Origin of the sequence: Rouxiella sp. WC2420 (assembly GCF_041200025.1) — a bacterium.
In the GTDB taxonomy this organism is placed as follows: Bacteria; Pseudomonadota; Gammaproteobacteria; order Enterobacterales; family Enterobacteriaceae; genus Rouxiella.
This window is the reverse complement of the sequence record NZ_CP165628.1, coordinates 1,666,699-1,897,384: the sequence shown is the minus strand read 5'-3', so window position 1 is coordinate 1,897,384 and position 230,686 is coordinate 1,666,699. Positions and strand designations below refer to the sequence as shown.

At 49.2% G+C, this 230,686-nt stretch carries 196 protein-coding genes, 3 tRNA genes and 5 pseudogenes (2 of these 204 running past the window's edge); 135 read left to right on the top strand and 69 right to left on the bottom strand.

Annotation, left to right across the window (positions count from 1 at the left end; genetic code table 11):
* On the bottom strand, positions 1-358 hold the 5' portion of the coding sequence (locus tag AB3G37_RS08810; RefSeq protein ID WP_369790372.1) for an S-type pyocin domain-containing protein. It extends 1,253 nt beyond the left edge of the window; 358 of the gene's 1,611 nt are visible here — the first part of the coding sequence; the start codon lies at positions 356-358; its stop codon lies beyond the left edge, outside the window.
* On the bottom strand, positions 358-846 hold the full coding sequence (locus tag AB3G37_RS08805; protein WP_369790371.1) for a hypothetical protein: 489 nt from the start codon (positions 844-846) through the stop codon (positions 358-360). Before AB3G37_RS08805 ends, AB3G37_RS08810 begins: the two co-directional genes overlap by 1 nt.
* 582 nt (positions 847-1,428) lie before the next feature.
* On the opposite strand from AB3G37_RS08805, the gene AB3G37_RS08800 reads away from it, so the two are divergent.
* The 3 genes from AB3G37_RS08800 (at position 1,429) to AB3G37_RS08790 (ending at position 6,425) form a co-directional block, all read left to right on the top strand.
* Positions 1,429-4,110, top strand: coding sequence for an AAA domain-containing protein (locus AB3G37_RS08800; protein WP_369790370.1), 2,682 nt, complete (start codon positions 1,429-1,431; stop codon positions 4,108-4,110).
* Positions 4,111-4,141: 31 nt separating this feature from the next.
* Complete coding sequence (locus AB3G37_RS08795; RefSeq protein ID WP_369790369.1) at positions 4,142-4,750, top strand: glutathione S-transferase family protein; 609 nt, start codon at positions 4,142-4,144, stop codon at positions 4,748-4,750.
* A 463-nt stretch (positions 4,751-5,213) separates the two neighbouring features.
* Positions 5,214-6,425 (top strand): sugar transporter, encoded by a 1,212-nt coding sequence (locus tag AB3G37_RS08790; protein WP_192807926.1) that lies wholly within the window; start codon positions 5,214-5,216, stop codon positions 6,423-6,425.
* A gap of 69 nt (positions 6,426-6,494) precedes the next feature.
* On the opposite strand, the gene AB3G37_RS08785 is transcribed toward AB3G37_RS08790, so the two are convergent.
* On the bottom strand, positions 6,495-7,439 hold the full coding sequence (locus tag AB3G37_RS08785) for a sugar-binding transcriptional regulator (RefSeq protein ID WP_369790368.1): 945 nt from the start codon (positions 7,437-7,439) through the stop codon (positions 6,495-6,497).
* 202 nt (positions 7,440-7,641) lie between these two features.
* Between AB3G37_RS08785 and dalD the strand changes: the two genes are divergently transcribed.
* The 3 genes from dalD to AB3G37_RS08770 all read left to right on the top strand — a co-directional run bounded on the left by dalD (position 7,642) and on the right by AB3G37_RS08770 (position 11,889).
* Positions 7,642-9,039 carry a D-arabinitol 4-dehydrogenase gene (gene dalD, locus AB3G37_RS08780; RefSeq protein ID WP_369790367.1) on the top strand — a complete coding sequence of 466 codons (1,398 nt, stop codon included), beginning with the start codon at positions 7,642-7,644 and terminating at the stop codon, positions 9,037-9,039.
* Positions 9,040-9,042: 3 nt separating this feature from the next.
* Positions 9,043-10,503, top strand: coding sequence for a xylulokinase (gene xylB / locus AB3G37_RS08775; protein WP_369790366.1), 1,461 nt, complete (start codon positions 9,043-9,045; stop codon positions 10,501-10,503).
* Between the two features lie 99 nt (positions 10,504-10,602).
* Complete coding sequence (locus AB3G37_RS08770; RefSeq protein ID WP_369790365.1) at positions 10,603-11,889, top strand: MFS transporter; 1,287 nt, start codon at positions 10,603-10,605, stop codon at positions 11,887-11,889.
* Positions 11,890-11,896: 7 nt separating this feature from the next.
* Here AB3G37_RS08770 and AB3G37_RS08765 read toward each other — a convergent pair whose 3' ends face one another.
* On the bottom strand, positions 11,897-12,544 hold the full coding sequence (locus tag AB3G37_RS08765; protein ID WP_369790364.1) for a hypothetical protein: 648 nt from the start codon (positions 12,542-12,544) through the stop codon (positions 11,897-11,899).
* A 116-nt stretch (positions 12,545-12,660) separates the two neighbouring features.
* On the opposite strand from AB3G37_RS08765, the gene AB3G37_RS08760 reads away from it, so the two are divergent.
* Positions 12,661-13,242 carry a shikimate kinase gene (locus tag AB3G37_RS08760; RefSeq protein ID WP_369790363.1) on the top strand — a complete coding sequence of 194 codons (582 nt, stop codon included), beginning with the start codon at positions 12,661-12,663 and terminating at the stop codon, positions 13,240-13,242.
* A gap of 12 nt (positions 13,243-13,254) precedes the next feature.
* Here AB3G37_RS08760 and hemB read toward each other — a convergent pair whose 3' ends face one another.
* The 4 genes from hemB to AB3G37_RS08740 all read right to left on the bottom strand — a co-directional run bounded on the left by hemB (position 13,255) and on the right by AB3G37_RS08740 (position 18,883).
* Positions 13,255-14,238: a porphobilinogen synthase gene (gene hemB, locus AB3G37_RS08755; protein WP_009635216.1), complete on the bottom strand. Its 984-nt coding sequence runs from the start codon at positions 14,236-14,238 to the stop codon at positions 13,255-13,257.
* 212 nt (positions 14,239-14,450) lie between these two features.
* Positions 14,451-16,262, bottom strand: coding sequence for an ABC transporter ATP-binding protein (locus AB3G37_RS08750; RefSeq protein ID WP_369790362.1), 1,812 nt, complete (start codon positions 16,260-16,262; stop codon positions 14,451-14,453).
* An 18-nt stretch (positions 16,263-16,280) separates the two neighbouring features.
* Entirely contained in the window at positions 16,281-17,717 is a 1,437-nt protein-coding gene (locus tag AB3G37_RS08745; RefSeq protein WP_369790361.1) for a M81 family metallopeptidase, read from the bottom strand.
* A gap of 2 nt (positions 17,718-17,719) precedes the next feature.
* Complete coding sequence (locus AB3G37_RS08740; protein WP_369790360.1) at positions 17,720-18,883, bottom strand: ROK family protein; 1,164 nt, start codon at positions 18,881-18,883, stop codon at positions 17,720-17,722.
* A 196-nt stretch (positions 18,884-19,079) separates the two neighbouring features.
* Between AB3G37_RS08740 and AB3G37_RS08735 the strand changes: the two genes are divergently transcribed.
* Genes AB3G37_RS08735 through AB3G37_RS08720 form a run of 4 tightly spaced genes read left to right on the top strand, consistent with a single transcriptional unit; the run spans position 19,080 to position 23,351 of the window.
* Positions 19,080-20,621 (top strand): ABC transporter substrate-binding protein, encoded by a 1,542-nt coding sequence (locus AB3G37_RS08735; protein ID WP_369790359.1) that lies wholly within the window; start codon positions 19,080-19,082, stop codon positions 20,619-20,621.
* Between the two features lie 8 nt (positions 20,622-20,629).
* Positions 20,630-21,550: an ABC transporter permease gene (locus AB3G37_RS08730; protein WP_009635221.1), complete on the top strand. Its 921-nt coding sequence runs from the start codon at positions 20,630-20,632 to the stop codon at positions 21,548-21,550.
* Complete coding sequence (locus AB3G37_RS08725; RefSeq protein ID WP_369790922.1) at positions 21,550-22,416, top strand: ABC transporter permease; 867 nt, start codon at positions 21,550-21,552, stop codon at positions 22,414-22,416. Before AB3G37_RS08730 ends, AB3G37_RS08725 begins: the two co-directional genes overlap by 1 nt.
* The gene (locus tag AB3G37_RS08720) at positions 22,413-23,351 is read left to right on the top strand and encodes an ROK family protein (RefSeq protein WP_369790358.1); all 939 of its coding nucleotides are present in this window, start codon (positions 22,413-22,415) and stop codon (positions 23,349-23,351) included. Before AB3G37_RS08725 ends, AB3G37_RS08720 begins: the two co-directional genes overlap by 4 nt.
* Positions 23,352-23,422: 71 nt before the next feature.
* On the opposite strand, the gene AB3G37_RS08715 is transcribed toward AB3G37_RS08720, so the two are convergent.
* Positions 23,423-23,791, bottom strand: a complete 369-nt coding sequence (locus AB3G37_RS08715; RefSeq protein ID WP_037377441.1) for a MerR family transcriptional regulator — start codon at positions 23,789-23,791, stop codon at positions 23,423-23,425.
* 96 nt (positions 23,792-23,887) lie between these two features.
* On the opposite strand from AB3G37_RS08715, the gene AB3G37_RS08710 reads away from it, so the two are divergent.
* Positions 23,888-24,688 (top strand): SDR family NAD(P)-dependent oxidoreductase, encoded by an 801-nt coding sequence (locus tag AB3G37_RS08710; RefSeq protein WP_369790357.1) that lies wholly within the window; start codon positions 23,888-23,890, stop codon positions 24,686-24,688.
* Positions 24,689-24,744: 56 nt separating this feature from the next.
* Here AB3G37_RS08710 and dapF read toward each other — a convergent pair whose 3' ends face one another.
* Positions 24,745-25,590 (bottom strand): diaminopimelate epimerase, encoded by an 846-nt coding sequence (gene dapF, locus AB3G37_RS08705; protein ID WP_369790356.1) that lies wholly within the window; start codon positions 25,588-25,590, stop codon positions 24,745-24,747.
* A gap of 397 nt (positions 25,591-25,987) precedes the next feature.
* Between dapF and AB3G37_RS08700 the strand changes: the two genes are divergently transcribed.
* The 8 genes from AB3G37_RS08700 to AB3G37_RS08665 all read left to right on the top strand — a co-directional run bounded on the left by AB3G37_RS08700 (position 25,988) and on the right by AB3G37_RS08665 (position 33,423).
* Complete coding sequence (locus tag AB3G37_RS08700) at positions 25,988-27,367, top strand: MFS transporter (RefSeq protein WP_369790355.1); 1,380 nt, start codon at positions 25,988-25,990, stop codon at positions 27,365-27,367.
* Between the two features lie 83 nt (positions 27,368-27,450).
* On the top strand, positions 27,451-28,716 hold the full coding sequence (locus AB3G37_RS08695) for a gallate dioxygenase (RefSeq protein ID WP_009635228.1): 1,266 nt from the start codon (positions 27,451-27,453) through the stop codon (positions 28,714-28,716).
* Positions 28,713-29,543 carry an amidohydrolase gene (locus tag AB3G37_RS08690; RefSeq protein ID WP_369790354.1) on the top strand — a complete coding sequence of 277 codons (831 nt, stop codon included), beginning with the start codon at positions 28,713-28,715 and terminating at the stop codon, positions 29,541-29,543. The genes AB3G37_RS08695 and AB3G37_RS08690 overlap by 4 nt, the downstream gene beginning before the upstream one ends.
* Before the next feature lie 6 nt (positions 29,544-29,549).
* Positions 29,550-29,984, top strand: a complete 435-nt coding sequence (aroQ, locus tag AB3G37_RS08685) for a type II 3-dehydroquinate dehydratase (protein WP_009635230.1) — start codon at positions 29,550-29,552, stop codon at positions 29,982-29,984.
* Between the two features lie 170 nt (positions 29,985-30,154).
* Positions 30,155-30,934 carry a (S)-acetoin forming diacetyl reductase gene (locus tag AB3G37_RS08680; protein ID WP_009635231.1) on the top strand — a complete coding sequence of 260 codons (780 nt, stop codon included), beginning with the start codon at positions 30,155-30,157 and terminating at the stop codon, positions 30,932-30,934.
* 398 nt (positions 30,935-31,332) lie between these two features.
* On the top strand, positions 31,333-32,568 hold the full coding sequence (locus AB3G37_RS08675) for a flippase (protein ID WP_369790353.1): 1,236 nt from the start codon (positions 31,333-31,335) through the stop codon (positions 32,566-32,568).
* A complete protein-coding gene (locus AB3G37_RS08670; protein WP_369790352.1) occupies positions 32,569-33,042 on the top strand; it encodes a glycosyltransferase in 474 nt (157 codons plus the stop codon). It abuts the gene before it with no gap.
* A gap of 105 nt (positions 33,043-33,147) precedes the next feature.
* Complete coding sequence (locus AB3G37_RS08665) at positions 33,148-33,423, top strand: hypothetical protein (RefSeq protein ID WP_369790351.1); 276 nt, start codon at positions 33,148-33,150, stop codon at positions 33,421-33,423.
* Between the two features lie 101 nt (positions 33,424-33,524).
* On the opposite strand, the gene AB3G37_RS08660 is transcribed toward AB3G37_RS08665, so the two are convergent.
* Complete coding sequence (locus AB3G37_RS08660; protein WP_009635234.1) at positions 33,525-34,415, bottom strand: LysR family transcriptional regulator; 891 nt, start codon at positions 34,413-34,415, stop codon at positions 33,525-33,527.
* A 102-nt stretch (positions 34,416-34,517) separates the two neighbouring features.
* Here AB3G37_RS08660 and budA point away from each other — a divergent pair, with 102 nt between their 5' ends.
* Both budA and alsS read left to right on the top strand, forming a co-directional pair.
* Positions 34,518-35,243, top strand: a complete 726-nt coding sequence (gene budA / locus AB3G37_RS08655) for an acetolactate decarboxylase (protein WP_369790350.1) — start codon at positions 34,518-34,520, stop codon at positions 35,241-35,243.
* A gap of 26 nt (positions 35,244-35,269) precedes the next feature.
* Positions 35,270-36,955 carry an acetolactate synthase AlsS gene (gene alsS / locus AB3G37_RS08650; protein ID WP_369790349.1) on the top strand — a complete coding sequence of 562 codons (1,686 nt, stop codon included), beginning with the start codon at positions 35,270-35,272 and terminating at the stop codon, positions 36,953-36,955.
* On the opposite strand, the gene AB3G37_RS08645 is transcribed toward alsS, so the two are convergent.
* The gene (locus AB3G37_RS08645; protein WP_009635237.1) at positions 36,952-38,172 is read right to left on the bottom strand and encodes a LysR family transcriptional regulator; all 1,221 of its coding nucleotides are present in this window, start codon (positions 38,170-38,172) and stop codon (positions 36,952-36,954) included. The genes alsS and AB3G37_RS08645 overlap by 4 nt on opposite strands.
* A 172-nt stretch (positions 38,173-38,344) precedes the next feature.
* Here AB3G37_RS08645 and galB point away from each other — a divergent pair, with 172 nt between their 5' ends.
* Genes galB through AB3G37_RS08630 form a run of 3 tightly spaced genes read left to right on the top strand, consistent with a single transcriptional unit; the run spans position 38,345 to position 40,980 of the window.
* Entirely contained in the window at positions 38,345-39,100 is a 756-nt protein-coding gene (gene galB / locus AB3G37_RS08640; protein ID WP_009635238.1) for a 4-oxalmesaconate hydratase, read from the top strand.
* Positions 39,097-39,855 carry a 4-carboxy-4-hydroxy-2-oxoadipate aldolase/oxaloacetate decarboxylase gene (locus AB3G37_RS08635; protein ID WP_369790348.1) on the top strand — a complete coding sequence of 253 codons (759 nt, stop codon included), beginning with the start codon at positions 39,097-39,099 and terminating at the stop codon, positions 39,853-39,855. The genes galB and AB3G37_RS08635 overlap by 4 nt, the downstream gene beginning before the upstream one ends.
* Before the next feature lie 9 nt (positions 39,856-39,864).
* A complete protein-coding gene (locus AB3G37_RS08630) occupies positions 39,865-40,980 on the top strand; it encodes a 4-oxalomesaconate tautomerase (RefSeq protein ID WP_009635240.1) in 1,116 nt (371 codons plus the stop codon).
* 97 nt (positions 40,981-41,077) lie between these two features.
* On the opposite strand, the gene AB3G37_RS08625 is transcribed toward AB3G37_RS08630, so the two are convergent.
* The 8 genes from AB3G37_RS08625 to AB3G37_RS08590 all read right to left on the bottom strand — a co-directional run bounded on the left by AB3G37_RS08625 (position 41,078) and on the right by AB3G37_RS08590 (position 49,666).
* On the bottom strand, positions 41,078-42,022 hold the full coding sequence (locus tag AB3G37_RS08625) for an ABC transporter ATP-binding protein (RefSeq protein ID WP_009635241.1): 945 nt from the start codon (positions 42,020-42,022) through the stop codon (positions 41,078-41,080).
* Positions 42,022-43,053, bottom strand: a complete 1,032-nt coding sequence (locus tag AB3G37_RS08620) for an ABC transporter ATP-binding protein (RefSeq protein ID WP_369790347.1) — start codon at positions 43,051-43,053, stop codon at positions 42,022-42,024. Before AB3G37_RS08620 ends, AB3G37_RS08625 begins: the two co-directional genes overlap by 1 nt.
* On the bottom strand, positions 43,053-43,964 hold the full coding sequence (ddpC, locus tag AB3G37_RS08615; protein ID WP_369790346.1) for a D,D-dipeptide ABC transporter permease: 912 nt from the start codon (positions 43,962-43,964) through the stop codon (positions 43,053-43,055). The genes AB3G37_RS08620 and ddpC overlap by 1 nt, the downstream gene beginning before the upstream one ends.
* Positions 43,965-43,967: 3 nt before the next feature.
* Positions 43,968-44,984: an ABC transporter permease gene (locus tag AB3G37_RS08610; RefSeq protein WP_009635244.1), complete on the bottom strand. Its 1,017-nt coding sequence runs from the start codon at positions 44,982-44,984 to the stop codon at positions 43,968-43,970.
* An 81-nt stretch (positions 44,985-45,065) separates the two neighbouring features.
* The gene (locus tag AB3G37_RS08605) at positions 45,066-46,565 is read right to left on the bottom strand and encodes an ABC transporter substrate-binding protein (RefSeq protein ID WP_369790921.1); all 1,500 of its coding nucleotides are present in this window, start codon (positions 46,563-46,565) and stop codon (positions 45,066-45,068) included.
* A gap of 150 nt (positions 46,566-46,715) precedes the next feature.
* Positions 46,716-47,291: a D-alanyl-D-alanine dipeptidase gene (gene ddpX / locus AB3G37_RS08600; protein ID WP_009635246.1), complete on the bottom strand. Its 576-nt coding sequence runs from the start codon at positions 47,289-47,291 to the stop codon at positions 46,716-46,718.
* A 58-nt stretch (positions 47,292-47,349) separates the two neighbouring features.
* On the bottom strand, positions 47,350-48,225 hold the full coding sequence (locus AB3G37_RS08595) for a MurR/RpiR family transcriptional regulator (protein ID WP_369790345.1): 876 nt from the start codon (positions 48,223-48,225) through the stop codon (positions 47,350-47,352).
* Between the two features lie 283 nt (positions 48,226-48,508).
* Positions 48,509-49,666, bottom strand: coding sequence for an amidohydrolase (locus AB3G37_RS08590; RefSeq protein WP_369790344.1), 1,158 nt, complete (start codon positions 49,664-49,666; stop codon positions 48,509-48,511).
* 228 nt (positions 49,667-49,894) lie between these two features.
* On the opposite strand from AB3G37_RS08590, the gene AB3G37_RS08585 reads away from it, so the two are divergent.
* From AB3G37_RS08585 to AB3G37_RS08565, 5 genes are all read left to right on the top strand, one after another.
* The gene (locus AB3G37_RS08585) at positions 49,895-51,022 is read left to right on the top strand and encodes an amidohydrolase (protein ID WP_369790343.1); all 1,128 of its coding nucleotides are present in this window, start codon (positions 49,895-49,897) and stop codon (positions 51,020-51,022) included.
* 127 nt (positions 51,023-51,149) lie between these two features.
* Positions 51,150-51,710: a DsbA family protein gene (locus AB3G37_RS08580; protein WP_369790342.1), complete on the top strand. Its 561-nt coding sequence runs from the start codon at positions 51,150-51,152 to the stop codon at positions 51,708-51,710.
* A 138-nt stretch (positions 51,711-51,848) separates the two neighbouring features.
* Positions 51,849-51,924, top strand: a tRNA-Asn gene (locus tag AB3G37_RS08575).
* 161 nt (positions 51,925-52,085) lie between these two features.
* A complete protein-coding gene (locus AB3G37_RS08570) occupies positions 52,086-53,354 on the top strand; it encodes a tyrosine-type recombinase/integrase (RefSeq protein ID WP_369790341.1) in 1,269 nt (422 codons plus the stop codon).
* Positions 53,355-53,826: 472 nt separating this feature from the next.
* Positions 53,827-54,405: a hypothetical protein gene (locus AB3G37_RS08565; protein WP_369790340.1), complete on the top strand. Its 579-nt coding sequence runs from the start codon at positions 53,827-53,829 to the stop codon at positions 54,403-54,405.
* A 53-nt stretch (positions 54,406-54,458) separates the two neighbouring features.
* On the opposite strand, the pseudogene AB3G37_RS08560 reads toward AB3G37_RS08565, so the two are convergent.
* Positions 54,459-54,587: pseudogene (locus AB3G37_RS08560) on the bottom strand (IS30 family transposase); the annotation flags it as partial.
* A gap of 646 nt (positions 54,588-55,233) precedes the next feature.
* Here AB3G37_RS08560 and AB3G37_RS08555 point away from each other — a divergent pair.
* Positions 55,234-55,953, top strand: coding sequence for a 4'-phosphopantetheinyl transferase (locus tag AB3G37_RS08555; RefSeq protein WP_369790339.1), 720 nt, complete (start codon positions 55,234-55,236; stop codon positions 55,951-55,953).
* 337 nt (positions 55,954-56,290) lie between these two features.
* On the opposite strand, the gene AB3G37_RS08550 is transcribed toward AB3G37_RS08555, so the two are convergent.
* From AB3G37_RS08550 to AB3G37_RS08515, 8 genes are read right to left on the bottom strand one after another with little or no spacing between them, the layout of a single operon-like run.
* The gene (locus tag AB3G37_RS08550) at positions 56,291-59,992 is read right to left on the bottom strand and encodes an AMP-binding protein (RefSeq protein WP_369790338.1); all 3,702 of its coding nucleotides are present in this window, start codon (positions 59,990-59,992) and stop codon (positions 56,291-56,293) included.
* Between the two features lie 3 nt (positions 59,993-59,995).
* Positions 59,996-60,916: an amidohydrolase family protein gene (locus tag AB3G37_RS08545; protein WP_369790337.1), complete on the bottom strand. Its 921-nt coding sequence runs from the start codon at positions 60,914-60,916 to the stop codon at positions 59,996-59,998.
* A 3-nt stretch (positions 60,917-60,919) separates the two neighbouring features.
* Positions 60,920-61,168 carry a phosphopantetheine-binding protein gene (locus AB3G37_RS08540; protein ID WP_015689835.1) on the bottom strand — a complete coding sequence of 83 codons (249 nt, stop codon included), beginning with the start codon at positions 61,166-61,168 and terminating at the stop codon, positions 60,920-60,922.
* Entirely contained in the window at positions 61,161-62,108 is a 948-nt protein-coding gene (locus AB3G37_RS08535; RefSeq protein WP_369790336.1) for an amidohydrolase family protein, read from the bottom strand. Before AB3G37_RS08535 ends, AB3G37_RS08540 begins: the two co-directional genes overlap by 8 nt.
* Positions 62,109-62,143: 35 nt before the next feature.
* A complete protein-coding gene (locus AB3G37_RS08530) occupies positions 62,144-63,631 on the bottom strand; it encodes an AMP-binding protein (RefSeq protein WP_369790335.1) in 1,488 nt (495 codons plus the stop codon).
* Positions 63,603-65,966: an aminotransferase class III-fold pyridoxal phosphate-dependent enzyme gene (locus tag AB3G37_RS08525; RefSeq protein ID WP_369790334.1), complete on the bottom strand. Its 2,364-nt coding sequence runs from the start codon at positions 65,964-65,966 to the stop codon at positions 63,603-63,605. Before AB3G37_RS08525 ends, AB3G37_RS08530 begins: the two co-directional genes overlap by 29 nt.
* A gap of 4 nt (positions 65,967-65,970) precedes the next feature.
* Positions 65,971-66,915, bottom strand: coding sequence for a DMT family transporter (locus tag AB3G37_RS08520; protein WP_369790333.1), 945 nt, complete (start codon positions 66,913-66,915; stop codon positions 65,971-65,973).
* Entirely contained in the window at positions 66,842-67,774 is a 933-nt protein-coding gene (locus AB3G37_RS08515) for a fatty acid desaturase (RefSeq protein ID WP_369790332.1), read from the bottom strand. Before AB3G37_RS08515 ends, AB3G37_RS08520 begins: the two co-directional genes overlap by 74 nt.
* A 396-nt stretch (positions 67,775-68,170) precedes the next feature.
* Here AB3G37_RS08515 and AB3G37_RS08510 point away from each other — a divergent pair.
* Together AB3G37_RS08510 and AB3G37_RS08505 are read left to right on the top strand one after the other, a co-directional pair.
* Positions 68,171-68,991: pseudogene (locus AB3G37_RS08510) on the top strand (IS5 family transposase).
* Positions 68,992-69,415: 424 nt separating this feature from the next.
* Complete coding sequence (locus tag AB3G37_RS08505; protein ID WP_369790331.1) at positions 69,416-69,754, top strand: GNAT family N-acetyltransferase; 339 nt, start codon at positions 69,416-69,418, stop codon at positions 69,752-69,754.
* 397 nt (positions 69,755-70,151) lie between these two features.
* Here AB3G37_RS08505 and AB3G37_RS08500 read toward each other — a convergent pair whose 3' ends face one another.
* The gene (locus AB3G37_RS08500) at positions 70,152-70,529 is read right to left on the bottom strand and encodes an ASCH domain-containing protein (RefSeq protein WP_369790330.1); all 378 of its coding nucleotides are present in this window, start codon (positions 70,527-70,529) and stop codon (positions 70,152-70,154) included.
* Between the two features lie 1,259 nt (positions 70,530-71,788).
* Between AB3G37_RS08500 and AB3G37_RS08495 the strand changes: the two genes are divergently transcribed.
* The 4 genes from AB3G37_RS08495 to AB3G37_RS08480 are packed head-to-tail and all read left to right on the top strand — an operon-like array spanning position 71,789 to position 74,766.
* Complete coding sequence (locus AB3G37_RS08495; protein ID WP_015689826.1) at positions 71,789-72,508, top strand: cupin domain-containing protein; 720 nt, start codon at positions 71,789-71,791, stop codon at positions 72,506-72,508.
* Between the two features lie 21 nt (positions 72,509-72,529).
* Positions 72,530-73,105 carry a DJ-1/PfpI family protein gene (locus AB3G37_RS08490; protein ID WP_369790329.1) on the top strand — a complete coding sequence of 192 codons (576 nt, stop codon included), beginning with the start codon at positions 72,530-72,532 and terminating at the stop codon, positions 73,103-73,105.
* 4 nt (positions 73,106-73,109) lie between these two features.
* Positions 73,110-73,841, top strand: a complete 732-nt coding sequence (locus tag AB3G37_RS08485) for a hypothetical protein (protein WP_369790328.1) — start codon at positions 73,110-73,112, stop codon at positions 73,839-73,841.
* 43 nt (positions 73,842-73,884) lie between these two features.
* Positions 73,885-74,766 (top strand): polysaccharide deacetylase, encoded by an 882-nt coding sequence (locus AB3G37_RS08480; RefSeq protein WP_015689823.1) that lies wholly within the window; start codon positions 73,885-73,887, stop codon positions 74,764-74,766.
* Between the two features lie 38 nt (positions 74,767-74,804).
* Here the strand turns inward: AB3G37_RS08480 and AB3G37_RS08475 are convergent, their stop codons facing one another.
* Positions 74,805-75,707 (bottom strand): LysR family transcriptional regulator, encoded by a 903-nt coding sequence (locus AB3G37_RS08475; RefSeq protein ID WP_015689822.1) that lies wholly within the window; start codon positions 75,705-75,707, stop codon positions 74,805-74,807.
* 426 nt (positions 75,708-76,133) lie between these two features.
* Entirely contained in the window at positions 76,134-77,051 is a 918-nt protein-coding gene (locus AB3G37_RS08470; protein WP_369790920.1) for a LysR family transcriptional regulator, read from the bottom strand.
* Between the two features lie 142 nt (positions 77,052-77,193).
* On the opposite strand from AB3G37_RS08470, the gene AB3G37_RS08465 reads away from it, so the two are divergent.
* The 22 genes from AB3G37_RS08465 to mobC all read left to right on the top strand — a co-directional run bounded on the left by AB3G37_RS08465 (position 77,194) and on the right by mobC (position 96,048).
* Positions 77,194-77,898, top strand: coding sequence for a type 1 glutamine amidotransferase domain-containing protein (locus AB3G37_RS08465; RefSeq protein ID WP_369790327.1), 705 nt, complete (start codon positions 77,194-77,196; stop codon positions 77,896-77,898).
* 3 nt (positions 77,899-77,901) lie between these two features.
* Complete coding sequence (locus tag AB3G37_RS08460; RefSeq protein ID WP_208951828.1) at positions 77,902-79,095, top strand: MFS transporter; 1,194 nt, start codon at positions 77,902-77,904, stop codon at positions 79,093-79,095.
* 220 nt (positions 79,096-79,315) lie between these two features.
* Positions 79,316-80,242, top strand: coding sequence for a hypothetical protein (locus AB3G37_RS08455; RefSeq protein ID WP_369790326.1), 927 nt, complete (start codon positions 79,316-79,318; stop codon positions 80,240-80,242).
* A gap of 138 nt (positions 80,243-80,380) precedes the next feature.
* Positions 80,381-80,575, top strand: coding sequence for an AlpA family transcriptional regulator (locus tag AB3G37_RS08450; protein ID WP_009635172.1), 195 nt, complete (start codon positions 80,381-80,383; stop codon positions 80,573-80,575).
* A gap of 14 nt (positions 80,576-80,589) precedes the next feature.
* On the top strand, positions 80,590-81,177 hold the full coding sequence (locus AB3G37_RS08445) for a DUF2857 domain-containing protein (RefSeq protein WP_369790919.1): 588 nt from the start codon (positions 80,590-80,592) through the stop codon (positions 81,175-81,177).
* The gene (locus AB3G37_RS08440; protein WP_369790325.1) at positions 81,167-81,376 is read left to right on the top strand and encodes a TraR/DksA family transcriptional regulator; all 210 of its coding nucleotides are present in this window, start codon (positions 81,167-81,169) and stop codon (positions 81,374-81,376) included. The genes AB3G37_RS08445 and AB3G37_RS08440 overlap by 11 nt, the downstream gene beginning before the upstream one ends.
* A gap of 396 nt (positions 81,377-81,772) precedes the next feature.
* Positions 81,773-81,994, top strand: a complete 222-nt coding sequence (locus AB3G37_RS08435; RefSeq protein WP_024359933.1) for a hypothetical protein — start codon at positions 81,773-81,775, stop codon at positions 81,992-81,994.
* A gap of 68 nt (positions 81,995-82,062) precedes the next feature.
* Positions 82,063-82,710, top strand: coding sequence for a lytic transglycosylase domain-containing protein (locus AB3G37_RS08430; RefSeq protein ID WP_369790324.1), 648 nt, complete (start codon positions 82,063-82,065; stop codon positions 82,708-82,710).
* A complete protein-coding gene (locus tag AB3G37_RS08425) occupies positions 82,710-82,988 on the top strand; it encodes a TrbC/VirB2 family protein (RefSeq protein ID WP_047611357.1) in 279 nt (92 codons plus the stop codon). The genes AB3G37_RS08430 and AB3G37_RS08425 overlap by 1 nt, the downstream gene beginning before the upstream one ends.
* Before the next feature lie 11 nt (positions 82,989-82,999).
* On the top strand, positions 83,000-85,747 hold the full coding sequence (locus AB3G37_RS08420) for a VirB3 family type IV secretion system protein (protein ID WP_369790323.1): 2,748 nt from the start codon (positions 83,000-83,002) through the stop codon (positions 85,745-85,747).
* Between the two features lie 23 nt (positions 85,748-85,770).
* Entirely contained in the window at positions 85,771-86,490 is a 720-nt protein-coding gene (locus AB3G37_RS08415) for a type IV secretion system protein (protein WP_369790322.1), read from the top strand.
* A gap of 10 nt (positions 86,491-86,500) precedes the next feature.
* Positions 86,501-86,776: an EexN family lipoprotein gene (locus AB3G37_RS08410; RefSeq protein ID WP_369790321.1), complete on the top strand. Its 276-nt coding sequence runs from the start codon at positions 86,501-86,503 to the stop codon at positions 86,774-86,776.
* 73 nt (positions 86,777-86,849) lie between these two features.
* Positions 86,850-87,881 carry a type IV secretion system protein gene (locus AB3G37_RS08405; RefSeq protein ID WP_369790320.1) on the top strand — a complete coding sequence of 344 codons (1,032 nt, stop codon included), beginning with the start codon at positions 86,850-86,852 and terminating at the stop codon, positions 87,879-87,881.
* An 89-nt stretch (positions 87,882-87,970) separates the two neighbouring features.
* Complete coding sequence (locus AB3G37_RS08400) at positions 87,971-88,111, top strand: hypothetical protein (RefSeq protein ID WP_369790319.1); 141 nt, start codon at positions 87,971-87,973, stop codon at positions 88,109-88,111.
* Positions 88,104-88,787: a virB8 family protein gene (locus AB3G37_RS08395; protein WP_369790318.1), complete on the top strand. Its 684-nt coding sequence runs from the start codon at positions 88,104-88,106 to the stop codon at positions 88,785-88,787. The genes AB3G37_RS08400 and AB3G37_RS08395 overlap by 8 nt, the downstream gene beginning before the upstream one ends.
* Positions 88,784-89,674, top strand: coding sequence for a P-type conjugative transfer protein VirB9 (gene virB9, locus AB3G37_RS08390; protein ID WP_369790317.1), 891 nt, complete (start codon positions 88,784-88,786; stop codon positions 89,672-89,674). The genes AB3G37_RS08395 and virB9 overlap by 4 nt, the downstream gene beginning before the upstream one ends.
* Entirely contained in the window at positions 89,671-90,975 is a 1,305-nt protein-coding gene (gene virB10, locus AB3G37_RS08385) for a VirB10/TraB/TrbI family type IV secretion system protein (protein ID WP_369790316.1), read from the top strand. Before virB9 ends, virB10 begins: the two co-directional genes overlap by 4 nt.
* Positions 90,965-91,993, top strand: coding sequence for a P-type DNA transfer ATPase VirB11 (gene virB11 / locus AB3G37_RS08380; protein ID WP_369790315.1), 1,029 nt, complete (start codon positions 90,965-90,967; stop codon positions 91,991-91,993). The genes virB10 and virB11 overlap by 11 nt, the downstream gene beginning before the upstream one ends.
* A 49-nt stretch (positions 91,994-92,042) precedes the next feature.
* Complete coding sequence (locus tag AB3G37_RS08375; protein WP_369790314.1) at positions 92,043-92,345, top strand: TrbM/KikA/MpfK family conjugal transfer protein; 303 nt, start codon at positions 92,043-92,045, stop codon at positions 92,343-92,345.
* A gap of 18 nt (positions 92,346-92,363) precedes the next feature.
* Entirely contained in the window at positions 92,364-92,669 is a 306-nt protein-coding gene (locus AB3G37_RS08370) for a hypothetical protein (protein WP_369790313.1), read from the top strand.
* 747 nt (positions 92,670-93,416) lie between these two features.
* Positions 93,417-95,291, top strand: coding sequence for a type IV secretory system conjugative DNA transfer family protein (locus tag AB3G37_RS08365; protein ID WP_369790312.1), 1,875 nt, complete (start codon positions 93,417-93,419; stop codon positions 95,289-95,291).
* 10 nt (positions 95,292-95,301) lie between these two features.
* Positions 95,302-96,048, top strand: a complete 747-nt coding sequence (mobC, locus tag AB3G37_RS08360; protein WP_369790918.1) for a MobC family replication-relaxation protein — start codon at positions 95,302-95,304, stop codon at positions 96,046-96,048.
* Between the two features lie 60 nt (positions 96,049-96,108).
* Here the strand turns inward: mobC and AB3G37_RS08355 are convergent, their stop codons facing one another.
* From AB3G37_RS08355 to AB3G37_RS08345, 3 genes are all read right to left on the bottom strand, one after another.
* The gene (locus tag AB3G37_RS08355) at positions 96,109-99,633 is read right to left on the bottom strand and encodes a DEAD/DEAH box helicase (protein WP_369790311.1); all 3,525 of its coding nucleotides are present in this window, start codon (positions 99,631-99,633) and stop codon (positions 96,109-96,111) included.
* Positions 99,617-100,396, bottom strand: coding sequence for a Hachiman antiphage defense system protein HamA (locus tag AB3G37_RS08350; protein WP_271311561.1), 780 nt, complete (start codon positions 100,394-100,396; stop codon positions 99,617-99,619). The genes AB3G37_RS08355 and AB3G37_RS08350 overlap by 17 nt, the downstream gene beginning before the upstream one ends.
* A 304-nt stretch (positions 100,397-100,700) precedes the next feature.
* Positions 100,701-101,645 carry an ArdC family protein gene (locus AB3G37_RS08345; RefSeq protein ID WP_369790310.1) on the bottom strand — a complete coding sequence of 315 codons (945 nt, stop codon included), beginning with the start codon at positions 101,643-101,645 and terminating at the stop codon, positions 100,701-100,703.
* A gap of 409 nt (positions 101,646-102,054) precedes the next feature.
* On the opposite strand from AB3G37_RS08345, the gene AB3G37_RS08340 reads away from it, so the two are divergent.
* The 3 genes from AB3G37_RS08340 to AB3G37_RS08330 all read left to right on the top strand — a co-directional run bounded on the left by AB3G37_RS08340 (position 102,055) and on the right by AB3G37_RS08330 (position 107,214).
* Positions 102,055-104,124 (top strand): ATP-dependent endonuclease, encoded by a 2,070-nt coding sequence (locus AB3G37_RS08340; protein ID WP_369790309.1) that lies wholly within the window; start codon positions 102,055-102,057, stop codon positions 104,122-104,124.
* The gene (locus AB3G37_RS08335) at positions 104,117-105,850 is read left to right on the top strand and encodes a UvrD-helicase domain-containing protein (RefSeq protein ID WP_369790308.1); all 1,734 of its coding nucleotides are present in this window, start codon (positions 104,117-104,119) and stop codon (positions 105,848-105,850) included. Before AB3G37_RS08340 ends, AB3G37_RS08335 begins: the two co-directional genes overlap by 8 nt.
* Positions 105,851-106,005: 155 nt before the next feature.
* Complete coding sequence (locus AB3G37_RS08330) at positions 106,006-107,214, top strand: DUF2235 domain-containing protein (RefSeq protein ID WP_369790307.1); 1,209 nt, start codon at positions 106,006-106,008, stop codon at positions 107,212-107,214.
* Positions 107,215-107,620: 406 nt separating this feature from the next.
* Here AB3G37_RS08330 and AB3G37_RS08325 read toward each other — a convergent pair whose 3' ends face one another.
* Genes AB3G37_RS08325 through AB3G37_RS08310 form a run of 4 tightly spaced genes read right to left on the bottom strand, consistent with a single transcriptional unit; the run spans position 107,621 to position 111,700 of the window.
* A complete protein-coding gene (locus AB3G37_RS08325) occupies positions 107,621-108,121 on the bottom strand; it encodes a Mov34/MPN/PAD-1 family protein (RefSeq protein WP_271311556.1) in 501 nt (166 codons plus the stop codon).
* Positions 108,102-109,859, bottom strand: a complete 1,758-nt coding sequence (locus AB3G37_RS08320; RefSeq protein ID WP_369790306.1) for a ThiF family adenylyltransferase — start codon at positions 109,857-109,859, stop codon at positions 108,102-108,104. The genes AB3G37_RS08325 and AB3G37_RS08320 overlap by 20 nt, the downstream gene beginning before the upstream one ends.
* Positions 109,852-111,129 (bottom strand): nucleotidyltransferase, encoded by a 1,278-nt coding sequence (locus AB3G37_RS08315; protein WP_271311554.1) that lies wholly within the window; start codon positions 111,127-111,129, stop codon positions 109,852-109,854. Before AB3G37_RS08315 ends, AB3G37_RS08320 begins: the two co-directional genes overlap by 8 nt.
* Before the next feature lie 25 nt (positions 111,130-111,154).
* A complete protein-coding gene (locus AB3G37_RS08310; protein WP_271311553.1) occupies positions 111,155-111,700 on the bottom strand; it encodes a 3'-5' exonuclease in 546 nt (181 codons plus the stop codon).
* Positions 111,701-111,913: 213 nt separating this feature from the next.
* Here AB3G37_RS08310 and AB3G37_RS08305 point away from each other — a divergent pair.
* Both AB3G37_RS08305 and AB3G37_RS08300 read left to right on the top strand, forming a co-directional pair.
* Positions 111,914-112,801 (top strand): annotated as a pseudogene (locus AB3G37_RS08305) (IS5 family transposase).
* A 189-nt stretch (positions 112,802-112,990) separates the two neighbouring features.
* A complete protein-coding gene (locus tag AB3G37_RS08300; RefSeq protein ID WP_271311552.1) occupies positions 112,991-114,571 on the top strand; it encodes an SAVED domain-containing protein in 1,581 nt (526 codons plus the stop codon).
* A gap of 413 nt (positions 114,572-114,984) precedes the next feature.
* On the opposite strand, the gene AB3G37_RS08295 is transcribed toward AB3G37_RS08300, so the two are convergent.
* The 5 genes from AB3G37_RS08295 to AB3G37_RS08275 form a co-directional block, all read right to left on the bottom strand.
* On the bottom strand, positions 114,985-115,752 hold the full coding sequence (locus AB3G37_RS08295; protein ID WP_369790305.1) for an HNH endonuclease: 768 nt from the start codon (positions 115,750-115,752) through the stop codon (positions 114,985-114,987).
* Between the two features lie 158 nt (positions 115,753-115,910).
* Positions 115,911-118,226, bottom strand: a complete 2,316-nt coding sequence (locus AB3G37_RS08290) for an AAA family ATPase (protein WP_369790304.1) — start codon at positions 118,224-118,226, stop codon at positions 115,911-115,913.
* Between the two features lie 1,825 nt (positions 118,227-120,051).
* Positions 120,052-120,300 (bottom strand): colicin E3-like toxin immunity protein, encoded by a 249-nt coding sequence (locus AB3G37_RS08285; protein WP_369790303.1) that lies wholly within the window; start codon positions 120,298-120,300, stop codon positions 120,052-120,054.
* An 8-nt stretch (positions 120,301-120,308) separates the two neighbouring features.
* On the bottom strand, positions 120,309-121,913 hold the full coding sequence (locus AB3G37_RS08280; RefSeq protein ID WP_369790302.1) for a colicin E3/pyocin S6 family cytotoxin: 1,605 nt from the start codon (positions 121,911-121,913) through the stop codon (positions 120,309-120,311).
* Complete coding sequence (locus AB3G37_RS08275; RefSeq protein ID WP_369790301.1) at positions 121,913-122,095, bottom strand: hypothetical protein; 183 nt, start codon at positions 122,093-122,095, stop codon at positions 121,913-121,915. The genes AB3G37_RS08280 and AB3G37_RS08275 overlap by 1 nt, the downstream gene beginning before the upstream one ends.
* Before the next feature lie 731 nt (positions 122,096-122,826).
* Here AB3G37_RS08275 and shiA point away from each other — a divergent pair.
* Both shiA and AB3G37_RS08265 read left to right on the top strand, forming a co-directional pair.
* Positions 122,827-124,143 carry a shikimate transporter gene (gene shiA, locus AB3G37_RS08270; RefSeq protein WP_369790300.1) on the top strand — a complete coding sequence of 439 codons (1,317 nt, stop codon included), beginning with the start codon at positions 122,827-122,829 and terminating at the stop codon, positions 124,141-124,143.
* A 169-nt stretch (positions 124,144-124,312) separates the two neighbouring features.
* Positions 124,313-125,011, top strand: coding sequence for an RluA family pseudouridine synthase (locus tag AB3G37_RS08265; protein WP_369790299.1), 699 nt, complete (start codon positions 124,313-124,315; stop codon positions 125,009-125,011).
* Positions 125,012-125,170: 159 nt separating this feature from the next.
* Here AB3G37_RS08265 and AB3G37_RS08260 read toward each other — a convergent pair whose 3' ends face one another.
* The gene (locus tag AB3G37_RS08260) at positions 125,171-125,710 is read right to left on the bottom strand and encodes a DUF2058 domain-containing protein (protein ID WP_009635257.1); all 540 of its coding nucleotides are present in this window, start codon (positions 125,708-125,710) and stop codon (positions 125,171-125,173) included.
* A 454-nt stretch (positions 125,711-126,164) separates the two neighbouring features.
* Here AB3G37_RS08260 and AB3G37_RS08255 point away from each other — a divergent pair, with 454 nt between their 5' ends.
* The 5 genes from AB3G37_RS08255 to AB3G37_RS08235 all read left to right on the top strand — a co-directional run bounded on the left by AB3G37_RS08255 (position 126,165) and on the right by AB3G37_RS08235 (position 130,625).
* The gene (locus tag AB3G37_RS08255; protein ID WP_369790298.1) at positions 126,165-127,298 is read left to right on the top strand and encodes a WD40 repeat domain-containing protein; all 1,134 of its coding nucleotides are present in this window, start codon (positions 126,165-126,167) and stop codon (positions 127,296-127,298) included.
* Positions 127,299-127,502: 204 nt separating this feature from the next.
* Complete coding sequence (locus AB3G37_RS08250; protein WP_369790297.1) at positions 127,503-127,916, top strand: GNAT family N-acetyltransferase; 414 nt, start codon at positions 127,503-127,505, stop codon at positions 127,914-127,916.
* The gene (locus AB3G37_RS08245; RefSeq protein ID WP_369790296.1) at positions 127,913-128,209 is read left to right on the top strand and encodes a hypothetical protein; all 297 of its coding nucleotides are present in this window, start codon (positions 127,913-127,915) and stop codon (positions 128,207-128,209) included. Before AB3G37_RS08250 ends, AB3G37_RS08245 begins: the two co-directional genes overlap by 4 nt.
* 373 nt (positions 128,210-128,582) lie before the next feature.
* Positions 128,583-129,566 (top strand): DUF1852 domain-containing protein, encoded by a 984-nt coding sequence (locus AB3G37_RS08240; protein ID WP_009635261.1) that lies wholly within the window; start codon positions 128,583-128,585, stop codon positions 129,564-129,566.
* A 27-nt stretch (positions 129,567-129,593) separates the two neighbouring features.
* Complete coding sequence (locus tag AB3G37_RS08235; RefSeq protein WP_369790295.1) at positions 129,594-130,625, top strand: methionine synthase; 1,032 nt, start codon at positions 129,594-129,596, stop codon at positions 130,623-130,625.
* 199 nt (positions 130,626-130,824) lie between these two features.
* Here AB3G37_RS08235 and nhaA read toward each other — a convergent pair whose 3' ends face one another.
* Positions 130,825-132,009 carry a Na+/H+ antiporter NhaA gene (gene nhaA / locus AB3G37_RS08230; RefSeq protein WP_369790294.1) on the bottom strand — a complete coding sequence of 395 codons (1,185 nt, stop codon included), beginning with the start codon at positions 132,007-132,009 and terminating at the stop codon, positions 130,825-130,827.
* A gap of 604 nt (positions 132,010-132,613) precedes the next feature.
* The gene (locus AB3G37_RS08225; RefSeq protein ID WP_369790293.1) at positions 132,614-134,338 is read right to left on the bottom strand and encodes an ABC-F family ATP-binding cassette domain-containing protein; all 1,725 of its coding nucleotides are present in this window, start codon (positions 134,336-134,338) and stop codon (positions 132,614-132,616) included.
* A 309-nt stretch (positions 134,339-134,647) separates the two neighbouring features.
* Between AB3G37_RS08225 and AB3G37_RS08220 the strand changes: the two genes are divergently transcribed.
* The 6 genes from AB3G37_RS08220 to AB3G37_RS08195 all read left to right on the top strand — a co-directional run bounded on the left by AB3G37_RS08220 (position 134,648) and on the right by AB3G37_RS08195 (position 139,439).
* Positions 134,648-136,012 (top strand): VOC family protein, encoded by a 1,365-nt coding sequence (locus tag AB3G37_RS08220; protein ID WP_369790292.1) that lies wholly within the window; start codon positions 134,648-134,650, stop codon positions 136,010-136,012.
* A gap of 90 nt (positions 136,013-136,102) precedes the next feature.
* A complete protein-coding gene (locus AB3G37_RS08215; protein ID WP_369790291.1) occupies positions 136,103-136,801 on the top strand; it encodes an SDR family NAD(P)-dependent oxidoreductase in 699 nt (232 codons plus the stop codon).
* Complete coding sequence (locus AB3G37_RS08210; protein ID WP_369790290.1) at positions 136,801-137,520, top strand: biotin--[acetyl-CoA-carboxylase] ligase; 720 nt, start codon at positions 136,801-136,803, stop codon at positions 137,518-137,520. Before AB3G37_RS08215 ends, AB3G37_RS08210 begins: the two co-directional genes overlap by 1 nt.
* 59 nt (positions 137,521-137,579) lie before the next feature.
* A complete protein-coding gene (locus tag AB3G37_RS08205) occupies positions 137,580-138,254 on the top strand; it encodes an energy-coupling factor ABC transporter ATP-binding protein (RefSeq protein ID WP_009635268.1) in 675 nt (224 codons plus the stop codon).
* Positions 138,251-138,904 carry an energy-coupling factor transporter transmembrane protein EcfT gene (locus AB3G37_RS08200; RefSeq protein WP_369790289.1) on the top strand — a complete coding sequence of 218 codons (654 nt, stop codon included), beginning with the start codon at positions 138,251-138,253 and terminating at the stop codon, positions 138,902-138,904. The genes AB3G37_RS08205 and AB3G37_RS08200 overlap by 4 nt, the downstream gene beginning before the upstream one ends.
* Positions 138,894-139,439 carry a biotin transporter BioY gene (locus AB3G37_RS08195; protein ID WP_369790288.1) on the top strand — a complete coding sequence of 182 codons (546 nt, stop codon included), beginning with the start codon at positions 138,894-138,896 and terminating at the stop codon, positions 139,437-139,439. Before AB3G37_RS08200 ends, AB3G37_RS08195 begins: the two co-directional genes overlap by 11 nt.
* A gap of 73 nt (positions 139,440-139,512) precedes the next feature.
* Here the strand turns inward: AB3G37_RS08195 and AB3G37_RS08190 are convergent, their stop codons facing one another.
* Positions 139,513-140,502: a zinc-dependent alcohol dehydrogenase family protein gene (locus tag AB3G37_RS08190; RefSeq protein ID WP_369790287.1), complete on the bottom strand. Its 990-nt coding sequence runs from the start codon at positions 140,500-140,502 to the stop codon at positions 139,513-139,515.
* 58 nt (positions 140,503-140,560) lie between these two features.
* On the opposite strand from AB3G37_RS08190, the gene AB3G37_RS08185 reads away from it, so the two are divergent.
* The 3 genes from AB3G37_RS08185 to AB3G37_RS08175 are packed head-to-tail and all read left to right on the top strand — an operon-like array spanning position 140,561 to position 143,737.
* The gene (locus AB3G37_RS08185; protein WP_369790286.1) at positions 140,561-141,013 is read left to right on the top strand and encodes an acyl-CoA thioesterase; all 453 of its coding nucleotides are present in this window, start codon (positions 140,561-140,563) and stop codon (positions 141,011-141,013) included.
* A gap of 2 nt (positions 141,014-141,015) precedes the next feature.
* Complete coding sequence (locus AB3G37_RS08180) at positions 141,016-142,527, top strand: class I adenylate-forming enzyme family protein (protein ID WP_369790285.1); 1,512 nt, start codon at positions 141,016-141,018, stop codon at positions 142,525-142,527.
* Positions 142,517-143,737, top strand: coding sequence for an acetyl-CoA C-acyltransferase (locus AB3G37_RS08175; RefSeq protein WP_369790284.1), 1,221 nt, complete (start codon positions 142,517-142,519; stop codon positions 143,735-143,737). Before AB3G37_RS08180 ends, AB3G37_RS08175 begins: the two co-directional genes overlap by 11 nt.
* A 48-nt stretch (positions 143,738-143,785) precedes the next feature.
* Here the strand turns inward: AB3G37_RS08175 and AB3G37_RS08170 are convergent, their stop codons facing one another.
* Both AB3G37_RS08170 and AB3G37_RS08165 read right to left on the bottom strand, forming a co-directional pair.
* Positions 143,786-144,595 carry an enoyl-CoA hydratase/isomerase family protein gene (locus tag AB3G37_RS08170; RefSeq protein WP_369790283.1) on the bottom strand — a complete coding sequence of 270 codons (810 nt, stop codon included), beginning with the start codon at positions 144,593-144,595 and terminating at the stop codon, positions 143,786-143,788.
* 56 nt (positions 144,596-144,651) lie between these two features.
* Entirely contained in the window at positions 144,652-145,020 is a 369-nt protein-coding gene (locus AB3G37_RS08165; protein ID WP_369790282.1) for a hypothetical protein, read from the bottom strand.
* A 134-nt stretch (positions 145,021-145,154) separates the two neighbouring features.
* Between AB3G37_RS08165 and AB3G37_RS08160 the strand changes: the two genes are divergently transcribed.
* Together AB3G37_RS08160 and AB3G37_RS08155 are read left to right on the top strand one after the other, a co-directional pair.
* Positions 145,155-146,039: a LysR substrate-binding domain-containing protein gene (locus AB3G37_RS08160; protein ID WP_369790281.1), complete on the top strand. Its 885-nt coding sequence runs from the start codon at positions 145,155-145,157 to the stop codon at positions 146,037-146,039.
* 122 nt (positions 146,040-146,161) lie between these two features.
* Positions 146,162-146,806: a LysE family translocator gene (locus tag AB3G37_RS08155; protein ID WP_369790280.1), complete on the top strand. Its 645-nt coding sequence runs from the start codon at positions 146,162-146,164 to the stop codon at positions 146,804-146,806.
* Here AB3G37_RS08155 and AB3G37_RS08150 read toward each other — a convergent pair.
* The 8 genes from AB3G37_RS08150 to AB3G37_RS08115 form a co-directional block, all read right to left on the bottom strand.
* Positions 146,775-147,431: a DUF998 domain-containing protein gene (locus AB3G37_RS08150; RefSeq protein ID WP_369790279.1), complete on the bottom strand. Its 657-nt coding sequence runs from the start codon at positions 147,429-147,431 to the stop codon at positions 146,775-146,777. The two genes, AB3G37_RS08155 and AB3G37_RS08150, sit on opposite strands and share 32 nt — an antisense overlap.
* A 9-nt stretch (positions 147,432-147,440) precedes the next feature.
* A complete protein-coding gene (locus tag AB3G37_RS08145; RefSeq protein ID WP_369790278.1) occupies positions 147,441-148,691 on the bottom strand; it encodes an MFS transporter in 1,251 nt (416 codons plus the stop codon).
* Positions 148,692-148,944: 253 nt separating this feature from the next.
* Positions 148,945-150,072, bottom strand: coding sequence for an acyltransferase family protein (locus tag AB3G37_RS08140; protein ID WP_369790917.1), 1,128 nt, complete (start codon positions 150,070-150,072; stop codon positions 148,945-148,947).
* A gap of 339 nt (positions 150,073-150,411) precedes the next feature.
* Entirely contained in the window at positions 150,412-152,046 is a 1,635-nt protein-coding gene (locus AB3G37_RS08135) for a dipeptide ABC transporter ATP-binding protein (protein WP_369790277.1), read from the bottom strand.
* Positions 152,043-152,885, bottom strand: a complete 843-nt coding sequence (locus AB3G37_RS08130) for an ABC transporter permease (RefSeq protein WP_369790276.1) — start codon at positions 152,883-152,885, stop codon at positions 152,043-152,045. Before AB3G37_RS08130 ends, AB3G37_RS08135 begins: the two co-directional genes overlap by 4 nt.
* Positions 152,882-153,892 (bottom strand): ABC transporter permease, encoded by a 1,011-nt coding sequence (locus AB3G37_RS08125; protein ID WP_369790275.1) that lies wholly within the window; start codon positions 153,890-153,892, stop codon positions 152,882-152,884. The genes AB3G37_RS08130 and AB3G37_RS08125 overlap by 4 nt, the downstream gene beginning before the upstream one ends.
* Before the next feature lie 15 nt (positions 153,893-153,907).
* Positions 153,908-155,545 carry an ABC transporter substrate-binding protein gene (locus AB3G37_RS08120; protein ID WP_369790274.1) on the bottom strand — a complete coding sequence of 546 codons (1,638 nt, stop codon included), beginning with the start codon at positions 155,543-155,545 and terminating at the stop codon, positions 153,908-153,910.
* 21 nt (positions 155,546-155,566) lie between these two features.
* On the bottom strand, positions 155,567-156,916 hold the full coding sequence (locus AB3G37_RS08115) for an LLM class flavin-dependent oxidoreductase (RefSeq protein ID WP_369790273.1): 1,350 nt from the start codon (positions 156,914-156,916) through the stop codon (positions 155,567-155,569).
* A 246-nt stretch (positions 156,917-157,162) separates the two neighbouring features.
* On the opposite strand from AB3G37_RS08115, the gene AB3G37_RS08110 reads away from it, so the two are divergent.
* From AB3G37_RS08110 to AB3G37_RS08085, 6 genes are all read left to right on the top strand, one after another.
* A complete protein-coding gene (locus AB3G37_RS08110; protein WP_369790272.1) occupies positions 157,163-158,089 on the top strand; it encodes an ABC transporter substrate-binding protein in 927 nt (308 codons plus the stop codon).
* A gap of 15 nt (positions 158,090-158,104) precedes the next feature.
* Entirely contained in the window at positions 158,105-158,668 is a 564-nt protein-coding gene (locus tag AB3G37_RS08105) for a GNAT family N-acetyltransferase (RefSeq protein ID WP_009635288.1), read from the top strand.
* Entirely contained in the window at positions 158,661-159,575 is a 915-nt protein-coding gene (locus tag AB3G37_RS08100; RefSeq protein WP_009635289.1) for an amino acid ABC transporter permease, read from the top strand. The genes AB3G37_RS08105 and AB3G37_RS08100 overlap by 8 nt, the downstream gene beginning before the upstream one ends.
* Positions 159,576-159,589: 14 nt before the next feature.
* Positions 159,590-160,435 carry an amino acid ABC transporter ATP-binding protein gene (locus AB3G37_RS08095; RefSeq protein WP_009635290.1) on the top strand — a complete coding sequence of 282 codons (846 nt, stop codon included), beginning with the start codon at positions 159,590-159,592 and terminating at the stop codon, positions 160,433-160,435.
* 178 nt (positions 160,436-160,613) lie between these two features.
* Positions 160,614-161,861, top strand: a complete 1,248-nt coding sequence (locus AB3G37_RS08090) for an MFS transporter (protein WP_369790271.1) — start codon at positions 160,614-160,616, stop codon at positions 161,859-161,861.
* A 385-nt stretch (positions 161,862-162,246) separates the two neighbouring features.
* Positions 162,247-162,984, top strand: a complete 738-nt coding sequence (locus AB3G37_RS08085; RefSeq protein ID WP_369790270.1) for an autoinducer binding domain-containing protein — start codon at positions 162,247-162,249, stop codon at positions 162,982-162,984.
* On the opposite strand, the gene AB3G37_RS08080 is transcribed toward AB3G37_RS08085, so the two are convergent.
* Entirely contained in the window at positions 162,946-163,605 is a 660-nt protein-coding gene (locus tag AB3G37_RS08080; RefSeq protein WP_369790269.1) for an acyl-homoserine-lactone synthase, read from the bottom strand. The genes AB3G37_RS08085 and AB3G37_RS08080 overlap by 39 nt on opposite strands.
* 267 nt (positions 163,606-163,872) lie before the next feature.
* The gene (lsrG, locus tag AB3G37_RS08075) at positions 163,873-164,166 is read right to left on the bottom strand and encodes a (4S)-4-hydroxy-5-phosphonooxypentane-2,3-dione isomerase (protein ID WP_009635294.1); all 294 of its coding nucleotides are present in this window, start codon (positions 164,164-164,166) and stop codon (positions 163,873-163,875) included.
* Positions 164,167-164,376: 210 nt separating this feature from the next.
* Here lsrG and lsrK point away from each other — a divergent pair, with 210 nt between their 5' ends.
* A complete protein-coding gene (lsrK, locus tag AB3G37_RS08070; RefSeq protein ID WP_369790268.1) occupies positions 164,377-165,969 on the top strand; it encodes an autoinducer-2 kinase in 1,593 nt (530 codons plus the stop codon).
* Between the two features lie 10 nt (positions 165,970-165,979).
* Here the strand turns inward: lsrK and nac are convergent, their stop codons facing one another.
* The 3 genes from nac to AB3G37_RS08055 form a co-directional block, all read right to left on the bottom strand.
* Positions 165,980-166,909, bottom strand: coding sequence for a nitrogen assimilation transcriptional regulator NAC (nac, locus tag AB3G37_RS08065; RefSeq protein WP_009637243.1), 930 nt, complete (start codon positions 166,907-166,909; stop codon positions 165,980-165,982).
* A gap of 351 nt (positions 166,910-167,260) precedes the next feature.
* The gene (locus tag AB3G37_RS08060; protein ID WP_009637244.1) at positions 167,261-168,046 is read right to left on the bottom strand and encodes an SDR family oxidoreductase; all 786 of its coding nucleotides are present in this window, start codon (positions 168,044-168,046) and stop codon (positions 167,261-167,263) included.
* Positions 168,046-168,957, bottom strand: a complete 912-nt coding sequence (locus AB3G37_RS08055) for a GntR family transcriptional regulator (protein ID WP_369790267.1) — start codon at positions 168,955-168,957, stop codon at positions 168,046-168,048. The genes AB3G37_RS08060 and AB3G37_RS08055 overlap by 1 nt, the downstream gene beginning before the upstream one ends.
* 239 nt (positions 168,958-169,196) lie before the next feature.
* Here AB3G37_RS08055 and AB3G37_RS08050 point away from each other — a divergent pair, with 239 nt between their 5' ends.
* The 7 genes from AB3G37_RS08050 to AB3G37_RS08020 all read left to right on the top strand — a co-directional run bounded on the left by AB3G37_RS08050 (position 169,197) and on the right by AB3G37_RS08020 (position 176,008).
* Positions 169,197-169,964, top strand: coding sequence for an ABC transporter substrate-binding protein (locus tag AB3G37_RS08050; protein WP_369790916.1), 768 nt, complete (start codon positions 169,197-169,199; stop codon positions 169,962-169,964).
* A 93-nt stretch (positions 169,965-170,057) separates the two neighbouring features.
* Positions 170,058-170,771: an amino acid ABC transporter permease gene (locus AB3G37_RS08045; RefSeq protein ID WP_009637247.1), complete on the top strand. Its 714-nt coding sequence runs from the start codon at positions 170,058-170,060 to the stop codon at positions 170,769-170,771.
* A gap of 10 nt (positions 170,772-170,781) precedes the next feature.
* Positions 170,782-171,525, top strand: a complete 744-nt coding sequence (locus AB3G37_RS08040) for an amino acid ABC transporter ATP-binding protein (RefSeq protein ID WP_009637248.1) — start codon at positions 170,782-170,784, stop codon at positions 171,523-171,525.
* A gap of 44 nt (positions 171,526-171,569) precedes the next feature.
* Positions 171,570-172,736, top strand: a complete 1,167-nt coding sequence (locus tag AB3G37_RS08035) for a M20 family metallopeptidase (RefSeq protein ID WP_369790266.1) — start codon at positions 171,570-171,572, stop codon at positions 172,734-172,736.
* Between the two features lie 4 nt (positions 172,737-172,740).
* Complete coding sequence (locus tag AB3G37_RS08030) at positions 172,741-173,838, top strand: mandelate racemase/muconate lactonizing enzyme family protein (protein ID WP_369790265.1); 1,098 nt, start codon at positions 172,741-172,743, stop codon at positions 173,836-173,838.
* 34 nt (positions 173,839-173,872) lie between these two features.
* A complete protein-coding gene (locus AB3G37_RS08025) occupies positions 173,873-175,057 on the top strand; it encodes a M24 family metallopeptidase (RefSeq protein WP_369790264.1) in 1,185 nt (394 codons plus the stop codon).
* 30 nt (positions 175,058-175,087) lie between these two features.
* The gene (locus AB3G37_RS08020) at positions 175,088-176,008 is read left to right on the top strand and encodes a dihydrodipicolinate synthase family protein (RefSeq protein WP_369790263.1); all 921 of its coding nucleotides are present in this window, start codon (positions 175,088-175,090) and stop codon (positions 176,006-176,008) included.
* A gap of 43 nt (positions 176,009-176,051) precedes the next feature.
* Here the strand turns inward: AB3G37_RS08020 and AB3G37_RS08015 are convergent, their stop codons facing one another.
* Positions 176,052-177,248 carry a gamma-glutamyl-gamma-aminobutyrate hydrolase family protein gene (locus AB3G37_RS08015; RefSeq protein WP_369790262.1) on the bottom strand — a complete coding sequence of 399 codons (1,197 nt, stop codon included), beginning with the start codon at positions 177,246-177,248 and terminating at the stop codon, positions 176,052-176,054.
* A gap of 193 nt (positions 177,249-177,441) precedes the next feature.
* Here AB3G37_RS08015 and AB3G37_RS08010 point away from each other — a divergent pair, with 193 nt between their 5' ends.
* The 3 genes from AB3G37_RS08010 to AB3G37_RS08000 all read left to right on the top strand — a co-directional run bounded on the left by AB3G37_RS08010 (position 177,442) and on the right by AB3G37_RS08000 (position 180,571).
* Positions 177,442-178,650, top strand: a complete 1,209-nt coding sequence (locus AB3G37_RS08010; RefSeq protein WP_369790261.1) for an aminotransferase class I/II-fold pyridoxal phosphate-dependent enzyme — start codon at positions 177,442-177,444, stop codon at positions 178,648-178,650.
* A gap of 181 nt (positions 178,651-178,831) precedes the next feature.
* Positions 178,832-178,907: transfer RNA gene (locus AB3G37_RS08005), tRNA-Asn, on the top strand.
* Between the two features lie 356 nt (positions 178,908-179,263).
* On the top strand, positions 179,264-180,571 hold the full coding sequence (locus AB3G37_RS08000) for a hypothetical protein (protein ID WP_369790260.1): 1,308 nt from the start codon (positions 179,264-179,266) through the stop codon (positions 180,569-180,571).
* A 301-nt stretch (positions 180,572-180,872) separates the two neighbouring features.
* On the opposite strand, the gene AB3G37_RS07995 is transcribed toward AB3G37_RS08000, so the two are convergent.
* Positions 180,873-182,276, bottom strand: coding sequence for an amidohydrolase family protein (locus tag AB3G37_RS07995; protein ID WP_369790259.1), 1,404 nt, complete (start codon positions 182,274-182,276; stop codon positions 180,873-180,875).
* 287 nt (positions 182,277-182,563) lie between these two features.
* Here AB3G37_RS07995 and AB3G37_RS07990 point away from each other — a divergent pair.
* The 5 genes and pseudogenes from AB3G37_RS07990 to AB3G37_RS07970 all read left to right on the top strand — a co-directional run.
* Positions 182,564-182,639 (top strand) — tRNA-Asn (locus AB3G37_RS07990).
* A 184-nt stretch (positions 182,640-182,823) separates the two neighbouring features.
* Positions 182,824-183,495 (top strand): annotated as a pseudogene (locus AB3G37_RS07985) (tyrosine-type recombinase/integrase); the annotation flags it as partial.
* A gap of 88 nt (positions 183,496-183,583) precedes the next feature.
* The gene (locus tag AB3G37_RS07980; RefSeq protein WP_369790915.1) at positions 183,584-183,670 is read left to right on the top strand and encodes a hypothetical protein; all 87 of its coding nucleotides are present in this window, start codon (positions 183,584-183,586) and stop codon (positions 183,668-183,670) included.
* 223 nt (positions 183,671-183,893) lie between these two features.
* Positions 183,894-184,376, top strand: coding sequence for a DUF2778 domain-containing protein (locus AB3G37_RS07975; RefSeq protein WP_369790258.1), 483 nt, complete (start codon positions 183,894-183,896; stop codon positions 184,374-184,376).
* Positions 184,377-184,708: 332 nt separating this feature from the next.
* Positions 184,709-185,638, top strand: a pseudogene (locus AB3G37_RS07970) (TolC family protein); the annotation flags it as partial.
* A gap of 176 nt (positions 185,639-185,814) precedes the next feature.
* On the opposite strand, the gene AB3G37_RS07965 reads toward AB3G37_RS07970, so the two are convergent.
* Entirely contained in the window at positions 185,815-187,500 is a 1,686-nt protein-coding gene (locus AB3G37_RS07965) for a thiamine pyrophosphate-binding protein (protein WP_369790257.1), read from the bottom strand.
* Between the two features lie 587 nt (positions 187,501-188,087).
* On the opposite strand from AB3G37_RS07965, the gene otsB reads away from it, so the two are divergent.
* The 6 genes from otsB (at position 188,088) to yghX (ending at position 195,818) form a co-directional block, all read left to right on the top strand.
* Positions 188,088-188,888, top strand: a complete 801-nt coding sequence (gene otsB, locus AB3G37_RS07960; protein ID WP_369790256.1) for a trehalose-phosphatase — start codon at positions 188,088-188,090, stop codon at positions 188,886-188,888.
* On the top strand, positions 188,885-190,309 hold the full coding sequence (otsA, locus tag AB3G37_RS07955; RefSeq protein WP_369790255.1) for an alpha,alpha-trehalose-phosphate synthase: 1,425 nt from the start codon (positions 188,885-188,887) through the stop codon (positions 190,307-190,309). Before otsB ends, otsA begins: the two co-directional genes overlap by 4 nt.
* Before the next feature lie 278 nt (positions 190,310-190,587).
* Positions 190,588-192,243 carry an alpha,alpha-trehalase gene (locus tag AB3G37_RS07950; RefSeq protein WP_369790254.1) on the top strand — a complete coding sequence of 552 codons (1,656 nt, stop codon included), beginning with the start codon at positions 190,588-190,590 and terminating at the stop codon, positions 192,241-192,243.
* 329 nt (positions 192,244-192,572) lie between these two features.
* Positions 192,573-193,328, top strand: a complete 756-nt coding sequence (locus AB3G37_RS07945) for an aspartyl/asparaginyl beta-hydroxylase domain-containing protein (protein ID WP_009637268.1) — start codon at positions 192,573-192,575, stop codon at positions 193,326-193,328.
* Positions 193,329-193,695: 367 nt separating this feature from the next.
* Positions 193,696-194,757 (top strand): YncE family protein, encoded by a 1,062-nt coding sequence (locus AB3G37_RS07940; protein ID WP_369790253.1) that lies wholly within the window; start codon positions 193,696-193,698, stop codon positions 194,755-194,757.
* Positions 194,758-194,930: 173 nt separating this feature from the next.
* On the top strand, positions 194,931-195,818 hold the full coding sequence (gene yghX, locus AB3G37_RS07935; RefSeq protein ID WP_369790252.1) for a YghX family hydrolase: 888 nt from the start codon (positions 194,931-194,933) through the stop codon (positions 195,816-195,818).
* Positions 195,819-195,910: 92 nt separating this feature from the next.
* Here the strand turns inward: yghX and AB3G37_RS07930 are convergent, their stop codons facing one another.
* On the bottom strand, positions 195,911-196,378 hold the full coding sequence (locus AB3G37_RS07930) for a hypothetical protein (protein ID WP_369790251.1): 468 nt from the start codon (positions 196,376-196,378) through the stop codon (positions 195,911-195,913).
* A gap of 11 nt (positions 196,379-196,389) precedes the next feature.
* Positions 196,390-197,094, bottom strand: coding sequence for a hypothetical protein (locus AB3G37_RS07925; RefSeq protein ID WP_369790250.1), 705 nt, complete (start codon positions 197,092-197,094; stop codon positions 196,390-196,392).
* A gap of 734 nt (positions 197,095-197,828) precedes the next feature.
* Between AB3G37_RS07925 and AB3G37_RS07920 the strand changes: the two genes are divergently transcribed.
* From AB3G37_RS07920 to AB3G37_RS07805, 24 genes are all read left to right on the top strand, one after another.
* Positions 197,829-200,267, top strand: coding sequence for a type VI secretion system Vgr family protein (locus tag AB3G37_RS07920; RefSeq protein ID WP_369790249.1), 2,439 nt, complete (start codon positions 197,829-197,831; stop codon positions 200,265-200,267).
* A gap of 123 nt (positions 200,268-200,390) precedes the next feature.
* On the top strand, positions 200,391-202,940 hold the full coding sequence (locus AB3G37_RS07915; RefSeq protein ID WP_369790248.1) for a DUF2169 domain-containing protein: 2,550 nt from the start codon (positions 200,391-200,393) through the stop codon (positions 202,938-202,940).
* Positions 202,937-204,022, top strand: coding sequence for a pentapeptide repeat-containing protein (locus tag AB3G37_RS07910; RefSeq protein ID WP_369790247.1), 1,086 nt, complete (start codon positions 202,937-202,939; stop codon positions 204,020-204,022). The genes AB3G37_RS07915 and AB3G37_RS07910 overlap by 4 nt, the downstream gene beginning before the upstream one ends.
* A 22-nt stretch (positions 204,023-204,044) precedes the next feature.
* Positions 204,045-204,653, top strand: coding sequence for a DUF3540 domain-containing protein (locus tag AB3G37_RS07905; protein WP_009637276.1), 609 nt, complete (start codon positions 204,045-204,047; stop codon positions 204,651-204,653).
* Positions 204,654-204,683: 30 nt separating this feature from the next.
* Positions 204,684-205,064 carry a DUF4150 domain-containing protein gene (locus AB3G37_RS07900; protein WP_009637277.1) on the top strand — a complete coding sequence of 127 codons (381 nt, stop codon included), beginning with the start codon at positions 204,684-204,686 and terminating at the stop codon, positions 205,062-205,064.
* A gap of 116 nt (positions 205,065-205,180) precedes the next feature.
* A complete protein-coding gene (locus AB3G37_RS07895; RefSeq protein ID WP_369790246.1) occupies positions 205,181-205,660 on the top strand; it encodes an SH3 domain-containing protein in 480 nt (159 codons plus the stop codon).
* 17 nt (positions 205,661-205,677) lie between these two features.
* On the top strand, positions 205,678-206,184 hold the full coding sequence (tssJ, locus tag AB3G37_RS07890; protein ID WP_369790914.1) for a type VI secretion system lipoprotein TssJ: 507 nt from the start codon (positions 205,678-205,680) through the stop codon (positions 206,182-206,184).
* Between the two features lie 20 nt (positions 206,185-206,204).
* Positions 206,205-207,548, top strand: a complete 1,344-nt coding sequence (gene tssK / locus AB3G37_RS07885) for a type VI secretion system baseplate subunit TssK (protein ID WP_369790245.1) — start codon at positions 206,205-206,207, stop codon at positions 207,546-207,548.
* Between the two features lie 55 nt (positions 207,549-207,603).
* Positions 207,604-208,833 (top strand): DotU family type VI secretion system protein, encoded by a 1,230-nt coding sequence (locus tag AB3G37_RS07880; protein WP_009637281.1) that lies wholly within the window; start codon positions 207,604-207,606, stop codon positions 208,831-208,833.
* A gap of 14 nt (positions 208,834-208,847) precedes the next feature.
* On the top strand, positions 208,848-212,468 hold the full coding sequence (gene tssM / locus AB3G37_RS07875) for a type VI secretion system membrane subunit TssM (protein WP_369790244.1): 3,621 nt from the start codon (positions 208,848-208,850) through the stop codon (positions 212,466-212,468).
* Positions 212,469-212,488: 20 nt separating this feature from the next.
* The gene (gene tagF / locus AB3G37_RS07870; RefSeq protein WP_009637283.1) at positions 212,489-213,211 is read left to right on the top strand and encodes a type VI secretion system-associated protein TagF; all 723 of its coding nucleotides are present in this window, start codon (positions 212,489-212,491) and stop codon (positions 213,209-213,211) included.
* Positions 213,212-213,243: 32 nt separating this feature from the next.
* The gene (tssA, locus tag AB3G37_RS07865; protein WP_369790243.1) at positions 213,244-214,278 is read left to right on the top strand and encodes a type VI secretion system protein TssA; all 1,035 of its coding nucleotides are present in this window, start codon (positions 213,244-213,246) and stop codon (positions 214,276-214,278) included.
* A 55-nt stretch (positions 214,279-214,333) separates the two neighbouring features.
* Positions 214,334-214,894, top strand: coding sequence for a type VI secretion system contractile sheath small subunit (gene tssB, locus AB3G37_RS07860; protein WP_009637285.1), 561 nt, complete (start codon positions 214,334-214,336; stop codon positions 214,892-214,894).
* Positions 214,887-216,389 (top strand): type VI secretion system contractile sheath large subunit, encoded by a 1,503-nt coding sequence (gene tssC, locus AB3G37_RS07855; RefSeq protein WP_369790242.1) that lies wholly within the window; start codon positions 214,887-214,889, stop codon positions 216,387-216,389. The genes tssB and tssC overlap by 8 nt, the downstream gene beginning before the upstream one ends.
* 75 nt (positions 216,390-216,464) lie before the next feature.
* Positions 216,465-216,947 carry a type VI secretion system tube protein Hcp gene (locus tag AB3G37_RS07850; protein WP_009637287.1) on the top strand — a complete coding sequence of 161 codons (483 nt, stop codon included), beginning with the start codon at positions 216,465-216,467 and terminating at the stop codon, positions 216,945-216,947.
* Between the two features lie 88 nt (positions 216,948-217,035).
* On the top strand, positions 217,036-218,865 hold the full coding sequence (gene tagH / locus AB3G37_RS07845; protein ID WP_369790241.1) for a type VI secretion system-associated FHA domain protein TagH: 1,830 nt from the start codon (positions 217,036-217,038) through the stop codon (positions 218,863-218,865).
* A complete protein-coding gene (locus tag AB3G37_RS07840) occupies positions 218,865-219,644 on the top strand; it encodes a PP2C family serine/threonine-protein phosphatase (protein ID WP_009637289.1) in 780 nt (259 codons plus the stop codon). The genes tagH and AB3G37_RS07840 overlap by 1 nt, the downstream gene beginning before the upstream one ends.
* 23 nt (positions 219,645-219,667) lie before the next feature.
* Positions 219,668-220,615: a hypothetical protein gene (locus AB3G37_RS07835; RefSeq protein WP_369790240.1), complete on the top strand. Its 948-nt coding sequence runs from the start codon at positions 219,668-219,670 to the stop codon at positions 220,613-220,615.
* Positions 220,616-220,638: 23 nt separating this feature from the next.
* Positions 220,639-221,478 carry a type VI secretion system accessory protein TagJ gene (locus AB3G37_RS07830; RefSeq protein WP_369790239.1) on the top strand — a complete coding sequence of 280 codons (840 nt, stop codon included), beginning with the start codon at positions 220,639-220,641 and terminating at the stop codon, positions 221,476-221,478.
* Positions 221,479-221,527: 49 nt separating this feature from the next.
* The gene (tssE, locus tag AB3G37_RS07825) at positions 221,528-222,100 is read left to right on the top strand and encodes a type VI secretion system baseplate subunit TssE (protein ID WP_009637292.1); all 573 of its coding nucleotides are present in this window, start codon (positions 221,528-221,530) and stop codon (positions 222,098-222,100) included.
* A gap of 2 nt (positions 222,101-222,102) precedes the next feature.
* Entirely contained in the window at positions 222,103-223,977 is a 1,875-nt protein-coding gene (tssF, locus tag AB3G37_RS07820; RefSeq protein WP_369790238.1) for a type VI secretion system baseplate subunit TssF, read from the top strand.
* Positions 223,974-225,017 (top strand): type VI secretion system baseplate subunit TssG, encoded by a 1,044-nt coding sequence (gene tssG, locus AB3G37_RS07815; protein ID WP_369790237.1) that lies wholly within the window; start codon positions 223,974-223,976, stop codon positions 225,015-225,017. The genes tssF and tssG overlap by 4 nt, the downstream gene beginning before the upstream one ends.
* Positions 225,018-225,070: 53 nt before the next feature.
* Entirely contained in the window at positions 225,071-227,689 is a 2,619-nt protein-coding gene (gene tssH / locus AB3G37_RS07810; protein ID WP_369790236.1) for a type VI secretion system ATPase TssH, read from the top strand.
* A 23-nt stretch (positions 227,690-227,712) separates the two neighbouring features.
* The gene (locus AB3G37_RS07805) at positions 227,713-229,314 is read left to right on the top strand and encodes a serine/threonine protein kinase (RefSeq protein WP_369790235.1); all 1,602 of its coding nucleotides are present in this window, start codon (positions 227,713-227,715) and stop codon (positions 229,312-229,314) included.
* 97 nt (positions 229,315-229,411) lie between these two features.
* On the opposite strand, the gene AB3G37_RS07800 is transcribed toward AB3G37_RS07805, so the two are convergent.
* Positions 229,412-229,801, bottom strand: a complete 390-nt coding sequence (locus tag AB3G37_RS07800; protein ID WP_369790234.1) for a tautomerase family protein — start codon at positions 229,799-229,801, stop codon at positions 229,412-229,414.
* A 112-nt stretch (positions 229,802-229,913) separates the two neighbouring features.
* Between AB3G37_RS07800 and AB3G37_RS07795 the strand changes: the two genes are divergently transcribed.
* Positions 229,914-230,686 carry the 5' portion of a LysR substrate-binding domain-containing protein gene (locus AB3G37_RS07795; RefSeq protein WP_369790233.1) on the top strand. The gene runs 154 nt beyond the window's last position, so 773 of the gene's 927 nt are visible here — the first part of the coding sequence; it begins with the start codon at positions 229,914-229,916; its stop codon lies beyond the right edge, outside the window.

Below are 230,686 nucleotides of genomic sequence, written 5' to 3'. Positions count from 1 at the left end.
CTGCGGCCTTACGTTCAGCAACCAATTTTGCCAGGGCAGCAATCGAAGGATCTGGACCTCTTCCAACCCATTGCCCTGCAGGCGCAATAACCCGGTTTGATCCAGAGGGGCAATGACAGTGCACGATTGAACCATCTACCGCAGCTATTTTGCCGTCGTTGGTGTCACGAGGTTCACCCGAGACGACAACGCCCACTTTGCCGCATTTGGGACATGGAGTTGTTTTATCCCCAACACGAATAACCCTGCGTCCATGCTCAGTATCATTGGACATTGAGGGGATACATTCTGCACCCGTGGTTGTTTTATCCCCCTCCAGTGCGGTTCCCCGCCCATAACAGTCAGATCGATTTCCCATTACGCCACCTCAGCAGATGACAGGAAATCATCAGGCATTGCCTCTCCTTCACGTCCGACAATCATTGCTCCATTGCAGAGTGTGCAGATAATCTCATCACCGTTATCCAGATGGCTGCCGACGAGTGCTACACTGCGACTGTTGACCTCACTCCTTTTACCCGCATCTGCTACAATTTTCGCCGTTCTGCCATCAGGGTAAACAACTTCATCACCTTCCAGCGCAACATTCACCTTTTTACCATCTGGAAGTTCGATTTCGTTTCCGTTGTATGCTGCACGAACTGTGCCGCCCTTTCTGGTATGGCCACCCTCCACGGCAAAACGATATATGGCATTAACAGGATGCTGGCGGCAATACTCCTGCTGTACAGCGATGAGCGCACGCGCTTCATTATTCATCCCGGCCAGTTGTTCCGCCGTAAACGGGGATTGACCTATTGTTGCCAGCAGTTCCGGGGTCAGTTCATTGGTATATTGACAGTTCATTCCTTTTTCCTTGTCATTTTCATGGTTAAAATATCAGCAATACTAACCGATCCTTAATTTGACTTAAAAGCATTATCTAACATATTGCTAAGACATGGTTTTCGAAGCAATCACAGACGAAATCTGATCACTGCGGATAACTAGAAGACGCGTCTCAAACCTTACAGAGATATTTGGATCCTGTTCAGTAATTGCAACCAGGGTGGCAAGGTTAGGGACAATGCGGAAATAATTAAAAACAGGCTTTGGTCAAAGTAATTTTTCGGCGTGTAATGTACAAGACCTCAATATAATCACGCAATGTTTTTAGCCAAATAATGTGAACTGTTTCAGTCGCGGCTGTATAACTCTACTTAATTGACAGTCAGATTATTAAAACGCAATTATGAGCATGCCGCTTATGCTTGTAATAAATTTTTTAATTTAGCTTAGCTCGTCAAGATTAAATAATTAATAACATGAAGACCAGATGTGAAGATATTTATGGATTTTTTAATTTCATAGATTCAACTGAGGTAGCTTCACCTTGAGGAAACTGGCGAGTATAGTGGTAAATAATAACAAACTCATGGAGAAGAGAAAATGGTCAGGGTGTACATGGATAACCAAGATAAAACATCACAACTCAAGGACTGGACCTTAAGTTACAATAAAAAAGAAGAGTGCATAAAGCTCACCTGCCACTATCTTTCGGGTAAAAGCTATTCCCGTCCATTAGAATATTGCCGCGTTGTACCCACGACTCGCTTAAAGGGTACTTTGCTTGTACAAAAGAACAAGCCAAATATAAAAATTATTGACTACGCTGAAATAATCGGTGAAAAGTATGCCTGCATTTATTATCCGAACACTAAAAAACCTTATCTTATGAAAAAAGATGATGTGCAGGTTTTTCCTTCCACTGCATTGAAAAATGGGATGATTTACCGCTATTTTCGTGAAATTGCCCAACTGCGTACTAAAAGCGCTGAATACGATAAAAAAAATATTGCTGAAAATATAGAACGTCAGCTGGATAAAATCGTTCCGCATCCCGATACGGCATTGGAAGCCTATTGCAACGGCAAAAACATCCCACGCACTGCTCCCAATAATTACATTTACCCTTTCGGTTTGAACGAAAGCCAAATGAAAGCCGTCGAGCAAGCATTTAGCGCCCAAATATCCGTGATCGAAGGGCCGCCAGGAACAGGCAAGACACAGACAATCCTCAATATTATCTCTAACATTCTGATTCAAAATCGTAGCGTTGCTATTGTTTCCAACAACAATACAGCCGTTGATAATGTATACGATAAACTGAAAAAAGAGGAACTGGATTATGTGGTTGCACGATTAGGCAGTAGTTCGAATCGCGGTAATTTTTTTCGCAATCAACCCATGATTCCAGCAGCCCCTTTAGCAAAGGCCCCCGAAATTGATGTCATTGCAAAACAAATATCACGTTTGACAAAACACCTTCTTGCGCAGAATAAAGTTGCTGCTCTTCGTGCTGAGATAGACGAGTTAGTCATTGAAGAAAAATATCTCGACCGATGGCTGGAAAGTGAAGATATTACTCACCTTCCCAACGTTAAACGTTATCGGCTGAATCAACACAAAATCACCGATCTGATGGCCTTGCTGCAATCATTTAAAATAAACCGGCTCAGCCTTCGCAATAGGTTCTCGTTGTTTTTAAAATATACGATTGTTAAAACAACACCATTGAACACATTGGGAAAAAGACAGTCAATATTCTATTCCTTACAGCGTCATTATTATGTAACTCGCATTAAAAAGGCTCGTGAGGCGCTGGCTGATATCGAAAGGATATTTAAAGACAATGATGTCGAGACTTTACAGCAGAACGTTAGGCAAAACTCTATGGCTTATCTTCGAGCCCATCTCAGGCAATCGATTCAATTAAAAATAAAATTTGAAGAAAGTAATTATCAGCATGACTTTGGAAACTTCTTAAAACGTTATCCCGTGATTGGAAGTAGTACGCACTCAATTATTAACAGTTTGGCGCCAGGAACCTTGCTTGATTATGTTATTATTGATGAAGCATCACAACAAGATATTATTCCAGGGATACTTGCTTTGGGGTGCGCCAAAAATATCATAGTGGTTGGAGATCGCAAACAGTTGTCTCACGTCCCCGAAGATAATAACCTTCCCCCTCCAGTCGTGTATTATGACTGTCAAAGCCATAGTTTGCTGGACTCTCTTATTTCCCTATATGATGACACATTGCCGTTAACACTGTTGAAAGAACATTACCGCTGCCACCCCAAAATTATTCAATTCTGTAATTTACAATTTTATAATAATAAACTGATTGCTATGACGCATGATAATGGCGAATCAGCTTTGTCGCTAGTGGTAACGGCTAAAGGTAATCATGCGCGTAATAACAAAAATCTGCGTGAGCTAGAGTCATTAAATACGCTGGAGTGGGAAGAGTCCGGCAGTAGAGTTTTCCTAGCACCTTACAATGCGCAGGTTAATCTCTCCAGTAAAACCCTGCAAAATGAATTTATTAGTTCAACTGTTCATAAATTTCAGGGTAGAGAATGTGAGGGAGTTGTTTTTTCTACAGTACTAGACAAGAAAGCTAAAGATAAGGAAATCTCTTTTGTTGATAGCCCTCAATTAATTAATGTAGCAGTCTCAAGGGCGAAAAGTAATTTTACATTGGTCACTGGGGATAATGTATTTGCCAAAAATAATCAGCATATTGCGGCACTTATCCGCTACATGACTTACTATGCAAATGAAGGCCACCTGCATTACAGCCCAGTGGTCAGCGCATTTGATTTGCTTTATGAGGAGTACGACCGCTCCTTGGAAAAGCTCAAAGCGCGCCTCAATCATAATGATCCCGGGTACCTCTCCGAAAAAATTACCAGGCAATTGATTAATGAATCTCTTAGTTATCCGGCCTATCATTCATTGGTTATGCATGCTCAAGTCCCTCTCAGACAAATCGTAGCTAGCAGCGATAGCCGTTTTACTTCCCGCCAATTAGAATTTATTGCTCAGGGGGCCAGCTGTGATTTTGTTTTATATTACCGCGTTGGAAAACAGCCATTGGCCGTCATTGAGGTAGATGGCGGTTCTCATGAAAGCACTGAGCAACGCGAGCGTGATGCGTTAAAAGATGCGATTCTCAGCGAGTGCCAGATTGGTCTGCTGCGATTAAGAACGATCGATAGTCAAATAGAGGCTAAAATTGAGGCGTTTTTGACTAATATTCTTCAGGAAGAGTTAGTTATTTAGGGCAGCAACCCACTTACAGACAGGAAAAACAATGAAACTTTTTGGCATGCTGGATTCTCCTTACGTTAGGCGCGTGGCTATTTCTCTCGAGCTTTATGGTATCAAGTTTGAACACGTTCCTTTTTCTGTGTTTAGCCATTTCGAGGAGTTCACTAAAGTTAATCCGGTAGTAAAGGCACCTACTCTAACGTTGGACAATGGCCAGCTACTAATGGATTCGACGCTGATTATCGGCTTTTTCGAAACTCTGGCACCCGCCGAACATAAGCTGTTGCCAAAGGAAACCAAGACGTTGGCAGAGGATTTATCAATATTGGGACTGGCACTGGCGGCCAGTGAAAAAGCGGTGCAATTTGTTTATGAACACAAGCTCCGTCCCGATGAAAAGCAGCATCAGCCTTGGGTCGAGCGCGTAACGGGACAATTGCTGGCCGCCTGCGAGGGTTGGAATCTTGCTTTGAAAGAGAGAAACAATTTATCCGGCGCTATTGACCAGGTCAGTATCACCACGGCGGTGGTTTGGAGCTTTATTCAGCATATGATCCCGCAGGTATTAGCAGAACGTCAATTTAGTGCAATCGAACAGGTCACTCAGCGTATGGAGAGCCTGCCTGAGTTTCAGAAATACTCGTGGCGTTAAGTCTAAGTCGCATTAGTTTTAACGACAAACGATTAAATTCAATCTGGTTGCTATAAAAAACGCCGGAGTAATCCCCTTTCAGCATTGAAAATGTCAGAGTTCATAAATGTGAGCAAAGGGGATTAACTAGATCAGGAAGATGTCTTCCAAAATAAAAAAACTTATCTTTTACAATCAATTTACATATGCAGCATTATTAAAACTTGTCGTTAAAATATGATGATATGAGGCAAATTCATCAAGAAAATTGTCGGTTTAAGCCATAAAACGAACGACAAATCACTTACTCAAAGAGTAGAATGCCTTTCTTGTGCGTTAGATCACACTTTATCTGCTACGCTCTTTCTTTAACTTGCTTATCCAGAAACGTAAACGGCTTGATTTTCCATTAAAATTATCGCAGAGCTTAGCCATTTGGCCTGAGTTCAGATTACTGATCACTCATTTTTCCTGGTTTTAATTTATGCAAACTACGATGTCTTCTCGCTCAGAGGGCTGGTTCAGAGTATTGAGTTTGACTCTGGCAGCGTTCATTTTTAATACCACTGAGTTTGTGCCTGTCGGTCTGTTGACGGATATCGGACAAAGCTTTTCAATGACCGCCGCTCAAGTCGGTATCATGCTCACGGTTTATGCGTGGGTGGTCGCCCTGTTCTCACTGCCGCTGATGTTGCTGACCGGCAAGATGGAACGTCGCAAGCTGCTGATTGGCGTCTTCGTGATGTTCATCGCCAGCCATATTCTCTCCGGATTTGCCTGGAACTTTATGGTGCTGATGATTTCTCGAGTCGGTATCGCCCTGTCGCACGCAATTTTCTGGTCGATTACTGCCTCGCTGGCGCTGCGCGTTGCTCCTCCGGGTAAAAAAGCGCAAGCCCTTGGCCTACTCACCACCGGCACGGCATTGGCTATGGTGTTGGGCCTGCCATTAGGCCGGGTTATCGGTCAGCTGCTCGGCTGGCGTGCAACCTTCCTGATTATCGGCGGTGGCGCGTTGATCACCATGATCTTGCTGATTAAGCTGTTGCCTCTGCTACCAAGCAACAACTCAGGCTCTCTGAAAAGTGTGCCGGAACTGTTTAAACGGCCTGCGCTGGTGCTGATTTACTTGGTGACAGTGATTGTTTTTGCTGCACATTATACTGCTTACAGCTACATCGAACCGTTCCTGCAACGCGTCGCCGGTTACAATGAAAACTTCACGACTTTACTGCTGCTACTGTTCGGGCTAGCGGGTATTGTCGGCAGCTATATCTTCACCCGACTGAACCACAGCTTCCCGTCCGGCGTGATGATTACCTGTCTGACGGTGCTGATGCTAAGCATGATGTTGCTGTTGCCGCTGTCACATAACACAACCAGTCTGGTGATATTGTCCCTGTTCTGGGGCATGGCGATGACGATGATCGGCCTGAGTCTGCAAGTCAAAGTGCTGTCGATGGCTCAGGATGCGACTGACGTGGCAATGTCGCTGCTCTCGGGGATTATTAATATCGCGATTGGTGGCGGCGCGCTAATTGGCAGCCAAGTCAGTATTTATCTGAACATGGCGGATGTCGGCTTTGTCGGCGGTGGCTTCGGAGTCATTGCGTTGGGTGTGGCGATTTACACTCTGCGACGTTACGGCAAAAAATTTGCCGAATCTTCAATGACCGAAGGCAGCGTGTTGCACTAAACGCTTCCCGTGTATTTCATCTTAAGCTCTTGATGGTTAGGGCAGAGATACACGGGACTTGCTTGGCAGTTAGCCCAATAATGCCATCGCGCTTAACTCATCCGTGACTAATCCGTTGATCCAACCGCCTTTGAGCGCGGCGCGAATCGCCAAATATTTGTCCTCTCCTCCCGCCATGGCAATCACCGGTCTATCGGGTTGCGGATGCAATCCGACGCTGGTCAGTCGAGGATTCAGTTCGCTGTCAATTCGCTGGCCGTCAGCGCCGATAAAATGCCCGACCATTTCGCCAATCGCCCCCGCAGCGTTAAGTTTTTTGACCTGATCCAACGATATAAATCCGTCCAAATGCAGCGGGCAGTCTGGGCCGATAGTCCCAATGCCGGTAAAGGTGACGTCCGCCTGCCGCGCTTTTTCGCTCACGGTGCGATAAATACGATGATTGCACCAGCCTTCCCTGTCCTGTTCGCTATCGGCAAATAAAGGCGCGGGCAGAATGAAATAACGCCCCTGCGTTTTTTCGGCCATTAGCAGCGGGACATCGTAGCGAGTACAGGAACCGTCAGAAGCAATCGCGCCAATCAGCGATACGCAACTGTGCTGCGGGCGTTCAACGTCGTCGAGCTCGTCAATCGCCGCTTTGAGCGTTCTGCCCGATCCGACGCCTATAATGGTGGCCTGTTCGCGGCGTATAAACTGCGTCATCACCTCGGCCCCCGCTACCGCAATGGCGTGCAACATTGCGGATTGACTCATCCCGTGCGACGGAACCACCTGACAAACACTCAGCCCGTACACTTGCCGCAACTGCGATTCGAGTGCCATACAGTTACCCACCGAATGGGAAATGTGCACCGAGACCAATCCGCTTTCAATAGCGCTAGCCACTAGGCGCTGCGCCACTTGACGTGAAATCCCCAATGCTTCGGCTATCTCATGCTGAGTCTGCCCGGCAACGTAATACATCCACGCAGCCCGTGCGGCCTGATCCATTTTTTTATCATTCTTGTTCATTGCTGGCCTCTGATCATGGCTGTTTATGCTGGGTATTTTATCGATATTCACTGTTTAGCGTGATCGAGTTTAAAAGAAAGATAACAAGAATGTGAGCTAAAGCCCATTTAACGGGCAAAAGTTTAATTAAGCTGTCACCCATCAAAGCAAAAGCCCTTTAATAGAGCTTAAGCCCATTCAGCAGAAAATGTCGGAGCAAATTATGAATAATTCTCAGCAAGCGGTTTGGATGCACATCGGCGCAGGTTCGTTTCATCGAGCCCATCAGGCCGTATATCTTCACCGGCTGATTCAGGCCGGTGACACCCGCTGGTCAATTGCCTTGGGAAATATTCGCGACGACGCCACCCCTTTGCTCAATCATTTAGCCACGCAAAATGGCGAGTATGTTCTGGAAACCGTCACGCCTGCCGGTGAGCGCGCCTATGAAACCATTACCTCGATTAAGAAAATCTTGCCGTGGGATGCCGAGCTGTCGCAACTGATTGCTCAGGGTGAAAAAGCTGAGACCAAAGTAATTTCTTTTACCGTGACCGAGAGCGGATATTACCTCGATCACCAGTTCAATCTGGACCAGAACAATAGTGATATCCGCGCCGATTTGCAGGGTGAATGCCGGACTATTTATGGCGCAATTAGCCATATTTTGCAGCATCGCCAACACAATAAAGGTGGCCCGGTTACCCTACTCAACTGCGATAACTTACGTCACAACGGTGACCGCTTCCATCATGGCCTGACGCAATTTCTCACGCTGCGTAATAAACCCGAGCTATTACAATGGATAGCTAAAAACACCCGCAGCCCGAATACCATGGTCGACCGTATTACTCCACGCCCCTCTTCAGAAGTCGCCGTGCGAGTCAAACAGCAGACTGGAAAAGAGGATCAGGCCGCAGTGATGGCAGAAAGCTTTATTCAATGGGTGATTGAGGACCTTTTCATCGCCGGTCGCCCTGATTTGGAGCAGGTCGAGGTGCAGATGGTGGAGTCAGTGCTGCCGTATGAAGAGGCGAAAATCCGCATTCTCAATGCGAGCCACAGCTGTATTGCCTGGGCCGGAACGTTGATTGGCCAGCAGTACATTCACGAGAGCACGCAGACCGAGGCTATCTGTCAAATGGCTTATCGCTATGTGACTGAAGACGTAATTCCAAGCCTGACACCCAGCCCACTGGATTTAAATGCCTATCGCGATGTCGTGCTTGAACGCTTTGGCAACCCTTACATTCAAGATACCAATCAACGAGTTGCTGCCGATGGATTCTCCAAGATCCCAGGGTTTATCACCCCGACACTGATTGAATGCTATCAGCGTGGCGAAGTACCGAAAGCCACCAGTATGTTACCTGCACTATTCTTCGTGTTTATGCAACGCTGGGTAGCTAATCAGCTGCCCTATACTTATCAAGATGGCATTTTGGATGCTCAGGCAGTACAACAGCTGTTTGCGGCGAAAGACCCTGTCGCCTTGTACGCCCGCGACAGTAAGCTATTTGCCACTCTCGCCGATAAGCCAGAATTTGAAAAATTGCTGCGCCAGTCAATTGATGATGTCAACCAGTGGCTGGCGTCTGTAAAAGTAAGCGAACAGGAGTAACGCATGTATCTAGGACTGGATTTAGGGACCTCAGAGATCAAGGCGCTGGTGCTCAACAAACAGGGCAAAGTGCTGGCCAGCGCGGGAGAATCGCTGGAGGTTCAGCGCCCGCACGCGCACTGGTCAGAGCAAAACCCCGCCGACTGGTGGCAAGCAACACAAAATGTGGTGGCACAGTTGCGCGAAGAATTGCCACAGGATTGGGGGCAGATTCGCGCTATTGGCCTGTCTGGTCAGATGCACGGCGCGGTGTTACTGGGCCATGAAGGCGAGGTGCTGCGTCCGGCGATTTTGTGGAACGACACTCGCAGCGCCAAAGAATGTCAACAGTTGACCGATACCGCTGCGCAGCTGCATCAGATAGCAGGAAACCTTGCCATGCCGGGTTTTACTGCACCAAAACTGCTGTGGGTGGCGCGCCACGAACCTAAAATTTTTAGCGAGATTGCCACAGTACTGCTGCCTAAAGATTATCTGCGCTGGAAAATGAGCGGCGATAAAGTCTCGGATATGTCAGACGCGGCGGGCACGCTATGGCTAGATGTCGCAAAACGCGATTGGTCAGACACGCTGCTTGATGCCTGCGGACTGACGCGAGATCAAATGCCGCGGCTGATTGAAGGCAGCGAATCTTCGGGCTATCTCAACCGCGATATTGCGCGGTCATGGGGATTAAACGATCAGGTGATTATTGCCGGTGGCGGAGGCGATAACGCCGCCAGCGCGGTAGGTATCGGGGCCGTTGAGCCAGGCGATGCGTTTATCTCGCTGGGAACATCCGGCGTGCTGTTCGCGGTTAACGAAAAATTTAGCCCGAACCCAGCATCGGCGCTACACGCTTTCTGCCACGCCCTGCCCGATCGTTGGCACCAGATGAGCGTGATGCTGACCGCCGCCAGCGCCCTGCGTTGGTATTGCCAGTTAGTGGGCAGCAATGAAACTACCTTATTAGCTGAAATTGCTCAACTTTCACAGGCCGACAAACGCCATGCACCGCTGTTTTTACCTTATCTCTCGGGTGAGCGTACGCCACACAATGACCCCGAAGCCGTCGGCGCTTTTCATGGCATGACTCACCGTACTCAGCGCGCCTCGCTCGGCTACGCGGTACTTGAAGGCGTAGCCTTTGGCATGGCTGATGGCCTTACCGTATTGCAACAGTCTGGCACTGTACTTGATAAATGTGCTCTGGTCGGCGGCGGCGCGCGCAGTAATGAATGGGCGCAACTGATGGCCGATGCACTAAATCTGACGATTACAAGCCATCAGGGCGGTGAGGCAGGTGGTGCTTTAGGCGCCGCTCGCCTTGGCTGGCTGGCAGATGGCGGCGACCGTCGTGAGGTCTGCCGCAAGCCGGAAATCAAACAAACCTTTACCCCTGACGCTACCCGCCATCAGATGTTGCAATCACGGCTGGCAACCTGGCGGCGTCTCTATCGGCAACAGGTAGAATTACGAAAATAACCTCATGAAAATATTATAAAAACCTGGGGCTTCCAAACCCCAACCCCAACTTTATCAACCTGCAACTGAGGTAGCCGCGCTCCCTCAGAGGAGCAAGCTATGCAAAAAAAACAGGATCACTGGTTTGGCTTACCGCTTAATCTGCTGTGGGGATACATTGCCATTGCGGTATTTATGAGCGGCGACGGCTTTGAAATGGCTTTTCTGTCTAAACACATCACCGATATGGGCTTCTCCCCTGCCGAATCAGCATTGGTGTTTACCGTTTACGGCCTTGCGGCGGCGGTAGCTGCCTGGAGCTCCGGCGTAGTCGCTGAAATCATCACTCCACAAAAAGCCATGCGCATCGGCTTTATTCTGTGGGTGGTAATGCATACGCTGTTTATGCTGTTTGGATTGGGCATGAGAAATTACCCGCTGATGCTGCTATTTTACGGGATTCGCGGGCTGGCTTATCCGCTGTTTATTTATTCCTTTGTGATGCTGGTGGTGCAAACTGTGCCAAAACAGCAGCTTTCATCGGCAATGGGCTGGTTCTGGGCAATGTATTCGATCGGCATCGGCTGCATCGGCAGCTATTTACCCAGCTTCACGATCCCATTATTCGGTGAGACCGGCACCCTGTGGTTTGCCATCGCCTGGGCGGGAGTGGGTGGTGTGATGGCACTGACTTTGCTCAGAAAAGTCGGCAGCGTCAGCGAAAAAGCCAATCTCTCTACCCGTGAAAAAATGACCGAACTGTCACGAGCCGTCACAATCCTATTTACCAACAAGCACATTTTTATGTCGTGCCTGATCCGCATCATCAACACCATTTCGCTATTCGGCTTTGCGGTGATCATGCCGATACTTTTCGTTGGCCGCCTCGGGTTCAGCATGTCGGAATGGCTACAAATTTGGGCGGTGTTCTTCTTTGTTACCATCTTCACCAATATTATGTGGGGCATTCTTGGCGAAAAGATCGGCTGGCTGCGTCAGGTGCGCTGGTTTGGCTGTATCGGTTGCGCGATTTCCAGCCTGGCGTTCTACTATATTCCGATGCATTACGGCCATAATTTCTGGATGGCGCTGGTGCCAGCCGTCATGCTTGGGATTACCGTAGCCGCGTTTGTGCCGATGACCGCAGTATTTCCGGTGCTGGAGCCAAAACATAAAGGTGCAGCAATCTCGATTTATAATCTCTCTGCTGGTTTAAGCAATTTTGTCGCACCCGCTATTGCCTCAATTGTGCTGCCGTTCTTCGATATTGTTGGCGTGGTCTGGGTTTATACCGCGCTGTATCTGGTGGCTGCCGTGTTAACGCTGTTGGTAAAAGTGGACCAACCGGGGCATGTTAAACTGCCTGAGAGTACTGCGCAGCGGGCCGATCCCCTTCCTCGTTCGTAATACTCAGTTAAGGCCTCCAAGAATGATGAGCGCGTTGCCGAGCGGCATATGTTGATAAAAAATGAAGCGCCGCAGATTGTAAGCTCTCCAGTTTGAGCAGCGTTTTTTCTGTAATATCCTTGATAACTAATGCATTGAGTACTGGAATACCCATCAAATGCGCCTGCCCTAGCGTGCGCATTTCCAGTGAAATATTCTCCCCAGTGTCGTCGCGAGGAATTCTCAATAGCATGGCCTCCATTACCATCTTGTTATATATCGCCCTTCGTTCATGCTCGGGGATATTAAGAAACTCGATAATTTTAGGATGCTCGTTTGGAAAACTTAAAATTTCAATAACGTAAGGGGCAGTCTGCGGTCGCCCTGAACCCGATGTCGAAGGCACTGATTCTGGAACGTTAGAGCATAACGCACTGGCGGTTAATGGTTTAAACGACAGATCCAGCGGCTGATTTTTCTGCTGTATTGGTCTAGGCAAACTCACCATGGCATGGGGACAATGCCGTTTTATTTGCCTTAAGCTGGTAGGTTGTTCAGGAGAATTCTCGGCCCGAGTAATGGTGGTCGTGATAAGGGCCGGTGTGGTTTCCGGCAAACTTTGTAGCTGTGGCGGGTGAGTCGCTGTACTTATCGCGCCAGTTAATCCATTGGGCATGAGCTCGTCCTTATTATTTAATATAATCAGTCACGTACAATAGTCTCATTCACGGCTTTGAAACTATAAAATTTCAATCATTCCTCTTTAGAAAGCCATTATTTGCGGAGTACCTCGTGAAAATTAACATAATCGGCACCAGTGGCAGCGGAAAATCTACTTTTGCACGCCAACTGGCGCAAAAATTGGCAATTCCCTATATCGAAATGGATGCTCTTTTCTGGCAAACCAACTGGCAAGGCAGCACCGATGAACAGCTGTTTGAGAAACTGGAGCAGGCCATTGCCCAGCCCGCGTGGGTACTTGACGGTAACTATCGACGCTCGCAGCCGATCAAATGGCGCGACATCGATCTCATCGTCTGGGTGGATTACAGTTTTGGTCGTACACTTTATCAGGCAGTCAAGCGTGCAATAATGCGCGCTTCCAGCGGGCAGGAACTCTGGGTAGGAACCGGTAATCGTGAAACCTTCCGTCGGAGCTTTTTTAGCCGCGAATCGATCATTCTGTGGACGCTGAAAACTTTCTACAAAAACAGAAAGAATTATCAGCAGCTGATGGCATCACCCACTGGCCAGCGAGTAAAGTTTGTCAGAATTCGCTCACACCAGCAGGCCAGAGAGTTTGTTGCCCAGATTGGTTCTGCAGAATCGGGCATAAAAAAGCCTGACACGAAGTCAGGCTCTTATCAGCAGTAAACGAAAGTTCGATTAATTGTAATCGACGCCATTTTCTGCGATGTCCATCGCGAAGTAAGACAGAATGATATCAGCACCGGCACGTTTAATCGCGCCCAGCGTTTCACGCACGACTCGGTGCTCGTCAATCGCACCGGCCTGCGCGGCAAATTTGATCATCGCGTATTCACCGCTAACCTGATAAGCCGCCAGTGGCAGTGTAGAAGCTGCGCGAATATCGCTGATCACGTCCAGATAAGCACCGGCCGGTTTCACCATCAGCGCATCGGCACCTTCGTGCTCATCCATCAAAGACTCGCGAATCGCTTCACGGCGGTTCATCGGGTTCATTTGATAGTTTTTACGGTTGCCCTGTAATACGCTGCCGCCCGCTTCACGGAATGGTCCGTACAATGAAGAGGCAAATTTGGTCGAGTACGCCATGATTGAGGTATCGATAAAACCGGCTTCGTCGAGCGCGCTGCGAATGGCCTGCACCTGACCATCCATTGCGGCAGAAGGCGCGATGAAATCGGCACCGGCTGCGGCAGCAACGACCGCCTGACGGCCCAGATTTTTCAGAGTCGCGTCATTGTCTACGCCGTGGTCATGCAACACGCCGCAGTGGCCGTGCGAAGTGTATTCGCAGAAACAGGTGTCAGACATCACAATCATTTCCGGCACCGTGTCTTTACAGATTCGCGCCATTCGCGCCACCAGACCATTTTCGTTCCAGGTATCACTTCCGGTGGCATCCATATGATGCGAAATACCGAAAGTCATGACCGAGCGGATACCCGCCTTTGCATAGCGTTCAATTTCATAAGCCAGTTTTGACTCAGGAATACGCAGTACGCCGGGCATGGTTTCGATTACCGCGTATTCGGAAGTCTCTTCTTCTACAAAGATCGGCAATACGAGATCGTTAACACTGAACTCGGTTTCCTGAAACAGAGCGCGCAAAGAATCAGACTGTCTTAGACGACGAGGACGTAAGTTTGGATACTGATTTGACATGACTACTCCAGCAAAAAGCAATATTTAACTGACTGTGATATTACGAGCAACAGTTGTTCTGAAAATCAAAATACATCAATTTATTGGCACTAAAGAACGCGAAACTTAACCTCGCGTCTAGAGAGTCAAATAAGAATTGGCAATATTTTATACCTATCTGGAGTAAAATCTTTATCTTTCCGTAGCAACTTTTTTAGCAATTGGAGTATTAATTAGCTTAATACCCAATGGCCTTCACTTATTTGCCGATAATCACGGATTGGCGGCTGATAACCCAGCGGGCGAACCGGACTTTTTAACTCTTCAACCTGCAGATGCCTTTTGATACCGCGCCTGGCCGGATCGGGCACTGGCACCGAGGCAATAAGTTTACGGGTATACTCGTGGCAGGGATTATCGAAAATCGCCGCGCGCGGGCCAATTTCTACAATTTCGCCTAAATACATTACCGCCACCCGATGGCTCACACGCTCCACAACCGCCATGTCATGAGAGATAAACAGGTATGAAAGATTCATACTTTCCTGTAAATCGAGCAGCAAATTTACCACCTGTGCTTTCACGGAAACATCAAGCGCCGAAACAGATTCGTCGGCTACAATCACTTTCGGATCCAGCGTCAAAGCGCGAGCAATACAAATTCGCTGCCGCTGACCACCGGAAAACTCATGCGGATAACGGCGCATCATATCGGGCGACAGTCCGACCTTATTCATTAATGCCGCCGCTTTTTCCAGCGCATCGGCCTTATTGGCCAGTCGATGCTGCAAGATTGGTTCAATCAAAGCATCGCCAATTTTCATTCGTGGATTCAGGCTGGCAAAGGGATCTTGAAAAATCATCTGGATCCGCTGCCGCATCGTGCGCAGTTGTCCTGAATTCAGATTCATTACGTCAAAACCGTCGAAATCTATCTGCCCTTCGTGCGGCTTCAGCAAACGAGTGACCGCGCGACCGGTGGTTGATTTTCCACAGCCGGACTCCCCCACCAGCGACAGCGTCTCGCCCGCAAACAGATCGAAACTGATATTTTCCACCGCATGCACCGCCCCAACCGGACGCCCAAAGATCCCGCCCAGCACCGGGAAACGCGCCGAGAGATTTTTCACCGACAGCAGCGGCGTTTCATTGCTTCGCACCTTGACCAGACTTTCAAGCGGATCGCTGGCCAGCCCGGTTTGCATATCAATCGCAGGAAAACGCAGCGGATGCGAACGCCCGCGCATCGACCCCAGGCGCGGCACTGCAGCCAGCAGAGCGCGGGTGTAAGGATGCTGCGGACGCAAAAACAGCTCGGCAGTTTCGCCGCTTTCCACCACCTCACCGCGGTACATCACCAGAGTCCGGTCGGCGATTTCCGCTACCACGCCCATGTCGTGGGTGATAAACAGCACCGCCATGCCCTCTTCTTCTTGCAATGTCTTGATTAAATCCAGGATTTGCCCCTGAATAGTGACGTCGAGCGCGGTGGTCGGCTCGTCGGCAATTAACAGTTTGGGTTTCAGCGCCAGCGCCATGGCTATCATCACCCTTTGGCGCATACCGCCAGAAAACTGATGAGGATATTCATCGAATCGCGCACGGGCGTTGGGAATACGCACCTTTTCCAGCAGCCGAATAGTCTCTTCCCGCGCAGCTTTACCGCCCATGCCACGATGAGCCTTCAGCGTTTCGGCGATCTGGCGACCGATAGTAAACGTTGGATTCAGCGACGTCATCGGCTCCTGAAAGATCATCGCTATCTCATTGCCGCGCACTTCGCGCATCTGCTTTTCAGAAAGCCCCAGCAGCGATCGCTGATTTAACGTGACAGCGCCTTCAATTTTGCTGCTGCGCGCTTTCAACAAACGCATTACTGACAGCGAGGTCACGCTTTTGCCCGAACCAGACTCGCCAACGATTGCCAGCGTTTCACCGGCAAACACCTCAAAGTTCAGATTGCGCACCACCGGCAGCCAGTCGTCATCGCCGAGAAACGAGGTGGTCAGATTCTCTACCTTTAAAACCGGCTGAGCAGCGAGCATGATTTGTATCCTTTTCCATTAAGAGGCCGAACGAGCCGAGAGGCGCACCTGTGGTTCAAAATCAAAGTCTTGGTCAAACGGGAAAGTGGCGACCGTCTTTCTCAGGCGCGGCAAACGTTCGACAAACTGATCCACCACGCCGTTGGATAGCGCCATCAGATTCGGACGCGCAATCGGTGCCAGTTCCGGAGACAGATAACCGGATTTCACCACCACGATTTTGGCCTTTAAAGGATCAAGCCCCAACAGCGTAAAATCGGCAATATTGTGGTAAGGCCTGCGACGAGCAGAAACCACCACATCTATACCGTGGTGATGTAATACTGCCTGACGGTCCGCCGCATTTGGCGAATCTAGCAGGCGCAGCACGGTGAATTCAGCAGTAACCTGTGGGCTTGAAGAGTCCAGAGACCCGCCAAGAGTCAGTGTAAGCTGAGTGTTGATGCCAGCCGCAAAGGCAGCTTGCGTAGCAGGTAAATCGGTGATCCCCGCGACGATCACGCCTTTGGCTCCCTGAGTAATAAGTTCGGCCAATAGATCAGCACGATCGCCTACGCCACCGCCCGTTGGATTATCGCCCGAGTCGGCGAGCACCACCGGGTGCGTTTTGCTGGCAATCGCCTCTTGCACACAGGCCTGAGGCGTATCGGTTTTACAGCCAAAAACAAAATCTTCTCGCGCATCCCAATAGGCCTGTGCCAGGTTCAAGGCCTGCTGCTCAAGAATGGCGCGATCGGTACCGGTGAAAATCGCTGCCGCGGTAGCTCGAGGTTCGTCGGCCCAAACGTATCCAACCATCAGCGAGCTGTCCCAAATACCTTTAATTTCATCAATCGCCGGTAATCGCGCGTATAGACTCCTGGCCGGTTCATCCTCAGTACTTGTGCGTTCACCGGGTAAAACGACTGGGATCGGCACCCAAAGCAAGGTCGGTTTTACGCCGGTTTGCAAACTTTTCACCAGCATGGAAACCGAGCGACGCATAGTTTCTTCAACGTCAATATGCGGCGCGGTGCGATAGGTCGAGAACATATCGATGGCATCAATGATTTTTTGCGAAACGTTGCCGTGTAAATCGTAAGAAACGCTGATCGGGCATTCCGGCCCAACGACTTCACGCGCGGCGGCAATCCAGTCCCCCTCGGCATCTTCCATACCTTCGACATACATCGCTCCGTGCATTGCCAGATAAACCCCGTCATAAGGTTTATGCGCTTGCAGTCCGGCAATCATTTCCGCCTTGAATTGATCGTAGGTGGCGCGAGAAACTGGCCCACCGGCAATGGCGCGAGCGTGAACCGTCGGCAAAAACGTTGCCGGATAGTCCTGCAAAAAGGCAAAATACGGCGCGGCCAGCAGTTCGGCATTACGCACGATGCGAAAATCTTTTTCTTCATTAAGAACAGGATTATAAGTACTGCATTCAATATGAATGCCGCTGACTGCGATACGCATTTTTACCTCGCTGATTTTGCACCGTCATTGATTGATTCAGGGCCATCAAGAAAGCGATGGGCGGCAATACTGGCTGCGGCCCGAACCCAGGTGTCCTGATTGATAGCAAAGGTCCTGACCGGCGTAAGTCCGGCAAAACCCGGTAAGACGTTGGTTTCTATGGATTGCTGCACCACGGTGCCTAGCAGTCCGTCGATGGTTTCTTCCTGCCAGGCGATCAAAATCAGGCTCGGATCGATTATCTGGATCAGGTGAGCGATGCCAAGGCCCAGCGCAGAACCCGCGCGATGCAGAATTCGAATTGCCGCCGCCTGTCCGTTGGCCGCCAGTCGTTCCAGCTCTGGCAGGCTAGCGACGGTGAGATTTTCCTCGCGCGCCATTTCCATAATCGCATTAACGGAAGCAATGGTATCGAGGCAGCCGCGTTTGCCGCAGCGGCAAGGCGTCCCGTTCAACTCCATGGTGCAATGGGCAATTTCCCCCGCGCCGCCGTGCAGGCCGCGATGCAGCTTACCGGCAATAAAATGCGCGCTGCCAATGCCTGCACCGTGGCTGACCAGCGTAAAAGTTTCGAGATCCCGCGCCTGTCCAAATCGTTTCTCGCTCACCGCCAAAGCCTTGGCGTCGTTTTCGATGAATACCTCAAGGCCGGTCGCCTGAGTAATCAGTGTTGCCAGCGCCACGTTGCGCCAGCCGAGCAGCGCCGATTGCACACAGATAGACTGAGTTTCATCAATAAACCCCGAAAGAGTGACGCCCATACCCATTAGTCTTTCGGCGGCCTCGGCCTGCCCGTCGAGCAATTCAGGCAGCGCGTGGGCAATATTTTCGGCTAAAAGAGTGGGATCACGATTAAGCGCGAAACAGGCTCGCGCAATTATTTCACCTTTTAAATTAATTAGCGCCATCTGCGCGGGTTCTTGCAATAACGAGACCCCGATAAAATAAGCGCCCTGGGGACGGATCATCAGTTTTACCGACGGCCTTCCCTGTCCCGGCCCATTTATCGAATCTGCTTCAAATAAATAGCCCGCCTCTAGCATTTCTCTTACTGGACTGCTGATAGCGGCCTTGCTCATGCGACAAAACTGCGCCAATTCAGTACGGCTCAGGCCTGCGGCGGAATTTATCGCCCCTAATATTTGCCGTTGTAATGAATTCAACATTCCGTTTCAGCGCTCTCATTTTTGGTTATTCCGCCTTGACATTAAACTTATAAAATGAATATATCAATGCCAATTAGTTCACAAATTTAACTAAATAATCAGATATAAGCATTTCGTATGAAATAATCAGCCGCGAATTGTAGAGAATAAAGGTCGGCTATTTTTGCATTCACCGTTTATTGGCAGAGGAAGATTTATGAAAGGTTTTAGAACTATCGGCTGTCCGGGACGTTTGACTCTTCTCGGCGTCGCAATGCTCGCCGCAATCGCCGCCCCTCTTCATGCCGCGACACTGACGGTAATGCAAAATGAGGCTCCGCGCAGCATGGACCCGGGTAACCAGACCGCGACGTTTACCGCCACGGTATTGGACCCGATGTACGAAGGCCTGCTGAAAATGTCGCCCGAACTCAAGCTTGAACCGGCGCTTGCCACCTCGTGGAGCAGCGACACCAGCGGACTGGTGTGGACCTTCAAACTGCGCAGCGGAGTCAAGTTTCACGACGGCACGCCTTTCAATGCAGACGCCGTAGTCGCCAACTTCGCCCGCCATCTCGATGTGAAACGCGGCCTGGCCGCCAGCGGTCGCCTGCGCACTTTTATCGACAGCGTCAGCAAAGTTGACGACAACACCGTGGTGTTCAAGCTGAAAAAACCCTATCCGGCGTTTCTGAATCTGTTGACCACCGGCGCGTGTTTGATGGTCAGCCCGACGGCGGATAAAGCCGGAACGCTGGACAGCAAAGCTGTCGGAACCGGCCCATACAAAATGGTGCAGTACAAGACCGGCGAATTCGTGTTGGAAGAAAAAAATCCGGGTTACTGGGGCAAGTCAGATGGACCAGAAGATATCAAATGGACCTGGAGTTCCGAGTCATCGGTGATGAACATGGCGCTGCAGGCCGGTGAGGCCGACGTCATCAATCCGGTGCCGCCGCAGTTTGCCCGCGTGCTGAAAAACAATCCTAAATTCCAGCTGCACGAAAGCCCGGGCGCCTCGGTATTTTGGGTTGCTCTGAATACCCAGCTTAAACCGCTGAACGACGTGCGCGTGCGTCAGGCGCTGAACTTTGCCACCGACCGGGATGGTCTGGTGCGGGCAATCATGTCCGGCTTCGCAACGCCGGCAAACTCGCCGCTGGCACCTATCACCCCCGGCTATGACAAAACGTTAAATCCTTACCCGCTGAATATCGAAAAAGCCAAAGCATTGCTGAAAGAAGCCGGTTACGCCAACGGTTTCAATATGTCTATAGCGGTTCAGGGCGCAGATGCGCGTATTGGCCAGGTGCTGCAAAGTATGTGGGCGAAGATCGGCGTCAAACTCGACGTGCGCCAGATGGAAAGCGGCGTATGGACCAAAGCGGCATTTGCCGATGCGGCGGGGAAAAAGGCTGACGGCACCGGCGCAGTACTGGCCTCGTGGTCCTCCGGCGTCAACGGCGCAGACTTGCAGTTAAGGCCGCTGTACTACTCAGGCAGCTTCGCACCGGGTGGCGCTAATCTTGGGTTCTTTAGCGATGCCAGGCTCGACAAACTGCTGGATGACGCCGCCTCGACGCAAGACGTCAACGCCCGCAACCAGCTATACGTTCAAGCACAGCAGGAGATCAACGTTCAGGCCCCGCAGGTGCTGCTCTATTATCAAAATGACTTGTACGCCACCGGATCCAACATCTCCGGCGTGTGGATGATCCCCGGCGGTAACGTGATTGTTAAAGACGCCCACAAAGGGTAGGACGCGGCATGAAAGCCTATTTAGCCAAAAAACTGCTGGCCTTTCCGGTGATCCTGATTGGCGTGTCGATGCTGATTTTCGTGTCGATCCGCGCACTGCCTGGCGATCCGGCGCGCATGATGGCCGGTCCTGAAGCAACGCAGGAAGCGGTGGATCACATGCGAACCCGACTGGGTCTGGACCTGCCCATCGTTACGCAGTATGCACATTTTGCCCGCGATGTGATGCACGGCAATCTCGGGCTTTCGCTTCAGTCACAGCAGCCGGTCACGCAGGAGATTGGCGAACGGCTGCCTTATACGCTGGCGCTGGCGGTGTTTGCCTATTTTCTGGCGATCGCCATTGGCGTGCCTGCAGGCATGCTAGGAGCAATTTACCGAAACCGTTGGCCAGATTACGGCGTGATGCTGTTGGCGATTGCCGGAGCTTCAATCGCCAACTTCTGGCTCGGACTGATGGCGATGAACACTTTTTCAGTCGAGCTAGGCTGGCTGCCGCTGCTCGGCGCGTCGTCGTGGAAAAGTTATATTCTGCCGTCGGTCACCTTAGCCGTTTTACCAATGGCAGTGATGGCCAGAATGACGCGTTCAAGCATGCTGGACGTGCTGTCGGAAGATTATATTCGCACCGCGCGGGCCAAGGGTTTGTCGGCCATGAGCATTTATTGCAGCCACGCGTTTCGCAATGCGCTGATCCCGATTGTGACCATCGTAGCATTGAATTTTGGCAGCCTGGTTGGCGGCGCGGTGGTTACCGAGTCGGTATTTAACTGGCCGGGAATTGGTCGGCTGCTGGTAGATTCAGTGCGCTATCGCGACTATCCGGTGATTCAGGGCGTGGCGCTGGTCGCCGTGTGTGGCGTGGTGGTGATGAACCTGCTGGGCGAACTGCTGATTGCCCTGCTCAATCCGAAAATAAGGTTTGAATGATGAGCATCCTCACCGCTGTTCATGCGGGTAAAAAAAGCCGCACTGCGCTGCTGTTCCGCTGGCTTTGGCGACATCCCGGCATTACTTTTGGCGGGGTGATGATTGCCGCAATAGTTTTACTCGGCCTGTTTGCCCCCTGGGTTTCTGCTCAAGACCCTTATAATCAGGATCTGCTTAACACGTTGCTTCCCCCCTCCGCCGATCATTTCTTTGGCACCGACGACTATGGCCGAGATATTTTCGCGCGAGTGATTTACGGTGCGCGGATATCGATTATCGAGGTGGTGCTCAGTGTCGGTCTCGCAATGCTGGTTGGCATTCCCCTCGGCGTGCTTTCAGGAATGGCTGGCCGTTATATAGATATGGTGATTATGTGGGTGATGGACATGCTGTTCGCCTTCCCCGGTATCGTGCTGGCAATTTTAGTGGTCAGCATACTTGGCGGCGGGCTGGCTAATCTGCTGATTGCCATCTCGCTGTTTGCCATTCCTGTGTATGCGCGCCTCAGCCGTAACCTGACTCTTGGCCTGAAACGCATGGAGTATGTCGAGGCCGCGCAGGCGCTGGGACTCTCGTGGTATCGCATTGTCGTGCATTATATTTTGCGCAATGCCATTGGGCCGATCATCGTGCAATCTACACTGACCGCCGGGACAGTTATCCTCGCGGCGGCAAGCCTGTCATTTCTTGGTCTCGGCGTACAGCCGCCCATGCCCGAATGGGGTACAATGATGAGTGATGGTCGAAACTTTCTCGGCATTAATATCTATCTCTCGCTGTTCCCCGGACTGGCAATTATGCTGACAGTGCTTGGTTTTAACGTACTGGGCGACGGGCTGCGCGACTTACTGGACAAGCGTTCATGATGGTAAATACAGGCACGGTAGTGTTTTGTGCCGATATCGGCGGTTCCTTTATTAAATTTGGCCTCTCGCGGCAGCAGGGTGAAGTCACCGAACTGGCGCGCGTGGCGACTCCGGCCCAGTCCTGGGATGAGTTTGTGCTGGCTTTGCAAGCCTTACTCACCGAGCACGGCGACGGGCATCCGGAGGATACTCCGCTGGCAATTTCGACCGCTGGCCTGGTTTCGCCGCAAAGCGGTGAAGTGATGGCGACTAATATTCCCGGATTTGCCGGACATAATCTGGCTGCCGAGCTTTCGCAGGTTCTCAAACGCCGCGTTAGCGTGGCCAATGACGCCGACTGCTTTGCGCTAGCTGAGGCCCACGTTGGCGAAGGTATGGGTTTGCCCATTGTGGTCGGCGTTATTCTCGGCACCGGAGTGGGCGGCGGCATCGTATTTAACGGTCAGCTGGTGCGCGGTCACGGCGGCGTTGCCGGAGAGTGGGGCCATGGGGCGATTACTCGTACCGAGCTGGTGCTTGATAATAATCTGGTTCGCATCCCGCGCCTGCCGTGCGGCTGCGGCCAGACTGGCTGTCTTGATATGCTCGGCGGCGCGCGCGGGATGGAAAGACTGCATCACGAACTCCACCAGCAAAGCTTGACCAGCCAGCAAATTATCAGCGGCTGGCAGGATGAAGATGCTCAGTCAGTGCTCACTATTGAGGCATGGCTACAGTTGGTCGGTGAGCCTCTGACTTTGTTGGTCAATATCATTGGCGCGACAAAAGTGGTAGTCGGCGGCGGTCTGGCGACCGTACCGCGACTGATTGCTGCCCTCGATGAAAGGGTGAGGCAATCAACGTTGCACTCGTATCCGCAACCGCTGGTTGTTCCGGGTAAATTTGTCAGTCAGGGCGGTTTGGTCGGCGCATCAGTACTGGGCCGCCAGCGCTAGGCGGGTTAGGCGCTCAACAATGGAAATCTGAGTTAACTCCAGGCTGGCAACAAGGATTCATACGCTGTGGGTCAAAAGGCGTCATCGCAAGGTTGCCCAACTTTGTCAAGCGCATTGAGGATACCGGCCCGCAGCGCAATCAGTGCCTGCTCTTTTTCTTCAATTTGTACCAGTTTGCGTCGCAGGCTTGCCGTCTTTTGCTCGACGCTGAACCGATCTTCAATCCAGACTGCCAACACGTCCGAGATTTCGCCAAGGGTAAAACCCAGCATCTTGGCGTGTTTGATCATTTTCAAACGTTGCAAATCTATCGCTGAATAAACTTTATAGTTATTACTGCCATTGGGCTGCGGTATTTTCTCCAGCAGCCCCTGACGCTCGTAGTAACGCACTGTATCTTTTGGTAAACCCGCTTTGGCACACAACTCTCCAATCCGCATTTTATCACCCTTCATTCTGCTTAAAACTTGCTTGACCGTAGACTAGACTCCACGGTTTACCCTGTTTGCAGCATAACCTCAAACAGGAAAATGGGCATGGAATCTTTCAATTATTCAGGAAAAACGGCGCTAATCACCGGGGCATCGTCGGGCATCGGGCAGGTATTTGCTGAAAAGTTAGCCGCAAAAGGCGTGAGTCTGGTGTTGGTCGCGCGCAATCAGAGCAAATTACAGGCGTTAGCGAACAAACTGGCAAAGCAACATGGCATCGCCACTCTGGTGATTACCCAGGACCTCAGTGCCAGCGACGCCACGCCCTCAATTCTGGATCAGCTCAATGAAGCCAAACTTTCACCGGACATTCTCATTAATAACGCCGGTTTTGCCACCTACGGTGTGTTTGATCAGCTGTTGCTGGACCGCCAGCGAGAAGAAATTCAAATTAACTGCCTGTCGCCGGTGGAACTTACGCATGCCCTGCTGCCGGCGATGATAAAGCGCGGCGACGGCGCGGTGATCAACGTAGCCTCTACTGCCGCCATGCAGCCTGACCCTTACATGGCAATTTACGGCGCGACCAAAGCCTTTCTGCTGTCATTCTCCGAGGCGCTTTGGGCCGAAAATCGCCAGCGCGGCGTGCGCGTGCTGGCACTGTGCCCCGGAGCAACCGATACGGCTTTTTTTGACGTAGTCAATGCAGAAGAGGCCTCTGTAGGAAAGAGAATGAAGGCCGATACTGTGGTGAATCTGGCACTTAAGGCGCTCGACGAACAGCGCAACTATCTCATCACCGGCTGCAACAATTGGCTGCTTGGCCAGCTGCAACGATTCGTCACTCGCCGCCGCCTGCTGCTCATTGCCGAAAAAATCCTGCGACCGAAAACCAGTAAAGTTTAAGTCGTTTGTAAGGCTCCCTCACCTGAGGGAGCGACCAAAAAATGACTTCAAGGCCGTTACTTCAAATCGTAAAAACAGTCGGCATCTAGCATTATTTCGGCGATTTTCTGCACGGGACCGCGCATATTGACCATAAAGTCGCCCGAGAAGGAGATAGCCAGTTGGCCGCCAGGCATAGTCACCGTCACGCTGTCGCCAACGAGTCCCAACTTGCGCATTGCACTGGCTGCGGCGCAGCTGCTGCTGCCGGAAGCCAGCGTATAACCCGCCCCGCGCTCCCAAATCCCGATACTGATATTCTCGCGGTCGATGACTTCGACAAACTGCACGTTGGTGCGTTTGGGGAAAATCGCCAGCGTTTCGATCTCAGGGCCCAGCTGATGAACCAGCGGCAGATCCAGTTTTGCTACACGGATGACACAGTGCGGATTGCCCATGGACACCAAAGTCACATCCAGATGGTGCCCACCCACCACTAGCGGTTGGTCGAGCATGTCATCACCTTCAATAGTGGCTGGCAGTGCCGATGGGTTAAATTTCGCCTGCCCCATATCAACAATCACCTGATGCGCGCCCTCGGTCACCTCGCAACTTACCTGCCCACCCAACGTATTAACAAGAAAAGTTTCATGGCCAACCCTTTTAATATCAAACAGATAACGTGCGTAAATGCGTAATCCATTGCCGCTTTTTTCGGCCTCTGAACCATCAGGATTGATGATGCGCACGCGCGGTACTTCTTCGTCATCAATATCAATCAGTAACCCATCAGAACCAATTCCGTAGTTGCGGTCGCAAATGCGGCTGATTTGCTCCAATGAGAATTGCGCTGCCACGCTTTGATGGCAAACAAGATAGTCATTGCCTAAACCATGGTAACGATGAAAAAGAAAGGAATTCATAATCTGCCCTGCCGCTGGTGAGTGTTGTTATTAACTAATGACAGAGAATACACCACCGTTTTTACGAGAGGTAGATCGCGGCACTTTCAACAAATCCTGTCACTTTTAAACCCACAATTTAAGTAACAAAACTGAATGTCATTTCAATATACAAAAAATGGAGGTTATAAATAAAAATCATATCTCCATAACGATTTTATGGCAGACATTCGCCTTTTCAGCCCCTAACGTGGTTGAACGGGAAGCAAACAAATACAACACAACATATTGTTTAATAGATAAAATTATTTTTATACCCCGTCACTCTCTGCATGGATGCATCGATAAAAAAACAATAATTTTTTTAGAAAGTTTTAATCCGATCACACATTAATAAAAAAAATAGAGAGCGCACCCTATGAGTCAGAACGGTATTGTCGATGTAAAAGCCTGGATAGATTCCCGTCCTATTTCGGGCTATCAATGGCTGATTTTATCGCTGTGTTTCATCATCATCATGTTTGACGGTTACGATGCGGCAATTATGGGATTCATTGCCCCGGCTTTAATGGAAGACTGGGGCATGGGACGCGGACAGATGGGCCCGATTTTAGGCGCAGCGATGTTTGGCGTGGCTATTGGCGCATTAGTCGCCGGTCCTTATGCTGACCGTTTTGGTCGTAAACGCGTGCTGCTGATTTCAATCCTGTGCTTTGGTATTTTTAGCCTGCTCAGCACCTTCGCTCACACGCCAATGGAGATGGCGGGCCTGCGTTTTCTGACTGGCCTCGGGCTCGGCGCAGTAATGCCAAATACTGTCACGCTGGTTTCCGAATATATGCCTGAGCGCCGCCGCAGCCTATTGATTACGGTGATGTATAGCGGCTTTAACATTGGCTCCGGCCTGGGTGGTTTTATTGCGGCTGGCCTGCTGCCACATTTTGGCTGGAAGTCTGTGCTGTTTGCAGGCGGTATTGTGCCGTTACTGATGCTGCCTTTGCTGATGTGGGTCCTGCCAGAGTCAGCGATGTACATGGTGGTTCGAAACGTCGCACAAGAGAAAATCGCAAAAGTGCTGCGTCGGGCTGGCGGAGTCTTTGCCAGTGACACTAAATTTGTGCTTAAAGCGCCAGTCATTCAGAAAACCGCTAAAGTATTCCAGCTGTTCACCAAGGGTTATGCAAAAGGCACTCTGGTGCTGTGGCTAACCTATTTTATGGGCCTGTTTGTGATTTATTTGCTCAACGGTTGGCTGCCGACCATTATGCGCAACAGTGGTTTTTCACTGGAGCGAGCGGCGATTGTTGCCGGTTTATTCCAGCTTGGCGGAACCTTCGGCGGCCTGATGGTGGGCGGTCTGATGGATAAATATAAAGCTCGCCGCGTGATTGCCCTGTTCTATCTGGTGGGCATGGGCTGCCTGCTGACGCAGGGCCTCGGCAATTTCGGAGCGACAACACTCGCGGTATTGGTTTTCCTGAGCGGCGTTTGCATTAACGGCGCGCAAACCGGCCTGCAGGCGTTTTCACCGGCCTTTTATCCAACAGAAATGCGCGCAACCGGCGTTTGCTGGATGCACGGGATTGGTCGCACCGGCGCAATCATTAGCTCATCAATGGGCGGGATCTTGCTCGGTCTGTTCAGCGGACAAAACGTTATTTTCCTGGTGCTGGCCATTCCGGCATTGCTGGCTGGCCTGAGTATTTTGCTGCACCGCGCGGCACATCCGGTTGAAATGATCAAAGGTGTCGAACTGAAAGATATCCCGGAGCTGTCACGTACGATGAATGTTCGCTGATGCAAATAATCAGGAAATCAGCACAAATTTATAAGGATTCGCCCCTTGCGATCCTCACTAACTAAGGAATAGAGGTATTTAGGATGGCTAGAATTATCGGCGGATTGGCGGTATCACATACCCCGACAATTGGATTTGCTGTGGACCACAACAAACAAAATGAAAGCGCCTGGTCGCCGATTTTTGAAAGCTTTGCCCCGATGCAAAAGTGGCTGGACGAGAAAAAGCCGGACGTATTGCTCTATGTCTTCAACGATCACGTCACTTCGTTCTTCTTTGATCACTATTCTGCCTTCACGCTAGGCATCGATGATCACTATGAAGTGGCGGATGAGGGCGGCGGTCCGCGTGATATTCCTGCGGTTAAAGGTCACGCAGCACTGTCTCAGCACATCGGAGCCAGTCTGATGGCTGATGAATTCGATATGTCTTTCTTTATGGACAAGCCGCTGGATCACGGTCTGTTTTCCCCGCTTTCGGCCCTGATGCCACATACGGAAAGCGGTTGGCCAACGCAAATTGTTCCGCTACAGATTGGTGTTTTGCAGTTCCCTATTCCGACCGCCCGCCGCTGTTACAGGCTGGGCCAGGCACTGCGCCGTGCGGTGGAGAGTTTCCCGGAAGATCTGAGCGTCGCAATTGTTGCCACCGGTGGGGTTTCGCACCAGGTGCACGGCGAACGCTGCGGATTTAACAATCCAGAATGGGACGAACAGTTTGTCGACATGCTGGTTAACGATCCTGAACGCCTGACTGAGATGACCATCGCCGAATATGCCACTCTTAGCGGCATGGAGGGATCTGAAGAAATCATGTGGCTGGTGATGCGTGGCGCGCTGTCGGCCAATGTCGAGAAACTGCATCATGCCTATTACCTGCCGTCGATGACCGGTATCGCAACTTTAGTGCTTGAGAATAAATCGCGGGAAGCCCCCGTTGATGTTCAGCAGCGCCAGCGCGACAAAATTGCCCAGCAGATGGCCGGAGTCGAAAAGCTTGAGGGAACCTATCCGTTTACTCAGGCGCGCAGTCTCAAGGCTTTGCGCATTAACCGTTTCCTGCATCGGATGATCCAACCTGCATGGCGCGAGCGTTTTCTTGTCGAACCACAGGCGATGTTTGATGAAAACAAACTGACTGCCGATGAACAAACGATGCTGCGCGATCTCGACTGGCGTTCAATGATTCAGTACGGTGTCAGCTTCTTCCTGCTGGAGAAACTGGGTGCCGTAGTCGGCGTTTCCAACCTGCACATCTATTCGGCGATGCGCGGTCAAACGCTGGAAGAGTTCCAGAAAACGCGTAACCAGCAGGTTATTTATTCCGTTGCGGGGAAAGGCAAAGCATGAGCATTTTTGACCAGCCAAAAATAGACACCCATCATCACGTTTTTGATCCGGTTAATTTTCCATATATTGCGGACACCGCCTATCGGCCTGCCGGACATGAAATCGGCACCGTGGAATATTATCAGGCGGTAATGCAGGCGTATAACATTCGCCATTCACTGATTGTCGGCCCAACTTCGGGTTACAACACTGACAGCCGCTGTTTGTTGGACGCGCTTGAAAAAGGCAACGGTCGCTTCAGAGGAATTGCCGTTGTGCCCTTTGATAGCAGCCTCGATCGACTGGCTGAGTTAAAGCAGGCTGGCGTGGTCGGCATTGCCCTTAACGTGGCGATGCTTGGCGTCGAGCCTTTTATCAATTTCGATAACATGATGGGCAAACTGGCCGAGCTTGACCTGTTTGCCGCGATCCAGGTGCAAGACGATCAGCTGCTGGCTTTGATGTCGATGTTGGCGCGCACGAAAACAAAACTGCTGTTTGATCATTCAGGACGACCTGATGTCAGCGCCGGTTTACAACAGCCCGCTTTTCAGGCGCTGCTTTCACTGGCAGCAACGGAAAGATGCTGGGTCAAACTGTCGGGACTGTCTAAATTTAGCCACCAGCCCTTCCCTTATCGTGATGGGCACGATTATCAACTCGCGCTGCTCGAGGCATTTAGTGCCGACCGCTGCATGTGGGGATCTGACTGGCCGTTCCTGCGCGCCGAGCATCGCATGGATCTTGGCACGCTACTGATGCTGTTTAACGATTTATTCCCGGATGAAAATATTCAGAAAAAAATCATGTGGGAAACACCAAAACAACTGTTTGGATTTGAGGATTAAGAAATAATGCAGCGAAAAATCGTGGTACTCAACGGATGTAATCTCAACCTGCTCGGCACCCGCGAGCCAGAAACCTATGGCTATGACACCCTGGCCGATATCGAAGCCCTTTGCGTGCAGACCGGTAAAGAGTGTGAAGTTGAAATTGAGTTCTTCCAGACCAATTATGAAGGCGAGATGATTGAGAAGATTCAATCTTGCCGTGGCAAAGCCAGTGCACTGGTACTGAATGCAGCAGCCTGGACCCACACTTCAGTGGCGATCCGCGATGCCGTCACCGCTATCAGTGTCCCACTGTTTGAAGTACATATTACCAATGTTCACAAACGTGATGCTTTCCGTCATCACTCTTTCCTTTCCGATATTTCGGTAGGCGTGATTTGTGGCTTTGGTATTCAAGGTTACGAATATGCAATTAGAAAGGCAGCAAAACTGGCTTAATGTTGGCCAAGATCAAGGAAAGGTTCATCTTCGTTTACATTAATTGAACATCACTCCTCATTGGCGTAATACTCGTTCAAGCTCACGTAACGGCACAGGGCTCACCAGCCCTTTGTCCTGCGCGCAGCCATCTGGACAAGATACTCAATACATCAATGAGGATAAGCTGTATGTCTAATAATGGAAAAGTGGCTTTAGTAACGGGCGCAGGCCAGGGAATTGGCCGTGCGATTGCTCTTCGTCTGGCCCAAGATGGCTTCGCCGTTGCGGTGGTGGACTTTAATGCCGAAACGGCAAAAAAAGTGGCAGAAGAGATTAACCACGCGGGTGGCCGAGCCATCGCACAGTTTGCCGATGTCTCTGACCGCGAACAGGTTTTTTCTGCGGTTGAAGCCGCCAGGCAACAGCTCGGCGGATTTGATGTCATCGTCAATAATGCTGGCATCGCCCCGACGACACTGATTGAAGACATTACTCCAGAAGTCGTTGATAAAGTTTATAATATTAACGTCAAAGGCGTTATCTGGGGCATTCAGGCTGCAGTTAAGGCTTTTAAATCCTTGGGACACGGCGGGAAAATCATTAACGCCTGCTCTCAGGCCGGTCATGTCGGCAACCCAGAATTAGCCATTTACAGCTCCAGCAAATTTGCAGTTCGTGGGTTAACGCAAACCGCCGCCCGCGATCTCGCGCATTATGGCATTACTGTAAATGCTTACTGCCCAGGAATTGTTAAAACGCCAATGTGGGAAGAAATCGACCGCCAGGTTTCCGCCGCAGCAGGCAAACCAGTGGGTTATGGCACGCAGGAATTCGCCAAAAATATCACGCTTAAACGCCTCTCCGAACCGGAAGATGTCGCTGGTTGTGTGTCTTATCTCGCCGGACCAGATTCTGATTACATGACAGGCCAGTCACTCCTTATCGATGGCGGTATGGTCTTTAACTGATACTCCGAATCTGAATACGAATAAGAAAAGCTGTATGCCTTAACGGGCATACAGCTTTTTTGCTGCCTGCAAATCATGGGCTCGACATCTTCTATGCCAAGCTAAAAATTGAAAAATCAGTAATCGCTAAATAAGCTTTTTTCCTGCTGTCTGATTAAAAGTGTTGAACCTTGAAAAACTAAGCCTAAAGGGGCTACACTGCCAAGGTAAATTTTGTGACGGGGATCGGTTATTACTCGCGACGATGTTAATGAATTGCCATGTCCGGATGAGGTTTTCCGTGATGTTTTCAGTCAATTCTGATTTATTTTGCAGGGCTACCGAGGTTGCCAAGAAAAATTGGCTATAACCCTAACATGACAACATAATTACATTTTATTTTTGGGAGTATCATTTTAGTGAACAAAAACATGGTAAAAAATATATTGTCGCTCTTTATGATACAGGGAGCTGGATATATTTTACCCTTAATCACTCTCCCCTATCTGGTCCGCGTTCTCGGACCGAGTGAATACGGAATACTAGGCTTTTCATTTGCATTTGTTCAATATTTCACACTCATTGTTCAGTATGGGTTTGACCTTTCTGCTACCAACAAAATTGCGATACACAAAGACGATAAGACACTAGTAAGTCAGGTTTTTTGGGGCGTCCTGTTCTGTAAAACTATCCTGGTTATTCTCAGCGCGTTGTTCATGTTTGTCATTGTGGCCTTTATTCCCAGCATTAAAGAATACGCGACGGTTATCATCGTCTCTTATACCTCAGTAATTGGCGCAGCCTTCCTGCCCTCATGGCTATTTCAGGGCAAAGAAAAAATGGGTTGGATGGCAATTTCCAATATTGCTGCAAAAATAATCACCCTGCCATTAATATTCATTTGCGTTAAGTCTCCTGCCGATACCTGGATTGTGGCATTAATTACCGGTGCCGGATTTATCCTCGGTTCATTGTTCAGTTTTTATATGATTTATCGTGAGAAATGGATTGAATGGAGCCTGCCAAGCTATGCACAAATAAAAGAGCAAATCCATGATGGCCGATATATTTTCTTGTCAAATATCGCCGGCAGCGTTTATGTAAACAGTATTCCAGTGTTCCTCGGTTTTGCCGCTGGCCCTGTTACCGTCGGTTTTTACGTTGCTGCCGACAAAATCCGCATGGCAATTCAGGGCTTAATGGGCCCTATTACTCAGGTGTTTTACCCGCGTATTAGCTCACTGATGGCAAATGACAAAGCCAAAGGGTTAAAGATGATCCGCACCTTGTTATACGGGCAAAACGCTATCGTCTTAGTCATTTCTCTGCTGTTGATGGTCTTTGCACACCAGATAATTACCGTATTCTATGGCGATACCTATTTAGCCTCCGTCTCAGTCCTTGTGATTCTTGCTCCTATGGTGTTCTTTATCAGCGTGAGCACTGTATTAGGCGTGCAAGGGATGTTGATCATCGGTATGAAGAAAGAATTTAGTCAGATACTCTGGTTTGGTGCAGTATTAAATACTGTCGCTATCTTCCCTTTGATATGGCTGGCCGGCGCAGATGGTGCTGCACTTTCTGTATTGGTAACCGAAGCCGTTGTCGCCCTTTTGATTGTCTACAAAACCAAATCCATATGGAGACGTGCTTAAATGTCCGATGAACTATATAACGCCAATAGCACACCATTGGCAGGCGTTGTGGTTTGGTTTAATCCTTCAGAAAAAGAAGTCGAAAACATCAAAACCTACCTCGGTTTTTTAAGCCAGCTTTACGTGGTGGATAACTCGGCGGGCGATAATAGAGCCTTGTTAAGCATTATTGGCGAGGGCACTGATAACGTAGAATACATACCAAATCTCGATAACCTGGGCATCGCCACCGCATTAAATAAAGGATGCCGACGCGCGATAGAACAAGGTTATGAGTGGATAGTCACGATGGATCAGGATTCTTGTTTTGATTCTCAGGAGATGACCAAGTTTCTAAACGCCTTTGAGGCCAAGAAACTGGAAGATCCAAGCATTGCCGTCTTCACCCCGATGACTTATCAGGATCAGCCGCAAGGTTATGCTCAGCGAGTAATTACCTCGGGGAATCTTTTAAATCTTGCGGCATACACTTAGATTGGCGGCTTCGATGATACTTTATTCATTGACGAGGTTGACCACGATCTGTGTTACAAGCTGACTCAGAATAACTTTAAAATTTATACCTTTGGCGAAGTACATATGGAGCACAAACTTGGCAACACCAAGCTGCATCCGTACCTGTTCACTCGCCATATGTGGGTTATGCACCATGCTGCAATCCGCAAATACTACATCATCAGAAACCGTCTATTGATTCAGGATCGTTTTCCACAATTTACGGAAGACTATAAGCGTGAAAATATGCGTCTAATATTTGGCGTAATTTTCTTTGAAAAACAAAAGCTATTAAAGTTGCGTTACCTGTTTAAAGGCTATCGCGATTATAAAAAGAACAGATTTGGCAAGATACGCTAGATTATAAAAACAAAATCAAGCCGTTCTTTCTCAAGGTTGGTTACTGTTATTATTCGCCAGTGACCAACCTGCATAATATCAATGCAATAGTCTCCTACACCCTATTCCACCAGCGCCGATGTCATCAGGTTTAGCAAATGCTGCGCGGATTTTCCTTGCGAAGTCCGCCGCCATGCCAGCCCGACCTGTGTCGTAATTCGCTGATTGGCAATCGGTAGACAGCAAACATTGGCGACGTCAATACGTCCTAACGAAGCAGGAACGAGTGCATAGCCAAATCCGGTCGCGACCATGCTCAGCGACGAGGCAATTTGCGGGCACTGCTGCCCCAGGTTTGGTGTAAATCCTGCCTCTTCACAGGCTGCAATGACCTCGTCATAAAGCCCTGGTGACAGTTCGCGGGGAAAAGTAATCAGCGTTTCATTGCGCAATTCAGTTAACGAAACACTCTCTCCCCGGCTTAGCGGATGCCTCTTGGGTAATGCCACCACCATTTCTTCATCATCGATAACGCGCACGTTAAAATCTTTGCTGCGCTCACAGGGCAGTCGAACGAACGCCAAATCAATAACCCCTTCACTCAAGGCAGTCATTAGCCCAGACATGTCCTTTTCCTGTGGCTCCAGCGTGACGCCAGGATATTTGTCCCGATAACGGTGTAACAGGGCAAATACCTGCGGATTGAAAGCCGAGGAGCTGGCAAAACCAATACGTAGAAATCCGTTCATCCCTCTTGCAACACTTCGGGTACGTTCAAGAGCGGCATCAGACAGTTTTAGTATGATCAGCGCATCCTCATACAGCACTTTTCCGGCTTCAGTCAGTTCAACCCCCCTTGTTAATCGCTTGAGCAACGATGTACCAACTTCATGCTCAAGCCGCTGTATCTGTTGACTTAAAGGGGGCTGTGAAATACCCAGCCTTTCGGCAGCACGCGTAAAATTAGCAGTCTCTGCTACAGCGACAAAGTAGCGCAGATGACGGAGTTCCATATTAAAAACGTCTCAAAGTGAACATCTCTTCATATTGGAACTGTAGAAGGAATCGCGTCAACCTTTAGTTAGTCTTATTAATTGATTTTCTGGAGCAGCCAAATGAAAGAGCTTTCCGTTTCCAATGCCAATACGCTTTATCAAACTTCGCTGATGAGCGCCTTGCTCAGCGGGGTATATGAAGGGGAAACCACCATGGCGCAGCTGCGTGAACACGGTGACTTTGGGCTAGGGACTTTCAACAAACTTGATGGCGAGTTGATTGCTTTTGACGGCAATATTTTCCAGTTGCGCGGTGATGGCACAGCTCGTCGAGCAAGCCCAGAGCAGAAAACACCGTTCGCCACCATGACATTCTTTAATCCGACTAATGAATATCACATCGACAGTCCGCATACCCGTGAAGAGATCCATACGCTGATCGACCAGGTCATTAGCCAGAATGCCTTTTGCGCACTGCGAATCAACGGTGAGTTTAGCCGCGTGGATACGCGCACAGTGCCAGAACAGCAGCGCCCTTATAAGCCGATGATGGAAGCAGTAAAACAGCAGCCAACTTTCCATATCAAAAACAGTGTTGGAGTGCTGATAGGCTTTCTTACGCCAGAATATATGCAAGGCATTAATGTTGCCGGTTTCCACGAGCATTTTATCGATCAGGCACGCCATAGTGGCGGACACGTGCTGGATTATCAGGTCGAGCGCGGAACGTTGACCTTTGGCACGGTTGAAAAACTGGCTATTGATTTTCCTCACGACCAAGATTTCCTCAATGCCAATCTGTCTCCCGAGAATTTGCGGGAAGCGATTCGTGCCGTAGAAAGCTAACAGCCGCCGGTTAATGGAGCGATAAAATGCATAATTCAGAAAACAGTAATGATAAAAATGAATGGAAATGTGGTGCGGACCTGGTAGTGGCTCAACTCGAAGCACAGGGCGTTAAACACGTATTCGGCATTCCCGGTGCCAAGATTGACCGTGTTTTCGACTCGCTGGTCGATTCAACCATAGAAACCGTGGTTGTCCGCCACGAAGCCAATGCAGCCTTTATGGCTGGAGCAGTGGGTCGCCTTACCGGAAAAGCCGGCGTCGCGCTGGTAACCTCGGGACCCGGCTGTTCCAACCTGATAACCGGCGTCGCCACCGCCAACTCTGAAGGTGATCCCATGGTGGCACTCGGCGGTGCGGTAAAACGGGCCGATCATTTAAAACAGGTTCACCAGACTATGGACACTGTTGCCATGTTCAGGCCGGTGACCAAGTATTCGGCTGAAGCCATTTCGTCTTCGGCGCTGGCAGAGGTGGTTGCCAATGGCTTTCGTGCCGCCGAATTTGGTCGCCCCGGTGCAGCATTTATCAGCCTGCCAATGGACCTCATCAATAAGCCGACCCGGGGCAAACTGCTAACCTCCTACTCGCCGACACTGGGAAGTGCGCCACAGGGCGCTATTGTGCAAGTCGCCCAGATGCTGCAAAAGGCGAAAAATCCGGTGTTGCTGCTCGGCCTGATGGCCAGTCAACCGCGCAATGCCGAGGCCATTCGCCGACTGCTGAAAAAGAGCAACCTGCCGGTAACCAGCACCTATCAGGCGGCAGGCGTTATCGATCAGGATGCTTTCCACCGCTTCGCCGGTCGCGTTGGTTTATTCAATAATCAGGCCGGAGATCGCCTGCTGCGTAACGCGGATCTCGTCATTACTATCGGCTACAGCCCGGTGGAATACGAACCTGCGCAGTGGAGTAACGGTACTGCCGAACTGGTGCATATTGATGTCACGCCCGCTGAAACCGATAGCGAATACCAGCCAGAGATCGAGCTGGTGGGCGATATTGCCGACACGATTGATTTGCTCGGCGATCGTGTCGCGCAGCAGATTGTGCTCAGCCCGGCAGCGATTGATATTCTCGAAGAACGTCGCCTGCAGCGCCAACTGCTGGACCAAAAGGGCCGCAGCCTGAATCAGTTTGCTATTCATCCCCTGCGTTTGGTTCGCGCGATGCAGGACATTGTTAACAGCGATGTCACCCTGTGCGTGGATATGGGCAGTTTCCATATCTGGATTGCCCGCTATTTGTATAGCTTTCGCGCGCGTCAGGTGCTGATTTCCAACGGCCAGCAGACCATGGGTGTTGCTCTGCCGTGGGCTATCGGCGCGGCGCTGGTCGAGCCGGGTCGGAAAGTGGTTTCTGTCTCGGGTGATGGCGGTTTTATGCAATCAAGCATGGAGCTGGAAACCGCGGTGCGGTTGGGCATTAATATGCTGCATATTATTTGGGTCGACCAGGCTTATAACATGGTGGCGATTCAGGAGGAGAAAAAGTATCGGCGCACATCAGGCATCCAGTTTGGACCGATTGATTTTAAAGCCTACGCTGACGCCTTTGGTGCTAAAGGTTTCGCCGTGACATCTGCTGATACGCTGGAGCAGACCCTGCACGCGGCGATGGACGTTCAGGGACCCGCCGTGGTGGCCATTCCGGTAGATTACAGTGACAACGCGTTGTTGATGAGTCAGCTAAATATGAGCGAAATTTTCTAACTTATTGTTCCTTGAGCTCGTATGGCCTCAATGAGCGCGCTGGCAGCAGGCGACAGCAGACTGCCAGCGCGGAAAGTGATACCAATCGGGCGTTGGGTATCGGCCAAATCTACGTTAAGGCTGACCAACTCGCCGTTGTCCAACTCATGCTGCAACTGTCTGGCGGATACTGCCGCCAGCATGTCGGAGTCCAGTAATAATCCGCGCACAATCGCCAAATCACCGCTTTCGACTACCGGGTCGGGAGGCGGAATATTCACTGATTCAAAGCTGCTTTCCAGCAACTTTCTGGCCGGAGTTTCCGAACGCGGTAACACCCATCGCGCGCTGCGTAAATCTTGCGGAGAAATCACCGTATCGCTCAACGGATGACCGCGACGGGCAACAATTACCATTTTTTCTGTAAACAGAGTCTCACTGACCATATCGGCGGCATAATCACTGGTTCGCAGCGCACCGACGATAAAATCTACCTCCCCGGATCTCAGCTCTGAGGCCAGTGTCACAAATGCGCTCTCGTTGGTAATAATCTTGATGCCAGCGTATTTGGCGGTAACGGCCAAAATCGCCTGCGGTAACAGCTTCGTCCGGCTCAGCGGCAAAGCGCCAATTTGTACCGTCCCCACCAGCACCCCTTGTCTGGCGGCAATGTCCGCCGGAATGTGGCGCAATTCATTAAGCGCGCGGCGGATGTTTGGCACAATTTCCTGACCCGCGAGGCTGGGGATCATTCCCTGCGGCGTGCGCTCGAGCAAAGCGAGATCGGCACCGTTTTCCAGTACTTTGAGAGCGGCAGAAACGGCGGGTTGGCTCAAGCCGAGCAGCGTGGCCACCGTTTGCATATGGCGGGTCTTGCACAAAGCGATAAAAATCTGCAATCGCCGCACGTTAAACAAATAAAGAGGTTCGGTGAGTGCTCGATTGTGCGCGATTTTCCCCTGCAATCGGGCCAGCAGCTCAGCGGTTTCATGCAGGTCGGCAATAGCCCTTCGCGCACGCGGCAGAATGCACTTACCGTAGTCGGTCAACAGCATGCCGTTGGCGTGACGTTCAAACAGCGGCACCGATAAATGTTCTTCGAGATCGCGTATCGAGCGGGTGATGGCCGACTGTGTACGGAATAGCTCATCCGCAGCGCGCGAGACACTTCCCTGATCGACAACCTGACAAAAAGCCCGAATTTGCATCAGGTTACATAACCCCTTCTCGTCGTTCATCCCCTTCTCCCGATTGTGTTTTTTTTGTGACTTTACTCAGCAATATAAATAAAACGCATACCTGCTGCAATCAAATGAATTACCTGTGACCCACGCCGACTGACAGCATAGAAATCAGACCACGCGAAAGCGTCAGGCACTTTCAAATGAAAAATCTATGAGGAATATGCAGATGAGCAATGCCAATAACAATGCAGCAAATCCTGCCAAAACTGCGCTGGTTGTTAGCGCCCACTCGGCCGACTTTGTATGGCGTGCGGGCGGTGCCATCGCGCAGCACACTCAATTAGGCTATAAGGTTCACATTGTTTGCCTGTCATTCGGTGAGCGCGGTGAGTCTGCCAAACTTTGGCGCAAGGGTGAGATGACCGAAGAAAGAGTTAAAGCTTCGCGTCGTGAAGAAGCCATGGCGGCAGCTGAAATCCTTGGCGCCAGCGTTGAGTTCTTTGATATGGGCGATTACCCGCTGCGCGCCACCAAAGACGATCTGTTCCGCCTGGCTGACGTTTATCGCCGCATTCAGCCACACTTCGTGCTGACTCATTCCCTAAAAGATCCTTATAACTACGATCATCCGATGGCGACCAATCTGGCACAGGAGGCACGTATTATTGCTCAGGCCGAGGGCTACAAGCCGGGCGAGCCAATCGTTGCTGCACCGCCGGTTTACTGCTTTGAGCCGCACCAGCCAGAACAATGCGAGTGGAAACCCGACGTGCTGCTGGATATCACCGACGTGTGGGACAAGAAATACGCCGCAATCCAATGTATGGCCGGTCAGGAACACTTGTGGGAATACTACACTCGCGTTGCCCAGCAGCGTGGCGTGCAGGCGAAACGAAACGTGGGTATCACAACCAGCAAAAATATCGTTTACGGCGAAGGTTATCAGAGCATCTTCCCACGGGTGACAGGAGAGCTGGCATGAGCAACTACGAAGGTCTGATCCTCGGCAAAAAAGGCGTGGTGGTGCGTAATATTCCTCGCGCCGAGCAACAACAGGTCGCGGCGTTGGCCGCCTTTGGCGTGGCAACCGTGCATGAAGCTCAGGGTCGTAAAGGGCTGCTTTCGCCGGCCATTCGCCCTATCCAAAAAGATGTGGCGATTTCCGGCAGCGCGGTAACCGTGCTGGTGGCACCGGGCGATAACTGGATGTTCCACGTTGCGGTCGAACAGTGTAAACCGGGCGATATTCTGGTGGTTGCGCCAACCTCCCCGTGCGGCGACGGTTATTTTGGCGATCTGTTGGCGACATCGTTAAAAGCGCGCGGCGTAATTGGCCTGGTCGCTGACGTTGGCGTCCGTGATACTCGCACTTTACGCGAGATGGGTTTCGCGGTGTGGTCACACGCGGTGTACGCACAGGGCACGGTAAAAGAAACGCTGGGTTCGGTGAATATTCCCGTGCTCTGCGCCGGGCAGATTGTTTATCCGGGCGATGCGATCGTCGCCGATGATGATGGCGTAGTGGTGGTTCGACGTGAAGAAGTGGCGCAAGTTGCCGAAGCCAGCCGTCAACGCGAGGCATTGGAAGAGAGTAAACGCGCACGCATGGCCGACGGCGAATTAGGCCTCGATATCTATAACATGCGTCCAACCCTCGAGAAGAAAGGCCTGACTTATTATACCGACGTCGAAGAACTTGCCGACGCTGTAGGACAGGAAAATTCGCTTAAGCGTTGAGGAGGCTCTATGCTGCAAACCCGAATTCCCTGCGTGCTGATGCGCGGTGGAACCTCAAAGGGCGCGTTCTTTTTAGCCGATGATTTACCTGAAGACAACGAGCTTCGCGATCGTGTGCTGCTGGCGGTAATGGGCTCGCCAGATCCGCGGCAGATAGACGGCGTGGGTGGCGCAGATCCGCTGACCAGCAAAGTCGCGATTATCCGCCCCTCTGCTCGCAATGACGCTGATGTCGATTATCTTTTTGCGCAGGTGAATGTCGATAAAGCCGTGGTGGATTACGGGCAAAACTGCGGCAATATTCTGGCAGCCGTCGGCCCTTTTGCTATCGAGCAAGGTTTGATTAGCGCGGCAGATGGCCTGACTCCGGTACGAATTTTTATGGAAAATACCGGACAGATAGCCATTGCTCACGTGCCGACGCCGCAGGGCCAGGTTGAGTATGAAGGCAGCCTGAAGATAGACGGCGTGCCGGGCAGCGCAAGCGAAATCATGATCGAGTTCGCTGATATTGCCGGATCAAGCTGTGGCTCGCTGCTGCCGACCGGCAAAGTGATCGATACGTTTGACGGCATTGAAGTGACCTGCATTGATAACGGCATGCCGGTGGTGCTGTTACGCGCCGCCGATGTGGGGCGCAGCGGGTATGAAACGCGACAGCAGCTCGACGATGATTCCGAACTCAAGGCCAGACTGGAATCAATACGTTTACAGGCGGGTCCGAAGATGAATCTCGGTGATGTCTCGCAGCGCACAGTGCCAAAAATGACATTGGTTGCGGAAGCTCGTGACGGCGGTTCCATCTCCAGCCGCACCTTTATTCCACACCGCTGCCACGCGTCAATTGGCGTGCTCGGGGCCGTTAGCGTGGCTAGCGCCTGCCTGCTGCCCGGTTCGGTTACTGAAGGATTGGCCAACACACCAGCGGGCGATCGCCCACGTATTAGCGTCGAACATCCAAGCGGTGAATTCAGCGTTGAGTTGCACGTAAATATCGCGGCTAAAGGGGCCGAGAGGCTAGCCGGATGCGGCCTGTTGCGCACTGCGCGGTTGCTGTTTGAAGGCCGCGTAGCCATCCCCGGCAGCCTGTGGCAAGGGAAAGAGCCCACCGAAAATCGTCGATAAACTCTAAAATAAGTCAACCCTCTGGCTCTCTCTGTTATAGGGAGAGCCTCTCTTATGAAGACTTCTCACATAATTTTCACTTCGATGAGTTATCGTTTCAGGTTACCCGATGACACCGAACTGCCAGGCCCGAAAGATTAACGCGTAAATCCTGCGGCATCTGGCATCCATTGCCAGCATAAGGGCAGCGCTCACGGAAATAACAGCCCTGCGGCAAGTTACGATTGCTGGGTAATTCCCCTTTTCTGTCTTCCTGCCCATCATCCAGCGAGCGCCCCGCCTGCGGTACAGAGTCGAGCAGCAGTTTGGTGTACGGATGCTGCGGACGAGTCAGCACTTTTTCCGCTGGTCCCAGCTCGACGATTTGCCCCAGATACATCACCGCCACGCGGTCGCTCATATGGCGCACCACGGAAACATTGTGCGAAATCAGCACAAAAGTGAGATTCCGCTGGCGCTGTAACTCCACCAGAAGGTTAAGAATTTGCGCCTGCACCGAGATATCCAGCGCTGAGGTCGGCTCATCCAGCACAATAATATCCGGCTCGGAAGACAGCGCACGCGCGATAGAAATACGCTGGCGCTGACCACCGGAAAACTCATGCGGCAGACGATCGAGATACTCTTTCCGGATCCCCACCTGCTCCGCCAGTTCCTCAGCCAATTTACGACGTTCGCTGGCTGGATTGTGTTTCTGCACGTACACCGGCTCGGTGATAATGCGCCATACCGGCAAACGCGGATCCAGCGATGACTGCGGATCCTGAAACACCATTTGCATGCCGGAACCAAACCAGGAACCGTCGGAACGAGCGCGCAAGAGCTGCCCGCTGCTGGGTTTTTGCAGCCCCATCAACAGCTGTGCCAACGTGCTTTTGCCGCAGCCCGATTCGCCAACGATGCCCAGCGTTTCGCCACGCATGATATTCAAATCCAACCCGTTCAGCGCATGCACGTAACCCTTCGGCTTACCGAGCCAGTTAAATTTCGCGGCAAAACGAACGCGAATATCCTGTAGTTCAATCAATGCATCTTGATTCATCAGATTGGCTCCTGAAGGGTAATCGATTCTATTGGTTGCGGATGCCAACACGCGACCTGTTGCTGCGAGCGGCCGTCCAGCGCGGCAAGTTTGGGTGACTGTGCGCACTGGTTATCGCCGTGACTACAGCGCCCGCGAAAGGCACAGCCGCCGGGAAGTTTCGCCAGATTCGGCACCGTACCGGGGATAGCCTTCAGCAAGCTGCGAGGCTCGCCGTTTTCGGGCGCAGCCTGTAGTAACCCGATGGAATAAGGATGCGCCGGGCTTTCAATAACCTCCGCCGTATTACCGCTTTCGATAACGTGACCGGCGTACATTACATACACCCGGTCGCAAAGCTGGGAAACCACCGCCATATCGTGAGTAATAAACAGCACTGCCGTGCCGCTAGATTTGGCTTTACGTCGCAACAGCCTTAGAACCTGACGCTGCACCGTGACGTCCAGTGCGGTTGTCGGCTCATCGGCAATGATCAATTCCGGCTCGCAGGAAAATGCCATCGCAATCAACACGCGTTGGCGCATACCGCCGGAAAGCTCAAACGGATAGCGCCCCATGACCTGCTCGGCGTCGCCAATTTGCATCTCCTGCAACAGTCCGATGGCCTTTTTGAAAGCGGCCTGACGACTGATTTTTTGATGCAGACAGATAATCTCGCACATCTGCCTGCCGATTTTTCGCGTCGGATTCAGAGCGTTCATTGGCTCCTGAAAAATCATTGCCACGCGAGCTCCACGCAGTTGGCGCATCTGTTTATCGCTGGCGGTAATCACATCGGTTCCCAGCAGCTTCAGTTCGCCCGATTTAATGCTAAAGCTGTCCTGTGGCAACAGTCGCATCGACATCATTGCAGTCACAGACTTTCCAGAACCGGATTCGCCCACCACGCCAACAATTTCACCAGCATTCACCTTTAAAGAGACATTATTCAGCGCGCTGATTTCTGCTCCGTACACTGGAAAAACCAGTTTCAGACTATTTATCTCCAGCACCGGCTGCTGGGGAGATCCTGCTAAAATTTCTGCCATCATCAGCGCCCTCTGCTTTTCGGATCGAGCAGGTCGCGCAGACCGTCGCCGAACAAGTTAAAACCGGTGGCGGTGATCAAAATCGCCATGCCCGGGAAGGCGGAATACCACCATTGATCGAGAATATAGTTGCGACCGTTGGAGACCATCGCGCCCCACTCCGCGGTCGGCTGCTGCGCGCCAAGACCAATAAATCCCAGAGTCGCAGCCATCAGAATTGACGTGCCGATATCCAGAGAGGCCTGCACCACCAGCGGCGGCAGGACATTACGCAGTACGTGCCAAGTAATCAGATGCCAGCGCGACGCGCCAAAGGTGCGAGTGGCCTGCATATAAGCCTGATGACGCAGCATCAGCGTTTGCCCCCGCGCCAGACGGACATAAAACGGAATGCGCACAATGGCTATCGCCAGCATGGCGTTAAACAGGCTCGGACCCAGCGCGGCGGCCAGCGCCATCGTCAGCACCAGCGAGGGCACAGACAGCATAATGTCCATGCAGCGCATGATAAGCGCATCCACCAGACCGCCCATCACGCCGGAGAAACAGCCAAGCAGCGAGCCAATGCTGCCCGCGAGGATAACCACTGCCAGCCCGGCAGTGACCGACTGCTGACTACCGATTAATACGCGGCTAAACAAATCTCGCCCGACTTCATCGGTGCCAAACCAGTGCGCCGCCGAGGGAGCCTGCAAACGCGCCGTCAGGTCTATCGCGTTGGGGTCGTGCGGCACCAGCCACGGCGAAAAGACCATAAGAAAAACCACAATCAGCATGATCGCCAAACCTAATACCGTCAGCGGACTGCGCCCCAACTGGTGGGCAGTCTTACGCCACGAGGCAAAGCGCGGCTTGACCTCCGGCGGTACAATATCGGCGCGACTGCTGTCGACACCTGGTTCAATCAAAGACATCGTCTACCCCACTCTGCCAATACGCGGGTCAATCCACACGTAAAGTAAATCTACCAACAGGTTCACCAGCACATAGGCAAAAGACACCACCACTGCAAAGCCCATCACCGCAGGGAAATCCAGCGCCTGAATCGAACTGACGACATAAGCGCCCATGCCTGGCCAGGCAAAAACCGTCTCGGTTAATACTGCGCCGTACAACAAATCGCCCATGGCCAGCCCGAGAACGGTCACCGACGGAATTAACGCATTCGGCAACGCATGACAGATAATTACCCGCCAATGCGACAGCCCGTTGGCCCGCGCGGTGCGGATATAGTCTTCGCCCATCTGCTCAAGCATTGCCGAGCGAATCTGTCGCGCTACGATCCCCATATGCACAAAGGCCAGCGTCAGCGCGGGCATCAGCAAATGTTGCAGGCTGTTAAGAAGCGCATCGCGATTGCCCGTCAAGATGGAATCGATGACATAAAAGCCGGTGATGTGGGTCGGCGGGTCCATCCAGTCATCAAGGCGTCCGCCGCCCGGCAGCATATTCAGATGGCCGTAGAACAAAATAATCACCCCCAGGCCAAGCCAAAACGCAGGCGTCGAAATCCCGATTACCGACATCATGCGCACCAGGTGGTCCGGCAGTTTGTTACGATAGACCGCCGAGAGCACGCCGAGTGGAATACCAAGGATAATCGCCAGCACCAGCGCGCTCAGTGCCAGTTCTAACGTCGCGGGGAAAAAGGTCCGCAGGTCTTCCAGCACCGGCCTGCCGGTACGAATCGAGGTGCCAAGATTGCCGTGCAGCAGATCAATTACGTAGCGATAAAACTGTACGTACAGCGGCTGATCCAGCCCCAACTGCTGACGCATGTGCAGCACCATTTCATTACTTGCACGATCGCCGGCCAGCAATCTCGCCGGGTCACCGGGGATCATGTGTGAAATAATAAAAGTAATGACACACACACCGGCCATTACTAAAACCAGCCCCCAGCAGCGCTGGCGAATAATGGTCCAAAAAGTCATAACGTTCCCCTGAACAAAGCACCGGAGCTACTGCCCCGGTGTCATGGCAAATTTCAGCCAGTGTCGGCAATTCATTCAAACTTACTGCTTGCTCATCTGCGCCACGTTGAACACCTGCTCCAGCATCGGATTGAAAACAAAGCCTTTCACGTCTTTGTTCATCGCTACCTGATAGTTTTTCTGGAACAGGTAAACGTAGGCCGCCTGGTCGATAACAATTTTCTGCGCCTGCTGGTAATAATCAGTACGCTGTTTCTGATCGGTGACTGATACTGCTTTCTTCAACAGATCATCAACCTGCGGATTGGAATAGAACGAGCGGTTACCCGGCAGCCCCTTCTTGTCAGACTCGAACCAGTAGTTCATAAACATGTACGGGTCGGCGAAATCCGGGCTCCAGTTACCGATGGATATGTCGTAATCGCCTTGCCCGATGCGGTCACGCATGGTGGCGTTTGCCAGTTTTTCGAGCTTCACTTTCACCCCGGCGGTTGCCAGGCTAGCCTGAACGGAAAGCGCGATCGGCTCCCAGTTCGGATCACTGTCGGAATAGAGAAAATCTAATGTATCCGGCTGCGGTTTCACCTTGGCGAGATCGGCTTTGGCCTTGGTCATATCGTTGCTGTACTGCATGGCTTTCGGATCATAACCCCACATACCATCGGGGATCGGACCGCGCATCTGTTTTGCGTTGCCGCCGAGAATACCCTTCACCATGCCTTGATAATCCACCGCGTAAGACACCGCGCGGCGCAGGTCGACATTGCTCATCGCACCTTTGGCATTGTTGAGATACAGGTAAGTCACGCGCAACGACGGATACTCATTTACCGCGACTTTATTTTCCTGCTTCAGTGCTGCTAGCTGGTCGATAGGCAGCGAATCGGCAATATCCAAATCGCCGCGAGACAGCTGCAAACGACGGCTGGAGCTTTCACCGATAATTTTCACCGTCACACGTTTGAAAGCCGGCTTTGGTCCGTTGTAATAAGGATTCGGCACCAGAACCAACTGCTGACCTTTCTCCCAGCGATCCAGCTTGTAAGGGCCGGAGCCAGCCGTGTGGTTCGACATCCAGGCTTTACCGCCATCGGCTGGATTCCCTCTGGCAATCGCCGGGTTAACAATTCCTGCACCATCGTTAGCCAATGTGTAAAGGAACGGCGCGAATGGAGTTTTCAGGGTAAAACGCACAGTCATCGGGTCAACCACCGAGACCTGCATGTCTTTCGGGAAAGCCTCGGAAGGTCCCTGAGCGATTTTCATCAGACGATCGAACGACCATTTCACCGCATCGGCATTCACCTCGGACCCGTCATCAAATTTAGCGCCCGGTTTGAGTTTGAAGGTCCATACCAGTTGATCCGGCGAAGCAGTCCAGCTAGCGGCAAGATCGCCCTCGACTTGAGTCGATCCTTTACCGCCTTCGGTTTTATACCCCACCAGACGCTGATACGCCGGATAAGTCACCGTCCAGTCATTGTTATCAATGGTTACGGCCGGGTCTAAGGTCTGCGGATCTGCCGCTTTACCAATCACCAGCATATCTTTCGGGACGGCAGCCTGCGCCTGCAAACTCATCCCCGATAGTGCTAGTATCACGGCACCTGCCAGCGTTGTTTTTTTGATTAACGCTTTGTTAAATAATGATTTTGCTGCGGTCTTTGCTGTAATAGTCGACATCTGCAAACTCCTGGTATCTAAGGTAGCAACGATGAAAAATGCCAAGGATCAGGCAAGGTGTTTTGACGGATAGCAGTCAAAAATATCTTCCAAAAGCGGATAGGAAATAGAATCTGGCAGCTCGAAGTGCCACCATTCGGTGGGCATCCCGATAAAGCCACCTGCCGCCATCACTGCGTTAAGTAGCAAACGGTTGCGCTGGATTTCGGCAGGCAGGTGCGGATAAAACGGATGCGATCGCTCGGTCATTTCATCGAAACCCGCGCCCATATCCAGCTCGTGGCCCTGCTCGTCAATTAACGTCAGATCGATGGCAACGCCACGGCTGTGGTGTGAACCAATGCTGATATCGGCCACGTAATCAGGATTTGGCAAGACGGCCCAAAACACCTTTTGCGCCTGTTTCGGTCGATAAGCATCGAAAATTTTGAGATTGAAACCAGCCAATTTTGCAACGTCAAAACAGCGCACTAATGCTTTAGCGGCATCAGGATGCAGCAGGCAGCGGTTTTCACAGTAAACAACGTGGCCGGTAAGGTTATCGTCGGTGGCATACTTCATATCAATAACCGCTTCAGGTAAAAGCGTGACCACATCAACTAGCGTGATATCTTGTTCTTTCATAATGATTTTCTACTGCCCCTGTTGAAAAATAATATTGTTGCCGGGAGGTCTTTACCCTTCAGGACTCAAACTGTCCGAACTCTTTTTGCAGTACCCGATTGGTCGCCAGCCTCTGCTCTACCTCGTCGCCGCGCAGCTCAAGCACTGACGAGCACAGCAGGTTAAACAGGCAACTCAGCGGGGCCATCGAATCCCAGAATTGGCCGGTATCGGTCTTTATTTGCAGCAAATCCACCGGATAATCGTGCGCCCACGGGCAGTAAATATCGGTGATTAACCCCACCCGCAGACCGCGATCGCAAGCGGCCTTGCAGTATTTCTGTGCGATCACCGAATAGGCACGGGTATCGCTGACGATAAGGTACGGTGAGGCGAACTCCGAGTTCAGCGACTCAACGTAGGTGCCCGACTGGCCGTCAGCGAAATAAACCTGGGGCCGCAAATATTCCAGATTGCTGTAAAACGTGTTGGCAATCCCGCGCACCGACTGAATACCAAGGATAAACACCGCATCGGCCTCGGCCAGACCTCGGCTGACATTGGCAAAACTGTCACTTTGCGCCAACTGATATACGTGCTGGATAGCTTCCAGTTCCAGCGTCAGACCTTGCTGGAGCTTTTCCTGCCGCGGCTGTTTACTGCGTTGGCGATAAGCGCCGAGGCGATCGGTCACCACCCACGGCTGATAAAGCGCCCCACTACTTTGCTGGCGCAGGGTTTGCTTGAAGTCATCAAGGTTGCGATAACCCAGACTGCGCAGATAGCGGCCAACGGAAATTCCGCTGGTGGCAGCGCTGCGAGCAATGCTGTCAGCAGTTTCAAAGGGGATCTGCGCGAGATTCGCCAGCAGATAGCCGGCAATTCGTTTACCCGTCGGCGTCTGTCCGGCAAACGAGCCTTGAATTTGTGCGATCACGTCCAGATTATCTGCCATAAGCCCCTGTTGCTTTGTTATCAACTTAACAATTCTTGTTAGTGAGGTAACAAAGCAACAGCTATGCCAATTTTATAGGCACACAAAAAAAAGGGAGAAAATCTGTTTTAAATCAGCAAAAAATCAGGAATTAATCAGTTTAAAGGCGTGGACTTTCAGAAATTTCGAGGATTTGGCGAGTCATAGGGCTAAACGATATGCACGTAAAATAAGCAACCACTCACAAAACAGGTGCAACCCCTCCGGCTCGTTAGCCAGAGGGTTTTTATTAAAGGAGACAATATCAGGCAGGATTTATTTCTAGGGTTTTTTCGTTCAGCAGGGTTAAGGCTTGCTCGGCGAGGCGACTAAAATATTCTGCTGCCGGAGCAAGCAGAGTTTCATCTGGATTAAAACCTTCATGGTGCAAACCAAACTCACTGTCGCTGCCAATGCTGACAAAGGCACCGGGGACATTTTGCAAATAAATGGCAAAATCTTCGCCACCAAGGTGCAAATCTGCGGTGCGAACCTCATATCCCGCGACTTTTGCCACTTCAGATGCCACACGCGCCCAGTTTTTATCATTGATTAACACTGGTGGGCCCGCCGTCCAGCTCACGTCAGCGCTGCCGCCACTGGCCTCGACCAAGCTCTTGACCAGATGATTGACGCGCTGCTGCACTTGCTCACGCACTTTTACATCATGAGTGCGCAAGGTTCCGCCAAACATCACTTTTTCAGGCAATACGTTCCAGGTTTTCCCTGCATCAATACGGGTCACGGACAGCACAAGACTGTCGAGAGTATTAAAGCTGCGGCTGGTGAGGGCCTGCAAAGCCTGAATCACCTGACTGGTCAGTACAATGGTATCGATACCTTGCTCGGGATGCGCCGCATGCGCCCCTTTACCGTGAATATTGATAATAAAACGATCGGCATTGGCATAGAATGCGCCGCCGCGAGTGGCAAAGGTTCCTACAGGCAAACCGGGTTCATTGTGCATACCAAAAATTGCCTGCACGCCTTCCAGCGCCCCGGCTTTAATAAACTGTTTCGCGCCGGTGCAGTTTTCTTCACCCGGCTGAAAGAATAAACGTACTCTGCCCGGCAACCGGTCTTCACGCGCCTTAAGCTGCATTGCCGCACCAAGGATAACCGAGGTGTGAACGTCGTGACCGCAGGCGTGCATGACTCCGGCATGTTGCGAGGCGAAAGGAAGTCGGGTTTGTTCGTGAATAGGCAGCGCATCGATATCAGCGCGCAGGGCAATCAGCGATTCGCCGTGGCCGATTTCGGCAATCACGCCGGTTTGAATAGGGTAATCCAGAATGCGGATCCCGGCATTTTCAAGCCATCCGCGAATACGTGCGGTAGTGGCCTGTTCCTGATTCGACAGCTCAGGCCAGGTGTGCAGAGTTCTGCGCCAATTAATTAGCTGCGCAGAAAAATTGTTGCTCATGCGTTTCCTCCAGAATCTGGCAATAGAACGAAGCAAGGTTCTCCATTTCTTGATTAGCGATATTGAACGGACATTGGGCGGGAGTAAAACAACAATTTTGCGCAAGAGAATGATAAATCTGGCAATAGACATAGCTATTTTATGGCAAAGCTTATCGCAAATCGTTGGTTCACGCGCCATCGACATCTTTGGATGATGCTGTATTTAGCCCTAATAGACGAGGATGTCATGACGGATACATTAATCAACCAGTTGGTGGCCTGGCGACGCGAACTTCATCAGCACCCAGAACTGTCCAATCACGAATTTGCCACTACCGAACGCATCACTGCCTGGTTGAAACAGGCTGATATCCGCATTCTTCCTCTTAGGCTAAAAACCGGTGTAGTGGTCGAACTGGGTCATGGTGAACCTTTAATTGCGCTGCGAGCTGATATTGATGCGCTGCCGATTGAAGAGGCTACCTCCGTGGCGTTTTCATCCAAAAACAGCGGTGTGATGCACGCCTGCGGTCACGACGTTCACACCTCCGTAATGCTCGGCGTAGCTTACCGTTTGAAAGAAATAGAGAAAACGCTCAAAGGTCGGGTGCGCATTCTTTTTCAGCCGGCAGAAGAGACCTTTAACGGCGCTCAGCAGTTGATCGACGCGGGAGCACTGGAAGGAGTTAAGGCTATTTTCGGCATGCATAACGCGCCTAATCTGCCGCTGGGAAAATTGATTACCCGTGGTGGTGCGTTTTATGCCAATGTCGATCGTTTTACTATTAATATCAATGGTAAAGGGGCACATGCTGCACGCCCGCATGAAGGCATTGACTCGGTGGTTATCGGGAGCCAAATCGTCACGACGCTGCAAACGCTGGCGAGCCGGATTTATAGCTCTCAGGAATCGGTAGTTGTCAGCGTGACGCGCTTTACCGCAGGCAATACCTGGAATATTCTTCCGCAAACAGTGGAGCTGGAAGGCACAGTACGCACGCATAACGATCTGATTCGCAAAGAAATCCCTGACCGTATCCGATCGTTGATTAACGGCATTGCCAGCGGTTTTGGTGCAACGGCTACCCTCGACTGGCAGCCGGGGCCACCTGCGTTGATTAATACGCCAGAGTGGGCAGAATTTGCGCTTTTAGTCGCCAAAGAACGTGGCTATGACACTGAAATTGCTACACCACAGATGGGTGGTGAAGACTTTGCTTTCTACCTGCAACACGTTCCCGGCGCGTTTGTCAGCATTGGCAGCGCCAGCAAGTTCGGTTTACATCATCCTTCTTTCGAACCCAATGAAGAGATTATCGAACCTGCGGTGGCCTATTTCACCGAGTTAGCCCAGAGAGCACTGCAAAAAATCTGAAGAGCAGCGGGAGACGGTAATTTTTGTTAACTTAAAACAGCGGGTAATTTGCCCGCCCTGACTGGCCCTATGCTTTGGGTTTTGCCAAGATGTTTTAGTTAATAATTTTAACTGAAGGGAATTGATTATGACTGCCAACACCCCGCTGCACGCCGACCCGCTGGTTTGGGGCCACGGAAAAAACGTCTTCGAAGTCTTTCTCGAGCCTACCTGCCCGTTCTCGGTGCGCGCTTTTAACAAACTTGATGCGCTGTTGGAGGAGGTAGGTGAAGACAACATCACGCTGAAAATTCACCTGCAATCACAGCCGTGGCACATGTATTCCGGCGTGATTGTACGTTATATCCTCGCTGCATCTACTCTGCCTGACGGGAAAAAAGCCGCCAGAGCGGTATTGCAGGCAGTGGCCGATCACCGCGAAGAGTTTGAGTTTAAAGACCATTGCTCCGGGCCCAACATGGACGCGACACCAAACGACATTATTAATCGTCTGGAACAGTACAGCGGCGTTGACGCGCGCGAAGCATTTGCTCGTCCCGACTTGCAAAATGTCATCAAGTGGCACTGCAAATACTCGCGCCAAAATGGCATCCATGTTTCACCGACTTTTATGATTAATGGATTGGTACAGGCTGATATCGGCAGCGGCGATGAAATTTCTTCCTGGGCAAAACGCATTCTGGGATAAGCGCTTACGATAGATTTTGCACAAAATTCCGTTAAAACGGGGGCATTTGCCGATTTCTTCAACACTCAGACAGCTTTATGAAGAAAGGCCTTTGACAAGCCGAGCTACCCCCGTTAGTATTCGCCCCGTTCACACGATTCCTCTGTAGTTCAGTCGGTAGAACGGCGGACTGTTAATCCGTATGTCACTGGTTCGAGTCCAGTCAGAGGAGCCAAATTCTTGTTTTCATGCCTCTTTGCGAATCCTTATGTGATTTAGATTCAATAAGTTAGCGCGAAAAATCTTCCCGATGCATTTTTAGTTTTCCCTCTGCATCGGGAGAATTTGGTGGTCAGATTTGGGGTCATGTTGGTTCGATGACGGAGTGACCCCCAAATGTCTCTTAACGACACAAAAATCCGCAGCTTAAAACCATCCGCTAAACCCTTCAAAATTTCCGATTCCCATGGTCTGTACCTGTTGATCAATCCAGGCGGTTCACGTCTCTGGTATCTCAAATATCGTATCAATAGAAAAGAATCTCGCCTTGGCTTAGGCGCCTACCCTGACGTGTCTTTGGCTGATGCTCGTCAACAGCGTGATGGTATCCGTAAACTCCTCGCGCAAAATATCAATCCAGCACAACAGCGCTCTGCTGAAAGAACCACTTCCACACCAGAAAAAACCTTCAAACATGTGGCACTGGAGTGGCATAACAGCAACCGAACATGGTCTGAGAACCACGCATCCCGCCTGCTTGCCAGCATGAACAATCATATATTCCCTGTGATTGGACACTTGCCGGTAGCTGAACTGAAACCTCGTCACTTTATCGACCTGCTGAAAAGCATTGAGAAAAAAGGTCTGCTGGAAGTCGCAGCACGTACCCGGCAGCATATGTGCAACATAATGCGTCATGCTGTGCATCAGGAGTTGATAGAGCACAATCCCGCGGCAAATCTGGAGGGTATCATCGCCCCGCCAGTTAAACGTCATTACCCCGCCCTTCAGTTGGAGCGACTACCGGAACTGTTGGCTCGCATTGAGGACTACAAGCAAGGACGAGAGTTAACCCGCCTGGCTGTCTCACTCACCCTTCACCTATTCATCCGTTCCAGCGAACTGCGTTTCGCCCGTTGGTTTGAGATCGATTTCAAAAATAGAATCTGGACCATTCCTGCCACTCGCGAGTCCATCCCCGGCGTCCGCTACTCTGGCCGTGGTGCAAAAATGCGTACTCCACATATCGTTCCACTCTCCTGTCAGTCTATTGCTATTCTGAAACAGATACGGGAAATATCCGGGCATCAGGTGTTGGTATTCCCCGGCGATCACAATCCGTATAAACCGATGTGCGAAAACACGGTCAATAAGGCGCTACGCCTGATGGGCTATGACACAAAAGATGAAATCTGCGGCCACGGATTTCGGGCAATGGCATGTAGTGCCCTGATGGAGTCTGGCCTATGGGCGCAGGATGCGGTTGAACGGCAGATGAGTCACCAGGAGCGTAACAGCGTTCGAGCGGCTTACATCCATAAAGCAGAATATCTCGATGCCCGTAAAGCGATGATGCAATGGTGGTCGGATTATCTGGATATGTGCCGGAAAGCGTATGCCCCACCTTATATTTGTGGGAAGGAACTCAGTTGCACAATGGGATAACCTCTCTGACAAAATAAACCACAAAAATAGCCGTATCAGTCTGTACTGGTACGGCATTTTTCTAGTTTCAGTTCGGATAAATTGTTAAGCCGTTTATGAGCATCTTCATGCCGAACTTGAAAGACCCCCTTTTTATTCGCAACATCATTCTATCGCTTAAGATAGGAGAATAGGGAGATTGTTTGCAGGAATATGGGTATGCAAACTTTAGCAAAACCAGCTCATACCTCATCAATATAATGGTGGTATGATGCCGAATGAATCAGAATAATTGTTCTGGAAAAACTCTAAAGCCGTGGCCAGTTTTGCTTGACCACTAAAATCCCTCGGTCCATGTGGACATGACCAATGTCATTGTTTGTTAATGAATGTTCAGCAGAGAAGTAAATGCAAAGCACTTTTTTTGATTAAAAACATTATGGAAGACATACTGGTAACATCTAAACCTAAATCAGAAAAGTAAGGATGAATTATGACTTCACATTACCTTGTTGTTGGTGGTACAGGGATGTCATCAGGAGTGGTTAAGGCATTGATTAAAGATGGAAATATCGTTTCCATTGTATCCCGTGGAGACGAAAAGTTCCGCAAACTGGTTAAGGATTTAGACACAAATAATCTTTATCATCTATCGTGTGATTATCACGACATTGAAAATCTGAAGATTCAATTAAAAAATCATACTGAAAATCTCGGATTTTTTGATGTTTCTATATGCTGGGTGCATGAACCATCAGAAATGAATGTTTGTTCGGCCGCTGTTGAATTCACTAAAAATTCACTTTGGCATATTGTTGGAAGTTCTTTAGCAAATCCATCAAAGCCAGAAGGAATTACTAATAGATTATCTTTTTTCCGTAAAAATCATCCCAACGTTGAATACAGAATAATAATATTAGGCTTTGTTATAGATAATAGATTTAATTTAAATAACTCAAGATGGTTATCCAATTTTGAAATATCGCATGGTATCAGCGTTGCATTAAATAAAGACATAAGGGTTAATATCATAGGTACCACAGTTCCTTGGCCTCTTCGACCTAGTTTTTGACCGGCCCAATTACTTAATTTATCAGAATGTTAATTCCGCTTATGGCTTTGAGTTCAATCGATGGATGCAACACAGTTGCTAAATAGTTCTGCTGGTGACTCATAGCTTAACGTTTTTCTTGGTCTCTCGTTAAGTTGTCTGGCAACACTATTTAATCTTTGCTGGCTGTGAACTGATAAGTCGGGCCTCATACCCAATTCGGAGCTAGCAGTTAGTGAAGCAGAGAATCGTCACCTTAAGCTTAAGCGTTAAGAATTACAGCAGAGGTTAGGTGCCGACGACAGCCATGAGCGGCTCGCATCAATCCTGAATAACATTTCGATGCAGATAACCTCGTGAATATCGGCGTCCACAGCCAGGTACTTTTTCTGCCAGACGCGGTGCGCAACGTGAGGCGAAAGATCCGCTTGAGCATCAGAACGGTCTCAGAACAACGTTGAGAACAACCACACGAAGGCTTTTTTGGACCGTCGTAACAGTCCTAGATGGCCCGCTCATCCAATCAGAATCACTGTTCCCCGATTGACGAAAGCCTTGTTGTAGGCGTTCCAGTTAGTGATTTTGAGGTTTTGTTTTGCCACAAGATACCGCTACAGAGTCACGAATGTGTTGATCTGATCCTGGTTGTAGCTAAAAATTCTATTTACTCAAAAAAGTCTTGTAAAATATATCGCTGAATGTATATGAAAACCGATTAAACCAAGTGCATAAATCTTTGCCCGGTTTTAATTGATCATCACTACCCGTTATTTAATAATACCCATTGGTAAATCCACAATAGATTTTATGCTAAAATCATGTGATACATATCCCAACTAAGACCAGCCGATGTCAAAAAACACTAAAAGCTTCCTAAATCCCATCGAGCATGAATTTACTCTTCGCCATCCAGGCGTGAGATGTTTTAGTATCTCTTATATAAAAGAAAATTATCATGATGACTTATTCATCGAGTATAATATCGACATTCCACAAACACTAAACAACGCAGTGACAAAAAGGCGTGCTGAATTTGTTGCCGGTCGATACTGCGCCAGTAACGTATTAATGCTCTTGGGATGTGAGGAGACCAAGGTTGCTGTCTCTCCTGAGAGGGCACCTGTATGGCCTGCCGGAGTGTTGGGATCTATTTCTCATACTGATAACTTTGCTATCGCGGTGGCTGGTTTTTCGAGTAAATTGACCTATATCGGCATTGATATTGAGATAAGACAGCCAAAGATTTTTGTCGATATGGCTAATGAATTTACTTCAACCGGTGAGCAAGGTTATTTTTCATCATTACCCTTAGATTATGATGTTGCTTTGTTGATCGCGTTTTCGGCGAAAGAGAGTTTATTTAAAGCGTTATGGCCGACGATAAAATATTTTTTCGATTTTTCCTATGCAGAGATAATAGACATAAACGAAAAACTCGGTAAATTCTCTTTACGTCTAACGAAATCCCTCACCAGAAATATTACAGCCGGAACGGTTTTCGACGGCCGCTACTATTATTATCAACAAAGTAATCACAAAAATTCCATCATCACATTTATTGCCAGGTGACCACTTGAACTTTCCTCGTGGGCAGGTGCTATTATTGCTAATTACTTCCTTCAATAAACATCTGGCCTTGCGCTTTATCCAGTAACATCGGCAGTGCCTCTCCCTTCACCCAGGCGGTCAAATCGTTCATCTACCAAGGACCAAGCGGGTTACCAGTTTGCCCGGTGGGTAAGCCTCTAGTTCTTCATCAGGTGAGGTGACAACCCGCTCAGAAGCCGTGAAAATCTGGCGAAGCAGTGAATTTCCCCTTCGGTGTCGTGAGGCACTTGATCATCCTTTGTGTTCTGTGAGTTCAACCGGTCAATGCATCGGCTCCTATATAAACGCAAATGTCAGTTCAATCGCCTATGCGGTGGAAGTTTTTTAAATTATTAATGGACTGCTCAGCTACATCGCTGAATAGTGAAAAATGTCCGCCATCTACCAGTGTAATATTTCTTCCGGCCCCCAGTCGTCGTATGTTTTGTAAAAGTAGGTCTTTACTAAAATATCCACCAACACCGCCCCGCGCGTAAAGTAAATTGATATTACGTGGTACGTCATTTGCAATGATACGGAACTGCTTATGAAGCACCATCGCCTTATCAAGCAGGACATGAAGCGACGCTAATCGGGTATCCCCAGCTCCGGTAAAGTTCTCCCAGCGGTAATTATCTGGCATAAAGTCGAGAAAGCTGTCGATAATGGTGACATAGCAGATTTGAGCTTGCCGCTCAGAGCGCAGAGCTAATTCATATGCGAGGCAGCCGCCAAAGGAATGACCAACCAGATGTATGGTCTCCCCTACTTGACACTCCGCTTTCAAACGCTGCCAAGTTTTATCTGCCAGTGCCTCAAAACTGGTGGCGCTAGGCAAATCATGATTGTAATTTAGTATTTTTACTGCGAAATCAGGCGTCAGCTTCTTAAACCACGATTGATATACCGCCCCTAACGTACCAGCTCCAGGCAAAAAATATAGTGTCTGTCCCCGTTTGACGGGAGGGACTGCATCCTCATTCCTCAGGCGATGAAAGATGCTCAGCGTCAGATCGGCGATCACTGGCGCCGTAAAAATATCTTCGTAATTTAAGCGAAGGGAAAATGTTGACTCAATACGCTCAAGCAGTCGAAGTATGTCTAACGAGTTGGCGCCGGATGCAATAAGATCGCTATCTCTGTGCAGGAAAGGATCGTGTAGCACTGAGCAGCAGATTGCCAGCAACTGCTGTTCCAACTTTACTGGAATAGGGGTTTCCGGCCCGGCAGGCTGGTTATGATGCCTTAATAACGCGTCTAGCCATTGACCTGACTGCTTGGCAAGTACTTTGCGGTCAATTTTGCCATTGTGATTTAAAGGGAAAGCTTCCAGGATATATATCCAGTTGGGAATCATATAGCCGGGCAGAACCTCACGTAACGCCGCTAATACTTGCTGTTTCGTGCTGAACCCTCTTTCAGTAACTATACACAAGATAATCTCTTTATGGCCTGAATGTTCCACAGGGCATGCGACTGCACGACCAATACCCTCCAGGTTTTCCGCCGCCAGTTCAATCTCACTTAGTTCCACCCGGTGGCCACGAATCTTCACTTGGTTGTCTTGCCGCCCGATATAGTGCAATCGACCTGCACCATCAATATAACCACTATCCCCTGTAAGATAAGCAATAGCGTTTAACGCAGTGAGGAAAACAAAACGCTCCGTGGTAAGCTCTGGTGCATGCATATAGCCGCTTGCCAGGTTAACCCCAGCCAACACAATTTGCCCTATTTGCCCTCGCAGCAGCGGCTCCATTGCATCATTGATTACCGCAACCTGATTACCAGCAATCGGTACACCTATTGGTATCGACTCTTCCGGACCGGTAATATGGTATTCCGTAGCATAGGTAGTAAATTCCGTAGGACCATAAAGGTTGTAAAACTCTGGCATCTTTGTCGCGAAAAAGAAGTACTTTTTAACCACGTTTGGTGACAGCGCTTCCCCTGCAACATTAACACGCAGCAGTGCATGTGGTAATGCCCGGTGTTCAAGCAAGTATTCAAGCACCGAGGGAACCGTATTCAACAAGGTATAGTCATCGTGATATTGCAACTGAATAGCATTATCCAGCACCGTTAAACATCCGCCGCTGCAAAGCGTGGCAAATATTTCATAGATACTTAGATCGAATGAAAAAGAAGTGACAAAGGGTACACGGCGGAAGATCTCTTCACCTGCGGTCAGCGACCATGCAATAAAGGCTGTGAGATTACCGTGGCTAAGCATCACCCCCTTAGGTGTCCCTGTTGAACCGGAGGTATAAAGGCAATATGCCAACTGCTGACTGCTGACGGGTTGTTTGCAAGCCAGCTTATAGAGGCTGAGCGGTAAAGGTAATGAAACATTAATCATAACCAGTTTCTGTAATACATCCTCACCCACCCACTCTAAAGTTCTATCCGTCACCAGAAAACGGCAGTGGCTGGCATCGAGAATTTGCTGTTTGCGCGCTGCAGGAAACTTATGATCCATAGGCATAAACGCCATGCCACAACGCAACAGCGCAATCAGCACAGCAATGCTATCGACAGTTCTGGTCAAATCGCATGCGACAATTCGCGCCTCATCGGAGGCAAAAGCGAAATTTTCTAGAAAATATCGTGCAAGTTCTTTACTACGTAGTTCAAGCTGCGCAAAAGTGAGTGAGGTCCCATGCGGGCTGCGCAGGCAAATAACATCTGGCCGCCGTGCGGTTATCTGCTGCAAACAGTTCAGCACTGACTTATTGCCCGTAATTGGCAGATGCGGTTCACTGAGCAGACTGATTCTGGGCTCAGGATCAACTGCTACATCCGATAAAGCCATGTCACCTGCGATCACTCTGAACAAAGTGCTAGATAGAAAGTCAATATCAACATCAGAATAAACTGCGCGATCGAACTCAATCTGCAACGCGAATCGCTGCTCTGTAATCTTTAAAAGATGAAAAGAAAGAGTGAACAATGAAGCGCCATTCGAAATAAATAATCGGGTGATGGTGTTATCTTGAGTTGTGAGATCAACATAGTTAACCAGTATCTGAAACAAGGGATGTGTAGAGGAAGAACTTTTAAGTTCCAGATGTCTGACTATATCGTTCAGCGACACCAACTGATGAAAACTATTGGTCAGCAGTTGTTTTCTGATTAGCTTATCCCCCCCGCTCTCCGCCATAGCTGCTGTCAGCAGCAGAGGTAAAGTATTCTCATACAGCCCGATTTGATGGCGATCGCGCTCATGGCTACGTCCTGCATAAGGAATACCGACCAGCAAATTTTCCTGCTGTGTCGACTGGCGATAATACCGACAGAACGCGGATAGAAAGCGAGATAGAGGATGATTATTTGTCAGCAAGGAGGCACTAAGTGGCTCGCTCATTGGTAGATAGCGATATCCTGTAGTTTTCAGTTTTCTGCTGCTATGTTTTTTATTAAGCGGTAAAAGTGCAACTGTTGGAGTATCACTGACTAGCTTTTGCCAGTAGTTAAGGCTTCGGCGGTAGCCATCAGTGTCCCTGTTACTGGCTAGTTGTTGCACGAACATATTGTAGTCATCATGGTACAGTGATACTTCGCAGCGGGCATGGTAGCAGTCCAGCGTACGTTGAAGGAAAATAGCAACTGAAATGCCATCCCATATAATATGGCTGGATTCAATTATCAGCAGGTTACCTCCAGTTGATAGCTCCAGTAGGGTGAAGCGAATCAACTCTTCGTCCATAACTGCTATCGACCTTCCGATTAACCAACGGGCAATCGCCTGATCTAAATCTTGTTGATCAACGAACAAAGCGCCCTGCTGTAAACAGATGTCACGTGTAGGGTAAAATTTTTCCCCCTCATGGTGGATCTGCATACGCAACTCACGACCATTCTGTCTAATAACAGTATTGATCGCATTTTTCAACCGCATAGGATCGAATGGAATATCTGATGTGATTGCAACAGTCAGTTGGTTGAGTGCAGGGTTCTGGTTAATTCGTTCCGCAGTGATAAAATTTTGTTGCGTTGTGGTTAACTCAAAAAATTTATACATTGATCAACCTCCCTCAATCAGTCGGGTAATATTCTCACCGAAAAATACCTGTAGCGCGGTAGGCGTAATCTGTTGTGTTATCGCGGGGTTGGAGGTGATTCCAGTGACTAGATTTTTAAGGCCGCCGGACATCCTCGTGACGGGCCAGTCTGACCCAAAAATCACTTTGTTTTCAATATCTGCGAGTAAAACAGATAACAGCTGTTTCTGCCATTTACCTGGGAAAATTGCCCCACTTATCCCGCCAGTATCGATGTAAAGATTTGGCCAGTTTCGCGCTAGTTCAACAGCCTCTTCAACATAGGCAACAGCTCCATGCGCCAGAATAAAATTAACACCAGGAAAGTCCCTGGCCGCCGCACAAATTAACGAAGGTGGCATAAGCGTGAGATTGAGAGACTGCACCGTAGGACCGGTATGAAGCAGCACCGGTAAAGATTTTTCCTGACAGAAGTCATAGAACGGATAGAGACATTTATTAGAAGGTGAATAGCCGCATGGAGGATAAAGTTTGAGTCCATGAAAACCAAAATTTTCAATGGATTCGACAAACTCGTCGAGCGCGACTTGCCCCCGCAATGGGTTAACTCCAGGGAAGACATAAAAACGCCCCGGGTATTTTTGTGTGACCTGAAAATGTGCTTCATAGATCTCCCGCTGCGGAAGCGGCATAGCCATGGCCGAGGAGAAATCAGGGATAAGTAGTACCGTGCGACTGATGGATGCAGCATCCATCTCAACAATTAACCTATCACCATAATGATCGTTATGCTGCATCAGTAGCATTTGCAGAATCTTGCTATAAGATACTTTTTCTCCATACGCTATCATTTTACAAGTTATATTGGCTGCAACATCTTCAAAAAATTGCTGCGGAATATAGCGCGTGGAGGCCAAATGACAATGTCCGTCAATTATTTTCATCCTCTACTCCGCTGAAGTAGTTGGTACCAATTCCAGAGAAATCTTTCGGATAGTTGATATTTTATCAATATCAATTTCACTGAGATCGATATTAGTCTGGTAAACATCTTCTAAGTGCGATACTAGCCCAAGTAAACCCATAGAATCCAGAATGCCACTTGCAAAAAGATCGTCATCCAGTCCAACTTCCTCTTTGAGATCATCATCACGCGACATAATATAGCGGTGAATAACCTGCATTGTCTCATCCATTTTGTTCCCCCTTATCACTTACTGATAGAATACGTAATAAGTTCTTACCCATAATCATCCCAACTTCTTTTTCTTTCAACTCAGTTAATGGACCATCCTCAGAAAACATAATATCCATGATTCTTTTATTAGAAAGAGTCATCTTATACGCTGGCCAACTGGTTCCAAAGAGTATTTTATGATTAAATCCACATTTGAATGTGTTCTTCAGGTGTGATATCCACAACGAGTTGCTACCCAGATTAGCAAAGCCGCTACAATCTAGATAAACATTTTCTCGGTAAACTGCCAAATAAGAACTTTCATGGAAATTATAGATTGCACCGTGGCCAAGGATGAAATTGACTCCTCGAAAACGCCGTGCAGCTTCATCAATTAATACCGGGTTACCGAAGCTGTAATTGAGATCTTGCCAACCTGGCCCAGAATGACTAAGAACAGGAAGCCCATAAGCTTCACAGATTTCATAATAGGGAAACAGCCTCTTATCTGATGGAGAAAAACCACAAAGAGGGTAGACTTTCAGGCCATGTACACTTCCTGATTTTACCTTATTATGAAAAAGTGTAATACCATCACTGCCATAACGTGGATCAATTCCAGCAAATACATGGAAGCGCCCGGGATAACGAGCACAAATTTTTTCATGCAGCTCAATTGACTCTTCCGGCGTCAGTACCGAGGGGTAAAGATATGAAAAATCTGGAGCGATTAGTATCCCCTGATGAATACCACTATGACCCATCTCACTGACTAGGTGGTCACCATTATGATCCTGATAATAAGATTTTAGCTTATCTAAGAGTTTGTTAATTTCAATCCTGTCGCCTAGTGCTTGCATTTTATTTTGTAGATTCACTGCTTGATCATAAAGAAATTTTTCAGGTACAAGTTTATCGGAGGCAACATTAATATGCGTATCTATCACCGTATATGGCATAGTGGCATCCTGTATAATGTATAAGGCTGGTGGTTTTATCTGATATTATGTAAAATAAAATCTTCTATTTTTTTTCTACTCATCTTCATATTTGCAGTCATAAAATCCGGATTGCTTTTAATTGGCTCATTACAGTAGTAGATATATTTTACTTTATAATCCTGTGGTAACGAGAGATTCACACCTTCAATCTTTTTCTGGCATTGTAAAAAATCAGACTCGCTCATATTATTACGCGATACCAACATTGCTGGTGCCCGTTTATCCGCATAAAAAAACACAACTAATTCGCAGTCTATTCCATTTATCTCAAAAGTGTCTTCAATTTCGCTTGGGTGAATTTTTTTCCCGTTATCGAGTATAATGACTTCTTTTGTACGTCCGACGATGTAAAAAAAACCGTCTTCATCCTCAGTCACAATATCACCAGTAACAATGTTGCCATTCGCCAGAAAAATTTCAGTGGATTCTCCATCTGGAAGATCGAAATAGCCTTGGGAAAGTGGCCATGGGCGATTTATCGACAATTCACCGTCCGCATTAATTAGTAAATGTGCCCTGTCCAGCGGCTTGCCAGTACTGCCCGGCTTGTAACTATCAAGGGTACTCCAAGTGATCATTCCGGTCTCAGTGGTACCATAAGCTTCTAACAGCCTAACACCGCCTTGCTCATAGTGGTTAACTGTTGCCCTATCGATCGGTGCCATACCGGTAATACAAAACCTGATATTGCCTCCCATCAATGCATTTAGCGTTACGTCTTTATTCTCACGCATCTTAAAGACCTGTACCACTGTACGGTAAAACACTGGTGGAGCAATCAGAAAGGTTGGTCTGAAGGCCTGCATCGCAGGGAAAACACTCTTGTAATCACACAGGCACAGGCTGGCGTTGCTAAGCAGGCAACCATATACTGACAAACGTTGCTGAAAATTGGCCAAAGGCAAAAATATCAGATGACGGTCTCGCTCACTGAGCTGGTAATCCTGAATAAAACGTTTAATGACGAAATCAGCCCCCTTTTTACTTATAATCAGCCCTTTATCATGGCCAGTAGTCCCAGAGGAGTATACCAATGACAGACAGTCCTGATTAAAGAAGGGACACTCTCCACGTTTGATGATTACTTCATCACCAATTTTTACAGGATTTTCTGCCACGGTAATATCCAGTGCACCCGTGGCAATTAGCAATGGATCATTTGCGATCAGTAATGCCAGCGAATGTTCAGTAAGAAAATCCTCTAACATACTGAATTGAGGTTTTTTATTAAATGCTTTCAATCTAAGCCCACAGCGCATCGTGGCCAAATCCCATAAGAGCCAACTGACAGTATTTTCTGAAAATATCCCTATCAGCGTTCCCTCCGCCAACGATAATGAATCCAGCCATGTGGATAAAAGAATGACTTCAGATTGAAAGTCGCTACCGGTACGGGTGATAAGGCGTCCGCCCTCAAAGAAACTAATTTCCCCCTGCCAGGCAATGTCGGGGTCAGACAACGTTTCGTAAAAATGTTTCATTCATCCCTCCTCGCATTAATTCATTTTTTATCCGCTGAAAACCCTGTTCATTCAGATACAGATTAATTTTCACATTGGTAAGCATGTCATAAGGCTGCATAGCGTTATCCCATTCCACTGTGAGAGAAACTTGCGTCATCACTGGCGTCAGTACACTCAGCCTAAGCTGCCTTATGCAGCTTTTCCAGATGAATCCTTCTGCTGCCGTGGAGACAAAACCGTCCTCCAGCAACCCAGTTAGATTTTTCCAGCAGGCACGGTCATCTCCTAAGTTTCCATAAAAGTTTACCCATTGATCGCAAGGGTAGTGTGTCCGCCCATCACTGAATGGGTCAAACAACGCGGGGTAATCCTGTACCTGCTTTAAAACGTTGTTGATAGGTGTAGGTAATATGAGTTCAAAAGAAGCGTGATTAAGGCTCCAAGTCGCAATATCAATATTATTAATCTTGTTCAAAACACCATCGAGAGTATTGCAAGCCTTTATCAGATTGTGCGGCTGGCTATTTAATGGCGGTTGAACCCGTAGGACATTGAGGTTATACAAACAATAGGAAGAGGTGACATCATTCTCGTAAAGTAAACGTAACGCCAAGCCAACCATAAGCGGAGAGGTAAAATGAATACCGAACATCAATCCATCACCGCTGATTTTGCTGATAAGCAACGGATAATTTTTCGCCAAACGCTTCAGTTCCGGCAGTAACATACCTGAGAGCATGTTGATATGGGCGAGAAATGATGGCGTTGAAGCCGTCCTGAGTACCTGACGTGCAAGCTGGCAACTGACAGGATTTCCTCCAAGACTTGAACCAAATGAGGAAGGATGGTCATTCAGAACACCCCACAGTTCACGCCTAGCGAGCACTGCAGAAATCGGCAAGATGCCACCACCAAATGCCTTGCCTATGCACATAATATCCGGAACGACCTGGTATTTTTGAAATGCGAATAGATGACCAAGACGCCCAAACGCCGTCTGCATTTCATCAAAAATCAGACATGTACCCTGCTGGCGACAGCGCTCTGCAATAAACGGTAAATAGCCTGCGAAAGGTGTGTTGACTCCACCCTCGGCCTGAACAGGTTCGATAATTACAGCCGCTATTTCATCTGTTAATGCCGCATCCAATGCTGCTTTATCCCCAAAGGGGACGATGACAAAGGTATCTGTCATCAAACCCGGATAGACTCGATAATGTTCTTCCCTTCCTGCAGCGCTGAGCGTGGCAATAGTTTTACCGTGAAAACAGTTTTCAAAGGCGATGATTTTTTTCCTGCGCGTCACCGCCATCGCTATTTTAAAAGCGTTATCAATAGTTTCTCCGCCACCATTGGCAAAATAGCAACAGTCAAAATTATTGCCAGTCGCCTCAATCAATTCATCTGCCAGCTTGATAGAGGCCTCTTCAAACATTATCTTTGTACTGTTAATGTTCTTACTGGCTATTGCCTGCCTGAGAGCATCGGTGAATTGAGAGTGGTTATAGCCAAATGATTGATTACCATATTGATCAAATAGGGCATAGAATTCACGGCCATTCTCATCCATAACAAATTCGTCCTCGCCGCGCATTTGGATACCGCACCCCATCAGATAAGATAAGCGGGCGTAAGAAGGGTGATTAACTTTTGCCTTTAGCTCTGCTAATAACTGGCGCTGATTTTTTCGCCCTTCAACCTGATGAGTAAAATACAGTTCCGGCTTATCAGTGTCTCGATAAATTGCATAATCATTATAAAAATAATGCAGAAGACGTTTTTGTACACGGCTCCCACGTAGATAAAGACTGTAGGATTGACTAATATCCAGCAATCCAATAATACTGAGAGGTGCTCCAGTAAAACGTGGATCTCTATAGGGATGACAGGCAGCAATGAATCCAAGATTTTTATAGTAATAATGTAAATCTTGCTGGGTGCCATCAGCAAAAAAATCGCCAAGAATATGCGTGGCACCTCTATTAACGGCATAAATAAGCGCAGCACGCATCATCGCAGGTCCGAGTTTATCATTGCGTACCGTAGGCAATGATATAAGATGGCCAAATTCGTACAGATGGTGTTGAGGACGACGATATTTACTCAGATCTGCAAATTCGTCACAGGGTAAACCTATAGGTGAATCAGTAATTACTTTGACCGTAGCTACTGGTTGATTGTCAATTTTTGCAATGATATAAACACAATAATTATCAAACCTGTCAAATGAGGATAAGGTGTCATCAACATGATTTAGACGAGAGGCTTCTTCAACATAAACTTTATGTCTTATTTTAAGCACCTCAGTGAGGTCGCCAGTAGCCTTAATAACCTGCCATTCTATATTATTCATACCATCATCCTCTTCCTGCCTGAAATCGAGCAGCGAAAATAATGCCACTAATAATCAAAAACACTCCGAGCCATTGTATTGGGCTAAGAAGCTCATGCAGTAAAGGTATTGCCATCATCGCAGTTAGTAAGGGAATAAAAGGTGACAATAATGTTGCATGGTTGGCACCTATTTTTCTTATGCTGTAAGTAAATAGCAGCATAGCAACAATGGAACTCCCAACGCCTTGCAAAAGCCCCTGAATTAATATATCTCGCGTAGGAATAGCCGCCAGTTTGCTGAACCCTTGCAGGGAAAGATAAATTGGCACGTATAGTAGTGAAATGACCGATATTGTGGAGGTCAGTTCATAGGAGTCAGCCTGCCACTTCTTTGACAATAAAGTAAAAATTGCCCAAGAAACTCCCGATAAGAAAAACAGAATATCGCCGATAATGACTTGGTGATTCATTTGTAGAACGGAAACACCGGTAAAAATGAACAATCCAACAATGACAGCAGCATAGCTGCCAAGTTTAAAGAGTTTATCCCGCAGGCTTGATTCTTTCGCCAACGTCATTAATGCAACTACACACGGTACCGTACCCGTGTTAATGGCCGCAGCATGAGCTGCAGGAGCGTATTTCAGACCAAAATAGATCAACAACATGTAGGGAATACCTGCCACAATGGCAAGCAGTCCACCCTGCGGTAAAGTCAGTACACTGCGCCCTGACGTTTTCCTTAGGAAAAAGAGTGGAAGTAAGAGCATACCGGCAATGCTGTAGCGAATAAATGCAAGTTCATAAATACCAATATTATTTTTAACGCCATATCTAGAGACAAGAAACATTGATGCATAAATTATCACAGCAACGATACCGGCAGAGACCCCCTTAATCCTGTTTTGCAACTTTAGCGATAACTTTGTCTTCAGCACTTTTTTCGTTTCGGATTCCAGATATGACATTTTTCATTGCCTCAATGTACGAATTTTCAGTATAATATTCACCACTTTTTTTCTCATTTACAATTTTTAAATTATGGGCGCAAACATTAGGGTATGAATGATGTTCAATATGATAGTTATTGTGATTGCTAATATATGACCAAATCAGATTTGTTTTGTAACTTCTCGTATTTTCTGAAATCACCCTGTTGGATTTATCTTTACCAATGTGCTCGGTAATTTCAATAAAAAAATGCAGCGGCTCGCTTATAAAAAACCAAGCGAAAAACCAAGTAAATAAAATATTAACACCCCAAACCTGATATAAAAATATTAATATTAATATAAACAAGAAAATAAAATAATACTCATGTCTAAACTTTCTTTGCTGTCGCTTACTTTTTATAACCTCTGGGTATACTCCCTGAGTAGTATTTATCATTGTCACCATAAATTGAAAAAAACGATTGGCATTAGTAATACGAGTAAATAACCCACTAATAGTCTTAAGTTGCTCAGATTTATAATCAATTATTTCCTCGTCTTTATCGGTTCCGAGGAAAGTATGATGATGGAGGTGCTGGGCTTGATAGTGTGTATAACTGACTAGCATTGGCAGACCGTAAATGATGCCAAAAAATCGATTAGCTTTTATTGACCGATACAAATTATGATGGAGGCACTCATGCTGTAATTCGACTCCATGCGCGATGACGATTCCCAAAATGACTACTGATAGAAAATATACAAAATCATTGGTTGTAATCACACTAAAAGTAATCGCTGAGCATAATAACATAAGATAAAGTATTGTCTTGAAAGCACTTCTTCTTGCGTTTTTTTTACTTAGAGTCCTGATTTCCTGCTCGGTTATCATCATGAACCTCTGTATTATTTACTGAAGCGAATGATTTTATTGATATTTTAAGTAGGTCACCCAAACGGTATGACAATAAAACATTAAACCATAACAAAATATTAGATCACTTAATGATTAGCTTCATAATCATTATTAACACTATGGTTTCATTTCAACAAATAGCTTTTTCTTATGGTTGACTTTTAACTCAATCAAGCTTTAGCAATTAAGGTTATCTTATTGAATCACATCAATTAAATTAAAATTTCATGAGGGTTTTAATAACCATTAAGAGCCAAAATACAGGTAAATCCCCGAACTCTGCATTAAGAGTAACTACGGCTTTGTTGAATAAATAGAACTTCTGGCTGCAATCAGGATCAGCTCATCACATTCTTGATCCCGTAGCGGTATCCCTTGGCAAAACAAAAATTTAATATCAAAAACTGGGCGGCCTATAACAAGGTTCTCATCAATCGCGGTTCGCTGGTATTCGGCTTGATGACTCGACCATCCAGGCTTGGTACGACGAACCAAAAACCTCTTCGCGTGGTCGTCCGCAATGTTATTCTGAACTGGCTATTTCCACCGCTCTGATGCTCGAACGCATCTTTCGCCTCACGCTGCGCGCCACCCAGGGATTTATTGACTCCATCTTTACGCTAATGAATATCCCGCTCCGCTGCCCGGGTTATTCCTGCGTCAGCAGACGGGCAAAATCCGTCAATATCCCGTTTAAAAACCCTACGAGAGGCGAGATTGCCCGTCTGGTTATCGACTCCGCCGGCTTTAAAGTCTTCGGTGAGGACGAGTGGAAGGTGAAAAAGCACGGGCAGGAAAAGCGCCGCGTCTGGTGAAAATTGCACCTGGCTGTGGACCCCGATACTCACGAGGTTATCTGCGCTGAGCTATCCCTGAACAACGTGACCGACGCGGAGGTATTCCCGGCGCTGATCCAATCGTGAACCCGCGCAGGTTACTGGCCAGTGGAGTATGTTGAGCGAAATCAGGCAGTCGCGAGGCAACGACTCACGGGGAACAGCGCCTACTGGAAATGGAACACGGCTTACAACCGGCGCTCGGTAGCGGAAACGGCGATGCATCGTGTAAAACAACTATTTGCTGGTCATCTGACCCTACGGGATTACGATGCCTAAGTCGGAGAAGCGATGGCCATGATCCGTGCTTTAAACAAAATGACGCGTGGAGGTATGCCCGAAAGTGTGCGGATTATCTGAGAAAATGACTGACAGGTGACCTGTTATCTAAATCCGATTTATTCAACAAAGCCGTTATCTGCCTGTTGAATTTGATGATACAGGGGAGCGATTCAATCCGCACAGCCAGGCCGCTAGCACGGCTTCTTTCTTAATTTTCCCTCCAGCTATACACTTTGGTTATTCTTTCCAGCGCCAACCTTCCGGCAGTGGCAAAGCCAAACTGGTGGCAGCAATCTAGTGTTGAGCAGTCGCAAAATTGCAAAGCCTGCTATGTTGAATATTCTAGTGGCAAGCCGAGCTTCAAGGAGTTTATATAAGCAAGTCGCTTGACGCAGTCCTTTCGGTACGCCGCGCGAAAGAAGATGAAGCAGAATTAGTACGTGAGATAGTGTGCGCTGCCTATTCCAAATGGATTTCGGTTATTGGTCGCGAACCGACGCCCATGACGGCCGATTTTAACAAGTCCGTCCGTAAGCATGATGTTAACCTCGCTATTGTCGCAGGGGAAGTTGTCGGCCTGATCGAAGTATGGCCAGGCACCGATCATTTTTGGATAGAAAATATAGCAGTCCACCCTCACCGGCAGGGAATGGGGATCGGGCGTACATTACTGACGCATGTTGAAAGTAAGGCAGCTCAATCGAAGCTTGGGGAAATCTGCTTGCAGACGAACGAGGCGTTCGAAGCGAACATCGCACTGTATACAGTACTCGGATATAAAATCGATAAACGTGAACCGTTCAAAGGTGGGACGACCGTTTTTATGAGCAAAAAACTGTAATGGTTACTAAAACTGACCACGGTACAAAGTTTTCTGAGATAATTTTAATGTTGGCTTCTGCCCCTGATCTGCCCGTTGAAGGATCAGGGGCAGTTATCAGCGAAAAGCCGAATTATTAGTCCAAGTTGTAAAGTGGTATCAGGCAGCAAAAAGACATCGAATCAAAGTGTTAATAAAGAAAACTCCGCTGTAGGAATTAATTATATTGGGAAATCTTCTTACTACGGAGTTTTGCCAAATGGCCGGAGCGAAGCAGAGCAGAACACCCCACCACGGTTGATCGGAGCCTGCCCCGCCCGGCACAGCATACAGTATGGTGAACATGTGCAACCGATACAATATGTAGCGTTTTCCACAGAAACGGGGCCGATAAGTAAGGGGCGAAAGAATTGGCGTTTTACCGAACTTTTATTAAGCGCGCAGAGTTGAGTACTGAATCATCGATTTCGTAAAGCTTTCGTTCTGCGCGGGTTGGGAAAGGATTCTCAATTTTCTTGATAGTTTTTATCTCCCAAGCTAACCAACCTGATTCATAATAAGATGCGGACGCTTCAAGGATATCCTCTTGTCTAAACTCTCTGATGTCTCCCAAGGTAATGATAGCTACAGCTGTTCCGATCTCCCCTTGGTCATCGGTCGTTAGGAAGTGTTCATTTTCAACCAGTAATATCTCTTCCCCTGTTCGAACCTCAGGCTGCCATCGCCTTATTTCTAGCGTTTTCAGACCATTTGCGATTCGAGTTCCGGCAGGCCGAACAATTGAAAGTGCTTTCATTGGAATCTCATCAATATTTATTAACATATCATGGTGTCATAAGGTTCGCCTTTGGCACAGAGCTACCGAAGCAACACGAAGGGACTGCTATGAGTGAAGCAGAATTTCGCAGCTCCAACAACTACATGACAACTTACGTTCCAGATTATCGTTGACACTCAAGTCTGCCAGAATAATATCAATAAATACTTCATCGCCCGTTGAATATCCTGTTGCCGAGATGACCTGCTCCCCATTGGCTAAGACAAACCGCAGTAACAACTCCCGTTTTTGGCACGGAGAAGACAGTCAAACCTCTATGGACACAGTTCCTCTTAGCACAGACTCTTCAATGTTCGCTCTAGGTACGCATCCTTTTCAGGGAACACGATAGATACGTTCAACACATGCCGGGAATCGCTCAACCCAGATTTATGTTACCTGCAACTATTGATGGTCTTAACAGAAAGGAAACTTAATTTTAGGATATTTGTTAGCCAGTTACTGACAAAGACGATCCCAATCAGTGAGGCCAAATTTCAGAAGCGCGTCTAGTCAACGGGCTTCTTGCTTTTCATGCTCCGGTGCCTTAAGCGCTTATTCCTATGTTTCTCTGGCTGACATCCGGCAGCAACGTGATGGCATACTTAAGCTATTGGCCAGAACATACTACCCACTCCCCCAGGAAAATCCTTTAAGAACGTTATATTAAGCTTACATAAAAGGCGCGTCAGGGTTTCCTGATTCGCTATGGTATCTTCATTATTCAAAGCAACTTATCCGCCATTCCGTTTTCTCGATCTAATGAGCGACTCTGGCGACATCTTCAGCTTTTGCGCGAAGGGCGATCACCACTCCGCTGGCATCGGCCACCACAACATCTCCGGATCAGGCACACATGCTACCGATGGAGACATTGAACTGGCCTGCAACCTGTTCTTACCGGTTCACATAAAGCGGCCTCTGGTAAACATCAGGTACATATGTCATGGGCTGTATCGTGCTGACGTCCGAGTTCGGCATCTTGCTAAGCATCTTAATCGCTTGTGAGCTATGACCTCCTGACGGCATAGAATCTAGCATCTTCAACAGTACCCAAGTATAGAAGCATAGTTTTCATTAATTATTGAGCAAAAAGGACTGATCAAAAGAAACAATATAGGTAATCATCATAAAAGTTATTTCTCTCGCACTAAATAATCGATATAGACTGAAATCACAGAACGATTGAGCGAAGTGAAATCAACATTCAGCAATTCGATTAGCGGGGGAGCGACCATATGGAAATCCACAACCGGACTCCAAATGTATATGACTTGCTTGAAATAAACAAAATCCTACTTTCAACTTCAAATAATGGTGAGTCATTTGAGAAAGACTTACATCTCAATGGATTCATAGAAAAACCATGGGGATATGAGTATAGAGTTTATTGTGATTCTATTTTTGACGTATGGCGCCTTCATATATCAAAGAATCAATCCACTTCAATGCATTGTCATATACTGAAAGACACCGTCCTTATATGCCTTCATGGTGATGGCGAGACCAGATTTCTTGATGGTACACATCAGGCATTAAAATCTGGCGACAGTATATATATTGCAAAAGGTGTATTCCATCAGACTATTTCGGGAAAATCAGGCATCGAATTAATTGAAGTTGAAAATCCAAGAAATAAATTCGACTTACTCAGACTTAAAGATAATTATGGCCGGCAAAATATGGCATATGAAAAAAAATCACAGGAACATGATCTTTTACCTCCTTTGCAACAGATAGCTGCTGGCACATTGATCAGAGAACATGATCTACACAAATTAGCATACTTTTCCGTAAAAAATCTTGATAGAAACATGTTGAATGACGAGGATGATTTTATTTTTATTTCATTAGATGTAAAGAGCCATCTAATGGGCAAGATTCATATCCTACGAGCTAAAGATGCCATCTCAGAAATGTATTGTGGTCAGAATGTATTTTTAATTAACGTCCCGTAACACAATAAGAAGGAAAATAACATGTCTAATCCGACACGAGTAGTGATAATCACTGGTCCGGGTTTTCAGGATCACGATGTAGTTTATACTTACTATCGTTCTAAAGAGGAAGGATACGATATATCTATTGCAACAAAGGATGGAAGTGCAGTGACAGGGAAATATGGCATCACTGTTCCTATGGATAAAAGATCCAAAGACAATATTAATTTCGATCAACTCAACGCCACTGATTTTGATGCTGTTATTCTCACTGGCGGTCATGAAGCGCCTGATAGAGTTCGCCAAGATCAAAGAGTTAAAGATTTTCTAAAGCAGATGGTAATACAGGGGAAAGTTGTGGCTGGGCTGTGCCATGGTCCCTGGATTATGATTTCTGCCGGTATTCTAAGAGACAAACTCGCCTGCGCTTATGTTGGTCTGAAAGACGATATGGTTAATTCCGGCGCCAATGTAATTGAAGCAGATGTAGTTGTCGACGGGAATATCATAACTTGCTCCTATTATGCCGAATGTGGAAAATTTATGCGTCAGACATTCGATGCAATAGATAGATGGAAGCGCGGCGAAACTCTTAAAGAACCGGTGGTGGTATAATTCGATGTTAATAGCAATGGATTTCGACGGGGTCGTGGTTGATGGAGTAGACGAATGCATGCTAATTACATGGAATGTATTACATGACAGACCTCTCAGTGATTTTAACCAAGATGTACTTCAAAACATCCCACGCCTGATGGCTAAACGATTCAGGAAATTAAGGAATTTTGTACGCCATGACGGTCACTTTATTGCCTCATTCACTGAATTTGGTAATGAAGCTATAGATAATGACAGATTCACTGCTATATATGAATCAATTCCAACTGAAGATAAGAAAATATTCAGGGATAAGTTTATCCAGTATAGAAAGCTGGCAAGAAGTATCTACCCTGGTTTTTGGGCTGAACTACACCGTCCGCTATTAGATGTTCCAAATTTATTTGAAACATCTAATGATGTCTATATTGTATCAGGAAAGGATGAAGAGTCTATATCATTCATTCTAAGTAAATATGGTTTAAACATACCCGCGAATAAAATATATGGGAGGATGACCGACAAAAATAAGACTCTTACTTTGCTAAAATCAATAGCCTTCGATAAAAACGAGGATATTCTATTTATTGATGACAATATCCAAAATGTTATTGATGCATTAGATCATGGCATTCAATCATTTTGGGCTAATTGGGGATATAACATACCTGAGCATAAATTAATGGCCATTCAAAAAGGAATTAATGAATTAGATACCGAGGCTCTCTTGAAATTAGTCAAGAAACCCTCTTAACTTAATATTATTTCAATTTTTTCTGTATGAGGAGTAATAACTCATGGCGAAAGAAATACTATGTGGTTTTGGAGTGGGTGTAGATGCCGTTGCAGGCTGGCTATCTTCTTATGGGGGAGAAGATTCTCCAAGCGATATATCTCGCGGTATGTTCGCTGGCGAAGTAGGAACTCCACGTCTTCTGAATCTATTTGACCAGTTTAATATCCCCACCACCTGGTTTATGCCTGGTCATTCCATTGAAACCTTTCCTCGGCAAATGGAAGCAGTTGTCAATGCTGGACATGAGGTAGGGGTTCATAATTACAGTCATGAAAACCCAATATCTATGTCACCTGACCAAGAAAGAGAAGTCCTTCTAAAAGGCATTGACATGGTCACAAAATTAACAGGGAAGAGACCTACTGGGTATGTCGCTCCATGGTGGGAATTTTCTCCTGTAACCACAGATCTTCTATTAGAAAATGGCATCAAATATGACCATTCACTAATGCATCATGATCATCAGCCTTATTATGTCAGGAAAGGTGATTCCTGGACCAAGATAGATTATTCCAAGACACCGACCGAATGGATGAAACCGCTGGTACGCGGAGAAGAGACGGACCTTATTGAATTACCCGCCAGTTGGACAATCGACGATATTCCTCCTTTCATGTTCATGAAAACAAAACCCAACAGCCAAGGTTTCATGAATCCCAGGGACATCGAACAGTTGTGGAGGGATCAATTCGATTGGGTCTACCGTGAGCATGAATATGCGATCTTTACTTTCACGATTCACCCGGACGTATCTGGACGCCCGCACGTATTAATGATGCTCGAACGCCTCTTAACTCATATGCTTGGTCATCCAGGGGTGAAATTCCTAAAATTGAATGACATTGCAGATGACTTTGCCAAGCGATCGCCACGGATAAAATAATGACACGGCAGCCGATAAGGCTGCCTGTTTTATGTATCTCATACCATAAATCCGCTATTTTTTGATAGTTCGAGAATTCTGTCTCTGATTCCTGAAACGAGTGGGTTACGTAATGAGCTATCAATCCATACCAAATAGATTGAATTTATGGGGAGTCTCTCATGGACATTGACTTCAACGATCTGACCTCCTGCTATGCTTTGGGCGCATAAATACTCAGGCATCACAGTCCAACCAATATTTTCTCGGATCATTCTTTCTAAAATCCGCAAATCCGGTACAGTAATAGACGGACGAAGCAGTGCAAAAAATCGCGAAGAATCCTGGAAAACCTCCCTTATCAAGGGTAACTGTTCATCGTAAGCTATTAGAGGAAGCTTCGACAGCGTATCAATTACGTCCTCGTTTTCTTTGAAGTTGTCTGCTATGAGTGACGCTACCACAACTATTAACTTTTCCATTCCAATTTCAGCATATCCAAATTTTTGTTTATCCGGCATAGAAGTTGTGAAACCTAGTTGACAACTTCCGTCCAGAAGACAGCTGTATATGCGCTTCCTATTTCCTGTCAAAACTTTAAATTTAATACCTTCATTGAATAATATTTTCACCAAGTACGGTAATTTTGACCACATTAATTCTGCTGGCCCGATGAAAGATACTGTCCCCGAGGATTTTCTTGTACGTGATCTAAGCATCGACAACTTCAGTTCAATCGTTTCTAAATCTGAAGCCACCAATCTCGCCAATTCCTCCCCATCCACTGTAGCCACCACACCATGTGAACGACGAGTAAAGAGAACGCACCCGGTAAAAGCCTCAAGTGAATGAATGTGGGCAGACATTGCAGGCTGGCTTATGCCCAACCGCATTGCCGCTTTTGAAATCGAACCAGCTTTGTATACTTCAACAAAACTTCGTAACTGAACCAGATAGCTCATACTGCGCACCCTTAAGAGCTTGAAGCTCTCCGATTACGACATAAAATCGAAAGCCTGCACAGTATTATGTTATAAACATGTTTCGTTAATGCTTCTACACATATTAACTTATTTTAACAATTAAAGGATCTTATAGGGTAAGGATAGCGTATAGCAATATAACACATTGATATTATTATATTTTATGTGTGTTATATCTGATTAGCATTAAGGTTTCACGCATGCCATAAGGTTCGGATTGGCGTGTTATTTTCTATAATATACTCTGGGGATTGATAGTCGCTAAATCTTTAAATTGGCTAAACAATCATTGTATTTTTATCTATTAACGTTGACAAACTCAACTCAAATAGAGTTATCACAAATTCCGTTGGTCAGCGAAGCGGTTAGCTTCTGTTAGACCGGTTCGGACTACCTTTCGGAACATTAATCATCATCCCATGGTGCCCGTTTCCATTTTTCAGTCATGAAATCGATAAATACACTTAGCCTACGGGGTATAGGTTCTCGCCGCGCCCGGACAACACTGATCTGAGATGTGTTTGCTTCCCAATCAGGCAGAACTCGGCAAAGTTTCCCAGCCCTCAATTCATCATGAATATCCCAAGTTTCGCGAAGAGATATGCCAAGCCCCGCCAAACTCCAGGCATGCAATACATCTCCGTTGTCACTGATAAGGTTGCCAGTAACGCTGATGCTTCTTTCATGACCGGCTTTACGTAACGTCCATGAATTGTGTAAAAAACCCGGGTAAGCGAATACTAAGCAGTTGTGATTTAAAAGATCTTCTGGTCGCTCAATGGGTGGATGATTCTTCAGATATTCGGACGATGCGATGAGAATACGTCTATTATTTGCTATTTTTCTGGCCAGAAGTCGAGAATCAGCCAGATCCCCCATACGAATAGCCAGATCGAAATCACCACTGTAAAGATCCTGGATTTGGTCAGATAACCTTAAATCAAAGCCCACCCTCGGATGTACTTGGCAGAATGCAGCGATCGCAGGAGCAACATATTTTCGGCCAAACGGTGCGGGTGCAGTCAAACGAATATTTCCGCTTAACTCCTTACTATCCCCTCGGGAAAGTTCCTTCATCTCATCCAGAACGGCCAACGCTACGCGAGCCCTCTCAGCTATAGCTCTGCCCTCGTCTGTAATACGTAGATTACGGGTGTTTCTTTCAAAAAGTGTAGTGCCAAGTGCAGTTTCCAGCCTGGCTATCTGCTTGCTCACCATCTTGGGGAGTATCTGTAGGTCTCGTGCTGCGGCAGAGAAATTGTTTCTGTCGACGACGTGTAAAAACACTTCAAGGTCGTCATTTCTCAAGTTTATTTTGTTCATTTTGGGGTAAGTGTTTGTCCGTTTAGGTCTATTTAAAGGATAAATAGATTGTTCCACAATAAGACTCAATATGACAAGTCTGTTATGTAGCATGCAGTCAGAAGAATTTTGCTTTAAGTCCCCCAATATAGAGGAAGTTAAAATGCCTAAACGTATTCTGTTTGTATTGACCAGCCATGACCGTAAAGGTCAAGCCGAGAGTAAAGATGCCACACCCAGTGGTTTCTATCTTTCCGAGGTGTCTCATCCCTACGATGTACTCACAAAAGAAGGATATGAAATTGATTTCGTGAGTCCCAAGGGGGGCAAGACACATGTTGACGGTTTAGACCTCAGCGATCCGGTTAACGCCTCCTTTTGGAATAATGATTCCTTACGCGAGGCAACTAAAACCACATTAAAACCCTCGCAGATTGATCCTGACGTCTATGACGCCGTCTTCTATGCAGGAGGGCATGCGACGATGTGGGATCTCCCTGACAATATAGAGTTGGCGGGTGTTTCATCACGAATTTATGAAAAGGGTGGCGTTGTCGCTGCGGTTTGTCATGGCCCCGCCGGATTGGTGAATATTCGGCTTTCCGATAATGAATATCTGGTTGCGGGCAAAAAGGTGTCAGCTTTTACCAACGATGAAGAACGTGCTGTAGGGTTGTACGACATTGTTCCATTCTTACTTGAAGACACGCTGAAGCAAAGAGGTGCTGAGCATCTTGCAGCCGCAAATTTTCAGCCACAGGTGATTGTCAGCGAGAGATTAGTGACCGGACAGAATCCCGCTTCCGCAAAAGGAGTCGCTGAGGCAATGCTGCCTTTGTTGGCTTCTATTGAAAATAGAAGAGCCTGAGTTATGAAAGAACGCATGCCTTTTGTTATATATGTCTTTGCACTCTGCGCTTTTGCTTTGGGATTCACTGAATTTGTCACGATCGGCTTAGTTTCCAGGATATCAGTTGATCTCAACGTCAGTGTCAGTCATGTAGGTACAGCGGTGACAGCCTACGCCCTCGGTGCCGTAATTGGTGCTCCGGGATTAACTGCGTTGGCAACACGATGGCCTCGTAAAAGATTATTACTTGTTGCTATGGGCCTGTTCACAGTTGGCAATGGTATCGTCAGTGCGTCTGAGTCCCTAACGCCTATGTTGATTGCACGATTTGCTTCCGGTTTAGGGCACGGAGTGTTTCTTGCTGTTGCTTCAAGTGTGGCAACCCAACTGGCTGGGCGACATCGTGCTGGCGCCGCTGTTTCGGTCGTTTTTGGCGGTCTTACAATTGCGTTGGCATTAGGCGTACCACTTGGTACCTACATCGGTAGTCTGTTGAGTTGGCAGTCTATATTCATGGCAGTAACGGCAAGTGGAGCGATCGGTTTCATTGGATTGGCAATGCTGATGCCCACGGATCAAAATGATCCCTCCTTGCAAGCAAATGCCATGGACGGTTTAAAAGCCATGTTCAACCCACTACTGCTTGCGGGAGCAGGAATTACAGTTTTGGCCTATGCAGGATCTTTTGCCCTGTATACGTATATTTCCCCGATTCTACTTCAGGTAACGCATGTAGACGAGCGTACGAGTAGTTTGCTTATGTTGGTCTACGGCGTGATGGCCGCTATCGGGAATGTCTGGGGTGGTCGCCTGACTGACAAGCAAGGTGCAGACCGTGCCGTGATGACAATTCTTATTGGTCTGGCAATCGTCCTCTTTGCTATGTGGTTCTCTGTCTCATCCTTAATGTTAATGGCACTGTTTATTGGGTTGCTTGGAGCATTGACATACGCAGCGGTCCCCTCAATGCAAGCAAGAGTGATAGGGCTATCTCACATACATGCACCTGAAGCTCCAGCTGTGGCAGCAGGACTGAATATTGCCGGTTTTAACGGAGGAATTGCATTAGGGTCGCTATTGGGGGGTGTAGCACTGGATGTTACTGGTCTTACAAGCCCTACTTGGGTTGGAGGCGGAGTGGTAATCGTTGGTATTTTGTGGATGTTATTACAAATAAATTCGAATAAAAGACGCACCACCTCCGATTACTCATGATAGTACACATAGCATTTAAAATGGCTCAGTGAACACCAAATCACTGAGCCATTTTATTTTACCTCTTTGAAAAATGTCACAACCAAAAACAGGTTATTTTTTATTTTATAAAATCAGCCTATATCATTCTAATCTATTTCATATCAATCAGAATTTTAAACATCTTTCAAAAACACAGCGAAATTCATCAGCAACATCATTGTGTGAAAGGAGATGTATTATGTCAGACAATCCAACTTACCTAAACATTAGAGATGGAATTCCAGACTGGATAACTATCAGGGAGGCGGTAAGACTTCTCAATGGATTGAATGGGTGTAAAATAAGAAAAAGTGATTTTTATCGATTTGCTCTGCAAGGGAAAATTCGGTTTTCAATATATTTTCAATCCCCAATAACATTGAGGAAAATTAAATCACGAAATCATAAATTAAAGCTAAGACCAATAAAAAGTTCGTCAACGATGAAATCATTCATGCTTGCCGAAAGTTCCTTTGTCAGCGAAAACAATTTAACTTTCAGTACTGAAGGAAGATATATCTACCCTGTACAAAGAGTCATTGACACAACATTGCTCGGCTATGAATATGTCCTTATACAGCGTTTACTTGCACATTCATTAAAGATACCATCACCTGTAACAGGAGCAAAGTCATATAATTATGGCATTACCGTTTGTTTATTGGGGGAAACGTTTCAACTTTTCGAAAAGATGACGTGGCATGAAAGAATCGAACGACACGTAAAAAGGCCACCTAAAGATATTTCATCAGATGATTACGAAGATATAATACTAAACGCTACAAAGAAAGATTCGCATAAACATTATTTTCCTATGCATGAATTACCGAGCGATGCATGCTTTGTCCTCAGAAAAAGTGAACTTGATAAGTTGATCAACAAACCGATCGAAAAAGAAATACTTCAACCGTCTCCAACTCGGATATCCACCCCTCTATCACGCCTCTTCTGGCTTGCCTGCAAAAATAATGAAACTATCAGTCCGTTAATCATGCAACCGTATAAACTATTGTCCATTTTTGAACAATGGGCATCTGAGGAAGGCATTACCGATCGATTCAGTGGCGACACACTGAAGACTGCGCTTGAGCGCGGCTCGCCCCCTTCCCTACCAACACAAAAGTAAGATGATGCCCTTCTCTATGAAAACCCGTATTAAGGATTGTATTTTCCGTAATACGGGCTCATCAGCTTTCTCCACACCACTATTTTGTGTTGTCGTGTGTTCTCCCGGCTAGCGCTATATCTGCCACAGGAGAATACCGTGACATCTCATCAGTTATTACGTCTGAAACAGGTTGAAGAAAAAACTGGCCTGAAGCGCTCTCAAATCTATCTGTATATGAAAGACGGCACCTTCCCCCGCTCAATCAAGATTGGTCCGGCCAGTGTCGCCTGGCTCGAATCGGAAATTGACGAATGGATCAATATCAAATTAGTCCGCCGCTCAATAGGCTGAAGGGAGAAAACACCATGATTATCCCATCACTGAATTACGCCGTATTAACCGATGCCCTGCATGCATTAAAGGATGGCAACATTCGTTACTGTGAATCGCTAGGATTCACTTTCGACGAAATGAATGCCCTCAACCAGTTGTCGCTAGACGAGCTGTTTATCATCAGTCGTGAGTCTGCGCAGTTTTTGGCTGTGACGGTTCATCATGACGCGTTACGCCTCCTTCTGGCAAAATCCCATGAGGAGGTTCTGCAGCAACAGCGTATCAACGACGCCATCCGGCTGGGTGGTTCAATTGCACTTCTCAACAAGTATTTTGGCCTCACCTCCAACGAAGTTTGCCTTCGCCGCCGGTTACTGGGCGTCCGTGTGCCTTATGGCCGGACGCCAGAGCCGGACGAAGATACGGATGTGGCCATCTGGCTGCAATGGCAACAATGCCGGGTGGCCAGTCTGGAATCAACCGATGCGCTGGACGCCATGATGCAGGTAACGCAAACCCTGCTGGCGAAAGTCGAAGGATTGTCACTGACCATCGTCTGGAAGCGTATCGCACTTTGCGAGCGGGAGGCGTCAGACCGGAGGGCCGCACATGCCGGATGAGATCGACCGCGATCAGGAATTTAATGAGCAACGACTGGAGGAGATGATTGAACAGAGTCGTTTTAAGTCAGGGTCTATGCCATCATTATTCCATTGTCGTGTATGCGGTAAGCCCATTCCTGAAAAGCGACGGCTGGCACTGCCGGGCATAACCACCTGCACGGAATGTCAGGAAAAACTTGAACGCCGAAGACGTTAATAATGGTCACAGAGACATGCACGAATATTTTCCCTGCATGTCTCTATCATTAACTATAAATCCACAGTCGTCTTTATTAGATATTTCACTTCCTTTTATTTACCCCAAAGCTTATCCCCCTCCACCGCTAATTTATCTCTCTCATTTTAACTTTGAATTTATCGTTCATATACCGCCCCGGATATCTGATCCTGAAAACCTCATTACATAATATTTACCCGTATTGACGTTAATTCGCCTGGTTCGGGTGCTGCTCTTTAAAAATAAGGTTCGGGCTGTCACATAACCACAATTCAGGGTGCCGCTGAATGTTCTCGCTGACCCGTTAAAACCGGAATGCAGAATTGGGATGTGACATTCATTTAACTTATTGTTGTTTTTAGTAGAGGAGGCCTCATGCGAAAACCCATTTATCACGTATTTGTCACCCAAGAAAGTCAACCCGATGCACAGGGCGAAATAAACACGTATTGGACTAGGGTTGGCGTGGCGTTTGCTCATAACGGTAAGTCTGGCCTGAATATCATGCTGACACCCGGTATTGCTGTCTCCGGCAAGCTGGTGCTGCTTGAACCCAGAGAAGATAGCGGCATTTCGCAGGATACCGCCTCTGCTTAATCCGCTTTTGACCTTCCTCCGGCAGGGGCTTGGTATACACCCGCCGGGCTGACTGTTAAGAGGCCACCATGCTATCCACCACAGCCTTTCTTACGCTGTCGATGCAGTGCGCCGCCAGCGTTCACCCGTCCACGGCGCTTGATGTGGCGCGGGTCGAATCCGGTTTGAATCCGTATGCCATCGCTGAAATCCTGCCCGATGGCAAAGGCGTGACTTCACATTTCCCCGCCACTAAGGATGAGGCCGTCAGCATCACTAGACAGCTGGCGGCACAGGACCGACGCTATTCGGTCGGGCTGATGCAAATCACCAGCACCAATTTCCGCCACTATGGCGTGACCGCCCGCGACCTTCTTGACCCCTGTACCAACCTGTCCGTGTTTGAGCGCATCCTCACCGACTGCTACCGCCGCGGCGGTTCCCTCAAGCGTGCGCTCAGTTGCTACTACTCGGGAAATTTCACGACCGGCCAACAGCCGGAATCCGCGTTTAACCACACCAGCTACATCCAGCGCATCGGATACGCCGTGCCGTCAACGCGGGAAGACCGGCAGCGACCTCCCACCGAAAAGCTCGTGCCTGAAATCCATTACCCTACCGCCGTCATGCGTGGCGAGCTTACCGATAACGCCACGCCAGTTCTGACATCCCTGCGCTACCCCAACGCCGTGATACGCGGCGCGTTACCCATCCCCGGCCCCCAGGAGGAACAATGATGAAACGAAAACAGACTGACTGGCCCGTCCTCACTTGCCTGTTAATGGCAAGCCCGGTGCTGGCAGCAGACAGCGGGTTTAATAAAGCCAATGAGACGCTGAGCAACACCTCTACCGGCCTGCTCGGACTGGCCGCCGTCACCATCACGCTGGCCACCATGTGGGTGGGATACAAAGTCTTATTTGACGGCAAGAGCCTGCATGACATGCGCAACGTCATCATTGGCGCCATCCTTATCGTCGGTGCGTCAGGTTTCGGTGCCTACTGGGCGTCATAAGGGAGGCAACGATGGCTACGCTGAACAAAGCGCTGACGCGACCTGCCGCCATAGCCGGCATTCCCCTCGTGCCGTTCGTGATGGTCAGCGGGGCCATCGTCCTGCTGGCGGTCTATGTCAGCTATTACCTGATATTACTGCTTATTCCCGCCTGGCTGGAGATGAAGACAAAGGCCAGAACCGATATTCACTATTTCGGGCTGCTCTGGCTGGCCTTTAAAACCCGTGGCCGGTTTGGCACCAATAAACATTTTGGTGCCAATGCCCTGCTGGCAAACCGCTATGACGCTGTCGACGTTTCGGAGTTTATTGAAAAGATGAAGTTAAACGAGCGCGTTACGCTGGATAAGCATATTCCCTACTCCTCCCATATCCATCCCCAGGTAATAAGAAACCGCCAGGGTGATTTAGTTGCCAGCTGGGAGCTGGAGGGCACCGTTTTTGAATGCGAGGACGAACATCACCTGACGTTAATGGCGACGCATCTAAATAACGTGATTCGTGCATATGAAGGCCTGCCAGTCACTTTCTATCTTCACCGTATACGGGAAAAATACCACGATGCCTTCGAGGCAAATTCAGGTATTCCCTTTTCTGATGAAGTGACCCGGCTGTATTACCAGCCGATCAACGAAAAGCCGTTCTGGCGGCACCGGCTGTTTTTCACCGTCTGCTATGCGCCCTTCTCTCCGCTGGAGAAAAAGGCCATGAAGGCACAGCCATCAGGTAAACGCAAAGCGGTGCTGGATGATGCCCTGAAAGTAATGCTGGAACACCGGGATGCGCTGGCTTCGGCGCTGTCCCGCTATACGGCGACGCCGCTGGGGATGTATGAAGGCAACGGGCGGGTGTATTCCACCCAGCTGTCCTTTTATCACCGCCTGCTCACCGGCAAGTGGCAAAAGGTGGCGGTCACGCGTGCGCCGTTTTATGAAACATTAAGCACGCCGGATGTCTTTTTTACCACTGACACCGCCGAGTGCCAGACGGTCAGCGGCTCCCGCTTTTTCCGCAGTCTGGAAATCAAAGATTACTCGCCGGAGACCGCGACCGGCCTGCTGGACGCGCTGCTGTATGCCGAAAGCGAGTATGTGCTGACGCAGTCCTTCACCTGCATGGCCCGCGATGAGGCGCAGAAGCATATTCGTCTTGCGGAAAAGCGCCTGAATTCGGCGGATGACGACGCCATTTCGCAGCACGAAGAGCTGATTGTGTTGCGTGACCTGCTCCAGTCCGGGCATGTCTCCTGCGGAAAATACCACTTTTCCCTGCTCGTATCCTCAGACAGCGCCGACCAGGTGGTGAAGGATGCCAACGCGCTGGCGCAGCCCTTCGCCGACCTCGGCATCATGACGACGCTGTCCACATTGTCGCTGCCCGCCGCGTACCTGGCGCAACTGCCGGGTGTCTATACGCTGCGCCCCCGTCTGGTGGCCGTCAGCAGCCAGAACTTTGCCGACCTGGCGAGCCTGCATAACTTTCATCCCCACAAGCGGAGCGGTAATCCCTGGGGAGACGCCATCGCCATCCTGACATCGCCCGGCGGCAGCGGGTATTACCTGAACCTGCACGACAGCCAGAGCGGGCGGGATGAATTCAACGAAAAAACGCCGGGTAACACGGCGATTATCGGGAAAACCGGCTCCGGGAAAACGATGCTGATGACCATGATGCAGCAACTGATGCAGAAGTACCGCAATCCTGCGACTTTCAGCGCCTCAGCCACAATCCAGCGGTTCACCACGGTCTATTTTGATAAGGATCGGGCGGCGGAGATAGCGATACGTCAGATGGGCGGGCGTTATTTCCGTATTCGTGCCGGTGTGCCTACCGGGTTCAACCCTTTTGCGCTGGCCCCGACACGCCGGAATATCAGCTTTATCAAACGACTGGTGCGCATGCTGTGCGGCCGCAACGACAAACCGCTCGATCCGCGCGATGAGGAGCGGATCAGCGCCGCCGTAGATACCATTATGCTCGATTACCCCCCGGAATACCGCAAGTTCGGTATCACCCGGCTGCTGGAAGTCCTGCCGGAGCCGCCAACCCCCGACGCCCGCATCAACGGGCTACGTATTCGCCTTAAACAGTGGGCTCAGGGCGGCGAGTTCGGCTGGGTATTCGACAATGAGGAGGACACCTTCAACATCAGCGACGTCGAAAATTTTGGTATCGACGGTACGGAATTTCTCGATGATGACGATGTTCGCGGCCCCATCACGTTTTATCTGCTGTACCGCGTCACCAGCCTGCTGGATGGTCGCCGGCTGGTGATGTTTATGGACGAGTTCTGGAAATGGCTGGCCGATGTCGAATTCTCCCGCTTCTCACTCAATATGCTGAAAGTGATCCGCAAGCTGAACGGCATCTTCGTCCCCGCCACCCAGTCGCCTGACGAAATCGTCAAGCACCCGATTGCCCCGGCGATTATCGAACAGTGCAGCACGCAGATTTTTCTCGCCAACCCGAAGGCCAGCCGGGCGGATTACGTGGAAAAGATGAAAGTGCCGGAAAGCGTGTACGACATCGTCAGAAACCTCGATCCGGGGGAGCGCTACATGGTGGTTCTGAAAACGCCGTTACGCGCAGGTGAAACCCGGCCTTTTGTGGCGATGGCGAAAATGGATTTAGCGGGTCTCGGGAAACTTACCAAAATGCTGAGCGGGAGCGAAGACAACCTGAAGCTGTTCGACACCCTGTATCAGGAGGATATGCATCCTGATGACTGGAAAGCCACCTTCCTTGAACAAGCCCTGTAATATTCATGACGGAGGTTATGAAAATGCGGTTCAGAGATATCATACTGGCATTATCGTTGTTTATTTCCACCCAGGCGCTAAGCGCCGGAATACCGGTATTTGACGCCGTACAGAATACCGAATCCATGAATCAGTGGATCCAGAAGCTCCAGCAGTGGCAGGAAACCGTCACCCATTACAGAAGTGAACTTGATGCCTACAAGCAGCAATTAGCCACGGCAACGGGCGTGCGTGACGTTCAGGCATTTCTCCGCGAGGCCAAAAGTCTGAAAACCGATATTGATAATCTTCGTCAAAACGGTATTTCACTGGATGACCTGCTGAGCAACCAAAGCGGGTCATATTCGTCTGAACTTAATAGCTTGTATAACAAATATAAAACGTTCGATACCTGTAACCCGTCCAGCTCTTCACAACGCTATCTGGACAGCTGCAAACAGATGATCCTGAATCAGGCTGTAGCAATAGAAAATACGTCCGAGGTTGAAAACAAGATCACGGGCACACTCGACGATATATCAGATTTATCAGACCGTATTGCTAATGCGCAGGATTCGAAAGAGTCACAGGACCTGGCTAACGCCATCGCGGCCAAAAGCGTACAATTAAATGCGCTGACCAGCCAGTGGGAAATGTCAGTCAAACAGACTGAACAGCGAGCAACGCTGCTGGAACAGCAAAAACAGAAAGCTTTTGAGCAACAGCAATTAACTGCGCCCGTTGCCGATCTGAACTCTCTATAGGGAGGTTAACATGTTAAAACCCGTATTAACCTTATGCGTCATGTCAGGCATTCTCGTCTTATCCGGTTGTAAAGAGACGAAATCAGAAGCCTGGTATAAACAACATCCCGATGAAACCTATAAGGTCTATACGCAATGCCTCAGGGATGGCGAGGCAAGCGACAACTGCGAGTTTGCACACCGGGCAGCACTCATGTTTGCCCAGACAGGCAACCCCGGCATCAGGGAAAAATTCGAGACGTTGTTTCAGCAGGAAGCCCAAAAAAGAAAATCCGTCACTCAGTAAGATCCCCAACAACAAAAACAGGGGTCCTTCCCTGTTTTTATCCCCTGTCTGTTCCTGACTAATGAGAGGCACCATGTCCGGTGGTATTTTTGTTGGTATGGACAAAAACATCATGGATGGACTCAATGCCGTGTTAGAAGGTCAGTCTTCTACCTACGGCACCCTAATCAGTGTGATTATCGTCAGTTCCTTCACCCTATTTATTACGTATCGCGGGTATCAGACGCTTGGCGGCAAACTCCAGACACCTGTTGAAGATGTTGTCTGGGATGTGGGCCGCATGTTGCTGATCACCACCTTTGTTTTAAACCGCGATGGCTGGCTGGATGCCATCATTGCGGCCATTGAAGGGCTTAAGGACGGCATCAGTGGCGATGATAATGTCTGGGCGCTGCTCGACACGGTGTGGGAAAAGGCACAAGCGCTGGGGCAAACGCTGTTCAATTTGGACACTTCTACCTACGTTAAAATGAATGGCGGCTTTGCCGAGGTGCTGGTCTGGGGCGGTGCAATCGTTCTGTTACTGGCTGCAACCTTTGTCAACCTGCTCGCCGAAATCACCATTCTGTTAATGACCACCACCGCCCCACTCTTTATTTTCTGCCTGCTGTACGGTTTTCTTAAACCCATGTTTGATAACTGGCTGAAAACAATATTTACCGCAATCTTAACGATCATGTTCTCTGCCCTGTCTGTCCGGATCGCCATCAACTACCTGAATAAAATACTGGATGCCGCCACAGCAACGTCTGCTGAAAGCAATATGGTGACCCTGGCGGCGCAATGTTTGCTGGCCGGGATTGCCGCAGGCGTCGTGGTGTATTTTTCAGCGAAAATAGCCACTGCGCTGAGCGGTGCCGCCGTACAGGCCGTGTTACAGGGTGCAGCCATGAAAGGACTGAGCGGGCTGGTGAGCAAATCTGCCGACGTCGCCAGACCCGGCATAAAGGCCGGGGGCCGACTGACCGCCAAAGGTGGCATGGCAGCAGCCACGACAACCGGCAGGTTCATTGCCGCAGGTGCGGGCAAAGCCGTGAACGCCTGGCAGAAACGTGCCACCGCCATCGAAAGCATGAAACGCCAGAATCAGCAGCGTCACCGTTAATCCTCCCGACCGCTAATCTCATCCCCCCGTCACGCCGTGGCCTCAGCCAGCGGTGCGGCCTTCCTGCATTTATCCGATAAGAGGCTTCCATGAAATTCAGCATCTTGCTTCTGGTGCTGTGCGCGCTTACGGGCTGCGCGCAGCATCAGGGCGACCTCCCGCCGGTGTCCGGCGATTCCCAGCCGGTTAATTCCTCCGCCATCATTCAGGAGCTGACTCACCATGTCTGATATTCAGCGCATCATCAATGTCTCGCGCTCTTTTGAATCCATCCTGCTGGAAAAGGAAGAGCGTTCCCGCAAAACTGCCTGGCGGGTGGCCGCTGCCGGGCTGATTCTGGCTGCACTGTCAATTACGGCCATGATTATTCTGCTGCCGCTGAAAACCACTGACATTGAATTGTGGTCGGTGGATAAACAAAGCGGTCGTTATGAGTATATGACCCGCATTAAAGAGCGGGATATTGCGTCTGAAAAAGCGCTGGCCCATTCACTGGCAGCACACTATGTCCGACTCCGCGAAGGGTATAATTATTTCTCCCTCCAGCGTGATTACGACGACGTACAGTTATTTAACAGCGACAGCGTGAACCGTGATTATCTGGACGGGTTTAACGGCAACCAGGCTCCGGACGTTGTTTTTAATAAAGCCGAATATGTCGTCTATATCGACATTATTTCTAATGTGCATGCGCCTGCCACCGGGCCGGATAACTTGGCAACCCTGCGTATTAAGCGCACCCTCCGCCGTATTTCTGATAATTCAGTGAAAACGGATTTCTGGAATGTCCGCCTCACTTACCGTTATGTCCCGCATCAGCAACTGACGGACAGCCAGCGCGAAGTGAACCCGCTGGGCTTTATTGTCACCAGCTACCAGCGCGATAAAGAACTGAGGAGCGAATGATGCTGAAAAACATCCTGCTCCTGACAGGCTTACTGGCGTCATGCGCGGCATGGAGCGCCGCCATCCCGCGTGGCAGCGGCTATGACAGCCGGATGCAGAACGTATCGTATAACAGCCAGAACGCCACGGTCGTCAATACCCGCCCTGGCTACGTCACCACACTGCTGTTTGACGACGATGAAGCTGTGATTGATGCGCAAGCGGGTTTTCCAAAAGGCTGGACGGTGACGAAAAGTGATAACCGGGTAGGCGTCAGCCCGAACCCCATCACCCAGCCGGTGACGGACGCCAGCGGCAACAATGTCAGCCAGGTGTTCCTGCCCACGGCAAAGGACTGGAAGACCAACCTCTTCGTGGTGACCTCAAAGCGTGATTACAGCCTGGAGCTAAACGTGCTGGACCACGATTCCCCCGCACAGGCGTACGTTATCCGTTACCACTATCCGGCCGAGGTTCGCCAGCAATCCGCCGCCGCCAGCGCCGCGCGTCAGACGCTGCAGCGTGAAAGACAGGAGAAGCAGCAGATAGCAGCGGCATTCGGACAGGCCAGCATGCCACGCAACTGGCGCTACACCAAACGGGTAGCAGCCGGTTCGGCCTCCATCGCACCGGATTTTGCCTGGGACGATGGTCGTTTTGCATATATCGGTTTTTCCCCCACCAGAACCCTGCCTTCCGTTTTCCGTGTGGTTAACGGACGGGAGCAGGCGCTCACGCCCCGGACGGTTAAACAGGGTAACTACATCGTAATGGTGGTGCCGGCATCACCACAACTGGTGCTGCGTTACGGCACCTCGGTCGTGGGGATCGAAAACGACGGATTCGGGCGCATCCCGATAACCCGCAGCGACACTGTTTCACCGTCCGTTACGCTGGAGGCGAAATGACCGATAAACCTGTCCCGGATGAACTGGAAAAAACCACCGCAGAGCGGGAAGCGGAAGCCCGCGAACGCGCCCGTGCGGCAATGGCGTATCAGGAGCCGGAGCAAAGAACACGCCCCGGCCAGCCGGAAGTGACCCGTTTTCGTAAGGTATCCGGTCGCCGCACGCTGATCGTCAGCCTGCTAAGTCTGACTCTGGTGATCGCCCTGGCATCCGGCGGCGATCGTCTTTTCAGGGCATTGAAAGGGGGTAATGAGAAAGAAGCCGACACCGCGCCGCCGACCTCCTCCGGGAAGACGCTGCATGAGCGTCAAAATCTGGGCATGGACAGTAATCCGTTTGGCCTGTTCGGGCCACACACACAGGACGGAACAGACCCTGCCAGCCAGGCCGTCACTCCCGCACCCACCCAGCCACCGGCCCCACCCGCCCTGAACAAGGCAGCCGCGCTGGCTGACGGGCTGAACAACGCCCGAACAATGCCGGGCGATAATACACGCACGTCCCCGGGCCAACTTCGCAGCAACGCAGATACGTCCGACAGTCCGTCATCATCCGCGACGTACACATCCTGTTCATCAGTCCTGAGCAGGGGGAAGGATGGCGGCCTGCGCTGCCCGGATACTGGCGCGCCAGAAACGGGTAACAACGACAATCCGGGCGTCGCCCGTGTCACCGGCGTCAGGCGACTGGGTCTCGATCCTGATCTCTATATCCCGGTGGACCGCTATATCCCATGTTCGATGATGTGGCGCTTCGTGTCCGATGTCGGGGGGCATATTTCCTGCCTGATCAGTGAAGATGTTTACAGCGCCAGCAACCATGTGACGCTGATCCCGGCGGGAACGGTCGCCCGTGGCATCTACCGCACCGGGGCACTGCAACACGGACGCAGCCGGATGTTTGTGCTGTGGACGGAGCTACGCACGCCTGAGCCCGGCAGCCTGCAAATCCCGCTCAGCAACACGCAGGCCAGCGGCCCGCTCGGCGAGGCGGGGATTGCGGGCTGGATCGACAATCACTTCTGGGAGCGCTTCGGCAATGCCCTGATGCTCAGTACGGTGCAGGACGTGGCAGCGGCGGCGTCGGATGCTGCCCCGGGGAAAGACCGCAATACCGACTACACCGAAAACACCCGCGCCGCCACGGCGGAAATGGCGAAAACGACGCTGGACAACAGCATCAATATCCCGCCCACCCTGTACCTGAATCAGGGTGATGTCATCGGCATCATGACCGGCACTGATATTGATTTCTCATCCGTCTGGCAGTTGCGACTGAAAAAGAGGTGGTATGAACGCTGAAAACCTGTCGCTGGACTTTATGAAAAACCAGCTGTTTGGTGAGTTTATTGCGCAGGACGGCCTGACGGAAATTGCCGTTAACCGGCCAGGTGAACTGCATACCAAAATCCGGGGGAAATGGCGAAGACATGATTCCCCGATTACGCTGCGTCAGTGTTACGCCTTTGCCAGAGCACTGGCGTCGTGGCAGGACGATAATATTGACGACACCTCGCCGATCCTTTCCGCCACGCTTGAATCAGGCGAGCGTATTCAGGCCATTATTCCCCCGGCCTGTGAGCGCAATACCGTATCAATTACGCTGCGCAAGCCCTCATTCGGGCAAAAAACACATCAGTCGTGGATTGATGCGGGATTTTATAACCGGGTAAGCGGTCAGGAGCGAACGGAAGGCAAAGATGTTGAACTGACCCGCTATTATCAAGGTGGGGATATTTCCCGCTTTATGGAAAAAGCGGTGGAATACGGCAAGACAATTTTTATCGTCGGTGAAACCGGATCCGGTAAAACCACCTATATGAAAACGCTGTTGCACTCTATTCCCCGGCATCTCAGGCTGACCACCATCGAGGATAATCCCGAAATCCGGTTCTATCACCACACCAATTATGTCCATCTCTTTTATCCGGCGGATGCCGGGGATAATGCCATTGTCACGCCCGGCAGACTGATACGCGCCAATTATCGTATGAACCCTGACCGGATATTACTGGCTGAAATTCGCGGTCGGGAAGCCTGGGATGCACTGAAAATCGTCGGTTCCGGACATGAGGGATTAATGACCTCCCTGCATGCGAGCAGCCCAGAAGAATGTATTGAAGGGTTAATTGACCGCTGCTATGAAAACCCTGACTGCCGGAACATCCCTTTCGACGTGCTGTTACGCAAGGTGCTTAAGAGCATTGATGTGATCGTCAGCATTGATATTCACGGTGACATACGCCGGATGAGTGATGTTTATTTTAAACCCCTTCATCTTAATGGCATGAGAACTGTATTCAGTAAAGAACTTCAATAAATAACTTATCGAATTACGCAACCCTCGTTTGAATATGAAGGTAACCAAAATGAAAAAAGTTATACCCTCAGCATTATTACTCTGCTTTATGGCGTCATATTCAACTTCCGTCATGGCCGCTGACGCCTGTGAAGTGGTGTTATGCATGTACGGTAAAGCCACCGGGAACGGCGGCGGCAATGAATGCCATTCTGCTGAACGTGCATTCTTTAATATCATCAAAAAGAACAGGCACGGTTTTCTGCCGGACCATACTGCCGATGCCAGAAAATCATTTTTACTTGAGTGTGACTCGGCAGACCCGGAAATTATCAGCCAGATAATCAGTAAATTTGGCCGCGTGTGTAGTTAATTAGCGGAGGTTATCTATATGACCAAACCGGGTTTTATTCAGCATCCCTGGACACATCAGCGTGGGGATTCCATGCGCGCAGCCTGTGTTATTGAGCACATTGAAAATGAGGCGGTGCACGGATGCGGCCTTTATTATGAAATTTATCACTACCGGGTTATCTGCCGGTTATTGCAATTACTGCAAACGCTGAACGCCACTGACAGAATAACGCTGACAGAGGAAGCTAACCGGCATGGGTTTACTCTCGATGAAACCAGCATTAAAGAAAGTCGTCAGTGTTATTCAGACGTCATCAGGGAAATCCACGAGAGCCAATATTAACCCCTGATATTATTTTATTCGCAGGTCCCCTATCGCGCCAAAATATTTCAGCCGAGTCCGGCTTAAAGCATGGTGGTTTTCAGGTTTTTACGGCCCGGCACATTTTTCGCGGATTAGGGAGCGAAAAAATGCAGGCCGTAAAAATGAGGCAGCGGACAGAATTATTTTCGCGGGTTAAGGAGCGAAAATAGTTCAGGCACCGCGCCTCACCGGCAAACAGCCGCGCCCACGCGGATTTTGCCGGCCGGGGGGAGCCGAATAAATTTCGCCGCCCCAGCGAGCGAAAAGCTGTCGCCCACGACAGCGCTTTATTTGGGGGGCACAGCCCCGCACACCGTCGCGGCTAAGTCTCCGGCCAAAAGCCGGTAGCGTGGCGCGACCACCCTCTTTAAAGGTCAGCTTCCCTTTTATTCCCGCTGCGAGGAACGAGCAAAGGGAAGAAAAAGGCGAAAGCGACCGTCTTAAAGGGGGTGGTCGCGCGTAGCGGGCGACGGTGTGCCGCCTTTGATGTTGGGGGTTTTGATGCAGCGTTCAGCGGCATCATTACCCCCATGCGACAGGCAATAAGGGCGTCCAGCCCGCATGTACTGGCGCACGCTGTTCGGGCAGGGAAGCATGCTTTCCTGCACATGGTCGCACAGCGGCCACCTTCTTCGTCCCTGATGGTCGCCCCGCCTTTTCGCCCGACACCGTGGGGCGAAAAGGCGGGGCGATGTCATGGGGCGAACTGCTGACGAAGGAGGCATCGTGATTTTGAATAAGCTGGCCGTTTCACTGTCGCCGATAGTGAATGGCGCGCTGAGCTTCATTGCTTTTATACAACAGCATCAGCTGATGCTGGCGCTGTTATCGGGGCTGACGATGCCGTTTTTCGCGTCGATGAGAAGCGATGAACGGCAAAAAGCCCCGTTGTGGCAAAAGCTGATTATCGCTTTTTCCCTGATGTGTTTTCTTTCCGGTACCATGGCCCCGGTTGTTATCTGGATTTTCCAGTGGCTTTATCAAGGCTGGGTAGTCGCCAGCATTCCCGTTCTGGCATGGCCGGTGCTGATTACTTTTACCGTAACGGGTTTTATTTTGCATATTCTGCTGCGCAGAGTATTAACTCCTGAATTAGACAAAATAAAGAAGCGCCTCGTCAGAAAGACAACGCTTGAACGGGAATTGCGCACCGATGTCCGCACGGTGAAATCCTTGCTGCCGGAAACACTGCATTATGACCCGCTGGATTTTATCGACCTGAACAAAGGGTTATTTATCGGCATGGACCGCGATATTCACCCAATGTATTTGCCGTTAAAGGACTGGCAAAAACAACACGCGGATATTATCGGCACCACCGGCGCCGGTAAAGGCGTTGCCACCGGCATATTACTTTATCAAAGTATTCTGGCCGGTGAAGGCGTATTTGTTATGGACCCCAAAGATGATGAATGGGCACCCCACCTTTACCGCAAGGCCTGTGAGGATGCAGGCAAACCTTTTGCCCTGATTGACCTGAGGAAACAGGCATACCAGTTAAATCTGATTGAAGAGATCACCGCCGATGAACTGGAAGAGCTTTTTGTTGCCGGGTTCAGCCTGGCAGAGAAAGGTCAGGAGTCAGACTTTTATCGCATTGACGACCGGAAAGCGGCCCGGCTAGCCGCACAATTTGTCACCCGTAATACTGCCTCTACCATTCGGGATGTGTATAACGGCGACTACGTTCAGGGTATTGCCGATAAGATAAAAGCCTTTTTCGGGAAAATTGAAGAGCTGGCCTTACTCAATGCCATCAATGCCCCCAACGGATTTTCGCTTAATAAAATATTTGAAGAAGGCGGTTGCTGTTATGTGATTGGTTCAATGCGCAACAGCAAAATCATTACCACTCAGCGCATGCTGCTGGTTCGCCTGTACCAACTGGCAGAAAGGCGCGAGCGAGTGAAAAACGTGCCCCGCCCCATTGCTATTTATCTTTCCGAACTGAAATACCATTTATCCAGACCCGCGCTGGAAGGCTTAGGCGCGGCACGCGATAAAGGCGTGCATATTATTATGGACCATCAGTCTATTGCCGATTTAAAAGACTGCCCGGCCGATTTGAAAGGTGACGCCGTTGTCGGCGCTGTCGTTGAGAACGCCAAATTCAAACTGGTTTATCGTGTCATGGACCCGGATACCGCTGAATGGGTGGCAAGGATGTCCGGCACTATATTAGTCGACGATGAGGTCCGCAAAGCCAAAACCGATGCCGTGCTGACAGAGACTATCGACAATGAACGCACCATCAGACAGGCCGAGCGTTTCTTTACCGACAGCAATATGATCCTGAACCTACCCGATTTTGTCAGCTTCATCTTCACGACAAACACTCTCCCCTCTGCTTCGCTGATTTCGCCCATCAGGGTGAAAAAACGCGAACTGGAGATCTGTGCCGTGTCGCCCGCGATTGCCGCCAACGCCGCAACGGTAAATATCACCTTGGATTTTAACGAGGAGGAAACTTCCCCCGGACCCGCATCAACGCCGGATATCACCACAACGCGACCCGATCTTTTTTTTGATAATACGAACGAAGAAGACACAACAACACCGAGCGCCGATAAAGAGGAAAACCCATCATTGCTGGATTTTTAAAGGGGGAATGATGCTGATAACCGCATATAGCGAACGCCAGACGCGACACCGCGAAAAAATACAACGACTGCTGAATTTCCTGAAAGAAGAAACGTACAGTGATTTTAAAACGCTGATGCTGCTGTTTGGCTTCAGGGATCACAAATCGCTGTATTCCCTTCTTTCAAAAGTCGAGGGAATGGGCTTAATACATAAGCACGTCTTGGTATCACGTACGATGAAAATTTCATTGTGGGGCATAACCAGTGACGGACTGGCCGTTGTGTTAACCCCCGACGATGTGCTTTTTCCGGCGCGGTTTGAGCCTTCAAAAATCACCGGCTGGACGCTGGAGCATCACCTTGATAATCAGGCGGCCCGGATTATCCTTGAGCAAAAAGGCGCATCCGGATGGATAAACGGCGATCGCACAACCTTCCTCAGCCGTTATCAGGCCAGTCACCGCCCGGACGGGTTGATCACCCTGCCCAGCGGCACCGTGATCGCCATTGAGACCGAGCGCCGTCTGAAAACCAAAGCCCGTTATCAGTCGATCATCGCCAGTCATTTGCTTGCCCGAACCCGTAAAGACTGGATTTACGTTTTTTATATCGTGCCGGACCCGCAGAAAAAGCGCGGTCTTGAACGGCTGTTTGACAGCATCCGGCACGTCATCGTTAACCATCAGCACATCCCGCTGGAAACCCGCCACCGGAATGTCTTCCGCATATATACGCTCGACGAGCTGCAACGGCTCGATTTGGATAACAATATATAGCTACGGTCTCACCGATTACGCCAGGTGCATACACCAATCACAAGTCGCCCGAACCAGAAATCAGGTAGAAATAAAGTCGTCTGGTCCTAAATAGTCGAACATGGCACGATCATTATTATCATCCACCTCAACTCTAAGAAGACCTCTTCTGTTTGTGTTAATTCTGCCATTTATACTTCCCAGAGGAGTGCCATCATCAGCCAGTACGTGATGAATACCATCAACAGTGTAAAGCTGCAATGGTGTGCCAATCACTGCCGGAGTAGCTCTCCAGTCCACCATTCCGGTATAACGATGACGACTCCAAACCTGGCTGCCTTTGGGGCTGAGACTGTCCAGGAATTCCAGCCACATCACTCTGGTTTCAGGTGTAGGCCAGTCATGATTATCCGTGTGGCTTATCACTTCTTCAGAGTTCAGCCACCTTCTAAGCTCCTGGCCGGATTGAAAATCTGCAGTCGTGTCTGTAACCACTTTTATGGCTGCAAGCCTGGAGCTAAAACCCGCCTGAATAAGCAGTGAAGACGAGCGGCTCAAGGTACCTGTTTCAACGGCAGCAACCGCAAAACCTAACTCATAATCGGCTAGCGTGGTATCTGTATCACCTATGAGGTCTCCATTTGCTGTTGCACGTACCCTAATAGCCTCCATTGCCCACGGAAGTCGATACACCAGCCCATTCTCGACGAATTGAAGCGTTTCAGACGCCTGCGTATTCGCGACATTAGTCATGGGTTCACCCAGGAGCCAGGAACGTAAAATACCTCTCCAGTCGCCAGGCAATGGATCGGGCATAAAGGGATAGAAGGTAAATACCTCTTCAGCGAGCGCAGTGATAGCGACAATTGCCTCTTCGGCATCATCGCCCATTATAGCCGCATTCGCATCAATCAATAGTTGGTTGGCCTTAGCGGCAATAGCATCAAGTCGTAGCCCGGTTGTAAGTCCTACACCCGACAGGAAATACCCCCGGCGCCCTGCTGCCGTTGAGCGCTGCCAGATATAGCGGCTGCGGGACAGGAGCCCCGATTTCAGCAAAATCCGTTCATTCTCATCCCCATAACGCTGCAAACTGCGTTGCCAAAGTGAAGACTGAAGAATGTCATCAAGAGCAGTTTCAATCTGGTCATCCGGGATATCATTCTCACCCAGAAGGCTCAGAATAGCAGTATCAAGCGTTGAAAGTTGTTTTTCCCAGATGACCTGCGCAATATCTCTTTCTTGCGGAGATTCGGTCATAATTTCTGGAAATTCCCACGCTACGGCGTTGTTGGTCACATATTCAGTGAGTGCCTTTAAATCCCCACCAAGCCGTGTATGCATGCGAATCAATAACACACAGACAAGCTGTATTAGTCCGCTCTCCATCTCACGGGCCCCCGTGTCAGATGTGAGGGTACGCCAGTTAGTCTGGCGTTTATTTACGTTATCGAATATTGGATAAATCACCAGCCCTTCAACATCTACATATGCGCGCCCTGCTCTGCCTATGACGTTTCTGAACTCGGACACTTTGATAAGCTCGCGATTCCGATGAAGAGAATGCATGACGATAGCCGTTGCCGAAAGATTAAGACCTTGTGCTAGCGTCGGCGACGAGATCGTCACTTTAAGGACCCCATCTCGCAACAAACGTTCGATTTCTTTGCGGTAAGCCGTAGGCAATGCGCCATGATGAAGAGCCACGCCCAACCGTAGGCAGGCAAGTATCGGACTGTGTGTCCCCAACCATTCTTCTCCCAGCGAGATAGCCGTATCCAGAATGTCCGGGGCAGCATCAAATAAAGATGGCAGTAGTCCGCGCTGATGCAAATCGACAATAGTCTCGGCAAACGGTTCGACGCTCCGTCGAAGTGGGCAGTATATAAGTACGGTCTGTCCATCTTCAATTAGACGCCAGGCTGTCGCTAAGCAGAGCTCCTTGTTATCAGAGGGAAACATTTTTGTTCGCTGCTTTTTATTAGGTAATTTAACCTTTGGCGGTTGTCTGCTGACGATAAAACGCGATACCCAAGCCGCCTCATAACCGACACTGAGATTTAGCCGACCTGCTGGAGCGGACCATATGATCTCGCCAAACTGCAAGCGGGTCGGTCGCCAATTATTTTTGATGGGTCCTCCGGGCTTGTCACGACGGAGCCAACCAGCAAAATCATCGAGCTGCTCGCCATCAGGTAGAATTGCCGAGAGGCAGACAATTCTGCGCGTATCGGCATCCTGTCTGCGCAATAGCCGTTGAATTTGAACTTCATAGCGAACCTCTCGTTCATCGGCCCCTATCATGTGCCCCTCATCAAAAATAAAAAGTCCTACATCATTAATAATTGACGGGTCATTCCGGAGAGCAAAGTCAAGTTTTTCAGGCGTGGCGACGACGATGTCACGCTGGCGAATTGCATCCTCATCCATACCACTTACGCCAATGCTGCCATACAGCATTGATATTGTTTTCCCAAGCGGCCCAAATGTTCTGGAGAGAGTGGCTTCTGTTTGTGCAGAAAGCGCACGAAGCGGGGTGATGAAAACAACACGCTTGCCACCCGCCAGACAGCGAAGAATACACAATTCAGCAATACGAGTTTTTCCAGCGCTGGTTGGCAACGAAACAACCAAATCGTCATTGTCATTAACAGAGCGTCCGGCGGCCTCTCTCTGCGATGGCCAGAGATCAATTTCGGCTCGGGGTCGTCTTTGAAGCAGCGCAATAAACAGTTCCCGAAGCGTGGGCCATTCAGCAGCGTCACCACCAACTGGAAACAGTGGCAATCTTTCATGGAATGTATCTGACCAAAGGTCAGATAACAGATGAATGGTAATAAAGTTTAGCCACCACTGGGGTAACATATTAAACTGAGCACATATACTTAGACTAATTCTTAATTTTTCAATAGCCTTGGATAGCAAACGTGATTCTCCCCTTTCTACGGCGAGAAGGTAGAGAGAAATGGCCGACATATAGGCGTCAGTCAGTGCCAAATCAAGCCCATCAAAAAGGATGTCCTCCTCTGACTCACTAGCACCGTTCTCGTCTTGCTGCGAGTTTAGGCGAGCCTGGAGGATTTCAGTAATTTTCGCATCACTGCCATCACCTCTGAGCCGAAAGCCCAACGCATTATCGCGCAGAGTATGAAAATCACGCCGGATCAGTTGTGTAAGAGCCCTCTCTATTGGTGAAAAATTATCATCCTGACCAACCATTGCGAGTAAGGAATAGGCTCGTGCTGAAAGATGCGCAAGGTGATAGCTTGCAGCAGCCATTACGAAGTGAAAATCCGTATCCCGGCTATCGCGTTTTCCTTTGGCAATAGCCGATTCAAGGGCGGTTCCAGCCTGTTCAAAGGCAATTCGTACATAGGCGTCGTCTCCATTAAGTTCTCGAAGACGAAGACCGAGATCGATTAGGGCATAGGCATAGCCTTGAAGGTCCTGACTGAGCAGCGCGCTAAACTCAGGCGCATCCGGTGGCAAGTCACCGTCCCGCCAGATCACCGACCGGGCTTGTCCGCGTGCAATCAGGCGCCCGCGAAAACCTACAGCTGAAGCCTCCTTAATAGCCTCAATAATTTCATCAGCTGTTGCTGGCATCACTAATTACCTTTTCGAAAGTTGCAGCAATAAACTCACCATGGCGGGCAATTCTTAGACAAACACCCCACTGATTGTTCTGATCTGTATACTTTTCAATTGAAGTGGTCAGCATAGCTTCTGAAGAATTGCCGGATAAGAGGAAAATAAGATGCCGGACGCATCCAGGAACAATTCCTTGCCGAAGAGTTGCATTTAAGATCGCTTTAGCCAAAAGCTCCTCACCCTGTTCATTCAGGCGATCTGCTATGAACATTAAGGCATGTGAAGATGGCAGCCCTTGTTCTTTATTCAAGTTATTGCGGGCTTCAGAAACCACTTCTCCTGTCATTTTGGCGCGACTTTTCGCTTCGGTTTTAAGGAAAAAAAGTTGTTGAGAAGACGGATCTATGTAAACACCAATGACGTCTTCACCACGCATCGACATATTGCGATGATCTTTCCAGCGCAATCTTTTTATAGGCGTTGTATAGCCGTTGCTACGTGCATTTATCCATTCAGTTGCAAATATCTCACCCAAATCACCGGAACGAATCTGTTTCGTTTCAGGCAATTTTCCAGCAATGTATGCCGCTAGCCCTGGCTTACCTAGAGCTTCAAATGCGTTAGCGATATTTCGTGGCGATGCATAGTGTTCAGGTATTATCGCGGCCATAGCCTGAACGCCGAACATAAGCTCGGCATCCCTGGCCGTAATTGACTGCAAATAATGACCGCTGATATTACGTTCTGTCGAATCACACCAGTCCTCGAAATTTGCCATACTAATTCCTCTATATGGTCTTCTTTTGGAAGTGCGGAGCCAAGGGGGGAAGAAACACCAGAATATCTTATTGTCAAACGTCCGATCAACATAACTTAAGAGCTTCAACTCTCAGATTTTTAAAGAAGTTCTAATGCCAGACACCATAACCAAAGCATAGAATTCTCTATTCCGCTGTAGAACTATGACTGTTCAGTGCTCGTTCCGACTCCGCTCCGCCTCACTCATACCTCTACAGCGTTACCGGTTGAGCCTATCCCAGCACGCAAAGCCACACTCCTTTGCGGTCTTGAGACCTTGCGGCTCAAATTTTATCCATCAAATAACGATGTGCTTTCGATGCCGCGCTTGCGGCCTTGAAAATATAGCGTTTGTCGTTCTTCAGTGCTTTCAGCCAGGAAGAGATATAGCTTTCATGCTGCACCTCTCCAACGATCCCCAGATCCGACCTCAGGAACGCGCTTCCCAGCTCGGCGATCAACTCTTCAAACGCATACCCCTCACTGCCAAACTTACCTTTCATTTCATGATTTAGGCGACTTTTTCCCCCGCTCCAGTGAATCAGCTCATGCAGGCCCGTAGCGTAGAAATTGGCGGCATCGCTAAAAAGACGACGGTCCGGTAAATGGATTTCGTCGGTTGATGGTGCGAAAAAGGCATTCTGTCCCTTCTCAATGATGGTTGCACCACTGTTACGGAAAAGCGCTTCCGCATGCGGTATCGGCTCAAAGGTCTCTGCCGGGAAAACTGCTTCGTCACTCACAGGCAACCCATCAATTTGCTCAACATTAAACACGGTGAACGTCTTCAGTATCGGGATATAGTCAGTTTCTCCGTCGTCATTTTCCTTTTCCAGGGTGGTATAGAAAATGGCGGTAGTCCCGTGTTCTCCCTTACGTACCTGACCGCCTTCCTCTTTTGCCTGTTTGTAGGTCATCCACCGCGAATCATTGAATCCCTGTTCTGACGCAATGATCCACAACAACATGATATTCATCCCACTGTATGCCATGCCAGTTGCGTAATTGGACGGTAAACCAGGCATACCGGGGGTAGGCTGCAACGGACACGCCCAGGGTTTAACACCAGTTTCCAGTGCCGCAATGATGCTGTCAGTGACGGTCTGATAAATATCAGTTTTAGTTTTGGAAAATTTCGTTTTTGAGAAGCCTGACGGGTCCAGCGGGGATACGCTGGTCGCCGCTGCGGTGTTAGGGGCGCTAGCCTGGGTATGCAGGGAAATAGTCATGATTTTTTCTCCGTCAGTGGTGTGATTTTCGTTTTCGTATCGCCTGACGGTTCGCTTTCCCGACATCGTTCCGGCCCGCAAGGGCGCAGAATGCGTGCTATTTACCCTTGCGGGACGGGTTGTGTAGGGAAACGATTAGCCGGAAGCAGATACGGGAACGAAAAGCACACGGAAGGAAAAGATATGACCTACATAGCCGGGCGTAGCGCCCCTTGGTTCGCAGCGGTGAAAGGGGTTTGGGGTTTGGGGTTTGGGGTTTGGGGTTTGGGGTTTGGGGTTTGGGGTTTGGGGTTTGGGGTTTGGGGTTTGGGGTACAGCTAGCAACATAAGCAAGGTCATTAAATTATGACTATTTTTAAATCTTGTGTATAAAATACAATCAAAAAAGATGGACGATACTGAGGGACTCATGCGTATTCAGCAGGTTCAAATCAAGAATTTTCGCCTTTTAGCAGATGTAGAGCTAATGCTGGAAGAACAGACAACTGTTATCGTTGGACGAAATAATAGTGGAAAAACATCTCTGTCGGAGATAATCCGCAGGTTTTTGGCTGATGGGAGCGCAACCTTTCAGCTCGAAGACTTTTCAAGTGCCTGTTATGACTGCTTCTGTGAGGCGCTGCATGCACTGAACCAAGGGGCTGAAGAAAATATTATTCGTGAGCTTATCCCAGCCATTGAGCTTCGATTGAAATTCCAGTATGACCCTGCTCAACCTCAGTTAGGTCCCTTGAGTCCTTTCGTGATTGATTTGGATCCCGGATGCAATGAGGCACTAGCTGTAATTCGTTATGAGTTGAAACATGGTCAACTTGCACAGTTTCTAGAAAATCAGCCTAACCAGCCGCTAACGTATGAGACCCGTATATTATTCCTTCGTACACTACGGGAACGAATACCCAATAATTTCAGCACAAAAATATGGGCCGAAGACCCAAACGATCCAGATAATCGCCGTGAGTTGCAACCCAGTGCATTACGAGGCTTAGTCAAAACCGGATTTATCAACGCTCAACGAGGACTTGATGATGTAACATCTCGAGAGTCCGACGTGTTGGCAAAAACTGTAGAAGGACTTTTCGCAACAGCCTCTTCTGCATCAGCTGATACAGCAGATCAGCAAATTGCCGAGGCTTTGAAAGGCGCAGTTCAAGACATTCAAGCTCAGATTGATACGAACTTTGGTGGTCAGCTCAAAAGCTTGATCCCTGCGCTAAAAACATTTGGATACCCCGGTCTGGGAGGGCAAGAGCTACATACAGAAACCCTGCTGGATGTTGGAAAATTACTTTCTAACTTTACCAAAGTTCGTTACGCGGGTTATGGCGGCGTAGCATTACCTGAATCATATAACGGCTTGGGTGCGCGAAATCTGATATTTATCCTTTTGCAATTAGCAGGCTTTTATAAGGCATTTCGTGCAGAAGCCAAAGAGCCAGGCGTGCACTTGATCTTCATTGAGGAACCGGAAGCGCATCTGCATCCCCAAATGCAGGAAGTTTTTATTCGTCAGCTAGCTAAAATAGCACAGCAGTTGGTTGATGGCACTGAGGATAAGAAGCCCTGGCCTGTTCAATTCGTCGTTTCTACTCACTCATCGCATATTGCCAATGCAGCTGGCTTCGAGAATATTCGCTACTTTCTCGGGGCTCCTGTTACAGGTGCACAAGAAGGTATACGTGAAACCAAAATAAAAGATCTGCGCAAAGGGCTGAAGCACATTTCACCCGAAGATAAGAAGTTCCTTCATCAATACATGACGTTGACACGTAGTGACTTGTTTTTCGCAGATAAAGCAGTTCTCGTCGAAGGACTGAGCGAGCGTTTGCTGCTTCCAGTCATCATTGCAAAATTAGAAGCCGATGAACCGGAATGTCCTAAGTTGTCCAGCCAATATACCACCGTGCTGGAAATAGGAGGTGCTTATGCACACCTGTTCTTCGACTTATTGCAGTTCCTCGAACTTCGCAGCTTAATCATCACAGATCTAGATGCCGTCGAGAAACCTGGAGGAAAAGCTTGCGCAGTACACCTCGGAATATCTTCCAGTAACGCCTGTTTGAAGGCATGGTTCTCCGAGGACGCTTCTTTCACTTTAGCTGGACTACTTGCCAAGAAAGACTCGGACAAAGTACTCAAAGGAAATCGTATTGCTTATCAATGTGTAGAGAAAGAAGATGGTCCCTGCGGACGGACATTTGAAGATGCATTCATTCTTGCCAATCCAAATTTGTTTGGCTTGACCAAAGAGGATTCCCAGGAGCTAGAAATCGAAGCCCGTTGCAAGGCGGATGAGTGGAAAAAGTCTGAATTCGCATTGAAGTATGCAATTACTGAAATGGAATGGGTGGCGCCGAAATACATTATGGACGGCGTTCGCTGGCTGGCTCGTGAGAAAGTGGCAGTACCAGATCCAGAATTGGCATCGGCTGTAAAAACGATAGCCGACGCGTTGGATGGAGGTGAGGCTCATGTCTGAGACCCATTCACCTGCCGAGGTTGCAAGCCAGCGTGCTCTTGAGGCCATGTACACCTGTCTTGCTGAGGGACAAAGCTTTCGTTTAGAAGCCGGTGCTGGTGCTGGCAAAACATATTCGCTGATAAAAGCACTCAAGTTCCTGATTGAACATAATAAATCTAATTTTTTGAAACATAGCCAGCAAATTGCATGTATCACCTTTACAAACGTTGCAAAGGACGAAATTGCATCGCGTACAGATCGGAGTCCGTTAGTTTTCTGCGAAACCAATCACGCATTCTGTTGGTCGCTCATCTGTGGCTTCCAGAAGTCGCTCCGAACACTGATCGAAACGCTGCCAGTTTGGAAAGAAAAGATTAAGGAGGCTGGAGGAACTATAGGTAATCGTGTTATCGAATACAGCCTCGGACATCGGTCAATACGCGATCATAGCGTATCCATTCACCATGACGACGTACTGCCTCTAACAATATCACTCATGACCCATGAAAAATTTCGTCGCATGATCGCGGATAGATTTCCGATCATTTTGGTTGATGAATACCAGGACACGAACTACGAGTGGGTTGAAGCGCTCAAGGAACATTTCCTAGGACAACCAAGTGCACCCTTGTTTGGCTTCTTCGGGGATCATTGGCAGAAAATTTATGGTGGAGGATGTGGGAAACTAGAGCATCCAAGCGTGATAGAGATCGGCAAAGAAGCTAACTTCCGGTCTGTTAAAAAAATAGTTGATGCACTCAATCGCATGAGGCCAGAGCTGAAGCAATTCGTTCAAGATCCTGAGTCTAAAGGTGAAATATGCGTTTTTCATACTAATAATTGGCAAGGAGTACGTCAAAAAGGACCTCACTGGGGAGGTGATCTACCTTTGACTGATGGACATGCCACTCTGGTACGTGTTGAGACCGCACTAGAACTTGATGGATGGGACTTATCACCCAGTCACACGAAGATCCTCATGTTGACGCACAAACTTTTGGCTAACCAACAAGGCTATTCTAATTTGGCGGCAGCTTTTCGATACAACGAATCATTCACAAAGAAGGAGCAGGAACACATTGCTTTCTTTATTGATAAATTGGAACCAGCCTGTGATGCTTTCTCTACTCGTAAGTATGGAATGATGTTTGAATCCTTGGGAGGTACTACACCTCACTTACGGAGTCATTCCGACAAAGCCAGTTGGCACGATGCAATGTCACAGTTGCTTGCTATCCAGAGTACAGGAAGTGTTGGTGAGGTGATCGATCACTTACATAAAGTGCGAAAACCAAGACTTCCTGATGTCATCGAAAAGAGCGAACGAGAGCTCCGTGAGTTCAACGAGGCAGATGGCGTTGAGTTGCCACGGAGGCTGGGAGAATTAAAAAAATTCCGAAATATTGCATATTCTGAAGTGAAGGCGCTTCGCAATTATCTTGTAGGTTACTCGCCTTTTGAAACGCAACATGGCGTCAAAGGCGCTGAATTTGAGAATGTTTTGATCGTAGTTGGACGTGGCTGGAATCAGTATAACTTCGGTGAAATGCTGGAACTTGCCAGCGCTAAAGTAGTTCCCCCTGCAAAAGAAGAAGCATTTGAACGTAACCGCAATTTGTTCTATGTCGCCTGCTCAAGACCACAAAAGAGGCTTTCCATCTTGTTCACACAGTTCTTGTCACCAGAAGCACTTAATACTCTTGAAAATTGGTTCGGAATCGATACGATTAAACCAGCACCATAATCGTTCTGACAGGAATAATCTATCTTGAACTTGAAGTAATTTTATTTATCAGTAGTGATTTATTAAATATAAAAATAATAAAATTTTTATTAGACTGTGAAAAAAGTTATCCGGATTATTTTGATTAGTATAAAACCTTAAAAAGGACGCTAACATTGGGGAAAAATATCGTTATTTGTTGTGATGGCACCGGTAATGAAGTGAATGCAGAACTGTCAAATGTTCTTAAACTTTACCGTGTTATGAGTATAAATAATGCTCAAGTTGTTTACTACAACCCAGGCATTGGTACTATTGGGTTACATAATTCCTGGCAGCGATTCAGACAGAAAGTTCGTGGTTTGTTTGAGTTAGCCACAGGTTTTGGCCTGGATAATGACATTCTTAATGCTTATCGTTATCTTTGTGAGAACCATATTAAAGGGGATAAAATATGGCTATTTGGTTTTAGCAGAGGAGCTTATACAGTACGTGTTCTGGCGGCATTTGTGAATATAATAGGGCTTCTTAGCAAGGACCAGTTAAATCTTGCTGAATATGCCTTAGCTGCATATAAACGGGCAAGCTCATATGTCGTTACAGAAGCACAATATGCTGAAAATTCAAGTGAACCAAAACAATCTTCCTCTGCATTGGCTGATGCCTGGCATCTGGCCCGCGTCACTAGAACCCGTAAAGTCCAGATCGAATTCATTGGAGTCTGGGATACAGTATCCTCTGTATTTGCACCTAAAAAATACGGCTTAATTCCTAGTATTGAGAGCCTACTTTACACCCAGAAAAATCCTATAGTTAAGTGTTTTCGCCAAGCGATCGCTATTGATGAACGTCGCAGGATGTTCCGTTTACATCATTGGAATGATCCACAACCCTTTAGAGAGAAATCTTTTAATAGTGAGAGTGACGTAGCACAGAATATCAAACAAGTCTGGTTTGCTGGTGTACATGCAGATATTGGAGGAGGATATCCAGAAGCAGAAAGTGGCCTGTCAAAATTTCCTCTCGCCTGGATGATACAAGAAGCGCGTGATTGTGGCTTACTTGTTCATCAAGCAAATATAAATCGACTTGTATTTGGTAAGCCCCGGAAAGGTAGTAAATACTTCTATGTCGAGCCTAATGCAACCGCAAAAATGCATGATTCATTAACTTCATTCTGGAAACCATTGGAATGGATACCTAAGAAACTGACAGCGAAGGAGTGGGAAAATCGCAGGTCATGGTTAGGATTTTATTTACCTAGAGGTGAGCCTCGATTAATTCCAGAGGGTGCCTTGATACATAGTTCAGTTCGCTTACGAATGGGACAGTCTGGCTACAAACCTATGAACCTCCCCCAGAAGTATGAGTATATTGATGATTAACTCCTATTATTAATTTTGGAACAGTCAGCAAAAACAGGGTTTAGACTTACTATATTACCCTCTCAGGACGAGTATAACTACGCTCTCTTATACAGGACTCCTGTAAAGTTATTATTAAATAAATACATTGTATATAGTATCAAAGTTTATACTTCAGTTGACATTTAAACATCCTGACTTATACTCGAAATTTTCATAAGAGCCTGTATTGTTCTGAGGTGAGCATACCACCTCTGTTAAGCTGACCAAATTCAATATTCTGCTTCAGTCTTCAGTCTTCAGTCTTCAGTCTTCAGTCTTCAGTCTTCAGTCTTCAGTCTTCAGTCTTCAGTCTTCAGTCTTTACTCAGTATCTAGGTATTGGCATAGGATTACAAAAAATTAATTAGATTATAAGCATAGGGACATCACCTTATTAAACCTTCACTATAACATTCATTTTTATAGGCCCATGCCTTTATCCCATCTTGGCATAATGAAGTTCCAACTATAATAAAAATTGGAGACCTTATAACCTCCTTATTCATAACATAGAAGCGCTCGATACTAATTTTATCTTGATGTGACAGCATAGGGATTTCTTGAGGGTGAGTATGCCAATAACCTGCAAAAACCAAACCATTTTTCCTCGCTAGATTCTGCTCTAATTCACATCTATCAGAGTTTAACTCAACCCAATGTTTTGAGGATTTATCAGATGGATGCGGTAACGTTGCGGAAGATAGCCATAATCCGTTGTTGAATGAAATATCTATAAATAGCTGCCCCCCACATTCATTTTTATTATTGTATTGCCTATGCGCATTAAACACATCGTAAGCGTTTTTACTGACATGTAATTCGAAATCATACTCATTCCAATACCAGCTCCATGCAAGCATGGGGATATTATTTGTCACACCATTCATTTCTAATCACCATGCTTTCAATGTTTTCATCTATCTCAGGACCTATATACTGACCGCCAGCCATAGTAACTTTTCTGCTATCGGTCACAAAGGAGTTCCATGTATTACAGCCCAAACCTTCATTTTTATCCAAAACAGCTATCACGGATTTTGATACCATGCCTGCAATCTGTTGAATGCTCAATGAACTTCCTGGAATGAAACCTACCCCACAAGCAGGTAATTTGTGATATCCATTATTCTCCCAATGAGTAAATTTCCTTCTGAAATTTCCGCTTCGATCAAATAGATGTCTCGCATCGGCAGTTTTCGTTTTACCACTACATAAAACATGGCCAACGAAAGCGAAGGGTTCAACCCAAGCTTGCACAAACGCTATATCTTTAATCTTTGATTTCATTTCCCAAATGAAATATTCAGTTGGCCAGTCAGCAGAAGTTGAAACAATACAATCATATGAACTAATATTGATGTCTTTATAAAAAAGTGCTTGATAAAAAGTTTGAGGAATTGCTGTTATTAGAGCAGTTGGTATGCAAGACTTAAGATATTTTTTAAGTGCTATAGATTTATTTTCCCCTAAGTCGTCAATTGTTAATATATGTCTACCTAAGTTTGAATCATCTAGTGAATCAGGGTCAACAATTGTCAAATCTTTTATGCCTGAGTGTATTAGTTGTGATGCAACATGGCTTCCAAGTGAACCTGCACCTATCAGGAGAACTTTGTTTTTGGTATTGTCTTCAACTTTAAGATCTTTGGAACGTGAAAAAATAACTTCATTATCAAGAATAAACGCATCAGTTATTAGTAACTTATCCCTTACATCAATAAGGTTTACCCGAGGATTTTTTTTCGCTTTTCTCAATCCAAAGTTAAATTTCTGATTATCTCTAACCCCTTTCCTTTTAATTAATAATGAAATTATGCTAACAGGCTCTGAATTAAAAATTTCAAGTATCACCCACCTTAATGGATAATTAGAATCATTTTTCAACCAATCTTTAAGAGCTTTAATATCGTTACCATCAGCATGACTTGAGAGCCAATCAACTAAACCAAAGGCAGTTGGTAACTTTACATTTGGTGTAGATGTAAGTTTCAAATAAAAAGCCCCCTTACCAGCATCAATTTTCTTTTTGGATGGAGAAACCTGCCATTGATAATGTTCTAAAACTTTCTTTTCATTGTCTGAAATCCAAATTTCTTCCCTACCTAATGTACCAACCTTAGATAAAGTATATAATGGCGCTGAGACTTTAGGCTTATTAAGCAGTATTAACTTTTGCTGGCTTAATGCAGTTTGCATAGCCCAATAGCTAATTACTTCACTATCAAACTCATTTTTAATTTGACTGAAGTTTTTACTTTCGCACACTAGTGAGATGAGTTTACCCAGTCTATAGAATGTGTTATCTATAACCTCAATAGGATCACCATATACAGCCTTATCTCCGCCTCCAAATAAACAAACGAAATCATCTAAGATATGAGGCCATTCTAACCATGGACTTGGTATGATTGATAATGCTAATGCTACACTGGGGAAGTTTTCACTGAAACCTATTTGCAACTTCCTTTTTATCCCTAAATAATCAACTGGTAGGCTTAACTCAAATCGCATTACTTCCTTATTATTTATTGTATTAACTTCAATTAGATAGCAGTCACTAAATATTTCATTAAGCCTTTCTACACCTGCCTGAATGGCAGGTGTAATATTATTAGTCTTATCCAAGGCGTTCTACCGTCCCTGCATTAGCTTGACCAGAGCCTGATAACATACCGAAAGCACTCAGTACCGTTTTATTCAATGTTTCGCCAGTCCTCCTCCCCGGTAGTGTCCAAGACCTGCCAAATTCTTTTGATATCTCATTTACCATAGATTGTGGAACACCAAATTTATCACTAACTTCCTGTTCAAATCTATGCTGAGTTCCCCAATCGCTCAAACCCAGTGCTATATCAGTGATTGCATCAGCATGCCATTCATAAAAAGCCGACCTATACATATCACCCTCACCATTATTTCTATTCCATTTTTCAGCAAAGTTTTCACCTTTATCACATGGATTTAATACTTGGTGCTCATCATTGGCATAATTAACATATTGAGTCATATCCGATACTATTGAGAACATCACATCGATCGGTCTCATTGGTTTGGAAGTAGATCGTAACGCAATATTATAATAAGCTTGGGTTGCTAGTGTTGTAATAACCGCAGAAATTGGCCTATAAAGCTCAGATGAAGAGCGAATAGCCCAGCGATCACGATGTCTTTTCAATAGTTTAATCGTTGCGCCAAGAGGGTGAGAATCTGAATATTCTTGATATTGCGGAATAGGGTCCATTGTGGATTTAGCAAATTCTTCATTGCTAACAATACTATCCATAGTCCTTATTGATTCAGAGATCATTACAATTTTTTCAGTGCTAACACTCTCAAGCCATTTGGAATAAGAACGCGGCGAACTTGCTTTCCAACCATCTTGCCTATCTGGAACAAGTAGTTTCCCATATCCGTCATCTTCATTATTGCCATAGGCTTTAATGGCAGGTGTTATATCGATATGGAAACCGGGGTTTTCATCAGAATAAACGATTCGGATACCTCGTCTCAGTTGCTCTGGATCAGCCTTAACAGTTGATTCGGCTTTAAATAAAGCCTCAATTGCAAGCAACACATCCTCCGAGCTTGTGTTCGAGGCATTAGGTAATAATATGATGGCATCTGCATCTATAGTTGCCATATCACCCTTTGCTTCAGGGGCAGGTTTAACAGTAGTCTTAAGCCCAATTGATCCTTGGATAAATATATGAGCACCGGACAAACAAAACTCTTGTGCTTTATCTAAAACTTTTTGTAATTGGGAGTATCGACTTTCAATTAAATCATATTGTGATTGACTTAAAGATATTTTTTTAGAAGCTTCGAGAAGCATCTGCTCCCAACTATATACTTGTGAAGAATCTTGTGCTGTAAATTCTAATACTTGAGAGCTCATATTAATCTCCTAATGAAAAATGATATTATTTTTTTGAAATTATACTAAATATTTCTGATTGATATATTGCATCCTGAAGAGCATCATGGGTTTTCATATTTTTGGTTTTTAGTTTAACATCTATTCTACTAGATTTTGTTTCATGCCAAAGTGTTCTGAACCTTCCCATGTAATATGACTTAATATCTAAAGCTGTAAAACCAAATGGGTTTCTACCAATGTATTTTATGAATGCATAATTAATAAATGACCAATCAAAAGCAGCATTAAACCCAACGAAAACTAAGTTTTTTTGTTTGAACTCATTTCTTTCAAGCCAATTACTAAAGAGCTCCATTGCGAGAATTATATTTCTCCCATTTTCATTCAAATAGTCAATATTTAACCCAGTTACGGCAAGAGCCTCATCCTCAACCAAGCCTCCCTGTGGTTTAACTAAACAACTGAAATTATCTTCAGGTTTCCCAACTACACAGGCACCGATACTAATGAGATCATATACTCCTGGGATGGGCCCAGTAGTCTCGATATCAACAGATATATATATTTCTGGCGAAGGTATCAACATCATGGACTCATTTTATATAATTGAGAACAACTAATTAAGAAAAATAACAAAACAACAAAAAAAGTCAATTAATCAATCGGTCACCCAATCAATAATCATCCCTAACATGTTGTTTTTAATGTTTTTTAAATGCCATATCAGCTTTTTTGAATAAATCGAACTTTTTCTCAATGGCAGAAGCAGATCACGCATCATCCTCTAAACACCGGCAATCCTATGGTATGCAGAAGTTCAGAATCACCATCTGAAGCACTTACAACAAGACCCTTACCATCTGCCAAGTTTTGTCTGGACGATGAAGCTATTCAGGCATGGTATGAGTCAGCAATGCCTTCTTCATGTGGAAAACCCCAGCGCTATTCTGACCTAACCACCACAACTGTCTTAGTGATTAAACGCGTATTCCGGCTGAATCTACGAGCTGTCCAAGGTTTCAATGATTCCATTGATGGATGTTCCACTACTGAATCCAGATTACAGTAGTGATAGTTAGTACGCAATGTCGGATAACGCCAGTTTTCAAACGCCCATTCGAGGTAAATTCGCCCATCTGGTTATTGATTCAACAGGGCTGAAAGTCTTTGGTGAAGATTAGTGGAAAATCAAAAACACGGGAAAGAACGCCATAACATATGACGAAAGCTGCATCTTGGTGTGGATACAAAAACGCATGAAGTTATGTCGCTGAACAATGTGACGGACTCAAAAGCCTCCCCGACGCTCATATGGCATACTCACCGTAAGCTCAGCTGCAGCTGATGGCGCTTACGATACGCAGTTATGTCACAATTAACTTCGGCGTAAGAGCATCAGGGCACTGATACCACCGCCCAGCGGCGGGTACAATAAGCGGCGGGTACAATATAAGACCGCATCCTGTTGTTGCGAATCAGCGTTTGAGCGGGAGCGATACGCGGTGGTAATGGAAAACTGAGTACTCCCTTCGTTCGACAGCCGAAACGGGGAAGTACAGAGTGAAGCCGTTGTTCGGTGGTTCATTGGCGCTGCGTGACTTCGTTGACAAGTTGCACAGGCCTAGACATGGTCCATGGGTTGAATAAAATTACGAAGGCAGATATGTCGGAAAGCGCGAGTATTTCCTGATAGCAATAACCTGTTACTGAGATGCTTATCCAAAATCTGATTTACTCAACAAAGCGTAGCAAAACATGAAATCGTTGAGATTTTATAAGGTATGACATGATATTTTACAAGATTGATTATATTTTAGAAGTGCGCCAAAAGTAAAGTGCATTGATTTTAGTCAAGTCAAACTTTCTCGGGAGTCTCAAAATGAATAAAAATGAGTTGCTTAATCAGACTAACTACCCTCCTCTTGAAGATGAATCATCAATTACAGATTTCTCGTCGTTTATAGAAACTGAAATAAAATGGGATTGTGTTGATGTAATGAGTGATGAAGGATGTTCAAATATTATTATTACTTTAAGTGACAAGGAAGTTGTAAAATCTTGTTTTAGATTAAATCTACCAGCCGTCGAATTTATAGAAGTTATAAGAAAATTTGCTTACGACAAAAAATTAACACTTTCATATCTTCAAGGTAATAGTTTATTATCTCAAGATCTCCTAACTCTCGAATCTATACATGCTATATACCTGCGTACTAGAGGGCAGTCATCTGAAGTAAATTTCATAGAGTTAAAAGAGTTCCTTGTAGCCGCAGAAAAAGGGAGTCGGGAAAAAGGTAGAGGAAAAGATTTCACAGTTGAAACTAGACGAGCTGTGAATATGGCTAGTCATAGCCGCTGCATGTTTATTGGATGTGGCGAGCATTTGAATATAGATGAGTTGACAGGACAGGAAGGAAATTACTCTTACCTAGCTCATAATGTTGCTTCTTCTGAGAATGGTGAACGTGGCATTCCTGTTTTATCAAACTTGCTTTCAAATGAACCGAGTAATATACTTTTGTTGTGTGATAAACACCACCGATTAATAGATCGTGTTGCTACCTGTGATTACACTGCCGAAATATTATCGAATATGAGAAGTAGGTTTATTAGCGATGCTGATGAACTTCTTAACGGCCTTAAGTATCAACCAATACCGGTTTACTCGATTTTATGGCCCATAAACACGAATGTTGCATCGCCACCGAACAAAAAAGAAATTTCAGCATGCCTCTCTACACTTAATCTGAAAATGAGTGGTGTAGTCAATAGCATTTACGATAGTAATGATTCTACTCGGGAAGCCCCAGAATCTCATAAATATATTATGCCCCTTAGCATAAAAATGGCTGCAGATAAAATCATTCAGCAGACAAGAGATTCTGGACACCGAGCAGCATTGTTTGCTTTTGGTCCAACACCTGCATTAGTCGCACTGGGAGCATTTCTTGGAAACAAAAGTCAATATACTCCTATGCTGAGATACCGAGACGGAGCCTGCTGGAAGTGGCCTTCTGCCACTGCATCTGGAGTATTTTATAATAGAGAAGGATTTGAAACGCTGGAAATAAATGAAGAAGTTATAATATGTATAGCTTTTACTGCATTTCCTGATGCTATGCTGATGACAGCAAAAAGTTTGAGCGAAAAGCTTGGTGCAAAAATAATTACGTATAAACCAAAAAATGATTCATTCGATAACGGCGCAATACCACACCCTACTGATGGTGTACTTTTCTCTTCAAAGCTTAATTACGACTTCCATACATTAAAATCAAACTTTGGTGTAAAAAAAATGCATGTTTTAATTTGTGCATCTAATGCTGCATCTGTATTTATAGGTCAAGCATTCGATTTGCACCACCCAGAAATGATAGTTTACGATTTTAAAGACGGGAGTATGCACCCAATCTTATCATTGATAAATGACTCATCTCGCACGACTATAAATTACCACTAAAAATTAAGAAAATACCCTTATTAAAGGCATTTATTATAAAGTTAATTATTTGCGTAATTTCGTTTTTCTGTTCTTTTTGGCGGTTATGGGGGGCTGATTTTAAGGTTTATGTACCCTATCACTATTGTGGTCATTCTGGTGGTTTGGACAGCATAGTGATTCAGGTTTAACTTACGTATTATCCAGTTAATGGCAAAGGCGATCCCAGTCTGGAGCCAAATTTAAGGAAACCGCTCAGGAAAACCTGAGCGGTTTTTTTTGTACTTATTACAACAAGGACTGATAGTTTGTTTATACGAATTTGTTAAAAGCATATGGTATAAAACTGTTTGCGGATCGAATGGTTATTGTGAAACAGATAAACAAAATATGGTGCTGCATCCCTATTCAGGCTGAGCCAGACTAATATCGCGTTAGTGCTCCGCCATAGCCGCTTTAAACCCGATCACCCAAGCTGTTGCCATTGCCGAATAGGGTTGATCCACTGAGGTCATCTGCTTCAACTCTTCCCCGGTCCACTTCATTAGCAATTCCAGCTTGCGATTAATGCTCACCTTAATCTCATCAGATATCGGCGTAGCCTCAATCTCCTCGACAAGTTCACCGAGAGAAATCAGCATTTCACCTAAAAACACCAGCCGACGCAGATGGCGCGTCCGCTCCTGCACGAGACCTAGTCGGTTAAGACCGTAGATATGAATTGAGGTGACTCCGCGCTCGCTTGGCCCTTCGCCAATCGGGATCGCCAGACTCACCGGCGGGTTGCCAATGCTGACAAACTGTATATGCTCGTCGGGATTGTCATAGTAAGGGTTGAGCAGCAGTGGCGACTCGGCCACATAGTTTTTATCTTCCGGCATAAGCCTCTGCCCACCGCGCGCGACAGGAAAGCTGTCCTGCTTACCTGACGAATTACGTGATTGCGTCTGGCGAGCCAGCAGTACACTAAGTTCGGTTGCCCCATCAACCAGCCGCTGTTTGCGCTTGCGGTTACAGTCAATGCAACTTGGCAGGAGATTATCCCAGTCCATCGCCAGCCACCAGTAACCCGGATGTGCTGCGTCCTCGCTAACAGCGCCTTTGGGGCGATAATGTTCTATGTCCACCGGTGCGGAGGCCGAGAAGAAGCTCTCACAATAGGCGCATTTATAATGAAACAGCGCGTTAAGCCGCCATTTCACCTCATCGGCTTTATATGCGACAAAATCGTAACTCTCTTTTTTCTCCCGCTCTACGGCATAATGTGCCCTGGAGCGTTCCAGTTCTGTTGTCCCATCTCTTTTCTTCGCGTTCAGAGCTGAGGGGGGTAACGTCTGCTCCTGTGTGCGGATGACCTTTCTCATTGCAGTACCTGCTTCAGAATATCAACAATTTTATCCTTTGTGCTTTCCCGCAATGCCGCACGTAAGTTCGGCGTTTCCCGATGCCGTTCCTGCAAATAATTCGCGACAGCTTCCTGCACCAGACGATGCGCTTCCGACGTCCCGACGGGCATTGCTGAGGCGATATCTTTCTCAAACGAGTCAAGGACTCGCTTTTCCACGTCATTTAACGGGATCGCTTGCTGCTTCTTTGCCAGCAGATCAGCCACGTGGGCCATCTGCTGGTTTATTTTCGGCTCAACAGTGGAATAGAGCTGGAAGAAGTCGGCAGTCAGAAGCTGATCGACGCGCAGGGTATCGATACTCGGCAAAGCGGTCAATATCTGAACTACTGTGGGTAATTCATCGCGCCATACCAAATTCTCATTCACCGTTTTTTGCAGTACGACCACTTCGCCATCGCACATCCCCCGCAGGCAAAGCGGATCGTGGGTAGTGACAATAAAGGTCATATTAGGCAGCGCCCGACGCAATCCCTTCATTATCTGCATTTTCCAGCGGGGATGAAGGTGCGCTTCAACCTCGTCAATCAACACCACGCCCAGAGCGCTATCTAACGTCTCAAAGGTAGGGTTAAATTGCGGATTCATCAGCCCTGCCATGATGTCGCATACCATCGCAAGCACGGAACGAAATCCCGATGAGACAATGTTAAGCGGAGTGCGAATACGAACAGACTCACCGTTTTGTTGAAGCATCGGCGTGACGATATAGCACACCCCCAGCGCTTCATCACGCTCAACAACGTCAAACTCCCCTTCTATCGCCAGTACATCACGTAACGCCCGGATCACCATATTGAAGTGATATTTTTCAAGTCCCAACAGCCAAGCCTGTGGGTTGCCGAGCAGGTTGCCCTCAAAAAGATTTCGCACTGGGTAATCAGCGACATACCGATGCTGCTTATGCTGGTAATGACGAAAGGCACCATACGCGAAGACCGGCCCAACGTTAAAGTCTTGTTCCCGATTGATCCGATAACCTCCCTTTTTGAACGTCATTTTGAGGTGTTGCTGTCCTGAGCTGAGAATATTGACATAGGCGGTATCAGAGCCGTGCCCCGGTTCCCCCCCCATGAACTGCGGATCCAGCACATAGCTACGCCAGTTAAGTGTGAGTTTTTTTCTTGCTGCCTCGGTGGTCAACGCCAGTGCAATACCCTCAAGGATTGAACTCTTTCCGGTGGCATTTTCTCCAAGGATAAGCACCGCTGGTGCTATCGGTGAACCATCATCATCTACCGTCGCAGAGGTGATCTTCAGCTCTATCTTTTGCAGCGATTTGAAATTTTCAAAATCAACCCCGCTTATTCGGGCTGGTTTTGCGCCAGTAACCTCTTCGTCGCTGAATTCGCCGTTTAGAAGCGGTTCTTCACGCTGGTTCTCCCTTATTGCGTCAGTAAACCATTCCATCCCGTGTGGCTCTTTAAGCAACGGTAAAAACAGGCGGTTAATCCTTGCCGGAGAGAGATTTGGTTTTGGCCCTTTGTACGTGCCGATTTTTTCCGCCAGACGCCGTAATAGCAGATACCAGCTCCCCCCAAATTCAAGTTCTGAAAAACAGAACAGCGTTTTGAGTTCGCCGGAGGAAGAGTGCTTAATGGCACTGGTAAAACCTTCAAGGTACTGACTAAAACGAATCGACCGCTGTGTGACCAGTTCATTGCGATTGAGGCCAAAGGTATTGATGGTTTCATTTCCCGCTTCAGATCGCGCGACAAATCGACCTTCAACTTCCACCGAAAAATGGGTGTAAAAGTTCTGAAGTTTGCATGGATCTAACAACAGAGCTCTCTCTTTAGGCGGCCACTCTGGCCACAGCCCTGTACCGCTTTCCAGATACTGCATATACATCTGTTGCGTGGGGATAGGCGCTCGGGCCCCTTTCACCGGAAAATAGTTACGGCTACGCACGTTACACTCTTCACAGGCTAGGTAGAAGTTCTGCCAAGCATTTGCCAGCCAGGCATAGTAAATATGGCTATCCGCCAGCCCGTAATGTGGCTCTGCGCCGTTCACGGGGCGAAAATAATTTATGTTCAGTGCTAACGTTTGCGATTCGCAAAACGCACAGCGGCCACGAAAAAGCGAGTGAAGCGCGGGCAGTACGCGGGAATAGCTATCAGACTGAATACTGCTTTGCGGGACGCGGGTTTGCGCACGCTTACTGGGATCCAGTTGCAAAAATTGCCCCATCCGCTCCCCGTTGCTAAAAAGCTTATTACCCCGTAATTCCTCCGGCGGCGGAACACGCCGTCTGTCAATGTACTGCATCGGTACTCTCCTCAAGTTGCGGATCTGAGCCAGCGTCATCGGTAAACTGTTAAGAATCCTTTAGGTTTACGGGCAGCACATTCAAGAGCCCAGTGAGCAACTGCTCGAATGCAAAACCATGTCGCCGCTTTGCGGTCGCGTCAGAATCAAGCGGCAGTTTTGTCAGCTCTTCGTATTCTCATTTGATTTGATCGGGACTGTTCATTAACACCGTCATTTTCGTAAGAAGGTGTATGCAAATTCTCTTAACCTGGAATTTCCTGTTAGCCGGGTTAGAAGGTGTTCATATTTTTCTGTCAACCAGCCACACCTCACGGAAAAGCGCGTATTCCACAACTTTTACGCCCTTTTAGATGCATTCTTTGCATACCAAAAGCGAGGGGGATCACCACTCCGCTTCAAGACTACATACCGCTCGCGAATTCCAGATAAGCCGCTTGATTTTTATTTAGAGAAATCGAGCGTGAAGATGAGGCTTCGTTTTCAGGATTTGAGTACTTCGTCGAGCCAGCCACGCTCTGCCCACAGGATAGTGCCCTCATCCTGATATCTACCCCTACGAGCATCTGGATCTGATCGCCACTCACCCCGAACGTCGCTTTTCAATGCGAGTCTATTTGTGCGGTCATATTACTGCCGCTCACCATTGTCGGGGGGGCAGTCCAAGCAACTTGTTTATAGCCAGTCTACGCAAAATCTGAAACTGCTCAACTGGTTAGTTAGGGGCGAATTTTACACACGAGCGCGGTTTTCAGTTCTGTTTTTGGCAGTCTCTCTTTGACCAAAAACCTCTTCACACAACCTATGCACAGAACAGGCCCCCAGGTATTTGCTCGGGTACAATTCCACGATGGAGACAGAAAAAACACTACTATCGTAGATATAACCATGATAACCATTACCAAATGAACGTAGACCGCTCAAATCGATTTATGTAACCAGTAACTATTGGTGGTCATTCTGGGGGTCTTGACAGAAAGGGAATTCAAGTTTAGCTTGCTTATTAGCCAGTTACTGGCGAAGGCGATCCCAGTCAGAGGAGCCAAATTTAGAAAAGCCCGCACAAGGAAACTTGCGCGGGCTTTTTGCTTTTCGAGCTTTACCCTTGCTGCACGCGCCTTCGTCGGTTATTCACTCTTCTCGGCCTATCTTCAATTACCCCTCTGCATCGGGATAAATTGGTGGTCAGATTTGTGGTCATGTTGGTTCGATGACGGAGTGACCCCCAAATGGGGGGAAATCGTTATGCCACTTACTGATACTTAAGTAAAAAACGCAAAGCCCTTTGTTAAGAAATATAAACTTATTGAAGGCTTCGGTAAGTTCCTCCGTGCTCATCCCAACGGTGATAAATACTGGCAGAAGCTCGAGAGTTGAATGCAAAACTCGACAACACTTGTTCTTTCAGAGTAGTTGCCACGAGGTGATTTACTACCAAAAAGAAATGGTATGAAGATTATTGCAATACGGTCTTGACTCGACTTGAAACCAACATACTCCCCGATTTTAGTAACAAAGACGTCACTGAGATTTATAGAATTTAATTATTTTAGGTGTTCGTCATATCGTTTAAATCGATCGATCAAATCAATTTAAAAACAGATCAATAATAATTTAATCGTTAAAATCTATCAGTATTAATTTATCGATCTTTTGTACCAATTTATTGGTGATAAAAGAGGGCTACGGATCGCCACAGTTGGCATGCTTTGGCAAGATATTAAAGGTGTTCAGTGAGGTTAAGAAATGCAGCAGCACAAGAAACAGTGTGCTGCTACTTAACAATTACCGATTGCTAAAACTTAGTTTGGAAACCGTAGATATGTTATTCACTTCGCTTAAATACTAACTGATAGTCATATTTATCAAAATCAATATGATGGGAAAATAGTGGTTGTAAATCATCCTTCCACAAAATTAACACATCAAATCCACCATCATATATTCTGCCATCAAGAGGTAAGTTGAATTTTTTAATTAGGCTACCATCTTGACCCAGGTCTATAGAAGTCTCCTTGTTGATCAATATTTCATCTATTTTATCAAACCATTCTAATGTTAATTTCAGTCCCATCTCTCACCTCACAGATACCTTTTAATATTTCGACCCTTGACCGCAGGTTTTAACTGCTCACCTGTTTTATAATCTACAAATTCTAAATGCTCACCATCGCTGGCCCTGTATTCTTCAAGTTCACCGTGCTGCGAATCCCATTCGTAAATCCGCCTACCTTTAGCATCAACCCAGCGCTCTCTAAGTCCGCCACCACCTTGTTTAGGTGTTTTTTTCTTAGCTTGCCTAAGACCTGAAATACCAATTTCATTTGTTTCCGGTGCTGGATGATAATCATGATCTTTATCAGGGATACCTGAACGTCCCTGACTAATGTAAATATAAATCGGCGGAATATTCGATATCGGTAAGATAAGAATATAATCCGCAAAGCCTTTATCTTTCGGGGCCGGACTGGTTGTCGCCTCAATGTTGGTCTTGTATGGTAAAGGATCAACAATCACAGGATTAGGTATCTTTATCGGGTTCTGATTGCCTGTATTCGAGTGAACACTCACTCCTGAATTATCCGCCGTCCAGAAAATGGTGATATGTGGATCTTCATCTATAGCGAAAGTATACGCCTCAAGGCTGTTATCCCACCCCATTTTTCGCACCCGTACCATATCCTTACCCGGCGGCGTATGCCAGCCACGAGGAAACAGATTGCCTGTGCCGTCTTGCTCCCACGTATACCGCACACGACTTGGGGCTTCATTCATTTGTTCAAGTCGCATCCGATCAATGAAATCCTGTTCACCATCATTCAGCCTGCCGGGCATCATTCCTACCACTACAACTGCTATTGGTGCTCCGGGGCCGCTGGCTGCGATCCTTCCGAGTCCGTTTGCCATCTCCCCAAGTTTTACCGCCCAAGTTCCAGATGTAATGGCATTTCCCCCCACCAAACCAAGAACGCTAGCACCTTCAATCGACATCGGAGCATTGTTAGCATTTGCTGCAGCGGATGTTGCCCTCCGATATTCTATTTCCTGATGATTACCATTCCACCATTTATATAAGGCACTTCGCTTTTTGGGCTGAGCAATATCTTCTGCGGGTTTCTTTTTCTTGGCAGTCTGGGCGTGTTGTGGAACGTCAGTCTCTGATACAGGCTTTTGGGTAATAGCTGCCTGATAAAATGACATCTCAGCAAAATTGCTGTGCGGCTCCGGCTCTTTCCCTGAATCGTTACAACCCTCCCCCCGCAGGAAGGACTTGGCAAATACACGATTAAGATCACGTTCTTCTGCCAGTTTTATTTTTTCGGCTTCTACGATTGCCTTACATTCAGCTGCTAATTTTTCACATGCTGCAATGGAAGGATCGGGGCCTCTTCCAATCCATTGCCCTGCAGGAGCAATAATTCGGTTAGATCCACATAGGCAACCACACCGCACGATAGAACCATCTACAGCTGCAATTTTACCCATATTAGAATCGCGTGGCTCACCCGATATTATCTCTCCAACCTCACTACATTTAGGGCATGGAGTAGTTTTATCACCAACGCGAACAACCCTTCGCCCATGCTCGATATCATTGGAGATTGAGGCGATGCATTCTGCACCCGTGGTTGTTTTGTCCCCCTCCAGTGCCGTACCTCGTCCATAACAATTAGAACGATTTCCCATTACAACACTACTCTTACTTCATTACCTGGGTGCTGGCAGCAATATTCCTGTTGTCCAGCGATGAGCTCACGCGCGTCATCATTAAACTCAGCAATCTCAGCCAGTTGTTCAAGAACAAGCGGAGACTTGCCCATCTTGGCTAAAACTTCAGGAGTCAGTTCGTTGTTATATTGAATATCCATTATTTTTATTTTCCATTACTGTGGTTTAACTGCTGCGAGAATAATTGACTTCCAATTTAACTTTATGATACTTCTAACAGCAAATCATGATGGCAATACAAATAACTCAACTTTATTACTGCTGGTAAAATGTTATTTATTCTTACACTCTCTTATTTTAATCAATAAAAATTAGAAGTTAAAAATACAACTCTTACCCTCCATGCGTAGAAATCATTCGAACACCTGAGGCATCTAACATTAAAACAATCACTCGCATCACATACTAAATATTTAAACTTAAGATTCCGATCTTAATTCTAGGCACCCCGTAGAACGGCGTATTTATTCTAGTAACCTCGCCTTTCATCAATATTATTATTTAACCCATCAAATTGGCTCACATCATTTAATATTGAAGTAAAGATCTATTCCCCATTATGTTTTAAATTGCCGGGTTACCAAACACATTAAACAAACAAGATATTTGATGTTGGGTATTTAGCCACAACGTCATCAGCAAAGCACTGGTTTGAGGTTAACAGTGGTGCGACTGAACGCCTTGGCAAATCAGCGTGTCAGACTCCTGCATCCTCATACGTCCATGAGTCCCCTTGTCGTTGTTTTCTTAAATTTATGTTTCCTCTCACCTGTTGTCGGGGTAGTCTCATGTGCCGCTAAAAAATGTCGGCCGTAATGTGAGTAAACCTCGACCAATCGTAGTCATAAAAAACGGTGTAAACAGGACAAGTATGGACTCCACCCTCATTTCGACTTCCCCCGGCAAGGAGACGTTTTCACTTAATCGTGCCCGTCGCGCTGCATGGGGTAGCTTCGCTGGCGCAGTAGTAGACTGGTATGACTTTCTACTTTATGGCATCACCGCGGCCCTGGTGTTTAACCGCGAATTTTTCCCGCAGATAAGTCCGGCCATGGGGACCATTGCTGCTTTGGCGACCTTTGGCGTCGGCTTTCTGTTCCGGCCATTAGGCGGGGTAATCTTCGGCCATTTTGGCGATCGTCTTGGCCGTAAACGCATGCTGATGATGACCGTCTGGATAATGGGTTTGGCAACCGCGCTAATCGGCCTATTGCCAAGCTTTAGCATGATTGGCTGGTGGGCTCCGGTGCTGCTGGTGTCACTGCGAGCAATACAAGGTTTCGCGGTTGGCGGTGAATGGGGAGGCGCGGCGGTGCTTTCAGTGGAGAGCGCTCCTGAGAAGAAAAAAGCGTTCTACAGCAGTGGCGTGCAAATAGGCTACGGTGTCGGGCTGCTGCTGTCGACCGGCCTGGTCTCGCTCATCAGCCATTTCACCACCGATGAACAGTTCCTGAGCTGGGGCTGGCGTATTCCATTCCTGTTCAGCACCCTATTGGTACTGGCGGCGCTTTGGGTCCGCAATGGCATAGTCGAGTCTGCCGAATTTGAGCAGCAGAGTCAGCATGAACCTGAAGTACAGGCTAAACGACGCCTGCCGGTTATGGAAGCGTTGATACGCCATCCCAGCGCGTTTCTAAAAATTATTGCCCTGCGACTGTGCGAGCTGCTGACAATGTATATTGTCACCACTTTTGCCCTCAGCTATTCCACCCAAAACCTTGGTTTACCACGCGAACTGTTTCTTAATATCGGTTTGTTGGTTGGCGGCCTAAGTTGCCTGACCATTCCCAGCTTTGCCTGGCTGGCCGACCGCTTTGGACGGCGGCGCATTTACATTACCGGTGCGTTGGTCGGCACACTCAGCGCCTTTCCGTTCTTTATGGCGCTGGAAGCTCACTCTGTATTCTGGATCATATTCTTCGCCATTATGCTGGCGAATGTGGCTCATGACATGGTGGTCTGCGTGCAGCAACCGATGTTTACAGAGATGTTTGGTGCGAGTTATCGCTACAGTGGCGCGGGTGTAGGTTATCAAGTGGCTAGCGTGGTTGGCGGTGGATTTACGCCATTGATTGCTGCCTCGCTGGTCACGTTTTCTGGCGGCGACTGGCGTAGCGTAGCTGTCTATCTGCTGGCTGGTTGCCTGCTTTCTAGCGCCACTGCCATGATGATGAAAAAAGCACATTAATTTATAGAAAAGCCCGTTTAAATTAACTTAAACGGGCCTTGTATCAACAAGCATGAATTCGCATATAAATTCGACTCGCCAGCCGCCGCTTCATGAGACAAATAGCCAGACTCGCCAGTCGCCTTGAAATTCGTTATCATCCGCCCCCACTCTTTATCCCGGTAGCCTGATGTCCAAGATAATCGATACTTTTATTGCCCCGCCGTGCCATGGCAACGTAGAGATTCTTTATCAGGATGAGCACCTGGTACTTATTAATAAACCCACAGGTTTGCTCAGCCTTTCAGGGAAAAATCCACAAAATATTGATTCGGTGCATCATCGGCTGGTGCAGATCTTTCCCGGCTGCACACTGGTCCACCGACTCGATTTTGGCACCTCCGGGCTGATGGTGATTGCGCGTAATAAGGCTATTAATGCCGCCCTCTGCAAACAGTTCAGCCAGCGCACGGTAACCAAGGTTTACAGCGCCCTGCTATGCGGGCATTTGCACGACAATGAGGGAGTGATAGACGCGGCGATTGCCAAAGACCCGGCGCTGTTCCCGCTGATGTCGATTTGTGAAACCCACGGCAAGCCTGCCCGCTCGGACTATCGGGTCGTTGAGCGCTTTTATCACGAATTAGAAAACGGGTCGTTACTGCCATTAACGCGAGTACTCTTGACCCCGCAAACCGGTCGCACTCATCAACTTCGCATTCACTGCCAGCTGTTGGGCCACCCTATTCTGGGCTGTGACCTGTACGGCGGCCTGATATCACCAGGCACTGAACGCACTCCGCGACTCATGCTCCATGCCAGCGAATTGCATTTCGCCCATCCAGTCAGCGGAGAATCGATCAAAGCCAGCAATGTCAGCCCGTTTTGAACCTGACAGTATTGATAGGGCGCACAGATTTTGAGCACAAATTGCGGTGCCAGCCCAACTTGGCGACTCCCCCGGGGTTTTCATCAGGACTCGCTGGCCATTAAATCTTAATAAAAAGCCTGGGAGTACTTTTTATATACAGGCATCTGCAAAGATTAATTACCACATCAAATCATCGGGCACTTTAAAATCAGCATACGGATCTTCTTCATCCTGTTCTTCCTGACTAAGCACACTATTTAATACAATGCTGCTGGCATCTCGTTGCGTAATTTTATCGGCGACGCTGGCGGGAATAATAGCGTATTGACTCTCGCCATTACTATTAACAACTAAACGAGCGATGGCGAGACGGCCATTAATCAGCTGTGCTTGAGTCGTTTTATCGACAACAATTTTTTTAATTAAATTATTATCTGTAAAGTTAAAATTAATATCCCCTTTTGAAATATCAATTCTATTCATTTCTATAAGCTGTTTCACCTGAGCTTTATATTCTTTTGCCAGTGCAGCCTGTTTTTGTTGTTCGCTTAGCTGTTTATCACGCTCAAGCTGTGCCTTTTTACTCTCTTCAACAGCCTCTCTGGCCTCACGAACCTGAGCTCGTGACTTTTTAGCCGTTCTCTGGACCTTGGCCATTTTCGTGCTGGTCACTAAACCAGCTTTTAGCATCTGTTCTTGTAAGGTAAGTTTGGTCATTTTCGTTTCTAAAGTCGTGGAATCATAGGAGAGATTATACCCGTAATTTTTTAGGCTGTACCTAGTTGCCGCAGATGAACATTTTATAGTTTGGGATTGATAAGTTTCAGCAAAGGCTAACGCGCCTAGCACTTTAACCTAAAATAAACACTATGTTCACAAAGATCACCATTTAGCATTAGATGTGCTTTATCTTTATCAAAAAATCGATTCAACTAATTGAGTTGAATGACCATTTTTGGCAAAGCCATCCAGGCTCAGCCTAAAAGTTTGGTCATAGCATACCTGCTCACATGTTTCAGAATTGACAGTCTGCTAGTTGAGCAGATTAATGATATTTAAGTGAACGCCCTGAATCTCTTCAAAGTGATTCACAATTTTCTGGTTTAAAGAAGGTACTATGATTTTAAAAGCGCATGGCCTTAAGCGGAAAGTATTATGCACTGCACTTCTCATGGCATTATCCACAGGAGTAGCATGGTCGGCAGACCTTATTGTTTCAGCCAATGATGGCAAATATCAACGCGTAAACGGGCATGATACCTTTCCAGTCCCCGCTTCACCGGATACATTGACCGTTTTTGATGCCAGCAAATTTCCGATGAAATTATTGCACACCGTGCCGGTAAGTTTTGGTATCCAGGGGCCGCCTCAGGCTGTCGCGATTACTCCTGATGGCAAAACCGCATTTGTAAGTGCTCCAACGCGATATGATTATCAAAGCCATACGTTAATTGCCGAGAAATATCTGCAGGTTATTGCGCTTGATGGTACCAAACCGGAAATTGAAAAACTGGCCTTACCTACCAGCCCACAGGGCATTGCCGTAAATCCTGAAGGCACTCTGGCTCTGGCGGCTGGCGTTGACGGTAAGCTTTACGTTTTAAACATCGCAGGCAACGCAGTCACATTATCCAATTCGATACAGCTCAGTAATGGACGATTAGCCGGTATCAGTTTCACCCACGATGGCAAACACGCCCTGGTCGCAATGCGTGATCAACAGGGCATTGCCGTGGTGAATATTGACGGTGGAAAAGTGTCTGATAGCCGAGTGCGCCTCAGCAGCGGTGTGGCTCCCTATACCATTGATATCTCAAGTGATGGCCATTGGGCTGTTGTAAGCAATGTTGGACTCGCAGGCCTGGCGGACGATCACACGCAAAAAATCGCCGACAGCGACAGCGTGAGTTTGATTGACACCTCTGTGTACCCGTTTAAAACTGTACAATACCTTACCGTCCCTTCCACACCTGAGGGCGTCGCTATTTCGCCAGATGGAAAATGGATAGCCGTTTTGTCAATGGATGGTTCAAACCTGCCCAAGGGGAGTACGGGTCAGCACTTGCAGGGAAAATTAACTCTGTTTGCCATTGATAAGGGTAAAGCCCGACAAGTCAATGAAGTGCCGGCAGCAACGGCTGGCCAAGGCGTAATATTTACCAAAGACAGTCAGCATATCATTGCCCAGTTCAACGTTGAAAAACAGCTGGTCGTTTATCAAATTAAAGATAAGAAGCTTATCAAATTACCGGATACCGTTGAATTAACCGCCGGGCCTGCTTCTATTCGCAGCACGCCGCGTTAGACATCAAATATAGCGATTTAACCGCGGTTGAGTGGTAAGAGTATTCTGCCCGAATCGCTGATAGGTTAAATCGTATTTTTATTGTCCGCTTCCAGCACTTAGTGTCTTCAGGAATAACGCTGAACGGCCATAATGGTAAGCGGACCTAATACAAATTCCAACAGTCGTAACTCGAAAATGTTCGAGAATAAAGGAACCCTAAACATGGCGGCCAGTTATAAAACTTTCGTTGAGATTCCTTCTATTACTGACTATCTGCATCTTCGTAAAGCAGCAGGCCTGACTCCTCGTTCCCACGAGGCGGCCAAACGAGGATTACCGAACACGGTGGTATCCGCGTTAATAAGAAATGGGGAAAATGTCGTCGCCATGGGAAGAGTGATAGGTGACGGTCTCTGCTACCAGATAGTTGATATTGCTGTATTACCCGAACATCAAGGGCGAGGTTTGGGTAAAGAAATCATGTCAACGCTAATGGATAAATTAAAGGAAATTGCCACCACTGAGGTTTATATTAGCCTTATCGCCGATGGCGATGCATCTTTCCTTTATAAAAAATATGGGTTTAAAGAAACCGCACCCGTATCTATTGGCATGGCAATGTGGATAGGTCAATGAGCTGTAATATCACTATCCGCCGCGCCGAAGAAAACGAAGCAGAATCAGTGCGGGAGATTGTGCGCGCAGCCTATTGCAAATGGATTTCGGTGATTGGTCGAGAACCCACGCCCATGACGGCTGATTTTAACAAATCTGTCCGTGATCATGACATTGATCTCGCGATTCATGGGTCGGAGATTGTTGGCCTAATTGAAACATGGCCGCATGCTGATTATCTTTGGATTGAAAAGCACTCGGATACAAAATCGACAGTCGTGAACCGTTCAAAGGTGGAACAACCGTCTTTATGAGCAAAAAACCTTAATCAAATCGCCATTCCCGCTGAGGAACTCGCCGAAATGACCGTTTTTGACGTACAGCCTGCCATGAATTTCTTTCTCTTGAAAACCATAACCCAATGAATTTATTGTAGAATACTAGCAAAAAACCACCTTCGCAGTATCGCCGAATCCAATCCCGCTGCAGATCATGAAGATGACTCATGCTTCAATGAAATTAAATCACTTTTACTCAATCAGTGAGTCTGGCATAAAATACACATTATTATTAGCTATATACATTACGATGAATACTGGGTAACAAAACCAGAAAATAAATTTAAAAACTCTGAAAAAGCAAGAAATAAATTCAGGTTTTATATAATAATTAGGATACCAGCTTGCAATGAATAAAGAATGTACATTTGCTATTAAGAGCATTCGTTTCGACGAAAATTATAACCCCTCGGAAAGTACGCGTATTACGACCAACTTTGCGAACTTGGCTCGCGGTGAGAAACGCCAAGATAACTTGCGCAACGCCTTGGTAATGATTGACAATCGTTTCAATTCCTTGGCGCATTGGGATAATCCCAAGGGCGATCGCTATTCTGTTGAACTTGAAATCATTTCTGTTGAGTTGAATATTGGAATTGAGGGCAAGGGTGATACCTTCCCAGTGATTGAAATATTGAAAACAAATATTATTGATAAAACAACCGACTCACGTATTGAAGGGATTTTAGGGAATAACTTTTCTTCATACGTGCGAGATTATGATTTTAGTATATTGCTGTCAGAACATAATAAAAACAAAACTGAATTTAGCCTTCCAGATAATTTTGGCAGTTTACATGGGAATATATTTAAACGTTTTATCAATTCTGATACCTACAAAGATAATTTCAATAAAACGCCTGTGATTTGCCTGAGTGTTTCAAGTAAAAACACTTATTATCGGACGGGCAATGAGCATCCTGTATTAGGCATTGAATATCAGCAAGACGAGTTTTCCTTGACTGATGAATATTTTGCAAAAATGGGATTGCGTGCGCGCTACTTCATGCCTGCAAATAGCGTTGCGCCTTTGGCATTTTATTTTGTTGGCGATTTGCTCAGCGATTACACTAATCTTGAACTGATTAGCACCATCAGTACGATGGAGACATTCCAACGAATTTACCGACCTGAAATTTACAATGCTAATTCTGCAGCAGCAAAATGCTACCAACCAAGCTTGAATCACCAGGATTATTCGTTAACTCTGATTGTTTATGATCGAGAAGAACGTAGCCAACTGGCCGTTGAGCAAGGGAAGTTTACTGAGGAGCACTTCATTAAGCCCTACCAAACTATTCTTGAGCAATGGTCTGCTGATTCCGTTCTTTGATTAACCAAAAATACAAGGTCATCTATTATGAAAATTTTATTACCCACTTCGACTGCGGGCAGTTTGCCTAAACCTTCCTGGCTTGCACAACCCGAGACACTTTGGTCACCTTGGAAATTGCAGGATCAAGAATTAATTGACGGCAAACAAGATGCGCTGCGTCTGTGCCTGCAAGATCAATTACAGGCAGGAATTGATATTGTCAGCGACGGCGAGCAAACGCGCCAACATTTTGTCACCACGTTTATTGAGCACCTCAGCGGTGTTGATTTCGAGAAACGTGAGACGGTAAGAATTCGCAATCGCTATGATGCAAGTGTGCCGACAGTTGTGGGTGCAGTGAGCCGTCAAAAGTCCGTTTTTGTTGAAGATGCCAAGTTTTTACGTCAGCAAACCAAGCAGCCTATTAAATGGGCTCTGCCAGGTCCAATGACTATGATTGATACGCTTTATGATAATCACTACAAAAGTCGCGAAAAACTCGCTTGGGAATTCGCTAAAATCCTCAATGAAGAAGCCAGGGAATTAGAGGCTGCGGGTGTCGATATTATCCAATTTGATGAGCCTGCATTTAATGTGTTCTTTGATGAGGTAAATGATTGGGGCATTGCCGCTTTAGAAAGAGCCGTTGAAGGACTTAAATGCGAAACTGCTGTGCATATTTGCTATGGCTACGGCATTAAAGCCAATACGGATTGGAAAAAGACTCTGGGCACAGAGTGGCGACAATATGAAGAAATTTTCCCTAAGCTGCAAAAATCCAGCATTGATATAATCTCGCTGGAGTGTCAAAACTCTCATGTTCCAATGGATCTTATTGAACTGATCCGTGGGAAAAAAGTCATGGTTGGTGCCATTGATGTGGCAACCAATAACATTGAGACACCAGAGGAAGTCGCCGAAACGCTGCGAAAAGCACTTCAGTTTGTAGATGCAGACAAACTTTACCCAAGCACCAACTGTGGCATGATCCCTTTACCTCGCCGAGTAGCAAGAGGCAAGCTAAATGCTTTAAGTTTAGGCGCACACATTGTTAGAAAGGAACTTTCGGCTAAATAATTTTCGGTTCAGTACTATTTGGCTAATAACTTTTGGCTAATAACTTTTAGCCAATAACTCTTAGCTAAAAACAAGTTTACCAAATATTAGCTCACTTGAAGGAAACTCAGTCCGGTTTAGCGATTTTGCCAATCGCTGTTTCTTAAACCACAACCGGACTGAGCAATAACTTTCACCGCACGATATTCATTAACAAATTTTAGACTGCAGGCCTTGACGGCAATGCGAGGCGCAGTATCAGAACGCCGGCCAGCGCGGCAATAATTGAGCCTGCCAGCACCCCGACCTTAACCTCATCGACCAGAAGAGGTGATTGGGCAAACGCCAGATTGCCGATAAACAGGCTCATGGTAAAACCGATACCACAGAGCACCGATACGCCGTATAACTGCATCCACGAGCTGTTATAGGGTCTTCTTGCCAACCCGAGTTTAATGGCCAAAAGTGACAGGCTGAAAACACCAACCTGCTTGCCAAGAAATAGGCCCAGCGCCACGCCGATGGGAACCGGGGACGTCAAATTACCCAAACTCATGCCCGACAGCGACACGCCAGCGTTGGCAAATCCAAATATCGGCAATACCAGAAAAGTCACCCAGGAACCTAGCGCGTGCTCCAGACGTTCAAGCGGAGCTATTTCATCCACCGTTTTTCCACGTATTGGAATGAAAAATGCCAAAACGATCCCGGCAATAGTTGCGTGCACGCCCGACTGCAGCATGCAAAACCACAGCACGCCGCCCGCCAATAAATAAGGCAGAAGGCGCGTTACGCCAGCGCGATTCATAATAAACAGCAACACCACCACGCCTGCGGCAGCCATGAGCATGGTCATGGAGATGCTGCTGGTATAGAAAAGAGCAATAATGATCACCGCACCCATGTCATCGAGAATTGCCAACGCCGACAGAAATATTTTCAGCGAAGCGGGTACGCGGCTGCCAATCAGGGCGAGTACGCCAAGTGCAAAAGCAATATCGGTAGCGGCCGGGATGGCCCATCCTGCCAGGGTTTTGCTGTCCCCTACGTTGAATCCAGTATAAATAAGCGCAGGAACAGCCATTCCTCCCAATGCTGCAAAACCTGGTAACGCACGCTGGCTCCACGTTGAAAGTTCACCAACGAGCAGTTCGCGTTTGATCTCAAGACCAACCAGCAAAAAGAAAATCGCCATTAGGCCATCATTGACCCAGTGTTCAGTGGACAATCCGGCAGCCGTGTAGTGAAGCAGTAATTCATAACTTTCGCTAAGCGGAGAGTTGGCAACAATGATTGCCGCAATAGACGCGATAATAAGAACGATACCGCCTGAAATGGGGGAATTAAAGAACCCTGATAAAGCTGCAGCCACGATTTTTGGTCTGCGAAAAGTGTTTTCCGACACGTTACCTCTCTGTAATTTACACCGTGCTTATCTGAACAAGACAAAACAATTATGAGAAAATTTATCAATATAAAAGAATATCTGGCGGAGCAAGGTCTCCAGCCTGATCTGGGCTTTAACGCCCTGATGAAGGTTTTTATTTTAACAGAAACGGTTACCGTCGACGTAAGGCAAAGTAAAGCCTGAACAAAAATCAGTTTGGCAACCCGCCTCTTTAACCTGCTACCGAGTAAAACGTTATGCTCCTCGGTAACAGTGTTTTTTACCGGCGTACCCTTCTTATAGGGAAATGTACGGCGCTATAGATTCACTCTCGGACTGAAACGCGGCATGCGCCCGTATTTAACTGCTTTTCAACATACTTGATGACAATTACGCCCAATTAATATTGAAAATGATAATCAGTTTTATTTTCATATCAAGAATATTTCGCTCAAAAAACCGGTCAGGCCGTGTTTACATGAACGTTCTCAAAAAGACTTGCGGGAAACGATGTCTGTTGAAATAGAAGGTTTTAATTATTAAGCATCAAGTTAAGACCCCTGCCCTGATGAATTGAGCAGAGGTCGCTACCTTAGACTTTCATTTAGCCATTAACGCACTTTTAAACCATGCCTAGTTTCTGCATGACCTTTTCGATATCAGCACGCAATTGCTGTTGCACCAGCGGTTTTTGATGGCGAACCTTGCGCACAAGCTCTTCCTCAAGCCTCTGTTCTAGTTGACAAAGCTGCTCCAGCAGGCTGTCTTCATCCGTTAGATTCTCGAGCGTTACTGGCAACGCAGAGGGCAGATCACTAGCAGAAGTCGCGCTTACTCTACCGCCTAAACGCTCATAAACCGTTTCAAGCTGATGCCATTCTTCCAGTCGGTTGTCGTTTACCAGCCAGAAACGGTTACAGCTGTTTTCGATTAGCGCCCGATCGTGACTAACCAGCAGCACCGCGCCGGGAAAAGTGCGCAGCGTCTCAGCCAGCTCTTCTTTGCCTTCCATATCGAGATGGTTGGTTGGCTCATCAAGCAGTAGCAGTGAATAGCGTGCCAAGGATAATCCCACAAACAATAAACGCGATCGTTCACCACCGCTTAACGATGCAACCTTTTGCTGATGGCGAAGATAGGGAAAACCCGCGCCAATCAATGCCATCTTGCACTGCTCTTCAGTTAAAGCGACAAAATGACCTAGCGCATCACCCAAACTGTCGCAGTCATTCAGCTGTTGCAGGCTCTGGTCGTAGTAACCGACTGCAACTCGCGGATGCCAAACGATACCCGCTGAACTTTGCCCGATAGAACGCCAAAGCAGGCGCAACAGCGACGATTTCCCGCAGCCGTTGCGGCCCATCAACGCCACTCGGTCGCCGCTTTTTAGCTGAAGATTTTCAAGTGAAAACAGAGTCTCAGCACCCGCCGCCGGACTGACATCCACGGATGAAAATGCCAACACTCGATCGGCGTCCAACCTTTCGCCCTGTAAATTTAAACGCCAGACATTGGCGGCGGCCAGCTGAGTTTGCTCATCTTTAAGACGATCGATGTGCTTTTCCATCTGTTTCGCTTTACGGGCCAAACCTTCGTTATCGTAAACCTTGCCCCACAGCGCCAGACGAGTCGCGCTCTTTTCAACCCGCTCAATTTCACGCTGCTCGGCATGGCGGCGTTCGGCATCGGTTTTATCCCGATGCGCTAAAGCTACTCGAGCCTCGCTACAGCGTAAGCCGAAATAGTGCAGCGTTTTATCACGTAGTATCCAGGTGCTGTTGGTAACACTGTCAAGCAGCACTTCGTCGTGAGATACCAGAATAAAGCTGCTATTCCAATGCTTTAGAAACTCATCGAGCCATAGCAAAGTGGGCAGATCCAAATGGTTGCCAGGCTCATCGAGCAGCAACAAATTGGGTTCCAGTATCAGCGCTCGCGCCAGCATCAAACGCGTGTGCTGACCACCGCTCAGCGTAGCAACAGTCTGTGACCCGCTAGCTGAGTCAAAACCCAGGATTGCCAATAGCCGCTCGGCGCGCCAACTCTCTGAAATGCGTTGATTTTCAGGTAGCTTTTCCAGAATCACATCCAATAGTGAGCCAGAACTCAATGCCTCAGGCAGATGCTGTTCTATGGTCGCCATCAGGCATTGTCCGGCACGAATCACGCTGCCAGAAGTCGGGGCAAGGTTACCATTGAGAATATTTAGAAAAGTACTTTTTCCACTGCCGTTGTGGCCGATCAGACCCATGCGATCGCCTTTTTTAAGGTTGAATGAAACCTCAGACAGCAAGGGACCGTTAGGCGTCTCATAAGAGACAGATTGTGCAGAAAGTAATGTGCTCATTGCTTATTCCAGAATTGCAGGCATTGGCATGCCCGTCGTCAATAAAAGCTGACGACAACCCGGAAAGCTGAAGTGAAGTGCGGGGTTAACTCTTCATTAACGCTTTAATTGTCTTCGCTCAAGCAGGGGTTATCGCAGCACGAGGCCGGAAACGCTTGAGCAAGGGTGATTACCAAAGAAATGTGAGTAATCAATCAAATCACATAACAGCATGGGGGTTCCTCCTTATTAGTCTCTGATTGATGGGTGATTTCAGTGTATCTTTGAATCAGGCACAGTCAATACCGAGCAATAGATAAGGTGACAGAGATGGATAAACAAACTATTTCGCAGGACATAATCCGTGACCGTTTTTCTAAAGCCATGTCACAAATGTATCAGCAAGAGGTGCCGCAATACGGCACGCTGCTGCAAATCGTTAAAGAAACTAATACAGATTATCTGAGCAAGCATCCTGATACTTTTGCTGAACACCAGCAGGGCTCAGAATTAAATCGGCTCGACGTTGAACGCCATGGTGCGATCCGTCTTGGCACCGCCAGTGAGCTCGCTACCATGAAAGACCTGTTTGCAGTCATGGGTATGTCGCCGGTAGGTTATTACGATTTATCTGCCGCAGGTGTTCCGGTCCATTCCACTGCCTTTCGTCCAATAACTGAACAAGCCTTGCTCATTAATCCCTTCCGAGTATTTACCTCGCTGTTGCGGCTTGAATTGATTGATAACTCAGACCTGAGAGAAAAGGCACGCAAAATACTTGAGGCGCGGGATATTTTTTCTCCTCGCGTTCGCGAACTGATTGCATTGAGCGAGCAGCAAAACGGGCTTAGTGACGGGCAAGCCGACGAATTTGTCAGTGAGGCTCTGAAAACTTTCCGCTGGCACAGTGATGCACTGGTCAGCCTCGATAGTTACAATGCGCTGCTGGAACATCACCGTCTGATAGCCGATGTTGTGAGTTTTAAAGGTCCGCATATCAATCACCTGACGCCGAGAACGCTGGATATTGATCAGGTACAAAGGATCATGCCGCAGTTTGGCATCACCCCGAAAGAGGTGATTGAAGGGCCGCCGTTGCGCCACGTACCGATTCTGTTACGTCAAACCAGCTTCAAAGCGCTGAGTGAGCGTATTACCTTTACAGACTCTGAAGAAGGTAAACACACCGCGCGCTTTGGCGAAATCGAACAGCGCGGGCTAGCACTAACGCCCGAAGGGCGCGCGCTTTACGATCAGCTGTTGTTGAGAGCCTCGGCCTCGGATACCTCAAACAATAACGACCAGCATCAGCAGCATTTCGCCCACGCCTTTGCCGCGTTTCCTGATGATATCGAGTCTCTAAGGCAGCAAAAACTTGGCTATTTCCGCTATACGTTAAAAAACGGCGCTAAGCTGCCAGCCGATCAAAACATCCCCGCACATCTCGACTCACTGATTAAACAGGGGTTAGTGCTGGTGACGCCCATCATCTATGAAGACTTTTTACCGGTCAGTGCGGCGGGCATCTTCCAGTCAAATCTTGGCAGCGAAAAAAACCATGTCAGCAGCGGCAATCCCAATCGGTCGGCGTTTGAAACCGCTCTTGGTCGCGAGGTGATTGACGAATTTTCTCTCTATGCCGAAATAGAGGCGACTTCGCTGAACCAGCTGTTCGCAGAAAGCGCACAAAGCTAAATTGTATTTAACCTTTAAAAGCGGAATAATGTAGCGCGATTAAAAAAATCATACATTACTTATCAATTAGTTAGAATCATAAGGCCTTACGTGACTCAACAAGTAGCGCTGATTACCGGGGCCAGCCGGGGCATTGGGCGACAGGTCGCCCAATATTTTGCCGAACAGGGCTACAGCCTGATCCTTCTGGCTCGCGACGAAAATCTGCTCAATGCCGTCGCCGCTTCGCTGCCGGTCAAGGCCGGACAGCAAGTGCAAATTATTGCCACCGACCTTTGCGCCGCGAACGAGGTTGAGCGAAAGGTCAATACCGCGCTGGCCGCCTTCCCGCAGCTCAACGTGCTGGTCAATGCCGCCGGTATTTTTCGACCGGGCTCCAGTCAGGCCACGTTAGGCGATTTTAGCGCCATGCTGGACACCAACGTCGCGGCTGTCCACCATCTTTGCCAGCTGTGCATTCCCGCACTGGCCCGCTCAAAACAGGGGCGAATTTTCAATCTCTCCTCGGTAAGCGGCGTTCAGGCCTTTGGCGGTATCGCAGGTTATGCCGCCAGCAAGCACGCATTAGTGGGCTACAGCCTATCATTGGGCCGTGAACTGGCATCCCAAGGGATAAAAGTCACGGTATTGTGCCCAGACGTGGTCGATACCGAAATGGCGCAGGGATCCGGTCTGGCGGCGCATGAAATGCTTGAAACTGCCGATATTTGCCGGGCTATAGACTTTATTATGTCGTTATCACCCGCAGCAATGGTTGAACAACTGACTATTGGTCGGATGAGAAAATAATGGAAATTACCTTTTATAAAGAGATCGACAGCACTAACAGCGAGGCAAAACGTCTGGTCGATGCTGGCAAAGCACCGGGTTTTGCCATTGCTGCCGAGCGGCAAACTGCCGGTCGTGGGCGATTTGACCGCGTTTGGCAGACCCCCGCAGGCAATCTGGCGCTGACTTTTGCCATCCCTGCCCCGCTTTCTCGTGCTGATTTACCGACGTTAGCACTGATGACCGGCCTGGCGTTGCACGATATCCTGCAGCCACTTATGCAAGACAGTGCCAAAGTGCAAATCAAGTGGCCTAACGATATGCTGGTTAATGGGCATAAAGTCTCGGGCACGCTGATTGAACTGGTGGGTAAGGTTCTTTACATTGGCATTGGTGTTAATCTGGTAAGTCGCCCAGAGAATGTTCCCTATGAGACTTTTTCACTGGCCGATAAGGTTAAAATTAGTCTCGAAGAGCTGGCGCAGGCGCTGACTCAATGCTGGAATATGCACCTGAATCAATGGCTTGAATTCGGTTTCACTCCGATTTGTGAGCAATATAACGCTCATTTATACGGTCGCAATGCGCCATTACGAATTTCCCTCGACCGCGACCGCACTGAATGGGCGTCAGGAATTTGTACCGGTGTAACTCGCGAAGGCCATATTTGCCTAAGAGATCAAAACGGCAAAATCACAAGCTATAACGCCGGTGATATCGATATAATTCGCAGGCTTTAAACGCCCTCACGCCCGTGGGAACTGAATTCAGGCGGTAATTAAGAATGAGTAATCAGTAAATGCTGGAATTAAAACAGGTTTCGCACGCTTTTGGCGATCTTCAGGTGCTGAATAATATCAACCTGCAACTCGATGAAAAACGTGTTGGCGTGGTAGGCAGCAACGGCTGCGGAAAAAGTACTTTTGCCCGATTGCTCAATGGCTTGCTTATCCCGCAACAGGGTGATGTCATTGTTGATGGCCTTAATACTCGCAATGAGGGCAAAGCGGTACGTCGCAAAGTCGGTTTTGTATTTCAAAATCCTGACAACCAGATTGTCTTTCCTATTGTGGAAGAGGATTTGGCCTTTGGCATGAAAAATCTACGCCTGCCTAAAGAAGTCATTCGCGAGCGAATTGACGCCACCCTCGCCCGTTATGATATGGAATCGTTCCGCCAGCATCCTTCGCATTTATTGAGCGGCGGTCAAAAACAGCTGATGGCTATTTCCGGCGTGCTGGTGATGCAGCCTGATTATATTGTTTTCGACGAACCTACTACCTTGTTAGACCTGCGCAATAAGAAACGTATTGCTCAGGCAATTGACGAGATGGAGCAGAAGACGATCGTGGTTTCTCATGATCTGGAGTTCCTGCAAGAATTTGACCGCGTTCTAGTATTTGATCAAGGGAAAATCGTCGTGGATGATATTCCCTCCGTGGCGCTCCCTGCTTATATCAGGATGATGTCATGACCATCAGTGAGTATATGCCCGGCAATTCTTTTATTCATCGCACTCCGCCGGGTCTAAAAATCTTAATGCTAGCCGTGTTGGGAACGCTGCTGTTCGTATATCCCAATATGATTTTTGCCGCTACAGCTCTTGCCTTAGTGGGGGTGTTTTACCCGCTGGCAGGTATTAAGCCTAAAGTTATGCTGGCGCAGATAAAACCTATTTTCGCCATTCTGATACTGCTGTTTATCGTGCAACTGGTGATGGTTAACTGGCAGTCGGGTCTAATAGTAGTGTTGCGTTTAAGTGCCCTGATGCTGACCGCTTCCCTGGTAACCCTGACCACCCGCAGCTCGGACATGATCGATGCTTTGGAAAAAAGGCTGACTTGGTTATATTTCGTCGGCATTAATCCGGCAAAAATTAGCCTTGCGCTCTCACTGGCGTTGCGATTTATTCCAGTGCTGGCGTCGATAACCCAAGAAGTCCGCGAGGCGCAGAAAGCCCGAGGTTTAAATAACAGCGTGATCGCCGTCGCTATTCCAGTTATTGTTCGTACCCTAAAAATGGCGGATAACATCGCAGCAGCCTTGGAGGCGCGAGCTTATGATCCGCAATCGCCTTATCGGAAAAATAAAGCAGCTAAAAAAGAGACCTCGGATGTCGACTAAAGATATTGTTTATATTGCCCTGTTTGCCGCAATTACTGCCGCCATGGGATTATTTCCGGCTTTCACCCTACCGATTATTGCCGTGCCAATCACCGCGCAATCTATGGGGCCAATGCTGGCAGGTGCGATTGCCGGAGCCAAACGCGGCGCGTTGGCAATGGTATTATTCGACTTATTAGTGATAGTCGGATTACCGCTATTAGCCGGTGGACGTGGCGGTCTGGGAATATTTATGGGGCCAAGCGGAGGTTTTATTCTAGCGTGGCCAATTGCCGCGTTGGTTATTGGTTATCTGTATGAGAAAAATAGCCGCTCGCTGTCAGTGCTGAAGGAAGCTATCTTTATCACGTTGGGTGGAATTGTCATTATTTATTCTTCTGGCATTCCATGGATTTCAGCCTTTGCCAAAATAAGCCTGGGCCAGGCATTTATCGGCGCCATGGGATTTATTCCCGGCGATATTATTAAGGTTATTTTAACAGTACTGATCGTCAGGCCAGTGCGAAAAGCTTATCCCACGTTGGAAAGTCGTTAATATTTTTCGATGTAAAAAAGCTGCGTAATAATTTTCGCAGCTTTTTATTTTTAAAGAACAAAAATGATATTAATTATATCTCGATCAGGATCTTGCCTTTTAATTCACCGAAAACGGCTGCCTCAATGGCGTCAGAAATATTATTCAGACTAAAGGCCGTGGCTATTTCAGTATGCACCACGCCATCGCGTATTAATTCCATTACCTGATCAATACGCTTTTGCACCACTGGCTTTTCCTGGCTGTGGATCCACTGACGTAGATGGAAATTCATAAAGCGAATATCCGGGCGTGAGCGCCAAAACTGCGGCGGTACGGGCTTGCCGGAAAGCAAACCATAGTGAATAAACTGGCCGCCGGGGATCAAAATTTCGGCGAAGGTCAACGATTCGTCACCACCAATACAGTCGAAAATCGCATGCACTCCGCCACTACGTCTAATTCTTTGCAATTCTTGCAGGTAAGCAGCGTCGCTGGAATTCAATACGGTTTCAAGCTGGTAGCCCTCAAAAATATCGATGTTTTCACGCTTGCGCACCACGGCTATTGGCGTCATACCCAACTGATTCGCTATGCGGATCAGCATCTTGCCAATCGCAGAATTGGCCGCATTGACCAAGATCCGTTGACCTGGTTTAGCATCCAGCGCCTCGGTAAGCATCAGCAGCGCAGTCATCGGGTTCACATAGCTGTTCACCGCCTGCCGATCGCTGACGAAATCAGGCAAGGTGAAACACCATTCAGGCTTGGTATCCTTAAAAGTCTGCCAGTTACCCATGCTGCCAATCGGCAAAACGCGCTGGCCTACGGGCAGATGGCTGTCCGCCGGAGCCTGTTCAATCACGCCAACCCCTTCGAAACCAGGCACAAAAGGCACCGAGATGCGTGAACGATAAGCCCCTGAAATGGTGATGATATCGGAAGGATTAATAGTGGCATACACCATTTTGACGCGTGCATCACCTTCTGCCAGCTCAGGCAAGGGCATATTTTCGAGCTGCACCACGTCTTGAATCAGGCCGAACTCTCTGACTATTGCTCTGGTGAGCGCTTTATCTTTCATGTAAAATTTTCTTCAGAGAAAAACGTATAATGGATGAATATAGCAATGGGTCGTATAAATGAATAGTCATAATGAGATCGACTCGTTTCGAGTGTCAATGCGCGATATAGACCTTAACGGCCACGTGCATAATTCAGTATATTTAGATTACTTCGAAGATGCCGTGGTTAACCAATTACGCGCCAATGAGATGATACAATATTTCCGCCCCGCTACATCGGGCGTATCCTATCATGTGAAAAAATGCGAGGCAATATTCCTCTATCCCCTATCCGTAGACGACATCGTCACTCCTGCGGTTTATATTGAAAAGCTGGGAAATAGCAGTTTAATCTTTAACATCAAACTTGAAATTAAAGATAAAGCGGTTATTTGTGCCGAGGGAAAATTAGTGTGGGTTTGTGTAAATATTGAAGACAATAAACCTCGTCCTATTACACAAGAAACGCGCGATCTGCTCATCAGTCATTTTTCGTTTATTGAAACTACTATTGCGCAAGGTAATCATTAGTTATGCCGGTTCACGATAAAGTCTGCGCCCATGCCGCCGCTAAAGGTGAAGAAACGGCAATTAATATTGCCGGTAAATCCCTGAGCTGGCGGCAACTTTGGCAACGGACATTGTCGCTATTTAGCGTGATAGCCGAAAAAGTGGGTAATCAACGCCACAATTCGTCAATCGCCTCAGGGCCGGTTATTGCGGTAGCTCTGGGCAATGATTTACAGTTTCCTCCTGCCTGGCTTGCTGCTACTGCAAATCAGAATATTTGTGCGGTAATCGACCCCATGTTGCCGCTGGAGCAGTTGCGCGACGTTTTGACGCGTTTGCAGCCTGATTTACTGTTGCTTAAACAGTCGCAGAACCAGTTGCAGGATTTGGCACACGAGCTAAAACTCAGCACTCTTTTGGTTGAAGACACTTGCAGCAAAATAGCCAATCATGATGTTCAAGCCGTGAAGCGAGACGTCGATGCGCCAACGCCGTTTCTGATCAACTTCACCTCGGGTACCACCAGTACGCCAAAAGCTTTTATGCGCTCGCGTCATTCATGGCGAGTTAGTTTTAAAAACGGCTACCAGATTTTCGATTTGGCCCATGCTAATTCGACCCTGTTCCCCGGAGCGTTATTTCACGGTATCGGCCTATACTGTTTAAATGAAGCACTTGACGCCGGAACTCCTTTTTTCTGTATGGAAAAATGGGATGCCGCCGAGGCTTTGACTATTCTGGCGCAGCATCAAGTCCAGCGGCTGGTATTAGTCCCGACCATGCTGACTGCTTTCTGGCGGCTGCAATCTGCAGACCTTGCACCTTTAAATCAGCTGACTCATTTGCTTTCAGCGGGTGCCAAGCTGGAGATGAATCATTACCGCCATGCACGGTCAATTTTCCCTAATGCTCGGGTGCAGGAATATTATGGCGCTTCTGAGTTGGGCTTTATTGCCGTCTCGACGCTGGACGATGAAAACGTTGACGACCAATTAGCCACCGTAGGGCTGCCTTTTCCCGAGGTCAGCTGGTCAATTCGTGATGAGCAGGGCCAGGCGCTACCGCCAAACACTCCAGGTACTATTTATCTCAACAGCGAACAAATATGTTCCGGCTATCTGTGGGGCGACGATGGTAAAGCCTTTACTAGCCAATTGTTTGGATCAAGCGTAAGAGATATTGGATATATTAATGAGCTAGGGTGTCTGGTGGTCATTGGGCGCAGTGGCGATATGATCGTGAGCGGCGGCAATAATATTTATCTGTCAGAAATTGAATCCGCACTGAAGTCTCTGCCGGGCATGATTGAAGCCGTAGTTATTGCGCTGGAGGATGACTATCGCGGCAAAAAGCTTATCGCCTTTTTCGAAAGCGAAACCCTTGATGTCGGCCAACTGCCCGAGCTTTGCCTCTTACATCTGGCAAAATACAAAGTCCCCGCAGAGTTTTATAAAATGAAAGTCTGGCCGCTGACCCCAAGCGGAAAAATCAAACGCAGCGTTCTTGAGAAGAAGTTTATCAATCATGAAATCTAACGACTTATCTCTCAATTTTCAGCCTGCTGAAAGTAACCAGCCGGTGATTGTCGAAGCCTGCCGCACGCCCATCGGCAGAGCCTACGGCATATTTGCCACCATCAGCATGGAAGCCCTGCTCGCGCCGCTGTTCGACAAAATTCTCGGCAGTTACCGGGGAGATCCCTGCCAAATTGATGAAGTTATCATCGGCAATGCCACTGGCGGCGGCGGCAACATTGCACGCCTCGCCGCGCTGTCTGCTGGATTACCCGACTCAGTTCCCGCCGTCACACTTGACCGCCAATGCGGCTCGGGGCTAGAGGCAGTAATCCACGCCTGTCGCCTGGTGCAGGCCGGTGCCGGAGAATGCTACCTGGCTGGCGGCGTCGAGAGCGTTAGCACCGCCCCGTGGCGCGTCGAAAAACCGCAAAGTCTGAAACAGATGCCGCGTTTCTTTGGCCGCGCAAGGTTCTCTCCAGAGGAGATTGGTGATCCTGAAATGGGTGTCGCGGCGGAAAATGTTGCACAAAAATGCGCTATCAGCCGTGAGCGTCAAGACCGCTTTGCCCTGCGCAGTCATCAGCGTGCGGTAGCGGCAATGGAAAACGGCCAGTTTAATGAAGAGATTGTGCCTGTTGAGGTGGCGGGAAAAACGCTGCTGCATGATGAATGCCCACGGGCCAATGCCTCTCTGGCGGCCCTGGAAAAGCTGGCTCCGGTTTTCGTTGCTGAGGGTAGCGTAACGGCGGGAAATTGCTGCCCGCTTAACGACGGTGCTTCACTGCTGCTGGTAATGAGCCGCAGAAAGGCAGTAGAAATGGGCTTTACCCACGGGCTGATGTTTGTCGATGCCTGTAGCGCCGGGGTCGATCCCAACTATTTAGGGCTTGGCCCGGTTCCCTCCACGCAAAAACTGCTGACTCGTCAGCCTGCTGTAAAGCTTGAGAATATCGATATTATCGAATTCAACGAAGCGTTTGCTGCGCAAGTTTTAGGATCGTTGGATCAGCTAGAAATCGACGAACATCGTGTAAATTTACAAGGTGGCGCGATTGCTCTGGGCCACCCCTACGGTGCTTCCGGCTGCATTATGGTGACGAGAATATTTAGCCAGTTGCTACGCCAACCCGCGCCGCAACAGTTTGCTGACACCAAATTTGCCATGGCGATGCTGGGCATAGCGGGCGGTCTGGGATTAACCGCGCTGTTTAAAACGACGGTATTGTAAACCACAGGGTTGTAAAAGATAGCGCTGGCCACTTTCAGCGCCATTTTTCTATTTCCCTTTCCACAGCGGTTCTCGTTTTTCTTTAAACGCCTGACTGCTTTCAGTAAAGTCTTCGCTTTGTTGTAACTGTTCAAGCTCTTGCTGCATGCGGATTGCCAATGTCGCAGGGTCACCGTGAAGACAGTGCTCGAGTAGAGTATTGGCAGCCTGCACCGCCAACGGGGCATTGCGAGTCACTTGCTCGGCCAATTCGCAGGCAGCGGACAACAGATTTTGGCTGTCGGTCACGCGATTAATCAACCCCAGACTGTATGCGCGATTTGCCTCCAATACGCCACCGGCCAGGATCATTTCTTTCACTATCGGCGCGGGAAGCAATGCCGCAAGCTGGGTAATTCCACCGCCAAGCGGCAGCAGACTATGGCGGGTTTCAGGTAACGCCAGCTGTACCTTTTCTTCTGCCACCAGCAGGTCGCAGTGCAGAGCCAGCTCGAGACCGCCACCGAAAGCATGGCCATTGAGTGCGGCAATCCACACCTTGCGGCGCGGCATATACTGCAACGGATTATAGCCACCGTGCGCGTTGAGCAACCCTTTACCACTGTCGATAAACGCTTCTTTAAGGTCTGCCCCGGCACAGAAAACTTTCTCCCCCGCGCCGGTCAGGATCACCACTTTAATTGCCACCGTCGCCTCGGTAAAAGCCACAATCTGTCCAAGCTCGCTGACCATGTTTGCATTATAAGCATTGTGCGCCTGTGTCCGATTTAACGTCACCAACATCACCTGCTCACTGAGCGGTTGGACAATCAAAGCTTGAAATTTTTGGTAGTCAAAAGAGACGTTGGCAAAGCTCATAAAGTTCCTGAATAACTTTTGGGTCGATAGGATGAATATTACCGTTCTCTTTCGCCTCAAGACAGGCAAAAATTCAACGCCAACAGAATGACCGCCACCCATGCCCAGATGGAATACAAAATATTAGCCCACTCTGCCGCCAGTTCTCGGGTCTGTAAACGCAGCCGGAGATTAATCAGCGGCTGCGGGCTGTATTTCTCATTCATCCACACTAGCAGCAATAATACCGTTGTAGACCCGTTGGCCAGATGAGTAAAAACCGCATTTAGGCCATTTATCACCCAGCTGAATCCGGCAAGCAGCAGACTGACGGTCGCCAAAATCATTAAAAATGAGGATAGCAACGACCAATACTGCCGCCTTATGTCTGAATGAAGCGATTCTACAATATGCTGTTGGCGATGTTTATGGAGAGGCATTGTCATAAAGATATTCTCAGGTGGCTCGCTAGCAATGGATAAGCATTACTCATCCATCTCATCTTGTAATACCAGAATACATCGCTTAATTTAGGGCAATCAAAGTCATAGATTTCAGCCATGGATGAAAATATCTCATCATGAAACATAAACGCCTGCCGCCTTTGGGTTCCCTAGAAGCTTTCGATGCCGTGGCGAAATTTAAAAGTTTTAAACGCGCCGCTGAGGATATTGGCGTGACACCCACCGCCATTAGCCATCAAATCCGGATTCTTGAAGAGTCGCTGGGGACAGCAGTTTTTGTACGCAGCGCACGGGAAGTTACGCTGACCACCGCAGGCCAACGTTTGCAGCAATCAACCCAGCGCGCTTTTGCCGATCTGCAAGACGCGGTGGATGATATTTATCACGCTCAGCTGCCGCCAGCCCTGACATTAACCACCACCTCAAATTTCCTGACTCATTGGTTGGTACCGCGCCTTGCTGCAATGAAAGCCAGCATACCCGAGCTGGATTTGCGGCTGCATACCAGCGTCGAGCTGGTGGATTTAGAGCAAGGATCCGTGGACGTCGCGATTCGCTACAGCATGTCGGCAGACTGCAGGCTGCAATCAACCTTGCTGTATGAGGACGCTTTTATACTGGTCGCCAGCCCGGCACTCGGCTTAAAACGGCTCGAACAACTTTCGGCAATCACCCTGTTTCATGTCGAAAATCGCCACATCCCCCAACCTTCTCCGGACTGGGCGCACTGGCGCAAACTTTATGGGCCGCTGTCACTGAATATCGACGCAGGGCTGCGTTTTAGCGATGAAACTCACGCAATTCAGGCGGCAATTGCCGGGCAAGGCGTTGCTATCGTCAGCAGTTTATTAGCCAGAGATTTTATTCATAAAGGTATTCTTGCCGTTCCGTTCAAACACGCGCTTCCCGGCGGAAAATATTACCTTGTGACCAGCAAAGACAAAGCTCAGCGACCCGATGTGCAGGCATTTAAGGCCTGGATTATAGAAAATCTTAAGTGATAAACCGAGGATAGCTTCGAGCCGTGAATACTGTACGGTTAAAAAAATTCCAATCTGTGTCTTATTTAAATTCTCCTGGCTAATTAATATGAATTAAAACTTATAACAGCACAGGGATAGCTATGATTAGTTTTTCAACCTTTCTTACCGGCATCATCATTTACATCGTCGGCACGGCAACACCAGGCCCCGCAAACCTCTCTATCGCCAATGCGGCAATGAACTATGGCAGGAAAGCCGGCTTAATGCTGGCATCGGGGGTTATCTGCGGGTCGATTTGCTGGGGAGTATTAACAGGGATCGGCGTTTCGGCTTTATTGGCCTCGTCGCTCTATTTTATTATCGCGCTTAAACTGGTGGGTGCCTGTTATCTATTCTGGCTAGGTTATAAAGCAATCAAGAAAGCAATAGATAATAAACCGCTGTTAGCTCGAAAATTTTCTAAGCAGCCAGGCAGCGCGTTGGAGTTTTATTTGCAAGGTCTCAGTATTCACCTGACTAACCCCAAAGCTGTACTCAGCTGGTTTGCCGTCACTAGCATCAGCCTTGGGGCAACCGCCCCCAAAAGCAGCATTTTTGTGCTGATAGGCAGCTGCGCAATATTAGGTATGATGATATTTAGCCTTTATGCCATAGTATTTTCCGCACGCTCGGCAGAAGCATTTTTGGGCCGTAACAGACGCGTATTTGATATTATCTGTGGCTGTTTCTATACCTTGTTCGCACTCGGTTTTCTTATTTCTCTGCGCCAGACTCACGGGATTTAATCAGTAAAAAAAATCCGGTCAGAATTTGCCAGAAGGTGATCGGATATACCGAAGCGCGTTCGATGATGCCAATCGGATATTTACCGGAGGTAATAGAAAACATGCACACTAACCCGACACCACCCAGGAACAGGGTTAACCAGGCATAGCGGCCAAACCCGGCCTTGGTATGCATTAACCATGCAGCGGCGATCAAGCACAAATTACCGCCGCCGATAGCCATCACTGCGCCTACCTGATGCAAGGTTATTCCGCTGCTGGCCGTGCCGCTGTGAAAACAGGCAATCAATACCCCGCCAATCCCATGCAGCAAACCTGCCAAAATAAACAGACTGCGGGTGCGCCCGTTAAATACCCCACCCAGCAACCAACAGGCAAGTGCAAATAAAATCCCTTCAATAGCAAAACCGCTATTCATCACTGCGTGCAGCGGCGAACAAATATCACGGCCATCTGCCGTCTGGCCACACAGAGGAATACCCAAGTCGCTGATATAATTTTTGCTGTAGAAATAGGCAGGGTTACTCCAGCCTAGCGCTGTTATTTTTTCTGCCAGCAGATACTGTATTCCGCCCAGGCTAAAACACCACGCGCCTGTTTGTTGCCAACCGTTGAGTCTCGGCATAGATTCCTATTAAGCGACTATTTCAGTGTTTGGTGGATCATTTTCCAATCTTTGGCGTCGACGCAGGCCGGGGAACATTTTCATCCACAGAGCTACGACCACCAGTGTACCTATACCACCGACTGCCGCTGCAGGAACTGCGCCTAGCCATGCTGCCAACATCCCTGATTCAAATTCTCCGAGCTGATTGGAAGTATTGATAAATATTGAATTTACCGCGCTTACGCGACCGCGCATGTCGTCAGGGGTATCAAGTTGAACCAGTGACCCACGGATAACCATACTGATCATATCGAATCCGCCCAGCGCAAACAGCGCCAGAATCGACAGCCACAGCATATTCGACAACGCGAAAATTATCGTCGCCACACCAAATCCGGCCACGGCGGCAAACATGATCATGCCAACGTTGCGCGATAATGCGCGTCGGCTCAACCAAAAACCGACCAGCAGTGCGCCAACAGCAGGAGCTCCGCGCAGAATGCCTAATCCCCAAGGGCCGGTATGCAGAATATCGTGGGCAAAAATCGGCAACAGTGCCGTTGCCCCCCCCAGTAGTACCGCGAACAAGTCCAGCGAGATAACCCCAAGCACGTCTGGGCGATTGCGTATAAAACTGATCCCGGCGAATAAAGTTTTGAAGGTCGCAGGAACGCGGCGCGGCGGTGCTTGCTCGTAGCGCAGGCGGCTGACCATCAGCACCGAGATAAAATAAAGCAGCCCACAAATGGCGTAAACCACCTGCGCGCCGGCAATATAAAGCAGGCCGCCGATAGCCGGACCCACCATACCCGCGGCCTGCCCGGCAACGCTGTTGGCCGCCATCGCGCGCGGCAAAATTTTTGGTGGCACTAGCGCAGGCAGCATCGAAAGCAGCGATGGTCCTTCCATTGCCTTGGCAACGGATATCACAAACAATAATCCGAGCACCACGATTTCATTGACGTGCTGAGTTAGCGTGAGCGCAGCAAGCGCGAAAATCGCCAACCCTTCGATAAACTGAGCCAAAACAACCACTCGGCGGCGATCGAACTGATCCGCAACGTGTCCGGCAACCAACGCGAGAGCAACGGAAGGGAAAAATTGCACCAGTCCGATCAGTCCGAGGTCAAATGCGCGTCCGGTCAGAGAATAAATCTGCCAGCTCACCGCAATGGTCAGCATTTGGAATCCAAAGCTTGAAGAGGCACGAGCAATCCAGAACGCGACGAAAGAGCGGTGTTGCAGCAGCGAGTCCGAGTTAACGGAAGGAGGAGGCATGGCAAATCCCTGAAAAATAGTTATGCAGTTAATAGTTATTACGCTATTCAAGACATCACTTTTACCATAAATAAATCACAAGTTTAAAACTTAATCAGTTTACCAAAGTAAAAATAGCACTGAAGATCTTTGCCCCCTAAAAAGGTAGGGAAATTGCGGAGTTAGCAAGCAACATCATGCCGGTAGAAGGTTTCGATTTTATCCGTTAACTGAACTTGCTTGCGCGTCAGTGAAACATAAGAAAAACTACTATTTAGATGATTTGTCGTACTTTATTTTTAAATACCAAGCCGATAATAAATATTAAAACGAGTGCGAATCCGGTTATTACCATATCACGAGTTAAATTTGACCACGGCATGTTTACTGCTGAAAAAAACCATAGAATCAGGCCAAGGAATAATATGTGCGAGTAATATATAAAAGTGGACAGCAACCGCTCCATGCCGTTCAGAATCCTCAGACCCGGTTTTTTCATACAACCGATGAAAACGAATGAAGATAGCAGTGGCGTGGTCATCATCATATCCATCGAATTAGCGAGTGCTCCTTCTAAGCTATTGATCACCGAAGTGGTAATCAACGACTCGGCAATAATAAGCAACGCTGAAAATGTAATCCATTTTTTAAAATCAACAACTCTGGAAAGTATTGTTGTCTCGTGTCGAGAAAATATAAAACCCAGAAAAAACATTGGAGCACCATAAAAAAAACCATTTTTATACCAAAAACAATTCAGGCTGTGTATCAGCAAAAGTCGCCAGTTTAACGCAACCCCTAAAAGCCAAATTAAGGCAATAATGACTATCACGACTTTAGTTTTTTGTTCAATAACTCCTCTGAGCAAATAACAAAGTAATGATGCCGTAATCAGCGAAGGAATGAACCAGAGATGCACTACACCAGTCAGCTCGGCTCTGAGAATGAGATAAAACTTGCGGGAAGGACTGGCGTCGGTTAGCTGAATGATGTTTAGCAGGGTATAAGCATAAACAGTTGACCAGATCAGATAAGTTCTGATGATGTGAACATACCATTTTTTGACATGGCATTTTATAATGGTTTTATAAAAAAGATAACCGCTGACAATAAAATAAAACGGCACTGCGGTTATAAAAAAACCATTGGTCAATAATCCGGTTAGATAACTTGGGTGGCGAACATCCAAAAGAAAACCGTGCATAATAACCACGGTAATAGAGAACAGTAGCTTAACGCTATCTATACTGTTATTTTTCACTATTTTATAATCCGCCAGGTTATTGATAAATAATAAATAGGCATAACTCTCAACAGAGTTGAAAGTGCAATTCCCTTGGCTTATGGTGTTCTCAAAAAATACAGCGCAAATTTTCTCAAAAAATTGAGCCGCAAATAACATCAACAAAAAATACCCCTTATCATTTTGGTAAGGGCTAAACTAACTTTTATAATTGTCATGGAAAACGGTTAATAGCTTAAGAATATAAAATGCTTTTAAACTACTTGCTGTGTGTAGAGGGTTACTATCATTCTTAACAAAAAAAATAGCAAATATTATTAATGTTTACTGAGTAAATAGTTTGAACAGGGGTTAAAACCAATCTGTAGGTAGCTAACTTCTATATAAAAGTAAAGAGAGGGGACGGGTAGTGTTTATTGGAATTATGATCTGACTCACAAATAAAAAAGTCAGATCATGCAGCCCAATCTCATTGCCGACTGTGTGGAGGGGAAATATTTAACCCGCAGCACTTAACGCCGCCGTTGTTTGACTTCTGCCAGGAATATGACTCAAAAGTTGGCGGGTGTAGTCGGTTTGGGGATGGTCAAAAATTTGCTGTACCGCTGCTTGCTCGACGACTTTCCCCTGTTGCATAACCACCACATAGTCTGAGATCTGTTTAACAACCGCCAGATCATGAGAGATAAACAGGTAACTCAAGCCTAACTCGCGCTGCAGACGGTCCAATAAAGTTAATATTTGCGACTGAACTGCGGCATCAAGCGCCGAGACAGGTTCGTCAAGCACCACCAGCTCGGGGGAAATGGCCAACGCTCGTGCAATCGCGACCCGCTGTCGCTGGCCGCCGGATAATGTCGTAGGGCGTACATCCAGCAATCGCCGCGGCAGCTCGACACTGTCCATCAGCCACTCGGCTCTTTCGCGCTGACTGTGCCGACAGCCGATACGAAAAGCCATCAGCGGTTCAGTAATAATCTCAAGCAATGTCATTTTCGGATTCAGCGACGCATAGGGATTTTGATACACCACTTGCACTCGACGACGAAATGCCAGTCGTTTGGCGCGGCTGGGGGCGCTGAAATCCTCACCGTCGAACTCGATATTGCCGCTGTCTTGAGTTTCCAGCCCTAACAACATACGCACGGTGGTCGATTTACCAGAGCCAGACTCCCCCACCAAGCTAGTGGTTCCGCCACGGATGACCGGAAAAGAAACCTTGTCCACGGCAATAAAATGGCTTTGGCCACCGCTGGAAACAAAACGCTTGCTCAGCTGGTTGGCGCGCAGTAAGGGTAGATTATTTTTTAACAACGGGCGGCGCGGCACCTCAAAAAAAGCGGGTGAAGACTGCAACAGCTGGCGGGTGTAAGCATGGCGCGGCTGGTTAAACAGCGCAGCGGCGGGGCCGGTTTCTACAACGTTTCCGTGCTGCATCACCATTACGCGATCGGCACGCTCCAGCGCCACCTGTAAGTCATGGGTTATCAACAGCAGCGCAATTCCCTTGCTGCGCACGATGGATTCAAGCGCGTCAAGCACCTGTTTTTGCACGGTCACATCAAGAGCGCTGGTCGGTTCATCGGCAATAATGAGTTTTGGATGATGGCTCATCGCCATCGCCAGGAGTACGCGTTGGCGCATTCCGCCGGAAAGTTGGTGTGGGTAGCTGTGCAACACACGATGAGCATCGTGCAGCCCCACTTCATTCAACAGAGTTTCCACCCGCGCCACGGCCCGCTTTTTGCTGACACCGTGCAAAGTCAGTGCTTCGAGCATTTGCTTGCCGATAGACTGAATAGGGTTAAGCGACTGGCCCGGATCTTGAGGGACAAAACCAATTTCCAGCCCGCGTAATTGTTGCCAACGCCGTTGGCTAATATTCTCAAGCGCTTCGCCATCCAGCCGAATCGTACCCTCTGTGCGCCGTGCCTGCTTGCCCAGCAGTCCGACCAATGCCGAGGCAGTCGTGGACTTGCCCGAGCCGGAGCCGCCAACAATCGCCAACACTTCTCCCGCAGCCAGCTGTAGATCGAGTTTTTCCACCGCCCGCAGCATTTCTCCGCTCTTGAGGGCATAGTCAATACTGAGCTGTTCCACTGACAGCAGTACCGGTTTTGTTGTCTGGCTCATTGTTCCTCCGCTCGGTCTTGAATAAATCCAGCGACCCGGTTAGTTGCCAGCACGGCAAACACGATAATCAAACCCGGTAACGTGGTGTACCACCAGGCAGCCGCAATGTAGTTACGGCCTTCGGAAATAAGCAACCCCCATTCCGGCTGCGGAGGTGGCGCACCGAAGCCAAGAAAACTCAGCGCCGACACTGACAGCAGCGCAAAACCCAGCTCCAGCGCAGCCAGTGACAGCACCGGTGCCAGCGCATGAGGAATGATGTGACGGCGTACAATAGTCAGATGACTGACACCTCCGGCGCGCGCGGCTTCCACAAACAAATTGACCTTGCTGCGTAACACCTCTCCTCGCGACAGGCGGGCAAAAGTGGCTACCGATGACAGTCCTACTGCGACAGCAATGTGCAGTGTCCCAAAACCTAAAACGGTGACAATCGCCATTGCCAGCAACAGATTAGGTATCGCCATCAGCACCTCAATAATGCGCATAAACAGCTGGTCGGTTCGCCCCCCCACGTAGCCGGAAATGACGCCGATTGACGCGCCAACCACTAACGCTATCGCCACTGAAAACAGTGTGGCTTTCAAGGTCAGTGCGGTTCCGTAAACCGTGCGGCTGTAGATATCGCGCCCCAGATGATCGGTTCCAAACCAGTGTGAAACCGAAGGTGCCTGCAATGCGCCAAGCGGATCGCCAACCAGTGGGTCCTGATGACTAAACACACTGGGAACCATAGCCCACAGCGCCACCACCAGTAATACCGCCAGACTCAACCACAGCGTAAAGGCTAAACGCCGACGCGAGGTAAGCGCCCGTTCACCAGGCAGAATAAGACTCATTTGCCACCTCCTGCCGAGAGGCTGCCTAAACGCGGGTCGAGCAGCGGATAAAGGAGATCGACCACAAAGTTCACCAGCACAAAGACTATCGCAGCGGTCAGAACCACGCCCTGCACTACCGGAATATCCTGAGTCGAGACCGCGCCCTGCGCCAGTCGGCCCAGTCCTTCGCGCGAAAAAATGGTTTCCGTGACCACCGCGCCAGCCAGTAGATGGCCGAAAATCATGCCGGTCAACGTCAGCAGCGGGATCGCCGCGTTGGGCAAGACATGTCGCCATAATAAATGCGCGGTGCTGGCACCTTTTAAACGCAGCGCGTCAATAAACGGCCGCCGCCACACTTCGGCCAGCGAGCGGTTCATTACCTGTGCCAGCATGGCCGCCGTTGGAACGGCTAACGTTAACGTCGGCAGCACCAGAGATTGCCATCCCTGATTGCCCATCGCCGGGAACCAGGCATGACTGAAAGAGAAGGCCTGCAACAGCAGCAAACCGAGCCAGAAAGTCGGCAGCGCCGCCCCCAGAGAGGGCAATGCCAAAAATGCCGATTTAAGTCGGCCAGCGGGCAATACACTGACCCCGGCGGCTAATCCCCCGCCGACAATAATTGCTACGGTAAGGGCGCACAATGCCAGCAACAGGGTCGGCGGTAATGCCTGTAACACTAAACGCGTCACCGGATCACCACTGACAATCGAGCGCCCCAAATCAAAGTGCAGCAGGTCCCAAATTGACCACGCGTACTGTATATAGAAAGGCTCATCGAGGTGATACAGCGCCTTGAGCGCGTTAACCTGCGCGATATCCACCGTGCTCTGTTCTCCCTGATTGAGCATGATGGTCACGGGGTCTGACGGCAAAATGTAGAGGATCAGAAACGTCAGCGTATAGGCCGCCCACAGCACGGCAAGACTCGTCAACACCCGCTTGACAAGCCAGTGGACGCGCGGCCCGCTGGCGTTGATTTTGTCGATTGGATTATCGGAAATCCAGGTTTTGTCAGTCATGTGCGCCCTATCCTTTTACGATTTCGGTGAAAGCCAGGTGTCATACAGCTGGAAACGCGATGAAGCGTCGTAACGGAAGCCGTGAACGTTATTGCCAGTGGCAATCACCGTCGCCAGCTCCACCAGCGGAATGGCATCACCGTCGGCAATCAGTCCTTTGGCCGCGTCGCTGACCAGTCGCTGCCGCTTGTCATTGTCCAACGTCTGACTTGACTGCTGTAGCGCGCTATCAATCTGATTCGCTGCCCGTTTGTTGACATTACGCCCGCCAGGACCCGCATCGAAGACCGTGCGCAGTACATCCGGGTCGGAACGGGTCAGATTATAGAACTCCACCTCCTGCGAACCGCTGGACTGCCGGGCGATCACTTGCCCAATCGGTGCTTTATCCAACTGAATATCAATGCCGACTTTCCTCAGTTGCTGCTGTACCAACTCGATAAACGGTGCGGATTGCCAGTAAGTCAGGGTAAATCTCAAACGCTGGCCACCTTTGACGCGCACCCCGTCCGCGCCTTTCACCCAGCCATCTTTATTCAACAAGTTTTCAGCAGCCTGTGGGTCATATTTCAACTGGCTGCCGAGGTCTTGATACAGCGGCGTAGTTTTCGCCAGTACCGAGCTGGCCGGTGCCTGATAGCGCGACAAAATTGGCTGCAAGGCGGCGCGGTCGATGGCCAGATTCAGCGCCTTTCGCACGCTCTCATCGGCCATTAGCGGCATCGACTGATTCGGAAACAGGCTGTAAACCAGTCCCGGATTGGTTCGCGCGATGATCGGCAATTTTTTTGCCAAAATTAGCGGCTCATCCTGAGGCGTAACACCGGCATTGAGGTCTAACTGTCCCGAGACAAGACTGCCGAAACGCACTCCAGACTCTGGCACCACGCGATACTCAATGCCGTCGAGATAGCTGTCGCCCCGATGCTGCGCCAGCGACGACGGCCACTGGTAGCCCTGACGCCGGGTAATATCGACTTTCTGATTATGCACAAAAGTCTTGAGCACAAACGGACCGGTACCCACCAGATTACCCTGACAGCGCGCATCCACCGTCGCCTTCACGGTAGAGTTAGCGAAGAAACCGAGGCTCATGGTCGAGGTTGCCTGCAGAAACTGCGCATTTGGCTGCACAAATTTGATCACCACATGTTTTGCATCCGGCGTTTCAATACTGCTCAGGCCCTTGAGATAGGTCGAGGCCAGCGAAGAACGCGCGCCCATCGCGACGATGGCTTCTAGATTGTCCTTCACCGACTGCGAGTTAAACGGCGTGCCGTCGCTGAAAGTTACGCCATCGCGTAGCGTAAAGCTGAAACTGCGGTTGTCATCGCTGACCTGCCACTGGGTCGCCAGCCATGGCACGATTTTGCCGGTTTGCGGGTCCTGATCGGTGAGGGAATCGGTTAACTGACGCCCGATATTGAGCGAGTTATTGTTGCCGACTTGCTGCGGATCCAGGCAGTTAGGATCGGTATCGATAGCCACCAACAGAGTCCCGCCAGAATGCGGCGTATCGGCAGCAGGTTTATTGCTGGCCGAGGCTGCTTCCGGTTTATCACAGGCGGTGAGCGCAGAAGCCATCAGCAATGGAAAAACCAGCCGCCGCAGTCGCGATCCCGTCCGCAGAGAGGTATTTGAAAACTCTTGCACGTCCCTATCCTTATTATTCAATTACTTGGCCACAATGCTCGTGGACTCGCGAATTTTGTTTTTCTGCGAATAGCGATTGGATTTGAACGGAATATCCAGACGCTCACGCAGCGTTTTGGCCTCCGTAGAAGGGTGCCAATAGCCGCGATCGGCCAGAATAGGCAGCACTAAACGGGTGATATCATCAAGCGCTTCGTTCAATACCGGCCCGCTGATGATAAAGCCGGTTGCCGCCCCCTCCTCGACCCAGCGAATAAAGGTCTCCGCCACCTGCTCAGGTGTGCCGAAGAACTCGCCTCTCGGTAATGTGGTCTGAAAAGCAATCTCACGTAAGGTCAGATTCTCTTCTTTGGCGCGACGTTTAATTTGATCGGTGGTAGAGCGGAAGGTGTTTTGCCCCAGATTGCCGACGTCAGGGAACGGACCGTCCAGCGGATACTGCGAGAAGTCGTGGTGATCGAAGAAGCGCCCTAAATAGGCCAGGGCATCTTCAACCGACAATAATGAAAGCAGATATTGGTATTTCTCTTCGGCCTCTTCGGCCGTTGTTCCCACAATCGGGCTAATACCCGGGAAAATGCCCACCGGATGGCGATTGTTTTTCGCCACTTCACTCTGCAATTTGGCGGCGTAAGCTTGCGCTTCTTCCAGGGTACGGGCATTGGTGAACACCGCGTCGGCAGATTTACCCGCCAGTCCAATCCCGGTATCCGAGGCCCCCGCCTGGAAGATAACCGGCTGTCCCTGCGGGGAACGCTGAATGTTCAGTGGCCCTTCAACCGAGAAGAAACGCCCTTCGTGATTCAACTTATGCAGCTTGGAGGCGTCGAAAAACACCCCGCTTTCGCGGTCGCGGGTGAAGGCGTCGTCTTCCCATGAATCCCATAGACCTTGCACCACGCTGATATATTCTTCAGCAATCTGATAACGCAGGGAATGTTCTGGGTGATCCTTGCCAAAATTCCTGGCCGAGCCCGCAAGCGGCGAAGTCACCACGTTCCAGCCTGCACGCCCCTGACTGATGTTATCAACCGTCGCCAACTGACGAGCCACGGTAAAAGGATCGCTATAGGAGGTGGAAATTGTCCCTGCCAGACCAATGCGCTGGGTAGCAGAGGCCAGTGCGGACAGCAGCGCAATCGGTTCAAAGCGGTTCAGGAAATGTGGCAATGATTTTTCATTAATATGCAGACCATCGGCAACAAACAGGAAATCGAAGTTTGCCGCTTCGGCGCGCAGGGCCAGTTCACGAAAATAAGGGAAATTGACACTGGCATCCGCTGGCGCTTTATGATGACGCCATGAATTCATATGACCGCCTGCTCCGTGCAGCATCAGGCCCAGCTTAATACTTTTCTTCGATTGGCTCATGGTAAGCATCCTTATTACAGAGAGATTTATTTGATATTTCCATAAAACCCCGAGCACACTAAATACTTAAACGTCACAACCAATGCAGCTAATTAGCTAAAGCATTTCCAGATTATTTCCTTTAATTCGCGCCCATTTTCATTTTCTCAATTTGGATAGTTAATTTTGTTGTTTTACTTCGGGTTAAGCCTCGGGAATAGTGAAATCAACAGCTCAATGAGTTAATTAACTGGACAAATAATAACAATGACGCATCACAAAAAATTAACCGCCATCGCCGTGCTAATGACTATTTCTTCGCTGGCAAATGCAGCGAATACCGGTATTGATCTGATTGCCAATGAAAAGCCCATTGATACGCCTAAAAATGCTCAAGCCGCGGCAAAAATTCCGACTAACTTTAAATTCGTCAATCCCGGATATTTAACCGTTGCGGTTGCAGTTCTGGGCAGCGCACCGCCTTTTGGCCTTTTCGCTCGTGATAATAAAACGGTGATTGGCAGCGAGGCAGATATCGCTCGCCTGGTCGCCGACGGGCTAGGCCTCAAGGTCAAACTGGTTCCGGCCTCGTGGGAAGACTGGCCGCTGGGCGTGACCTCAGGCAAGTATGACGCCGCGGCCTACAACATTACCGTCACCAGGGATCGTAAAACCAAATTCGATTTCGCGACCTATCGCCAAGACACGCTGGGCTTTTACGTGAAATCCACCAGTAAAATTACGTCGATCAAGTCTGCGCCGGATATTGCCGGAAAACGCATTATTGTCGGCTCCGGCACAAATCAGGAGTCTGTGCTGCTGGCCTGGGATAAAGAAAATCAGGCCAAGGGCCTCAAGCCGTTCACGCCGATATACGTGACCGACGATGCAGCCGCAACGCTGGCTCTTCAGTCCGGGCGCGCCGATGCTCAGTTTGGTCCTAACGTAGCTTACGCCTATCGCGCCAAACTCACTGGCAACACCAAACTGGTCGGTATCGTACCGGGCGGCTGGCCGAAAACCGCCAACATCGCTTTCACAATTAAAAAAGGCAATGGGCTGGTTGATGCAGTTCAGGCCTCAATCAACAGCGCAATTGCCAACGGCAGCTATCTGCAAGTGCTGGATCGCTGGGGTGAGAGCGTCGAGAAGATTGATCATTCTGAGATTAACCCGCCGGGACTCGGCGACTGATTGCAGGAAAAACCTATGAGCCAAGATAAATTTATTCACACTACGCCTGATGACCCATTGATAGTGCCGATTATTCAGGGTCTGTTTGGTGAATACAAAGCGCGGTACGCTGACTTTTTCAGCAATAATCAAGAGGTTGATCCGGCCAGCCTTTATGCTGCGCCTGACGGGGTATTCATTGTGCTGCTGCGCGATGGACAACCTATCGCCATGGGTGCGTATAAACGTTATGACGAAAATACCGCCGAGCTGAAACGCATTTGGACCGACGCCACGCTGCGCCAACAGGGTCTGGCGAAAAAAGTGGTACAGGAACTGGAACGACTGGCGTTTGAGCAAGGCTATAACCGTGTATTTCTGACTACCGGTTTCCGCCAGCCGGAAGCAGTGAAACTTTATCTTTCACAAGGTTATGAGCCACAGTTCGATATCACCCTTGACCGTGAAATATTTTCTAAACCGCCTTACGATGGTCGCCTGCGCTTTCTGAAACCGCTGAGTGCGATTGCCGCCTCAATCGAGCAGGCAGTCGAAGAAAACGCGGTGGTTAATGCGTTGAAGGAAAAGGCCTATGACTGATGTCAATCCGCGCTCTGCTCCTTTGGTTCCGCTTAAGGTCGTTGCGGCCCGTTATCCACTGCGAATGCTGGGCGCCGTTTTCGCCATTTTTATTCTGTTGGCGATTGCGCAGTCAATTGCGACAAATCCTCGTTGGGACTGGGGCGTTTTCAGGCAGTATTTCTTTGAGCCGGTGATATTATCCGGCCTGGCAAGAACGCTGCTACTCACCCTGCTCGGCACGGTGTTTGGCATTATTTTTGGCACCTTGCTGGCGCTGGCTCGTTTATCAAAATCTTATTTACTGAATTCGCTGGCATGGGGATACATCTGGCTATTTCGTTCGCTGCCGCTGTTACTGGTGCTCATTGTTCTCTATAACTTCTCGTATTTGTACGACAACCTGTCGCTGGGCATCCCATTCACCAATATTGAATTCTTCAAACATCCTACAGTCGATCTTTTGGACCAGTTTACCGTTGCCGTGCTTGGCTTGTCGCTGGTGCAGTCAGCCTATACGGCCGAGATTATTCGCGGCGGTATTATTGGTGTTGAACAGGGGCAGCACGAAGCCGCCGCCGCGCTGGGTTTACCGTCTTATCGCCGCACTTTCCGCATCATTCTGCCACAGGCGCTGCGGGCGATTATCCCAACCGGGTTTAACGAAGTAATCGGTCTAGCCAAAGGCACGGCTATCGTTTACGTCATCTCCATGCCGGAACTTTTTTACACCGTGCAGATACTTTACAACCGCACGCAGCAGGTCATTCCGTTGCTGATGGTGGCAACCGTTTGGTATCTGGTGATAACGACTGTGCTTTCGGTATTGCAATATTACGTTGAGCGGTATTTTGCTCGCGGCACTATGCGTCAGGTAGCCCTGACTCCTCTGCAACGCCTGCTGCAATGGCGCGCAACCCGACCTTAAACAGGAGCGAAAATATGTCTGAAGCTTTTGATCTCTTTGTTAATCGCCCTGCGCCAGACGCGCCCCGGCCCATTAAACGCGTAACCCGTCATGCGCAGAATGTCGGACGAATTGAAATTAATAATCTCAGTAAATCCTATGGTGCTTTCAAGGCGTTGAATAACGTTAGCCTGTCCATTGAGCCAGGCACGGTAACAGTAATATTAGGGCCTTCGGGTTCAGGAAAATCTACTCTGCTGCGCACTATTAATCATCTGGAAAGAGTGGATGAGGGTTTTATTCAAATCGATGGCGACTATGTCGGTTATCGTCGTAAAGGTGACAAACTTTACGAGCTTAAAGAAAAAGCCATTCTCAAACAGCGAATCCATTGTGGTTACGTTTTCCAGAACTTTAACCTGTTTCCGCATATGACCGTGTTGGACAATCTTATTGAAGCGCCGATCGTTCACGGTTTATTTAAACGCAAACAGGCGATTGAGCGCGCGTATGAGTTGCTCGATACTGTAGGACTGCGCGACAAGGCACACGCCTGGCCACGGCATCTTTCTGGCGGACAGCAGCAACGTATTGCTATCGCCCGCGCATTGGCGTTGAACCCTAAAGTCATGCTGTTCGACGAGCCCACCTCGGCGCTGGACCCAGAGCTGGTCGGCGAAGTGCTCGACGTTATCAAAAAGCTGGCAGATTCTGGCGTCACGCTGGTGGTGGTGACCCATGAAATCGGCTTTGCTCGCCAGGTGGCGGATCGCGTGGTGTTTATGGTTGATGGTTCAGTGGTAGAGACCGGCAGCGCCTCGCAAGTACTGGATAACCCACGCCATCAGCGTACCCGTCGTTTTCTGGAAAAAGTGTTGTAACCGTTTCTAAATCCCCCCCCTATTTTTTGCCTAAAAGATGATTGAGCAATACATTTTTTAATATTGCTCAATCATGTGGTTATCACTATCCTCCCTTTTGACCTCATTTTTTCGCTCATCATTAAAGGCCACCTTGCATGCCTCTGCTTTTTCCGATGTTTATCAGAACACAACTTTTATGACTGGTGCTGTAGAAGGTTCGCGTGCCGCAAAAGGCATATTCCGTTCCCTGCGTATCTTCAACTATCGGGTGTGGGCGGCCGGCTCGCTGGTTTCCAACATTGGCACCTGGATGCAGCGGACGGCACAAGACTGGTTGGTACTGACTCAGCTAACCCACCACAATGCCTCGGCCGTGGGAACGGTCATGGCACTTCAGTTTGGCCCGCAAATTCTGTTGCTGCCGTGGACCGGTTTTGCTGCCGACCATTTCAATCAGCGCAAGATGCTGATGCTGACTCAGGCAACCATGGGCGTGCTGGCAATATTGCTGGGCTTACTTACCGTCTGCGGCGTGGTGCAACTGTGGCAAGTTTATATCTTTGCCTTTGTCTTCGGCTGCGCTTCAGCCTTTGATGCGCCGGTACGGCAGACTTTCGTTGCAGAACTTGTTGGCGATGCCGATTTATCGAACGCGGTAGCGCTGAACTCAACTTCGTTTAATGCCGCACGAATGGTCGGCCCGGCTATCGCTGGCCTAACCATCGCCTCTGTAGGTACCGGTTGGGCTTTTTTGATTAACGGTATCAGCTTCGTCGCCGTGCTTGTGTCATTGTCACTATTTCGCGTCAAAGATTTACATACCCGTGCCAGGGCGTTGCGCACGCGGGGCAGTTTTAGCGAAGGATTTCGCTACGTATGGGCTCGTGATGACCTCAAAGCCTCATTGATAATGCTATTTCTGATCGGCACCTTCGGGCTGAATTTCCCAATATTCCTGTCGACCATGGCAGTCGGCGTTTTTCATGCCGATGCGCGTGGCTACGGCCTTCTCTCATCATTTATGGCGATAGGAACTATTACCGGCGCACTATTGGCAGCGGGTCGAGAAAGCCCCAAATTTAGCTCGCTGCTGGTGGGTTCGACGGTTTTTGGCATCGGCTGTCTGCTGGCGGCAATCGCACCGGATTACTGGCTGTTTGCCGCCGCGCTGGTGGTAATTGGCATCGCCGCTCTGACCTTTATGAATACCAGCAGCAGCCTGATGCAGCTCTCGACTGAACCGGCGATGCGCGGCAGAGTTATGGCGCTGCGGGTAGGCGTCGCGTTGGGTGGAACGCCGATTGGTGCCCCAATTGTTGGCTGGGTAGCAGATAATTGTGGGCCTCGTTGGTCATTGGGCGTGGGTGCAGCCTCAGGTTTTCTGGCAGCGCTGGTCGGAATCTATGCCATCATGCAGCAGAAGAAAAACCCACGACAGATTTAAAATCCGTTGCAGATTTCAAAGCCGTTCGCAAATTCAAAGAACCCTGCCAAATGAAAATTAGTCTAAAGGGTCTGACCCGCGCGACAAAATAACTTTATCAAATGCCTCAGTCCCGAGGCCATTTTTAGGGCTGCTCCAACTTGTCTCTAACGACCAATACATCAAACATTTGATCGCCGCCTAAATTTTTAGTTTGGCAGCATACAGTGCTTTTCATTGTGATGACTATTTTCCAATAACAATCTAATTACTGGCATCAATTTAATTAACATTTAACATCAGGTCGTAAATTTTTATTTGATTTTTTAAAACCATGAAATTTCTTGTTCTTTCGCACCTGGAAATAGATTATAGTTTCAATATATTTATTCAATAGGCTTTCATAATGAGACATTCTAGCTTTAAGAACTTGGCCATTAATGAAGAAATTAAAAAAACGCTGAATGAACAATTAAGCATTTATCAAGGAATTCACTATGCCTATGGAATAATGAATAAAAAAAACCCCATAGATCTCACAATCATTACTAATAAAGATGCCTGGTTCGAGCTCTATGCCAAAAATAAATATCAGCTTACTGACCCCGTACTAATTACAGCATTAAATCACGTCCTGCCTTTCTCATGGGATGAGAATATCATGATAAATTACAGTATGAAACTGCCAAAAGTTTTTAATATAGCTAAAAATTACAATATTATCAGCGGCTACACTTTTATGGTTCACGACCCCAGCAATAATCTTTCCATACTTTCATTAATGACCAACGCACAAGATAAAAGCCATTCGGATTTTATCTTTGACGCACACAAAGAGCATCTGCAAATGTTGTTGCTGAAAGTCCACGACAAACTGATCTCACTTTATAATGACACGCCGGTGGTTGCCGATAAGGACGACATCTCTCAAGTGTTTTCAAAACGTGAAAATGAAGTCCTTTATTATGCCAGTCTGGGCAAAACTTATAATGAGATAGCAACAATACTTGATATAAAACTACCTACAGTGAAATTTCATACCGGCAATGCGCTTAAAAAAATGGGAGTCAATAACATTCGACAAGGTATCAAGATAGCGAATGAGCTACATCTTATTACTCCACTGCTCTTTGGGATGGAATGATAAAGGCCAGGAGTCTAAGGTATCGCTACGTAACCAGCTTTGCTGCTGTATATTATTAATCAAAATCTGTTGATTCAGTTTGTCCGTCGGCATAAATATCAAATAAACAGCGGCTGTTTTCTCAGAAATGCCTCGCTCAACCACATCTATTTTCCAACCCGACATCTTAACTATTTTCAACATAGAGTGGCTTACAATGGCGTAAATTCCCTCATAGCCGCGTGACTGGGCATAGTTTATTTTAGCCAAAAAAAGCATTAAGCAAACTGGCTCATTACAAACTGTCGATTGTTTTAGCCTATCTTTATCAATAAAAAACCGACTCGATTCTAAAAAATTACCGTCAGGGATATGAATATTTTTAAAATAAGGAAGGAAAGTGTTCATAATCATCGTGGGGTGCCGGGTTTCTATAAACCTTAGGCTACAAATGAGAGATTGATTTTGCCGGCCAAAAATGTAAGTTGTTTTACTATTGTCGTACTGATCAAACTCCTTTCCCTCACTACAGTTTACTTTCCAGTCAAGCCTGTCTTTAAATACAGCTTTTCTTACGGTGTAAATTTCATTAGATTGCTCACTGGATAAATCTTCATATTTTACATCGGTAAATTCTAACATTTTTGCGTCTTCCATTACGTAGTGATATTACTTGTATACGCAAAAACAATATCTGAGTATTATATTAACAGCCAGAAAAAAAACCTTAATATATTAACTAAAATTAGAAAAGACACTTAACATTCACAACATGAATATATTTATTAGTTATGTAATTAACAATAAAAACGCCGATCCTTCAGCAGTAGAAGATCAGCGTGTTATAGCAGTTAATTATATTACTTTAAACCCATACAAAGATCGGCATACAGCCGCTTTCTTGCCACTCTATTCAGGATAGACCCCCTTAAAGCTGGTTTTCTTGCGTGGCTCAGTCATCAACGATTCAAGCGCATCGACACAGGCAAGATAGTGAGGCGTTTTCTTGTGTAAGTTGACCGCTGCGATATCGCGATAGGCCTCATAGATGTAAAAGCGGGTCGCAATATTTTCATCTTGTAAAACGTCGAAGCGTAAATTACCTGGTTCCTGCAAAGCACCAAGATGGTTGAGTTTGAACACGCTTAAAAACTCGTCAATTTTATCGGCTTTTACGTTGATTTCGACCATCGTTACTTCCATCTCTCTCTCCTTATCGTTTCAGTCACATGACAATCACAGTGATTAATACACAAAGTCTAGTTGCGTAATAATTTGTGCTTTGCCATCGATGATGGAAATGCCAGCTACATCACAATTAACAAACTTTCCGCGCAAATAATTGTTATGCCAGCGGATCTGCGCCCAGTATTAATTAAGGGCAAGCTGCGCTCAGTCTAAAGAGAAAATATAATGAGCTTATTAAGAAACACGTCTAACCATGCCTCATATCTTATGGCGCTCGATGCCGGCACTGGCAGTATTCGTGCGGTGATTTTTTCTCTTGAAGGACAGCAGATTGCCGTTGGTCAGACTGAATGGCAGCACAATCCGCTGTCTGACGTCCCGGGATCCATGGAGTTTGATCTGCAAAAAAACTGGCAGCTTACCTGTCGCTGTATTCGTCAGGCATTGGCCGCCGCTCAGCTTCCCGCATCCGCTATTGCCTCGGTAGCGGCCTCTTCAATGCGCGAAGGGATTGTTCTTTATAACAAATCGGGCGAGCCGATTTGGGCCTGTGCCAATGTGGATTCTCGCGCCAGTCGCGAGGTCATTGAACTCAAAGAAATCCACGACGGCGAGTTCGAACGGGAAGCCTATCATCATTCGGGACAAACGCTGGCGCTGGGCGCCATGCCTCGCCTGCTGTGGCTGGCCCATCATCGGCCCGATATTTATCGCGAGGCGGCAACCCTGACCATGATCAGCGACTGGCTCGCCTATATGTTGACCGGCGAGCTCGCGGTAGATCCTTCCAACGCCGGAACTACCGGCATGCTCAGCCTCGAGACCCGGCAGTGGCATCCGCAATTGCTTGAATTGGCGGGTTTACGCGCCGATATCCTGTCGCCGGTGCTGGAAACCGGCAGCCGATTAGGAAGGATTACTGCACAAAGTGCCGAACAATGTGGACTGCTGGCCGGCACGCCAGTGGGTGTCGGCGGTGGCGATGTCCAGCTCGGCTCGCTAGGATTAGGTTTGGTTCATCCTGGACAAACGGCGGTGCTAGGCGGCACATTCTGGCAACAGGTGGTCAATCTTCCTCGCCCGATTACCGATCCGGAAATGAATATTCGCATTAATCCGCACGTAATCCCCGGAATGGCACAGGCGGAATGCATCAGTTTCTTCACCGGACTCACCATGCGCTGGTTCCGCGATGCCTTTTGTTCAGAGGAAAAAGGGCTTGCCGAACGCCTTGGCGTCGATACCTATAGCCTACTCGAGGATATGGCTGCGCGAGTACCGGTGGGATCGTGGGGCGTAACGCCAATTTTCTCCGATGCCATGCACTTTAAGAGCTGGTATCACGCCGCGCCATCATTTATTAATTTGTCGATTGATCCACAACGGTGCAATCGACAGACCTTATTTCGCGCTTTAGAGGAGAATGCAGCGATCGTTTCAGCCTGTAATTTAGAGCTGATTGCCGGATTTTCCGGCGTCAAAGCGTCATCTCTGGTGTTTGCCGGAGGCGGTTCCAAAGGCAAGTTATGGAGCCAGATCCTCAGCGATGTGACCGGCAAACCGGTAAAAGTTCCACAAGTCAAAGAGGCTACGGCGCTGGGCTGTGCGATTGCCGCAGGCGTGGCGGCTGGCCTTTACACATCTTTGGCGGAAACGGGCGAGGCGTTGGTGAGCTGGGAGCGGGAATATCAGCCAGATGAACAGAATCATCAAGCTTATATAAAACAAAAAGCCAACTGGCAGGCGGTTTATGCCGATCAGTTGACTCTGGTAGACAGCGGCCTGACGACCTCGATGTGGAAGGCGCCAGGGCTATAAGAATTAAGTATTAACCAACCGCCAACAGCGGCCTGGCTTCTTCACGCTCACGGCCTTCCGCCACCAGCGCCAGCAGTATTTTTTGGACTGCCTGTGCCGGTTGCGATAGCGGCAAATGATCGGAAACGCACAACGAGAGCGGAGCCTGAATTGATGGGCTGTTAATGCAAGACATCCAGGCGTTGGCTGGTCCAACAATCGCGCGAGCCGCCGATTCTGGCAAAATCGTCGCGCCAAGACCGCTGGCAATCGCCTGAGTCAGCGTGCTGGCGGACTCGATTTCGCCAATCACTTTCGCCGACAGTCTTCTTAATGCCATCGCGTCATCCACCAGCTTGCGCAAAACGTCATGAGTGCGTGGCAAAAACAGATTCAGTTTAGCGACGTCGTTAAGTTCAATATATTTGCCCGGATTAGGCACGGTATTGGTCGCAACCAGATAAAGGTCTTCTTTAATCAGCGGCACAAATGACAGCCCCGGAATGGCTTTATTACCGTATAACACCGCCATATCCATACGACCATTGACTGTTTGCTCGGTCAGTTCGCTGCCAAAATTTTCATTCAAATACAATAAGATGCCCGGATGCTGTTGGCGGACAGCCTGTAACAATGGCAGTGCCAGCAGCGATGCCGCCGTGCCCGGTGCCATGCCAACCGAAACTTGTCCGTTCAAGGCCAGACCGGCACAGTTTACCGCGCTATGGGCCTGTTCACACTGGCGCAAGATTGTCTGAGCGTGGGCATAAAGAATATTACCGGCTTCTGTAGGTGTCACGCCGCGCTTGGTGCGAACCAGCAGTTGCTGTTTCAGCTCCCCTTCTAGCGTCGCCAATTGCTGGCTCAGGGCCGGTTGAGCGATATGCAACACATCTGCGGCCTGCGTGAGACTGCCGATATCGACGATTTTCACGAAGTACTTTAAGCGTCTGAGATTCATGTCTGTCTCCATCGATCCTGGTAGATATAGAAACTGGAAAAGGGCTGCCCCTGACTGAAGCAAAATGTCTTTATCATAATTTCCGCGAATACTTTGTTCGTCGGAACATGTTAATTAACAAAGCAAGATCAAGGCCAATCAGGCATTTAACTCAGTAATTTTCATGAAAAAATCATCTAATCATCTATAAAATAAGAAAAAACCGGCAGGCTGATAGTATCTAACTCAAGAATAACAAATAATTTGTCTAATAATTAAACAGGCGTTGTGCACCAACATAATGCAAACTTATGGGTCTTAGGCAAAAGCTGCCGGATGTACTGAATCCGGCAGTGATAAAGCGGGGAGTATTTAGATTGAAGGGATCATGCCGCCATCAACGCGGATAACCGAGCCGGTCATGTATGACGCCTGACGGCTGGCTAGAAATGCCGCTACCGCACCGTATTCTTCTGGCTCACCATATCGCCCGACAGGGATAGTCGCAGCACTCTTGCGCGCCACGTCTGCAACCGAAATGCCTTCGCGCCCTGCCCGAGCTTCATCGAGCTGGCCCAGACGTTTGGTGGAAATCCTGCCCGGCAGAATAACGTTGACGGTAATGCCTTCGCTTGCGACTTCACTGGCCAGCGTTTTTGACCAACCCACCAGCGCCATGCGCAGAGTGTTCGACATTCCGAGATTCGGGATTGGAGTGACCACGCCAGAGGAAGTGCTGGTGATGATGCGGCCCCAGCCCAGACTGCGCATATCCGGCAGGACTTTGTCAGTCAATTCAATCAGTGAAGTTACCATTGTTGAAAACTGTTTAGCCCAGGTCTCAGGCGCTACGCCGCTGGCTTTTGACGGCGGCGGCCCACCGGAGTTATTGACCAGAATGCCAATCGGCCCCAGATACTGGTGAATACCGGCCAGCACTTCATCAAATTTTTCAGGCTGGGTAAGGTCCATCACAAAAGCCTTGGCCTTGCCACCCTGCGCCTTGATCATATCGGCAGTTTCAATCAATGCCGCCTCGGTGCGGCCACAAACGGCAATCACTGCGCCCTCGGCTGCCAGCGACAGCGCCATTGCGCGCCCTAATCCACCGCCCGCGCCACTTACCAGCGCCACGCGTCCTGTAATTCCAAAATCCATCACATACCTCTGTCGTTTGATTTGCTGACTTTATTCAACACCATTTGATAAGCGGACTGCAGGTGACTGCGCATCATTTCGGCAGCCTCCGCCATGCGTTCTTCAAGCACCGCATCAATAATGGCAACGTGTTCCTGACACCATTCCCGCACCCGCTGCTTGTTGGTATAAGAGCCAAATTCCAGCAGGCGACGCAGCCGGTTTTGCTGCTGTATCGCCTGAAGTACAAAGATATTGCCGCTGAACTCGGCGAGCATTTCGTGGAACGTGGCATCGGTTTCGAAAATCTGTCGACCATCAACGCCGAGAATATCCGGGTGATTAATCAGGTAGATATGCTGTAAACGCAGTCTCTTGAGCGCACTTTTATCGGCACGGAAACTGGGAGATACCAACCCGCCCGGCTCGATCATCAGGCGAAACCCGTAACCATTGCTCAGCGCGACCTCACTGTTCAGAGTCGGCAGGAACGACCAGCCGTGCCCTTTGTTACGGGCGATCAGGCCGTCTTCCGAAAGCCGCAACAGTGTGCGAGACATCACCCCGCGATCGGCGTCATAGCGTTGGGCAATTTCAATCTGAGTTAAAGAATCAGGCAGTTTGCCGGCAATGCGGTCTTTCACCAGTTGCTCGTAAAGCTCCTGGTCGCTGCTGGTTGGCACATCAATGCTGATCCGCTGTAACTCGTCATACGCTTTGAGCAGGAAAAAGCCCTGATTACGGCGGGCTTCGATAATGCCCAGCTCACTGAGTAACTTGAGTGCTCCACGCACCGGCGTGCGGGATACCCCAGCCAAATCAGCCAGCTGTTGCTCACGCAAATGGTGTCCTGGCTCAAATTTTGCTTCACGAATAAGGTCAAGGATCTGGTTGGCCAAACGCCTTCCACTGGCGGTCGCTGTTTGTGTCATAAAAGCAGGCACCTAAAGTATTTAATGCGATTAATATACAATATCACAGTGTTCATAAATGGTGAAGCCTGAACAATAAGCCCCTAAATCGTGCATTAATGCACCATAAAAGAGCCTTGACTCACGATTTTAATTGTATTTAATGATACACAAAGAGCAATCCTGCTCGTGAGAAAATGGAGCCTGTCATGCTGAAAAGATCTTTTTTGCGTCGATATACCGCCCTATCTCTGGCCGCGATGTGCCTGAGTTTCCCACTTCTGAGTCAGGCGGCAGCCCCGGCAATGGTGAGTAAAGGTGAACTTACCTACGGCACGGCAGCTACGTTTATGCCTTTCGAATTTACCAAAGATGGCAATCTCACCGGCTTTGATATCGATTTGATCACCGCATTGTCGAAAAAGCTGTCTCTTAAACCGACCCCAATGTCGATGGAGTTTAAAGGGCTGATCCCGGCCTTGCAGGGCAAACGTCTGGATGTCATCAACTCCGCGATGTACATCAACCCTACTCGCGCCCAACAGGTAGATTTCGTGCCTTATCTGAAAATTGGCAGCCGAGTGATCGTCGCCAAGGGCAACCCTGAGAAAATCACCGGTCGCGACCTGTCGCTTTGCGGCAAGACTATCGCGGTGACCCTTGGCGGAATCGAGGAAAGCCAGGCCCGCGCCGATAACCAAAAATGCGTAGACGCCAAAAAATCCAGCCTCAACGTGCTGACCTTCCCGGCTGCGACCGATTCAGCAGTGGCCGTCGCGCAAAAACGTGCCGATGCCGAATATCTGTCCACTCCCGGCGCCGTGGCGCTGTTGAGCGAAAAAGGCGATACCTTTGAAACCACGGGTCCAGAGTTTGAGGCTGACACTCATATCGGCTTCGCCGTGCGCAAGGGCGACAGTGAAATGAAAGCGCTGCTGGAAGCCGGCCTGAAAGACATGGTTGCAGACGGCAGCTATCAAAAGTTAATCAAAAAATGGCAGTTCCCGGCCTCGGTTTCGATTTTCTAAAACGTCGTTCGCTTTGGATTTTGTATTTATTGCAGCAACGCAAAACCTGCCAAACGTTTTGCAGGTTTTGCTCCCTGACATCGAGGAAAAATCATGTCGCTTGATCTGGTCTGGCAGTACCTATTGTCACCGGCGTTCTTTCAGGGCGCAGTAATGACTCTGCTGATCACAGTATGCTCACTGTTTTTCGGCATTATCATGGGTTTAGTACTGGCTCTGTTGCAGGAATCCCGCTTTCGAGCAGGCCCTATTTTGGCTTTCTTCTATTTATGGCTGTTTCGCGGCACACCGGTGCTGTTTCAAATCATCTTTGTCTACAACGTTTTGCCTAGCTTCGGACTGCGATTTTCTGCCTTTACCTGTGCAGTGATGGCGCTGTCGTTAAATGAAGGGGCATATATGGCCGAGATCCTGCGCTCAGGCTTACAGGCAGTGAGAAGCGGGCAACGCACCGCCGGCATGGCGCTGGGTATGACCCAGGGTCAGATTATGCGCAAGATTGTTCTGCCTCAGGCGGCGCGCATCGTTTTACCGCCAATGGGTAATCAGATGATAAGCATGCTGAAATCCAGCGCACTGGTATCAGTGATTGCGGTTCAGGAACTTTTACTGATAGCCAACCAGACCGCCAGCGCCAGTTTCCGCTACTTTGAGGCCCTGTGCGCCGCGGGAATTTACTATCTGGCACTCACCACCGTTTTCATGATTGGTCAAGCCTGGCTGGAACGCGCGCTGGACCCGAAAAAGCGCAAAAAACCGGCGCTGTCATTAACCGAACGCCTGCTGCGCAGCAGCTCATCCAACTAAGGGTAATTCGATGAAAAATGAAAAACCTCTGCTGGAGATCATCGGTGTCGATAAGCATTTCGGCAATCAGCACGTATTAAAAAACTGTTCCCTCAGCGTAAAACAGGGTGAGACCGTGGTGCTTATCGGGCCTTCAGGCTCGGGCAAATCTACCCTGCTACGCTGCGTAAACCTGCTTGAGTCTATAGAAGGCGGCAGCATTTTTTTCCGCGAGGCCGAGATTACCAAATCAAACGTCGAGCCTCATCGCCTGCGCCAGGAAATCGGCATGGTGTTTCAGAACTATGAGCTATTTTCGCATCTGACCGCTGCCCAAAACATCATGCTAGCGCCGATGACCGTGCTCGGCGTAAGTCGTGCCGAAGCTGAAGCGCAGGCGCTCGAACTGTTGGGAAAAGTGCGTATTCCCGACAAGGCCGACAGTTTTCCCGATGAACTTTCCGGCGGCCAACAGCAGCGCGTCGCCATTGCACGCGCATTGGCAATGAAACCCAAGCTAATGCTGTTTGATGAGCCGACCTCGGCGCTGGACCCGGAAATGATCCGCGAAGTTATTGATGTCATGGCTGATCTTAGTGCAGAAGGCATGACCAGTATTGTGGTAACTCACGAGATGGGCTTTGCCCGCCGCGCCGCCAATCACATTGTATTTATGGAAAACGGCGAAATTATCGAGCACGCCACTGGCGAAAAATTCTTCGGGGGAGAAGTCAGCCAAAGAGCCCAACGCTTCCTCGATCAGATTTTACACTGAGTTAATTTTACTGTGCCTCACCAGGGCCACCTTAGGAGACGTCGATGACCACATCATCGCCAGATATCAGCAGAATGAAACGTGACCTCGCCGCACTGGTGGCGATTAACACTGAAAACCCGCCGGGCCGCGAACGCGAGGCCGCTGAGCTCATCAGCGTCTGGCTGCAACAGGCAGGCTTTGACCTGACCCTCAGTGAATATGAACCCGGCCGCACCAATGTGATTGCGCGACTAGAAAACGGTGCAGGCCCTTGTTTTGCCTTCAATACGCATATTGATGTCGTACCTGCGGGCAGTGGCTGGAGTCAAGATCCTTTCACTCTCACCGAACGCGACGGCAAGCTGTTTGGCCGCGGTTCCTGTGATGCCAAAGGCCCGCTGGTTGCCATGATTGAAGCCATGCGCATGCTGGCCAGCAACCCACAAAGCTGGTCGGGTACGCTAATGGGCATCTTTGTTGCCGATGAAGAAGTGGCCAGCGAAGGGGCTAAATTTTACGTGCGCGAGGCTCCGGCAAAAATCGACTTTGCGGTAATTGGCGAACCCACTTCCAACACCACTTATTCAGCACATAAAGGCAGCCTCCGACCGCTGGTGCGCGTCCACGGCGTAACAGCCCACTCGGGAACACCTGAATTGGGGGAAAACGCGATCTTCCGCGCCGCTCAGCTACTGGGATTAGTTGAACAACAGCATGAACAGAGTGTGCGCTGCCGCTGCCATCCGCTAGTCGGTTCGGCCAGTCTGACGGTGACCCGTATTTCAGGCGGGCACGCGGATAACGTGCTGCCAGACAGCTGCGAACTGCTGCTTGACCGCCGCATGGTGCCGGGAGAAGACGAAGAACAAGTCAAACAGGAACTACGCGATTTACTGGCCCTCGCCCATGAAAAATTTGGCGTGCGCAGTGAAATTATCACCTTCAAACCCACCACCGGTGGAGCCACCGAGACCGCTGTCGATGAGGCTATTGTGCAGGCAGGACTTGATGCCTGCCGCGCACAGGGGCTCGAAGAACCCGGCCCGTTTGGCTTCCAGGGCGGCTGTGATCTCGTTCATTTCCGTAGCCTCGGCACCAAAGGCATTGTTATCGGCCCCGGGTCACTGTCGGTCGCCCACAAGCCCGATGAATTTGTGCCGCTCGATGAGTTTATTGCCGCCGGTGAGATCTATCGTGATGTCGCCCTGAAAATGCTCACGCGAGGATAGGCCAGTGAAAGCCACGCTGTATCGCGCCGAGCTGCGCTATCCCCATCTGCAACTTTATACCGCGTCATCGGGCAGCATCGCCATGCTCGAAGAACTGTATTTATTGCTGGAAGATAAAGCCGTTTCCGGTCTCGGAGAGGTGCGCATCAACATTGCCTATCTCAACGGTTACAGCGCTGAACGGGTACTCGGCGATGTGATAAGAACCCTGCGCGCAGTGGACTGGCAACAGTCACCCGGTGATTTGCTGTTATCGCTGGAAAACCTGCTGGCCAGCAGCCTGGCCCCGACCCGCATGTTGCTGGACATGGCATTGCACGACTTGATTGCTCGTCAAAACGGTATCAGCGTCGCCCGGCTGATTGGTTCTGATTTCCCGCAGCCGATTTGCTATGCCACCAATCAGACACTGTTTTGGTCTTCTCAAGAGCAAATGTTGGGTCAGGCCACGGCATATATGGAGCGCGGCTTTAATCATCTCAAACTGCGCGTCGGTATTGGTTCAATTGACGATGATATTGATCGCCTGACCGCCCTGCGGCGGCGTTTTGGCAGTGAAGTTGATCTTTCTGCCGATGCCAACGGCCAATGGCAACCGGAGCAGGCGCGCAGCAATTTGCTGGCGTTACAGAAATTTGAGTTGAGCTACATCGAACAGCCTGTTTCTGACGCCAACGCGCACTTTTATCCCACGCTGGCCGCTAACAGCCCTATTCCGTTAATGCTCGACGAGAGCATGAGTTCAGAGGCCGATCTGCAACGCATTCTGGCAATGCAGGGCAAAGTCTGGGCGCATATAAAGCTGGTGAAAATGGGCGGGATTGCTCCGGCCATCCGCGCAGCGCAGCGACTCAACGCGGCGGGGGTTCCCTTTATGATTGGCCAGATGAACGAAGGCGCGGCGGCCACCGCAGCAGCATTGCACGTGGCCCATGCCTGCCAACCGGCCCACGCCGAACTGTATGGCGCAGACGGCCTTGGCAATGACCCGGTGACGGGGCTGACTTATTGCCAGGGTTTAGTCAGCAGCAGCGAATTACCGGGCCTGGGTATCGAATTCGATCCAGCTCAGGCCGAGCTTATCCAAACTTTTTCTTCTTAAAAACCTGATTTTATTCTGAGAGTGAGGCGTAATTATGCAAAAACCAGCATTGCCCGATCTAGGCCGGGTTGTCCCAGGGGCTGAATCCGCCTTTGCAGAGACTGAATACAAGCTGCGTATCGAGCGCGCACGGCAGCTGTTGACCCAGGCTGGGCTGGATCTGATGGTGATCACCAGCCCGGAAAACATTTTCTATCTAACTGGCCAGCAAACTCCCGGTTATTACACCTTCCAGACTTTGGTCCTGCCGGTTGAAGGCGATCCCGTCTTTGTAATCCGTCAGTTGGAGTATTTCAACTTTATCTCTAACACCTTTATTCGCGACGCCGCGATTTATACCGATGGCGATAATCCGGTTAACTTCTTGCTCGACGTGCTGAAAAACCGCGGCTGGACCCAAAAACGCATCGGCATCGACAAACGCGGTTGGTTCTTGCCGATTGCCGTTTATGAAGCGCTACAGGCCGAGCTGGGAACTATTCACGATGCAGCGGGAGTGATTGAACAGCTCCGCGCAGTAAAATCTGCCGCCGAGCTGGAAAAGATGGCTCATGCCGCACGCTATGTCGATGCAGGCATGCTGGCCGGCCGCAACGCCATTGCCGCCGGAGCGACAGAAAACGATCTGGTTGCCGCAATGATGGGCGCCGCGATTGCCGCGGGTTCAGAATATATGGGCATGGAACCGCTGGTTTCTTCCGGCCCGCGTACCGGTGTACCGCACGGTACCTGGCGTCGTCGCAAAATTCTCGACGGTGACCCGATTTTCCTGGAAATGGCTGCCACTCACGACCGTTATCACGCCGCGCTGATGCGTTCTGCCTGGTTGGGTAAACCTCCTGCTGTCGCGCTGGAAATGGAAAAAACCTGTCAGGAAGCCTTGCAGGCAGCGCTTGACGCAATTCGCCCGGGCGCGACCTGCGAAGCCCCGCACATCGCCTGCCAGAAAGTCATCGACCGCGCGGGTTATACCGATAACTTCAAGAAACGCACCGGATATTCCATTGGTGTTTCATTCGCACCGGACTGGGGCGAAGGCGCGATCCTCAGCCTGTACAGCGGCATTACTACAGAATTACAGCCGGGCATGACTTTCCACATTCCGCCAGCCCTGCGCATTTACGGCGAATTCACCGTTGGTGTCAGTGAAACCATCGTGGTTACCGAGACCGGCTATCGGGTTTTAGGCTCCGTGGAACGCCCACTGGTTTTACTTTAATTACGTTCAGATTCAGCAAGGAAAAGATCGATGAAAGATATCTATGAAAGTCAGGCGCGCTTACGCGGTATTTTCAATATTACCGTGACTCCCTTCACTGCCAATGGCGAATTCGATTTTGCCGGACTGGCGCGCAATATCGAGCGCGTCATTGAGCTGGGCTACGACGGCATCCTGATCGGCGGCACCTACGGTGAATTCCCGACCATGACCACCGAAGAACGCGCCACGATGTTCCGCAAAGTCATGGATGTGGTTGGCGATCGTGTACCGGTAATGCTGTGCAGCGCCGGTTCCGATGCTCGCGTCGTCAGTGAACTGACTCAGTTGGCTGGCGATCTCGGCGGTCTGCCAATGGTCACCCCGCCGTTTGTTTCCGAAGTCACCAACGCACAAATCGTCAGTTTTTTCAAAAAGATGGCCCCACTGTCACGCACCGGCATTCTGGTTTACAACGCGCCGGGCATCGGCATTACCCTTCCCCCGACGGTTCTTGAAGAATTGGCTGATATTGAAGGCGTGGTCGGCATTAAACAGGGCGACCTGAACCCGACGGCTATCGATCAGATTGCCAATCGGCTTGGCGGTCGCCTGCGTCTGTTCTGTGCCTCGGACTTGGCTTTCCTTGGCCCGATGATGTGTGGCTTTGACGGTATCAGCACCACCAATAGCGGCGCGCTGCCAGAGATTATTCTCGCGACCTATCGTGCTTTGGAAAAAGGTGATGCCAACACGGCTCGTGAACTCCATCAGCTTTGGTATCCGTATCGCGCGCTGGCACGCCGTCTTGGACAACCTCAAGTCGTCAAGGCAGCGATGAACCTGCGCGGATTTGATGGCCATCACGTGCGCTCACCGTTAATCGATCTTGTTGGTCCAGAGATTGAAGAAGTGAAAGCTGAGTTGCTGCGCCTGGCCGCAGATAGCAGAACGGGTGTGACGCTCAAGTAATCAAAGCTAAGGCCCCGGTTAATTAAGGGGGCCTTTTTCAGCTTTAGCCAGCGGCCTGCAAGAAAGCAGCTATCAGCGGATGCGGTTGTTGCGCCGTTGAAGTCAGCTCAGGATGGCCCTGCACGCCGAGGTAAAACGGGTGCGCCGCGTATTCGATGGCGTCGGCAATTGAACCGCTTGGGTCTGTCCCCGAGACGGCCAGGCCGTAAGCTTCCAGATCGTCAATAAACAGTGGATTGAGCTGAAAACGGTGGTTGTAGCGCAAGGTAGTTTTGTCGCCCAACACCGCGGCCATCCTTGAGCCGTTGCGCAATGTCATCACGTCATCGCCCAGTCGATGTTGCGGATGCCCTGGCGTTTCAGCCAGCAGCACAAAGGTTTTTATCGCCGCATGAGGATCGGCTTCGGCAAGATTGGCAAACAGGCTGCCGGTCATCTGCTGAATAACCGCAGTGGCCATGGTTTGCATGCCCAAACACAGGCCCAGAGTCGGAATTTGCTGACGAAGACAATAATGGGCAACGCGAATTTGTCCGGCAACGTTTTGCATATCTGAACCGCCGGGCAAAATCACGCCGTCAATGTCCGGCATCAGATTATGCAGAAGAATTTCAGAAGATCGAGGGGGAATAAAGACTGTTTCAACGCTCAATCCCAGAGCTTCGGCAGCATCGCCAATCGCGGCTAACGTGGCCGGATAACTTTGCAGCTGGTCCTGATAAGTGCCAATCAGGGCAATTTTGAGTCGACGGGAAGTGAATGGAATCGAAAGATTGGCAGCGGAAGTCAGTCGGCCATAACTATCGCGCCGCCATGCAGTTTGTGTCGTATCGAGACTGCCATTATGGCTGAACTGGAATCCCTTTTGGTTGCCAACAACCTCAAGAAGCCGGTGTTCTATCGAGTGATAACGAGCCTCGGCCACTAATTGAGCAAAGTTTGCCAATCCTGAGGGGCCTAGCGGAATGACCCAGTCTCGATTGCCGTGCGCGCTGAGTAATTCAGCGAGATTCCAGGCTTTTCCTGGGGATTTTTGATTGAGGCGCTCATGCCATAGCAGTCCGCTGGAAACTAGATTTCCTTCTGCGGTGACATGCTGGCAGGCATCAGCGTAGCGAGACGTATCCCAACTCTGGGACAGATGGGCTAATTCTGTCCCGTATTGTGCAGAGATTACCGAGGCCATTGCGCCGTAAAGTGCTGGCTCAGGGGTGTTGTGGGCAACAAAAGTCAAAGCCATATATTTATTTAACCTGATGGTAACTTATTAATTTAACAGCGGTTTTCTATGAAACCTCTGCCGCAACTCTGAGAAAAACCTCAGCAAGTTCTGAAGAAACTATGAGCAATACGGTATAAGCCATGATAATTTAAATTGGTTTATTTGATACAGATAATACAATTTTTGATTAAATATTATAAAAGGGTAAAAGATGTCAGCTGAACTTACTGCGCCAAGATTGCGACGTGTACGTCCTTCACCAACGGCGGTTATTTCCGATCGAGTCCGTGCACTATCTGATGCAGGGGTTGATGTCATTAATCTCGGCGAAGGAGAGTTAGACTTTGACACCCCTGACCATATTAAGCAGGCAGGTATCGACGCCATTGTACAAGGAGACACAAAATACACGGCGGTCTCGGGTACTAGTACGTTAAAGAACGCCATTATCAATAAATTTTCGAAAGAAAACCACCTTTGTTATAAAGTAACAGAAATTATTGCCGGAAGCGGAGCTAAGCAACTTATTTTCAATGCTTTTTTAGCGACGGTTTCGAGTGGAAATGAAGTAATTATTCCCGCGCCTTATTGGGTTTCATATCCGGATATGGTTTCACTGGCGGACGGCGAATCGCGCATTGTTGCCTGCGTGGAAGAACACGGCTGGAAATTGCAGCCTGCCGACCTTGCCGCAGCCATCACTCCACAAACTCGCTGGCTAATCCTTAACTCGCCTAACAACCCTACCGGTGCCGTTTACAGTGCCGATGAGTTGCGCGCTCTGGCTGACGTCCTGCTCGAAGCACCGCACGTACTGATTATGGCTGACGATATTTACGAGCACATTTGCCACGCTCCGGCAAAGTTCGTTACTTTGGCACAAATTGAACCCAGGCTGTTTGACCGAATTTTGACAGTCAACGGGGTATCTAAAGGTTATTCGATGACCGGCTGGCGTATTGGTTATGCCGGAGGCCCCGAGTGGCTGATTTCTGCCATGCAGATCCTGCAATCGCAAAGCACCTCGAATCCTAGCTCAATCTCGCAGGCCGCTACGGTTGCTGCACTGGAGCAGGACAACGGGTTTCTTGCCGAGTGGCGTGAAATTCTCGATACGCGTCGCCAGAAAATCATGGCCTGTATCAACAGCATCGACGGACTCAGTGCCGACCTTCCCCCTGGCGCGTTTTATGTCTTTGCCAACTGTTCCGGGATGTTGGGAAAGACCACGCCAGCTGGCTCAGTCATTGAAAACGACGTCGACTTTGTTGAATACCTGCTTGATGCCGCCCACGTTGCAACCCTGCAAGGCTCAGCCTTTGGCGCATCGTCGTACCTGCGCATTGCCTACGCAATTGACGACAACCGACTGAACGAAGCCTGTGAAAGAATGATTAAGGCCTGTTCGGCATTGAAATAAAAAATCTAGTGGCGAGTTTAATTGGCAAACATAGGCATGATTAGCTTAAAAAGGTGAAAGAGGGGTGGTTTTGGCTCAATTCTCAACAACTTGAGCAAACTAGCAGCAGTCGCGCACAATTTTGCAGTTGCCCTTTGACATGCACAGCGGCAGTCGCTATTATTCGCCCCGTTCACACGATTCCTCTGTAGTTCAGTCGGTAGAACGGCGGACTGTTAATCCGTATGTCACTGGTTCAAGTCCAGTCAGGGGAGCCAAATTTAGAGAAGCCCGCACAAGGAAACTTGCGCGGGCTTTTTGCTTTCCGAGCTTTGCCCTTGCTGCACCCGCCTTCGTCGGTTACTCACTCTTTCGGCCTATCTTCAATCATTCCACCGAGTCGGGATAAATGGGGGTAAATTGAGGTCAAATTGGTTTGATAATACAATGACCTACTGGAACGTAATAATAATTCTCATCTAAAAGCAGACTGCAATGTCAGGGATTCTAAAGACACTGATATTCCGATCGGTTATAATAATGGCAGTAAAATATTAAAAGTAATTTATAATTAGGTTTATATATTTATTAATATTTAAATCACATTAAAAACTTTATTCGAGAAAGCCTATCTATGCTGAAAATACTCGCTCATCAAAATAAACTTTATGAAATTCGTAAAGCAAGTCAACATAATAAACGCTTTCCAACTATTGATAAGATCTCTATGAGCTCGAAAACTCCGACTTCTGTTGTTCAGAAAGAGGATAATTTTCCCGCCCCCTCCCTTGCAGGACGGCCAATGAGTGCGCTGCAATGCATTCCACCAACAAGTCCGGAAACAAGCAAAACTATCCCCCAGCTCGCACACTTTCATCTGTATTTATCACCGACGGTCACAACACCAACAGATCTTGCTTGGAATATTCATACGCGAAATAATAGAGGTGATAAATTTTTATTCGACAGCACTCCATCAGAGCGAAAATACTCAATAGACATCCAAGGCGCGCTATCAAATATCATAGATTTTGTCGAAAAGAACCCAGGTCACAAGGTCTACCTTTGGACAAACAAGGAGTCGGAAAAAATTATAAGAAAAACTTTATTAGATAATGAACTCAGTCCTGCATTATTCAAAAAAATTACGTTTAGCAATATAGATGGATTTTTCGAAAAATGGGATTTTGATCCCAATGAAAAGAAGCTTTTATATAAATTTTTCAGACAAGAAATGGCCGGTGCCGGGAAAAACCTGGCTGCTGCAAAAGACATCGCGCAATATGCCGTATTGGAAGCGTATGGTGGATTAGGCATAGATTGTGATGTTGCTACAAAGAGATCCATCGGCCAGCTTAAAAGCCCAAGTGGAATACTTATTAATCTAGAAGAAAAACCCGACTATACTCCAACAATAAATAATAATGTTCTTGCAGCAACACCTCACCATAAAACATTCCAAAAAATCTTTGAACATATTAACTCAACCTACCAGGGGAATTGGCATCCTCTTCCAGAAATAATATATAGCGCTTTCCAAAGCTGCGCTACTTATTTTGATTACTTGCCTGAGCTTATGGAAATAACACAGGAAGAATCATTTGAGTTACTGACAAAAGCTATTAATAATGAAAAGCGTTTTAATTACTCTCAAAAGCGGGTTGGGGGGACATTGTTTAACTATGCAAGAGTCGGGATTACTGTAGCAGCAACAGGCCCTGGAGCTCTTCGTTGTGGCATGGATCGTACTGTGACTCTAACACATCAGCCAAAAGAATATAGTTTCGAAAATAATGCTGAAATTTTTGGCCATCTGAGCAAGAGTGATAAGTTAAAACAAAGATTTAATGATTCAAGAGGAAATAAAATAAACGAAGAGCTACTGAGTGATGGTAAGAGCTGGAGCGCTTTTGGCAGCGTAAAACGCAGAGATTCTTTTTAAATAATAAAGCCTCGTTATAAAGTTAGATGGTGTTAGTGAAAAAACTATGGCCGGAGCTTTCCAGCAAGGGTTATAACCACTCTTGGGAAATACACCGCAACTGTGCTAGACAATAATATTAGAATTCAGGAAAAAACTCTGAATTCTAACAAGCATTATAATAATTGGGATGGTTATAATTTTTCCGCTGCACGAGGGGGTTATATCGCTGCTTAAACAAATAAAGGGCTTCTCGCACAACGGGTTTTAGAAAACCACGGTGATAAAAATGGCATTACGATGAAAGACATAATCATTGTCTTTAGCCTAAAACCGCCCTCGCCCCCTGAGCCGCCTCTTTTGCTAACATTGGGACATCAATATCCTGCAGTTTGCCGCCTTTTTTAATGATCCGCCCATCGGCGATTACCGTATCAATATCAGCAGGCGTTACGGACTGAACTACAGCTGCCACTGGATCAATCATCGGCAGCAGGCCAAGTCGGCGGGCATCGATCAGCACTACATCGGCTCGTTTGCCAACAGTAATCGAACCGATTTGCTCGCCTAATCCCATCGCATTCGCCCCGCCCTGCGTTGCCCAATACAATACATCCCGAGCGGTTAATGCCAGTTCATTGCCGCTGCTTCCGGTCGCCAGATTCAACGCTGTTTGCATTACCATAAACGGATTGGCGTTGCCGCTTAGCACCAGAGTGTCGATACCCAAACTTAACGGTATTTTAGCCTGATGCATTGCCGCAACCGGCGCGAGGCCATAACCGACACGCATCTCACTCAATGGCGTAAAACATACTGAAGCACCGCTTTTTTTAATGGACAAAATATCTTTTTCGTCGGCATGAGTGGCGTGAACCAATTGCACCGAGGGGTTAAGCAGATCTTTATCTACTAGCTGCTGAATGGCTTTTTTCTTTTGCATCTCCTGAGTCACAGCGATGTGCGTTGATATCGGCAAATTATGCTGTTTTACAAATGCAAATTCCTGCTGCCAGATTTTAGGTCCAGTACGTTCAGGACCTCGAATCGCCAATCCAAGGCTAACGCGACGGGGACCTGCAGCCATCAGTTGCTGCTGCACGCGTTCGATATCTTTAAAATCCATCGGCGCAGTAGCCGCGAGCTCTTGCGGATAGCCATACCAAAAACGGGCCCGCAATCCGCTAGATTGCAGCGCCTGAAGTTCTGCATCTGCAAACGCCGGATTGCGAATATTGTGCGCCCAGTTATTGACCGTAGTGATACCCGCGTCTGCAGCTTCTGCCAATCCTAACCGCACACCTAACGCGGAGAGTGCGGGAGTAAAATGCGCACTGGTTTTTAGTTGTGACTTAAAGAAAGTGTCCCCCTGCGGGGATGGCGAGCTGTTTCGCAAAAAGCTGTTCCACATATGCCAGTGGGCATCGACCAAACCAGGGATCAGGATCATTCCTGCGCCATCGAGCACTGTTGCGCCTTCAGCGGCAATATTTTTACCGATGGAAACGATCGTCCCATCGCGTAGCAAAACATCGCCGTCAGAAATATTCCCTAGCTTAGGGTCCATGGTGATCACGTTGGCATGACGAATCAACAGCGCTGTAGAGGTCTTGCCCGGTAATAAATCAGAACTATTGCCCGCCCTGGCATTCATCGCTATGCCTGCGCCCAAAGCAGCACCAAGTTTGAGTAACGTTCGCCGATCGAGGCCGGAGCAATAAGACATGACCCTCTCCTTAATCCGTGGGATTCGTTAAACCAGTTGATAACTATGGTAGTGTTTGCGGGATCAGGCAAATCAATGCGGGTAGCGTCTGATAGCAGAATGAAAGACTCTGGGATAGAGATCATCATCAATTTAGAAACTTGATCATTTGATAGATGGCGATTTTGCAAACACATTTGGTCTAAATATCAATGATTTGACTATTTTACCAGCAAATAAAACTTAATTTGGTATAACTCTTTGACATGCAAAGCGACTGCTATTAATATTCGCCCCGTTCAAACGATTCCTCTGTAGTTCAGTCGGTAGAACGGCGGACTGTTAATCCGTATGTCACTGGTTCAAGTCCAGTCAGGGGAGCCACATTTAGAGAAGCCCACACAAGGAAACTTGCGTGGGCTTTTTGCTTTCCGAGCTTTACCCTTGCTGCACGCGCCTTCGTCGGTTATTCACTCTTCTCGGCCTATCTTCAATTATCCCTCTGCATCGGGATAAATTGGTGGTCTGATGTGGGGTCATTTCGGTTCGATTATGGAGTGACCACCAAATGTCTCTGAACGATACTAAAATCCGCAGTCTCAAGCCTTCTGACAAACCCTTCAAAGTTTCCGATCCCCTCGGTCTATACCTTTTAATCAATCCAGGCGGTTCCTGACTTTGGTATCTCAAATATCGCATCAATAATAAAGAATCTCGCCTTGGCTTAGGTGCCTACCCTCTCATCTCTCTCGCTAATGCTCGTCAACAGCGTGATGATATTCGACGATTGCTTACGCAAAATATCAATCCGGCCCAACAACGACTCGTAGAAAAAAACATTCACTGTCCTAAAAAAACTTTTAAATTCGTTGCCATTAACTGGCATGCAAATAACAAAAAATGGTCACAAAATACTGCCGACCGTCTACTTGCCAGCTTGAACAATCATATTTTTCCAATCATTGGCAATCTGCCGGTAACAGAACTCAAGTCCCGTCATTTCATAGAATTACTTAAAGGAATTGAGAAGAAAGGCCTGCTAGAAGTCGCGTCCCGAACTCGGCAGCACCTTTGTAGCATCATGTGTGATGCCGTACATCAGGAGCTGATTGAAAATAATCCCGCTAACAATCTCGACGGTGTAACCGCCCCTCCCCTAAAACGCCATTACCCTGCTCTGCCACTCGAACGATTGCCTGAACTTTTGACTCGCATTAACGATTATCAGCAGGGACGGGAAAGGCGCTACGTTTAATGGGATATAACACCAAGAGTGAAATCTGTGGACATGGCCAAAAGGTGAACTTCTTATTGCAGAAGCAATAGGAGTGCAGGCCTGTGAAATATGGCCGAATAGGTATTTTGATATGCAAGGTAAATTAATAAAGCGAAGAATACGTCTTAAAAACAAGTAGATATTAAATTTTCATCTATTAACAGCCCGTCTTCAGAAAAATAGACACCAAACTTAATATAATCTTTTTTGGTGTTCATCAATAAAAAATCGATTAAGAAAAATCCCTATCTCAAACTATTGGGCTGACCTACAAGTTATAAGGGGCTAAGATACCTTGCACATTTCCTTTCCTGCTAAACTAATGTTTTTGTTATTTTAGGATGATTTGTTAGAGATATCTCATGGCGATAACATGTACCTTCAGCCTAAATAGTCAACCGGAGTCATTGTTGCAGTGTTATGGCATAGGCAGCTTTCCGGCTTTCTCTGGCCAAAAACAGGGACGTGATAATCCCAATCTTACCTCTGTCGTAAATATCGGCCCAATTCCCAAGGGGAAATATTTTATCGTTGGTCGCCAATCTGGAGGCCAGTTGGCTGCCATACGACAATTTTTTCTTAAGCATGTTTATGGCACGGACCGCTCAGAATGGTTTGCATTGTATCGTGCAGATGAAACAATTGATGATTGGACTTTTATTGATGGAGTCAAACGCGGCAATTTTCGTCTGCACCCTATAGGGCCAATGAAGTTAAGCGAAGGATGTATCACTCTCAAACGCAGTTCTGACTTTGAAAACTTACATAACCAGCTGCTACGGACAAGCATGATTAGCATTCCTGGTTCAACCCTCAAAGCATACGGAACCGTAGAGGTAAAATGATGAAAAAATGGAGCAAACGCTTAATTGGATTTTTGGTGCTGTTAGTTTTGATGAACCTTGCGATTGGCTGGTTTATAAGACTTTTCGTACCTAATTTCGCCTCAACACTTGGCAATTGGTTCAACAGCTCAGGTATAGAAGACTCATTAGACTTGTTAGTCGATTTCACGTTTCTGGCGGCGTTGGTTATTAGTCTTGTGATTTCTATATTGATCGTGCGATTTAAGAGACATAGAGTGTAATACTGAAATTGAAGGTTTTAGTGGCATGGAGGCCAGTAATGGAAAAAAGTAAGACCCTAGCAGTTATGGCAGTATTACCAGATTGTAGTGCTTGCCGTGGCAGCCAAAACTGCTGATATTTATATCACTGTACGTGGATTACAAAGTCGGCTGGCGATTGCACAAAAACAAGTCACAACACAGCAGGCGCTGCTGGAAAAAGTGCAGCTACTCCAAAGCAAAGGGCTGGCTCCCGAGTATCTAGTCCGTCAGAGCGAAGGGGAATTGTCACAGTTTCAGGCAACCGTGCCGATTATCAAGACAGGACTTGATACCGCGATGAATGCCTTGGACGTTATGCTTGGCACTCCTCCTGGTACCCATCGTGCTCAGTTGGCTTTGCCGGCCAGCATCCCTCAAGTACCGCAGATGACCTCAAAGGGAACGCCTGCCGATCTGCTCCGGCGTAGACCCGATATTATTGTCGCCGAGCGCCGTCTCGCAGCCTCAAATGCACGCATCGGTGTGGCCATCAGTGAGTATTATCCGAAGTTTTCACTCAGTGCATTGCTTGGCAGCGCTACGGCTGTTTCGAGCGGCAATCTCTTCTCCAGTGGTGCCAACCAGTCGGCTGGCGTTCTGGGACTACGCTGGCGGCTCTTCGACTTTGGCCGTATCAATGCCCAAATTGATCAGGCAAAAGGTCAGCAAGCAGAGGCGCTTGCCGTTTATCGCCTGTCAGTATTACAAGCCACTGAAGATGTTGAAAACGCGTTTTCTGCCCTTTTCAATCGCGAAATACAGACGGCAACGCTTACCGTAGGTGAAACTGCTTTGGCTAGCGCCCGCCAATCTACTTTTATTGCCTATCAGCAAGGAACAGCCAACCTGATTGATGTCCTGCATAACGACGAAACCTTGTTGCAGGTTTCTGATGCAAGGGCGCAAGCACAGACAGAATCGGCGCGCGCAGCTGTTGCCAAATTTAAGGCGCTTGGAGGTGGCTGGCAGCCGTCAGGAACTTTACCAAACACGCCATAAAAGTGATGCCCGTACTGAGAGATCACAAAAAAGAGGCTACTTCCTGCTCACGCTGGTCATAGGTCAGTCGCTATCCTGTTAGTCAAAAGCTTGGCATCTTTCAATCCTCATAGAAGTTGCCGGTTTGGCATCAGCGCATGTCTCCACTCAGCCGCGAGTGGCCAAAGTGCTGCCTGTCACGCGCTGACAATGACCTCAATCAGATTCGGCATGCCGCTGGCAATCGCCGCCTCGATGGCCGGTGCAATATCCTGAGCACGACGAATCTGTTGCCCCGGCAACCCCATCGACTGCGCCAGCGCCAAATAGTCAACTTTGGGATTAACAATGTCCATGGCGATAAACGTGCTGGTTTGTGCAGAGGAATAATGCGCCTGGCCGCGCATAAAGTTCTTCAGGATGTTGTATTCCTGATTGTTCATGACTACGTAGGTAATGGGCAGATTCTCATGGGCAGCGGTCCACATCGCCTGCGGCGAGTACATTGCCGCGCCGTCGCCGACCAGACATACCACTGGCTGTTTGCCTAACCCGAGCGAATAACCAATTGCCGCTGGCATCCCCCAGCCCAATGCACCGCCACGCATAAAAGCGTAATGCCCGGAATTATGACTGGTAAGGAATTTGCGCATCAGCGGCGACACGCAAAGTGCTTCATCGACGATAGTCACGTCGGGGCCAATCGCCCTTACCACCTCGTGGGCAGCAACAATCGGCGCTATCACCGGCAGGCTGAATTTTTCGGCGACGATTTTCTCCAACTGCTCGCGGGCAAATTTCCGCTGGTCACTCGCCTGAGCCAGCAACGCTTGATATCTTTCACGCTTCGCCGCCGTTGCCTGCTCCAGCAGCGGCAAAAAGGCATTAAGTGAGGCCTTGATATCCCCGACGATGGATAGCTTGGTCGCATAAGAACGGCCCAGGTCATTGACATCCGCCGAGAGCTGGTAAACCGCGCAAGTATCGGGTACCGCCGGTCCTTCACTGTACAGAATGGTGATTAGCGATTTGCCGCCGAGGGCAAAAATCGCCTCGTAGTTATCGAGAATTTCGGCGATGCCGGTCGCCGTTGTCGGCATATTGCCGCGCCACAGAGCGTGTGAGGTCGGATATGGGATCCGTGATGGCCAGGAAGAGCCATAAACGTGCGCGCTCAACAGTTCTGCCACCTTGATGGTTTGCTCTGTCGCACGGCTGGTATGAATTTCATCACCGGCAATAATCGCTAATTTGCCCGGCGTGCACTGCGCCAGAACCTCGGCCAATCGCGGCAAGGAGCCTCCAACTGCCCGGCGATCAATCTCTGAACGCTCGCCAATGCTGACGTCACTCAGCTGATCCATGATGTCCATCGGCAAGGAGAGAAATACCGGCCCGCTTGGTGCAGCATTACAATCATGAAAGGCGCGGCGCAGCAAAACCGGCAACTGGGAAGCGTTAGAGATATCCTGAGCCCATTTCACCGCCGGTGACGCAATGCTGACCAAGTCGTCATATAAAAGCGGATCGCTTATTGAGTGGCGGGTATCTTGCTGACCCGCCGTCACTATCAATGGCGTCTGTGAAACTTTGGCATTGAGCAGGTTGCCCATGCCGTGTCCCAGCCCACCGGCAGTGTGTAAATTCAGAAATCCCGGCTTGCCGGAGGCCTGGGCATAACCGTCAGCCATCGCCACTGCGCTGGCTTCCTGCAAGGCGAGGATGTATTTCAACGTCGGATGGCGTAACAAAGCATCCATCAGTGGAAGTTCTGTGGTACCGGGGTTGCCGAAGATATATTCGACACCTTCACTGTGCAGAGTTTCCAACAGAACATCTGCCCCACGGCGATTATTTAATGCTGAAGATTTAATGACAGTCACGGTATTGAACTCCAATGATTAATTAAGCCAGTCCAGGTTAATAAAGAGGCAATTAAAATGTAGCCGGAAAAATAGGATTATTAGCCATTGATTATTTATTTAATTATGTAATTTTATTTTAGATGATGATTTTTCTTCACGAAGGGAAAATAAGGTCAAAAATACTATTATTCTGTATCTGCCTGGGTGGCAGCATTCGTGAGCGCACAGCAACCCTCTCAGGTACTGGAAAGCCTGGTTTCTTGGAAAAAATGGCGACCAGCGACTACACTCAAGGGTAGAGCCCTATAAACTAATAGTCGCTATTAAGATTTATCATGTTCTTGTTCATTGATTTCAAGTCATAAATCTTACCGTCGTGGCATTAATAACTTTCGATGCAGTTAGAAGTTTATGTTGTTAAAAGTTTATGTTGCTAAAATTTTATGTCGTTAAAAATTTATGTTGTTAAAAGTTCAGAGTAAAGCGCACCTTTTACGAGTTAAGTGAAATTAATTCGTTAGATCCTGCCTTAACGCCACATGCCTATTCATTTCGAACTGTGCATGTTTTCCCTATCAAAGGCAGAAGCAGACAGGAGAATTATTTTGAGTACCGTAGTGACAGAGAATTCAACAGATTTACCGCCTCCTTCTTTTCAGGCCAGCCATCAGTACGCCTTCTTTTTCGACGTTGACGGCACCTTGGCCGAAATACAGCAAAATCCGGACGCCGTGACCATCCCCGAAACAGTACGCGCCAACTTGCAGTCGCTTTCAGCCATCTGTGGCGGAGCGGTGGCGTTAGTATCTGGCCGCCCTATTACTCAGCTCGACCAGCTCGCGGCCCCACTCACTTTACCGATGGCCGGCGTCCACGGCGCTGAACTTCGTGATGCCGGTGGCAATGTTCATCGGGTCCAGCTGCCTGAAGATGTGGCGCAGCCGTTGCAAAAAATGCTTGAAGAAAAAATGTCTACCCTGCCCGGCACCCTGCTCGAAGCCAAAGGTATGGCCTTTGCCCTCCACTATCGTCAGGCCATGGAGTATCAGCAGCAGGTGCTGGAACTTGCCGAAACGGCGGTGGCTCGTTTCCCTGAACTGGCGCTACAGCCTGGCAAATGTGTGGTAGAAATTAAACCGCAAGGCATCGATAAAGGCGCAGCTATCGAGACCTTTATGCAGCACGCCCCGTTCGCGGGAAGAATACCGGTTTTTGTCGGCGATGACCTGACAGACGAGAAAGGATTTCTCGCGGTAAATGCCGTGCAGGGAATTTCAGTCAAGGTCGGTGATGGCGCAGGCCATGCCCGATATCACCTAAGTCAGGTTACGGACGTTTACGACTGGCTGGAAAAAACACTATTACAATTAAAACAAGATAATGCAGGTAAGGGGTCAAGGTTATGAGTCGTTTAGTGGTAGTTTCTAACCGAATAGCAATTCCTGATAATTCAAAAGCCAGCGCGGGCGGATTGGCCGTCGGCGTTCTGGATGCGTTGAAAACCACCGGTGGACTATGGTTTGGCTGGAACGGAGAGATAAGCGAAATATCTGGCGAAGAAGACGATGAATTAAGCGTAGTCGAGCACGATGGGATCACTTACGCCTCGATGCCGTTGAATCAAAACGATTACGACCTTTATTACTGTCAGTTTTCCAATGCCGTTCTGTGGCCGGCTTTCCACTATCGAATCGACCTGGTGGATTTCCAGCGTGAAGCCTGGGAAGTTTACTGTCAGGTGAACGACTTGCTGGCCAAGCGCTTAAAACCGCTGATCAAAGAAGATGACGTATTGTGGATCCACGATTACCACTTGCTGCCATTTGCCGCCGCGTTACGAAAAATTGGCGTTAATAATCGCATCGGTTTCTTCCTGCACATTCCTTTCCCAACGCCTGAAATATTCAATTCGTTGCCGACGCATCAGGAACTGCTGAAAATGATGTGCGAATACGACCTGCTGGGATTCCAGACCGAGGCCGATCGCATGGCTTTCGTTGATAATCTCAAGCAACAAGATCTGTTGGAGGAAATCGACGAGAAAACGCATCGCGCCTACGGCAATACCTTTAAAACCGAGGTCTACCCGATTGGTATTTCACCGGACAGCATAAAAGAGATGGCCGAAGGCCCGTTGCCGCCGAAAATGGCCGCAATGAAAAAAGATCTCGGCGACGTGCAAAATATTATTTCATGCGAGCGTCTGGATTATACCAAGGGCCTGCCGGAACGTTTCCTGGCTTTTGAGGCTTTATTGGAAAACTTTCCGCAGCATCGAGGCAACGTGCGTTATTCGCAGATTGCGCCCACCTCGCGCGGCGATGTTCTTGCTTATCAGGACCTTCGTCATCAGTTGGAGATGGAGGTTGGCCGCATTAACGGAAAATACGGTTCATTGCACAGCACGCCTCTGTTCTATCTTAACCAGCATTTTGATCGCCGCCTGTTGATGAAATTGTTCAGACTTACTGATGTCGGCCTGGTGACGCCCCTGCGCGACGGTATGAACCTGGTTGCCAAAGAGTACGTTGCGGCGCAGAATCCTGAAGATCCCGGCGTGCTGGTGCTCTCACGCTTCGCCGGTGCCGCTAACGAGATGACCGCCGCGCTTATCGTCAATCCTTACGACCGTGACGAAGTGGCCGCAGCGTTGCATCAGGCATTGAATATGCCGTTGGAAGAACGTATTTCGCGCTACAACGAGATGATGGAGCTACTGCGCAAGAATGATATCGCGCAGTGGAGTAAAAGATATGTCGAAGATTTACAGGCCATCCCGGTTCGTAACAGCGGCCATGGCGCGGTAGCGGAGCACGCCGCTTCCTGACCTGATGACCGTTTTCTTACCTAATCAGCCCCAGATCGGGGCTGTTCATAAATAGTTTCAAACAAATCACCTCAAATTTAGGTGTTTGCCCCAACCGTTAGTGTCTTTTTTTAGCAGCGTAATGAATATGTTATGGATTTCTGGACCATTCGTGCTCCATGGAAATGTGATGAAGCGCACGCTTTTACGGTTGATAAGCAGGCGAATGTCTACACTTATTAAAGATAAGCACGGGATGCATCCCGTAAATTTGGACGCAATGAAGAGGTTTGTAGCGTATGCACAACTCTAAATTACAGACAGTTGAAGAAATAGATTTCGAGCTCGACCAGAACAAAGAATTTCAGCTTGAGCCACTCGAGCTGATCTTAGAAAAAATGATGGATGCCGAGCCAGAGCCGGAAATGATCGAAGGGTTGCCGCAGTCGGATGCCCTGACCCCGGCCGACCGTTATTTAGAACTTTTTGAGAACGTGCAGACAGCGCGAATTTTTGCCGACAGCAAAACTTTCCCCGATTGTCCGCCTAAAATGGACCCGCTGGACATTTTGATCCGTTATCGGAAAATTAATAAGCACCCACAGTTCGACTTAAAGAAGTTTGTCGAAAAGCACTTTTGGATGCCCAAGGATTATGGCAGCGATTACGTTTCCAACCCCGGCGATACCCTCAAGGAGCACATCGACAACCTCTGGCCAGTGCTGACACGCGAGCCTGAACACCATATTCCGTGGTCATCGCTGCTGACCCTGCCGCAGGCCTATATCGTGCCCGGTGGTCGTTTTAGCGAAACCTATTATTGGGACTCATACTTTTCGATGCTCGGTTTGGCCGAAAGTGGTCGCCACGATTTGCTGCGTACCATGGCGGACAACTTTGCCTGGCTAACAGAAATTTATGGCCACATTCCCAACGGCAACCGGACCTATTATTTAAGCCGTTCCCAGCCGCCGGTGTTTGCGCTGATGGTGGAACTGTTTGAAGAAGACGGAGTTCGCGGAGCACGGCGTTATCTCGACCATCTCAAGAAAGAATACGAATTCTGGATGGACGGTTCTGAATCGCTGGCGCCAAATCAGGCCTATCGACACGCGGTTAGAATGCCCGACGGCACTCTGCTTAATCGTTACTGGGATGACAGGGACACGCCGCGCGATGAGTCATGGCGCGAGGATGTCGAGACGGCGAAGCACTCGAGCCGTCCGGCTAACGAGGTGTATCGCGATCTGCGTGCCGGGGCCGAATCAGGCTGGGACTATTCGTCACGCTGGCTGCGCGATCCGGATCGCCTGGCGAGTATTCGTACCACAAAATATATTCCGGTCGATCTCAATGCCTTCTTGTTTAAACTGGAAAGCGTCATTGCCAATATTTCAGTACTCAAGGGCGAGAAAGATACCCAGGCGCTGTTCCGCCAGAAAGCGGAAGATCGCCGCAAGGCGATGAATAACTATTTGTGGGACGAAGATGAAGGCTGTTTCCGCGACTACGATTGGCATCGCCAGCAGTTTGGGCTGTTCTCGGCCGCCAGCGTTGTCCCGCTCTATGTCGGCCTGGCCACGCATAATCAGGCTGACAAACTGGCAGAAGCGGTGCGTAAGCGTTTATTGACTTCGGGCGGCATTATGGCGACCGAGTATGATACCGGCGAGCAGTGGGACAAACCCAACGGTTGGGCGCCGCTTCAATGGATGGCGATTCAGGGCTTCAAACAGTACGGCAATGACGCCTTGGGTGACGAAATTGCTCGTAGCTGGCTGAGAACGGTGAATACTTTTTATAAGCAACACCATAAACTGATCGAAAAATACCATATCTTCGGTGACACCGCTCAGGGAGGCGGCGGTGGTGAGTATCCATTACAGGACGGCTTCGGCTGGACCAACGGCGTTGTACGCCGACTTATCGGATTGTACGGCGAGAATTTTGATTAAATCAATCTAGACGCCTCTCAAATGATAAAAAGCCACTTTAAGAGGTGGCTTTTCCATTTCTATCGCTCCCCTCCCCCAAGATTCTTGCTTCAAACTCCCTGCAAATTAACTTTTAGTGCTTCAAACATAAACGAGAAGATAACTAAGCATTTTCGGACGTTGATAGATAAAAAAGTCATTACTAAAATGGATTGAGTATTCACTGTCTGAATGAAATAGGGTCATTCCTAGAGTGAAAGTTTATTAGAAACAGCGCTATCTGCTTTCCCCTAAGTTGTTGCAGGCTCGGAGCGCAAAGTGACGTTATCAGACAGGGAGTTAATCTCACTATGCAAGATATTCAAGAAAACAAACCCAAATCGCGTCCTCTCTGGCGTCGGTTGCCTAAAAAAATCGCTAAACATTTTTTACGCTGGAACGGACGTTTTCAGGCGCGCCATTCTCTGATCTCTACGACCCCAAAAATCAATAATGATGAATTTGACTGGGTAGAGCGTCTGGAAAGTGCATGGCCTGAAATACGCGCGGAGCTCGATCACTTGCTTGAGCACCCGGAGGATATTCCAGCCTTCCACCAAATCTCCCCGGATCAAAAGAAAATTTCCAAGGGAGACAACTGGAAAACCTTTGGCATGTATGTGTACGGCCAGAAAATTGAGCAAAACTGCGAGATCTGCCCTCGCACCGCTGAAGCCATCAGCTCCATCCCGGGGATGTATACCGCGATGTTCTCGATTCTCAAGCCGCATTACCACATCGTTCCCCACAAAGGCCCGACTCGTGCCGTAGTCCGTGCTCATTTGGGTCTTCAGGTGCCAAAAGAACGCGAAAAGGTCTGGATTCGCGTTGATGATCAAATCCTGCATTGGGAAGAAGGTAAAGTTCTGCTGTTTGATGACTCCTACGAGCATGAAGTGCTGAATGATACCGACGAGATGCGTGCCGTGCTGTTCCTGGACGTAGTTCGCCCGATGGATAAAGTGGGCACCTTCTTCAACAACATTCTGTTTGCCTTGATCAAGGCAAGCCCGTATGTCAGAAAACCAATCAAGAACCTTTCGAACTGGAAAAAAAGTACCCACTAAGATTTGGAGCTCCCAAGGATCGGCAGGCTGCCTATTGCTGCTGAATCTCAGGCTCTAAAATTTTTGCCTATCCAGCGCCTTGTTTTGATATACAACAAAATGAGGCGGCTGGAAGGCAGTATCCTGACACAATATCTCGCCCCTGACTCCCCTGTTAACCCGCGACTCTGCGCGCTATATCCCTGCGCAGCTTAAACCTGCCCATGAAATTAATGATAATGCTTTTCATTTGCGGTGGTTAATGATAATTATTACCGCGAAAAAATTCAGCCTTCCTTTCGCCTGACGTCTGTTGAGAACAGGACTGGTTTTACAGCCTGAAAACGCGAGGCAGGAAGGGAATAATCAGTAATTTAGGGAGAAAATAATGTCATCTCGTTTTACACCTGCCAAAAAGGGAATTACCTCGGCATTGCTGCTGACTTCGGTTCTTTTTTCAACCTCGCTGTTCGCTGAAATTCACGTCTCAATGGAAAGAAAAGCGGTCGACAAAGGGGTTTATGAATTAGCCTATAGTGCTGATCAGAAAGCGCTATTTGTCGCGTCCTCTCAGGGTCGCCAGGATAAAAGTGGTGCGTTATACCGTTTGGACCCGAGCAGCCTTGCCGTGAGCCAATCCATAAAAACCAACCTCAAACCTTTTGGCGTGGCGCTGAACAGCAAAACGGATACTGTTTTTCTGGGCAATACCACCAGCAGCGCAGTGACTTCGGTTGATGCCAAAACCAATAAAGTGCTGCAAGAACTGGTATTGGATAACCGCCCGCGCACTGAAAAGGAACGCCCGCTGGCACCGCGTGAACTGGTTGTAGACGAGGCGACCAACACGCTTTACGTCGGCGGTTTGGGTAAAGAGAGCGTGATTTGGGTAGTCGATGGTGCAAACCTGACGCTTCGTCACACGATTGAAGGTGTTGGGAAAATGGCAACCGGCCTGGCCATTGATGCCAAAGCTTCTCGCCTGTACATCACCAACGCTGATGGCGAGTTCCTGACAGTAGACACCAAAACCGACAAGATTCTGTCTCGGGTGAAAATTGATAACCCCGGTGAACACTTTTACCTGAATATCAGCCTGGATACCGCGAAGCACCGTGCCTTCATGACCGATTCGAAAGAACCAAGCCTGCTGGTTTTAGACACCGAAAACGGGAAAATAATCCACAAGATAGCGATTCCAGCGTCTCTGGCGGTACTATTCAACCCGGCACGTAACGAAGTCTATGTGACTCACCGTGATGCGGGCAAAGTTAGCGTTATAGATGCGACTAACTATAAAGTACTGGAAACGCTGGATATCCCGACGCATCCACAGAGCCTGGCCATTTCCGACGACGGGCAAACCCTGTATGTCAGCGTGAAGCAAGAATCAAGCCGACAGAAAGAGGCCACCGCGCCTGATGAAGTCGTTCGCGTAACTTTTAAATAACTTTTGATCCTCAACCCCTCGACCGGTGTCAGTTATAGCCCTGGTCGAGGGCATTAATGAGGCGAAACTGATGACAACGGCTATATTTTAGCTGTTACCTTTCTGTTCAAATCTTGAAATCACTTTCCTGAAGTTCTCATTCCAACATCAGATTCATCACATCGGGAGTTGCCATGACACGCCTGACAGCCAAAGATTTTCCCCCTGAATTGCTTGAACTTTATGACTATTACGCTCACGGAAAAATCACCAAGCGCGAGTTTCTTTCAATGGCGGCGAAATACACTGTCGGTGGCATGGCGGGCATGACACTGCTGAGCTACATGAGCCCAAACTATGCGCTGGCCCAGCAGGTCGAGTTCACCGATCCGGCAATCGTACCTGAATATATTCATTATCAATCCCCTGAAGGCAACGGCGATGTCAGGGCCTATATGGTCAAACCGGCTGGAGCGACGGGCAAAACGCCGGCGGTTGTGGTGGTGCATGAAAATCGTGGTTTAAATCCATATATCGAAGACGTCGCCCGCCGTGTCGCCAAGGCCGGATTTATCGCGCTGGCCCCCGACGGTTTAACCTCGGTTGGCGGCTATCCGGGCAATGATGACAAAGGTAAGGAGCTGCAGCAGAAGGTGGATCCGACCAAGTTGATGAATGACTTTTTTGCCGCTGTTGATTTTATGATGCATCACCAGCAAACCAACGGAAAAGTCGGGATTACCGGTTTTTGCTATGGCGGCGGCGTCGCCAATGCCGCTGCGGTGGCGTTTCCCGAGTTGGCAGCTGCCGTGCCTTTTTACGGCAGGCAGCCAAAGGCCGAGGACGTTCCGCGTATCAATGCCCCATTGCTGTTGCACTATGCAGAATTGGATAAAGGCATCACCGATGGCTGGCCGCCCTACGAGGCTGCGCTAAAAGCCTCTGGAAAAACCTATGAAGGTTACATTTATAAAGGGGCCAATCACGGCTTCCACAATGACTCTACACCGCGCTATGACAAAACTGCGGCAGATCTTGCCTGGAGTCGCACCATAAAATGGTTTAACAAATATCTGGTGTAACCCCTTGTTGTATAACATGGCAAATTGTATAACATGGCAAATTGTATAACATGGCAAATTGTACAAAAATTGCAAACCTGAATGCGCCAGCCTTATCTCTGGCTCGCGCGTTTAGGCTCGGCATGCAAAGTGAAATGCTGCCTCAAACCCAGAGGGCGTGAAACCCCACGAGGATCGCTGAGCAAAGGCAAGCGTAATGCAGGATACGCAAGCGGTCGAAGCCGCCAGACAGTATCGCCGATAAACCTGAAATGAACTTCGTCACCGTGCAACTGCACATCGCGTAAATCCCCGGTAGACATCGCCGACCCAATGAGCGCCTTGTCGAGTAACTCAAATTTTTTGTTGCACAACAATACCGTGAGAAACTCTTCCTCAGGAATATCATCGGTAATGAACAGCAGGTAGCCGTTTTCCAACGCCACGGCTTTTTCGAGTATTTTTCCCTCGATAAAGGTGCCAGTGGGCGTCGCCTCAAACAGGATTTCACTCTTGGCCGGGGTAAACTCGGTATCTTCGTGAATAATATGTAGCGTAATCGAATCAGTAAAATTCATCATTACTCCTTGTTTTACCAGGCGAGGCTCATCCCCATCGACGCCAGCGCGCCGCCCACAAATGCACCGATCGTGACACAAACCGGGGCGCCGGGGCCACACATCAGTCCTGCAACAGCACCGCCCGCCATGCCGCCTAAAATGCCGCTCCCTGTGACAACAGCCTCCTGCTTGACGGCGGCGACTTTGTCGTCCGAAGTCGCAATCACATAAACCGACACCGCCAATGACAAGACTAATAGCCCCTTGCCCGCTCGCGAATAGGTCAGCATTTTGGCATTGACGCGGGGATTGGATTTACCTGCTGACTTTACAATATCAGCATAGATTTTATTTTTCTGTAGTTCGCTCAAATTATTAAAAATCGCCGATTCGCCGAAATTCTGCCGAGTTTTGTAAGCTATCAAAGCATTTAGGGTTTTACCCTCCCTTTTTAGCTGCTGGGCCATGGCACGCCCAAGGGGTGTGCTTCTGCCTCGGATCATTTCCATGATGCTATTGCGCATATCCTGTGCTTCGCTGGCGGCCTGCTCCCAGCTTATTACACCACTTGCGGCTCTGCTGGTAAGGTCATTGGACGTCGCTTTTATCAGTTTAGAATATTCAAGCCTAAGCCTGGGATCGATAGTGAGATAGGTGCCACCGTTCGCTAATTCGCCCTGTAAGCCATCAAGAGTAGCCTGGCATATTTTTTTATAATCTTCTTCTGTTGTATCCATAATCGCCCCCCACGAAAACTAGCTCATGATTTCATTGTAAGTGCTAATAGAGAAAAAATAAGATTTTTATTACCTTGCTCTGCCGATGAATTTCCCTCAAGATCTCATTGAATATTTATCACTTAAAATTCACTTAAGATTAAATTTAATTTATACCCATAAATACTCTCTTGATAACTGCAAGATAAATAACTAACAATTAAAATAAAATAATTTATGCGTACAAATAGGACATTATTCCTAATAACCATGACATTCATTCCTCTCAGGCATAATAAAATGAAATGATGCCACCATTTAATAACCCTATAAAACTACTTATTGGATAAACTTACTTAAGTTTCGCCATCTTCAAAATTCAATTAAAAAGCTCAAAAAAAGATCGATACGCATCACATAGCTAAAATATGACTATAAAATCGTTTCAGTCATTAATTACATGATTTAAATAAAAATTTAATATTAAATTATGATTTAAAATCAACAGGTTAAATAATGCTAGCAATTATAAAAACACTTAATGAATCATTATAATTTCTGTAATAAAAATGGAGCCAAGTCATAAATATTGGCTTTAGGAGTAATCCTATCTTGATCAATTTATGCGGATCGATTATTTGTAAAGGTATTGTCAAGATTTGGTAATTAATAAGTTCACGTTATTTTCTTCTCGCTATGGACAATTTATTTGGCCGTAGTCGTGCGGTAGCTATGCCTCAAGGGTGCTTTTTTATATGGATCGCGTCGTCATTGCACATACCTCTCTCGGCAGTGGATTGTTATTTAAATCCATGACCGGCAGCGAAATATTATCCGGTTGTTATGAGTTCAATGTTGAATTACTCAGCACTGATAATTCAGTGGATATCAAGAGCCTGTTAGGCCAGCCGCTGACGTTGGAGTTACGACCGAATCCCTTCACCGTCCGCTATCTGAGCGGCATTATCATCCGCACGGAGTTTATTGGTCACGAGGCACATAACGAGCAATATTTTGTTTACCGGGCCACGATCCGCCCTAATCTTTGGTACCTCACCCAGAATTACGGCTTTCGAATCTGGGAAAATAAATCCGCCAGGGAAATTATTACTGCGGTGCTGGGTGAATATAATATCACCTGCGAAGACAAGCTCACCGGTACCTACCGCGTGTGGGAATACTGCGTCCAGTACCAGGAATCGATGTTTGCTTTCATCAGCAGGCTGATGGAGCACGAAGGGATCTATTTCTATTTCAAACACGAAATGGACAACCAGACCTTGGTACTCGCCGACTCTCCCTCGGCACATGAACCGTTCCCGGGATATTCGACGATTGAATATCATCAGGCAAGCAGCGGGCTGTATGTCAACGAGGAGAGTATCGATACCTGGCACGTCACAGAATCCATCAGTCCCAGCATGTATCGACACGATGATTATAACTATCTGAAATCAGACGCCGATCTCTCCTCGACAGCTCAAGTCAGTGACTCGAAGGCTGGCAATACCGCCACGCGCATCGAGTGGCCGGGGCAATATAGCGAACCGGCTGACGGAACTCAGTACACTCAAATCAGACAGCAGGAATATATCGCCCAGCAGGCTAAAACCCACGGCGAGGGCGACGCATTTGGTCTCGCGCCCGGTTATACATTTTCTTTGGCCAAAGCGCCTCGCAGCAGCGATGAAGGCCAGCAATACATGATTACCCAGGTGGCTTACACCCTGACGGAAAACAGTTACACCACCAATGACGAGGATATCAATGAACATCGTTTTGTGTTCTCCGTCATTCCCGCAACCGTTAATTATCGACCACAGCGATCTTCACCCTGGCCACGCACCAGCGGACCTCAAACGGCCATGGTGGTGAAAGATCCCGGCACGGGGGATGAAACCATTTCCACTGATGAGTATGGCCGGGTGAAAGTGAAGTTCCTGTGGTACAAGCCTGCAAACGAACAAGAGCTTTATTCGTGCTGGCTGCGCGTCTCCAGCGCCTGGGCCGGAAATCAGTACGGAAACTATCAGGTTCCGCGGGTTGGCGAGGAAGTGATTGTCGATTTTATCAATGGCGATCCGCATTCGCCGATCATCACCGGTCGGGTTTATAACAACCTGCGAACCCTGCCTATCGCTGTCACCTCGAGCGATGGAACCGAGGCGGTTGCGGGAGAGTGGTCAGAAACTAAATCAGGTATCTGGTCTCGGACCAAGGGCAGCACTGAAGTCACCAACGGCAGCTTTTTGTATTTTGATGATGCCGAGGGTGAAGAGACCATGGATATTCACTCGCAAAAAACGCTGAATATCTCCGCCAACGACGACATCAAGCTGTACTCGGCGTCCACCAGCGACGAAGCGATAAAAATCTGGTCACCGGGAAAAATCGATATCACCAGTGATGATACGGTGTCAGTTACTGCTCCCACCACCAACCATACTTCACGCGGATCTTACTGGATTGTTACCGGAGCCAGCTTCGCGACCACCGGAATTGGCCTGTCGATCAACGGCCTTAACGGCACGATTAACGCCATTTCATCAGTGACCGCAACCACCAGCGACTTTGGGGTCAAAGGCGTGGCGATGGCCTATACCTACCTTTCGCGAACTAAAACGACCGTAGACTATAAAACTGACCTCAAGCGTTTCACCAACGTGCCGTTTTATCAGATTCAAACCACTCTGATGTCAATAAGATCAGGGGTCAGTGTGGGCGGCACTGAAGACAGCGAAGCCCAGAAGAAAATTAATAAACTCAAAGAAATCATGGAGTACCGTAAGGATAAAACCAAGGTCGACAAGAAAGAAGCCCGCAAGAAAGACGCTGATGCCTATGAGAAATTCCAGAAAGAAGGGCCGCAAAAAGACATCGAACTTAAAGAAACGCCGAAACCTAAAGACGGTAAAGATGGTACTGACGGCAAAGACGGTAAAGACGGCACCAATGGCAAGGACGGCACCAACGGCAAAGACGGAGCCAATGGCAAAGACGGAGCCAATGGCAAAGACGGCACCAACGGCAAAGACGGAGCCAATGGCAAAGACGGCACTAACGGCAAAGATGGCACCAACGGCAAAGACGGCACCGATGGCAAAGACGGCGCTCAGGGCCAGAAAGGTGACAAAGGTGACACAGGTCAAGACGGTTGGGACGGATTCGATGGTTTTGACGGCAAGGATGCTTAAGCCCTATTCAACTCTCTTGAAAATCAACCAAGCCATATTTCTCACGCATTTTCCTGGCAAGTCTAGAAATCATTGCGGCTCAGAGCACCCCGCAGGCTGAGGTCAACTAGTCGAAAGTCCCTTATGAAAATTATAAAACCATTGCGTCTGGGATTGATTCAACGTCCTTACCGCTGGCAGCGCCAGCACCACTTGGGGGTTTCAGTGCTGGCTTTGGCCGATATGAGCGCTAACCCTCAGCTGCGTCCCGATCAGGAATTATGGCAACTTGCGGCAGAAGAATTGCAATTTAGCGGCGGTGTTTTAGATTTCGGCTTACCCAAAACTCACGCTGAATTTCTGGCTACCGGCTTTGCGTGGCCCGATCCCCAGCAGCGAGACAGCCATCAGTGTGTCGCCCGCATTCAAGTGGGGGAGCTCGGCAAAGCGCTGAAAGTCAGCGGCGATCGTCTCTGGCAAGAGGGTCGCCCGAGCAAACCCCAGCCGTTTGAAAGTATTCCTTTGGACTGGGCGCACGCTTTTGGTGGCCCGGCATACGCAGAAAACCCACAGGGAATGGGATTTACAGCTGAGGGAGAAGCGAGTGAAGAATTACCTCCTCTGCCCAACGTGGAAAGACTTTCGCAGCCCATCACCGCGCCGCATGATACCCCTGTTCCTGCAACTTTTGATGCGCTGGCGCTAACGCTGCCCCGGCGTACACAGCTGATGGGCCAACAGTATGACGACGAATGGCAGCAGCATGAATATCCCGGTTTTGCCCGCGATACTGACTGGCGAGCATTCAATAATGCCGACAGCGATCAGTGGTTTGAACAGCCGGAACTGCCAGTCGGGGCGCCGTGGCGAATAGAAAATATGCACCCGCAGTTTCCCGTTCTTGAAGGCAATTTGCCGCTGTGGCAGGCGCGCTGCTTTATGCAGCGCCAACGCCATGACGGGGTATTGTTTGAAGAAATTACTCTGCGCGGCACCACGGTTCATTTCTTTCCACATCGCCAGCAGATGGTGCTGATTTGGCACGGCAGCGCGCGCATCAGCGAGGATGACGCCGCCGATGTTTTAACTCTGATGCCTGCTTTGGAGCAGCGAGGAAAGTCCCGTTCTCCCAATCATTATCGCAAAGTTTTACAGCAGCGTACCGAGTCTGAACATGCCATTCTGCTGAGTTATCGCGAAAAAGATTTATTGCCTGAAAACGCCATTGGGGCCTGGGGCGACATGGAATTACCGCTGCAACACAGCCCGATGCAAAACAATATTCTTAACCGTGAAAATGCAGTACGCGAGCAGCAGCGCCAACGTCTCGCCCGACAAGGCATCGATATCGACGAGCTAATACCCGTATCGCAAAAACCGGGCCCCAAGCCTGATGAAGACTTGTATGACTACATTCTGCGCCAGGAGCTTGAGGCTGAAGCCAGCCATGAAAGGCTGGCGTCGCAGTATGATCAGGCGCTGGAGCGCGGTGAAGGTGTGGTACCGGAAAACAAAGACTTGCCGGGGGGGGCCGAAAACTATCGTCGACAGCAACAGATGCTGCACAACAATCGTCAACAGCTCGGCGTCAGTGATAAAAAATTCTCGCAGAGCGAGCAGGCGATTTACCAGACCTATCTGATGTCGGCGCAGCACCAAAACGCGCCACCTCGGCCACAGGAAGCGGAGTCACTGCTGCAACGCCAGCGTGCGCAGGCGATTATGGATGATGACCGCGATTTTAGCGGCCTCGATTTCACCGCCGCTGATTTGTCGGGTATGGACTTGCGCGGTGCCGATTTTTCAACGGCACTGCTGGAAAATGTCGATTTTAGCCACAGCCAGCTTGATGAATGTGATTTCCGCAATGCGGTGCTGGTTCGTGCCGAATTGCACCACACGTCGGCAAAAGCGTCGCTATTCGATGGGGCAAATTTCTCGTTGGCGCAGTGTTATCACAGTGATTTCTCGGGTTCGAGCCTCAAGGACATTCAGCTCGAAGATGCTCAACTCGAGCACTGTATTTTCGACAACGCGATAATTAGCGAGCTGATCATCAACAAAGCGACGCTGGCGAACTGTCGTTTTCATCAAGCAGAGATCGATCAGTGCCTACTGATGCAGCTTAAGCTCGAAGGTATGGACTTTAGCCGCGCCACGATTAAACAAACGTCTTTTGTGGAATGCCATTTCGATAGGTTAAACCTGCAAAAAACCACCTTACTCGGCGTCACGTTAGTGACTTGTGTAGCGCCTCAGGCCAACTTTTTCGCCGCCAGGCTGACTCACTGCGCCGTCGTTTCCGATAGCCAACTGTTGGCCGCCAATTTTAGCCATACGCAGTTGGTTGAGTGTAATTTTCGTCAACAGATGCTGCATCAGGCTGATTTCTCCCGGGCAATACTGAACAACTGTGATTTTAGCGAAGCCTCGCTGCAGCAGGCAAAAATGCTGGAGATCAAGGCAGCAGACTGCCTGTTTATCCGCACCGATTTTCAGGGCGCGGCACTCACCGGCAGCTCGCTGATTGGCGCAATCATGCAGAAAAGCAATCTCACCGGCTGCGATCTGCGCGGCTGCAATCTGTTTCGCGCCGACCTGTCGCAGTCGCTCACCGAGGGCGGCACATTGTTTGACGATGCCTATACCGAAGGGATCAAAACCCTACCGCGCCGCGACAAGGAGCAGATATGAGTGACTACACCGCCGAGACTCTGGTGCAGGCTATCAAGCGCGGCGAAATCATTGAAAATGCCCAGTTGGACGCGGTAACACTCTGCGGGCTGGACTTGTCAGGTGGCTGTTTTATCGAAGTTAATTTTACTGCCGCCAATTTCAGCGGCAGTAACCTGCATGACACTCAATTTAATGAATGCTCGCTGAACGGCGCGATTTTTACCCAGGCGAATCTGATAGAAACGCTTTTTAACCAGTGCAGCATGACTGGCGCGATGTTCGCTGACTGCGTTTTTCGAGATTGCCTGTTTAACCAGTGCCGGCTTGAAGAAAGCGATTTTGATTCGACCATTCATTTAAATACCCAGTTTAACGAGGGGTCGCTGGAAGAAAGCCGCTTTACCTTCGCCAGTCTGGAAAAAAGCGGTTTTATAGACACTTCGCTGCTGGGGGCTGATTTTAGCGATGTCGACTGCCAGCAAGGCACGTTTATGAATCTCGACCTGCGAAAAACCACGATGCGCGACAGCCAATTTGTACGCGGGGTATTTTTTCGCTGCGACCATCGTGAAAACCGCTATCACGGGCAGGATTTTACCGGCAGCCAGTTCACCGAGAACCAGCTGGATCGCGTGGATTTCAGTAACGCCAGACTGGTGCAATGTAATTTCAGTCAGGCCTCGTTGCAACATGCCAATCTTAGCGGCGTCAATGCGGCACAAACGCTGTTTCCCAATGCCAATCTGCAACATGCGATTTGTACGGGTGGATTTTTTGATCGCGCCATTTTCTCGGCCGCAAATGTGCAGCACTGTGATTTCAGCCACAGCCACCTTTTTCAGGCAGTGATGCAAAACTGTCAGGCCAGCGGTGCCCGTTTCAATCAATGCGACTTAGGCAACAGCGATTTTTCCAATGCTGACGTCAGCCACGCTGATTTTCGCGATGCGCGTTTCAACCGCAGCCGTTTTCATCGTGCCGAACAGGAAAAAACACAATTCTCATCACGCAGCGGCATTATCGAAAAAGATGCAGCGCTGTTTGCCGCCGAAGAGTGGCGCAGCAGTGTCGGCCCTGCTTCCGCAAATCACAAACTTTAGAAAGCCCCACAAGGTAATCACTATGAGTGTTGCTGTGAAAAAACCTACGGTTGCCCATGCCCTGCCCGCGCAAACCTCGGGCCAGGTGGTGGAAATAAAGATCGATGGAAAACTGCTGGTACACAGTGAAGGCCGCGGCTGGATTTGCCAGCGTGCCGCGAGCTGTTTACTGGAACCGCAGATTGATGACCGCGTGCTGCTGGCCAACTGCGGGGAGAAAATTTGGTTGCTGGCAGTGCTGGAGCGCGCCGATACGCAGCAGCCGTCGAAGCTCAGCATTGAAGGCGCACTGCACATCACCGCCAGCGAATCCCTGTCGTTTAACAGTCCGCAATTTAACGTAGAGGCACAACAGGGCGACTGCCGGGTCAAGGTCATGAACTATCGCGGCGAATCACTATCTGCCTGGGTCAATCTGAGCCGAGTGATGGGCAAATGCTACGAAAGCGTTTGGCAGAGCGTGACGCAAATCAGCCATCGCCTGCTGCGCAAAACCACTCAGCTGGAACAAGTTCGTGCCGGCCAGCTCGACGTTAAAGTCGAAGAGTTTTCCCGTATGCATGCCCACACCACGATTATCAGCAGTAAAACGCTGACCAAAGTCGACGCCAAACAGATCCACATGGGTTAAGAGTTTTTTAATCGTTAGCAAGGAGTTGCCATGTTTGCCAACTGCCAGTGTGGTGGTACCGATCAGGCACTGCCGGATGTCTGTAAAACCCCGGTCCCCGTGACTTATACCAATATTGCCCTGGGCAACACCGCTATTCCGCGCGCCAACAATATTCTGATTGAAAATATGCCCGCGCATAATCTGATGACCATCACCCCGATAACCAACGGTGACGAAGCCGGAGTCGACGGCGGCGTGGTGTCGAGCACCTTTATGGGGCCGTCGCGCCACACTACTGGTTCAGTCACCGTGCTGATGCAAGGCTCACCCGCTACGCGCATGACCAGTACCACGATGCAAAACTCCACCAACGCCGTCGGCGCCCGCATTACCCCCAGCCAGCATATTTTAATGATTCTGGCGACTTAAGAATTTTTGAAGCAGTAACACAGCAAACGTCGATGTCCGATGAGCTTAATTGATTAGGTCATTCGGTAAAGAAGAGCAGCAATTATCGCTGCGAGATTAAGCAAGAAGGCTATTTCGTGAAAAAAATCATAACTTTGGCATGTCTATTTGCTCTGGCCGGTTGCCAGGCACCCAAGCCGTCGGCAGCTACCGACGACACCCTTGTCAGCAGCACAGTCGACGGCGTGAGCCTGACCTATCGCCACGTCGTGCAACCGCCAAAAAACTTCACTCCGTTAAATCTGAATTATCGTGCGCTGTACACCGCCTCAGTGATGAGCAACGCGAGCTACGGCGGCAAGCTAATCAAATACGTTAAAAACGGCGAGCAATTCGAAGTGTTGGGTATTGCCGAAAGCAATTGGCTGGCTATTTCGGATCGCCCCGATCATCAGCTGATTGGTTATATGCCACTGCAAGCCGCGGTGAAAAGCGATCTTTATGAAGGGGTGATTGCTCAGCCTCGTCGGCGTTCGGGCGCAACACAGTGTGTCAAAGTTGACGGCGGCACGCAGGCCTGCCGTCAGGGCAGTTCAGCCACCTGGGTCATTAAATAAATTTCGGGGCGGTAATGATGATCAAACACAATTTTGCCGCCGGGCTGGGCGGTTTGCTGTTGTCAACGCTGCTGCTAACAGGCTGTATGTCCTCGTCGCATCAGGTGCCCGCCAACTATCGGTTACAGGTTGATAATACGCCAGCCACCAACGGCGGCGCGCCACTGAAGGTCCGCGTACTGCTGCTGAAATCCGATGCCGATTTTATGTCTGCCGATTTTTACTCGCTGCAAACCCAGGCCAATACGCTGCTCGGTGCCAATCTGCTCGACACCAATCAGTTCTTCCTGACTCAGGGAGAACCAAAACACAGCCTGACCGGACAACCGCCGCTTGATGCCCACTACCTCGGCATCATCGCGGAATATCAAAATATCAACGGTAAAAAATGGCGCATCTCAGTGCCGCTTCCCGAACCGAAGAGCACCAATTTCTACAAGTTCTGGCAAATCTCGGCCGATGAAATGAAAGCGCACATTATTGCCACCAGCAATGGCTTAAGCATCCAGCAAGACAAAAATTAAACTGATTGATGGAAGGTCGAATGAATACAGCAGATAAGGTGATATGGACCGAGGGGATGTTTTTACGCCCTCACCATTTTCAGCAATCAGAACGTTGGCTTGAAGCCTACAGCCGCAGCTGGGGAAAAATTCAGACGCCCTACTATTGGGGATTTATGTCACTCGAGCTTGACGCCTCACTGCTGCGTCAGGGAAAACTGGCCATCGCCTCGGCCAGCGGAATTATGCCCGACGGCACGCCGTTCAATATTACCGGAGCCGATAACGCCCCCGCCCCGCTGGCACTGCCGGAAAACCAGAGCGACGTCAAAGTAGTGCTCGCACTGCCGGAATGCCGCAGCGGGCGCAATGAAGTGATCTTCTCCGAATCCAGCGATTCACTGGCACGGCTGGTGACTTTTGAAAATGAGGTCGATGACCTCAACGCTTCTGCCGTCGGCACTGCCGCCATGCAGTTCGGCAAGCTGCGTTTCAGCCTGATGCTGGAAAGCAGTCTTAATGCTGAATGGACGGCTATTGGCGTGGCGCGTATCACTGGACGCAGCACCGATCGCAGCCTCAAGCTCGACCCGCAGTTTATTCCGCCGGTGCTTAACGCGCAGACCGATGCGCAGATAACTTCATTCATCAACGATATGCACGGCGTACTCAATCAGCGCAGTGAACAAATGAGTCAACGGTTGCAGCAGGCAGGTCGTGGCGGCAACTCAGAGATGATCGACTTTATGCTGCTGGCGCTGATTAATCGCCACATCGGGCAGATTTCCCACAGCCGTCAGTTACCACAGCTGCATCCTGAGCGGCTGTTCAGTGAATGGTTGCAGTTTGCTACCGAGCTTTCAACCTGGTCAGCGACGCGCACGCCGGGCGCTACTTTGCCTGTTTATGACCATGACAATCTGGCATGGACTTTCGGCAAGCTGATGCTGCATCTGCGTCAGGGACTGTCGCTGGTAATGGAGGAAAACGCGCTACAGCTGACCTTGACCGAACGTTCGCACGGGCTGTTCGTCGCCACTGTTTCCGACGTCAAAATGATCCGCGAACTGGGCTTTGTGCTGGCGGTGAAAGCCGATGTGCCGAGCGAGATGCTGATGACCCACTTTGCCGCGCAAATGAAAATTGCGCCGGTAACCCGCATCCGCGATCTGGTGCAGCTGCAATTGCCGGGTATTGGCCTGCGCGCCATGCCTGCCGCACCGCGTCAGATACCCTGGCATGCTGGCTATGTCTATTTTGAACTGGAAAAGAGTGGTGATCTGTGGCGTCAGATGGAGAAGTCTGAAGCCTTTGCCCTGCATTTGGCGGGGGAGTTTCCCGGACTGGACATGCAGCTTTGGGCTTTGCGCAATCTGCGCGACTGATCAATAGGACCTCTATACCTTTATGACTCAGCCACTTTCTATGCAACCACTTTCCATGCAACCCAATAGCGCTTCATCGGCCACGGAAAGTGCGACGCCAAACAGCGGAATCAACCCGTTGGTGACCGTTGCCAACCCCTTGCTCAACGCCATTCCCCACATCCGTCATTCGGCCACTCACGATAATCCCGATGGCCTGCGCGCGCAGTTGATTGACGAAGTCCGCCGTTTTGAGGTCCGCTGCCAGCAGGCGCGACTGCCGTATGAGGTGATCATCGGCGCGCGCTATTGCCTGTGCACCGCGCTGGATGAAGCCGCCTCACTGACGCCGTGGGGTAGCCGCAATGTCTGGCCGCGCAGCGGTTTGCTGGTGACTTTTCACAATGAAACCTGGGGCGGCGAGAAGTTTTTCCAACTCCTGGCCAAGCTGTCGCAAAATCCGCAAGAGCATATTTTTCTGCTCGAACTGATTAATGTCTGTCTGCTGCTGGGCTTCGAAGGTCGTTATCGCATTCTGGAAAATGGTCGCTCACAGCTCGAAACCATGAAGCAGCGTTTATTACAGGTGATCCGCACTGTGCGCGGCGGTTATGCGCCACCGCTTTCGCCGCAGCCCATCGACGAGCCTGTCCAGCAAAAACTCTGGCGACCGCTGATTCCCGTGTGGGCGTGGGCGGCGCTGATGGCGCTGATTGGCTGTCTGTTTTATATCGGACTTAACTTCCGCCTAGGGCAATTTACCAGCCCGGTGCTGTCGGCGATTTATCAAACCAATCTGCCGCAGATTGATATTCCGCATCCGGCCAAACCGCTGGAGCCGCCGCTGGATCTGCGCCGTTTCCTCAGCCACGAGATAGCACAGGGGCTGGTGACGGTGCGTGATGAATCTGATCGAAGCGTGGTCGTGCTGCGCGGCGACGGGCTTTTTGATAGCGCCTCAACCAACGCCCGCGAGCGCTACCTACCGGTAATCAGCCGCATCGCTCAGGCCATGGATAATGTCAGCGGCCAGATTCTTATCACCGGTTATACCGACAACGTGCCTATTCGCAGCGCGCATTTCAGCTCCAACTACGAGCTGTCACTGGCCCGCGCCAAGTCTGTGCAGGAACTGCTCGCCGAGCATCTCAAGCAGCCGGAACGTATTCGCGCCGAGGGGCGTGGTGAAAACGATCCGCTGGCTCCCAACACTACGGCTGACAATCGTGCCCGCAACCGTCGGGTAGAAATCACGCTGATGGTGGCGCCAAAACAGACTCAGACCGAACTGAATAGTTTGCGATAAGGAAATAATCAGCAATGTTAAGAACATTATTGGCCATGATCACCAGCAGACTATTGTGGGGCTTCGTCGGCATTACTGCGATTTGCGTCATGGTCTGGACCATCGGTCCGCTGGTGTCGATTGGCGACTATCGCCCCCTTGAGTCCGAGTTCAACCGCTTTGCCACCGTGCTGGTGCTTTACCTGCTTTGGCTGTGCTTCCGACTGGTACCTCGCGTCTGGCGCTCATGGCAAAACCGTCGTCTGGTCAGAAAACTGGAAGCCGATAATCGCCCGCAGGAAGAAGCTGCGCCGGTAGAAGATAACCCTGAGCAGCGCCTGCTGACCGAGCGTTTTAACGAAGCGACTCAACTGTTGAAAAAAGCGCGTTTCGTGAATCCTAAATCGCGTAAATGGCCCGCCTGGATGCAGTATTTCAGCCGTCAGTATCTGTATCAACTGCCGTGGTACATCATTATTGGCGCGCCCGGAGCCGGGAAAACTACCGCGCTGGTCAACTCCGGCCTGCATTTCCCGCTGGCAGAAAAGTTTGGCAAGGCAGCGCTGCGAGGCGTTGGCGGCACGCGCAACTGTGACTGGTGGTTTACCGACGAGGCGATCCTGATTGACACCGCCGGGCGCTATACCACGCAGGAAAGTCAGCACGAGCAGGATGCCGGCGAATGGCGCAGCTTTATGTCGCTGCTGAAAAAGTATCGCGCTCGCCAGCCGATTAACGGCGTGATGGTGACTATCAGCGTTGCCGACCTGCTCAGTGAATCCGAGCAGGTGCTGCATGCGCAGGCCACTGCGCTGCGCCAGCGTTTGATGGAGCTGCACGATCGCCTGGGGATTCAGTTTCCGGTCTACGTGATGGTCACCAAAAGTGACCTGATGAAAGGTTTTACCGCCTACTTCTCCGAGTTCAACAAACAGCAGCGTGATCAGATCTGGGGCTTTACCTGGCCGTGGCGTGAAAGTGAATTAAACCTGCCGCAGGAGTTCGACTATCAGTTTTCTCGCCTCCATCAGCGCCTGAACGACGGCCTGCCAGACATCATGATCGTTGAGCACGACAGCCAGAAGCGCGCAGAAAGTTATCTGTTCCCGCAGGAATTCCTGTCGCTGCAACCGGTGCTGAAACAGTATCTCGGCGTGCTGTTTGCCGCCTCTGGTTTTGAGCGCCCTTTGCGACCGCGCGGCGTGTATTTCACCAGCGGGACACAGGAAGGTCTGCCGTTTGACCGGGTCATGGGTCAGCTTAATCGCGCACTGAACTTGCCGCCGCTGGCCAGCGATACCCGAGGCAATGACTGGCAAAGTCTGGATGCTGCCAATCCTATTCCGGCGGCGCGCGGGCAGAGTTTCTTCCTGCAGGGCCTGCTGCAAAAAGTAATTTTTCAGGAATCGGGTCTGGCGGGCAGTAATCCCTGGTGGGAAGTCCGCAACCGGCTGTTTAACTGGATTGGTTATGGGGTAATGACATTTCTGCTGCTGATCGGCATGGCCTGGTGGCTGATCAGTTATTCACATAACAAACAGTATCTGGCCGATGTGCAAGCCAAGGTGCCAACGCTCGAGAAACAAAGCGCGGCGCTGCCGCCGCTGAGTCAGAGCGATATTTATACCTTGCAGCCGCTGCTTGGCAATCTTGAACAACTGCCACAAACGCCAAAAATTGATGTTAATTCACCGCCGTTCTCCTGGCAGGCGGGGCTGTATCGCGGCGATCAGGTGATTGACGCCTCGCAGTCGCTGTATGAAAAAGCCTTGAAACAGCTATTACTGCCGATTGTTGCCCAGCAGGTAACCAGCTGGTTGCGCAGTGATGACGGCAGTGACGTCGATTACAGCTATGAGGCACTCAAGGCCTATCAGATGTTGTATATGCCAAAGCAGTACGACGGCAAGCTGCTCAGAACCTGGATCATGCTCAACCTGCAGCGCCAACTGCCCGCAGGCGTGACTCAAAGTCAGTTAAAGCAGATTGATGATCATCTCGGCAATCTGCTGGATGACCAGATCAACACCTCGCCCTACGAACGTGACGACGCGCTGATCGCCCGCGAACAGGCCGTAATTAACCGCGCGCCGGTAGCACAGCGGGTTTATGGTCGACTGAAACGCCTGTTGGTCGCCACGGTGCCCGGCACGGTAACGCTGGTCGATCTCGGCGGCCCGCAGACGGAGCTCGCCTTTTCACGCAAGAGCGGTCAGCCGATCACCAACGGCATTCCGGGCCTGTTTACTCCGAAAGGCTATTGGGATTTTTTCAACAAGAATATCGACAGCGTGACCGCCAGCATTCGCACCGACGATGTCTGGGTGCTTAATCGTCAGGGTGATTCTGTCCCGCAAAAAGATATGGAAAACACCGTGCGGCAGATGTACATGGAAGATTTTATCGCCCATTGGGACGCCCTGCTCAACGACGTGCAGCTTAATCATATTGGCGATCTTGGTCAGCGCATCAATACCGCGCGCATGTTATCGGGCCGAACTTCACCAATGCGTAATCTGATGATTAATGTCAGCCGTTACGTCACGCTGGAGCGGGCCGAGAAGAAAAGTACTCAGGGGATGATAGAGAAAGGCAGCGCCATGTTTACCAACACGGCGACCCAGACTTTACAAGCCCTGTTTCGCGCCCGCAAAGCGGCACAGGACGGCAACCTTGAAGATCCTGAACAGCAAGTGATGGCACATTTTGCACCGATTATCGAGCAGGCGCAGTTTACCGATGCCAAGAACAAAACGATTCCGTTTGATGAACAGCTGAAAGATATCGATGACCTCTACAGCTATCTGACGGCGGTACAGGACGCCTCCAACACCGGCATTCAGGCCCCTTCAGGCGATGTCATTTCGCGGATGCAGGCCGATGCCGGTCGCGAGCCGGAGCCGTTCCGCTCGATGTTGCTGTCATTGGCCGTGGGTGCCAGCAGTGACACGCAGCGCCGTGATATGGCCAATGTGCAAAAGCGCAGCAGCGTTGAGGTTGGCAGTTTCTGTCGCCAGGCGATTGCCGGTCGTTATCCGCTGGTTCACAGCTCCTCGGTGGATATCACCCCGGACGATCTGGCGCGCATGTTTGCGCCGGGAACTGGCCTGATGGACACCTTCTTCCGTGAGAATCTGGCGAACAAGGTCGACACCACGCGAGCCAACTGGCGCTTTGCACCGGGCGTCGACGGTAAAAGCCTGCCGGGCAGCGAATCAATGCTGCGGCCTTTTCAGCAGGCGCAGACTATTCGCGATGCTTTTTTTGCTGCCGGTTCAACCACCCCGTCTTACCGCATCACCATTACGCCGGTCAGCATGGACAACAACATTCTCAACCTGACCCTCGACGTTGACGGGCAATTGCTGCGTTACAGCCACGGGCCGCAAACGCCGCAGGTTGTGAGCTGGCCGGGACCGGGGCAAACCGGGCAAGTGAGGATGCAGCTGGGATTAACCGACGGCACCACCGATACGCTGTCCACCTCGGGGCCGTGGGCGCTGAATCGCCTGTTCGACAAGGCCAGACTGTCCCCCGGAAGCACCAGTCTCAGCCATATCGCCCGCTTCAGCATCAGTGGCCATCAGGTGGAATTGCAATATACCGCCAACAGCATTCGTAATCCCCTCCAGCTGCCGGGTTTTAGCTGCCCATAAGCCGTGAAAGGAAAAACAAGATGACGCAACCTTCTACGCCCGACAGACCTGCGCCCGGCTGGTACGGAAAACTTCCCGGCAATGGCGATTTTTTGCGTCGTCGCTTGCCGGACGGGCTGATTAACAGTTGGTCTCACTGGTTTCAGTCGGGGATTGCCTGGCAAAAGCAGCAGCCCGCAACCGGCGTACCGGTGACGCAGTTCGCCATGGCGCCGGTATGGAATTTTATTATCCCCGCCGCGCTGAGCGGTCAACACATTCAGATGGGATGCATGTTACCGGCACAGGACCGCGTCGGGCGTCAGTATCCCATCTGCGCGATGAGCCTGCTGACTCTCGAAGAATGGCATCCGCTACAGTTGCGCATTGCCGGTCCGTGGTATCGCCAACTGGGCATGACACTTAACGAGGCGGTGAATCAGCGCTGCACCGCCGACCAGCTCGATCAGTCTCTGCTAACCATGCCCGCGCTGCCGAAACCGGATACCGGTGGGCTTTCGGACATTTTCGACGTTATTGGCTATCGCGACATTCCCGGCACGCTGAACTGGCCGCAGGTCGAGGAGTATTTTAACCCGTCGCAGTACACCAGCTTCTGGTGGACCAACCAGAGCGACGGCAGCCCGCTGTTTACACACGTCCACAGCGGAAACTTTACTACACGTCTGTTCTCACTGCTGTTTCAGTCGGCCAATGCCCGACACACCGGGCGCAATGGTCTCTATCCGCCGATGTTTGAATGAGGCGCTTAATTTATTGCAAGACAGGAACGTGGATGAATATCGAACCGCTGCTGGCACCCATCAGTGCCGAACATCCCTGCGGGGAAAATCTCGAATATGACGCCGAGTTTATGAGTTTCGAACGCGCCTGCGAGGGCAAAGCCGAACAACAGTTTGGCAAAACCATTATCCCCGCCGAAGCCCCGGACTGGCGTCAGGTTGAAAAACAGGGCCAGGCGCTGATGACTCGCTCTAAAGATTTACGGGTCATTTTACCGCTCACCGAAGCCTGGACTCATCTCAACGGGCTGGAAGGTTTTGAAGCTGGGCTAAGTTTATTAACCGCGATCACCGAGAAATACTGGGAGCAGCTTTATCCCGAACTTAATTTCGACGGCGAGCCGGACCCGCTGCTGCGCATTAATACCCTGGCCAGTCTAGGCGAGCAGTCTTCATTAATGGCGGCGCTGCGACAGGCCAAATTGCTGAAAAGCCCGAGCGGTGAAATCTCTTTTCGAGATGCCGCTGCATTAATAGACGGCAGTAAAAATGATTGTGCGGGTTATCCCGGCGGCCTGTCGCGCCTGCAACAGGAGTTGGCCGACGGCGAAAACCCATCCGTGCAGACACTGGTCAGTATCGACGCCAGCCTGCGCCAGCTGCACCAGTGGGTGACCGGTCATCTGGGCGAAAGCGGAATGCCGGATCTCAGTGGCCTGTTTCGTACTTTCTCTGCGCTGTTGCAGGGTTATCACCAGCAGCAACAGGCACGGCTGCAGGCACAAGACGAGCAACTTGCCGCCGCCGAAGCGATAGCAGGAGAAAATACCGTGCCCACAGCGACCACAACCGCCGCACCGCCGGTGACCGATTGGCGGCAGGCACAGCTCACCTCTAAAGAAGACGCCCAGCTGATGCTGGAAAAAGTGAAGCAATATTTTCGTCAATACGAACCCAGCCATCCGGCACCGATGATGCTGGAGCGCGTCGAGCGGCTGATTCAGCTCGATTTTCTGGAGATTATCCGCGAACTGGCACCCGATGCTGTCAATCAGCTGAAAGGCGTGTTGGGACGTAACGACAGCTAGGCCTTCGCGCCGACTCTTATTTAACCGCAGTGCATTTACTTGATGGAGAAACCAGATGGCAAACTTCCCAGGCATAAAAAAAGCCCGCAGCGGGCAGAAATTCATTGCCCGTAATCGTGCACCGCGCGTGCAGATCGAATATGACGTCGAAATTTATGGCTCCGAGAAAAAAATCCAGATCCCCTTTGTCATGGGCGTAATGGCAGATTTGGTGGGCCAGTCGCAGCAGGACCAAATGCCTATCGACGAGCGCAAGTTCCTCGAAATTGACATCGATAACTTTGACGAGCGCATGAAGGCCTTACAGCCGCACATTGCCTATCACGTCGATAACACATTGACCGGTAAGGGCATGCTGGGCGTAGACCTGACGTTCAACAGCATGGACGATTTTTCACCTGACGCTATCGTCCGTCGCGTCGAGCCGCTGGACAAACTGCTCGACGCCCGCACCCAGCTTTCCAACCTGCTTTCCTATATGGATGGCAAAAACGGCGCTGAAGAGCTGATCTCTGAAATCCTTAAAAACCCTACCCTGCTCAAATCGCTGACTAACGCCGCGAAACCGGCCGACAAAGTGGCAGAAGACAGCAGCACGGAGACTAATCATGAGTAATTCCTCAACGACTCCTCTTGAACAGGCTTCACAGCAAAGCTTTACCCAGGATGAATTCTCGGCGCTGCTCAATAAAGAATTCAAGCCAAAAACCGATTCTGCCCGCGATGCAATTGAAAGCGCGGTGAAAACCCTGGCCGAGCAGGCGCTGGAAAATACCGTGCCGCTGTCGACCGACGCCTACCGCACCATTCAGGCGCTGATCGCAGAAATGGACCAGAAGCTGTCGCAGCAGGTTAACCAGATCATGCATCACGAATCTTTCCAGAAGCTGGAAGGCGCGTGGCGCGGTCTGCATTATCTGGTCAACAACACTGAAACCGACGAAATGCTGAAAATCCGCGTGATGAATATCAGCAAGAAAGAGCTGGCGCGCAATCTGAAACGCCATAAAGGTATCGGCTGGGATCAGGGTCCGCTGTTTAAAAAAATCTATGAAGAAGAGTACGGACAGTTTGGTGGCGAACCGTTTGGCTGCCTGATTGGCGACTACTATTTCGACCACAGCCCGCAGGATGTCGAAACGCTGGGCGAGATTGCCAAGATAAGCGCCGCCGCGCACTGCCCGTTCATCTCGGGTGCCTCGCCGAGCGCGCTGCAAATGGAAAGCTGGCAAGAGCTGGCTAACCCGCGTGACCTGACCAAGATCTTCCAGAACACTGAGTACGCTGCCTGGCGCACGCTGCGCGAAAGTGAAGATACCCGTTATCTGGGACTCGTGATGCCGCGCTTCCTGTCACGTTTGCCCTACGGTATTCGCACCAATCCAGTAGACAGCTTTGATTTTGAAGAAGATACCGAAGGCGCAACCCACAAGAACTACACCTGGGCCAACGCCGCCTACGCCATGGGCGCAAACATCAACCGTTCATTTAAAGAGTTCGGCTGGTGTACGTCGATTCGCGGTGTCGAGTCCGGCGGTTCGGTTGAAAACCTGCCGTGCCATGTGTTCCCGAGCGACGACGGCGGCGTGGATATGAAATGTCCGACGGAAATTGCCATCAGCGACCGTCGAGAAGCCGAGCTGGCGAAAAACGGCTTTATCCCTCTGATTCACCGTAAAAACTCTGACTTTGCCGCGTTTATCGGTGCGCAGTCGCTGCAAAAACCGGAAGAGTATTACGACGCCGACGCCAGCGCCAACGCTCAACTGGCAGCGCGCCTGCCGTACCTGTTTGCCTGCTGCCGCTTTGCCCATTATCTGAAATGCATTGTGCGCGACAAGATTGGTTCGTTCCGCGAGCGGCAGGACATGGAACGCTGGCTGAACGAGTGGATCGTTCACTATGTGGATGGCGACCCGGCCAACTCTTCCCAACAAACCAAATCGCGTAAGCCACTGGCTGACGCACAAATCCAGGTCGAAGAAATTGAGGACAATCCCGGTTATTACTCGGCCAAGTTCTTCCTGCGCCCGCACTACCAGCTGGAAGGGTTAACGGTGTCTCTGCGCCTGGTATCCAAACTGCCTTCGCTTAAACAAAAGCAGGCTTAGCGGTCACTCGCTTTTATCTCTTGTCGGTTTTCACTACCCCTTCGTTTACACAATGACTAATGGAGTTTTTCAACTATGGCTATTTCAATGTTCCTGCAGGTTAGCGGTATCACTGGCGAATCAAAAGATTCCAACCACACCGGATGGTCGGACATTTTATCTTTCTCCTGGGGCGCCAATCAGCCAAACAACATGAACGTCGGTGGCGGTGGCGGTGCCGGTAAAGTGTATTTTAACGATCTGCACGTGAATGCACTGATCGACAAAGCGACGCCGAGCCTGATGAAATACTGTGCCAACGGTGAGCACATCCCAACCATTACATTGTCTGTTTGCAAGGCCGGTGGGACTCAGGTTGAGTACACCCAAATCGTTCTGACTCAGGTTTTAGTGACCGCAGTGCAATATATCGGTGCCCACACTGATGACACCGTCGGCATCAACTATTCATTCCAGGCCGCGTCGGTCAAGAGCGAATACTGGGTGCAGCTGGATACCGGTGGTCAGGGTGCTTCTACCGAATTCACTTGGGATATCAAACAGAACACCGGTTCTTAATCGCCTATCTTTTGGTAAAAACTTAACAAATCCCCTCTTTTTTGGAGGGGATAGTTCCGCCTCAGGTGAACTCATTCAGGTTGCGACTATGCGATTTACCCTCGTAAAAAGTAAAAATGGCGTTCAGCCCCCCCAGACCAGCTGCGACTTCGCCCCGCCGGGTGGCACTATTGGCCGCAGTGAGGATAATAATTTCACCTTGCCAGATGAAAACCGCGCAATTTCACGGTTGCAGGCGCTGGTCCATATTTCTGCCGAGGGCGAATGCCGCCTGACCAATCGCGGCAATGTGATCAACGTTGAGTTCAATGGCATTCCACTGGAGCGCGGTCGTCAGGTTGAATTGCAGGATGGCGATCGGCTGGGTATCGGTGACTATCTGATTGAGGTGTCATCCCTGGCTCAAAGCGCACCAAAAACGGACGCGACGCTGATGTCAAAATCGTTGAAAGCCGTGCCAGCCAGCTCTCAGCTCAGCCCGGCAGCCGCGATTCCCGGTGAAATATGGGACAGCCTTGCCGATGAATTTTCCACTGATAACCGTGCGCAAACCCAGGCTCAGGCCGCTGCCGATGTGCAAAAAGCTAAAAATAATCCGCTGACCGAGTTGCAGACCCAGGAATTGAATCCTGTTGATCCTATCCTGCAAATCGAAAACCCTGCCGAGCTGCGCCAGCTCAATAAACGCGAAACCGACCCGACGCGCCTATTCACAGCCGACAGCCCGTTTGAGCAGGAACACATTCTTAAGAATCCGACGCCGAGCGCGCTTTTGGCACAGGAATCATCGTTAAAAAGGCCCGACTCGGCGCAGCAGGAACTGGATCCGCTGGCACTGTTTGGCGGCGCAGCAACCTCGTCCGATGGCAATGACCTGTTCGGCCTGATGGTCGATAGCGGCCAGCCTCTAACGCCGCCGGAGCATTTTCAGAGTATTGAGCCGCAGGCCGAACCGCCCAAACAGCCCTCTGTTCAGCACTCACAGCCGCTGCCGACAGAAGCTTTGACACGCCCCGATCCTCAGCCGCCATTGCCATCAGAGATGCGCCCTGAAATTCAGGCTCATCTTGCGCGACAGGCAGAGCAGGCAAGTCGTCAACTCTCTCCTGAGCCACAGCAGGCCTACGAGCCTCATTCAGCTCCTTTTACTGCCGAACAACCCTCGTCAGAAGCTCCCGTTAACCCAACGTTTGAGCCGGAAGAAAAACTTGCTCCGCAACCTTCGCTTTCAGCGGGCCGCATGGGTATCGATCCGGTTTCCTACCAGCGCCAACCGGCGCGGCAAAGTGATAACAGCCCGCACCTTGACGGCAACCTGTTGCAAGGCCTGCTGGAAGGCATCGGCCTGAGCGATATGCAAAATCAGCCGGATTTCGACGCAGAGAAGATGCGCCTGCTGGGCCAGGTTGTCAGCCTGTTTTCGCAAGGCACCGTCGCGCTGCTGTCTTCGCGCTCAATGCTGAAACGCGGGGTCAAAGCGGAGATGACGATGATCCTCGATGAAGCCAACAACCCGTTCAAACTGCTGCCTTCCGGGAAAACGGTACTGATGCAGATGTTTGGTACTCAGATGCCGGGTTTTATGCAGCCAGAACAGGCGGTGCGTGACGCGTTAATCGATTTGCAGGCCCACCAGCTCGGGATGATCGCCGGCATTCGCGCCATCATCGCTGCCATGTTGCAATCTTTTAATCCAGAACTGCTGGAAACTCAGGCGCGGGAGGCCGGACAGCTGCCGCGAATGGCGCTCTCCACCAAGCGCAAGGCTGCACTCTGGGACTATTTCATCAAGAACTATCAAAAGACGTCGGGAGAAATTGAGGATGATTTCCATACCCTGTTTGGCGAGGCTTTTCTGCATGCCTATGACGTTGAAGTTGAACAATACAAAGACCTGCAAACCAAACAGGGAAAATAATGAATATTACTTTTGCAACGACGTCTAATCAGGGAATTCGCGCCAGCAATCAGGACAGCATCGGGCAGATAGTGGGCAATCGCTCAGCCTGTTTTGTGGTGTGTGACGGCATTGCTGGCATTCCGGGCGGAGAAGTCGCCGCGCAAATCGCCAGCAACACTCTGCTCGAGAATTTCAACGGCGAAAACCATCTCGATGCCCAGCACATTGCGCAGCATATCAATCGTGCCAATCAGGCAATCCTGACCGGGCAGAAACAAAGTAGCGAACTGAAAAATATGGGCACTACCCTGGTCAGCCTGTTTGTCGATCGTGATTACAAACTGGCCTACTGGGCGCACGCCGGGGACAGCCGACTCTACGCTTTTCGCCGCGGCTATTTGATGCAGACCACTCGCGATCACAGCCTGGTACAGCAGATGAAAGATGCGGGTTATCAGACCCAGGGCGTTAACAGTAACCTGCTCTACTTCGCATTGGGGATGCACGAACAGCGCGAAGCCAGCTACAGCGACGTATTGCCACTGGAAGACGGTGACGTGTTTTTACTCTGTACCGACGGCTTTTGGCACGAGTTAAGCACAGACGATATGGAACAAACGTTGCGCATGGTCAATTCCCCCAATGAATGGCTGGTGCTGATGCTGGAAATACTCAAACGCTCGGAGAAAAAAGATAACTTTTCTGCCATCGCGATTTGGGTCGGTAATCCGCAGGACACCACCCTGCTGCATTCGCTCGGCGACGCGCAAAGAATTTTGCTGGCTCCCAACAAGTAGCCGATTAACAGGTGAGAGACCTTATGAAAGCATGGATTTGGCCTTTGTGCCTGCTCACTCTGCCGGCACTGGCTCAGGCACAAGATTACCGTATTGCCTGGTCACCTGGCAGCAAACAGGCGGCGTATCTCGATGACGTAAAAAGTGCTCGTGCCAGCAGCTGGTGTGCGCCGACCTTGCCTTTGCGTATCGTCGCACAAAAGAAATTCAATGCCGATTCACTGGCAGAATTCCTTCCCGCCGTGGGTGCGTTAATGCATAAAGAGTGTAGCCAGTTGACCACTCTTAACTGGCAGGCGCTAGACAGCAAAGGGCAGCTACAGCAAAAAGGCACGGCAGTAAACAAAAACGGCTGGAAAGTCACCGCCGAACAAAGCGAGAGCGCGCAGCAGACCGCCACCGCAACAACGCCGTCACCCGCAACGTCTCTGCCCTCGCCCGAGGCGGCCGACACCGCACAGATCAGTAAATTCGAAACGCCCGACGCCTGCCATTTCAGAACCTTTTGGGGCCCTCAGTCGAGCGCGTTGTTCTTTCCCAGCGGGCAAAGCGGTCTGCATTGCGACCCGCAGGGATGGTTGAACGGTAGCGCCGAGAACCAGCCAGGCAGCGGCGAAGCGCTAAATTATCTTAGCGGCTATCCGCTGCTGGGCCTGCCAGAAAATGCAGAAAAAACCGCACTCAGCGTGCTCAGCGCCAACAACCAGCGACTGATTCTGGCTAACGTCGCAGTGAAAGACAGCTGGCTAATCTTGCCCTATGACAGCAATGCACGCGCCTGGCGTTTTAAAGGAAAAATGGCGATTGAGGGCCAGCCGGGCAGTAAACAGCCCGCGCAGTTAAAAAATCTTAGCCAACAGTGGGGCCTGAACGGCAGCAACATCCCGCTAAATGCGGTTTTCATCGAGAAACTGCATCCTGAATGGCGCAATCCTGCCGCCGATACGCTGGCCAAAACCGACAACAAATAGCCAACCACACAGTGAGGCTCTGTATGACACTCCTTTCCGACATGCTGCGCAACGGCACACTGGCGCAGGCTATCGAAGCGCTACGCAGTGACATTGGCGTTCGTCCGGCAGATGCTGATCTGCGGGCATCGCTGGTGCAATTATTGTGTTTACGCGGTGACTGGCGCGGCGCACTGGCACAGCTCAAAGCCTGGCAAGTGCTGGCACCCTTGGCGCTGCCGACGGTGACATTATTGAGTCAGGCGGTTGAAGGCGAACTGCAGCGTCAGCAGGTATTTAACCGCGAGGCGTCGCCAAGACTATTAAGTGATGACGCACCCTGGCTAAAGCTGATGGTGGAAGCCCTGCTCAACAACAATCTGGACGCCGATGAGAGTCGTTACCAGGCATTAGAGGCCGCGCCGCTAAATCCCGGCCAGCTGCGTCGCCAGCCGCGACCCGGAGAAAATGAAGCCGCTACGCTGGATTTTGCCTGGCTGGCCGACGGGGACGATCGCCTCGGTCCGGTATGCGAAACGATTGTAAACGGTGTTTATCACTGGATTTCATTTAGCGCTATTGAACGAATTCAGTTTCAGCCGCCGGCCAGCGTCACTGATTTAGTATGGCGGCACTGTCTGGTCCAACTGCGTAACGGCAATGAACAGGTGTGCCAGTTGCCGGTCCGCTATCCGTTCGCCTTTTATGATGCCCTGAACACTCAAAGCGAAGAAGCACTGATGCTGGCACAAAAAACCGAATGGTCACAGCCTGACGCCGCCCAGGACCTGTTTATCGGCCACGGTCAGCGCGTTTGGCTAGACGACGATCGGGAATTTTCGCTACTGGAAATCGACTTATTGCAATTCAGCGAACCTGAATAATTCCTGATTTTACCTTAATCAGCCCTTCCCCTTCAGCCGGAGCCCACTTATGAAGCCCACTTCTTTGATGCCGGAAGGTGAAGACCTTTTCCGCACGGGCTATCAGGCGCGTGAAAATAATCCGCGCATGACCAGCCGTGACAAAGTGCAGCCCGGCCTGCTTGACCGATTGACCGACGACGAGCCGGAAAAGCGTGAGTTCAACCCGGCAAAAAACGTTATTACCCACAGCGAGCTGCGCCGACAGGTGTTGCGCGACTTACAGTGGCTGTTCAACTGTGTGAATAACGAAGAGCAACACGATCTCACCGCCTTTGCCGAGGTTCGTTCATCGGTGCTCAACTTTGGCGTATCTCCGCTGGCCGGTAAAAGGATGTCGGATATCGAATGGAATGATGTGCAGCGCCGTTTGACGCAGGCAATTATCAATTTTGAGCCAAGAATTATCGCCCGCGACTTGCAGGTGAAATGTATTACCGACCCAAAATCGCTGGATACACACAATATTCTCTCGATCGAAATCAAGGGCAATCTGTGGTGCGTTCCCTGGCCGCTGGAATTCCTGTTTCGCACCGACATTGATTTAGAAATCGGGCACTTTGAACTTAAGGATCTCGGCTAATCATGAATCGCAAACTGCTTGAGTATTACAATCGCGAGCTTTCCTATCTGCGCGAAATGGGTGCCGAGTTTGCCGAACGCAATCCTAAAGTGGCTGGCAGGCTGGGCATGCACGGTATTGAAGTCGCCGACCCGTATGTAGAAAGATTAATGGAGGGATTTGCCTTCCTGACCTCGCGCGTACAGCTGAAAATGGACGCCGAGTTTCCACGCTTTTCCCAGCGCCTGCTGGAAATGATTTATCCCAATTATCTGGCCCCCACTCCTTCGATGGCGATCATTGAACTTCAGCCAGATAAAACCAAAGGCAACATTAACAGCGGTTTTCTCATTCCTCGTGGCACGATGATTGAAAACCAGAGCATGAAACGCCGCGGCATTACCTGTAAATATCAGACGGCGCACGATGTCACGCTGCTGCCGCTGAAAATCAGCCAGGTGGAGCTGGGCGGTATTCCGGCCGATATTCCGCTGCCCTCCTCAGAGTTACAGAGTCGCGGCGCGGTGAGTGCCTTGCGTATCCGCGTCGAAAGCGAGGGCGACGTGCCGTTGAATCGCATGGCCTTCGACAAGCTGACCTTTCATCTCAGCGCGGCGGATGGTCCGGCGTTAGGTCTGCTGGAATTACTGATGCAGCACAGTGTCGGCGTGGTTTGCCAGACTTCGTCTCCCGACGGCAGCTATCGTTTATTGCCCGATAACGCGCTGCGTCAGGAAGGGTTTGACGCCGAGCAGGCGCTGTTGCCGGAAGATTTACGCAATTTCAGCGGGTATCGCCTGTTGCAGGAATATTTCGCCTTCCCGACTCGTTTTATGTTTTTCAGCATCGAAGGGATGAAACCGCTGATCGTAGAAAGTCGCGATAAACGCCAGTTCGATATTCTCATCCTGCTCGACAAGACACACAGCGAGCTGGAGCGTGTGGTTGATAACACACATTTATCAATGTTTTGCACTCCGGCGATTAACCTTTTCCCTCGCGTTGCCGAGCGCATCAACCTCAGCGAAATGACCAACGAATATCATCTGGTTGTCGACAACGCCAGCCCGTTGGACTACGAGGTTTACTCGGTACAAAAGCTTTACGGCAGCGGTAAAGGGATGGAAAAAGAGCAGATCTTCCGCCCGTTCTGGAACACTTTCAGTGAGGATGAGCAAAACTACGGTGCCTATTTTTCCACCCGCCGCGAACAGCGCACGCTGTCGGAAAATGCCCGCAACTACGGCACGCGTACCGGTTATATCGGCTCAGAAGTGTTTATCTCGTTAATTGATGAACAGCAGTCACCGTGGTCGCCGGAACTGAAATATCTTCAGGCCGACGTGCTGTGTACCAACCGTGACCTGCCGCTGATTTTGATGCAGCAGGGGCAGGATGATTTTACCCTGCCGACCTCGGCACCCGTGCGCAAAGTCGTGATGCGTAAAGGCCCGACCGCGCCGCGCCCGGCATTGGCCGAAGGTGCTATCTCCTGGAAACTGATAAGCCAACTCCAGCTGGATTATCTCAGTCTGATGGATGTCGATGCAGCACAGGGCGCTGCGGCGCTGCGTCAACAGCTCGGCCTGTATGCCAATCTGGCCGAACCGGCTGTCGGCAAGCAGATTGAAGGTATTCGTCACTGTCGGCTGGAGTCGGTGTATCGCCGAGTACCGGAGCCGGGACCCATCGTGTTTGCTCGCGGGATTGCGATTAATCTCGAAGTCGACGAGCAGTCATTTTCCGGAATGAGCCCGTGGCTGCTCGGCAGTGTGCTGGAAAAGCTGTTCTCGCGCATGGTGTCAATCAACTCGTTTACCGAAATGACGCTGACCAGCCTGCAAAACGGTGAGATAGGCTATTGGCCGCCGCGCATGGGCCTGAGGACGCTGATATGAGTGAGACTCTCGCCGCGCCCGCACAATGGCGCGTGCTGGGCCGTTTGTCGGAGGATTTCTGGCAAAAACTGATGGCTTCACCTTATCACTACGATCTGTTTCAACTGCTGCGACGGCTCGATGCTCAGGGCGGCCAGCGCTATCTACTGGGGCAGGCCCCTCATCCACACCATGAGCCGGTGCGCATCGGGCAACTGCCGTCGCTGGCCTTTGCGCCGTCAACCGTTGCCAGCGTCAAAATGCGTGCAGACTCATCGCTGCACGATATTTCGATTTACAGCTTTGGTCTGTTCGGCCCTAACGGCCCGCTGCCGCTACACATGACCGAATACGCGCAGCAACGGGTCAGTCACTACGCCGACAGCAGCATGACGCAGTTTCTGGATATTTTTCATCACCGCCTGACGCTGCTGTTTTATCGCGCCTGGGCCGATGCGCAACCTACAGTTTCTCTGGATCGCGAAGACAACCGCCGCTTCAATCATTATCTGGCCAGCCTGACCGGTCGCGGTTTACCCGCTCAGCAGAACCGCGACAGCATCAGTGAACATGCACCCTTTGCGCTGGCCGGGCACTTAACCCGCCAGCGTCGCACGCCGGAAGGTCTGGAAAAGGTGCTGGCTTTTTACTTCAACATCAAGGTCAAGGTGGTGCCCAACGTGCCGCAGTGGATGCACGTCGGCAGCAAAGAACAGGCCCGGCTGCGTGCCGGTCGCTCCATGCCGCGCCTGGGCCAGAGTATGTTTTTAGGCGTCGCGGTGCGCGATATTCAGCACAAGTTTCGCATCGAGCTCGGCCCGCTCCGTCTTGAAGAGTATCAGCGTTTTCTTCCCGATCAGCCGTTTGCAACCCAGCTTCGCGATTGGGTGCGTCAGTATCTGGGCATCGAATTTGCCTGGGAGTTGAAGCTGGTATTGCGCAAGGAAGATGTGTCGGGCGTCTGTATTGGTGGCCAGCAGCGGTTGGGTTACAGCAGCTGGTTGGGGCAACAGCCCGCCCCTGCAGATCGCGGCGAGTTGGTGTTTAGTCTGGATTTATAGCGCTTCTCCGGTGACAGGGAAGAAATGGAGTTGTTAATTTTTCGAGGAAAATCATGTCAGAAATCAGTCGTTCCGTCCTGTTTAACAAACTGAATGCGCCCCTGTTCTCCTCGCTCGAGAATGCCGCCGCCTTTTGCAAGCTGCGCGGTAATCCTTACGTTGAGCTGGCGCACTGGCTGCACCAGCTGATGCAGCTGCCGAACGGTGATTTACAGGCCATTATTCGCCACTTTTCGCTGGATGAAGCCGCGCTGGCGCGTGATATTACCGCCGCGCTTGACCGCCTGCCGCGCGGCGCGAGCGCCATCTCCGATATCTCGGAACATATCGACAGTGCGGTAGAGCGCGCCTGGGTTTATAGCTCGTTAAAATTCGCAGCCGACAAGATCCGCAGCGGCGTCTTGCTGTTGGGAATTGTCAAAACCTTTAATTTACGCAGCGTTCTGACCTCCATTTCACCGCAGTTTGAGCGACTTGGCGGCGATGAGCTGCTCAGCCAGTTCGAACTGATTTTCTCTGCCAGCGACGAGTCGAAACTGGCTCCGGCCACTCACCCTGTGGAAAACAGTTCCCCGGCGCTGGGCGCGGAAAAAACGCTGGAGAAGTACGGTCAGGATCTGACTCGCCAGGCGCGCGAGGGCAAAATCGATCCGGTCGCCGGTCGTGATGAAGAGATCCGCCAGATTGTCGATATTCTGATGCGTCGCCGTCAAAATAATCCGTTGTTAACCGGTGAGGCTGGAGTAGGTAAAACTGCCGTAGTCGAAGGATTGGCATTGCGTATCGCGGCCGGTGACGTGCCCCCGGCCCTTCGCGATGTGCAGCTCTGGTTGCTGGATATCGGCATGTTGCAAGCCGGTGCAGGAATGAAAGGTGAGTTTGAAGCACGATTGCAGGCGGTGATCAATGAGGTGCAGTCCAGCCCTACGCCTGTGGTGCTGTTTATCGACGAGATCCATCAGCTTATTGGTGCAGGCGGGCAACAGGGAACCGGTGATGCCGCCAATCTGCTCAAACCGGCACTGGCTCGTGGCCAACTGCGCACGGTTGGCGCGACCACCTGGGCAGAGTACAAGAAATATATCGAGAAAGATCCGGCGTTAACGCGCCGTTTTCAAGTGATTCAGGTGGCGGAGCCGGGTGAGGAAAAAGCGCGACTGATGCTGCGTAATATCGCGGCCTCTCTCGAGGCACATCATCAGGTTTTGCTGTTGGATGAGGCAGTAGAAGCCGCCGTTCGGCTGTCGCACCGCTATATTCCCGCGCGCCAACTGCCGGACAAAGCCGTGGCGCTGCTCGATACCGCCTGCGCGCGCGTTGCGGTGAGTCAGCATAATCCGCCGCCACAGCTTGAAGACTGCCGCCACCGTATCGAGGCGCTGAAAATCGAGCAAGGCATAGTCGAGCGTGAAATCCGACTCGGTTTAGCTTCGCCGCAGCGGGCCGAAGCGCTGCAACAACAATTGATTGAACAGCAACAGCAGCAAGAACTGCTGGAAGCACGCTGGCAGAATGAATTGAAATTAACCCGGCTGATTGGCGAAAAACGTAAACTATTGGGTGATGCCGAAACCATAAACGCTGATAGTCTGCGCGAAACGTTGCAGAGTCTTCAGCATCAGCTTCAGGTATTGCAAGGAGAGTCGCCGCTGATATATCCGGCGGTCGATGCCAACGTAGTCGCCGCCGTGGTGGCCGATTGGACCGGCATTCCACTGGGCAGAATGATCAAAGATGAAATCAACGCAGTATTGCAGCTCGCCGACACTCTTAACCAGCGCGTGGTAGGCCAGCAGCACGCCCTCGACGCCATCGCCCGCCGTATTCGCACTTCACGGGCGCAGTTGGACGACCCCAATAAGCCGGTCGGCGTGTTTCTACTCTGCGGCCCTTCCGGTGTGGGTAAAACCGAGAGCGCGCTGGCACTGGCGGAAAGCCTGTACGGCGGCGAGCAAAACGTCATCACCATTAATATGAGCGAATTTCAGGAAGCGCACACCGTTTCGACTCTCAAGGGTGCGCCTCCGGGTTATATCGGCTATGGCGAAGGCGGCGTATTGACTGAAGCCGTGCGGCGTCGCCCTTACAGCGTGGTACTGCTTGACGAGATCGAGAAGGCCCACCCGGACGTGCACGAAATCTTTTTCCAGGTGTTTGATAAAGGCTGGATGGAGGACGGCGAAGGTCGGCACATTGATTTTCGCAATACGGTGATCATCCTGACCTCTAACGTCGGCACCGAGCTGATTGAAGGCATGTGTGCCGACCCTTCCCTGCTGCCACAGCCCGAAGCGCTGGTCGGCATGCTGCGCCAACCGCTGTTGCAGATTTTCCCGGCGGCGCTGCTGGGTCGCCTGATGGTAGTGCCATACTATCCGTTGAGCGACGACATGCTGATCCGCATTGTTAATCTGCAACTTGCACGCGTGCAACGACGGCTGCTCGATAATCACGGCATCACTGCGCATTTCGCCGCAAGCGTTGCCGAACAGGTGGTACGCCGCTGTACCGAAACCGAGTCGGGAGGCAGAATGGTCGATGCGATTCTGACCCAAACCCTGCTTCCGCAAATCAGTCAGCTTTTGCTTTCTGCCAGCAGTGAGAACCAACGCTATCTGCAGCTAGAAGTGAGTTACCAGCAAAATGAATTTCAATATCAGTTCACAGCATAATCTCAGCATCGCGGAGTGGAATCATGTCGGGATCTAATAATAATAAAATTACGCTTGCAGCATTGCCCGTCGGATACCAATTTAACGAGTTTGAAATCAAAGAGGTGATTGGCGGCGGTGGCTTTGGCATCGTCTATCAGGTTTGGGATCATCAGTTGGAAAGGATGATTGCAATCAAAGAGTATATGCCGGGGTCAATGGCTGTGCGCAATGAGGACATGACCCTCGGCCTGCGCAGCGAGCGATTCAGTAAAATTTTCCATGCCGGTTTGAACAGTTTTATTCAGGAAGCGCGGCTGCTGGCGAACTTTAATCACCCCTGCCTGCTGCACGTACTGCGATTCTGGCAGAACAACGGCACGGCTTATATGGCGACACTGTTGTATAGCGGCCAGACGCTGAAGGAATTGCAGCAAAAAACGCCGGAAATCATCGATGAGCAGTTTATTCGTCAACTGCTGCCGCCGCTGTTTAGCGCTTTGAAAACGCTGCACAATGCTGGTTACCTGCATCGCGATATCTCATTGGATAATATCCAGATTCAGGATAATGAGCTGCCAGTGTTGCTGGATTTTGGCTCGGCGCGCAAAGAGATCGGCAACCTGTCAGATGAAACAGAAATTATGCTCAAACCGGGCTATGCGCCAATTGAACAATACACTGACGATGGTGATGGCGATCAGGGTCCCTGGACTGATATCTACGCGCTGGGAGCGGTGCTTTACACTCTGATTGTTGGGGAAGCGCCGCCAGTGAGCGTGGTGCGCAGTATTGAAGACACGCTGCAACCACTGGCCCAGCGACAGTTGGAAGGTTATTCACTCAGCCTGTTATCGGCGATTGATCGCGCGTTGGCGTTGGCGCCCGCCGACCGACCGCAAACTGTCGATGAGCTCGCCACTTTGATGACACTGCCGATTGCCACTACCCGTGACGTGTTGGATACCCTGCATCCGCAATCGTTGGCAACCACTGACAGCAAAGAACGGGAGAGAATTGACAGGCCCGGCGTGGCACCCGTCGAGACTACGGGCGCAGCGAACATAACGCCTGTTCCGCGCAGTTTGAACAAGAGACTTGTCCTGCCGCTGGGCGCGCTGGCAATCGTGCTGATAGTCGCGTTGTTGATTCATCATCATTCTGCCGCCGACCCGCAGGTAAAAAATGCAGCAGTAAATGAACAGCTCGCTACCAATAAACCGTTGGAGCCTGCGACTCAGCCACCCGTGAGCCCCGCACCACAGGCAGCGGTAACGGCCCCGGCTACGGTAGCGTCTTCCGAGACTGCGGCCCCGGCTGTCGATGCCCAGGCCAGGCAGGCATCAGCAACCGCTGCCAAGACTACAGACCCAACGCCGACGCCAGTTGATCACTCTCGGCAAAAAGCCTCGACTCCGGCGGCAGCGGTCGCCAACGTGTATCTGCAACTCACCGCTGGCGATGGACTAACGCTTGACGGCATCAGGCAGCAGGTGACACCCGATGCTCAGGGGCAGGTGAAGCTACCGCTTGCGGCTGGCGAACACCATCTGGTTGTTGAGCGTCAGGGCAAGCAGTATCCTCAGTCTCTGACTATCGACAAGCCCGGAGTCTGGTTTATTGCTGCGGTTCCCGCGACGTCGTAAAACCGCTATCGATTAACAACTAACAAAAAGCCGAGTGCATTGATTTGCGCTCGGCTTTTTTATTTTAATTTCTGTAATAACGGATCAGGCTATGAGATTACAGAGTGCCGGTCAGATATTGGGCTTCGCCGAAGCCAAAACTCCAGTCGCCTTTGCTGTTGGTAATAAAACTTATAAACAAATCCTCGCCGCCGATACCACAATGTTTCTGGAATTCTTCAGCCAGAATCTTCATAAAATAGGTCTTTTGCTCTTCACTGCGCGGGCTGGTAAATACCCGCACTACCACCAGCTTATCGGAGCGTGCAAAACCTAAACCGGTATCCTGGAATACCATATAGTGACTCTGATTTTCGTGAACAATCTGGTAGCGATCCCGCTCTGGGACTTCGAAAGCAGTCAATACGGCCTGGTGGGCGACATCCAAAAGTGTTTTAACCTCAGAAGCCGTGCGGCCCTTGATGATGTCAAATTGAAGTAATGGCATAAATTCCCCTGATTATTATTTGATAACAGCTCACAGGGTTACTCTGACATTTTATTGCCGGTTGAAAAAGCGCTATAGTTGAATTCATTATTCGCTATAGTGAACAATCAGCATGGCTAATCTTAAATCCGATGCTCTTTGGCATCATCTTTACTGGTTAACGGTGTTGGCCGAGCAAAAAAGTTTTACCCGTGCCGCAGAACGGCTTGAAGTAAGCAAGGCCGCATTTAGTCAAAAGATTAAAGAGCTTGAAACCGAGGTTGGGATTGCACTGGTATCGCGAACAACGCGTAGTGTCCGCCTGACCTCTGCGGGGGAAAAACTTGTGGCAGAATTACAACAGCCATTCGCCGATATCCAGAAAAGCTTTTTTGCCATCCGAGATATGAAGGAATCGGTGCAGGGGTTAATTCGTATTACCGCGCCTGTCGCCTTCGCCAGACAGCAATTATTGCCCTGCCTTAATGAGTTCCTTAAAAGCTACCCCCTGGTACGCATTCAGCTTGAGGTCGAGGACAGAATTGTGCCGATGGTAAACGAAGGATTTGATATTGCCATTCGCCATACTAATAATCTGCCTGAAACCAGTATTGCCCTGCCGCTATGCAGCACCAGAACTTTACTGGTCGCCTCCAAAGCCTATTTAGCCGCCCATGGCGTGCCCCGCCACCCTAACGACTTATCTACGCACGACTGTCTTTATTATCCACGAGGTACTGAACTTCCACGCTGGATATTCGAGGAAATAGCCAACCCGATGAATCAGCTTAAGGTCAATGTTAAAGGCCCTTTGGCAACCAATAATAGTGAGTCAATCCGTGATGCCGCTTTATCAGGAATGGGGATTGCTATGCTGCCGGACTTTAGCGCCAGAGTGGCTATTGA

Excerpts from the sequence above, each read along its gene's own strand:
- AB3G37_RS08805 (WP_369790371.1), bottom strand. The coding sequence starts at position 846 with ATGAACTGTCAATATACCAATGAACTGACCCCGGAACTGCTGGCAACA.
- AB3G37_RS08800 (WP_369790370.1), top strand. The coding sequence starts at position 1,429 with ATGGTCAGGGTGTACATGGATAACCAAGATAAAACATCACAACTCAAG.
- AB3G37_RS08795 (WP_369790369.1), top strand. The coding sequence starts at position 4,142 with ATGAAACTTTTTGGCATGCTGGATTCTCCTTACGTTAGGCGCGTGGCT.
- AB3G37_RS08790 (WP_192807926.1), top strand. The coding sequence starts at position 5,214 with ATGCAAACTACGATGTCTTCTCGCTCAGAGGGCTGGTTCAGAGTATTG.
- AB3G37_RS08785 (WP_369790368.1), bottom strand. The coding sequence starts at position 7,439 with ATGAACAAGAATGATAAAAAAATGGATCAGGCCGCACGGGCTGCGTGG.
- dalD (WP_369790367.1), top strand. The coding sequence starts at position 7,642 with ATGAATAATTCTCAGCAAGCGGTTTGGATGCACATCGGCGCAGGTTCG.
- xylB (WP_369790366.1), top strand. The coding sequence starts at position 9,043 with ATGTATCTAGGACTGGATTTAGGGACCTCAGAGATCAAGGCGCTGGTG.
- AB3G37_RS08770 (WP_369790365.1), top strand. The coding sequence starts at position 10,603 with ATGCAAAAAAAACAGGATCACTGGTTTGGCTTACCGCTTAATCTGCTG.
- AB3G37_RS08765 (WP_369790364.1), bottom strand. The coding sequence starts at position 12,544 with ATGCCCAATGGATTAACTGGCGCGATAAGTACAGCGACTCACCCGCCA.
- hemB (WP_009635216.1), bottom strand. The coding sequence starts at position 14,238 with ATGTCAAATCAGTATCCAAACTTACGTCCTCGTCGTCTAAGACAGTCT.
- AB3G37_RS08750 (WP_369790362.1), bottom strand. The coding sequence starts at position 16,262 with ATGCTCGCTGCTCAGCCGGTTTTAAAGGTAGAGAATCTGACCACCTCG.
- AB3G37_RS08745 (WP_369790361.1), bottom strand. The coding sequence starts at position 17,717 with ATGCGTATCGCAGTCAGCGGCATTCATATTGAATGCAGTACTTATAAT.
- AB3G37_RS08740 (WP_369790360.1), bottom strand. The coding sequence starts at position 18,883 with ATGTTGAATTCATTACAACGGCAAATATTAGGGGCGATAAATTCCGCC.
- AB3G37_RS08735 (WP_369790359.1), top strand. The coding sequence starts at position 19,080 with ATGAAAGGTTTTAGAACTATCGGCTGTCCGGGACGTTTGACTCTTCTC.
- AB3G37_RS08730 (WP_009635221.1), top strand. The coding sequence starts at position 20,630 with ATGAAAGCCTATTTAGCCAAAAAACTGCTGGCCTTTCCGGTGATCCTG.
- AB3G37_RS08725 (WP_369790922.1), top strand. The coding sequence starts at position 21,550 with ATGAGCATCCTCACCGCTGTTCATGCGGGTAAAAAAAGCCGCACTGCG.
- AB3G37_RS08720 (WP_369790358.1), top strand. The coding sequence starts at position 22,413 with ATGATGGTAAATACAGGCACGGTAGTGTTTTGTGCCGATATCGGCGGT.
- AB3G37_RS08715 (WP_037377441.1), bottom strand. The coding sequence starts at position 23,791 with ATGCGGATTGGAGAGTTGTGTGCCAAAGCGGGTTTACCAAAAGATACA.
- AB3G37_RS08710 (WP_369790357.1), top strand. The coding sequence starts at position 23,888 with ATGGAATCTTTCAATTATTCAGGAAAAACGGCGCTAATCACCGGGGCA.
- dapF (WP_369790356.1), bottom strand. The coding sequence starts at position 25,590 with ATGAATTCCTTTCTTTTTCATCGTTACCATGGTTTAGGCAATGACTAT.
- AB3G37_RS08700 (WP_369790355.1), top strand. The coding sequence starts at position 25,988 with ATGAGTCAGAACGGTATTGTCGATGTAAAAGCCTGGATAGATTCCCGT.
- AB3G37_RS08695 (WP_009635228.1), top strand. The coding sequence starts at position 27,451 with ATGGCTAGAATTATCGGCGGATTGGCGGTATCACATACCCCGACAATT.
- AB3G37_RS08690 (WP_369790354.1), top strand. The coding sequence starts at position 28,713 with ATGAGCATTTTTGACCAGCCAAAAATAGACACCCATCATCACGTTTTT.
- aroQ (WP_009635230.1), top strand. The coding sequence starts at position 29,550 with ATGCAGCGAAAAATCGTGGTACTCAACGGATGTAATCTCAACCTGCTC.
- AB3G37_RS08680 (WP_009635231.1), top strand. The coding sequence starts at position 30,155 with ATGTCTAATAATGGAAAAGTGGCTTTAGTAACGGGCGCAGGCCAGGGA.
- AB3G37_RS08670 (WP_369790352.1), top strand. The coding sequence starts at position 32,569 with ATGTCCGATGAACTATATAACGCCAATAGCACACCATTGGCAGGCGTT.
- AB3G37_RS08665 (WP_369790351.1), top strand. The coding sequence starts at position 33,148 with ATGGAGCACAAACTTGGCAACACCAAGCTGCATCCGTACCTGTTCACT.
- AB3G37_RS08660 (WP_009635234.1), bottom strand. The coding sequence starts at position 34,415 with ATGGAACTCCGTCATCTGCGCTACTTTGTCGCTGTAGCAGAGACTGCT.
- budA (WP_369790350.1), top strand. The coding sequence starts at position 34,518 with ATGAAAGAGCTTTCCGTTTCCAATGCCAATACGCTTTATCAAACTTCG.
- alsS (WP_369790349.1), top strand. The coding sequence starts at position 35,270 with ATGCATAATTCAGAAAACAGTAATGATAAAAATGAATGGAAATGTGGT.
- AB3G37_RS08645 (WP_009635237.1), bottom strand. The coding sequence starts at position 38,172 with ATGAACGACGAGAAGGGGTTATGTAACCTGATGCAAATTCGGGCTTTT.
- galB (WP_009635238.1), top strand. The coding sequence starts at position 38,345 with ATGAGCAATGCCAATAACAATGCAGCAAATCCTGCCAAAACTGCGCTG.
- AB3G37_RS08635 (WP_369790348.1), top strand. The coding sequence starts at position 39,097 with ATGAGCAACTACGAAGGTCTGATCCTCGGCAAAAAAGGCGTGGTGGTG.
- AB3G37_RS08630 (WP_009635240.1), top strand. The coding sequence starts at position 39,865 with ATGCTGCAAACCCGAATTCCCTGCGTGCTGATGCGCGGTGGAACCTCA.
- AB3G37_RS08625 (WP_009635241.1), bottom strand. The coding sequence starts at position 42,022 with ATGAATCAAGATGCATTGATTGAACTACAGGATATTCGCGTTCGTTTT.
- AB3G37_RS08620 (WP_369790347.1), bottom strand. The coding sequence starts at position 43,053 with ATGATGGCAGAAATTTTAGCAGGATCTCCCCAGCAGCCGGTGCTGGAG.
- ddpC (WP_369790346.1), bottom strand. The coding sequence starts at position 43,964 with ATGTCTTTGATTGAACCAGGTGTCGACAGCAGTCGCGCCGATATTGTA.
- AB3G37_RS08610 (WP_009635244.1), bottom strand. The coding sequence starts at position 44,984 with ATGACTTTTTGGACCATTATTCGCCAGCGCTGCTGGGGGCTGGTTTTA.
- AB3G37_RS08605 (WP_369790921.1), bottom strand. The coding sequence starts at position 46,565 with ATGAGTTTGCAGGCGCAGGCTGCCGTCCCGAAAGATATGCTGGTGATT.
- ddpX (WP_009635246.1), bottom strand. The coding sequence starts at position 47,291 with ATGAAAGAACAAGATATCACGCTAGTTGATGTGGTCACGCTTTTACCT.
- AB3G37_RS08595 (WP_369790345.1), bottom strand. The coding sequence starts at position 48,225 with ATGGCAGATAATCTGGACGTGATCGCACAAATTCAAGGCTCGTTTGCC.
- AB3G37_RS08590 (WP_369790344.1), bottom strand. The coding sequence starts at position 49,666 with ATGAGCAACAATTTTTCTGCGCAGCTAATTAATTGGCGCAGAACTCTG.
- AB3G37_RS08585 (WP_369790343.1), top strand. The coding sequence starts at position 49,895 with ATGACGGATACATTAATCAACCAGTTGGTGGCCTGGCGACGCGAACTT.
- AB3G37_RS08580 (WP_369790342.1), top strand. The coding sequence starts at position 51,150 with ATGACTGCCAACACCCCGCTGCACGCCGACCCGCTGGTTTGGGGCCAC.
- AB3G37_RS08570 (WP_369790341.1), top strand. The coding sequence starts at position 52,086 with ATGTCTCTTAACGACACAAAAATCCGCAGCTTAAAACCATCCGCTAAA.
- AB3G37_RS08565 (WP_369790340.1), top strand. The coding sequence starts at position 53,827 with ATGACTTCACATTACCTTGTTGTTGGTGGTACAGGGATGTCATCAGGA.
- AB3G37_RS08555 (WP_369790339.1), top strand. The coding sequence starts at position 55,234 with ATGTCAAAAAACACTAAAAGCTTCCTAAATCCCATCGAGCATGAATTT.
- AB3G37_RS08550 (WP_369790338.1), bottom strand. The coding sequence starts at position 59,992 with ATGTATAAATTTTTTGAGTTAACCACAACGCAACAAAATTTTATCACT.
- AB3G37_RS08545 (WP_369790337.1), bottom strand. The coding sequence starts at position 60,916 with ATGAAAATAATTGACGGACATTGTCATTTGGCCTCCACGCGCTATATT.
- AB3G37_RS08540 (WP_015689835.1), bottom strand. The coding sequence starts at position 61,168 with ATGGATGAGACAATGCAGGTTATTCACCGCTATATTATGTCGCGTGAT.
- AB3G37_RS08535 (WP_369790336.1), bottom strand. The coding sequence starts at position 62,108 with ATGCCATATACGGTGATAGATACGCATATTAATGTTGCCTCCGATAAA.
- AB3G37_RS08530 (WP_369790335.1), bottom strand. The coding sequence starts at position 63,631 with ATGAAACATTTTTACGAAACGTTGTCTGACCCCGACATTGCCTGGCAG.
- AB3G37_RS08525 (WP_369790334.1), bottom strand. The coding sequence starts at position 65,966 with ATGAATAATATAGAATGGCAGGTTATTAAGGCTACTGGCGACCTCACT.
- AB3G37_RS08520 (WP_369790333.1), bottom strand. The coding sequence starts at position 66,915 with ATGTCATATCTGGAATCCGAAACGAAAAAAGTGCTGAAGACAAAGTTA.
- AB3G37_RS08515 (WP_369790332.1), bottom strand. The coding sequence starts at position 67,774 with ATGATGATAACCGAGCAGGAAATCAGGACTCTAAGTAAAAAAAACGCA.
- AB3G37_RS08505 (WP_369790331.1), top strand. The coding sequence starts at position 69,416 with ATGACGGCCGATTTTAACAAGTCCGTCCGTAAGCATGATGTTAACCTC.
- AB3G37_RS08500 (WP_369790330.1), bottom strand. The coding sequence starts at position 70,529 with ATGAAAGCACTTTCAATTGTTCGGCCTGCCGGAACTCGAATCGCAAAT.
- AB3G37_RS08495 (WP_015689826.1), top strand. The coding sequence starts at position 71,789 with ATGGAAATCCACAACCGGACTCCAAATGTATATGACTTGCTTGAAATA.
- AB3G37_RS08490 (WP_369790329.1), top strand. The coding sequence starts at position 72,530 with ATGTCTAATCCGACACGAGTAGTGATAATCACTGGTCCGGGTTTTCAG.
- AB3G37_RS08485 (WP_369790328.1), top strand. The coding sequence starts at position 73,110 with ATGTTAATAGCAATGGATTTCGACGGGGTCGTGGTTGATGGAGTAGAC.
- AB3G37_RS08480 (WP_015689823.1), top strand. The coding sequence starts at position 73,885 with ATGGCGAAAGAAATACTATGTGGTTTTGGAGTGGGTGTAGATGCCGTT.
- AB3G37_RS08475 (WP_015689822.1), bottom strand. The coding sequence starts at position 75,707 with ATGAGCTATCTGGTTCAGTTACGAAGTTTTGTTGAAGTATACAAAGCT.
- AB3G37_RS08470 (WP_369790920.1), bottom strand. The coding sequence starts at position 77,051 with ATGAACAAAATAAACTTGAGAAATGACGACCTTGAAGTGTTTTTACAC.
- AB3G37_RS08465 (WP_369790327.1), top strand. The coding sequence starts at position 77,194 with ATGCCTAAACGTATTCTGTTTGTATTGACCAGCCATGACCGTAAAGGT.
- AB3G37_RS08460 (WP_208951828.1), top strand. The coding sequence starts at position 77,902 with ATGAAAGAACGCATGCCTTTTGTTATATATGTCTTTGCACTCTGCGCT.
- AB3G37_RS08455 (WP_369790326.1), top strand. The coding sequence starts at position 79,316 with ATGTCAGACAATCCAACTTACCTAAACATTAGAGATGGAATTCCAGAC.
- AB3G37_RS08445 (WP_369790919.1), top strand. The coding sequence starts at position 80,590 with ATGATTATCCCATCACTGAATTACGCCGTATTAACCGATGCCCTGCAT.
- AB3G37_RS08440 (WP_369790325.1), top strand. The coding sequence starts at position 81,167 with ATGCCGGATGAGATCGACCGCGATCAGGAATTTAATGAGCAACGACTG.
- AB3G37_RS08435 (WP_024359933.1), top strand. The coding sequence starts at position 81,773 with ATGCGAAAACCCATTTATCACGTATTTGTCACCCAAGAAAGTCAACCC.
- AB3G37_RS08430 (WP_369790324.1), top strand. The coding sequence starts at position 82,063 with ATGCTATCCACCACAGCCTTTCTTACGCTGTCGATGCAGTGCGCCGCC.
- AB3G37_RS08425 (WP_047611357.1), top strand. The coding sequence starts at position 82,710 with ATGAAACGAAAACAGACTGACTGGCCCGTCCTCACTTGCCTGTTAATG.
- AB3G37_RS08420 (WP_369790323.1), top strand. The coding sequence starts at position 83,000 with ATGGCTACGCTGAACAAAGCGCTGACGCGACCTGCCGCCATAGCCGGC.
- AB3G37_RS08415 (WP_369790322.1), top strand. The coding sequence starts at position 85,771 with ATGCGGTTCAGAGATATCATACTGGCATTATCGTTGTTTATTTCCACC.
- AB3G37_RS08410 (WP_369790321.1), top strand. The coding sequence starts at position 86,501 with ATGTTAAAACCCGTATTAACCTTATGCGTCATGTCAGGCATTCTCGTC.
- AB3G37_RS08405 (WP_369790320.1), top strand. The coding sequence starts at position 86,850 with ATGTCCGGTGGTATTTTTGTTGGTATGGACAAAAACATCATGGATGGA.
- AB3G37_RS08400 (WP_369790319.1), top strand. The coding sequence starts at position 87,971 with ATGAAATTCAGCATCTTGCTTCTGGTGCTGTGCGCGCTTACGGGCTGC.
- AB3G37_RS08395 (WP_369790318.1), top strand. The coding sequence starts at position 88,104 with ATGTCTGATATTCAGCGCATCATCAATGTCTCGCGCTCTTTTGAATCC.
- virB9 (WP_369790317.1), top strand. The coding sequence starts at position 88,784 with ATGATGCTGAAAAACATCCTGCTCCTGACAGGCTTACTGGCGTCATGC.
- virB10 (WP_369790316.1), top strand. The coding sequence starts at position 89,671 with ATGACCGATAAACCTGTCCCGGATGAACTGGAAAAAACCACCGCAGAG.
- virB11 (WP_369790315.1), top strand. The coding sequence starts at position 90,965 with ATGAACGCTGAAAACCTGTCGCTGGACTTTATGAAAAACCAGCTGTTT.
- AB3G37_RS08375 (WP_369790314.1), top strand. The coding sequence starts at position 92,043 with ATGAAAAAAGTTATACCCTCAGCATTATTACTCTGCTTTATGGCGTCA.
- AB3G37_RS08370 (WP_369790313.1), top strand. The coding sequence starts at position 92,364 with ATGACCAAACCGGGTTTTATTCAGCATCCCTGGACACATCAGCGTGGG.
- mobC (WP_369790918.1), top strand. The coding sequence starts at position 95,302 with ATGCTGATAACCGCATATAGCGAACGCCAGACGCGACACCGCGAAAAA.
- AB3G37_RS08355 (WP_369790311.1), bottom strand. The coding sequence starts at position 99,633 with ATGCCAGCAACAGCTGATGAAATTATTGAGGCTATTAAGGAGGCTTCA.
- AB3G37_RS08350 (WP_271311561.1), bottom strand. The coding sequence starts at position 100,396 with ATGGCAAATTTCGAGGACTGGTGTGATTCGACAGAACGTAATATCAGC.
- AB3G37_RS08345 (WP_369790310.1), bottom strand. The coding sequence starts at position 101,645 with ATGACTATTTCCCTGCATACCCAGGCTAGCGCCCCTAACACCGCAGCG.
- AB3G37_RS08340 (WP_369790309.1), top strand. The coding sequence starts at position 102,055 with ATGCGTATTCAGCAGGTTCAAATCAAGAATTTTCGCCTTTTAGCAGAT.
- AB3G37_RS08335 (WP_369790308.1), top strand. The coding sequence starts at position 104,117 with ATGTCTGAGACCCATTCACCTGCCGAGGTTGCAAGCCAGCGTGCTCTT.
- AB3G37_RS08325 (WP_271311556.1), bottom strand. The coding sequence starts at position 108,121 with ATGAATGGTGTGACAAATAATATCCCCATGCTTGCATGGAGCTGGTAT.
- AB3G37_RS08315 (WP_271311554.1), bottom strand. The coding sequence starts at position 111,129 with ATGAGCTCTCAAGTATTAGAATTTACAGCACAAGATTCTTCACAAGTA.
- AB3G37_RS08310 (WP_271311553.1), bottom strand. The coding sequence starts at position 111,700 with ATGATGTTGATACCTTCGCCAGAAATATATATATCTGTTGATATCGAG.
- AB3G37_RS08300 (WP_271311552.1), top strand. The coding sequence starts at position 112,991 with ATGAATAAAAATGAGTTGCTTAATCAGACTAACTACCCTCCTCTTGAA.
- AB3G37_RS08290 (WP_369790304.1), bottom strand. The coding sequence starts at position 118,226 with ATGCAGTACATTGACAGACGGCGTGTTCCGCCGCCGGAGGAATTACGG.
- AB3G37_RS08285 (WP_369790303.1), bottom strand. The coding sequence starts at position 120,300 with ATGGGACTGAAATTAACATTAGAATGGTTTGATAAAATAGATGAAATA.
- AB3G37_RS08280 (WP_369790302.1), bottom strand. The coding sequence starts at position 121,913 with ATGGGAAATCGTTCTAATTGTTATGGACGAGGTACGGCACTGGAGGGG.
- AB3G37_RS08275 (WP_369790301.1), bottom strand. The coding sequence starts at position 122,095 with ATGGATATTCAATATAACAACGAACTGACTCCTGAAGTTTTAGCCAAG.
- shiA (WP_369790300.1), top strand. The coding sequence starts at position 122,827 with ATGGACTCCACCCTCATTTCGACTTCCCCCGGCAAGGAGACGTTTTCA.
- AB3G37_RS08265 (WP_369790299.1), top strand. The coding sequence starts at position 124,313 with ATGTCCAAGATAATCGATACTTTTATTGCCCCGCCGTGCCATGGCAAC.
- AB3G37_RS08260 (WP_009635257.1), bottom strand. The coding sequence starts at position 125,710 with ATGACCAAACTTACCTTACAAGAACAGATGCTAAAAGCTGGTTTAGTG.
- AB3G37_RS08255 (WP_369790298.1), top strand. The coding sequence starts at position 126,165 with ATGGCATTATCCACAGGAGTAGCATGGTCGGCAGACCTTATTGTTTCA.
- AB3G37_RS08250 (WP_369790297.1), top strand. The coding sequence starts at position 127,503 with ATGGCGGCCAGTTATAAAACTTTCGTTGAGATTCCTTCTATTACTGAC.
- AB3G37_RS08245 (WP_369790296.1), top strand. The coding sequence starts at position 127,913 with ATGAGCTGTAATATCACTATCCGCCGCGCCGAAGAAAACGAAGCAGAA.
- AB3G37_RS08240 (WP_009635261.1), top strand. The coding sequence starts at position 128,583 with ATGAATAAAGAATGTACATTTGCTATTAAGAGCATTCGTTTCGACGAA.
- AB3G37_RS08235 (WP_369790295.1), top strand. The coding sequence starts at position 129,594 with ATGAAAATTTTATTACCCACTTCGACTGCGGGCAGTTTGCCTAAACCT.
- AB3G37_RS08225 (WP_369790293.1), bottom strand. The coding sequence starts at position 134,338 with ATGAGCACATTACTTTCTGCACAATCTGTCTCTTATGAGACGCCTAAC.
- AB3G37_RS08220 (WP_369790292.1), top strand. The coding sequence starts at position 134,648 with ATGGATAAACAAACTATTTCGCAGGACATAATCCGTGACCGTTTTTCT.
- AB3G37_RS08210 (WP_369790290.1), top strand. The coding sequence starts at position 136,801 with ATGGAAATTACCTTTTATAAAGAGATCGACAGCACTAACAGCGAGGCA.
- AB3G37_RS08205 (WP_009635268.1), top strand. The coding sequence starts at position 137,580 with ATGCTGGAATTAAAACAGGTTTCGCACGCTTTTGGCGATCTTCAGGTG.
- AB3G37_RS08200 (WP_369790289.1), top strand. The coding sequence starts at position 138,251 with ATGACCATCAGTGAGTATATGCCCGGCAATTCTTTTATTCATCGCACT.
- AB3G37_RS08195 (WP_369790288.1), top strand. The coding sequence starts at position 138,894 with ATGTCGACTAAAGATATTGTTTATATTGCCCTGTTTGCCGCAATTACT.
- AB3G37_RS08190 (WP_369790287.1), bottom strand. The coding sequence starts at position 140,502 with ATGAAAGATAAAGCGCTCACCAGAGCAATAGTCAGAGAGTTCGGCCTG.
- AB3G37_RS08185 (WP_369790286.1), top strand. The coding sequence starts at position 140,561 with ATGAATAGTCATAATGAGATCGACTCGTTTCGAGTGTCAATGCGCGAT.
- AB3G37_RS08180 (WP_369790285.1), top strand. The coding sequence starts at position 141,016 with ATGCCGGTTCACGATAAAGTCTGCGCCCATGCCGCCGCTAAAGGTGAA.
- AB3G37_RS08175 (WP_369790284.1), top strand. The coding sequence starts at position 142,517 with ATGAAATCTAACGACTTATCTCTCAATTTTCAGCCTGCTGAAAGTAAC.
- AB3G37_RS08170 (WP_369790283.1), bottom strand. The coding sequence starts at position 144,595 with ATGAGCTTTGCCAACGTCTCTTTTGACTACCAAAAATTTCAAGCTTTG.
- AB3G37_RS08165 (WP_369790282.1), bottom strand. The coding sequence starts at position 145,020 with ATGACAATGCCTCTCCATAAACATCGCCAACAGCATATTGTAGAATCG.
- AB3G37_RS08160 (WP_369790281.1), top strand. The coding sequence starts at position 145,155 with ATGAAACATAAACGCCTGCCGCCTTTGGGTTCCCTAGAAGCTTTCGAT.
- AB3G37_RS08155 (WP_369790280.1), top strand. The coding sequence starts at position 146,162 with ATGATTAGTTTTTCAACCTTTCTTACCGGCATCATCATTTACATCGTC.
- AB3G37_RS08150 (WP_369790279.1), bottom strand. The coding sequence starts at position 147,431 with ATGCCGAGACTCAACGGTTGGCAACAAACAGGCGCGTGGTGTTTTAGC.
- AB3G37_RS08145 (WP_369790278.1), bottom strand. The coding sequence starts at position 148,691 with ATGCCTCCTCCTTCCGTTAACTCGGACTCGCTGCTGCAACACCGCTCT.
- AB3G37_RS08140 (WP_369790917.1), bottom strand. The coding sequence starts at position 150,072 with ATGTTATTTGCGGCTCAATTTTTTGAGAAAATTTGCGCTGTATTTTTT.
- AB3G37_RS08135 (WP_369790277.1), bottom strand. The coding sequence starts at position 152,046 with ATGAGCCAGACAACAAAACCGGTACTGCTGTCAGTGGAACAGCTCAGT.
- AB3G37_RS08130 (WP_369790276.1), bottom strand. The coding sequence starts at position 152,885 with ATGAGTCTTATTCTGCCTGGTGAACGGGCGCTTACCTCGCGTCGGCGT.
- AB3G37_RS08125 (WP_369790275.1), bottom strand. The coding sequence starts at position 153,892 with ATGACTGACAAAACCTGGATTTCCGATAATCCAATCGACAAAATCAAC.
- AB3G37_RS08115 (WP_369790273.1), bottom strand. The coding sequence starts at position 156,916 with ATGAGCCAATCGAAGAAAAGTATTAAGCTGGGCCTGATGCTGCACGGA.
- AB3G37_RS08110 (WP_369790272.1), top strand. The coding sequence starts at position 157,163 with ATGACGCATCACAAAAAATTAACCGCCATCGCCGTGCTAATGACTATT.
- AB3G37_RS08105 (WP_009635288.1), top strand. The coding sequence starts at position 158,105 with ATGAGCCAAGATAAATTTATTCACACTACGCCTGATGACCCATTGATA.
- AB3G37_RS08100 (WP_009635289.1), top strand. The coding sequence starts at position 158,661 with ATGACTGATGTCAATCCGCGCTCTGCTCCTTTGGTTCCGCTTAAGGTC.
- AB3G37_RS08095 (WP_009635290.1), top strand. The coding sequence starts at position 159,590 with ATGTCTGAAGCTTTTGATCTCTTTGTTAATCGCCCTGCGCCAGACGCG.
- AB3G37_RS08090 (WP_369790271.1), top strand. The coding sequence starts at position 160,614 with ATGACTGGTGCTGTAGAAGGTTCGCGTGCCGCAAAAGGCATATTCCGT.
- AB3G37_RS08085 (WP_369790270.1), top strand. The coding sequence starts at position 162,247 with ATGAGACATTCTAGCTTTAAGAACTTGGCCATTAATGAAGAAATTAAA.
- AB3G37_RS08080 (WP_369790269.1), bottom strand. The coding sequence starts at position 163,605 with ATGTTAGAATTTACCGATGTAAAATATGAAGATTTATCCAGTGAGCAA.
- lsrG (WP_009635294.1), bottom strand. The coding sequence starts at position 164,166 with ATGGAAGTAACGATGGTCGAAATCAACGTAAAAGCCGATAAAATTGAC.
- lsrK (WP_369790268.1), top strand. The coding sequence starts at position 164,377 with ATGAGCTTATTAAGAAACACGTCTAACCATGCCTCATATCTTATGGCG.
- nac (WP_009637243.1), bottom strand. The coding sequence starts at position 166,909 with ATGAATCTCAGACGCTTAAAGTACTTCGTGAAAATCGTCGATATCGGC.
- AB3G37_RS08060 (WP_009637244.1), bottom strand. The coding sequence starts at position 168,046 with ATGGATTTTGGAATTACAGGACGCGTGGCGCTGGTAAGTGGCGCGGGC.
- AB3G37_RS08055 (WP_369790267.1), bottom strand. The coding sequence starts at position 168,957 with ATGACACAAACAGCGACCGCCAGTGGAAGGCGTTTGGCCAACCAGATC.
- AB3G37_RS08050 (WP_369790916.1), top strand. The coding sequence starts at position 169,197 with ATGTGCCTGAGTTTCCCACTTCTGAGTCAGGCGGCAGCCCCGGCAATG.
- AB3G37_RS08045 (WP_009637247.1), top strand. The coding sequence starts at position 170,058 with ATGTCGCTTGATCTGGTCTGGCAGTACCTATTGTCACCGGCGTTCTTT.
- AB3G37_RS08040 (WP_009637248.1), top strand. The coding sequence starts at position 170,782 with ATGAAAAATGAAAAACCTCTGCTGGAGATCATCGGTGTCGATAAGCAT.
- AB3G37_RS08035 (WP_369790266.1), top strand. The coding sequence starts at position 171,570 with ATGACCACATCATCGCCAGATATCAGCAGAATGAAACGTGACCTCGCC.
- AB3G37_RS08025 (WP_369790264.1), top strand. The coding sequence starts at position 173,873 with ATGCAAAAACCAGCATTGCCCGATCTAGGCCGGGTTGTCCCAGGGGCT.
- AB3G37_RS08020 (WP_369790263.1), top strand. The coding sequence starts at position 175,088 with ATGAAAGATATCTATGAAAGTCAGGCGCGCTTACGCGGTATTTTCAAT.
- AB3G37_RS08015 (WP_369790262.1), bottom strand. The coding sequence starts at position 177,248 with ATGGCTTTGACTTTTGTTGCCCACAACACCCCTGAGCCAGCACTTTAC.
- AB3G37_RS08010 (WP_369790261.1), top strand. The coding sequence starts at position 177,442 with ATGTCAGCTGAACTTACTGCGCCAAGATTGCGACGTGTACGTCCTTCA.
- AB3G37_RS08000 (WP_369790260.1), top strand. The coding sequence starts at position 179,264 with ATGCTGAAAATACTCGCTCATCAAAATAAACTTTATGAAATTCGTAAA.
- AB3G37_RS07995 (WP_369790259.1), bottom strand. The coding sequence starts at position 182,276 with ATGTCTTATTGCTCCGGCCTCGATCGGCGAACGTTACTCAAACTTGGT.
- AB3G37_RS07975 (WP_369790258.1), top strand. The coding sequence starts at position 183,894 with ATGGCGATAACATGTACCTTCAGCCTAAATAGTCAACCGGAGTCATTG.
- otsA (WP_369790255.1), top strand. The coding sequence starts at position 188,885 with ATGAGTCGTTTAGTGGTAGTTTCTAACCGAATAGCAATTCCTGATAAT.
- AB3G37_RS07950 (WP_369790254.1), top strand. The coding sequence starts at position 190,588 with ATGCACAACTCTAAATTACAGACAGTTGAAGAAATAGATTTCGAGCTC.
- AB3G37_RS07945 (WP_009637268.1), top strand. The coding sequence starts at position 192,573 with ATGCAAGATATTCAAGAAAACAAACCCAAATCGCGTCCTCTCTGGCGT.
- AB3G37_RS07940 (WP_369790253.1), top strand. The coding sequence starts at position 193,696 with ATGTCATCTCGTTTTACACCTGCCAAAAAGGGAATTACCTCGGCATTG.
- yghX (WP_369790252.1), top strand. The coding sequence starts at position 194,931 with ATGACACGCCTGACAGCCAAAGATTTTCCCCCTGAATTGCTTGAACTT.
- AB3G37_RS07930 (WP_369790251.1), bottom strand. The coding sequence starts at position 196,378 with ATGATGAATTTTACTGATTCGATTACGCTACATATTATTCACGAAGAT.
- AB3G37_RS07925 (WP_369790250.1), bottom strand. The coding sequence starts at position 197,094 with ATGGATACAACAGAAGAAGATTATAAAAAAATATGCCAGGCTACTCTT.
- AB3G37_RS07920 (WP_369790249.1), top strand. The coding sequence starts at position 197,829 with ATGGATCGCGTCGTCATTGCACATACCTCTCTCGGCAGTGGATTGTTA.
- AB3G37_RS07915 (WP_369790248.1), top strand. The coding sequence starts at position 200,391 with ATGAAAATTATAAAACCATTGCGTCTGGGATTGATTCAACGTCCTTAC.
- AB3G37_RS07910 (WP_369790247.1), top strand. The coding sequence starts at position 202,937 with ATGAGTGACTACACCGCCGAGACTCTGGTGCAGGCTATCAAGCGCGGC.
- AB3G37_RS07905 (WP_009637276.1), top strand. The coding sequence starts at position 204,045 with ATGAGTGTTGCTGTGAAAAAACCTACGGTTGCCCATGCCCTGCCCGCG.
- AB3G37_RS07900 (WP_009637277.1), top strand. The coding sequence starts at position 204,684 with ATGTTTGCCAACTGCCAGTGTGGTGGTACCGATCAGGCACTGCCGGAT.
- tssJ (WP_369790914.1), top strand. The coding sequence starts at position 205,678 with ATGATCAAACACAATTTTGCCGCCGGGCTGGGCGGTTTGCTGTTGTCA.
- tssK (WP_369790245.1), top strand. The coding sequence starts at position 206,205 with ATGAATACAGCAGATAAGGTGATATGGACCGAGGGGATGTTTTTACGC.
- AB3G37_RS07880 (WP_009637281.1), top strand. The coding sequence starts at position 207,604 with ATGCAACCCAATAGCGCTTCATCGGCCACGGAAAGTGCGACGCCAAAC.
- tssM (WP_369790244.1), top strand. The coding sequence starts at position 208,848 with ATGTTAAGAACATTATTGGCCATGATCACCAGCAGACTATTGTGGGGC.
- tagF (WP_009637283.1), top strand. The coding sequence starts at position 212,489 with ATGACGCAACCTTCTACGCCCGACAGACCTGCGCCCGGCTGGTACGGA.
- tssA (WP_369790243.1), top strand. The coding sequence starts at position 213,244 with ATGAATATCGAACCGCTGCTGGCACCCATCAGTGCCGAACATCCCTGC.
- tssB (WP_009637285.1), top strand. The coding sequence starts at position 214,334 with ATGGCAAACTTCCCAGGCATAAAAAAAGCCCGCAGCGGGCAGAAATTC.
- tssC (WP_369790242.1), top strand. The coding sequence starts at position 214,887 with ATGAGTAATTCCTCAACGACTCCTCTTGAACAGGCTTCACAGCAAAGC.
- AB3G37_RS07850 (WP_009637287.1), top strand. The coding sequence starts at position 216,465 with ATGGCTATTTCAATGTTCCTGCAGGTTAGCGGTATCACTGGCGAATCA.
- tagH (WP_369790241.1), top strand. The coding sequence starts at position 217,036 with ATGCGATTTACCCTCGTAAAAAGTAAAAATGGCGTTCAGCCCCCCCAG.
- AB3G37_RS07840 (WP_009637289.1), top strand. The coding sequence starts at position 218,865 with ATGAATATTACTTTTGCAACGACGTCTAATCAGGGAATTCGCGCCAGC.
- AB3G37_RS07835 (WP_369790240.1), top strand. The coding sequence starts at position 219,668 with ATGAAAGCATGGATTTGGCCTTTGTGCCTGCTCACTCTGCCGGCACTG.
- AB3G37_RS07830 (WP_369790239.1), top strand. The coding sequence starts at position 220,639 with ATGACACTCCTTTCCGACATGCTGCGCAACGGCACACTGGCGCAGGCT.
- tssE (WP_009637292.1), top strand. The coding sequence starts at position 221,528 with ATGAAGCCCACTTCTTTGATGCCGGAAGGTGAAGACCTTTTCCGCACG.
- tssF (WP_369790238.1), top strand. The coding sequence starts at position 222,103 with ATGAATCGCAAACTGCTTGAGTATTACAATCGCGAGCTTTCCTATCTG.
- tssG (WP_369790237.1), top strand. The coding sequence starts at position 223,974 with ATGAGTGAGACTCTCGCCGCGCCCGCACAATGGCGCGTGCTGGGCCGT.
- tssH (WP_369790236.1), top strand. The coding sequence starts at position 225,071 with ATGTCAGAAATCAGTCGTTCCGTCCTGTTTAACAAACTGAATGCGCCC.
- AB3G37_RS07805 (WP_369790235.1), top strand. The coding sequence starts at position 227,713 with ATGTCGGGATCTAATAATAATAAAATTACGCTTGCAGCATTGCCCGTC.
- AB3G37_RS07800 (WP_369790234.1), bottom strand. The coding sequence starts at position 229,801 with ATGCCATTACTTCAATTTGACATCATCAAGGGCCGCACGGCTTCTGAG.